142 protein-coding genes, 1 tRNA gene and 1 pseudogene (1 of these 144 cut by a window edge) are annotated in these 188078 nt (G+C 50.3%); 71 read left to right on the top strand and 73 right to left on the bottom strand.

Annotated elements, in window-relative coordinates; genetic code table 11:
• On the top strand, window positions 1-1414 hold the 3' portion of the coding sequence (locus ACQ4MZ_RS21455) for a SusD/RagB family nutrient-binding outer membrane lipoprotein (protein ID WP_430848316.1). Its footprint begins 113 nt before the window's first position; 1414 of the gene's 1527 nt are visible here — the last part of the coding sequence; the start codon falls outside the window, past its left edge; the stop codon is at window positions 1412-1414.
• Window positions 1415-1701: 287 nt separating this feature from the next.
• Here the strand turns inward: ACQ4MZ_RS21455 and polA are convergent, their stop codons facing one another.
• Window positions 1702-4608, bottom strand: coding sequence for a DNA polymerase I (polA, locus tag ACQ4MZ_RS21460; RefSeq protein WP_430848318.1), 2907 nt, complete (start codon window positions 4606-4608; stop codon window positions 1702-1704).
• 525 nt (window positions 4609-5133) lie between these two features.
• Between polA and ACQ4MZ_RS21465 the strand changes: the two genes are divergently transcribed.
• On the top strand, window positions 5134-7218 hold the full coding sequence (locus tag ACQ4MZ_RS21465) for a S9 family peptidase (protein WP_430848320.1): 2085 nt from the start codon (window positions 5134-5136) through the stop codon (window positions 7216-7218).
• A gap of 93 nt (window positions 7219-7311) precedes the next feature.
• Here the strand turns inward: ACQ4MZ_RS21465 and ACQ4MZ_RS21470 are convergent, their stop codons facing one another.
• From ACQ4MZ_RS21470 to ACQ4MZ_RS21495, 6 genes are all read right to left on the bottom strand, one after another.
• Window positions 7312-8598 (bottom strand): O-acetylhomoserine aminocarboxypropyltransferase/cysteine synthase family protein, encoded by a 1287-nt coding sequence (locus tag ACQ4MZ_RS21470; protein ID WP_430848322.1) that lies wholly within the window; start codon window positions 8596-8598, stop codon window positions 7312-7314.
• A 117-nt stretch (window positions 8599-8715) separates the two neighbouring features.
• Entirely contained in the window at window positions 8716-9246 is a 531-nt protein-coding gene (locus tag ACQ4MZ_RS21475) for an NADPH-dependent FMN reductase (RefSeq protein WP_430848324.1), read from the bottom strand.
• A gap of 48 nt (window positions 9247-9294) precedes the next feature.
• Window positions 9295-9819, bottom strand: a complete 525-nt coding sequence (locus ACQ4MZ_RS21480; RefSeq protein WP_430848326.1) for a DinB family protein — start codon at window positions 9817-9819, stop codon at window positions 9295-9297.
• 68 nt (window positions 9820-9887) lie between these two features.
• The gene (locus ACQ4MZ_RS21485; protein WP_430848328.1) at window positions 9888-10835 is read right to left on the bottom strand and encodes a helix-turn-helix transcriptional regulator; all 948 of its coding nucleotides are present in this window, start codon (window positions 10833-10835) and stop codon (window positions 9888-9890) included.
• 36 nt (window positions 10836-10871) lie between these two features.
• Entirely contained in the window at window positions 10872-11885 is a 1014-nt protein-coding gene (locus ACQ4MZ_RS21490; RefSeq protein ID WP_430848330.1) for an LLM class flavin-dependent oxidoreductase, read from the bottom strand.
• 114 nt (window positions 11886-11999) lie between these two features.
• The gene (locus ACQ4MZ_RS21495) at window positions 12000-12404 is read right to left on the bottom strand and encodes a DUF2147 domain-containing protein (protein WP_430848333.1); all 405 of its coding nucleotides are present in this window, start codon (window positions 12402-12404) and stop codon (window positions 12000-12002) included.
• Between the two features lie 547 nt (window positions 12405-12951).
• Between ACQ4MZ_RS21495 and ACQ4MZ_RS21500 the strand changes: the two genes are divergently transcribed.
• Complete coding sequence (locus ACQ4MZ_RS21500; protein ID WP_430848335.1) at window positions 12952-14181, top strand: GAF domain-containing sensor histidine kinase; 1230 nt, start codon at window positions 12952-12954, stop codon at window positions 14179-14181.
• 89 nt (window positions 14182-14270) lie between these two features.
• The gene (locus ACQ4MZ_RS21505; protein WP_430848337.1) at window positions 14271-15497 is read left to right on the top strand and encodes an RsmB/NOP family class I SAM-dependent RNA methyltransferase; all 1227 of its coding nucleotides are present in this window, start codon (window positions 14271-14273) and stop codon (window positions 15495-15497) included.
• Window positions 15498-15499: 2 nt separating this feature from the next.
• Here ACQ4MZ_RS21505 and ACQ4MZ_RS21510 read toward each other — a convergent pair whose 3' ends face one another.
• The gene (locus ACQ4MZ_RS21510) at window positions 15500-16018 is read right to left on the bottom strand and encodes a DoxX family protein (protein ID WP_430848339.1); all 519 of its coding nucleotides are present in this window, start codon (window positions 16016-16018) and stop codon (window positions 15500-15502) included.
• 48 nt (window positions 16019-16066) lie between these two features.
• Between ACQ4MZ_RS21510 and ACQ4MZ_RS21515 the strand changes: the two genes are divergently transcribed.
• Window positions 16067-16303: a hypothetical protein gene (locus tag ACQ4MZ_RS21515; RefSeq protein WP_430848341.1), complete on the top strand. Its 237-nt coding sequence runs from the start codon at window positions 16067-16069 to the stop codon at window positions 16301-16303.
• A 57-nt stretch (window positions 16304-16360) separates the two neighbouring features.
• Here the strand turns inward: ACQ4MZ_RS21515 and ACQ4MZ_RS21520 are convergent, their stop codons facing one another.
• The 3 genes from ACQ4MZ_RS21520 to ACQ4MZ_RS21530 form a co-directional block, all read right to left on the bottom strand.
• On the bottom strand, window positions 16361-16813 hold the full coding sequence (locus ACQ4MZ_RS21520; protein WP_430848343.1) for an SRPBCC family protein: 453 nt from the start codon (window positions 16811-16813) through the stop codon (window positions 16361-16363).
• A 324-nt stretch (window positions 16814-17137) separates the two neighbouring features.
• Window positions 17138-18043: a helix-turn-helix transcriptional regulator gene (locus ACQ4MZ_RS21525; RefSeq protein ID WP_430848345.1), complete on the bottom strand. Its 906-nt coding sequence runs from the start codon at window positions 18041-18043 to the stop codon at window positions 17138-17140.
• 5 nt (window positions 18044-18048) lie between these two features.
• A complete protein-coding gene (locus ACQ4MZ_RS21530) occupies window positions 18049-18936 on the bottom strand; it encodes a ThuA domain-containing protein (RefSeq protein WP_430848347.1) in 888 nt (295 codons plus the stop codon).
• Between the two features lie 137 nt (window positions 18937-19073).
• Here ACQ4MZ_RS21530 and ACQ4MZ_RS21535 point away from each other — a divergent pair, with 137 nt between their 5' ends.
• A complete protein-coding gene (locus ACQ4MZ_RS21535) occupies window positions 19074-21191 on the top strand; it encodes a Tex family protein (protein WP_430848349.1) in 2118 nt (705 codons plus the stop codon).
• A gap of 53 nt (window positions 21192-21244) precedes the next feature.
• Here ACQ4MZ_RS21535 and ACQ4MZ_RS21540 read toward each other — a convergent pair whose 3' ends face one another.
• Entirely contained in the window at window positions 21245-21691 is a 447-nt protein-coding gene (locus tag ACQ4MZ_RS21540; RefSeq protein WP_430848351.1) for an SRPBCC domain-containing protein, read from the bottom strand.
• 128 nt (window positions 21692-21819) lie between these two features.
• Here ACQ4MZ_RS21540 and ACQ4MZ_RS21545 point away from each other — a divergent pair, with 128 nt between their 5' ends.
• On the top strand, window positions 21820-22275 hold the full coding sequence (locus tag ACQ4MZ_RS21545; RefSeq protein WP_430848353.1) for an SRPBCC family protein: 456 nt from the start codon (window positions 21820-21822) through the stop codon (window positions 22273-22275).
• Here the strand turns inward: ACQ4MZ_RS21545 and ACQ4MZ_RS21550 are convergent.
• The 7 genes from ACQ4MZ_RS21550 to ACQ4MZ_RS21580 form a co-directional block, all read right to left on the bottom strand.
• Complete coding sequence (locus ACQ4MZ_RS21550) at window positions 22272-23594, bottom strand: porin (protein ID WP_430848355.1); 1323 nt, start codon at window positions 23592-23594, stop codon at window positions 22272-22274. The two genes, ACQ4MZ_RS21545 and ACQ4MZ_RS21550, sit on opposite strands and share 4 nt — an antisense overlap.
• 43 nt (window positions 23595-23637) lie before the next feature.
• The gene (locus ACQ4MZ_RS21555; protein WP_430848357.1) at window positions 23638-24282 is read right to left on the bottom strand and encodes a hypothetical protein; all 645 of its coding nucleotides are present in this window, start codon (window positions 24280-24282) and stop codon (window positions 23638-23640) included.
• 528 nt (window positions 24283-24810) lie between these two features.
• The gene (locus tag ACQ4MZ_RS21560) at window positions 24811-25464 is read right to left on the bottom strand and encodes an NAD(P)-dependent oxidoreductase (protein ID WP_430848359.1); all 654 of its coding nucleotides are present in this window, start codon (window positions 25462-25464) and stop codon (window positions 24811-24813) included.
• Between the two features lie 67 nt (window positions 25465-25531).
• On the bottom strand, window positions 25532-25942 hold the full coding sequence (locus ACQ4MZ_RS21565; RefSeq protein WP_430848362.1) for an Rrf2 family transcriptional regulator: 411 nt from the start codon (window positions 25940-25942) through the stop codon (window positions 25532-25534).
• Between the two features lie 380 nt (window positions 25943-26322).
• Window positions 26323-28008, bottom strand: coding sequence for a SusD/RagB family nutrient-binding outer membrane lipoprotein (locus ACQ4MZ_RS21570; protein ID WP_430848364.1), 1686 nt, complete (start codon window positions 28006-28008; stop codon window positions 26323-26325).
• 41 nt (window positions 28009-28049) lie between these two features.
• Entirely contained in the window at window positions 28050-31445 is a 3396-nt protein-coding gene (locus ACQ4MZ_RS21575) for a SusC/RagA family TonB-linked outer membrane protein (RefSeq protein ID WP_430848366.1), read from the bottom strand.
• 433 nt (window positions 31446-31878) lie between these two features.
• Window positions 31879-34086, bottom strand: a complete 2208-nt coding sequence (locus ACQ4MZ_RS21580; protein WP_430848368.1) for a gliding motility-associated C-terminal domain-containing protein — start codon at window positions 34084-34086, stop codon at window positions 31879-31881.
• Between the two features lie 65 nt (window positions 34087-34151).
• Here ACQ4MZ_RS21580 and rlmD point away from each other — a divergent pair, with 65 nt between their 5' ends.
• Complete coding sequence (rlmD, locus tag ACQ4MZ_RS21585) at window positions 34152-35552, top strand: 23S rRNA (uracil(1939)-C(5))-methyltransferase RlmD (protein WP_430848370.1); 1401 nt, start codon at window positions 34152-34154, stop codon at window positions 35550-35552.
• A 221-nt stretch (window positions 35553-35773) separates the two neighbouring features.
• Here the strand turns inward: rlmD and ACQ4MZ_RS21590 are convergent, their stop codons facing one another.
• From ACQ4MZ_RS21590 to dnaB, 3 genes are all read right to left on the bottom strand, one after another.
• Window positions 35774-36235: a hypothetical protein gene (locus tag ACQ4MZ_RS21590; protein ID WP_430848372.1), complete on the bottom strand. Its 462-nt coding sequence runs from the start codon at window positions 36233-36235 to the stop codon at window positions 35774-35776.
• The gene (locus ACQ4MZ_RS21595) at window positions 36232-37530 is read right to left on the bottom strand and encodes a C10 family peptidase (RefSeq protein WP_430848374.1); all 1299 of its coding nucleotides are present in this window, start codon (window positions 37528-37530) and stop codon (window positions 36232-36234) included. The genes ACQ4MZ_RS21590 and ACQ4MZ_RS21595 overlap by 4 nt, the downstream gene beginning before the upstream one ends.
• Window positions 37531-37650: 120 nt before the next feature.
• Window positions 37651-39270, bottom strand: coding sequence for a replicative DNA helicase (dnaB, locus tag ACQ4MZ_RS21600; protein WP_430848376.1), 1620 nt, complete (start codon window positions 39268-39270; stop codon window positions 37651-37653).
• 248 nt (window positions 39271-39518) lie between these two features.
• Here dnaB and ACQ4MZ_RS21605 point away from each other — a divergent pair, with 248 nt between their 5' ends.
• From ACQ4MZ_RS21605 to ACQ4MZ_RS21615, 3 genes are read left to right on the top strand one after another with little or no spacing between them, the layout of a single operon-like run.
• Window positions 39519-40466 (top strand): PhoH family protein, encoded by a 948-nt coding sequence (locus ACQ4MZ_RS21605; protein ID WP_223409580.1) that lies wholly within the window; start codon window positions 39519-39521, stop codon window positions 40464-40466.
• Entirely contained in the window at window positions 40447-41724 is a 1278-nt protein-coding gene (locus ACQ4MZ_RS21610; protein ID WP_430848378.1) for a T9SS type A sorting domain-containing protein, read from the top strand. Before ACQ4MZ_RS21605 ends, ACQ4MZ_RS21610 begins: the two co-directional genes overlap by 20 nt.
• Before the next feature lie 6 nt (window positions 41725-41730).
• Complete coding sequence (locus tag ACQ4MZ_RS21615) at window positions 41731-43512, top strand: ComEC/Rec2 family competence protein (RefSeq protein WP_430848380.1); 1782 nt, start codon at window positions 41731-41733, stop codon at window positions 43510-43512.
• A gap of 3 nt (window positions 43513-43515) precedes the next feature.
• On the opposite strand, the gene ACQ4MZ_RS21620 is transcribed toward ACQ4MZ_RS21615, so the two are convergent.
• On the bottom strand, window positions 43516-44601 hold the full coding sequence (locus ACQ4MZ_RS21620; protein ID WP_430848382.1) for a DUF922 domain-containing protein: 1086 nt from the start codon (window positions 44599-44601) through the stop codon (window positions 43516-43518).
• Window positions 44602-44673: 72 nt separating this feature from the next.
• Between ACQ4MZ_RS21620 and ACQ4MZ_RS21625 the strand changes: the two genes are divergently transcribed.
• A complete protein-coding gene (locus ACQ4MZ_RS21625) occupies window positions 44674-45156 on the top strand; it encodes a deoxycytidylate deaminase (RefSeq protein ID WP_430848596.1) in 483 nt (160 codons plus the stop codon).
• Between the two features lie 72 nt (window positions 45157-45228).
• On the opposite strand, the gene ACQ4MZ_RS21630 is transcribed toward ACQ4MZ_RS21625, so the two are convergent.
• Window positions 45229-45744 (bottom strand): FKBP-type peptidyl-prolyl cis-trans isomerase, encoded by a 516-nt coding sequence (locus tag ACQ4MZ_RS21630; RefSeq protein ID WP_430848384.1) that lies wholly within the window; start codon window positions 45742-45744, stop codon window positions 45229-45231.
• A gap of 97 nt (window positions 45745-45841) precedes the next feature.
• Between ACQ4MZ_RS21630 and ACQ4MZ_RS21635 the strand changes: the two genes are divergently transcribed.
• From ACQ4MZ_RS21635 to ACQ4MZ_RS21645, 3 genes are read left to right on the top strand one after another with little or no spacing between them, the layout of a single operon-like run.
• Window positions 45842-46444 carry an ACP phosphodiesterase gene (locus ACQ4MZ_RS21635; protein ID WP_430848386.1) on the top strand — a complete coding sequence of 201 codons (603 nt, stop codon included), beginning with the start codon at window positions 45842-45844 and terminating at the stop codon, window positions 46442-46444.
• A gap of 60 nt (window positions 46445-46504) precedes the next feature.
• Window positions 46505-47524, top strand: a complete 1020-nt coding sequence (holA, locus tag ACQ4MZ_RS21640) for a DNA polymerase III subunit delta (protein ID WP_430848388.1) — start codon at window positions 46505-46507, stop codon at window positions 47522-47524.
• 49 nt (window positions 47525-47573) lie between these two features.
• The gene (locus ACQ4MZ_RS21645) at window positions 47574-48485 is read left to right on the top strand and encodes a DNA-3-methyladenine glycosylase family protein (RefSeq protein ID WP_430848390.1); all 912 of its coding nucleotides are present in this window, start codon (window positions 47574-47576) and stop codon (window positions 48483-48485) included.
• Here the strand turns inward: ACQ4MZ_RS21645 and ACQ4MZ_RS21650 are convergent.
• The 4 genes from ACQ4MZ_RS21650 to ACQ4MZ_RS21665 form a co-directional block, all read right to left on the bottom strand.
• Window positions 48477-48734, bottom strand: a complete 258-nt coding sequence (locus ACQ4MZ_RS21650; RefSeq protein WP_430848392.1) for an Ada metal-binding domain-containing protein — start codon at window positions 48732-48734, stop codon at window positions 48477-48479. The two genes, ACQ4MZ_RS21645 and ACQ4MZ_RS21650, sit on opposite strands and share 9 nt — an antisense overlap.
• A 39-nt stretch (window positions 48735-48773) precedes the next feature.
• Window positions 48774-49475, bottom strand: a complete 702-nt coding sequence (locus tag ACQ4MZ_RS21655; RefSeq protein WP_430848394.1) for a 2OG-Fe(II) oxygenase — start codon at window positions 49473-49475, stop codon at window positions 48774-48776.
• Window positions 49476-49716: 241 nt separating this feature from the next.
• Complete coding sequence (locus ACQ4MZ_RS21660) at window positions 49717-51495, bottom strand: ABC transporter ATP-binding protein (RefSeq protein ID WP_430848396.1); 1779 nt, start codon at window positions 51493-51495, stop codon at window positions 49717-49719.
• A 128-nt stretch (window positions 51496-51623) separates the two neighbouring features.
• Window positions 51624-51697 (bottom strand) — tRNA-Met (locus tag ACQ4MZ_RS21665).
• A 199-nt stretch (window positions 51698-51896) separates the two neighbouring features.
• On the opposite strand from ACQ4MZ_RS21665, the gene ACQ4MZ_RS21670 reads away from it, so the two are divergent.
• The 6 genes from ACQ4MZ_RS21670 (at window position 51897) to menD (ending at window position 59128) form a co-directional block, all read left to right on the top strand.
• Window positions 51897-52289 (top strand): START-like domain-containing protein, encoded by a 393-nt coding sequence (locus tag ACQ4MZ_RS21670; protein WP_430848398.1) that lies wholly within the window; start codon window positions 51897-51899, stop codon window positions 52287-52289.
• Window positions 52289-53785 (top strand): LptF/LptG family permease, encoded by a 1497-nt coding sequence (locus tag ACQ4MZ_RS21675; RefSeq protein ID WP_430848400.1) that lies wholly within the window; start codon window positions 52289-52291, stop codon window positions 53783-53785. The genes ACQ4MZ_RS21670 and ACQ4MZ_RS21675 overlap by 1 nt, the downstream gene beginning before the upstream one ends.
• Window positions 53786-53888: 103 nt before the next feature.
• Window positions 53889-54164 carry a 30S ribosomal protein S15 gene (rpsO, locus tag ACQ4MZ_RS21680; protein WP_295928642.1) on the top strand — a complete coding sequence of 92 codons (276 nt, stop codon included), beginning with the start codon at window positions 53889-53891 and terminating at the stop codon, window positions 54162-54164.
• A 114-nt stretch (window positions 54165-54278) separates the two neighbouring features.
• A complete protein-coding gene (gene pnp, locus ACQ4MZ_RS21685; protein ID WP_430848403.1) occupies window positions 54279-56420 on the top strand; it encodes a polyribonucleotide nucleotidyltransferase in 2142 nt (713 codons plus the stop codon).
• A gap of 65 nt (window positions 56421-56485) precedes the next feature.
• Window positions 56486-57349, top strand: a complete 864-nt coding sequence (locus ACQ4MZ_RS21690) for a sigma-70 family RNA polymerase sigma factor (protein WP_015810559.1) — start codon at window positions 56486-56488, stop codon at window positions 57347-57349.
• Window positions 57350-57418: 69 nt separating this feature from the next.
• The gene (gene menD / locus ACQ4MZ_RS21695; RefSeq protein ID WP_430848405.1) at window positions 57419-59128 is read left to right on the top strand and encodes a 2-succinyl-5-enolpyruvyl-6-hydroxy-3-cyclohexene-1-carboxylic-acid synthase; all 1710 of its coding nucleotides are present in this window, start codon (window positions 57419-57421) and stop codon (window positions 59126-59128) included.
• Window positions 59129-59133: 5 nt separating this feature from the next.
• On the opposite strand, the gene ACQ4MZ_RS21700 is transcribed toward menD, so the two are convergent.
• Window positions 59134-60168, bottom strand: a complete 1035-nt coding sequence (locus ACQ4MZ_RS21700; protein WP_430848407.1) for a tetratricopeptide repeat protein — start codon at window positions 60166-60168, stop codon at window positions 59134-59136.
• Between the two features lie 28 nt (window positions 60169-60196).
• Here ACQ4MZ_RS21700 and ACQ4MZ_RS21705 point away from each other — a divergent pair, with 28 nt between their 5' ends.
• From ACQ4MZ_RS21705 to trmB, 7 genes are all read left to right on the top strand, one after another.
• Complete coding sequence (locus ACQ4MZ_RS21705; RefSeq protein WP_430848409.1) at window positions 60197-60448, top strand: hypothetical protein; 252 nt, start codon at window positions 60197-60199, stop codon at window positions 60446-60448.
• Window positions 60449-60608: 160 nt separating this feature from the next.
• Window positions 60609-63620 carry a tetratricopeptide repeat protein gene (locus ACQ4MZ_RS21710; protein WP_430848411.1) on the top strand — a complete coding sequence of 1004 codons (3012 nt, stop codon included), beginning with the start codon at window positions 60609-60611 and terminating at the stop codon, window positions 63618-63620.
• 40 nt (window positions 63621-63660) lie between these two features.
• Window positions 63661-65331, top strand: coding sequence for a TonB-dependent receptor (locus ACQ4MZ_RS21715; RefSeq protein ID WP_430848413.1), 1671 nt, complete (start codon window positions 63661-63663; stop codon window positions 65329-65331).
• A gap of 30 nt (window positions 65332-65361) precedes the next feature.
• On the top strand, window positions 65362-66420 hold the full coding sequence (locus ACQ4MZ_RS21720; protein ID WP_430848415.1) for an SPOR domain-containing protein: 1059 nt from the start codon (window positions 65362-65364) through the stop codon (window positions 66418-66420).
• A gap of 108 nt (window positions 66421-66528) precedes the next feature.
• Window positions 66529-67455 carry a hypothetical protein gene (locus tag ACQ4MZ_RS21725; RefSeq protein ID WP_430848417.1) on the top strand — a complete coding sequence of 309 codons (927 nt, stop codon included), beginning with the start codon at window positions 66529-66531 and terminating at the stop codon, window positions 67453-67455.
• 7 nt (window positions 67456-67462) lie between these two features.
• Window positions 67463-68764: a bifunctional folylpolyglutamate synthase/dihydrofolate synthase gene (locus ACQ4MZ_RS21730; protein WP_430848419.1), complete on the top strand. Its 1302-nt coding sequence runs from the start codon at window positions 67463-67465 to the stop codon at window positions 68762-68764.
• 14 nt (window positions 68765-68778) lie between these two features.
• Window positions 68779-69438 (top strand): tRNA (guanosine(46)-N7)-methyltransferase TrmB, encoded by a 660-nt coding sequence (gene trmB / locus ACQ4MZ_RS21735; protein WP_430848421.1) that lies wholly within the window; start codon window positions 68779-68781, stop codon window positions 69436-69438.
• A gap of 72 nt (window positions 69439-69510) precedes the next feature.
• Here the strand turns inward: trmB and gap are convergent, their stop codons facing one another.
• On the bottom strand, window positions 69511-70524 hold the full coding sequence (gap, locus tag ACQ4MZ_RS21740; RefSeq protein WP_430848423.1) for a type I glyceraldehyde-3-phosphate dehydrogenase: 1014 nt from the start codon (window positions 70522-70524) through the stop codon (window positions 69511-69513).
• A gap of 383 nt (window positions 70525-70907) precedes the next feature.
• Between gap and ACQ4MZ_RS21745 the strand changes: the two genes are divergently transcribed.
• The 6 genes from ACQ4MZ_RS21745 to ACQ4MZ_RS21770 all read left to right on the top strand — a co-directional run bounded on the left by ACQ4MZ_RS21745 (window position 70908) and on the right by ACQ4MZ_RS21770 (window position 81849).
• Window positions 70908-71723 carry a 2,3,4,5-tetrahydropyridine-2,6-dicarboxylate N-succinyltransferase gene (locus ACQ4MZ_RS21745; protein ID WP_223409647.1) on the top strand — a complete coding sequence of 272 codons (816 nt, stop codon included), beginning with the start codon at window positions 70908-70910 and terminating at the stop codon, window positions 71721-71723.
• A gap of 239 nt (window positions 71724-71962) precedes the next feature.
• The gene (locus tag ACQ4MZ_RS21750) at window positions 71963-72352 is read left to right on the top strand and encodes a helix-turn-helix transcriptional regulator (protein ID WP_430848425.1); all 390 of its coding nucleotides are present in this window, start codon (window positions 71963-71965) and stop codon (window positions 72350-72352) included.
• Between the two features lie 508 nt (window positions 72353-72860).
• A complete protein-coding gene (locus tag ACQ4MZ_RS21755; protein WP_430848427.1) occupies window positions 72861-76094 on the top strand; it encodes a SusC/RagA family TonB-linked outer membrane protein in 3234 nt (1077 codons plus the stop codon).
• A gap of 11 nt (window positions 76095-76105) precedes the next feature.
• On the top strand, window positions 76106-77605 hold the full coding sequence (locus tag ACQ4MZ_RS21760) for a RagB/SusD family nutrient uptake outer membrane protein (RefSeq protein ID WP_430848429.1): 1500 nt from the start codon (window positions 76106-76108) through the stop codon (window positions 77603-77605).
• 319 nt (window positions 77606-77924) lie between these two features.
• Window positions 77925-80234 carry a DUF1549 domain-containing protein gene (locus tag ACQ4MZ_RS21765; RefSeq protein WP_430848598.1) on the top strand — a complete coding sequence of 770 codons (2310 nt, stop codon included), beginning with the start codon at window positions 77925-77927 and terminating at the stop codon, window positions 80232-80234.
• 187 nt (window positions 80235-80421) lie between these two features.
• Complete coding sequence (locus ACQ4MZ_RS21770; RefSeq protein WP_430848431.1) at window positions 80422-81849, top strand: DUF1501 domain-containing protein; 1428 nt, start codon at window positions 80422-80424, stop codon at window positions 81847-81849.
• Here the strand turns inward: ACQ4MZ_RS21770 and ACQ4MZ_RS21775 are convergent.
• A complete protein-coding gene (locus ACQ4MZ_RS21775; RefSeq protein ID WP_430848433.1) occupies window positions 81838-81978 on the bottom strand; it encodes a hypothetical protein in 141 nt (46 codons plus the stop codon). The two genes, ACQ4MZ_RS21770 and ACQ4MZ_RS21775, sit on opposite strands and share 12 nt — an antisense overlap.
• 414 nt (window positions 81979-82392) lie before the next feature.
• Between ACQ4MZ_RS21775 and ACQ4MZ_RS21780 the strand changes: the two genes are divergently transcribed.
• The 6 genes from ACQ4MZ_RS21780 to ACQ4MZ_RS21805 all read left to right on the top strand — a co-directional run bounded on the left by ACQ4MZ_RS21780 (window position 82393) and on the right by ACQ4MZ_RS21805 (window position 93731).
• The gene (locus ACQ4MZ_RS21780; RefSeq protein ID WP_430848435.1) at window positions 82393-85638 is read left to right on the top strand and encodes a SusC/RagA family TonB-linked outer membrane protein; all 3246 of its coding nucleotides are present in this window, start codon (window positions 82393-82395) and stop codon (window positions 85636-85638) included.
• Between the two features lie 39 nt (window positions 85639-85677).
• On the top strand, window positions 85678-87189 hold the full coding sequence (locus ACQ4MZ_RS21785; protein ID WP_430848437.1) for a RagB/SusD family nutrient uptake outer membrane protein: 1512 nt from the start codon (window positions 85678-85680) through the stop codon (window positions 87187-87189).
• Window positions 87190-87465: 276 nt separating this feature from the next.
• The gene (locus ACQ4MZ_RS21790) at window positions 87466-90162 is read left to right on the top strand and encodes a c-type cytochrome (protein ID WP_430848439.1); all 2697 of its coding nucleotides are present in this window, start codon (window positions 87466-87468) and stop codon (window positions 90160-90162) included.
• 243 nt (window positions 90163-90405) lie between these two features.
• Entirely contained in the window at window positions 90406-91302 is an 897-nt protein-coding gene (locus ACQ4MZ_RS21795; RefSeq protein WP_430848441.1) for a hydroxypyruvate isomerase family protein, read from the top strand.
• A gap of 24 nt (window positions 91303-91326) precedes the next feature.
• Window positions 91327-92211: a hydroxypyruvate isomerase family protein gene (locus ACQ4MZ_RS21800; protein ID WP_430848443.1), complete on the top strand. Its 885-nt coding sequence runs from the start codon at window positions 91327-91329 to the stop codon at window positions 92209-92211.
• Between the two features lie 677 nt (window positions 92212-92888).
• On the top strand, window positions 92889-93731 hold the full coding sequence (locus ACQ4MZ_RS21805) for a hypothetical protein (RefSeq protein WP_430848445.1): 843 nt from the start codon (window positions 92889-92891) through the stop codon (window positions 93729-93731).
• A gap of 202 nt (window positions 93732-93933) precedes the next feature.
• Here ACQ4MZ_RS21805 and ACQ4MZ_RS21810 read toward each other — a convergent pair whose 3' ends face one another.
• Both ACQ4MZ_RS21810 and gyrA read right to left on the bottom strand, forming a co-directional pair.
• A complete protein-coding gene (locus ACQ4MZ_RS21810; protein ID WP_430848447.1) occupies window positions 93934-95391 on the bottom strand; it encodes a tetratricopeptide repeat protein in 1458 nt (485 codons plus the stop codon).
• A gap of 72 nt (window positions 95392-95463) precedes the next feature.
• Window positions 95464-98085: a DNA gyrase subunit A gene (gene gyrA, locus ACQ4MZ_RS21815; protein ID WP_430848449.1), complete on the bottom strand. Its 2622-nt coding sequence runs from the start codon at window positions 98083-98085 to the stop codon at window positions 95464-95466.
• Window positions 98086-98370: 285 nt separating this feature from the next.
• Here gyrA and ACQ4MZ_RS21820 point away from each other — a divergent pair, with 285 nt between their 5' ends.
• The 5 genes from ACQ4MZ_RS21820 (at window position 98371) to ACQ4MZ_RS21840 (ending at window position 103319) form a co-directional block, all read left to right on the top strand.
• The gene (locus ACQ4MZ_RS21820) at window positions 98371-99675 is read left to right on the top strand and encodes a gluconate:H+ symporter (protein ID WP_430848451.1); all 1305 of its coding nucleotides are present in this window, start codon (window positions 98371-98373) and stop codon (window positions 99673-99675) included.
• Between the two features lie 256 nt (window positions 99676-99931).
• A complete protein-coding gene (locus tag ACQ4MZ_RS21825) occupies window positions 99932-100408 on the top strand; it encodes a RidA family protein (protein ID WP_430848453.1) in 477 nt (158 codons plus the stop codon).
• 88 nt (window positions 100409-100496) lie between these two features.
• The gene (locus tag ACQ4MZ_RS21830; RefSeq protein ID WP_430848455.1) at window positions 100497-101609 is read left to right on the top strand and encodes a D-TA family PLP-dependent enzyme; all 1113 of its coding nucleotides are present in this window, start codon (window positions 100497-100499) and stop codon (window positions 101607-101609) included.
• Between the two features lie 133 nt (window positions 101610-101742).
• Entirely contained in the window at window positions 101743-102822 is a 1080-nt protein-coding gene (locus tag ACQ4MZ_RS21835; RefSeq protein WP_430848457.1) for a dipeptidase, read from the top strand.
• A 233-nt stretch (window positions 102823-103055) separates the two neighbouring features.
• Window positions 103056-103319 carry a hypothetical protein gene (locus ACQ4MZ_RS21840; protein WP_430848459.1) on the top strand — a complete coding sequence of 88 codons (264 nt, stop codon included), beginning with the start codon at window positions 103056-103058 and terminating at the stop codon, window positions 103317-103319.
• Window positions 103320-103439: 120 nt separating this feature from the next.
• Here the strand turns inward: ACQ4MZ_RS21840 and ACQ4MZ_RS21845 are convergent, their stop codons facing one another.
• The 5 genes from ACQ4MZ_RS21845 to ACQ4MZ_RS21865 form a co-directional block, all read right to left on the bottom strand.
• Window positions 103440-104003, bottom strand: a complete 564-nt coding sequence (locus ACQ4MZ_RS21845; protein WP_430848461.1) for a DinB family protein — start codon at window positions 104001-104003, stop codon at window positions 103440-103442.
• Window positions 104004-104074: 71 nt separating this feature from the next.
• Window positions 104075-104659, bottom strand: coding sequence for a Crp/Fnr family transcriptional regulator (locus ACQ4MZ_RS21850; RefSeq protein ID WP_430848463.1), 585 nt, complete (start codon window positions 104657-104659; stop codon window positions 104075-104077).
• A gap of 27 nt (window positions 104660-104686) precedes the next feature.
• A complete protein-coding gene (locus ACQ4MZ_RS21855; protein WP_430848465.1) occupies window positions 104687-106924 on the bottom strand; it encodes a bifunctional alpha,alpha-trehalose-phosphate synthase (UDP-forming)/trehalose-phosphatase in 2238 nt (745 codons plus the stop codon).
• 657 nt (window positions 106925-107581) lie between these two features.
• Window positions 107582-107809 (bottom strand): PLDc N-terminal domain-containing protein, encoded by a 228-nt coding sequence (locus ACQ4MZ_RS21860; RefSeq protein ID WP_430848467.1) that lies wholly within the window; start codon window positions 107807-107809, stop codon window positions 107582-107584.
• 175 nt (window positions 107810-107984) lie between these two features.
• The gene (locus tag ACQ4MZ_RS21865) at window positions 107985-108806 is read right to left on the bottom strand and encodes an SDR family oxidoreductase (RefSeq protein ID WP_430848469.1); all 822 of its coding nucleotides are present in this window, start codon (window positions 108804-108806) and stop codon (window positions 107985-107987) included.
• 89 nt (window positions 108807-108895) lie between these two features.
• Here ACQ4MZ_RS21865 and ACQ4MZ_RS21870 point away from each other — a divergent pair, with 89 nt between their 5' ends.
• On the top strand, window positions 108896-109246 hold the full coding sequence (locus ACQ4MZ_RS21870) for a winged helix-turn-helix transcriptional regulator (RefSeq protein WP_430848471.1): 351 nt from the start codon (window positions 108896-108898) through the stop codon (window positions 109244-109246).
• 47 nt (window positions 109247-109293) lie between these two features.
• Here the strand turns inward: ACQ4MZ_RS21870 and ACQ4MZ_RS21875 are convergent, their stop codons facing one another.
• On the bottom strand, window positions 109294-109749 hold the full coding sequence (locus tag ACQ4MZ_RS21875) for a hypothetical protein (protein ID WP_430848473.1): 456 nt from the start codon (window positions 109747-109749) through the stop codon (window positions 109294-109296).
• 102 nt (window positions 109750-109851) lie between these two features.
• Complete coding sequence (locus tag ACQ4MZ_RS21880; protein WP_430848475.1) at window positions 109852-110244, bottom strand: NUDIX hydrolase; 393 nt, start codon at window positions 110242-110244, stop codon at window positions 109852-109854.
• Window positions 110245-110515: 271 nt separating this feature from the next.
• Here ACQ4MZ_RS21880 and ACQ4MZ_RS21885 point away from each other — a divergent pair, with 271 nt between their 5' ends.
• The 3 genes and pseudogenes from ACQ4MZ_RS21885 to ACQ4MZ_RS21895 all read left to right on the top strand — a co-directional run bounded on the left by ACQ4MZ_RS21885 (window position 110516) and on the right by ACQ4MZ_RS21895 (window position 113798).
• Window positions 110516-112357: an LTA synthase family protein gene (locus ACQ4MZ_RS21885; protein WP_430848476.1), complete on the top strand. Its 1842-nt coding sequence runs from the start codon at window positions 110516-110518 to the stop codon at window positions 112355-112357.
• A gap of 343 nt (window positions 112358-112700) precedes the next feature.
• Window positions 112701-113384 (top strand): annotated as a pseudogene (locus tag ACQ4MZ_RS21890) (DUF4932 domain-containing protein); the annotation flags it as partial.
• A gap of 123 nt (window positions 113385-113507) precedes the next feature.
• On the top strand, window positions 113508-113798 hold the full coding sequence (locus ACQ4MZ_RS21895; protein ID WP_430848478.1) for a helix-turn-helix domain-containing protein: 291 nt from the start codon (window positions 113508-113510) through the stop codon (window positions 113796-113798).
• A 14-nt stretch (window positions 113799-113812) separates the two neighbouring features.
• Here ACQ4MZ_RS21895 and ACQ4MZ_RS21900 read toward each other — a convergent pair whose 3' ends face one another.
• The 13 genes from ACQ4MZ_RS21900 to ACQ4MZ_RS21960 form a co-directional block, all read right to left on the bottom strand.
• Entirely contained in the window at window positions 113813-114268 is a 456-nt protein-coding gene (locus tag ACQ4MZ_RS21900; RefSeq protein ID WP_430848480.1) for a GNAT family N-acetyltransferase, read from the bottom strand.
• Window positions 114265-115560 (bottom strand): MFS transporter, encoded by a 1296-nt coding sequence (locus tag ACQ4MZ_RS21905; protein ID WP_430848482.1) that lies wholly within the window; start codon window positions 115558-115560, stop codon window positions 114265-114267. The genes ACQ4MZ_RS21900 and ACQ4MZ_RS21905 overlap by 4 nt, the downstream gene beginning before the upstream one ends.
• A 3-nt stretch (window positions 115561-115563) precedes the next feature.
• Complete coding sequence (locus ACQ4MZ_RS21910; RefSeq protein ID WP_430848484.1) at window positions 115564-116199, bottom strand: bifunctional 4-hydroxy-2-oxoglutarate aldolase/2-dehydro-3-deoxy-phosphogluconate aldolase; 636 nt, start codon at window positions 116197-116199, stop codon at window positions 115564-115566.
• Window positions 116196-117203, bottom strand: a complete 1008-nt coding sequence (locus ACQ4MZ_RS21915) for a 2-dehydro-3-deoxygalactonokinase (protein WP_430848486.1) — start codon at window positions 117201-117203, stop codon at window positions 116196-116198. The genes ACQ4MZ_RS21910 and ACQ4MZ_RS21915 overlap by 4 nt, the downstream gene beginning before the upstream one ends.
• 134 nt (window positions 117204-117337) lie before the next feature.
• On the bottom strand, window positions 117338-119542 hold the full coding sequence (locus tag ACQ4MZ_RS21920; protein WP_430848488.1) for a PQQ-binding-like beta-propeller repeat protein: 2205 nt from the start codon (window positions 119540-119542) through the stop codon (window positions 117338-117340).
• 252 nt (window positions 119543-119794) lie between these two features.
• On the bottom strand, window positions 119795-121279 hold the full coding sequence (locus tag ACQ4MZ_RS21925) for a RagB/SusD family nutrient uptake outer membrane protein (RefSeq protein WP_430848490.1): 1485 nt from the start codon (window positions 121277-121279) through the stop codon (window positions 119795-119797).
• 182 nt (window positions 121280-121461) lie between these two features.
• Window positions 121462-124452 carry a SusC/RagA family TonB-linked outer membrane protein gene (locus ACQ4MZ_RS21930; protein ID WP_430848492.1) on the bottom strand — a complete coding sequence of 997 codons (2991 nt, stop codon included), beginning with the start codon at window positions 124450-124452 and terminating at the stop codon, window positions 121462-121464.
• A gap of 150 nt (window positions 124453-124602) precedes the next feature.
• Window positions 124603-125850, bottom strand: a complete 1248-nt coding sequence (gene dgoD / locus ACQ4MZ_RS21935) for a galactonate dehydratase (protein ID WP_430848494.1) — start codon at window positions 125848-125850, stop codon at window positions 124603-124605.
• Between the two features lie 4 nt (window positions 125851-125854).
• The gene (locus ACQ4MZ_RS21940; protein ID WP_430848496.1) at window positions 125855-127096 is read right to left on the bottom strand and encodes a mandelate racemase/muconate lactonizing enzyme family protein; all 1242 of its coding nucleotides are present in this window, start codon (window positions 127094-127096) and stop codon (window positions 125855-125857) included.
• 525 nt (window positions 127097-127621) lie between these two features.
• Window positions 127622-128656, bottom strand: coding sequence for a LacI family DNA-binding transcriptional regulator (locus ACQ4MZ_RS21945; RefSeq protein ID WP_430848498.1), 1035 nt, complete (start codon window positions 128654-128656; stop codon window positions 127622-127624).
• Window positions 128653-130047 carry an enolase C-terminal domain-like protein gene (locus ACQ4MZ_RS21950; RefSeq protein WP_430848500.1) on the bottom strand — a complete coding sequence of 465 codons (1395 nt, stop codon included), beginning with the start codon at window positions 130045-130047 and terminating at the stop codon, window positions 128653-128655. The genes ACQ4MZ_RS21945 and ACQ4MZ_RS21950 overlap by 4 nt, the downstream gene beginning before the upstream one ends.
• A 34-nt stretch (window positions 130048-130081) precedes the next feature.
• On the bottom strand, window positions 130082-131623 hold the full coding sequence (locus ACQ4MZ_RS21955; protein ID WP_430848502.1) for a SusD/RagB family nutrient-binding outer membrane lipoprotein: 1542 nt from the start codon (window positions 131621-131623) through the stop codon (window positions 130082-130084).
• Between the two features lie 11 nt (window positions 131624-131634).
• Entirely contained in the window at window positions 131635-134769 is a 3135-nt protein-coding gene (locus tag ACQ4MZ_RS21960) for a SusC/RagA family TonB-linked outer membrane protein (RefSeq protein ID WP_430848504.1), read from the bottom strand.
• 663 nt (window positions 134770-135432) lie between these two features.
• Here ACQ4MZ_RS21960 and ACQ4MZ_RS21965 point away from each other — a divergent pair.
• The 3 genes from ACQ4MZ_RS21965 to ACQ4MZ_RS21975 all read left to right on the top strand — a co-directional run bounded on the left by ACQ4MZ_RS21965 (window position 135433) and on the right by ACQ4MZ_RS21975 (window position 137971).
• The gene (locus ACQ4MZ_RS21965; protein ID WP_430848506.1) at window positions 135433-136632 is read left to right on the top strand and encodes a sensor histidine kinase; all 1200 of its coding nucleotides are present in this window, start codon (window positions 135433-135435) and stop codon (window positions 136630-136632) included.
• Window positions 136629-137402: a LytR/AlgR family response regulator transcription factor gene (locus tag ACQ4MZ_RS21970; protein ID WP_430848508.1), complete on the top strand. Its 774-nt coding sequence runs from the start codon at window positions 136629-136631 to the stop codon at window positions 137400-137402. Before ACQ4MZ_RS21965 ends, ACQ4MZ_RS21970 begins: the two co-directional genes overlap by 4 nt.
• A 188-nt stretch (window positions 137403-137590) precedes the next feature.
• Window positions 137591-137971 (top strand): hypothetical protein, encoded by a 381-nt coding sequence (locus tag ACQ4MZ_RS21975; RefSeq protein WP_430848510.1) that lies wholly within the window; start codon window positions 137591-137593, stop codon window positions 137969-137971.
• Here the strand turns inward: ACQ4MZ_RS21975 and ACQ4MZ_RS21980 are convergent.
• From ACQ4MZ_RS21980 to ACQ4MZ_RS22020, 9 genes are all read right to left on the bottom strand, one after another.
• Complete coding sequence (locus ACQ4MZ_RS21980) at window positions 137961-138953, bottom strand: quinone oxidoreductase family protein (RefSeq protein ID WP_430848512.1); 993 nt, start codon at window positions 138951-138953, stop codon at window positions 137961-137963. The genes ACQ4MZ_RS21975 and ACQ4MZ_RS21980 overlap by 11 nt on opposite strands.
• A gap of 65 nt (window positions 138954-139018) precedes the next feature.
• Window positions 139019-139909, bottom strand: a complete 891-nt coding sequence (locus ACQ4MZ_RS21985; protein ID WP_430848514.1) for a helix-turn-helix domain-containing protein — start codon at window positions 139907-139909, stop codon at window positions 139019-139021.
• Between the two features lie 64 nt (window positions 139910-139973).
• Entirely contained in the window at window positions 139974-143060 is a 3087-nt protein-coding gene (locus tag ACQ4MZ_RS21990) for an efflux RND transporter permease subunit (protein ID WP_430848516.1), read from the bottom strand.
• Window positions 143061-143081: 21 nt separating this feature from the next.
• On the bottom strand, window positions 143082-144125 hold the full coding sequence (locus ACQ4MZ_RS21995) for an efflux RND transporter periplasmic adaptor subunit (RefSeq protein WP_430848518.1): 1044 nt from the start codon (window positions 144123-144125) through the stop codon (window positions 143082-143084).
• Window positions 144126-144132: 7 nt separating this feature from the next.
• Complete coding sequence (locus tag ACQ4MZ_RS22000) at window positions 144133-145500, bottom strand: TolC family protein (RefSeq protein ID WP_430848520.1); 1368 nt, start codon at window positions 145498-145500, stop codon at window positions 144133-144135.
• A gap of 50 nt (window positions 145501-145550) precedes the next feature.
• Window positions 145551-146165: a TetR/AcrR family transcriptional regulator gene (locus ACQ4MZ_RS22005; protein WP_430848522.1), complete on the bottom strand. Its 615-nt coding sequence runs from the start codon at window positions 146163-146165 to the stop codon at window positions 145551-145553.
• Between the two features lie 120 nt (window positions 146166-146285).
• A complete protein-coding gene (locus tag ACQ4MZ_RS22010; protein WP_430848524.1) occupies window positions 146286-147239 on the bottom strand; it encodes a cytochrome-c peroxidase in 954 nt (317 codons plus the stop codon).
• 19 nt (window positions 147240-147258) lie between these two features.
• Entirely contained in the window at window positions 147259-147714 is a 456-nt protein-coding gene (locus ACQ4MZ_RS22015; RefSeq protein WP_430848526.1) for a protein-disulfide reductase DsbD domain-containing protein, read from the bottom strand.
• Between the two features lie 386 nt (window positions 147715-148100).
• On the bottom strand, window positions 148101-149414 hold the full coding sequence (locus ACQ4MZ_RS22020) for a peroxiredoxin family protein (RefSeq protein WP_430848528.1): 1314 nt from the start codon (window positions 149412-149414) through the stop codon (window positions 148101-148103).
• A 660-nt stretch (window positions 149415-150074) separates the two neighbouring features.
• On the opposite strand from ACQ4MZ_RS22020, the gene ACQ4MZ_RS22025 reads away from it, so the two are divergent.
• From ACQ4MZ_RS22025 to ACQ4MZ_RS22040, 4 genes are all read left to right on the top strand, one after another.
• On the top strand, window positions 150075-152822 hold the full coding sequence (locus tag ACQ4MZ_RS22025) for a TonB-dependent receptor (protein ID WP_430848530.1): 2748 nt from the start codon (window positions 150075-150077) through the stop codon (window positions 152820-152822).
• 4 nt (window positions 152823-152826) lie between these two features.
• On the top strand, window positions 152827-153627 hold the full coding sequence (locus ACQ4MZ_RS22030; protein ID WP_430848532.1) for a DUF4397 domain-containing protein: 801 nt from the start codon (window positions 152827-152829) through the stop codon (window positions 153625-153627).
• A gap of 156 nt (window positions 153628-153783) precedes the next feature.
• On the top strand, window positions 153784-154113 hold the full coding sequence (locus tag ACQ4MZ_RS22035) for a hypothetical protein (RefSeq protein WP_430848534.1): 330 nt from the start codon (window positions 153784-153786) through the stop codon (window positions 154111-154113).
• A 45-nt stretch (window positions 154114-154158) separates the two neighbouring features.
• Window positions 154159-154659, top strand: a complete 501-nt coding sequence (locus ACQ4MZ_RS22040) for a hypothetical protein (protein WP_430848536.1) — start codon at window positions 154159-154161, stop codon at window positions 154657-154659.
• Window positions 154660-154667: 8 nt separating this feature from the next.
• Here the strand turns inward: ACQ4MZ_RS22040 and ACQ4MZ_RS22045 are convergent, their stop codons facing one another.
• From ACQ4MZ_RS22045 to ACQ4MZ_RS22055, 3 genes are all read right to left on the bottom strand, one after another.
• On the bottom strand, window positions 154668-155075 hold the full coding sequence (locus ACQ4MZ_RS22045; protein WP_430848538.1) for a type II toxin-antitoxin system VapC family toxin: 408 nt from the start codon (window positions 155073-155075) through the stop codon (window positions 154668-154670).
• Window positions 155072-155251: a hypothetical protein gene (locus ACQ4MZ_RS22050; RefSeq protein ID WP_430848540.1), complete on the bottom strand. Its 180-nt coding sequence runs from the start codon at window positions 155249-155251 to the stop codon at window positions 155072-155074. The genes ACQ4MZ_RS22045 and ACQ4MZ_RS22050 overlap by 4 nt, the downstream gene beginning before the upstream one ends.
• Window positions 155252-155407: 156 nt before the next feature.
• Window positions 155408-155797, bottom strand: a complete 390-nt coding sequence (locus ACQ4MZ_RS22055) for a hypothetical protein (protein WP_430848542.1) — start codon at window positions 155795-155797, stop codon at window positions 155408-155410.
• Window positions 155798-156035: 238 nt separating this feature from the next.
• On the opposite strand from ACQ4MZ_RS22055, the gene ACQ4MZ_RS22060 reads away from it, so the two are divergent.
• Complete coding sequence (locus tag ACQ4MZ_RS22060; RefSeq protein WP_430848544.1) at window positions 156036-157598, top strand: sulfatase; 1563 nt, start codon at window positions 156036-156038, stop codon at window positions 157596-157598.
• A gap of 164 nt (window positions 157599-157762) precedes the next feature.
• Here ACQ4MZ_RS22060 and ACQ4MZ_RS22065 read toward each other — a convergent pair whose 3' ends face one another.
• The 4 genes from ACQ4MZ_RS22065 to ACQ4MZ_RS22080 all read right to left on the bottom strand — a co-directional run bounded on the left by ACQ4MZ_RS22065 (window position 157763) and on the right by ACQ4MZ_RS22080 (window position 164380).
• Window positions 157763-158926, bottom strand: coding sequence for an efflux RND transporter periplasmic adaptor subunit (locus ACQ4MZ_RS22065; RefSeq protein WP_430848546.1), 1164 nt, complete (start codon window positions 158924-158926; stop codon window positions 157763-157765).
• A gap of 4 nt (window positions 158927-158930) precedes the next feature.
• Window positions 158931-163289, bottom strand: a complete 4359-nt coding sequence (locus ACQ4MZ_RS22070) for a CusA/CzcA family heavy metal efflux RND transporter (RefSeq protein WP_430848548.1) — start codon at window positions 163287-163289, stop codon at window positions 158931-158933.
• Window positions 163290-163382: 93 nt separating this feature from the next.
• Window positions 163383-163727: a hypothetical protein gene (locus tag ACQ4MZ_RS22075; RefSeq protein ID WP_430848550.1), complete on the bottom strand. Its 345-nt coding sequence runs from the start codon at window positions 163725-163727 to the stop codon at window positions 163383-163385.
• A gap of 191 nt (window positions 163728-163918) precedes the next feature.
• Window positions 163919-164380: a hypothetical protein gene (locus ACQ4MZ_RS22080; protein ID WP_430848552.1), complete on the bottom strand. Its 462-nt coding sequence runs from the start codon at window positions 164378-164380 to the stop codon at window positions 163919-163921.
• 180 nt (window positions 164381-164560) lie between these two features.
• Here ACQ4MZ_RS22080 and ACQ4MZ_RS22085 point away from each other — a divergent pair, with 180 nt between their 5' ends.
• Together ACQ4MZ_RS22085 and ACQ4MZ_RS22090 are read left to right on the top strand one after the other, a co-directional pair.
• Window positions 164561-165370 carry a metallophosphoesterase family protein gene (locus tag ACQ4MZ_RS22085; protein ID WP_430848600.1) on the top strand — a complete coding sequence of 270 codons (810 nt, stop codon included), beginning with the start codon at window positions 164561-164563 and terminating at the stop codon, window positions 165368-165370.
• A gap of 3 nt (window positions 165371-165373) precedes the next feature.
• Window positions 165374-165970 carry a hypothetical protein gene (locus ACQ4MZ_RS22090; protein ID WP_430848554.1) on the top strand — a complete coding sequence of 199 codons (597 nt, stop codon included), beginning with the start codon at window positions 165374-165376 and terminating at the stop codon, window positions 165968-165970.
• Here the strand turns inward: ACQ4MZ_RS22090 and ACQ4MZ_RS22095 are convergent.
• On the bottom strand, window positions 165967-168627 hold the full coding sequence (locus tag ACQ4MZ_RS22095; protein ID WP_430848556.1) for a PAS domain-containing protein: 2661 nt from the start codon (window positions 168625-168627) through the stop codon (window positions 165967-165969). The two genes, ACQ4MZ_RS22090 and ACQ4MZ_RS22095, sit on opposite strands and share 4 nt — an antisense overlap.
• 172 nt (window positions 168628-168799) lie before the next feature.
• On the opposite strand from ACQ4MZ_RS22095, the gene ACQ4MZ_RS22100 reads away from it, so the two are divergent.
• Together ACQ4MZ_RS22100 and ACQ4MZ_RS22105 are read left to right on the top strand one after the other, a co-directional pair.
• Window positions 168800-170515: a hypothetical protein gene (locus ACQ4MZ_RS22100; RefSeq protein WP_430848558.1), complete on the top strand. Its 1716-nt coding sequence runs from the start codon at window positions 168800-168802 to the stop codon at window positions 170513-170515.
• A gap of 30 nt (window positions 170516-170545) precedes the next feature.
• Entirely contained in the window at window positions 170546-171019 is a 474-nt protein-coding gene (locus ACQ4MZ_RS22105) for a DUF1440 domain-containing protein (RefSeq protein ID WP_430848560.1), read from the top strand.
• A gap of 41 nt (window positions 171020-171060) precedes the next feature.
• Here the strand turns inward: ACQ4MZ_RS22105 and ACQ4MZ_RS22110 are convergent, their stop codons facing one another.
• The 3 genes from ACQ4MZ_RS22110 to ACQ4MZ_RS22120 form a co-directional block, all read right to left on the bottom strand.
• Window positions 171061-171354 (bottom strand): type II toxin-antitoxin system RelE/ParE family toxin, encoded by a 294-nt coding sequence (locus ACQ4MZ_RS22110; RefSeq protein WP_430848562.1) that lies wholly within the window; start codon window positions 171352-171354, stop codon window positions 171061-171063.
• On the bottom strand, window positions 171351-171596 hold the full coding sequence (locus tag ACQ4MZ_RS22115; protein ID WP_430848564.1) for a type II toxin-antitoxin system ParD family antitoxin: 246 nt from the start codon (window positions 171594-171596) through the stop codon (window positions 171351-171353). The genes ACQ4MZ_RS22110 and ACQ4MZ_RS22115 overlap by 4 nt, the downstream gene beginning before the upstream one ends.
• 264 nt (window positions 171597-171860) lie before the next feature.
• The gene (locus tag ACQ4MZ_RS22120) at window positions 171861-172733 is read right to left on the bottom strand and encodes an NmrA family NAD(P)-binding protein (RefSeq protein WP_430848566.1); all 873 of its coding nucleotides are present in this window, start codon (window positions 172731-172733) and stop codon (window positions 171861-171863) included.
• Window positions 172734-172945: 212 nt separating this feature from the next.
• On the opposite strand from ACQ4MZ_RS22120, the gene ACQ4MZ_RS22125 reads away from it, so the two are divergent.
• From ACQ4MZ_RS22125 to ACQ4MZ_RS22170, 10 genes are all read left to right on the top strand, one after another.
• On the top strand, window positions 172946-175075 hold the full coding sequence (locus tag ACQ4MZ_RS22125) for a molybdopterin cofactor-binding domain-containing protein (RefSeq protein ID WP_430848568.1): 2130 nt from the start codon (window positions 172946-172948) through the stop codon (window positions 175073-175075).
• An 11-nt stretch (window positions 175076-175086) separates the two neighbouring features.
• Window positions 175087-176184 carry a sensor histidine kinase gene (locus tag ACQ4MZ_RS22130; RefSeq protein ID WP_430848570.1) on the top strand — a complete coding sequence of 366 codons (1098 nt, stop codon included), beginning with the start codon at window positions 175087-175089 and terminating at the stop codon, window positions 176182-176184.
• Between the two features lie 200 nt (window positions 176185-176384).
• Window positions 176385-177179: a tryptophan-rich sensory protein gene (locus tag ACQ4MZ_RS22135; protein WP_430848572.1), complete on the top strand. Its 795-nt coding sequence runs from the start codon at window positions 176385-176387 to the stop codon at window positions 177177-177179.
• Window positions 177180-177641: 462 nt separating this feature from the next.
• Window positions 177642-178064 carry a hypothetical protein gene (locus ACQ4MZ_RS22140; RefSeq protein ID WP_430848574.1) on the top strand — a complete coding sequence of 141 codons (423 nt, stop codon included), beginning with the start codon at window positions 177642-177644 and terminating at the stop codon, window positions 178062-178064.
• A gap of 158 nt (window positions 178065-178222) precedes the next feature.
• Window positions 178223-179308: an efflux RND transporter periplasmic adaptor subunit gene (locus ACQ4MZ_RS22145; protein ID WP_430848576.1), complete on the top strand. Its 1086-nt coding sequence runs from the start codon at window positions 178223-178225 to the stop codon at window positions 179306-179308.
• 21 nt (window positions 179309-179329) lie between these two features.
• The gene (locus ACQ4MZ_RS22150) at window positions 179330-182536 is read left to right on the top strand and encodes an efflux RND transporter permease subunit (protein WP_430848578.1); all 3207 of its coding nucleotides are present in this window, start codon (window positions 179330-179332) and stop codon (window positions 182534-182536) included.
• The gene (locus ACQ4MZ_RS22155) at window positions 182526-183959 is read left to right on the top strand and encodes a TolC family protein (RefSeq protein ID WP_430848580.1); all 1434 of its coding nucleotides are present in this window, start codon (window positions 182526-182528) and stop codon (window positions 183957-183959) included. The genes ACQ4MZ_RS22150 and ACQ4MZ_RS22155 overlap by 11 nt, the downstream gene beginning before the upstream one ends.
• Window positions 183960-184107: 148 nt before the next feature.
• On the top strand, window positions 184108-185577 hold the full coding sequence (locus tag ACQ4MZ_RS22160) for a glycoside hydrolase family 28 protein (protein WP_430848582.1): 1470 nt from the start codon (window positions 184108-184110) through the stop codon (window positions 185575-185577).
• Window positions 185578-185618: 41 nt separating this feature from the next.
• On the top strand, window positions 185619-186416 hold the full coding sequence (locus ACQ4MZ_RS22165; protein ID WP_430848584.1) for a ThuA domain-containing protein: 798 nt from the start codon (window positions 185619-185621) through the stop codon (window positions 186414-186416).
• An 81-nt stretch (window positions 186417-186497) separates the two neighbouring features.
• Window positions 186498-187994 carry a choice-of-anchor I family protein gene (locus tag ACQ4MZ_RS22170; protein ID WP_430848586.1) on the top strand — a complete coding sequence of 499 codons (1497 nt, stop codon included), beginning with the start codon at window positions 186498-186500 and terminating at the stop codon, window positions 187992-187994.
• The last annotated feature ends 84 nt before the right edge of the window (window positions 187995-188078 follow it).

Below are 188078 nucleotides of genomic sequence, written 5' to 3' on the forward strand. Positions count from 1 at the left end.
GCCCGACCTGCTCCTGGCCGGTGTGATCCGGAACATGGTGAACAGCCAGGTGAACGACGCCTGGGGCATTGGGAACATCGTGGTGCAGCACCACGCCAAAATTCAGTTTGTGAACGAGGACCGCTACCTGTGGGGCCAGCAAAACAGCATTTGGGACAACGTGTACGGGAATATGCGCAATGTCAAAAACATCCTCGATCAGGTCGGTACGGACGATGCCAATGCTTACAAGGGCATCGCGCTGATCCTGAAATCATGGATGTTCGCGCTGGCAACCGATGCTTACGGTGATATTCCCTATACCGAAGCGACAAAAGGCAAAACCGACGGCGTTTATTTGCCCAAATACGACACGCAGGAGAGCGTTTACGCAGGCGTGCTGGCTGACCTTAAAGCCGCCAACGATATCCTTGCCAATAGCTCCACGGCGGTTTCAGGGGACATCCTTTTTGGAGGCGGTACGGGCTCGCTGATCAAATGGCGGAAACTTGCAAACTCGCTTCGCCTGCGTTACCTGATACGTATCTCGAAGCAGAAAGATGTGAAGGCTGACATGCAGGCGATCCTCGCTGATCCTGCTAAAAACCCGATTTTCGAGGGGATTCAGGACAATGCCGAATTGAAATACCTTGCAGCCGCGCCAAACCAATGGACATTGTACGGAGCGCGTGTGGGGTCGTTCGATGAGTTCCGCGTGAGCAAGACGCTCAGTGACCGCCTGACGGCTTTGAAAGACCCTCGCCTGATGGTTTTCGGTCGTCCGTCGCAGTCGTCGGTAGCAGCCGGGAAACCGGTAATTGAGGGTGTACCCAACGGATTGGGCGATGTGCCGGCATTGAACTATAATGGCGGTCCGCAAGGCGTTTCGCGCGTGGGTTACACGTTCGCGTGCCTCGTGTGCAACGATCCCGGACAAGCGCCGCCAGATCCCGCAGCACCGCGCGGAATCATTATGAACTACTCCGAGTTGCAATTCATTCTCGCGGAAGCCAGGGAAAAAGGCTGGATAACTACTGGCACTGCGGAAGGTTACTATACCAAAGGCATTCAGAGCAATTTCGATTACTGGAAAAGCGTGGTACCATCGTCGTACGGCATTAACGTGACGCCGGATCCATCCTATTTCACGCAACCCGCTGTGGCTTACACGGGTACGAGCGCGGAAAAACTGGGCAAAATAGCATTGCAAAAATGGATTGCCTATTATTTCAATGGCCTCGAAGCATGGTTCGACTGGCGGCGTACAGGCATGCCGGAGATCAAGCCCGGACCTGATAACCTGAATCAGAACCGTGTACCAGTGCGCTTCATTTACCCGTTATCGGAACAATCCCTGAACGGCGTCAACCGCGAAGAAGCGGTCAAACGACAAGGGACGGATGATTTGAATACGCGGACTTGGGTGGCGAAATAGGAAGAAGGGGAGGAAGGAGTAAGGCAAAAAGTGCGTATAGCGACGATAGGAGGCCCCTCTGGGGCCTTTTGTCGTTTGTTGATTGATGGGAGTTCTACAAACAGGAGATGCCTCGGGCATCTTGCGTCGAGCCTTATGAGCAGAGTCGATCAGTCGCGGCGCTGGCCGCGGAGCGGCCTCCTGTTTATAGCAAGCATATATCGAAAGGTTGCGCGACCCCATCGGGGTCTCCTGCTTGCGATATCAGTCCCCTTCCTCCACCTCCATTTCCTTCTTTCTCTCAAAAATCAATGCGCTTCCAGCCAGTTAGCACCGACACCGATCCCTGTCTCCATCCTCACCGCCATAGGGATCGCATTGCGCATCAACTCATCCACTTTTTCTTTCAGTAAATCGATTTCGCTGTAATGCGCATCGAAAACCAATTCGTCATGCACTTGCAGGATCATGCGCGATTTGAGCTTTTCGCTGGTCATCCAGTCGTGGATATTGATCATTGCAACTTTGATCATATCGGCGGCAGAGCCCTGGATCGGGGCGTTAATGGCGTTTCGTTCGGCGTAACCGCGGTTGGTCTGGTTGCGGGAATTGATATCCGGCAAATACCGGCGGCGGCCGAGAATGGTTTCTACGTACTCGCGTTCGCGGGCATCGTTCACGACTTTATCCATATAGCCCTTCACAGCCGGGAATTCTTCGAAGTAGGCGCGGATGATCTCGCTCGCTTCCCCGCGTGGAATGCCTAGGCGTTGCGCGAGACCGAATGCCGAAATGCCGTAAATGATACCGAAATTGACCATTTTGGATTTGCGGCGCATGTCCGGAGTCACTTCTTCCAAGGGCACCTGAAATACCTTGCTGGCGGTTGTCGCGTGAATATCCCGGCCCTGGTTGAAGGCCTCGGTCATACTCGCGTCGCCGCTGAATGCTGCCATAATGCGCAGCTCGATCTGCGAATAATCCGCCGACAGGATCTGGAAATCGTCGGAATCGGGCACGAATGCCTTGCGGATTTCACGCCCACGCGGCGTGCGGATCGGGATGTTTTGCAGGTTCGGGTTCGTCGAGCTCAGACGCCCGGTTGCTGCAACGGCCTGATTGTAAGAGGTATGGATACGGCCCGTGCGGCTGCTTACCATCGTAGGTAATGCATCCACATAAGTCGATTTAAGCTTCTGTAACTCTCGGTAATCCAGTATTTTACGGGCAATGAGGTGGTTCGCTTCAAGGTCCGAAAGAATCTCTTCACCTGTCGCGTACTGTCCGGTTTTAGTCTTTTTCGGCTTGTCGATCAGCTTCATTTTCTCGAAAAGGATCTCGCCAAGCTGCTTCGGAGAGCTGATATTGAACGATTGGCCGGCTGCCTCGTAAATCTCGGACTCGGTCTGGCGAAGGTCGGATTCCAGTACTGTCGACATCTCTTTCAATGCATTGATGTCCAGCCTCACACCGGTATTTTCCATGGAAGCCAGCACTTTCGTCAGAGGCATTTCGACCTCATAGAAGAGCTTCGCAGCATTTACTTTCGGCAGTTCGCGGCTAAAAATCGTGTTGAGCTGGAAAGTAATGTCGGCATCTTCACCGGCATACTGTGTGATTTCCGGTATCGCGACGTCGCGCATATTGCCTTGTTTTCCGCCTTTTTTACCAATAAGCTCTGTGATCGACACTGGTTCGTAATTCAGGTAGGAAGCGGCCAGGATGTCCATTCCGTGGCGCTTGTCCGGTTGCAGCAGGTAATGTGCAAGCATAGTGTCGCTCAGTTTGCCACGAACGTCGACACCATAGTTTTTCAGCACGAGCAGGTCGTATTTGATATTCTGGCCGATTTTTTCAATGTTTTCATTCTCGAAAACGCCGCGGAAATGCTCGACGATCTCCTGCGCTTTGGCCTGGTCGGCGGGGACAGGAATGTAAAACGCTTCCCCTGCGAGGTATGAGAACGACAGTCCTACCAGCTCGGCATCGGTGGTATCGAGCGACGTGGTTTCGGTGTCGAAGCAAAAAGCATCCTGCAAGCTCAGATAATGCGCAAGACTGGTCATCAGTTCAGGCGTATCCACGGTGTGGTAGCGGTGGAAAGTATTGGCGATGGTCCGCTTCGACGTCGGAATGCGGATTTCGTCGGTATCCTCGACCAGTTCGCCGTCGGCCAGGTCACCGCTGACGACCGCCGGCTGCTGCCCAATCTCTTCTGTTGGATTACCGAAGATGTCGAGCTGGCCTTTGGAAGCGGCTTTGCGGGCTTGTGGAGCGCCTGTGCGCCCTGCGGGAGCAGCAGTTCCAAGTATCCCGGTAGCAGCACCAGCCGTGCCCGCGCCGAGAACACGGGTTTTCAGGGTTTTGAATTCCAGTTCGTCGAACAATTCGGCAATGAGCTCTGCATTCGGCGCGCAGACGGTCAGGTCTTCGGCGTCGAATGGCACAGGCACTTTGCAATCGATCGTCGCAAGTTGCTTGCTTAGCACGGCCTTATCGAAGTTCTCCCGGATTTTTTCTCCGAGTTTTCCCTTAATTTCATCGGCGTTTGTAATCAGATTTTCGATCGTGTCGTATTCCTGGATGAGTTTTTGGGCCGTTTTTTCGCCCACGCCGGGAATGCCGGGGATATTGTCGACGGCGTCGCCCATCAGGCCGAGAATATCGATCACCTGGTCGATGCGCTGGATTTGCCAGCGATCGAGTATTTCTTGTACGCCCAGCACTTCGGCGCCTTTCCCGAGGAATGCGGGTTTGTAGATGTGTATGTATTGTTCGACCAGCTGCCCGTAATCCTTGTCGGGTGTCATCATAAAAACCTCGAAACCTTCGCGGGACGCCTCCTTCGCAATGGTGCCGATGATGTCGTCGGCCTCATAGCCGTCCAGTTCGAGAATCGGAATGCACATGCCTTTCAGCAGGCGCTTCACAAGGGGAATGGCCACGGTAATATCCTCCGGCTGTGCTTCGCGCTGGGCTTTGTAAGCCTCGAACTGCACATGACGGAAAGTAGGCGCAGCGGTGTCGAATGCAACGCCGATGTGGGTTGGTTTCTCTTTTTGCAGTACTTCGAGCAGTGTGTTGGTGAAGCCGAAAACGGCGCTGGTATTCAGTCCTTTTGAAGTGATGCGTGGCGCCTTGATGAATGCGAAATGCGCCCTGTAAATCAAGGCCATAGCGTCCAGAAGGAATAGCTTGTGAACGGGTTTTTCCATGAGGTAAGTTTATGATCGAAACTCAAATATAATGTAACTGCGGCGACAGACAGGGTTTGCCGGCGGTTTTTTGTGGAATTGCGGGAGAAGTATTGTAAGGATATTACAATTGGTAATAATTAAAAGTTTTATATGATTTAATAGAATGGTACTATTCAAATGGCTTATTAAAACAAATATGTACTTAAAGGTTAATATTGACGGTATTGATTTAAGATATAAAAAGTATTATAAGTAATATATTTTTAAAATGTTTTTTATGTATTATAAGTATAATTATTTTAATAATAATAAAAAAGAGTAAAATCTTTAAAAGTATTATACATCTGATATGACATATTTATAAAAAGAATTTAAAGGTATATACTTATTAAAACTATTATCATATTAAAAGTATAAAACTAATAGTAAGTATTAAATAATATAAATTGCTGATAATTAGCTATATAAAACTCGATCCGGCATATGAGAAATATTTTCTTACTTTTAGCTATTGTGATTTTTTCGTGTAACCAAAACAAACCCGTGAAACAAGCATATCAATGGCCGGATGCCACACCGCCGGTAGCAGAAAAGAAAGACCATGAAACCGGAATGCATGGTGACAAACGTAATGACGAGTACTACTGGATGGGCGACTTCTTCCGCGAGGGCCCCGACAGCGACAAAGTCGTAGAATACCTGAAAGCCGAGAACGCCTACACCGATACGATGATGGCGGGTACGGCGAAATTCCAGGAAGCATTGTTTTTAGAAATGAAGGGGCGGATCAAGGAGAAGGACGAGTCGGTGCCGGTGTTCAGCAATGGGTACTGGTATTACACCCGCAGCGAGGAAGGGGAACAGTATTTCAAATATTGCCGCAAGAAAGGCTCGCTCGAAGCGCCGGAAGAGATCCTGCTCGACGTCGATAAAATGGCAGAGGGACATCCGTATTATTCGGCGGTCGGTTTCAATGTAAGCCCGGACAACAAGCTGCTTGCCTATGGCGTCGACACCGTTTCGAGAAGGCAGTACACCCTCTACATTAAAAACCTCGAAACCGGCGAGCATTTTGCCGACAAGATTTATCCGGCAAGTGGTGGCTCTGAGTGGGGGAATGATAACAAAACGCTGTTTTATACAGCTACCAACCCGAAAACGCTCCTGAGCGAGAAGATCAAGCGCCACACGCTTGGAACGGATCCGAAGAAGGATGTGGTGGTTTACAATGAGAAGGACAAGAGCAATTATATCGGGGTAGGGAAGACGAAATCGGACAAATACATTGTGATCGCTTCTTCGGCCACGATGTCGTCGGAATACCTGATCCTCGATGCAGACAAGCCGGAAGGCAAGTTCGAGGTGTTTCAGCCACGGATGAAGGATGTTTTGTATGACGTTGATCATCAGGGAGATAAGTTCTTGATCGTAACCAACAAAGATGCGTTGAATTTCAGGCTGATGGAAACGCCCGTGAACGCAACCGGGGTCGAAAACTGGACGGAGGTAATTCCCAACCGTGCCGACGTGTTGCTGGAAGGGATTGACGTTTTTAAGAACCATCTGGTGATTACAGAGCGTAAAAATGGCCTCTTGCAACTCAGAATCCGCAATATCAATACGAATGCGGAGCATTACGTGGATTTCGGTGAGCCGGCCTACACCGCATATGCCGGCTCGAACCCCGAATACAACAGTTCGAACCTGCGTTACATCTACACTTCGCTCACAACGCCGAGCTCAGTGTACGACTACGACATGGAAACCCGCGATAAAGAGCTCAAAAAGCGCCAGGAAGTGGTAGGAGGGTACAATCCGGAGGAATATGTAACGGAACGTTTGTATGCGACCGTGCGCGACGGCGTGAAGGTGCCGATTTCAGTGGTATACAAAAAAGGTACGCCCAAGAGCGCTGGGACGCCGCTTCTGCTTTACGCATACGGTTCATACGGCAACAGTATGGACGCCGCGTTCAGCAGCACGCGCCTGAGCCTGCTCAACCGCGGGTTTATATACGCGCTCGCACACGTACGAGGCGGGCAGGAAATGGGCCGGCAATGGTACGAGGACGGTAAAATGTTCAAGAAAAAGAACACATTCAACGACTTCATCGACTGCGCGGAATACCTCATTAAGGAAAATTACACCTCCAAAGAGCATTTGTTCGCAGAAGGCGGCAGTGCGGGTGGTTTGCTCATGGGCGCGATCAGCAATATGCGTCCCGACCTATGGCGGGGCATCATTGCCGACGTGCCGTTCGTAGATGTAGTGACGACCATGCTCGACGAGAGCATTCCACTGACAACCAATGAGTTCGACGAATGGGGGAATCCTAAAAACAAGGATGCGTACGACTACATGAAGTCCTATTCTCCGTATGACAACGTGGAGAAAAAAGCATATCCCAATATGCTCATTACCACGGGTTTGCACGACAGCCAAGTGCAGTATTTCGAGCCTGCCAAATGGGTAGCCCGCCTGCGAACCCATAAAACCGACAACAATGTGTTGCTTTTAAAAACAAATATGGAAGCCGGCCACGGCGGCGCTTCGGGACGATTCGATTACTTAAAGGAGATCGCCTTGCAGTTTGCGTTTATGTTTGCGTTGGAAGGCATTAGCGAATAAAGTTTGAACGTCCGGCACTGAATTTTGAATGACTGAATGATTGAATGACCGAATAAGCCCTATTCAATCATTCAGTCATTCAAAATTCAATCATTATAGCGCACCAATCGCCTGCTCCACATCCGCGATGATATCGTCAATATGCTCGATACCTACGGAAATACGGAGCTGGGTCGGCAGGACACCTGCTGAAAGTTGTTCTTCGTCAGATAGTTGAGAGTGCGTGGTAGATGCGGGGTGGATGATCAGCGTTTTGGCATCGCCTACGTTGGCCAGGTTGCTGATCAGTTTCAGGTTATCTACAAAATGCTCCGCAGTCTTTCTGTCGCCTTTCAGTGAGAACGACAAAACCCCTCCGAAACCACGTGTAAGGTACTTTTTAGCCAGCTGGTGGTATTTGTTGCCTTCCAGACCGATATAGTTCACACTTTCCACTTTCGGATGTTTTTCAAGCCATTGTGCGAGTTTCAATGCGTTTTCCGCAATACGCTCCACTCTTAGCGACAGCGTTTCAAGCCCTTGCAGGAACAGGAACCCGTTAAATGGCGAGAGGGACGGGCCCCAGTCGCGCAGGCCTTCCACACGGGCGCGGATGATGAACTGGATGTTGCCGAATGGTCCGCCGATACCGAAAACATCGTTCAGAACAAGGCCGTGGTAGCTCGGCGAAGGCTCTGTAAACTGAGGGAACTTGCCGTTACCCCAGTTGTAGGTACCTGCATCGACGATCACCCCGCCAATGGAAGTTCCATGGCCACCGATCCATTTCGTGGCCGATTGCACGACTACGTGCGCGCCGTGCTTGATGGGCTGAAAAATGGCGCCTGCCGCACCGAACGTGTTGTCGACGATTAACGGGAGGTCATATTTCTTTGCAAGCGCAGAGAATGCGTCAAAATCGGGTACGGAATAGCTCGGGTTACCGATGGTTTCGAGGTAAATGAACTTGGTCCTGTCGTCGATCAGCTTTTCAAAACTGCTCACATCGTCGCCATCGGCGAAACGTGCTTCCACACCGATGTTTTTGAAGGAATTTTTGAATTGATTAAAAGAACCGCCGTAAAGGAACGAGGTGGTCACGAAGTTATCACCGACGGTCGTGATGTTGTTGATCGCCAGAAACTGTGCCGAATGCCCCGAAGCGGTGGCCAATGCAGCTACGCCGCCTTCCAATGCCGCCACGCGTTTTTCAAAAACGTCGTTGGTGGGGTTCATAATGCGGGAGTATATGTTGCCAAACTCTTTCAGAGCGAACAGGTTAGCGGCATGCTCGGCATTATTGAACACATAGGAAGTGGTTTGGTACAAAGGCACGGCCCGTGAATTGGTAACTGGGTCGGGCTGTTGTCCGGCATGAAGCTGCAAGGTTTCAAATTTCATTTGGTTAGAACGTTTAAGGTGGATAAAACCCAAATGTATCAAACTAAATGATATTACTCTACGAAATTTATAGTCTTTTGCTTGCCGGATAATAAATTGGATTTTGATAAGGGGATATCAGCCTCCGATCAGGCTGAGCAGATTGTTGCATTGTATTCGGAGCTGGTTGAGCGTATATGCGTCTGTGACACGGCCTTCCGTTATTTTGCTTTTGACATTCGGAATGGACAGTGCAGAGCCGTCATTCTTTTTGGTGCCCAATGCCGTTAGGGTAAGTAATAGCGACGCCAGTGCATTATTTCCGCCGGAGTTGAGCGGCGAGGCGCTGATCACCGATACCGGCTTATCATTCAGATCGCCGGTACCCACGGTCCAGTCGAGGGCGTTTTTAAGTGTACCGGGTACACCGAACGCGTATTCCGGTGTGCAGATCACCAGCGCGTCGGCTTGGGCAATGGCAGTTTTAAAGCGGATCACCTGCCCGGTATCGGAAAGGCCCGGAGCGAAATGAGCGATTTCGTCCAGGCCTTCGAAGATTTCAAAAGTGATGTCGGAAGGCAATAAGCTTCCCAAGGTTTTTAGGATGATGGTATTGGTGGAATCGGCGCGCAGACTGCCCGAAATGCCCAGGATGCGAATGTGTTTCATAAACAGCACTACAAAAACCGGCCGTTGCGGGTTTCCGGTGCTGCCAATTTATTTAGCCATGACATTGTAAAAGTTGTAATCGGTCATCGGGGCGTCGGTGAAGCCCAGGTTACGGCCCATTGTAATGACCTGTCCGCGGTGGTAAGTGGTATGGTTCACGACGTGCATGATGTATTCAAAGTTCGGGAAGTTGCATTGGAACCAGGGACTCTCCACGAGCGTCTCGCTCTGAATTTGCTGGATCGAGAGGCCTTCGATGTATTCCGCAAGCTCCTGAGATTGCGCTATAAGCGTATCAAATGTCGAGTCGATATCTCCATCGAAATCCTGGCCGCTATAATTGTGCTCCGGATTGAGGATCGAGTACCAGTAGCGCTGCGTTTCAAGGATATGGATGAGCGTCAGCCGGATGGTCGTAAAGCTCGATTTTAGCTCCGTTTCGAGGATTTCGGCCGGTTTTGTGCGTAACCAGTTTACCAAAGTGCAGTTGGCCCAGTGGTTGTAATCTGCGAAATTTTTCATCGCATAGGCCAAACTTTTTTCTGCGGTCGGAATTTCAATTGTGGCTGACATATCTCCTTTGTTTAAGTGCATTACAAAGAAAACAGAAGCTTATGACAGCCCTATGTCAGCAGCACTTATCAATGATTCAGATTTTCCAGAATTTTTTCGGAAAGCTGCCGTACGATCGTTTTGAGTGCTTCGGGCTCCATAATACACGCTTCGGGAGCGATCATCATATACCATCTGGCAAAGCCTTCGAGCGACGCGCTGAGGAACGTCATCTCGACATGATCGTCGCGCTCGATTTCGGAATTAAAGCCATAGTAGTTCCGCTGCTCGCGTATGTAACGCGCCGCGCGCTTATCCACGCGGATGCGCACGAGGCGCATATTGTCGTTCTCCCAACTGTCGTGCATAAAGTCTTTCAGCGGGGCGTGCTGATGAACGAAAGGTCGGTCCGTAATGTCGCATTGAAGGATACGGTCGGAGCGGAAATTGCGGTAGTCGTTGCGCAGGTGGCAAAATGCGATGGTATACCAGTAATTATTTTCGTGGTAAATGCCTACCGGTTCGATAATCCGCTCGCCTGGCTCGGCGGCACTCAACGCAACATACAGGATTTTAGCAATTTTTCGCTCGGAAATGCTCCGAAGCAGAACGTCAAGCGTGTTGCTGTTGGGCTGGTGAAATGCCCTCGGCCGGCTCCGTACTTCAATGTGGTTTTCGAGGTTCTCCACCATCGATTTTTCGGTACTTCGCAGCACGGCTTTGATCTTGTACATCGCCGCCTGGTAATGCGATTGAGTCGAGAAATCGGTAAACTTCTCCATCAGCTTTTCGGCCGTGATGAATGTACGCGCCTCTTCCTTGGTGAACATGACGGGAGGCAGGCGATAGCCATCCATGATGGAATAGCCGACGCCTGCCTCGCCTATGATGGGTACGCCCGCTTCTGCGAGCGAATTAATGTCACGGTACACCGTCCGCAGACTGATCTCGAAGCGTTCGGCCAGGTCCTGGGCTTTGACAATTTTGCGGGATTGAAGCTGGATCAGGATGGCGGTAATGCGGTCGAAACGGTTCATGAGTGTCGGTGAGGAAATGTCCGGCACAAATTAAGTTTAAAGAACCGGTTCTCTCAAATTAAATGCTTCCGAAATCAATTGAAAGGATTTGATACGGTTTTCAAACGTATCGGCCATGGTCGAAACCATGATCTCGTCCGCTTCGAAATCGGTAGCCAGCCTGGTCAGCTGCTCTTTCACCGATTCCGGCGTGCCCGAAACGATCCGGCCGCTGTTGTATTTGATCCGGTCGAGTTCGCCGAAATTGAATTGGTATTTGCGGACCGTTTCGGGGTCGGGGAACGGCCCGAATTTGCCCCGTTCGAATTCCACCAATACGTAGTCCATCATCTTGCGCATTAATGCCGCCTTTTCTTCGGTTTCGGCGCATAATGTGAATGCGGAAATGATCACTTTGGGTTTTTCGAGCTGATCAGACGGGCGGAAATTACGTTTGTATTCCTCCACTACATCGGGCTTCACAAAGCCATTAATGAACCTCGCAACCGCGAGGCCCATTCCGAAACGGGCGGCGATATTACTGCTGCCTCCGCTGGAACTGAGTATCCACTGCTCCGGAATCGTCGGGGACTGCGGCGTGGCGTAGATAAACCCGCGCTCGGTGCCGGCGGTATCCCTGAAAAAGTGCTGCAAATGTTCGAGCTGTCGCAAGTAGCTCGTTTCGCTGAAATCGTTGGATGGGTTCAGGAGGGAAGAGGTGATGCGGTCGGTGCCGGGCGCACGGCCCATACCGAGGTCAATGCGGCCCGGATAGAGCGTTTCGAGCATGCGGAAATTCTCCGCCACTTTCAATGCGCTGTGATTCGGCAGCATAATCCCGCCCGAGCCGACGCGGATACGGCTCGTTACATCCGCCAGTTTAACCATCAGGACTTCCGGGGCCGAGCCGGCAATAAAAGTGGAATTATGGTGCTCGGAAACCCAGAAACGGCTGTAACCAAGTTCTTCGGCCAGTTTAGCAGTGGCAATGGTTTCCTGTATGGCCTCGCTGACCGTAGACCCGTGTCTGACAACAGATTGGTCGAGAATGCCCAGTTTGAAATGCTTCATACAATAAATACTTGATTTGAAGCATAACACGGCATGGCCGGTTTGTATTCATTTTAGAGGCATTAAATATCCTTTCTGCGAGTATAGTAACGTTCGCCGGCGGAGTAGGGGAGGCTAGGGCACGCGGTCCCAGTAGGTGCTTCTTCCCAGCAGCGGTATGCCCACATAGCTCCTCACTTCGAGTTTTTCCTTACGCAATTTGATCAGACAGTTGTAGGTCTTACCGCTCCTCGGGTCGTACATTTTGCCGTTGTCCCAAAGGTCTTCGCTAAAGACGAAGTTATTTAGCAGGTTCACGTGGAGCAGGTTCCGGGTGCGAAGCTTCTCATTGGAATTCCGGACGTCTTTTCGGGACGTTTTTCCATCGGCTTCGAAGAGATCCTCCGACCACAGCAGGCGACCGAAATATTCCTCGCCGTTTTTATAAATCTCTATGCGGGTATCTTTTTCTTCGTTGATCCACTCGCCAACGATCTTATCTGCGACAATAATTTGCGATCCGGCAGGGTTGAAACTCACAAAAAAAAATATAGTAAAAAGTATTTTATACATTCTAATGGCGTCCGTCGGGTTGGTTGTTTGTGTTTGGGAGACCTTGAAAATATGCAAGTTTGAAATTTGTAAAATTTTACACTGTTAAATATTGCAAAAATCAAAATGGCCAAATTTGGCATTGAGGGTGTATTTTTATCAATGATCTTTTATTTAACATTGATAAATATCGAATTTAACACTGTTAATTATTTTGAACTTTCATTATATACGGGAATGAGTCCAATTATTTCCGATTGTTGGTGTGACAATATACGACAGTTCTTCAAATTAAGAAACAGAATTATTCCAAGATGCCGCTCAATCCTACTGCGGTGCGGTCGTACGCGAGTTAGTTCCTATGCGCCACCTCAGATTGGATACAGCAAAAGTTATTCCGCGCTGAAATTTGTATCCGATGGTGATTTTGCTCATCTCGTCTGATAGACATACGATGGCTACGGCATTGTTTTTTATAGAATTAGTTCTCTATTTATGTAAAAGTTGCAGAGTCTGATATAAACTGCGTTTGTCTATGAGTACTTCCCATGGCCCCGTGCCAGCCAATGAAATGGAACGTCTGCTGGCGCTCTCGGAGTTGGATATCGACTATTCGGACCATCAGATCACATTCCGGGACTTGGCCAAGTTGGCCGCAAAGGTTACCGGTACCAGAATCTCACTTGTTAACTTGCTTGATTCCCTTACGCAATGGACGATCTCTAACTACGGCTTCGATATCGAGCAAATGCTTCGGGAGGATTCAGTTTGCCAGTACACCATCATGGAGTCGGAGCATTTTGAAGTCGGTGATTTGAGCGCGGACGATCGCTTTAAGAACAAAATATATGTGACCGGCGAACCCAATGTAAAGTATTATTATGGTATACCGCTGAAAACGAGTGAAGGGCTGCCCATTGGCGCCTTGTGCGTGCTCGACCAGGAGCGCAAGACGCTCGAACCCGAGAAAATAGAGCTTCTGAAAATTATTGCCGACGAGATCGTAGCCCGCCTGAAAACGCATAAAGTGCTGGAAAACCTGAAAGCAAGGCTTTTGGAAGCAGGCCAGACGCAAAAAAAGGTGGCACATGACATACGGGGACCCTTGGGCGGGATCGTGGGGCTGGCGCAGATTATCCGCGACCAGGGCGAGCAGAACAGAATGGATGAAGTCCTCGAATTTATCAATCTGATTCACAAAAGCGGTAATTCCATCCTCGATCTGGCCGAGGAAATCCTCGACTCGCATCGGGAAAAGCCAACAGGTGAGAGCACGTCGCGGGCTTCGAATGGACAGGGCTTCACGCTGATGATTTTTAAGGACAAGCTCGAAAAGCTCTACGGACCACAGGGCAAGCATAAGAACATCCGTTTTCGGGTTCAAACAAGCCCGTTAACCGAGAATATCCACTTTTCGAAAAGTAAATTGCTTCAAATTACGGGTAACCTTATTTCTAATTCCATGAAATTCACGCCTCCCGGCGGCGAGGTGGCCGTGGACCTGCATCTGCTGATCGACCAGGCCAGACCCATATTGCAAATTTCAGTTCGCGACACCGGCGTGGGGATCAGCGAAGAGAATATCCAGGCGATTTTGTCCGGTAATGCGTCGTCCACCAATGGAACTGGCGGCGAGCAAGGCTTTGGATTTGGACTGGCGCTGGTGAAACATCTTGTTGACAGCCTGGGTGGGAATATCAATATTGCTTCGGAGCCGGGTATCGGGACCCATTTCGAGATCAACCTGCCTCAGAATATCTATTGATCTCGTTTGCAGCTCTGTGGGCCTGGTATTTGCATTCTAGCCGATCCCTCACCAATTTTGTCTTCTTGTTTTACCTGGAAATTGAAATTTTGAAACTCTATAAAGGACTTGTTGCCGCTACTGTTGAGGCTTTGCAGGATATTTTTGTCAAAAATCGCCAAGCCGACCGTGTCGTTGAGCAGTTGCTGAAATCCAACAAAAAATGGGGTGTCCGCGACCGCGCTTTTATTGCGGAAAACGTGTATGAGATCGTACGCTGGTGGCGGCTGGTGAAATACGTCGCCCAGGTGGACAAGGCCGCAGAAAATGAGGATTTCTGGCAGCTGGCAGGTGCATGGCAACTGATCAAACCTTTGCGGCTTGGTGGGCACGACGCAATGGAGAGCCTGCCCGAATGGCCCGAATTTGAGGGTTTAGATCCGCAGTCGGTTATAGAACGGTATCAGGAGGGGACGAAAATCCGCAAAATCGCACAATCGATACCTGACTGGATCGACCAGATCGGTGAGTCGGAAATCGGGGAGCAGTGGTCTGCTGAGCTGTCTGCGCTTAACAAAACCGCTCCGGTGGTTTTACGCATCAACTCGCTGAAAACAGATATTGCAACGGTGCGCGAGCAGCTGGGACTTGACATGACCGAACCTGTCGCTGGTGTCCCCGAGGCATTAGTACTTAAAAAGCGGATGAACGTATCCGGTTTGGATAGTTTTAAAAACGGCCTTTTTGAGGTGCAGGACGCCGGATCACAGCTTATCGCGCCCTACCTGGACGTACACCCCGGCATGTCCGTGATCGACGCCTGTGCAGGTGCGGGCGGGAAAAGCCTGCATGTGGCCGCATTGCTCGGCAATACGGGCTCGGTCCTTTCGATGGACATCGAGCACCATAAATTGCAGGAGCTGGAACGCAGGGCCGCACGAAATGGGGTTACCAACCTGACCACTATGCTCATTAGTTCCGAGAAAGTCATTGCTAACCTGTCGGGAACCGCGGATCGCCTGCTGCTTGATGTACCTTGCTCAGGACTAGGCGTTTTAAGACGCAATCCCGACAGCAAATGGAAACTAAAACCCGAATTTCTGGACAAGATTCGCAAAGTGCAGGCGGACATCCTTGAAAGCTATTCCAAAATGGTCAAGAAGGGCGGGAAAATGGTGTATGCGACATGCAGTATCCTGCCATCGGAGTCGGAGGAGCAGGTACGGGCATTCACCAGGCGCCACCAAGCCGATTGGCGGTTTGTTTCTGAACACCGCACCTCACCCGCGCGTGATGGTTTCGACGGCTTTTATATGGCGCTGCTCGAACGGAAATAGCCCTACACCGCCGGTTGAACGGCAAAATACCAGACCCATGTGATCAGGAAAACCTGCATCGGAATGCGGAACCATAAATACGCGGGGCCTTTTCCGTCGTAGGTGCCCTTCTGGTAGTCAAGGTGGCGGTTGGCTGCGTAAATGTTAGCCGGAAGCAACGCGATGAAAAAGAGGATCAGGAAGATACCTGCCGCATAACGTGTAGAGGGGAAGAGCAGTGCGATACCTGCTGCGATTTCAATCAGTCCGGTTATTAAAACCATTGCTTTTTTGAAGGGGACAAACGGCGGGACCATCTTGCTCATACCCTCGGGAAATTTAAAATGTCCTAATGCAGTGAATTGCAGCATTGCACACATGGCGATATTTCCGCTTAAAATGTAAGCCGGCTCGCCGAAATACGCCCAGGTAATGCCCAGGCTAGCCAAAAAACTGAGAATTAGAATAATCAATACCGACATAGTGGATGAAATGCTTTTCCCGTGAAAGCGCGAAATGATTGCAACTAGTTCCGCAAACATCGGAAGGCACGGTTTTTTCCTGATTTTAAGAAATCAACAAGCGAAACCATGAACTTCCAGAACCAATACTCGTTCGCATTTCCCTCCGCGGAAATGCCAGACGACCAGCCGCCTGCACCAAGTTATCCAGAAAGGCCGAGGGAAACAGGCCCGTTGAATCCCACGCCCGAAATACCGGGGACCGACGCGCCGGAAGTCAATACCGGTTCGAGGATCGATGAGGATCAGCCGGCTGAACCGACTGATGAAGACGAGGTAGGCGAAATCGAATCGCAAAATCCCTGAACCAAAAAGGGTTACCCCAATGCTGGTAACCCTTTTTGGTTAGACCTGGATGCAGTGCTACTGTGCCTCTACAAGCTTCTTGATCTCAACCAGGATCGGGGTCCAGCCTTCGCCGTTGTTGTACGAGTCCTGGTATCGCCGCTCGCCCTCCGCTACGGTGCTGTAATCGCCCTGCGTAACCTTTAAAAGTGTTTTTTCTCCCTGCGGAACAAGATCATAGGTGACTTGGAGGTAATTTTCGGAAATATCGTCGATGTTCGAATGCGGATCGATGGTGGTGTAGCGGAGAAATTTCCCCGGCTCGATTTCCAATACTTCCCCTTTAACCCAGATGATCTCTTTTCCTTCGTGCTCACCTTTCCAGAGCAGTTCGCTGCCGACGTTCCAGTCGGAAAGTGCCTCACAGCCAAACATATACTGCTTCGTCTGTTCAGGATTCACAAGCGCGTCCCATACACGGGAGGCTGGCGCATCGATCGTAATTTCGTTTTGGATGAATAATGGTTCCATTGATTGAATGACTTTTAATGTTAGGTGTTGCTGAGTGTTGTCAGGTATTGTCAGGTGTTGCTGAGTGTTGTCAGGTATTGTTAAGTGTGGTCAGGCATTGTTAAGTGTCGTTAGTGATGTCAGGTATTGCCAAGTTTTGCCGGGTATTGCTTTTGAAATAGCTAGTCTCCTTCATTCTAACGATGCCTGATCAGACTCTGCTGTTCTTGACTATAACTGACACCAATTGACAGCACCTGTCCACACCTGACTACAACTGACCACTGTCTGACCAGATTTAACGACGGCAATATTACGCCACTCCGTACCGTGCCGGATTGCGTTTTACGGATTATTTCTAACCGAAAAGGGAGTGATGCCGAATTTCTTTTTGAAGGCATTGTTGAAATGCTGGGGCGTCGCGTAGCCTAGCTGCGTCGATATTTCAGCCGCTGTTTGCTGCGTGTCCAACAGGTATTGTTTGGCGAGTTGCAGGCGCTGGTCGGTGAGATAGCCGAAAATAGTATTGTTGAATGTCTCTTTGAAGCCTTTTTTCAGTTTGTATTCGTTCAAACCCACATGCTGCGCGATTTCGGAAAGATTGGGCGGGCAATGTACCCGTTCGTTGATCAGGTCGCGAACGGCGATGATCTTCTCCTTGTCGGTTTTAGTTTTGATAAAGGGATCCGTTTTACGTTCCGAAGCCTCGCACGCGTCGGCGCATAGCACGAGCAGTTCGATGCTTTTGGAAAGCAGGAACAGCTTTTTGAGATTTTCGGAATACCTGCAGTGGATGATCTGCTGAATTACCTGCTGGATCGGTGAGTCGATCGTTCCCCATTTTTCAGTCAGAATAGCACTTTTCCCGAGCATGATCGCTTCTGAAAAGCGTTTCAGTGCATCGCTGGCATTTTGGGTGAACTGAATGAAGACCTCTTTGGGAAACTGAATACCGAAAGTCTCGATTTCAAGCGTTTTTGCCTGCACGGTCATTTCAAACTCCTTGGAATACATGATGTTATGATGCCCGCCTACGAGGTCGAATGTCTTTCCGAGCTGGTTGTAGGTGAACATATAATCCCCTTTCAGGCCGAAATGCATGCGCACGACCTCGGTATTGGTGCTTTTAGAGTGGAAACCCGACAATTCCGTAAACCGCGAAACCGCATGCCCGAGTAGGATGCCGTCACATTGCCACGTGGTGCCGGTCATTTGACCTTTGTCGAAACTACGGGTTTGCCTTTGTTCCATAGGTGTTACTTTTTGCGGTTGGCGAGCCAGAGGATCGAGTTCACGAGGAACTGATTCTGCGCGTCGTTATCAAAGGTAAATGATAATTCCTTGTTCGTTTTGTTCTCGTAGTCGATATCGTTATGGCCCATATTCATGTACAGCATTTTGTACTTTGTATTGGTCCACGCGACAGGATAATAGCCGCTATGCCAGATTTCATGCTGCTTCGGGCCGGTACCCAACGGGAAACTCGCCGGGTCGATCGACAGAAGGATTTGAATGTCAGGATTTTGGGTTAAATCTTTCTCCCATCGGTACCATTCGTTGGGAGAAGCCTTGAAAGTGCTGCCTAATCCCCTGGTTGCCGGGCTTTGGGGATTTTCTACTTTCAAAATGGCCGAAGTAGGGCGCCAGGTGTTGCTTTTGTATTGCCCCGAGCCGAGAAATTGATCATGGTACCAATCCCAGTTCTGCGGATAGGCCGACGGTGTCAATGCGAAGGCAGCGAAATGAAAGCCGATCCAGCCGCCGCCGTTTTCCATATACTTTTGAAATGCAGCCCGCTGCTCAGGCTTTTCGGGCCTGGTATCGAGGAAGAGAACGACCTGATATTTTGACAAAAACTCAGCATTAAGGTTGTCCCAGTTACTGGTAGAATCGTAGGTAAACTCGTTTTTCTCACCGAGTTCGGGTAAACGTTTGTGGGCTTCGCCTACAAAACTGACGTGTGCCCGGTCGTTTTTACCGGTAAAAAAGGCGACAACTCTGAATTTGGCTTTCTGCTGGGCGAATGCCGGTTGCGTAACGGATAGGATGCCCAGCATGGTAATGCCCAGCATGGTAATGCCCGGCATGGCAATGCCCAGCGTGGTAATCAGGACAGCCAGCGGCTTTCCGAATAGGTACTTCATTGGATAAGGGGCTAGGTATGGAGATTAAATTAAGCCAAATATAAACGGTAAAATGTCTGCGTGGGTTCGGCGCTAATTTTAGTTTTGAAAACCATGAATATCCGCTTTATTTGCCGTTTCCAATTTCATTAGTAATCATGAACTACACCCTTATTGCACAACAGGCGGGCGTCAGCGACAAGCAGGCGAGAAGTACTATCGCGTTATTCGAAGAAGGCGCCACGGTGCCGTTTATCGCGCGGTACCGCAAGGAAGCCACCGGCGGGCTGGATGAGGTCCAGATAGGCTCCGTCAAAGAGGCATGGCAGAAGCAGCAGGAAGTCGAAAAGCGTCGTGAAGCCATTTTGAAGAGCATTGAAGAACAAGGCAAACTCACACCCGATCTGAGAAAGAAGATCGAGGGCGTGTTCTCCATGACCGAACTCGAAGACCTTTATCTTCCCTATAAACAAAAGAGAAAAACCCGTGCGACGATTGCCATCGAGAAAGGCCTGGAACCACTTGCCAAACTCATTTTCGAGGGCAAGGAGCGCGATCCGGATGGCAAGGCAGCCAGCTTCCTGAACGACCAGGTTGCAAATGCGGGCGACGCATTGCAGGGGGCACGGGACATCATCGCCGAGTGGATCAACGAAAATCAGGAAGCACGGACGAAAATCAGGCACATATTCCAGCGCGGGGCTATTATAACTTCCAAAGTCAAAAAGAAGAAAGAGGAAGAAGGGGCCAAATACCGCGATTATTTCGAGTTTTCGGAGCCTTTGGCCAAAATACCCTCGCACAGATTACTCGCGCTGCGCAGGGGCGAGGAAGAAGGTATTCTGAGCGTCGATATTTCGCCCGATGAAGATACGGCGCTGGAAGCATTGGACAGGCTGTTCATGTTCGGTACGGAGGCCTGCAAGGACCAGCTCGAACTGGCGATTGGGGACAGCTATAAGCGACTATTGAAACCGTCGATCGAAACGGAATTTGCCAATATATCAAAGGAAAAGGCAGATGCGGCGGCAATACAGGTGTTCACCGAAAACCTCCGGCAACTCCTGCTGGCTTCGCCGTTGGGCCAGAAAACAGTATTGGCTATCGACCCTGGCTACCGCACGGGCTGTAAGGTCGTCGTACTCGACAATCAGGGTAATCTCATCGCCGACCATGTCATTTATCCGTTCGATAAACCTTCGGAGGCAGGCGCCAGGATCGGCGAGCTTATCCGAAAGTTCAAAGTCGAAGCGATTGCGGTTGGTAATGGTACGGCTGGACGAGAGACAGAGGACTTTGTAAAGAAGTTGCTGGAGGGTTCCGGGCAATCGGCGGACATCGGCCTGTTTATGGTGAGCGAGCAGGGAGCATCCATTTATTCCGCCTCGGAAGTTGCGCGCGAGGAGTTCCCGGACAAGGACGTCACGGTCCGTGGTTCGGTATCGATCGGCCGCCGGTTGATGGACCCGTTGGCCGAGCTGGTAAAAATTGATCCGAAGTCGATCGGCGTTGGCCAGTATCAGCACGATGTAGACCAAAATTCATTGCGAAATGCTTTGGACGTAGTCGTAGAAAGCTGCGTGAATTCCGTAGGCGTAAATCTCAACACGTCGAGCAAGCATTTGTTGCGCTATGTTTCGGGCCTTGGACCCGCTCTGGCGCAGAATATCGTGGATTTCCGGGCTAAAAACGGAAATTTCAAATCGAGGCAGCAATTATTGAAAGTTCCTCGCCTCGGCGCCAAAGCATTTGAGCAGGCGGCGGGCTTCCTGCGTATTGAGAATGGTGCTAATCCATTGGATAACAGTGCGGTACATCCTGAGCGTTACGAATTGGTAGAGCAAATGGCCAAAGACGCCGGCGCTACGGTGAAGGATTTAATGCAGAAGCCTGAGTTGCGGCGCCAGATTAAAATTGAAAAATATGTATCGGCGTCGGTGGGCTTGCCGACTTTGAAGGATATCCTCGCCGAACTTGAAAAGCCCTCGCGTGACCCGCGCGCCGAAATGAAGAAGTTTGAGTTTGACGCCTCGGTCAGGAAGCCCGAAGATCTGAAGGTCGGGATGGTCCTTCCCGGAATCGTGACCAACATCACCGCGTTCGGTGCGTTTGTCGATGTGGGCGTGAAGCAGGATGGGCTCGTCCACGTTTCACAAATGGCCGACAAATTTGTGAAGGACCCGAACGAAGTGGTGAAGTTACAGCAGCACGTCACCGTAAAAGTGACAGAGGTAGACCTCAGCAGAAAGCGGATAGCACTGTCGATGAAACTTTGAAAAATACAAAACCCGTTGGAGTCAGACACAACGGGTTTTGTAATTAAATACCTTTATAATACGTGCAGCCGTTCTTCCTCCACAACCTTTTTCAGATCGTGCAGCACGTTCAACCAGTTACCCTCCGCTTTCACGACGGCATCGTCGTCTTCCAGGTTGTCCTGTGTAACCACCAGCGTCGTGTTCTCGTGGTAGTCCGACAAGTGGAATGTAACGTGAGTATAATTATCCTCAAAATCCTCAGTGCCCGACAGCGGGCTCCAGAATGAGTAGCTTAGCTCACGTTCGGGCGTAATCCTCAGGATTTCGCCTTTGTCGACATAATGCTGGCCATTCCATTCGCCTTCGAAGGTGATAGGACTTCCGATTTCAAAATCCGAGCGCATTTCAGTGCCATGAAAATATTTTTTGACGAGTTCAGGTTCTACCAATGCCTTCCAAACCGCAGAAGGGCTTGCATGGATAGAGATGGTTGCGGTTGCGAGCTGTTTTCTGTTCATGTTTATTCGGAGTTAGTACTGTGATAAATGCTGAGAAAATTATGCCAACGAGGTCCGTGCCTGCGCGGCCCCGCCGGATTTTGATCGCTGGCTGTATATTTAACGTATATCAGGCGAAATGAGTTGACATGCGCGAGCTATATTTTAAACAATGGATGCCTATCAGTCTCGACGAGGCCTGGGCTTTTTTCTCGAACCCTTCCAATTTGAAGGAAATCACCCCTGCCCAAATGGGATTCGTCGTGACATCATCACATCACGGCGGAAAAATGTACGCGGGACAGATTATCCGTTACATTGTAAGACCGCTGTTCGGTATACCGCTGAAATGGTGTACCGAAATTACACATGTGGTTGATAGGCAGTATTTTGTAGATGAGCAACGCTTCGGGCCGTATGCATTCTGGCACCATCAGCACCGCTTTACCGAGCAAAACGGAGGGGTGCTGATGGAGGATATTTTGCATTACAAAGTGCCATTCGGCATTTTCGGGAGGTTGATAGACCGGATGATCGTGAACCGGGAAGTGAATACGATTTTTGCTTACCGAAGGAAAATTCTGTCCGAGCGTTTCGGGACCTAGAAGTTGTACTGTACGCGGGCAGTGAAAACATCGTCCGAAACGTCGCTTTCGTACCCCGGCAGCGCCGACTTTTCATTCCGTACGAATTCATAGTAGAATACGAATTTCAGCGATTCGTTTGCCATGTACACGTAACCCATCCCGAGGGTATTGTACCGGAGATCGGCCTTGCCGAATCCTTTATCGGCAGAGATTTGCTTGCCCGAGACCTTGGTATTGGGGTCGTACCAGTCGTATTTCATCACAAACTGGTGGTCCAGGCTGCCGAGATGTTGCAGAAAATAGAAATACGCGCCGTCGAAGCTGCGGGTGTAGAGAGGATCTTTAATGCCGTTGGTGACCGGGTAAGTTCCGGGCGTTTCACTTGTGCCGAAAGTCGCCGTTTGCCTGCCTTTAATGTACTCGGCCCGGAACTCGGTTTCGCCTTTCCGGTTCGGGAACGAAAGCTGGAAATCTGCTCCGGCGTAGTTACGTGGCCGGGTTTTGTGCAGGTTGGCGCTTGCCGAATCGCGAACTGCCTGATATTCGCCACCCTTGCGTTCCGTTTTATAAAGGATCTCGGATTGACTTACAATGCCGCCGGCGTAGCCTGATACCGCCGCCGACAGGGTTGCACCACCCAATGCACGGATCGTGGTCGGTTTGAGACTTAGCCTGCTGATGACGTCCTTATGACTGTCATAGTCCATCGGCCCCGACATACCCTGACCGTTGAAGACGCCGAGGTCGAATTTCAGTTTCTGATGCCATTCCTGTGTTTTACGGCTGGTAACGGTGAGCATTACACCGATGTCCCGCTCGGTTTTCATCAGGATCTGAGACATGCGTCCGCGCTCGGGCGACTCGCGGTTGGCCGACGAAAGGTTCACTTCGTGCCCGAACGGCCGCGCGAACATCCCCGTGGTTAATGCGAATATTTTGAATTTGTTTTCATAAAACCGGCCCCAGAAATCGCGGATGGCCACGCCGCGTTCGGTGCCGTCAAACTGGAATACGAAATATGAGGTTGGATCGTCATTCTTGTTGAGGTGCGCGTAGTCCACGCGCAGGCGCCCGCGACGGAGCATGAAACGGTTGTTCGACAGCGTGGAGAAGTTTCCGCCTGCAAACGTTTCCGCGCCTTCTTTGGAGATAACCTGAAACTGTGGCTGAATATATCCGCTGATTCTCACACGATTATAGCGCTCGTAAATAGAGAGCATACCTTTTCCCATCTGGTTTGTCGTATCCACAAGGTCCATAAGGAAGCGCTGGGCAAAAAGGTCTGAATGGCTTAAAAGTATAAAAAGTAATAATAGGCCGGCAACACGGAACTTCATTAGATTATATAATTGGTGGCTGGAAATCGGGGTACAAAGAACCTTATTTTCCCTTAATTATTTCAGCCAGATCGGATAGTTTTTCTTGCCAGTGCCTTTTCATCGCGTCACGGTCGGCAGCACGCGGCAGCTTTTCATGATGAAAGCTGATAACACTTTTGCCGGCGCTCTTGCTTTTGCTACCCACCACGCGTACCTGTAAAGTTGAATTATAGCGCCAGTATTCGGGCTTCCACGCCACCCTGAAATGCGAGCCCGGGGCGAGAACGGTGACGGTCCCGACAATACCATCCTGTGTTTTGAATGATTCGCCCATGCCCACGCGGCCATCGACGAGCGGGCCTAGCCAGGTTGATAGTCCTTGTTCCGAGGCGATGAGTTCCCAGGCCTTTTGAACCGGGAGCGGAAAGGTCCTCGAAACGCCCACTTCGTACCCGGACAAGAGCTCTCCTAATTGTCGCTGGCCGATTGCTTCGCGGTAGCCCAGAGCGATCTTCTGCCGGTACCAGGCATTTTCCACGTGATCTTCCAACAATGCAACAATATCCTGATGGGCCCGTCCGTCGGATTTGAGGTTATCGAGCCATTCAATCCATTCCGGCCAATTACGTCCGGTTTTCTCTTTTAAGGTGTGTGACGACAGCCTGGCAAGTTCGTCTGCCTCTGATAATGCCTCATTCATAGCCATGATTTTTACAGGTTTTAGGAATGCAAAATTAGTTAAAAATCAGTGCTAATGCGTACAGCGGTCGATCGTTGGCCGACGAGGCTGGAAAAATGAGTGACGGTAGACGAAGCGGATTTGACCGGTTGTTAGTGATTATTTTTCGGATTAAATACTTGTTAATCAATGTACTTTGTGCTGTATGCATATTGTACTCAAAATACTTTTAATATGTTCATTAATATAATTAGTATCAAAAGTAATAAAAGTGCTATACTTAAATATTACTAATAGTATAGTATGTATAATACTTTTAAAGATATAATATAAATTAAAAGTATTGCGCATAATTTCAATGATGGGCTGACTATAAAGTACAAAAAGTTCAATACTTTACATTCATTTGAAAAGTATCGAACTTTTTATACTTAACAGAATCTATCAAGTACTTAATGAATTATACTTTTAATACTTTAAGTATGGATAGATAGATATGTTAGTATGTTACTAACATTACATATTATATGACAACACCCTATTATAAGTACGCGCCTAATAGCCGGCTGTAAATCGCTTCCGGATGAAGTTTCCTTGCTCGATCTCATCGACGATGACGACAGCTGTATCGTCCACCGACAGCCTACTGTGATGGTGCTCATCGAACACCGGCGTGTCGAGTGCGGTGCGGTATTTACCTGTGCGCTCGCCAGGATGTGCGGGTGACATTTCAATGGCCGGGCTTAGAAAAGTCCAATCCAGTTCAGTTTCAGTTTTGAGGAAATTGAGGTAATCGCGGGCGGCTGTGGCGCCAGCTTTGTACGCTTCGGGGAAAGTAGGAGTGTCCACCAGCTGCAAGCCCGGTTTGATTTCCAGGCTTCCAGCGCCACCCACCGTAAGGAACCGTTTTACGCCCGCCTGCTTCACGCCCGCTTGAATGGCCTTGGCGCCGGCGATAAAGTCATGGTAAATGTTCGGGTTCGTCCAGCCTGCATTAAACGTGCTGATCACCGCGTCGTGGCCTTTTACGGCGGCGGCTACCTCGTCTGCATTTGCCACGTCAGCGGCTTTGGCGGTAACAAGCGCGTTGCTGACGTCGATTTTATCGGTATTGCGGGCAATAGCCGTAACCTGGTGGCCGCGCGAAACAAGTTCTCTCAAAACGTGGGTGCCTACAAATCCAGTGGCACCGATCAATGCAATTTTCATAAGTTGTTGTTTTTAAGATGGATATGTTAATCTGAAATAATAAATGTTACAGTTTTGTGTAAAAAAATTAATTGAACTTCTCGCAGAATTCTGCCAACGATACCTTTCCCAGGCTGGCAAGCAAGGTCTTTTCCGCGTCGTCATACAGGCTGTCGAGATGATCGTTGATCTTGCGTCCGACGGGGCAGGCCGGGTTAGGAGAGTTGATGCCTTTTCCCAGTAAATCCTTCTGTTTGACCGCTTGGTACACCTCCGACATGAAGATCTGACCGGCAGGTTTCGCCAGCTTGCTTCCGCCCGATTTTCCTTCTTTGCTTAACACCAGGCCGCGTTCGCGCAAATTGCTAAGCTCTTTCCGCACGAGTACCGGGTTGATGTTAATGCTTCCCGCCAAGTATTCAGACGACGTCCATTCGTCCTCCGAAAAGGTCAAAAGTGTCAAAATGTGCACGGAAATGGCGAAACGACCGCTGTTCATACTGTAACTTTTATTATTACAGTACAAAGGTGAACAACGTTTGGGAGAAATGCAAGCGGGAGGGGGATTTTTTGGGGAAGAGGAGGATGGGAGAATGGAGGAAAGGGAAGATGGAGGAAAAAATTGGCGTCGGATGCAGGAGACCCGACTGGGGTCACGTAGTGCGTTTTATGTATGCATGCTAGAAACAGCAAGCCGCTGCGCGGCCAATACTTAGCAATCGACGTTACTGTCAGAACGGCGCAAGATGCCGGAGGCATGTACTGTTTGTAGCAGCATGGGTCATAACACGACAAAAGGCCCCAGCGGGGCCTCCTGTTGCTATTACTCGCACTGTCACCATCCGCCATTCTCTCTTTCCTCCATCCTCCCTTCTCCCTCTAAATTCCCTGCCCGAAAGCCGGATTATTCTTGTCAAACCACAATCGCTGGCTATTCAGTGTGGTGGCGGTGCGGTCATTGGGCGTAAATCCCTGCTCTGTCTGCGCTTTGAGCCAGTTGACGTTGTTGGTGCCGAGCGGCGGCTCGTCGACCCAGTAGCGGCGCGGAATGACCTCGTTAAACGCGTCCCGCGGATAATAGGTGGAGCTGTTTTTGGGATAACCGGTCCTGCGCACGAACGTGAACGCTTCCGTGGGCAGGCGCATGAAGTTCAGGTATTCCTGAATGTAAATGCGTTCCAGGTTATTGATCCCGTTGAATTTTACCTGCGGCAGGGTAAGATAGGCGGCAATTTCGGCGTCCGCATTGGCTGATAAACCCGTAGTGGACAGTGCCGCTTGTGCAATGGAGTTCATTGTGCGCATCGACGATGCAATGCCTTTTTTATACCAGTCTTCGGCAGTACCCGTGATTTTCGAACCTGTTCCATAACCTTTTTGGATCAATTCAGCAATATAAAAGCAGCCTTCTGCACTCGTGATCATGTAATCCTGGAACGTCCCTTTTCCACCATTGCGGGTGGGGGCGAAGAATACCTTGTTGATTGTCGACATCACCACGTACTTATTGCTGCCTGCATTGAGCGGATTTTTGTAGTACTGCGCGACGGTCGGGTTGGTAGTCCAGTCGGACGGGCCACCCTGGAACCGGATCTGCGGATCGGCCGGATCGATGAATGCGGGTAATGCCTGATTATACTTTTTAAGCGTATCCAACGCATTTCTGGTCAGGTCATTAGGGCTGAAATAGATAGCCAGGCGTGGATCTTTGGTCTGTTTCAGAAATGTCATGATCGATTTCGTAGCGAAACGCGTGCTCCGATAATCCACATCGCCGCCGACAGGTCCCCAGTCCGGATCAAGATAGGCAAACTGGTCGGCATCTTCGACAATGGGACCGATGGGATTGTCGGCCACTTCCTTGTAAATCTGCTGTGTTTTGGCCTTATCCTGGCCCTCATAGCGCAATGCGATGCGCAATTTGAGGGTATTGGCGGCTTTCACCCACTTCACCCAGTCGCTGTGGTAGATAATGTCCGCATTACCGAAGCCTTCCTGGTCTTCCGAACTGGCGCTCAGAGCGGCAATCGCGTCGTTCAGTTCGGCCAGCCAGGTGTCATATAGCGTCTTTTGCGTATCGTATTCGGGCGTATAATTCTGTTCGTCACGGGCTTTAACGGCTTGGGTGTAAGGTATCGAGCCATTCATGTCCGTCACTCGTAGCCCGTGCAGGACGCCCACTACGTATGTGGCGGCGCGCATATTCCGGAAGCGCTCCTTATCCGATTTCATGTCGATTTGCTTGCGAATCTCCACCAGATTAGGCAGGATATTGGCGTAGTAAGCCGAATACCGGGAATTGATATTGGTCGAAAGCTCATAGGGATCGGTGGTAAGGTGTTGCGAAAAACGCAGGAGCTGTTCCAGGTTTTCCCAGACCCATTCGGTTCCCTGGTAAGATTCGAGGCTGTTGAGCGAGTGGGTGAAAAGGAACTTGGGATCGGGCGTGATGACAATGCTCGGATCGGTATTAATATCGCCGAAATCTTTCTCGCAGGAGGTTGCCCACAGCAGGCCGGTGGCGAGAACGGTACCGGCGGCGCATTTGATTAGTATATTTTTCATTTGGAATTTCTTTGAAAATGGCTGAACAAAAAACGGTTGCATCAGAATGCCGCACGGAGGGTAACGCTCAGGGCGCGGGTCATCGGCGGTATAAAACCGACTTCCTTCTGCACCGCCGTACTGTTCGAGAAGTTTGATGCAGGATTGAAGTTCAACGGCAATGTGTTGTAGAGGTAAAGCAAATCGCGTCCTACGAGGTTGACCGACAATGCATTGAGCTTGATTTTCTCGCAGAGCGATTGCGGAAACTGATAGCTGAGCGACACCTGACGCAGCGAAATCCATGAGTTTTCCGAAATCCAGTAATCGCCCACTGCCGTTGAGAAGGATCCGTAGCGGTAATTGTACTGCGGTAAATGCGTGGGTTCAACCAGCCCCTTTTCGTAAGCCTCCCTGAAAGTCATCCCGCCGACGTTCACGTTCGAGCCATCGGGTTGCGTGATGGTCTGTCCTGCCGCAAAAACGCCCTCGGGCAAAATACCGTCGTCATAGGTTTTACCATCAAACTTGCTTTGAAACACGATTCCGCCGTGATCCGCGTCGCGGCCTTGCAGCGAGTTTTTGAAAATACCAGTGTGCGTACCATAGCGGAGCGAGGTGATAATCATATCCCCGCCAATTTTGGCATCGAACAGCACATTCAGTGATAACCGTTTATAAGAGAATGTGTTATCCCATCCGCCGCGGAATTTGGCATTGATATCACCTACATCTTTCCATTCATTGCTGCGCGCGGGGAAAGCCGCACGCGCGTCGCCGCGCCAGGAGAGGATCGGCAGGCCGTTGCGCGGATCGTTCGCATCGGTACCCTGGAAACGTGCCGCGGCAATTTTGGTGCGGATCACACCGTAAGTACCGCCCACTTTGGCATAGGGGATCAGGTCGTTGCCGCCCCCTGATTCGTCGGCCAGGGCGTAGTACTCGCGGTTACCGTACAACTCGATGATTTTGTTTCGGTTACGGGAAAATGTTATCGTACTGTTCCAGGAAAAGGCACCGATTTTAACCGGTGTTGCATCAAGCGCGATCTCGATACCGGTGTTCTGGATATTTCCTGCGTTGATCAGAATACTGTTCACGCCGGTCTCTATGGCCGCAGAAATAGGGATCGGCTGGTTACGGGAATTATCGCGGTATACCGATAGATCGAGCCCGAGGCGGTTATTCAGTACTTTCACTTCCAAACCGATTTCTTTGGCGATTTTGCGCAACGGCTTGATATTGGTCTGCAAAGTCGATTGAGCGCTGAATGTGGACAGCGCCTGGTCGCCGAAGCCGCCTGCATTGGTGTAGCCCCCGAATTTGAAGCCGGGATTGAGCAGGAACGGCTCGATATCACCACCCAATGCGGCCAGGTTCCCTCTCAGCTTTCCATAGCTGAGCCAGTTGGGCAGCGAAGAATGGAATGACTGCGTAAAAATCCAGGACAAACTGGCGGAAGGATAATTGTAAAAGTTGTTTCCCGAACCATTGGAATAGGTAAGCGCCGATGACCAGTCGCCGCGCCAGGTAGTTTGCAGGAAAAGTTGCTCGCGCCACGCGAAGTCAGCGCTAGCATACAATGACTTATAAGAACGACGTGTTTTGATCCCGCCTTCCGACTTTTGCGATTGTACCGAGTTGGCGAGGAAGAAGTTGCCGGGATACGACAGCCCGCCTACCGTTTCGGCATTGTTGAACGACAGGCTGTACTGCTGCGATTCTCCACCGACGTAGCCATTGAAATCCAGGTCTTTGGTAATGGGTTTGTTAAAAATGGCGAGCCATTTCATGAAATTCGTTTGCTTGGTCGAGTGCCCGAGCGCGTAGCGGCCGCCTGTGAAGTTTACGCCCTGGCCGAGTTCCTTGATTTCGCTTTTGGTGTACAGGTTATTGAAATTACCTTCTATCTGCAATTTGAGCCAGTCGGTAACGGTAGCGGTCAGTGCTAGGCGCCCGCGTACCATTTGTTCCCGCTGGCTGTAATTGTTTTCGAAGATATTGAACCAGTAATCGGCGCCGGGCACTAAATTGGGCTCATTCACGTCGCTCACGTTCCGCAAACCTCCTTTGTAGCCGAGGTAATTCTGGCGTTGCATCCAGTATTTGGTATCGTAGTTGCGCGGGAAAATCCAGATGTAGTTGTTCAGACTGAGTGAAGGCGGGTTGGTGCCTTCGGTGGTGGTGTAGTCGGCAGTGACGTCGGCTACGAGGAATTTGTTCAGGTTTTGGGTTGCGCGCAGGTTGAATGCATTCTTGTCGAGGTTGTTTTTGAAATTGATCCCCCGGCTGTCGACGCGGTTATAGGAAAACCGGAACGTCGAGCGTTCATTGCCGCCGTCGATCGCCACGTTTGTCAGGCTACCTTTCCCGGTCTGGAATGCATCCAGGTAATTGTTGGGATAGGCCTGGTATGTGGTCATTTTACCGTCGTAATCAACCACTTGCTGGCCTGCGAATCGCGGGCCCCAGTTTTCGAGTTCGCGATTCATTTGCCGGTCGATGTATGGTTGGCCCTGGGCATTGGTAGGGAATACCTTGGTCGTCCAGCTTTCGTCCGGCTTGTAATTCGGGTCACGGGTATCGGTGAAAAATGCGCCTACCGTGCCGCCGCCGTACTCGTTCTGAAAATCGGGGCCGCGATAGGGCTTCTGCATATTGAACGTCTGCGAAACGCTCACGCCGATGCCTTTTCGCTGTGTGCCTTTTTTGGTCGTGATCAGAATCACCCCGTTGATCGCCCGTGTGCCGTACAATGCGGCCGCGGCGGAGCCTTTCAGCACCGAAACACTCTCGAAATCCTCCATATTGAGGTTTTTGAGGGAGTTACCGAAATCACGGGGGCCGCTGCTGCCGTCATATACATCGTTGTCGAGGATCACGCCATCAACGACGAAAATGGGCTGATTATTGACGCCGAGCGTAGAGTTACCACGGATCAGGATTTTGGTGTTACCCATAAGCCCGCCGGCGCCCTGGTCGATCTGCACGCCGGGGATACGTCCCTGCAATGCGCTGATGGGGCTCAGCTCGTTTGTGGCGGCCATTTTCGCACCGGCGATTTCCGAAACGGTGTATCCCAGCTGCTTTTTCTCACGCTTAACACCCAACGCAGTTACGACCACTTCATTCAGCTGCTGGTTATCCTCTTTCAGGACCACGTTGATCACGCTCTGGTTATTGACTTGTATTTCCTGTTTTTCAAAACCGACGAATGAGAAAACCAGCGTTCCGCCGGAGGGTGCATTGATCGCATATTCGCCCGTAGCGTTGGACGTAGTGCCATTGTTGGTGCCTTTTACGAGGATGGATATTCCCACGAGCGCCGAGTTGTCCGAAGCGGAAATGACGGTTCCGGTAACTCTCACATTTTGTGCATGGAGCGTGAAACAACTCCCAAGAATGAGGCACAGCAGGCGTAATAAATACGTGCTGTACAGAAGGTACATTTTCTTCATACAAAAGAGATTTTAGAGGTACGAGCAGTTATTGTCATTGCGTAGAATAGATTCCAGGCTAGTAGAAACTCTACGCAGTAACGAAGTTGATAAATTAATAAGATTTTTTATTAATCTATCTGTATTTATTTATCTTTTTAAAAGATGAAGACGGCGCGGGAACGTTGCATCGCGGCGGGAATACTTTAAAAGTAGGGAATGCCCGGTATGGACTGTCAACACAGAAAGTATCAAACATGTAAAATGAATGATACTGTATTTTATTATAAAATGTATTAAAAGTATAATGCTTTTAATATGAATAAATAGCATTAAAATTATGTTACTTTTAATACAAGTAATTTATATTCTAAGTATATATAGTATATAGCATGCTAAACAAATATCCCGTAACATTCATAAAAATGTTACGGGATATTTGTTTGATTAATAGTTATTTAAGGACTGTCAGCCCTCCTTTGTAAGAGCGTTTGGTATACTGTATGAAGAAGTAGTAGTAACCGCCGGAGATCTTGTCGGGGCACCAGTTATCGGGCCTTACCCTGGAATAATAGATTTGTTTGCCCCACCGGTTAAACACGCTAATGTCTTTGAAATAATCATCGCAATTGTCGGCCGGCAGTTCGTCAAACACAAGGCAGTCGTTTTTGCCGTCGCCATTAGGGGTGATCACATTCGGGAACTCGGGGAATGGGGTAGAGCCATTGTCCTTGATGGTGACCTTCACTGTGGTGGTGTCGGTGGCCGCAGCGCAGCTTTTATCCTGGGTAACGAAGTCGACGAGGAAGGTCTGTTCGGGCTGGCCGTTGAGCACGGCGCATTCAGGATTCCAGGCATAAGGAGAAGTGACCGATTTTACGCCTGTTTTAGCCTCGAAAATCATTCCGGCATCCTTCATATCAAATCCGCGCCCAGCGGCCGTAAGAACAATCATATTGGTGTCGGGGTCGCTTGCCAGTACATCGAAGTTAATACCGGATGAGCTGCCGATCTGGTAAGTGATTTCCTGGACGGGCAGGGAAGTTTTTACAGATGGCGCCCGGTTTGGCGATTCATCGACGATGAAATATACCGGCTTCGAAACGGGCATCGGATTGCCTTCGCAGCGCATATCTTCTACCTTGAAATCCACGGCCAGGGTGTCGCCTTTCTTAGCATTGCAAGGAGGGATCCAGGTGAACTTCTGCTGTACGGTGGCCTGGCCGCTGGCAGGCTTGAAATCCATTCCCATGTCGGCCATATTGAAATCCTGACCGCGACCCGAAAGAGCCAGGTTATCCTTGTCCGGGTCTTTTCCATACACATCGAACGTCACGGGTACACCCGCGGTCACATGTACGTAGTCGCTCGCGAGGGAGGTCGTCACGGTGGGTGCATTATTGCCGCTGCTCTCGCGGCGAATGTAGATATTCAACGTGTCGGTCAGCGGAAAGGGGCAACTACCGTCCTGCGCAATGAGCTGGATCTTGATCGGGCGGTTATCGTACGTGACGAAACAATCTTCGAGGCAAATCTGGAATTTGAGTGTGTCGTTCGGCACCTTGGTGGTGAATTGGGCAGGCAGCAGCGTAAAATAGTCTTTCGAATTGTTCACTGCATGGCCGTCGACGGCCACAACCTGGTTGACGGTCGGGTCTGTCACCATTACTTCAAAACACTCCGGGTCGCCTTTTTTGATCGTGATGATCTCGTTTTCAGTATAGTAGGTATTCTTCCCTTTGGGTTTAAACAGCAACTTAGGCGGGTCCATTTTGGGGCAGTCCACCACTTTAAGCTGGAAATCACGCGTGAGCATCCCGATTTTAACGCCGTTGCGGTATTCTTCTACCTGCACTGCAAACACATATAAGCCGACGGAACCGGCTGTCACAGACAGCATTCCTGTCGACTTGTTTACTTTCAATGGATCGGGACCCGGAATCATATTACTGACCGAAATGCCGTCGATCCACGTCAGTCGCGGATAGTTGGAAGAGCCCCGGGCAGGAGCACTTGGATTGGCCTTGTCGGCATAGCCCTGCATGGGTGTGATGAGCGAATACACCAGGCTGTCGCCATCGGAGTCGGTGCCCCCGAAATTGAACTGAAAAGGTGAGTTTACACAGGCATAGTCACCCTGAATTTCCGGAAAAACGGGGGAAGAGTTCTTGAAATTAGCATTATTCTTGAAGAGCGGCGGAAACTCGAGATAGAAGAGGCTTCCCGCGTCACCAGGTGCCTGAATGTTCGTAATCGTCCCGTTGCGGCAACACCGGTCCCACACCATGTAATAGCCTTGCGGATCGTCAAAGTCAGTGGGAATGATGCGTACGGCGGCGCTGTAAGTGATCTGCCAGGTTTGAAGTGTCGAGATTCCGCAGAGCGGGTTTGCGTAGTTGACCGATTTTCGTTCTATTTTTGGGGCTTCAAGAGAGCCCATGAGCACATTGTCGCGCTTTCTGAATACATAAATCGTGACGAACGGGTCCTCTGCGCCGGGATTACCATTGAGGGCATCGAAATACATCGTAAGGCCCATGTTGTAATTGTACCGGGGATCCTGGGTTTGCGTGATGAAGAGCTGCCCGCCGACGATGTGTGTAGCGCTGGCGTCGCAAATGGCAAACAGCATCAGAATAAATAAGATGAACCGTTTTTTCATGAGAATGATGCGGCAGTAAAATTGATCCGATAGGATGTTGGGATTAGTAATTAAAACAGGAAATAATGTCTAAGAGTAACAAGTACGAATACGTTGAAATTACCGATTTTGCGGCAGAAGGCAAATGTATATTTAAATCGGAAGACGGCGTAATCTTTGTGGAAGGTAATGTGGCTCCCGGTGACATCGTCGATCTTCAAGTCGTTCGCACCAAGAAAAAGTTGAAGGAAGCCATTGTTACGAAAATCCATTCACAATCGGCTTTACGTACAGAACCCTATTGCGAACATTTCGGAGTGTGCGGGGGCTGTAAGTGGCAGCATATCAGCTACGAACATCAGCTCAGGTTCAAAAGGCAGCAGGTAGTGGATCATTTTGAAAGGATCGGAAAGATCAGGAATGTTGAGATTAACGAGATTATCGCTGCCCCTAAGACCGAATACTATCGCAATAAGTTGGAATTTACTTTCTCGAATTGGCGCTGGCTGACGAAAGAGCAACTCGATTCGGGACAACCTTTTACCAAAACCGCTTTGGGGTTTCACGTGCCGAAGCGTTTTGATAAAATATTCACCGTAGATCATTGCCATCTCCAACCTGACCCGTCGAATGCGATCCGGAACTCGCTGCACCGATTTTCGGAGAAAAAAGGGTATCCTTATTACGACGTACGTTTTAATGTAGGCGTCATGCGTAACGTGATCATCCGTACAGCCAATTCTGGCGACGTGATGGTGATCGTGCAGTTCGGCGAGCAAAACGATGAAATTATCGCGGAAGTGATGGAATTTATGCATCAAAACCATCCGGAAATCACTTCACTGAACTATATCGTAAACCTGAAAGGGAATGACTCATACCAGGACCAGGAAGTGATCCATTACGCTGGTGAAAAGGTAATTCGCGAAACGATGGAGGACCTGACGTTCCTCGTAGGGCCGAAATCGTTCTACCAGACTAACTCGGAGCAGGCATACAAGCTGTTCAGCGTCGCGCGAGATTATGCGCAGCTTACGGGAAATGAATCGGTCTATGACCTTTATACCGGCACCGGTACCATCGCCAACTTCGTAGCCCGCAATGCGAAGAAAGTGGTAGGGGTGGAATACGTGGAAGCAGCCGTGCAGGACGCCCGCATTAACTCAGAGCTGAACGGCATTACGAACACTTCGTTCTTCGCGGGCGATATGCGTGCGATCATGAACGAGGGCTTCCTGCACACGCACGGGCGCCCTGACGTGATCATTACCGATCCGCCACGCGCGGGAATGGACGTGCCGGTGATTGAAACAATCCTGAAAGCCGCTCCTGAACGCGTCGTGTATGTGAGCTGCAACACGGCCACGCAGGCGCGCGATTTGGCATTAATGTCCGAGGACTACGAGGTGACGCGCGTACAGCCGGTAGACATGTTCCCGAATACACACCATGTCGAAAATGTGGCGTTGTTGGTAAGACGTAGCTAAGGGGAATGGTCAAGTGTAGTCAGGTGTTGTCATGAATAGTCAGGTGTAGTCGGGGATTGAGAGAAAACGTGTTGTCAGGCATAGTCAAGTATTGTCATGTACTGTTCCACTTGGTTCTTCTCCAACAATCTTGCTACACCTGACTACTCTTCACCACAGCTGACAATACATGACCACACTTGACCAGACTTGACCGCAAAATGACCCCACCTGACGATGCATTACTTATTCGGATCCCGGTATTTATAGTAAGTCCAAACCGAGTCGGCGGCAGGGTCGTAATCACCGTTCATCACTTCGCTGGTTACAAGGGCGAATTTCTCTTTTTCGAATTCGTTCAACGTGATTCTGATAGTCCTCCTCTTGAATGCGGAATCTACGCCGTCGTAAATGGCATTGGCGAGCTTCTGCTTGCCATACCAGTTGTAAAAGTCGAGTCTATATACGACTGACGTCACTTTCCCGTTATCCTCCACGATCAGCGTATCCCCGCTTTTGAAAGTCAATGTGCGGGTATGAATTTGGTCGTAATACACTGTCGTTTTGGATTTGGCGTGGTAAGTATGATCCGCTTCATATTGAGAATTGAAGGTCATGCCGGACACGATGGCGATTTCCCGGGGACTGCATGCTAATACGATGGCGAATATCAGCCCGACCAGTACGTTAATTTTTCTCATCATTTCCTCATTCCGTAGGTTACATTCAGTGCTGTGTCATAATTTTGTCCATTTCCTACGAAGTTTCCCAGGGCGTACCAGTTATCATCCGATCCTTTCCAGCCCCAGTTCAAGTAGTACAAATTGTATGTCCACGCCATACAGGTTGCCGCACCGTAGAGCTCTACGACGCCATGCAGAATGGTTTCCTGAATGCCTGCGATTACCCAGATGTGCCAGTTGTTAAAGCCAAGAAACTGATTTGTGCCATCCGTGATTACCGGACGGCCGCTCGTTAACTCTGTTCTGACGTCATTGTAAACATTACCGAATGCTGACCTTTTGCCAGCATTCGAATAGCCGGCTGCCTGAAATGCGCTTTTGATATTTTCGCGCCAGGTTACGGTGTTGCAGCCAAAGTTGCTATAGTCGGAGCCGGCATACATTCCAGCGACGCGGATCATATTGGCAATCTGTTGATCAGCCGTATTTGCGGACGTACAATTGGCTGTCGAAATTGAATTGTTTAAAGGAAAGTTGTAGTTGGTTACGGGCCCAGGCGCAATGGAGTAAGTCGCGGGTTTCTGATTACAGCTGGCATTCCAGACCTGAGCAATCGCGACCGCGCCACAACCGGCGTTTGCCGTTGGACAACCATCGCAATTCTTTGAGGGACAATACATACTGTATGCCTTTGATGACCCCCAATGCGAGTTAATCAATGTCCCGCTGCTGTAATAAGTATCCGGCGGGCAATTCGTCGGATCGATAGGGTCTTCGTTGTTCGCTCGGCTGCCTGTGAGTGAATTACCTTCTGCTAGCCTGCGCCACATCAGTTCAACCCCCTTTTCCGGCGTGGCAACGTCCTTTTTGCCAGCTGCTATTTCGGCTTTTGCGTGCTCGATCCAGATGCGTGGACCGGGATTTCCGCCGTCGGGGTTGAATGTGCCGCTGTCGCCTTTAGCGAGGATGGGGATTACCCGCTTGTCGCCTGCGATGATGACGAAACCGGCGTCGGGGCGGGCGTCTGATTCAAAATGCACGATGTGCATTAATGGGTTACCCTCGTCGTCGTTCAAGGTGCGGATGCTTTTGATGCGTTTCGTAGTCCCGGTAGCAGCGGCAGAGGTTCTGGAGGTGGCGTCTGACGGGGTTGATAGTCCTGCCAGCGCCAGTTTTTGCGCTTCTTTTGCCGTGATAACCAGTGAGTTCGAATGCGTGGGCACATCAGGCGAGGGAGAATTGATTTCCTGCCTGCATTGAATGAGGGCGCAGAGCGCCAGAACGGTAATGAGAAGTTTGCATGAAGTTTTTTCCATTTGGATAGTCTGTTTAGAATGATGACTATCCAAATGAATTAACTTAGTGAAGCGGTTACACAATCCTTTAACCAAGCGGTAACTGGAGAATGTGCAAACGGTAATTTTTTGCCGATTATCTTAAAACGGCGGCTCGCTATCGGGGCCTTTGTAATCGAAATTGCTCAGATCATTGGCCCGGCTGCGGAGTGTTCCGCCCATGGGAGGTGCGGTAGGTTTGGCCTGGCTTTCGAATGAGGATATCGGATTTGAGGTCTGGATCGGGCGGTCGATCGAGAATGGAGCAGGCGTAAAACCTGAATCGAGGTCGGCGAATTTGGTGTATTTACCAATAAAGCGAAGTTGGATCGTATCCAGCGAACCCGCACGGTTTTTAGCCAGAATTACCTCACCTACACCTGCTACCGAGTTACCTGCTTCATCTTCTGTAATGCCATAATATTCAGGACGATATAAAAATATTACCATGTCCGCATCCTGCTCAATCGAGCCGGATTCCCTCAAATCGGAGAGCTGCGGACGCTTTTCACCGCCCCGCGTTTCAACGGCCCGGCTCAGCTGTGACAGGGCAATTACCGGCACGTCGAGTTCTTTCGCCAGGTTTTTTAATGATCGCGAGATCATCGCGATTTCTTGTTCACGGTTACCCGGGCTTTTCCCGCCGGTATCGCCGGTCATCAGCTGCAAGTAGTCGATTACGATCATCTGAATGTCGTGCTGGGCTTTCAAACGGCGGCATTTGGCACGCAGTTCAAGTACCGAAAGGGCAGGGGTATCGTCAATATAAATGGGGGCATTGGTGAGCCGGTGAATGCGGTGGTGCAATTGCTCCCATTCGTGCGGTGCGAGGCTTCCTTTACGGATTTTTTCACTATCAATCTCAGCCTCAGCGGATATCAAACGATTGACAAGCTGTACCGACGACATCTCTAGAGAGAATATCGCCACCGGAATATTGAAATCCACCGCCGCATTCCGGAGGGAGGATACGACGAACGCGGTTTTACCCATACCGGGGCGAGCCGCGAGGATCATCAATTCCGTCTTCTGCCAGCCGGAAGTCAGCCTGTCGAGTGCACTGAAACCGGATGGTACCCCGGTGAGACCGTCCTTGTTATTCTTTTTCTGGTCGAGTTCGGCCAGTGCCTGGCGCATGAGCGCGCCCATGTCGGCGTAATTTTTCTTGATATTGGACTCTGAAATCGCGAAAAGCGATTGTTCCGTTTTGTCGAGCAACCGGAACACGTCGGTCGTATCTTCGTAGGCCTCGCGCTGAATCTCAGACGATACTTTGATGAGCTCCCGTTTGATATAAGCCTGTGAGATAATGCGGGCGTGGAATTCGATGTTGGCCGCGGAGTTGACCTTGCTCGTCAGCTCCATGATGTACGATGCCCCGCCGACCATTTCGAGTTCTCCGGTACTGCGCAATTTGGCCGTCACCGTCAGCATATCGATGGGTTCCGAGTCAGCGAAGAGCGTGACGATCGCGCTGTAAATACGCACATGCGACTCCTTATAAAAGCTATCCGGACGGAGGATATCCGCGACCGCCGTGAGGGCATCCTTTTCGATCATCAGCGCGCCCAGGACCGCCTCTTCCATATCGATGGCCTGTGGGGGTAATTTGCTGAAAATCTGATCGTTGGATGGCGTTCTCGGAGTGAAAGCCCGCTTCGTACCGTTGCCGGTTTTGGAGCCACTCCTGGGGTAGTTATTAGATGCCTTTTCGTTTTCCATATTAAGACAAAGTTAATCATTGGAGGCCTTCAACGAAAGCGGCGACGGGGAGTTTTGGCGCAATAATTTTTTTTCTGCCACACGACTTTTTTGTCCGTGTCTGATAATGAAAGACTTGGTCCGGAAACGCTGATTTTTTCGTCCGGGATTTGGGCGGTTAATTGTTTTTTCGACGATTATGTTTTACAAATGTTGGTTATTATTACTAAATTTTACAAACAATAGAGAAACATTAAACACTGATTCATTTGCTGGAAAAAATCATCACACTCGAAGACGTATCCATGGTCGATTTTCTGGGCATTCACAATTCGAATATCAAGGAAGTTGCCGCCGCTTTCCCCGAAAGTAAAATCATCTCACGCGGAAACGAGATCCGCATTCAGGGGACTGCCCCCGAAATTATCCGAATCACAGACGTAATCGACTCGCTTCTGGCACATTACCAGAAGTATGGAAAAATAACCAACGACAATGTCAAAGGCTACCTGAACGGCATCGCTAAAATGCCGGCAGCCACCGGCGAGGACGACGATGACGTAATCCTCTACGGCAACAAGGGGCTTGTCGTAAAAGCCAAAACACCCAATCAGAAGCTTCTTGTCGAACAGGCCGGCAAATATGACCTCGTGTTTGCGATTGGTCCGGCCGGTACCGGAAAAACCTACACTGCCGTGGCCATAGCCGTGAGGGCATTGAAAAACAAGGAAGTACGGAAAATTATCATTACACGCCCTGCTGTGGAAGCGGGCGAAAACCTGGGTTTTTTGCCGGGTGACCTGAAAGAGAAGATCGATCCGTACCTGCGCCCGATCTACGACGCGCTTGATGATATGATCGCGCCGGAAAAACTGAAATTGTACCTGGAAAGCCGGGTTATCGAAATCGCGCCGCTTGCCTACATGCGGGGGCGTACGCTGAACAATGCATTCATTCTGCTCGATGAGGCCCAGAATACCACCCCGATGCAAATGAAGATGTTCCTGACCCGGATGGGCCCGAGCTCCAAGGCGATCATTACCGGTGATAAGTCGCAGATCGACCTTCCGAAGAACCTTAAATCGGGTCTGATCGATTCTCTGACAGTTTTGAAGGGCATTAAAGGGATCAGTTTTGTAGAACTGGATGGTTCTGACGTGGTGCGGCACCGTTTGGTGAAGGACATTCTTGCTGCGTATGAAAAATCGGAGAAATAGCCTGTTGCTGGCCGGCCTCTTGCTGGTTTCTGTGCTCGGAAGAGCACAGGACTCACTCGTTACGCGCTGCGCCAGCACGGAACGCGACTCAGTACGGCTATTGAAAAACCCGGCCCTGAGGAACCTGCGGATCCGATCGGAGCAGGCGATCCAGGATTACGTACGCTCTGCTGCGGGTGCACGTACGAGCGCGAGCGAGGTGATCACGATTCCGGTGGTGGTGCATGTTGTTCATAACCGGGCCGATAATGTGATCGGTGGGGCGGGGAACGGGAACATCTCCGATGCTCAGATCCAGAGCCAGATCGACGTGCTGAACGAGGACTATGGTAATACATCCGGCTACAAAGGCTTTTATACCGATTCACTGGCTGTCGATACAGGCATTCGTTTCAGATTGGTGTCGGTGGTGCGTACTTATAACGCGACTTCACAGTTCAGCCCGATTACCGATGCGGATGACCTCGCAAATATCTCACCTGCCTGGTTTACAAACCGTTACCTTAATATTTGGGTCACCCGGCTGAATGACCGCTATTTGGGAACTTCCCAATTTCCCGTTGTAACGGAGCTTAACAATCGCACCGCAGGTCTCGCCACTTCCGAAAACACTGAAACCGATGCATTGACGGACGGAGTTATCATTGATTTCCGTTATTTCGGACGTAATTCCGACGCGATCACGAGCCGGATCTATAACCTCGGCCGGACCACCACGCACGAGGTGGGGCATTGGTTGGGCCTGATCCACATTTGGGGCGATAGCACCTGCGGCACCGATTACTGCGATGATACGCCAACGGCCAATACTAAAAACGAGACTACGGATGTCTCGTGCTCGCCGGTCTATTCGCAATGCAGTGGTACGGCCGTGACACGTAATATGATCGAAAATTACATGGATTACTCGCCCGATGTTTGCATGAGCATTTTTACGAATGACCAGAAGGAGCGGATGCATGCGGTGCTCGCGTTAAGCCCCAGGCGAGCGAAAATGGTAGAGTATTCGAAGATTTCGACGAATGAATTACTGGTTGAAATTTACCCTAATCCGGTCCGGGAAACTTTGACTACCAACATCTTTACACCGAATTTCGAAAATTACACGGTGTCCGTTTACAATCAAAAGGGCCAGAAAGTGACGGAGGATACCGTCAACCGTACTTATCTCAACGTTAAAAACTTTCCAAGCGGTTTGTACTATTACAAGGTAACGACTGCTAATAAGACTATCACGAAACGTTTTGTTGTACGATAAACATCCATGCTATCACGCGCTCCGTTTGTCAGCGTAGTAACATTCCTTGCAACCGGCATATTGGCGGGCGACGCATTGCGTACAACCGGCGGTGTGCCGGTTGTTTTTGTTTTAACGGCATTGGCCCTGGTGAGCCTCGGATGTATCTTATTGTACCGGTTTGGCCGTCAGACCGCCTTTGCTGTCGCGTTGGCGGTGTGGCTGTTTTTGCTCGGAGCCGGAGTCAAAATAAGGGTTGAAGCGGAAAAGGATGCTCAAATTGCTTCGCTTGATGTATTGGAATACACCACTTATACTGCCGAAGTATCGACTATACCCGAAAAACGCAGTAATTCCATTCGTTTTGAGGTTCGTACCAAACAATTCGGCTTGAAAAATCAATGGGTTAATTACCCTGTGAAAGCATTGATTTACCTGCCGGATAGCCTCTCTGACATTCCACAAGCCGGAGACCTGCTGCTGGTGAACGGGCGGTTGGAGCGTCCTGCTGCACCGGCAAATCCCGAACAGTTTGACTATGCGGGGTATTTGCGCAACAGGGGCATTCTCTTTACCGCATTTGTGAACGATCGTTCGTACAAACTGATTCCAGCGGGTTCCCGTACGGATCCTTCTTACTGGCCGGAAGCAATATCGGAATGGGCGGATGGTCAGTTTCGCACCTATGTGAGCGATTCCGCCGCGTATGGGCTTGTTAAGGCCATGTTGCTGGGCCGGCGCGACGACCTTGGAGCCGAGCAGGTGAGCGATTATGTGATCTCAGGTACCGTGCATATTCTTTCCGTTTCGGGAATGCACGTAGCGATTATTTTTCTGGCTATCAGCATGTCCTTCGGCTGGGTGAAGCGCTGGCGGTTCGGTAAATGGATTTATCTGATTTTGATGGCTTCATTGCTCAATTTTTATGCGTTAGTGACGGGTTTACCGCCCTCTGTGCAGCGCGCCGCGCTGATGTGCATGGTACTGGTTGTCGCGGAAGTCGCTGAACGAAAGCATAATCCCATGAATACGCTGGCATTTTCGGCTCTCATCATCCTGCTGTTGGACCCGTGCGCATTGTATGATGTCGGATTTCAACTGTCGTATCTGGCGATGGCGGGCATTTTTTTGTTTTACGAGCCTGTTTACGGCATTTTGAGACCTGGAAACCGCGTTTTTAAATTTATCTGGCAGGTTACGGCATTGGCATTCTCGGCACAGATCGCGACATTTCCGCTCGGTATTTTCTATTTTCATCAATTCCCGACCTATTTCTGGCTTGTCAACCCGCTCGTTGTCGCGTTTACGAATATCCTGCTGCCTGCGGCACTGGTAATGCTGCTGATCGGTCTTACGGGAATTTCGTGGCTGGGTTGGTTAACAGGACAATTAGTAACTTTCTCGGCGAAGCTAACCGATTGGTCGGCGTCGGTTCCGCGGATGCTGCCGGGGCATTTGCTGGAAAATTTGCATTTGAACAAATTGGAGGTCGCTTTGCTGTACTTGCTCTTTTTTGCGATCTGGTATGCCTGGTTTGCCCGTTCACTGAGCTGGTTAAAAGTATCGGTTGCAGGAGCGGTTCTTTTTGCAACTGTTTCAATAGCAGGAAGTTTGAGTGTATATTGGAATGCTGATCCGGTGATTTTCCAGGTTCCAAAACATCAGGTATTGAGCTTTAAAACAGGAAACAAGCTTTACCTTTTAAGCGATAAGTCGTTTACGGAGGATATCCGTGCATTTGATTTCAATGTAAAGAACTATGCGGTAAACCATGAAATTCAGCAAATCATCCGCATTACTGCACCGTAAACGCTACTGCACGGAATAGAGCGCTTCGATCTGCTGCGCGATTTTTTTATCCCACGCGGCTTGTGCGCCGGCATTCAGGCCGTGTCCTGTTTCCCCGTCGTATTGCTCCTGGTCCCGGTTCATTTCCCGGAATGCTTCCAAAAACTGGTATTGGATCTCGCTATCGTAGTCTGCAATGGTCAATTCGGCCTTTCTGAGGCGCTCTTTAAACTTCTCGACAACGAGCCTCGTGATATCGAAATGGATCTGTTCGTGACGCAATGTGCCCGCATTACGCGACTCCGGCCGGCCCCACGACATGCTTTTAACCATGAATATCTTCAAACCGATTTCAACTACCAGATCGTCGTCTTTCGGGTAGGAGCGCCCCTCGTAACCAAAACTGGTAAATACTGCCGCGGCATACCGGCTGCCGGGTTTTGCACTTTTGACCTTGAAATCGTCCCAGATCAGCGGGCGTTTTGGCGAATAGAAAACCGTGTCCTCGGAGGCTGTGTTGTTAATTTCCCTGAATGTCAGTATCAGATTGCGCACCAACGCCGGCGTTTTACCCGCATTGGAAACCATCCATTTCTGAAAATGGACTAATGCCTGGTCTACAAGTTGTTTGATCAATTTGTCGTGGGTGAACGCAGTCTCGGGCCTGGTATAATTAGCTGCCGTTTGATAACCGGTAAGCTCCACCGGTTGCATGTCGCGGTACCATCTAAACCGCACATTCAGACGGACTTCCCCCGTGACCCGGTTTGGTCCTACACGCTTTTCATTGACGGACAACTCCTTAATGGTAATGTAAAGCGGTAAATGCGATTGCTCCTTCTTCGGTGCCAGGTACGACCAGTAGGAGAATAGCTCATTTTCCGCTTTCCCGGCCAGAACCGCTGGAATTTCCTTGCCCAACGCGATCACTTTGCCCAACGCAGCCCCGGGTTGCGGGCGCTGGTCTTCGACGTTCTGAATGAAGAATTTATAGGATTTGAAAAGGCCTTCGGGATCTTTGGAAAGGGTAACAACCGACCTGTCCTGCTGCGCAAAAAGCGGGTTAACGAACATGGTCAGAACAAAAAGAAGGGCAATGCTTCGGGTCATACTTTTCAAACTGCGTTGAATCCAGCCGTCATTTCCCTAATTTTGTACCCTTAATTTTGGATGGAAAAGAGAATGACAATACCTACAACGAATTTGCGGCCGGAATTTGATGACATTTACATGGACCTGGCAAAAAATCTTGCCAAACGTTCACATTGCATAAAAGCGCAGGTCGGTGCGGTGCTAACGAAGGATACGCGGATTATTTCAATTGGCTACAATGGCCCCCCCGCGGGCACGCATAACTGCGATGAAGAATTTCCAGGGGTAGGATGCCCGCGCGATGCGAAAGGAAGCTGTTCCCTGGCCTTGCATGCCGAACAGAATGCCATTCTTTTTGCCGTGAAAAACGGTTCAAATATCGAAGGATCGACGCTTTTCGTCACGCTGGCGCCCTGCATTGCCTGCGCCCGGGTGATTTACACGATGAAGATTAAAAAAGTGATTTTTCTGCATTCCTATGCGGCCTATAAAGGTATTGCCGTCGAAGAAGGCGTGGAATTCCTGAGAAGGTTTGGCGTGGAAGTGGAGCAGTATAAGGGAATGACTGAATGACTGAATGATTGAGTGATTGAATGACCGAATAATGTCTATTCAATCATTCAATCATTCAGTCATTCAAAATTATTAATGGTGATGCACCCCGCCGACCCCGTGTACATGCCCATGGTCGAGCTCGTCACGTGTGGCCGCGCGTACGCTGAGGATTTTGCCTGCAAAATGCATTTCCTTGCCCGCGAGCGGGTGGTTGAAATTCATAATTACCACGTCGTCGTGGATCTCGACAATCTGGCCGTGAAGTCTTTCACCATCTTCATTCGTCATAGGGATAATGTTGCCCACTTGCAGCAACTCGTTTTCGTCTACCTCGCTGTTTTGGAAGACCGATTTAGGCAGGTCTACGACCGCTTCTTCATCATATTCGCCATAACCCTCCTCGGGAGCTACAGTAAATTCAAAAGCATCACCGGCCGACAGGCCTTCGATCTGATTTTCGAAACCTTCCGGCAAACCGCTGATACCGTGGATAAAATACATCGGGTCGTTTTCGGTGACCACTTCCACCACATCCGTTTCACCTTCCGAGTCCGGAATGCTGAGGCTATATGTGAGCGCTACAACGCTATTTTTTTCGACTTTCATTTGCTAGTTTGATTAAAATGATGGTTGTTGTAAAAGAATTGTTCCCCGGAAAAGTATGGGAACAAACGTACGGGAATTTTGTCAAAATGTCATTTAGATGAATTTTTTAGCGCATATTTTGCTATCAGGGGAGAATGAAGGAGTGATGATGGGCAATTATGTCGGGGATTTCATTAAAGGGCGTTTGAGCGATGAAAAAACCGCAACCTGGAACCCCGATTATGTGCTCGGGTTAAAACTGCACCGTTTTATCGATTCGTTTACGGATACACATCCCGAAGTCCTGGAAGCCAAAGATGTAGCGGCCGTTACCCAGGGGAAACTGGCAGGTATTGTGATGGATATTTACTTCGATTACTTCCTGGCCAAAAACTTCGAGCATTATCATAAGGAACCTCTTTTTATATACGCCCACCGGATGTATTCGGTTATTGAAAGGAACGAGCACCTGATCCCGGAAACGATGGTGCCTATGGTACGCTCGATGATCCGTCAGGACTGGCTGAATACGTATGCCACACTGGAAGGTATCGATACCACATTTCACAGGCTTTCACGCCGTGCTGCGTTTTTAGCGCCTATTTCCACGGCTGTGAGCGATTTGCGGGCGAATGAGGAGTTTTATTACACGAAATTCCTGTCTTTTTTTCCGGAACTGCGCCGGCAGGCTGGTCAATTTATCGCTGAAAACGCGGCATAAATCGGCGCGGATCGGTAAATTTGGTGTCCGGACTCCATTCAGGTCCCAATCTGCAAATCCATGGCACAAACACCCGATATTATCCTTAAAGAGCTCAGAAGCAAGAAGTTCCGTCCTCTGTATTTTCTGCATGGAGATGAACCTTACTACATTGATTTGATTGCAGAAGAACTTGAAAACAAGGTGGTTCCGGAATCTGAGCGGGGTTTTAACCAATTTGTACTTTACGGGAAAGATACCGATGTAGCCGGCGTGTTGAGCTATGCGCGCCGCTTTCCGTTCATGGCCGAGCGTCAGCTGGTGTTGGTGAAAGAAGCGCACCGCCTGAACGGAATCGAGCAAAAGGAACAGCAGCAGCGCCTCGAAGATTATGCACTAAATCCTGTTCCGAGCACGGTGCTGGTATTTTGTTACCACGCCAATGCCGACGAGCGGAAATCTTACTTGAAAGCCTGCAATGCCAATGGGGTGGTGGTGCAATCCAAAAAGATGTACGACAACAAGCTGCCCGACTGGGTGGGCGCATTCTGCCAGCAAGAGGGTGTAAAAATCAGTCCAAAGGCGGTTCAAATGCTCGTCGATAACATTGGTAACGACCTGAAACGGCTTTCAAACGAGATCCGGAAGATCATGGTGAACCTGCGGGTAGACGAAGGTATCGATGCCGCGGCGGTCGAGAAGTTTGTCGGGATCAGTAAGGAATACAATGTATTTGAATTTCAAAAGGCGTTAATGCATCGCGATGTGCTGAAAGCGAATCAGATAGCCGCTTTTTTTGCATCTAATTCGAAAGATAATCCGCTGGCTCCGGTGTTGATCATCCTGTTTGGGTTTTTCTCCAAACTGCTCCTCACGCATGCAGCGCGCGACAAATCGGAAAAGGGGCTGGCAGCCGAACTGGGTGTCAATCCGTATTTTGTTAAAGATTATCTGCTGGCCGCACGAAATTACCCGATGGGTAAGGTGGTCAATATTATCCATTACCTGCGCGAATGCGACGGGCGTTTGAAAGGCCTCGACGGCACCAGCGTTCCCGAAGGAGAGCTACTGCGGGAACTCGTTTTCAAGATCGTGCATTAATCCGCAAGATTCAGGTTTGAAGCGGGAGCCCCGCACGGTACTTTCATTTATGGATTCACAACAAACGATTCTCATTCCTGTCCCGCCGCTTTTCAGTTTCGAGGAATGCCTGTGGTTTCTCAACCGCAATTATGATGACTGTCTTCATTTAGTGACTGAGAATGCAGTTTTTAAAGCGATTGCGACGCCCTACGGCGATGTGCTTTTCCGGGTAAGCGAACAAGGTAATTTTGTAAAAATTGATGTGCTGAAAGGAGCTTCAAATTCGGAATGCCGTGATTTTGTTACAGCTTACGTCCGCGAATGGTTCGATATGGACCGCGATATCAACCCGTTTTACACGCATTTAAAGCAGGACAATCGTCTGGCCTATATGACGGAAGATTTCTCCGGCTTGCGGCTGATGGGGATTGTGGACATGTTTGAAGCACTTTGCTGGTCGATTATCGGTCAGCAGATTAACCTTACATTCGCGTACAAAATGAAACGGCGTTTGGTGGAGCGTTACGGTCGGCATATCGAATGGAACAATCAGGTTTTCCATATTTTTCCTGAACCGGAGGTGTTGGCAGATGCAGACGTGAGTGTACTGAGGGAAATGCAGTTTTCACAGAAAAAGGCAGAGTACGTGATCGGCGTAGCCCGTGCGTTTGTCGACGGCACACTAAGCCGTTCGCTAATTGATGCGTTGCCAGATTTCGAGTCGCGGCAGAAGGTTTTGGTGGCGCACAAGGGGATTGGAATCTGGACCGCCAACTATGTGCTCATGAAGTCGTTCCGAGCGCCGGAGGGCATCCCGCACGGTGATGTCGGTCTTTTGAATGCGTTGGCCGGGCACGGTATCATTGCCGAACGTAGTGAAAAGAACAAGATCGAAGCCTTTTTTCAAGACTATGCTGGCTGGAAAACCTACGTTACGTTCTATCTGTGGCGCAGCCTTGCTGTGAAGCCGCTAGCCTGATTTCCATTTCAAATAGGCCTCGCGCATGCAATGCCCGCATGGGCGGTACCCATGTGCGCGAGCGTCGTGCTCGTCCGCGAAGAATACCCGGTTGCTGCGCTTCATCCGCTTTCCCGAACCGCAAGATAATAATCCGTAGATTTTCAGATTGCGATTGCCGCCCATTGTGATTTCGCCCTTATCGATCATTCGCTTCAATTCGCGGCTGGTTGCGAAGCCCCCGGGGCCTATTTCGTTGTGGCTGATCATTGTTGATCTGTATTCATTATCATAGATATGTGCTGTATATCAGCTCAACGCATCATGAAAAATGATGCCCAACGTGTAACGTTGCCCGTTATGCACTTCACTCACACCATGCTTCATATTGACGCGGTAGTATCCCTTACTTCCTTTTACAGGCCTGAAATTCGTGGTAAAAAGCAACGCATCTCCCTTTCGGGGCTTCATAACGATGGCTTTTGATTGGGCACGGGGAATTTGCTCAGTCATGACAAATTCGCCGCCGGTATAGTCCAGGTCGGGTTCGTTGAGGAACAATACCATTTGAATCGGGAAAAATAGCTCGCCATAGAGGTCCTGGTGAAGGGTATTGTGGCCGCCTTGGCCGTATTTAAGGATCAATACCGTTGGTTTTGTCTGTTGCTGAGCCCGGCATAGTTCTTGAAAATCTTCAAAATCAGTAGGGTAGGGATGCCCTAGTTTCAATACTTCCATCCACTGGTTGGCGACGGGTACCAGTTTGGGAAATATGCTTTCACGAAGCCGCTGAATAATCGGTGGTAACGGGTAGGAGAAGTATTTGTATTCGCCCAGCCCGAAGCGGTATCGTTCCATGACGATCGTTTTGCGATAATGCGCCGGGTTATCGTATTGCGCAATCAGTTCGTCGCATTCGCGGGCATTGAGGACTTTGGTAAGTTGCGCATAGCCGCGCTGATGTAGGTTTTCGCGGATTGAAGGCCAGTCAAGGTTTTCGATGTTGATCATAACAAAGCGGTAATTTTTGAATTTATTAAACCAAAATTACCCTGCCAAAAAGCCTCTGGAAACCCGATTCTTGCGTAGTTAAAGCGAATGGCGCGAAGGTCTGCCTTCGTGACTAATTATTCGCAGGCCTTCGGCCGGTCGGAACCGCAAGGACGTCACCACGGTACTGACCGGCCGGAGGCCTGCGAATAGTGGGTTCAAATCAGGAGATTTGCACCAGCGAAGCGGGAACTTCGCACGATCATGCCGAAAGTACCGTCTCGTCCTTGCGTTCGCCGATTTGCTGGCGCCACATCGCGTAATAGAGGCCTTTTTCTTCCAGCAAGGCGTGGTGGCTGCCGGTTTCCACAATACGGCCTTTTTCCAGCACGTAAATGCGGTCGGCGTACATGATGGTTGAAAGGCGGTGCGCGATCATGACGGTGATATGCTGGCGCTGGTCGGTGATGTCGCGAATGGTATTCGATATTTCTTCTTCCGTAAGTGAGTCGAGCGCTGATGTGGCTTCGTCGAAAATGATCAGGTGCGGGTTACGCAGGAGCGCGCGGGCGATCGAGAGACGCTGGCGTTCGCCGCCTGACAATTTCAGACCACCTTCGCCGATCACCGTGTCGATGCCATTCTCCGCACGGGCGAGGAGGTTATAGCAAGCGGCTTTCATGAGTACATCGTTGATCATCTCGTCAGTCGCTTCGGGATTTACGAAAAGCAGGTTTTCTTTGATCGTTCCCGAGAAAAGCTGGGTATCCTGTGTCACAAAGCCTATTTTGTGCCTGATTTCGTCAAAATCAATTTCTTTTCCGTTCACACCATTATAAAGGACATGACCTTCAATGGGCTGATACAGGCCTACGAGCAGTTTGACCAAAGTAGTTTTGCCCGAACCGGAGGGCCCGACGAACGCGATGGTTTCTCCTCGTTTTACACCGAACGAAATATCTTCCAAAGCGGGGCGCTTGGCCGACTGGTGCTGGAACTTCACGTGATCGAACTGCAAGTCTTTAATATCGGTAATCGTCTCCGGGTTAGCGGGTTTGTGCTCAACCGGACGGGCCAGCAATGTCTGCAAATTGTTCAACGACGCCTCGGCTTCGCGGTAGGAGAGTATTACATTGCCCAATTCCTGTAAAGGACCGAAAATGAAGAAGGAGTAGAACTGCATCATCATCATCTGTCCCACGGTAATCTTATCCCGGAACACGAAAAACAGGAGCGCGAACATCACGCATTGTTGTAGAAAGTTGACGAACGTTCCCTGGATGAAACTTACCGAACGGATACTTTTAACCTTTTTCAGTTCCAGTTTCAGGATTTTATAAGTAGTTGTATTTAATCGTCCGATTTCCTGCTGGGTCAATCCGAGGCTTTTGACCAGTTCGATATTGCGAAGAGACTCGGTCGTGGAACCGGCCAATGCAGTCGTTTCTTTGACGATATTCTTCTGGATCGTTTTGATCTTCCGGCTTAATACGCTCGTAAGAAATGCGAGGATCACGGAGCCGATGAGGTAGATCAGCGGAAGCCAGGGGCTGAGCCTGAATGCGACGACCACTACGAAAACAATGCCTACCGACGTGAAAAAGAGTACATTAACGAAGTTTAGAATAAACTTCTCGCAGTCGGCGCGGACCTTCAAAAGCACCGAAAGCGTTTCGCCGGAGCGCTGGTCCTCAAAATCCTGAAAAGGGAGCCTCAATGCATGCCGGAGCCCGTCCGTATAGAGCGCAGCGCCAAATTTCTGGATGACGACATTTACCAGGTAATCCTGAAATGCCTTGGCAATGCGTGATACCATCGCTACGCCGATGATCATCAGCAAGCCCATCAGGACGCCTCTGAAGAACTCGTTATCAAGGCCTTTGTTACGGAACTCGACTGCTTTGTTGGCGTAAGGGTCGATCAGGAAGTTACCCAGGATGTAAGGGTTGAGCAGCGAGAATATCTGGTTGATGGCGGCCATGACGAGGGCCAGGAATATAAGGGCCTTGTACCTGCTCAGGTATTGGATCAATAATTTCATACAGTGCTGAGGTGATTCGGTGGTGTTACCAATTACTGTAAACCCAAACGCAGCGATTTTAATTCTCAGAGCATGCGCAAAATGTGCGGAAATAAAAAAGACATCCGAGAGGGATGTCTTTCACAATGTAGCGGGGAGCAGGATCGAACTGCCGACCTTAGGGTTATGAATCCTACGCTCTAACCATCTGAGCTACCCCGCCGTCGTAATTGTGGTGCAAAAGTATGTTAAAGAATATTACGATGCAACCCATTTGCCCATTTTTAACGTAAATTTCGCATATTTTTGAAGCAACAAATTTAAATTTGCACACTTTTATTGTCGATTTATGTTATATTACAACTTTTAAATCAGCACATAAGGCGATCGCTAACGAGGCGGCTCCTTTAATTTCAGCACATATGGAAAAATATAAATTTGTTACAGAATTTGAATTGCGCTCCTCCCCAAAAGTTCTCTTTCCATATATTTCCACGCCCTCGGGCCTCCAACAATGGTTTGCCGAGAAGGTTACTGTGCTGCCCGACCACCGTTTCGATTTTCAGTGGGACGGCGAAAGTCACGTCGCCAGGCAGACGGGGCTAAGGATTAATAAAGCAGTGCGTTTCGATTTTGAGGATACGAGTGAAGACAATCTGGACAACAACCATCTGGAACTAAAATTAGAAGTAAGCGAGTTAACCCAGACAACCTTTTTGCGGATCATCGACTACTCGTCGAACAAGGATAAAGACGAGTTGACTTCGTTGTGGGAGGGATTTATTGATAATTTAAGAGAAATAGTAGGTAGTTGATGAAAAAGCTGGACAAGCTTGTTTTAACGTCCTTTTGGGGACCTTTTGTAATTACAATGTCGGTCGTGGTGTTCGTCTTCCTGATGCGGATCATGATCTTTTATATAGATGACTTCGTGTCCAAGGACCTGAATGTCACGGACTATGCGCAGCTATTCTTCTTTTTCAGCCTTATTACAGTACCTACTGCATTGCCGTTGGCCATGCTGCTTTCCTCTCTGATGGCATTCGGGAACCTGGGTGAGTTTTTCGAGCTCACGGCCATCAAAAGTGCGGGTATCTCCGTTGTGCGGGCCATGTTGCCGATGTTTATCGTGGCCGTTGGTATCAGCATCTTCTCCTTCTTTTTCAACGACCGTGTTTCACCCTGGGCTAACCTGAAAGGGTACAGTCTGCTGTACGATATCAAGACAACCAAGGCCACATTAAAGATCAAAGAGGGGATTTTTTACAATGATTTGCCGGGTTATAGTATTAAGGTCGACGAAAAGCATGAAAACGGCAAGATGATCGGCATGGTGATTTACAAACACAATAGCCGGTCGTATGAACTGGGGAATACGGAGATTATCCTGGCCGATTCGGGAAGGATGTATGCCATTAATGAAAACCGTTACCTGGTGATTGAATTGTACAACGGTACACGGTATACCGACGAATACGGGTCCGGCAGTTCGAGGCCTGTGTATATTTCCACCCCTGCGGGAACGCAAACACCTTATTCCAATTTCAACCGCCAGTCGTTCCGGCATTACCGTCTTACGGAAAGCCTTGCGTCGTTTGGTATGAAGCGTACGGACGAGGGGCAGTTCAAGTACCATGAATTTATGAAGAATATCAGCGATCTGACAGCAACCGCGGATTCGCTGCGTACCTCTTACCAGGAGACCAAGAAGAACCTTGTTGCGGGCAGCCAGCAATACTATTCGTACAACTACCGGGAGGGTACCGATAAAACGATCAAGCCAGGTAAGTGGATCGACTCGCTGTTGGCGAAACCGGTTTCCGACAGTTTGAAGAAAGACATCCTGATGAATACCAAGACGGCATCGAACAGCATGCTGAGCTATATCAAGTCGCAGCAGGATTACCTGCAAGCGAAATTGAAGGATGCGAGCAAGTATGAGCTGGAAAGGCACCACAAATATACCCAGGCGCTTTCCTGCCTGATTATGTTCCTGATCGGTGCGCCGTTGGGGGCCATTATCAAAAAAGGCGGGTTCGGGGTGCCGGTACTGGTTTCGATCCTTTTCTTTATCCTATTATATGTACTTACGAATCAGGGCGATAAATGGGTGAAAGAGGGGCTGGTAGCCGTGCCGATCGGCGCGTGGATGGCGAATACCATCCTGTTTTTAACGGGTATTTACTTTATCGACCGAGCACGAAGCGACTCACGGCTATTCGATAAAGACGTTTATCAGATGTTCTTCAAAAGAATTAAGTCGAAATGGACAAGTAGATTTGGCAAAAGGGAGCTTATCACTGATATTTAATTTAAATTATTTTAAAAACCGGTTTAAAAGGTTTACTTTTGCAACCTTATTTGCGGCAAGGTGCCGTAATTACTACATATTACTTTAATCTGTTGTTACAATCATGTATTTAACCGCGGAAAAGAAGAGCGAGATCTTCGAATCGAAAGGTTTTAAAAAGGAGAGCGCCGACACGGGCTCTGCTGAATCACAAATTGCTTTATTTACGTACCGTATCAATTATCTGAACGAGCACCTCAAAACGCACAAGAAAGATAATGATACACGTCTGGGCCTCCTCAAAATGGTAGGAAAGCGCAGAAGATTGTTGGATTATCTTTACAAAAAAGACATCAATCGCTACCGTGCGATCATCGCCGAATTGAACATACGTAAGTAATTTTAAAATCAGGGAACTTGACATATGTGAAAGTTCCCTGATTTTTTGCGGAAAAAACAAGAACTTACCGGAACGTCAGGATGGCGTTTCACAGCTACAAAAATCAAATATTCTATGCTCTTTAATATAGTTACCAAGACTATAACCTTACCGGACGGCAGGGAAATCACAATTGAAACAGGAAAATTAGCGAAGCAAGCCGACGGATCGGTGGTGGTCAGAATGGGTAACACCATGTTGTTGGCTACGGTTGTTGCTAACAAGGATATTAAGGAAGGCCTCGACTTCCTGCCGTTGTCTGTTGACTATCAGGAGAAGTTCGCATCTGCGGGACGTATTCCGGGAAGTTTCCAGCGCCGCGAGGGCAAACTGTCCGATCACGAAGTATTGATCAGCCGCCTTGTGGACCGCGTTCTGCGCCCGCTTTTCCCTGAGGATTATCACGCGGAAGTACAGGTAAACATCCTTTTAATCTCTGCCGACGCAGAAGCAATGCCCGACGCATTGGCGGCATTGGCGGCATCCGCTGCATTGGCGGCATCGGATATTCCTTTCGGTGGGCCTGTTTCCGAAGTTCGCGTTGCGAAAATCAATGGAGAATATGTGATCAACCCGGGCAACACTGCATTGCAGGATGCAACCCTCGACCTGATGGTAGGCGCGACGTATAATGACATCGCGATGGTGGAAGGTGAAATGAGCGAAGTTTCCGAAGAGGAAGTGATCGAAGCACTGAAAGTCGCACACGCAGCCATTAAAGACCAGTGTGTTGCTTTGAAAGAATTCGAAGCGGCAGTTGGCAAAACTGAGAAAAGAGAATACGTGGGAGATCCTGCGGACGAGTTGCTCGAAGCACGCATTCGCGCATTCGCTTATCCCAAAATATATGCTGTTGCACAGCAGGGTTCTACCAATAAAACTGTTAGAAAAGAGGGTTTCAAAGCAGTTTGGGAAGAATTCAAAACCACTATCACCGAAGAAGAGGCTGCAGAATTCAACGAAGGCCTTGCGAAACGTTATTTCAATGACCTCGTTTGGGAAGCTTCGCGCCGCCTTGTACTGGACGAGAGAATCCGTCTCGATGGCCGTAAGCTTGATCAGGTAAGACCTATCGCCTCGGAAGTGGACTATTTGCCGAATGCGCACGGTTCTGCATTGTTCACACGTGGTGAGACACAATCTTTGACCACCGTGACGCTTGGTACCAAGCAGGACGAGCAGATTGTTGACACCCCATTGAAGTACGGTTACAGCAAATTCCTTTTGCATTACAACTTCCCGGGTTTCTCAACCGGCGAAGTGAAGCCTAACCGTGGTCCTGGCCGTCGTGAAGTTGGTCACGGGAACCTCGCGTTGCGTGCGTTGAAAAAAGTGCTTCCTCCTGAGGCTGACAACCCATATACTATCCGTATCGTTTCCGATATTCTCGAATCAAACGGTTCGTCTTCTATGGCGACAGTTTGTGCGGGATCACTTGCATTGATGGACTCAGGTCTGAAAATCAAAGCGCCGGTATCGGGTATCGCCATGGGCCTCATCTCCGACGAAGCGACCGGTAAATACGCGGTGCTTTCCGATATCCTCGGTGACGAAGATCACCTGGGCGATATGGACTTCAAAGTAACCGGAACCGCGGAAGGTATCACTGCCTGCCAAATGGACATGAAGGTAAATGGCCTTTCATTTGAAGTGTTGACAGAGGCGCTGATGCAAGCCAAAGCGGGCCGTCTGCACATCCTCGGTGAAATGAACAAAACCATCACCGAAAGCCGTCCTGACCTGAAACCTCACACACCGCGTGCGATCGTGATCAAAATTGATCGTGAGATGATCGGTGCGGTGATTGGACCAGGTGGAAAAGTGGTTCAGGACATTCAAAAAGAGTCCGGCGCAACGATCTCTATCGAAGAGAAGGATGGCGCAGGCTTTGTAAGTATATTCTCTGCCGATAAGTCTTCCATGGATAAGGCAGTTGCACGGGTTAAAGGCATCATTCTGGTCCCTGAAATCGGTGAAATCTATACCGGTAAAGTTAAGTCGATCATGCCTTTCGGAGCGTTCGTAGAATTCCTCCCTGGCAAAGACGGTTTGTTGCACATTTCCGAGATCAAGTGGGAGCGCCTCGAAAAAATGGACGGCGTTCTGGAAGTAGGAGAAGAGGTGCAGGTGAAGCTCGTCGAAATCGATAAGAAAACCGGCAAATACCGCCTTTCACGCAAAGTATTGTTACCAAAGCCTGAGAACAAAAAAGATTAATTGAGTGTTCTAACAGGTAGGAACGGTAAAAACGTCGTTATATAACATACTTAATAAAGACATAGATGAGACAGCTAAAGATCAGTAAGCAAATTACCAACCGTGAAAGTCAATCATTAGATAAATATTTGCAGGAGATCGGTAAGGTGGATTTGCTAACGCCGGATGAGGAGGTGACGTTAGCTCAGAAAATCAGGGACGGGGATCAGTTGGCTTTGGAACGTTTGACCAAAGCGAACCTTCGTTTCGTGGTGTCCGTTGCAAAGCAATATCAAAATCAAGGCTTATCGTTGGGTGACCTGATCAACGAGGGTAACCTCGGTCTGATCAAGGCAGCACAGCGTTTTGACGAAACAAGAGGTTTTAAATTCATTTCTTACGCGGTTTGGTGGATTCGTCAATCGATTCTGCAAGCGTTGGCGGAGCAATCACGTATCGTACGTTTACCCCTCAACCGTGTAGGGTCACTGAATAAAATTTCAAAAACCTTCTCTGAGCTGGAACAGCGTTTTGAACGCGAGCCGTCGCCTGAGGAGTTGGCGGAAGTACTGGAAATTTCTTCTTCCGAAGTAGTGGATACCATGAAGATCTCCGGTCGCCACGTGTCCATGGACGCACCATTCGTACAAGGCGAAGAAAACAGCCTTTTGGACGTTCTGGAGAACGACCTGGAAGACAAACCGGATTCTGGCCTTGTAAACGAATCGCTCCGCAAAGAGGTACAACGCGCATTATGCACGCTTACCCAACGTGAAGCGGACGTAATCGCCCTGTATTTCGGCCTGAATGGCGAGCACGCGATGACTTTGGAAGAGATCGGGGAGAAGTTCAACCTCACCCGTGAGCGCGTGCGTCAGATCAAGGAAAAAGCGATCCGCAGATTGCGCCACGTTTCCAGAAGCAAAGCTTTGAAAACCTATTTGGGTTAATGCATATTGAGATGCAAACCTTCTAATTACTTAAATAGCCTCTTTCGGGAGGCTATTTTCATTTGTGATATGGCTATTTTACAACCTTTGATCGACATGGCCGAGATCTGCTACCGGCAAGGTATCCGGCACGCCGTAATTTCTCCCGGCTCGCGTAGCGCCGCACTTACGCTCGCATTCGCCCGTCATGGGGGCTTCCAGGCGCACGTGTGTATAGACGAGCGCTCGGCGGGCTTCATCGCACTCGGAATGGCACAACAAATCGATGCTCCGGTGGTTTTAATATGTACCTCGGGCAGCGCGGCCTATAACTTTGCTCCGGCCGTTTCTGAGGCATTTTTTCAGCAAATTCCGTTGCTAATACTCACCGCCGACCGACCGAAAGAATGGCAGCATCAATACGACGGCCAGACGATCTATCAAACAGGCATTTTCGGCCAGCATGTGAAGCGCTCCTTCGAAGTTTCGCCCGATTACCAGCATTCCGACGTTCAATGGGCGATCAACCGCATTACCAACGAAGCCATTAATCTGGCTTCCGTTGCACCAAACGGCCCCGTGCATATTAATGTGCCAATCCGCGAGCCGTTTTATCCGTCTGAAGGTGAGGGTTTCAACGCTTCTCGTGAGATTAGGGTTATCAAAAGACAGAAGAATGACATTGTATGGCCTCAAACATTCTGGGAAGAACTGCTGGATGAATGGGAAAGTGCCCCCAAAATCCTGATTGCAGGCGGTCAGAACAAGCCGGATGCTGCATTAAATGCAGTACTGAACCGTATTGCCGAAGAATGGCAAATCCCTGTACTAGGCGACTGCATTGCTAACCTTTCAGGAAAGGAGATCATCCGTCACCATGATCTGTTTCTGGGTAAAAAGAATGCCGAAAACCTCCGACCCGATCTGCTGATCACGTTCGGAATGTCGTTCCTTTCGAAGGAGTTCAAGCAGTTTATCCGCAAAAACCCGCCGAAATATCACTGGAATATTAGTGAAGATGCTTTCCTGGCCGATCCGTTTCAGTCGGTAACCCGGGATATTTCGGGAAAAGCAGTTTCATTGCTTGGAAATCTGTTTGAAAAGCTTGATTATCAGTCTTTTGTTGAGAATTCTGACTTGGCTCATGATACCGCATTTCACGCCCTTTGGCTCGAAAACGAGCGAAATGCTTGTCAAAAGAAGCATGAGGTCCTGCGAAATTTATCAATGTTCAGTGACTTAACTTTGTTAGATTTAATATTTAAGTTTATAAAAAGCAATTTTCAGTTACATATTGCCAATAGCATGTCTGTGCGATACGCCAATGTATTGGCCACTGAAAATGGATGGTCGGGTGTGTTTGCGAACCGAGGAACGAGCGGAATCGATGGCTGCGTAAGCACGGCCATCGGAGCGGCAAGAGTGAATGGTCAGCCGACTTTACTGATCGTAGGTGACGTGGCTTTCCTCTACGACCGCAACGGTCTGCTGCTCGATAACCTTCCGAAGAACCTGAAAATCGTTGTACTGAACAATGCCGGTGGGAATATCTTCCGGATGATCGACGGCCCGGGAAGTTTGCCGGAGCTGGAAACTTTTTTTGAAACGAGACATTCATTTTCCGCGCAACGCACCTGCGAGGATTCGGGAATTGCATATTTCCGCGTTTCCGAAGCAGAAGGTGCGGAGAATGTCATTCAGGAATTTCTGAATTTCGACGGGATCGCACTCCTGGAAGGGTTTACCGATCCCGTCGAAAATACAAGGGCCTGGAAAGCGCTTAAACGCGCGGCACATTAAGCGGACTAGCGGCAGTATTTAGCTGCCTCGGCTGTGGCCAGGGAGTCTTTCAGCACGACTCCCTGCTTCCATATCCTGCAAGCCTCTGCGGTATTTTTTTGGGCGAAATAAGCCTGTCCGGCCAACCCGTAGAGCATTTCCACAGGTTCGGCAATTTCGATGGCCTTATTGAAGGCATTCAGCGCCTCAGCGGCATTTCCTTTCTGTTGATAATAAATCCCAAGGTTACGCAGCGCATAACCGTTTTTCGGCAGCTTTTCCAGCGATTTTTCGATGAGTCCCCGGGCTTCCTCCGGTTTGCCGGTTTGCAGCAAAGCATAGGCCTTATTGTTGAGTGAATAAGGCTCGGCAGGGTCTCGGCCCAGCACCTGATCGAAATAGCCGATCGCTTGGGGCCATTGTTTGTTTCTGGAGGCAATGAGCCCGAGGTTGTTCAACGCTTGTGGCTGCGCGGGGTCCAGGGCCACGGCAGTTTCGAAGTCCAGTCGGGCCTCGTGATAGGAACCCATCCGGTAATACACGGCGCCGCGGTTTACATATGCTTCTACGTTAGTCTTACTCAATTGCAGCGCCCGGTCGTACTCAGGGATGGCAAGCGATGAGCTGCCCTGTGCGTCGAGCAGGTTGCCCTTTATGAGATGGAAGCGGGTAGAGTCCCTGTATTCCTTTTCGATCTGTTCAAGATCGGCTTTGGCGTCGTTCAACCGGCCCAGATCGAGCGATGCTTCGGCCCGGACGAGATTTGCCTGTACCAATGAAGGATCGAGACGGATGGCTTCTGTCAAAACCTCATGCGCTTCATTCGTCCGCCCCAATTTCAATAAAGTTATCCCCTTGTTGAGATAGGCGTCTGAAAAATCTGCATTTTTGGCAATCGCTTCGTCGTATAGTCTCAGCGCTTCGGCATAGTTCTTTTGATTTAATGCCTGGTTGCCTTTCAGAAAGAAATCGGCAGCATCTTTTTTGCGCTGGCTTGTACAGTTAAATAGTATTAGTACTAAAAATAGTAGCTGAATTAAAGTATTGAATTTGAATAACATATAATTAGTAATAGTAAGAACACCAGTTATGAGGTACATCAAGGACATCCCTAACCCTCGCTTCAAAATCGGTCTTTACCAATGGAACAGCAAGTACATTATCAAAATTGAATCGGGAATGTACGAGCAAACTTACAAAATCGATGATTATGAAGTTGCGTCGACCGACGAGCTTGAGGCCTGTATGGACGAAGCGTTCACGCAGGCAATCGCCGACCGTTTCGATGCCATGCACGCCGATTTCAATGGTACGCTGATACGCCACAATGTGCTTTTTTAGGCCAGACAGCGTATTTCCGACGCGCGCACGTATACGGTTTTAAGACGCTTTTCGTTAGATAGCAAACTATTTTAAGCGGTAAGTGAGGACCAAAATATTCTTTTGTCAGGATATGGCAGACCACAACAACTTAATTCAAAACTCCACCAACTCAGTATCTATGGTTTTTAAACGCAGCGCCTCCACCATCGGCATGTTTGTATGTGTAGGCGCGTCTTCCGTAGTAGCCCAGAATACGCTTAGTATTACGGAGCCGGAAGCACACTTTCGCAACGGCCTCGAATATTACGCGAAGTCCAATTACGTGGCGGCAAGGCAGGAATTCGGCGAGTTCCTGAACTCGCAGGATAAGTTGCTCAGTACAAGCGATTACAATAAGGTTACGGCCGAGTATTATGTAGCCGTAACGGGCCTTTATCTGAACTATCCCGAGGCCGAAGTGCAGGTTGACAGGTTTGTCAAAAACCATGCAGAACACCCCAAAGCACAACTTATTTACAGCGATTTGGGTAAATATTACTACGAAGCCGGCAACTACGAAAAGGCTATTACGTACCTCGAAAAGGCCGTAGATCTGCCGGGGGCAGGAGCGGGGAGGCTGGAAAGCACCTATCGGCTGGCGATGTCGTACTATAACACCAAGCAGCCTGATCTGGCGCTTCCATTATTCAATCAGGTAAAAAATGAGATCGGTTTCGAGAATGCGGGAGACGCTTCTTTCTATGCCGGGGTAATCAATTATCAGAAGAACAACTTCGAGGAAGCTTACCAGGATTTCAAGCGGATCGAAGAGCATCCTTATTATAAGAACGAAGCCCCTAACTGGATCATTTCTTCACTCTACCAGCTTAAAAAGTTTGACGAGCTCCTCGCGTACGGCGAACGCGTCCTCGGCGCGCAGCGAGGTAATACCAAGCTGGACGATGTGGCATTGTATGTAGCTGAAGTCTATTACGAAAAAGGAGATTATGCTAATGCGGTGAAAGCTTACGAGCGCTACAAGCGCATGAGGCCCGGTGCGGTGCCGCCAACGGTTGCCCTGCATTATGGCCACGCACAGTTCCGCAGCAACAACTTCGAGGGTGCCATTGCCACCTTAAAGCCAGTTGGAAATGGCAAGGATTCTGTTTCGCAATACGCTTCTTATATATTGGGAATCAGCAATTTAAAGACGACTAATTTAAGTAACGCTTTAACATCATTCGGTAATGCAGCTTCTTTAGACTTCAACCAGGTGGTGAAGGAAGAGGCAACTTATAACCATGCCAAAGTGCAGCTAGAACTCGGCAATAACCAGGATGCGGTAAAAGAGCTGAATAACTACATGGCTAAATACCCGGAAAGCAAGCATACCGAGGAAGCGACCGAATTAGTGGCCGAAGGATATGCCAGCGCGAGCAACAGTTCGGCGGCTATAAAGTACATTGAGGGCCTGAAATCGCGTAATGCTAAAATTAATAGTACCTATCAGAGGCTTACTTACAACCAGGGCGTAACCGATTTCAATGCGCAGCGTTACGATCAGGCGATCGAGATGTTCGAGAAGTCGCTGAAATACCCGATCGATGTGGAGCTTTATAATTCGGCATCATTTTATAAAGCGGAATCAGTCTATGGTTTGAAGCGCGTAGATGAAGCTGCTGCGTTGTATAACCAGATCGCCAAGAACCCGAAAGCAGGCATTTATGCCAAGAAGAGCCTGTACGCTTTGGGATACATTTATTATAATCAGAAAAAGTACAGCCAGGCGTTGCCCTATTTCCGCGATTTCACGAATAACATCGAAGGAATGGAGGCGGATATGATCGAGGACGCGCATGCAAGGCTGGCTGACTGTTACCTCGCGGCTAAGAACTATAACGAAGCCATCCGCACTTATGAGCAGGTAGCAGCGAAAGGCAAAGTCGATAAGGATTACGCATTGTTCCAGAAGGCTCGCGCGTATGTGTACATGAACCGCGAGGCGGAAGCAAAACGTCAGTTCGAATTGCTGATCAGTCAGTACCCGCAGTCGAAGCACCTGGATAATGCCTATTTCCAGCTCGCCGATATCGATTTTCAGAACCAGAGCTACTCAGCGGCGGTCAAGGGCTTCACCCGGATGATCAATGAAAAGCCGAAAAGCACCCTGATCCCGGCTGCATTGCTGCGTCGCGCCCAGTCGTATTATAACTTGCAGGTATACGAACAAGCCATCGTGGATTTCCGCAAGATCCTGACAGAATATTCTGATTCACCGTCTGCCGAAAGCGCGTTGGAAGGTATCCAGGAAAGCTATTCGGCGGTAGGACGTCCGGAAGAGTTCAACCAGGTGCTGGGTGTAGTACGCAAGAACAACCCGGGCAACGAGAAACTGGAAGGCGTGGAGTTCGATAACGTGCGTAACCTGTATTATGCCGAGAAGTACGATAATGCGATTACCGCATTACAGGCTTTCCTGCAAAGTTATCCGGCCAGCAAGCACCAATATGATGCTACTTATTTCATCGCCTCATCCTACGACAAGACTAACCGCGTGAATGAAGCACTTCAATATTACAGTAAAGTAGTTCAACAAAACCGTTCGCAGTTCGTCGGCGCAGCGGCGCAGCGTTCGGCCGAGCTGGAAATCGGCCGTGGGAACTTTAATAATGCGGTAACCAACTTCCGTGTGCTTTCGCGCAATGCGGAAAACAAGAAGGACCAGGCTACCGCCTGGACGGGCCTGATGGATACTTATTTCACATTGAAAAGCTACGATTCGACGCTGTATTACGCGAAAGAGATCATCAACATGGGGAATGTCATTCCGGCCAGCCTTGGCAAGGCGCAGCTTTATCTCGGCAAAGTTCCGTACGAGAAAGGCGATTTGAAGAAAGCCGGTGAAGAGTTCAAGAAAATTTCGGCTTCCTCCAAGGATGAGTTCGGTGCGGAAGCAGCTTACTGGTCGGCCATGGTTCTTTATAAAGAGAAGAAATACAAGGAAGCGGAAACAGCCATTATCGAAATGGGGAAAAATTTCGAGGGATACGACTTCTGGCGCGCACGCTCGTTCATTCTGCTTGCGGATGTGTACGTGGGCATGAACGAGAAAGTTCAGGCGAAGGCGACGCTCAACTCCATTATCGAGAATTCCGATGATAAAGAGGCGGTTGAAATGGCCAAGGAGAAGTTGAACAAAATTGAAAAGTAACCCGTGAACACGGTTTCATTAAACAGAAAAACCCGTTACCATGACGCATTCCAAGATATTACGTTCCTCCCTGTTTTTGCTGGCGCTGGGTTTCTCTTCCCAGTTTGCCGTTGCGCAAAAAGGAGAGATTGAAAGCCAGACCTACGAAATTTTAAAGGATAAAAGCATAGAATTTGCCCCGGCTGACCGGGTTTTTGACAAGGTACAGCCTGTGAAGGGCGAAACCGGCAAAAAAAAGGTATCGTACCAGATTGTTGATCCGGAAATCAATATTGCTTCCCCGAAACTAACCCCGGCAGTAGCTGCGTCGTCGGACGAGCAGAGCCGCAAGGACGAGCCCGATGTGCTGAACAACTACGTGAAAGCGGGTGGCGGTAATTACGGTCGTTTCCTGGGCGAGTTATTTGTGGGGGGGAGGCCGAAGGAGGACCTCGCGTATACCGTACAGTTGAAGCATCTTTCGGCAGCCAACGGACCGGTAGACGGTAAAAACTCGGCTAGTGCAGCCACTGGTTTCAAAATTGGCGGGAAATATATCCGTGAGAAATATAAAGTCGATGCAGGCTTCAATTTCGACCGCAAAAACTATTACTTCTATGGCTACAAGCCCCAGCCCGATGGTGTGGTAGTGGACCGTGACACGATCCGGCAGACGCTCAACCAGTTCGGGTTCAATCTGGGCTTTGAAAACACCGACGCTTCCGTACTGGTAGATTACTCCGTGAAAACGAGCCTGAACAGCCTGAAAGACCGCTACAATGCATCGGAAATAGACTGGGGGACTAACCTGACAGCCTCTGTGCCTATTTCGGAAACGTTCTTTGCATTGTTGGAAGCCGATGCCTACGTGTCACAGCGTGTCGATTACTTCACTTATAACCGTAACCTGTTCCGTGTTAAACCCACGTTCAAGTATGTGAACGACATCTTCTCTGTTTCGGCAGGTATTAATGCTGTTAACGAGACCGATAGCCAGCTGGATATTAACCGGACGAAGGCGTTTCCGGCCGTGAATCTCGATGTAACCCCTATTTCAGGCGTGCACATTTTTGCGGGCTGGAATGGCGATATCGTACGGAATACCCTGAAGAGTATGCTGAGCGAAAACCAATGGCTTGGACCCAACGCACTTGTGATGAATACCGAAAAAACTTCGGATATCAGTGCAGGTGTTAAAGGCGAGACCGGTACGGGCATTAACTACGAGGGCAAAGTGGCCTACACTTCCTACCGGAATTTTTACTCTTATAACAACTCGCTCTCGGACACCTCTCGTTTCTCGGCGATTTTCGATCCGGGTAAGACCAAGGTGTTGACGATTTCCGCCCAGGCCGGTTATAATTTTAATGAGTTGTTCAAAACATCGTTAAAGGCCAATTTTTTCGACTACGCCGTGGATAAGGTGGAAGAACCGTGGCACCGCCCGGACCTTACTTTGAACTGGTTCAATGCCCTTACCATCAGCAAAAAGCTCTTTGTAACGGCAGATTTTTATATGCTGAGAGGCTTGAAAGCGAAAAATTTTCAGACCGGAGAAGTGACCAAACTACCGGTGATAGCGGATTTGAATCTTAAAATCGACTATCTGTTAACCAGGAACTTCTCTGCATTTGTGAACCTGAACAACGTGTTGGGCAAGAACTACCAGCGGTATCAGTACTACCCTCAGCAGGGCCTGAACTTTATTGCGGGATTGTCTTTTTCTTTTTAACTTCGCTCAGTTAACACCAAACTTTGCTTCATGATAGCAGTCGAAACAGTCATCCGGAAACTCATAGGAGAATACGAATTCGTGATCATTCCCGGCTTCGGTGCCTTGCTCTCGCATCAGGTACCGGCGGTTTATGATGGTAATTCGGGTATTTTCACGCCGCCTGTCAAAAGACTGGCGTTTAACGAGTATCTGAAACTGGATGATGGCTTGCTGGCGAATTATATCTCGCGTCACGAGAAAGTGACGCATGCGGATGCGGTGGAGTACATCAAAGGCTATACCGATCGGCTGAGATCCGGTCTCGATCTGAACGGGGAAGCGAGCATTGCAGGCATTGGCGAGTTCAGGCAGAATGTAGAAGGCAAGCTGGTATTCGAACCTAACACTGGTAAGTACTTTAAAGATGAGTGGTACGGCTTCGAGAAGATCAAGTCGGTTATGGCACAGGCTCGTCCGGTTGCTGCATTAAATTCAGCACAATATATCAATGACGACGTTGAAGTGGTTGAACTGGAAACCGAAGCGCGGCCGCGTCGCTGGACGGGCTGGGCTGCCGCAGCGGTTATCGCAGGCCTACTTTGCGGATTGAGCTATTTTCTGGTTAATACAGAGAACGAATATATCAAAAGCACGCTGAACCCATTCTCGGAGATGTTCAGCCATAAAGGCGCGGCTGAAACGACGGTAGTGAAGCATGAGGAAGCTGAGGCGCCGCAACCGGCGCCGGTAACGGAAGCAGTCGTCGCAAAAGTAGATTCGATGCCTGTTGATTCTGCTTCTGCAAAGGTTGAGCCAGTGGCTGCCGCACCGGCGCCTGCTGTTGCTGAAACAAAACCTGTGGAGATAACTTCGGCGAAGTTTTATGTGATAGCCGGGGCGTTCAAGGGCACAAAACAAGCAAATGTCTTGCTTGCTGAGCTAACAAAAAAGGGTTTTACAAAAGCATTAATCATTCCCGGCAATGAGCGGAGCAAAAAGGTAAAGGTTGCCATCGATGGCTTTGACAATGAAACCGATGCTTATCGTGCTTCGAACGAACTGAAAAAAGTGATTGGCGAAGCAGGTTGGGTTTACAAGCAAAAATAGGGTTCTTAACCTGGAAATACAGAAAGGAGGTCAGTTGGCCTCCTTTTTTTGTTGCATACGTTTTTTACTACTTTTACGTTTTCCGAAAGAAAACCCATTTTTTGATAAATGATCACATTACAGGCAGAAGACCGGCAACGAATCGCAATTTCATGGGCGTGGTCCTTTGGGATTACCGCGGCTATGCTGGGCATATTCTTTTTCATCCGTCTTAGCTCATCACTTCCGAAAGTCGAACCCATGGAATTGTTCGTTGAAGTGAACTATGGTACCAGCAAAGTCGGTAGAGGGGACGTGCAAACATACAATAAGCCCAACGACAGCAAGGTAAGAGAGAACATGAAAGCGGATGCGGAAGAAGTCAAAAAGGTGAAATCGGTAGCTACACCGAAGCCGACACCTCCTACACCGCCTAAAATAGAGTCGCCAAAGCCCACAAAAACCGTCGCTGAGAAGCCTGCGATCACTTCGAAGGTAGAGAGCCCGGTGGAGGCTCCGGAGAAGACTGACGTGAAAAAATCGACAGGCAGTGAAAATGCATCGGCACCTGTGTCAAAACCTGCTCCTGAAAAGGCCGTTAATAAAGACGCATTGTTCAGCAAATCGTCCGGCGCCAAATCGGGAAGCAATGGAACAAACGGCACGAAAACCGGCATCGGAGGCAACAACAATGGTGACGATGCGGAAGGTGTGGGCGATAAGGGATCCAAAACCGGTAGCCTTTTTGCCAAAACTTATAAAGGTGAAGGCGGCGGTGGCGGAACGAATGTGGGACTTAATCTGTCGGGCTGGAGCTGGTCCAGAAGGCCGGTCGTAGATGATAATTCGGATGCGACGGGCGATATTACTTTCAAAATTACGGTCGACAGAAATGGTCGCGTGAAGAGCGTAATTACCCAGGCAACAACTGTCACGGATTACGCGGTAGTCAACAAATATAAAAACGCCGTCAGAGACCTCACTTTCGTTCCGAAGTCGGCTAATGTACCGGACGAATCGATTGGTACCATCACTTTTAAAATACGTTCACGTTAATACTTAAATGACATACCAGGAAACGATCGGATATCTGTACGACAGATTACCGGTTTTTCAGAATATCGGGGCCCGTGCTTTCAAGCCGGGCCTTCATACTACCAAGGAACTGTGTAAAGCTCTGGGTGATCCGCAGGACAAATATCCCACCATACATGTCGCCGGCACGAACGGCAAGGGAAGCACATCGCATATGCTGGCGGCGATCCTGCAAGAATCGGGATACCGGGTGGGGCTGTATACTTCGCCTCATTTAAAGGACTTTCGTGAGCGCATACGGGTAAATGGCGTGTGTGTACCCGAGGAATTTATTATTGAATTTGTCGCCGGACAAAAATTTAACATTGATAGATTGTCTCCGTCGTTCTTTGAAGTGACTGTGGCGATGGCCTTTTCCTATTTTGAGAAGGCTCATGTGGATGTCGCGGTGATCGAGGTCGGTATGGGCGGCCGGCTGGATTCGACGAATGTGATCACGCCAGAACTGTCGGTTATTACCAATATTAGTTTCGATCATATGCAATTCCTGGGCGACACGTTGGGCAAAATTGCCGGCGAAAAAGCCGGGATTATCAAAAACAGGGTGCCGGTAGTAGTCAGTGAATACCAAAATGCAGAGATCGGTGATGTGATTACCGCAGCTGCCGAGGCGGCAAATGCGCCGTTGAGGTTTGCATCGAATGCATTTGAGGTGAAGGTTAACGACTTCTCAGAAGGTAAAATGCTTGTCGACGTGATAGAGAAGGCTTCTGGACGTACCGTTTCGAAAGGCCTGGCTACCGACCTGACCGGTTCGTACCAGTTGAATAACATCGCCGGGGTATGGGCTGCCAAAGATGTGCTCATTGCAAAAGGCTGGAAAATTACGGACGATGCCGTAAGAAGTGCGCTGCAATCCGTGAGGGCAATCACCGGGCTGAAAGGACGCTGGCAGCAGTTACGCCAAAATCCTGACGTTTATTGTGATACGGCGCACAATACGGCCGGCCTGACCATGACTTTGGCGCAATTTGAAACGGTTTGCAAGGGAAGGAAGCGGTTTGTGGTCGGTTTTGTCGGCGACAAGGACATTTCGACGATGTTGTCGCTTTTTCCAAAGGACGCGGATTATTACTTCTGCGCGCCTTCCAATATGCGGGCATTAAAGGCGGAAGAATTGCAGTCCACGGCGCTCGAACACGGTTTGATTGGGAAGACCTTCGGAAATGTGAACGAAGCGCTTGAAGAGGCTATCAAGGATTCCGCGCCGACAGATGCAATTTACGTTGGCGGTAGTACCTTTGTAGTCGCAGATATTGAAAGTTTATAGAGCATACAAGTATAATGGCAAGAAGAAAGTTACATCATTACAGGTTCAGTGAGCAGGCAGAGAATGTAGTTCAGGCGGGAAAACCACTTTACTCGGAAATAAAAGGAAATTGGAATAAACTGTATTTTAATAACGAAAGCCCGATTGTAGCGGAACTGGCGTGCGGTAAGGGAGAATACACGATCGGATTAGGCAAGAAATTCCCGGAAAAGAACTTTATCGGCGTCGATATCAAAGGCGACCGGATCGCTCGGGGCAGCGCATTGGCCACGGAACAGAACTTATCGAACGTCGCTTTCCTCCGGGCAGGCATTCAATATTCGGAAGAGTTTTTCGGGGAAGGTGAATTGAGCGAAATATGGCTCATTCATCCCGACCCGCAGGTGCGGGACCGCAACGAGAAGTATCGGCTCACCAATCCCAGTTTTCTGGCCAAATATGCGTCGTTTTTGAAAGAGGGAGGCATGTTCTTTCTCAAAACAGACAGTGATTTCTTGTACGAGTACACTCTTCATACACTCGCTGATGCGTCTAATTTCCGCATTATTGAACATACGTACGACTTGTATCAGTCGCATTTGCTGGACGAGCATCACGGCGTTCGCACGCATTATGAAGGTATTTTCACGGCGAAGGGATATACCATCAAATACATTAAAGCGGAGCTTGTCTAAAAGGATCTATAAAGAAAAACGGCCCGTTCCGACAAATGCTGGAACGGGCCGTTTTTGTATTAAAGTATGTTATTACTTCTGGATCAAGCCAGCGAAGTAGTAAACGGTTCTTACAAGCTGAGACACGTAAGACATTTCGTTGTCATACCATGAAACAGTTCTAACAAGCTGAACGTCACCTACTTTCTGAACGCGGGTCTGCGTTGCATCGAACAGTGAGCCGTAGTTGATACCGATGATATCGCTGCTGACGATTTCGTCTTCTGTATAGCCGTAGCTTTCGTTAGCGGCAGCTTTCATAGCAGCATTGATCTCTTCTACGGTAGTTTCGCGGCCTAGAACAACGGTCAATTCAGTCAATGAACCAGTTAATGTAGGAACGCGCTGAGCAGAGCCATCCAGCTTACCTTTCAATGAAGGCAATACGAGACCGATTGCTTTTGCAGCACCAGTGCTGTTAGGTACGATATTCTGAGCAGCAGCTCTCGCTCTTCTCAAATCACCTTTTGGGTGTGGAGCATCCTGCGTGTTCTGGTCGTTGGTATAAGCGTGGATGGTTGTCATCAAGCCGTTTACGATACCAAATTTCTCTTCCAGGACCTGCGCCATTGGAGCAAGACAGTTTGTAGTACAGGAAGCACCGCTGATAATCGTTTCAGAACCATCAAGGATGTTATGGTTAACGTTGAAAACGATTGTTTTGAGGTCGCCGGTAGCGGGAGCGGAGATAACCACTTTTTTAGCACCCGCTTTGATGTGTGCGCTCGCAGATTCTGCGCTGGTAAAGAAACCAGTACATTCAAGAACTACATCAACATCGTGCTGTGCCCAGGGAATTTGTGAAGGGTCACGTTGCGCATAGATCACGATGTTTTCGCCATTTACAACAACTGAGTTGTCAGTAGACTTAACGTCCGCGTCGAAACGTCCTTGTGCTGTATCGTATTTGAGAAGGTGTGCTAACACTTTTGGACTTGTCAAATCATTGATGGCTACGATGTCGATGCCCTCCATGTTATAGATTTGACGGTAAACAAGGCGACCGATGCGGCCAAATCCGTTGATTGCAACTTTTACTTTTGACATATCGAGGTAGATTGGTTATTTCAGCCGCAATATTAATAAAAATGTATGCGGATGAAAAGTATTGGACAGAAATATAAGAAACTAGGCAATTGAATGGTTGATTGATATTGAATTTAGCAAATTAGCGCGAAAATCCCCGTATTTTAGTAAAATACTTTGTCTCATTTACTAAAACAGATGGCAATTCGAGGTTACTCTACTTTTTACTTATCCCTTTGATCCTGCACTAATAACCTATTATATTGCATTGCGGTTCCGCCCAACTTAGCTATTTCTCTCGCGTTTAACTCTGGTAATTGAATGCAAATACTATTTACTGCTATATGATATAACTGTTTGATAACCAACGTATTAAATACTTTTTATTAACTCTATACTTTAACATGAATTTTACCGAACAAATTGAAAATTACTGGGCAAACCGGGAATTATTAAAAGAAGAATCAGCAAAGAATTTTATTCGCGATATTATTGAGGAGGTAGACAAAGGAAGATTGCGCGTGGCCGAACCGGATGCTAATGGGGGATGGATCGTTAATGAAGCGCTAAAAAAAGCGATTATTCTATACTTCCCAATTCAACAAATGCACGTTAGCGAAGTTGGCATTTTCGAATACCACGATAAAATGAAACTAAAATCGGGTTACGAGCAACTTGGCGTGAGGGTAGTGCCGCCGGCTGTGGCCAGATATGGTGCCTATATTTCAAAAGGGGTTGTACTAATGCCGTCGTATGTGAACATCGGTGCCTACATCGACGAAGGTACAATGGTCGACACCTGGGCGACTGTCGGGAGTTGCGCGCAGATCGGCAAGAATGTCCACCTCAGCGGCGGAGTAGGAATAGGAGGGGTGCTCGAACCGGTTCAAGCGGCTCCCGTTATCATCGAAGATGGCGCATTCATTGGCTCACGTTGTATCGTTGTAGAAGGTGCCCGCGTTGGAAAAAGAGCCGTTTTAGGCGCAGGAGTAACGATTACAGGAAGCTCTAAAATCATTGACGTGACCGGCAGCGAACCCGTAGAATATAAAGGATATGTACCAGAAGACTCCGTAGTGATCCCCGGAACACTACCCAAAGAGTTTGCCGCGGGGACCTATCATGTACCTTGTGCATTGATCATCGGTAAGCGTAAACCGAGCACAGACCTTAAAACTTCCCTCAACGACGCACTGCGTGACAATAGCGTAGCAGTGTAGTTCTCCGGAAGGAGATCCGAATATCGAAATCTGAGTGCGGCATGAACCATCGTGTCGCACTTATTTTTTTTCAATCTAACTATTTACAAGTATATACCCAACCTCATAACTTTCGATTTATATTTAGCAATTATGATAATTTAATTTATTAAACAATAATATTTTCATTAATTTACATAAATGCACTTGTTAGTTAGATTTTGTAGTTTATATTTGTAACATCAATTACAGGCTACGATATGGACCTCACTGAAAAGATTAAACAGATACTGATTGACAAAAATATCACCCCTTCGCTTTTTGCCGATGAGATAGGGATACAGCGATCCAGTATGTCGCATATACTTGCTGGTAGGAATAAGCCGAGTCTGGATATGGTGCAGAAAATTGTTAAGCGCTTTCCGGACCTGGGCATCAATTGGATCCTGGATGACGAACCACTGCCGGTAACGGCCCCCGCGGCGATTCACGAACCCGCCTTAGAATCGCGTAAAAAAACAGTCCCTGCTCCACAGCCCACACAGCCGAATGTCGTTAAGGAAAAGCCGGTTATTTTACCGGAGAAAAAGATCGAAAAAGTGCTTATTTTTTACTCTGATGGCACTTTTCAGGAATTTAAACAAGGATAGTAAAACGCGAATACAAATTTCAATAATCCGCAAGAGCAACTCTCCGCGCTCATTTCAGGCTCATGTTCGCTTTGGTGCCGGTCGACGGCATCGAAAATTCGGACGTATCACTATCACCGTCACTTCACTGCCAAAGGAAGCACCGACTCTACAACTGTGTCTCACCAGTTTAAGGTGCTGTTAATTTCCTACTGCCGGGTCAACGATAATTTAATTGTGTCCTGCTCACAATTTTGATAGCATACCGGACAGCACAGGATAGTATGGAATTCAAATACCGATACTATTGCGAAATGATATAATTCAAATCATTAATTGTACATATCAAACATAAAAATTGATATGTACTTCAAGGTCAAACATTCTGTCTCCCGGCAATATGTTTGAATTTTATTATTCCGTTCCGGCCACTCCGGCCAATATGTTCCACTTAAAGCGGCTGCCTATGGAAAGACCCAAAGTATAAACCCCATTTTACTTATTTAATTACTATTCCAATCCTGAACGTATGAATCAATCTCGACAATTAAGATTCAATACCAGGCTGCGTCCGCTGCGAAAGCTGATGCTGGGCCAGGTATTGTTCGGTGTTGCACTTGCTGGCGTCTACCACGCCCCGGCTGCGGCAGCCCTAACGAAGAACCCGGTTCTGGTGACCGTCGACCGGTCACTAGGTGGGAAAGTTACCGACGAAAATGGTGCCGGGCTCCCGGGGGTAAGCATCATTGTGAAAGGTTCCAGTACCGGGACCGTAACGGATACCGAAGGCCGTTACTCCATCAATGTACCCGAGACAGGCAGTCCTGTTTTAGTTTTCTCTTTTGTCGGGTACGTACCAAAAGAGATTACAGTGGGAAATCAGACGTCTTTGGACGTTCAATTAGCCGTGGACAACAAAGCTTTGGAAGAAGTAGTGGTGGTGGGTTATGGTACCCAACGCAAGCGCGACATTACTTCTGCCGTATCCAATATTAACATCGAAGACATCGGGGAAGTCCCCAAGTCCAACGTCACACGGATGATCCAGGGACAAGCGCCAGGGGTGATCATCAAACAGAAGAGCGGTACGCCGGGCCAGCAATTCGAGGTGAAGGTACGGGGCATCAGCTCCCTCGGGGCTGGCAGCGACCCGTTGTATGTCATCGACGGGTTCCCTGTGGGCATCTCGGTAGGCCAAAACCTGAATCCCAACGATATTGAAACTATTACCGTTTTGAAAGACGCTGCTTCAACCGCCATTTACGGCGCACGCGGTTCCAATGGCGTGGTACTGATTACGACGAAATCGGCCAAGGAAGGCAAAACAAATCTAAACGTTTCCATCGACTATGGCGTGCAGAATGTTCCGGATTCCAGAAAAACCAAAGTGCTGAACGGCAAGGACTTCGCACAGTTCAAGAAAGAGGTATTCATCGGCCGCTTCGTGCTGGATAAGAAAAGACAGCCCACCAATGAAGAAATACCGATCGACTTCCGCAATCCGGAGGACACCAAGTATTCAACCAACTGGTTTGACCTGATTTTGCACAACAATGCGCCTTATACGGACGTAAACGTGTCGCTATCGTCAGGAAAAGGACCGATCAAATCGATGGTTTCGATAGGCTATTATAAAGAGGACGGTGCGCTGAAATACACCGATTACGACCGTGCGTCAGTCCGCACCAACCTGGCCGGGGACATCAACAAATACATTTCAATGGGTGTCAACATCGCCGGAAGCTACTCGCGGTCAAGCCTCGCAGCGACGGATGGCCGCAGCGCATTGGTGGGCCTCACGCTCATCAGCGACCCGCGGTATCCTGCCTATGATCAGAAGGGCGAGCTGATCCCGTATTACAATGGGGTAGGTGATATTTTCGGCTTTCCGAATCCGTTATACTTGCTGAAAAACATCGACCGAGACCGGAACATCGCCGATGTGCTCGCAAACGGCTATATTGATTTCAACATTGCCAAGGGACTGAAATTCAGAACGTCCGTCAATGCAAAGATCAACTACAACAAATACAAGGAATACGTGCCCTCGACGATCGGCCTGGCAATCGCCACGGGGTCTAATGGTGCGCCTCCCCGTCTTGCCACTGAGCGCGACGACGCCGAAGAGCTCAAAAACTACACGGCTGATCAGCTGCTTACCTACAATGTTAATTTCGGGGAAAATCACCACCTGGATGCAATGCTGGGTTACACCGCGCAACAGGAGGTCGTAAAAGGACTGTATGGTTCGGGTAATACGTTCCCTGACGACCTTGCGCCGTTCCTGGGCAACGCCACCATCCGCTCTTCATTTTCCATGGAGCGCAAATGGACAATGCTGGCCTACCTGGCCCGCTTAAACTACTCGTTCAAAGATCGTTATCTATTCTCGGCATCATTCCGCAGGGAGGGCAGCTCACGGTTCAGTGAAGGGCACCAGTTCGGCAACTTCCCGGCGGTATCCGTAGGTTGGAGACTTTCAGAGGAATCATTTATTCCAAAAATGGCGTGGCTGACCGACCTGAAAGTACGTGGAAGCTGGGGAATGACGGGCAATAATACCTACCAGGTGAGCGCCAATAATAACTTCGGTACTGCACAGAACGCCGGTGACGACGGTAACTACGCCAGCCTCGCGTTCCTGACTTTGAACAATTATGTCTTCAACAACTCATTATCGATCGGCAAGACAGTAAACCGCTTCGCCAACCCGGAGCTGACCTGGGAAAAATCCAATCAGTTGAACATCGGGCTTGACCTGGCAACTTTTAACAACCGTCTCGTATTTACTGCCGAGTACTACAAAAAAATCACGGATGACATGCTGCTGGGTTACAATATTCCGGCAGTTTCAGGCTTCACTTCGACCCTGAAAAATCTCGGTAAAGTCCAGAACCAGGGGGTGGAACTTGCGGCAAGCTATCGGATGAAAATCGGTCAGGTTAATTTCAGGACCAATGCGAACATCACTTTCAACCGGAGTAAGATCCTCGCCATCCGCGGGCAAAATGACTTTATTCTGCAGGGAAGCCAGTATGGCGGGTATAACATTCAGCAGGTAGGCCGGCCCATCGGTATGATTTTCGGTTACAAAAAGTTGGGAATCTTCAACACGCAGGCGGAGATCGATGCTTCTCCATTGCAGGAAGGCGCCGTGCCGGGCGCGATGAAATTCGCTGATTTGCATGGTGCTCCCGACGGCGGCCCCGACGGCATCGTTTCCTACGATACCAAAGATATGACCGAGATCGGTAACCCTAACCCAAAATTCAACTGGGGATGGACTGTCGGGATTGACTACAAGCGCTTCGATGTGAATGTATTGCTGATGGGCGCCCATAAATTCGACATTTACCGGAATATCGAAGCTTCGACGATGAATATGGATGGTGTTTTCAACGTGCTGGAAAAAGCGAAAGACCGGTGGCGGTCACCCGAAAACCCGGGTTCGAATCCTAATGCCAAGAATTCGCAGGGAGGTACCGACTACTTCAAATGGTCACGCGAAAGCAGCGAGCGGTATGTGTATGACGGAAGCCACACTTGGATTAAAAACGTCACAATCGGCTACACGCTTCCCAAAGTGGATGGCATTCTGTCCGACGCACGTATCTTCATTAACGCGGCCAACCTGCTACTCATCACGAAGTATCCGGGCAACAACCCCGATGCAGGTGTTCGCGGTGGAACGGAGCTCAACAACGATGACGAGTCGTATCCGGTACCCAGAACGTTCTCGGCAGGTATTAAAGTTAACTTCTAATAATGACGAAGATGAAAAAAGCAACGATACTCGGAATCGCTCTGGCTATGTGCCTGTCGTCATGCAGCGAAGATTTCCTCAACCAGACCGACCCTACGAAGGTAGAAGTCGATTTGTTTTATAAAAATGAAGAGCAGGTAAAACAGGCCGTCAGCGGCGTTTACAGCCAGATTCAGGCATTGACTAACACCGCCTATTTATTTGGTGAATTTCAAACGGACAATACAACCATTGACCTGAACCCTTCCGATCGCGGCGGGGCGGGCGGCTGGGAAGCATTTGAATTTGCGACTGTAAACTCAGGCAACGGCGAAATCGCCAACTTATGGAACGGTTACTACGCAGCCATGTACAACTGTAACCTGACGCTCGAAAAAATGGTAAACGCCACGATGAGCGAAAATAGCCGTAAGGAGGCCGAAGGACAACTCAAATTCCTGCGTGCCTACATGTACTTCAACCTGGTCCAGTATTTCGGCGATGTTATCATCGTCACTTCCACGCTGGAAATTCCCGACCCCGCATTTGAACTTGTACGATCGCCTCAGGCCGACGTATGGGCGCAAATCGAGAAAGACCTGAAAGAAGCGGCCGCCGCTCTTCCTGCGAAATATGCTGCCGCGGGCGATCTGGGCCGTGCTACGAAAGGGGCTGCATTGAGTCTACTGGGCAAGTCCTACCTGACGCAGAAAAAGTACGCCGACGCGATCACGACGCTGAAAGAGGTAACGACGCTCGGATATGCGTTGAATGCGAACTATGCCGACAACTATAACATCTCGAAGAAAAACGGCATAGAATCGATCTTCGAAATCCAGTACCAGGGTGATAACGACCTCGGCGAGTGGAGCAATTTCGAATATGTCTTTGCACCAAGGGTTTCGAAAGGGGCGGTGACGGGCTTCGCGGCGGGATCAAACGGCGGCCGTAATATTCCCACCAACGACATTATGGCGGCTTATGAAAAAGGGGACTTGAGGAAAGATATCTCTCTGAGACCTAATTTCAAGCTGGATACAACCACCTATCAGGTGCCTTACATTGTCAAATACAACTACCCGCACACGATTGTAAACCGTACCAATTCCAATTGGCCGGTCATACGTTATGCCGATGTCCTGCTGATGCTGGCGGAATCGATCAACGAGCAATCCGGCCCGAATGCGGAAGCACTTGGCTACCTCAACCAGATCCGGAAACGCGCAGGCCTCGCGGATCTCGCGATCGCGGATAAAACGGCGTTTAGAACGGCTGTTTTGAAAGAACGCCGATTGGAGCTGGCATTCGAAAATCACCGCTGGTTTGATTTGAAAAGGACTAAAACACCTGCTGAATGGGCGGCCTTTATGAATGCACACGGTGCGCAGGAACGCGCGAAACCCACTGTGGCACGAGGAAACGTACCGTTTAACTCGACAGACTATGTCTACACCGAGAATGAGTACTTCCTGCCGCTACCGGCACCGCAAATTCTGATCAACCCGAAACTGACTCAGAATCCGGGCTATTGATCGATTGGAATGTTAACCTTGCACAGGAGGGACATTCAATATGTCTCTCCTGTTAAATTTTATAACTAATCCGTGAAACAGATCGTTATAACCTTAATAACCAATTTACTACATCAAATACATTTTATATAAACTTTTTCAGAAAATCATGAACATTTTTCACTTATAACAAGACAGCACAGGATACTATTCACCTCGCTGCATTTTAGTATTGTATGATTGCGGAATATCCCCGCTGGTGTTCCTGAACCACTAACCCCTTGAACTTGTGTTACTCCAAGCAACCGAAACTTTCTGGCTTTGGCAATTTTTAGGACGATTGCACCCTTTACTGGTCCATTTTCCCATTGGGCTTCTCTGCATTGCATTGCTTTTTGAACTCATCGACTGGAAGCACCGATCGACCGTCCTGCGCGACGGTACGCGCATTATCACGTGGGTGAGCGCAGGAAGCGCGGTGCTCGCCGTTGTATTTGGCCTGCTGCTCGCCAGCTCCGAAGATTCCAGCGGTACTAATCTCGAAATCCACCGCTGGGCCGGAATTGCCACAATGGTACTTTCCCTTGTTACGGCATTTACGCTACGTTCCGGCAACAGGAGCCTCTTCCGCGGACTGCTGCTGACTACGGTATTAGGTGTTTCATTTGCAGGGCATTACGGCGCCATGCTTACCCACGGCGAGGATTACCTCACGAGCGTATTGCCCGGCGCCGGTGACACCGTGGAGCCGGAGGGCGAGACCGAAGCTGATTTTGTACTGACCAACAATGGCGCATTAACCCCTGAACAAATACAAAACCTCAATGTGGAAGTCAGGACGATCCTGGCGCACAACTGTTACAGTTGCCACAGCGAGACCAAAATGAAAGGAGAGCTGCGGCTCGACAGTAAAGACGCCATTATGAAAGGCGGTGAGCACGGTGTGGTGGTAGTACCGAACCATCCCGGCAAAAGCGAACTAATCCGCCGGATTTCGCTGCCTAAAGGTCACAAGGAGGCTATGCCCACCAAAGGCAAGCGCTTGACCGAGAAGGAGGTAAAATTGCTTCAATTCTGGATCGAAAAAGGTGCTCCGTGGCCCGATGGCAAAGAGAAAAGCATTTATCGTGTGGCGGAACTAGCCCCGCGCACACCGCAGGTGCCTGCCGCCACCGCCGACCTCAATAAGCCTGTCGACCTGTTTGTAAATGCGTATTTTCAAAAGACCAAAGGAAGCTGGAAACCGGTCGTTGACGACCGCACCTATATTCGTCGTGTATACCTCGACATTATCGGGCTGTTGCCGCCTCCCGAAAAGGTGGATGCATTTATAGCGGATACCCACCCCGACAAGCGCGAGTTACTCGCCAAAGACCTTCTTTCCCAGAACGACGCGTACGCACAGCATTGGATGACATTCTGGAACGACGCGCTCCGGAACGATTACGACGGAACAGGCTACATTACCGGCGGGCGCTTTGGCATTTCCAAATGGCTTTACGCAAGCTTGGTGGATAATAAACCGTACAACTGGTTCGTGAAAGAATTGATCAGCCCTAACAAGGAATCCGAAGGTTTCATTAAAGGCATCAAATGGCGCGGGACCATCAATTCCAGCCAGCGCACCGAAATGCAGGCGGCCCAGAATGTGGCCCAGGTGTTTTTGGGTTTAAATCTTAAATGTGCTTCCTGTCACGACAGTTTTATCAGCGACTGGAAACTGGCCGACGCCTATGCATTTGCCAACATCTTCGCAGACACATTGCTTGAAATCAACCGCTGCGATAAACCTACCGGAAAAATAGCGGGGACCCGCATTCTGTACCCGGAGCTTGGCGAAATCGAAGTGAACGCAAGTACCGAGAAACGCCTCCGTCAGCTGGCCGACTTCCTCGTGCAGCCGAAAGATGGAAGATTGTACCGCACGCTCGTGAACCGTGTGTGGGCGCAGCTGATGGGTCGTGGCATTGTGGAGCCCGTGGATGCGATGGACAATTTACCTTGGAGCCAGGACCTCCTCGACTGGCTGGCATCCGACTTTGTGACCAATGGCTATGATATCAAAAAACTCATTTACACGATCGTGACTTCGAAGACTTACCAGCTGCCCTCTACGTCGGTGAAAGAAGCGGGCGATATTATGGCGAACGATTTCAAGTTTACCGGCATGGTGCGCAGAAGGCTTACCGCCGAGCAATTCGCCGACGCGATCAGCGCGAGCTTCACGCCGATGTACGCCGACACTGCGCTTGCATTGAAAAAGCTCCCGGAAGATATTCAGTCGCGGCTACCGTTCCCGCGTGCGGCGTTCGTGAAGAACGACCCTTTTCTTACCTCGCTGGGGCGCCCGAACCGCGAGACGGTGAGTACCGGCCGTACTTCCCAGGCGAACCTGCTCCAAGCACTGGAACTTACGAACGGTTCGAAATTCACCGAGACGCTCAAAGCGGGGTCCAAAGTTTGGAAGTCGCAATACCCAACATCCGACTCGCTTGTAACGGCACTTTACCGGAAGGCATTGGGCCGCTCGCCGGTGCCGAAAGAGCTCGCGGCCGCGAAGAAGATCCTCGGCCCGACACCAAGCGAAGAAGGCATTCAGGACCTCGTTTGGGCGATCGCACTGGTGCCTGAGTTTCAGTTGATATATTAAATGTAGGATACAGATAAAACATATTTAAAATATCAAATGAATAAAGCTTTAAATACAGACTTAACATTTATAATGTACATAAAGAATAAAATTTATAGTATTAATTGTAAATATTAAAAGTATTTAAAGCATAAAAAGTAGTTTTAGCTAAACTAATGAAATACAACCATTTAAAATATATTAAGAAATGAATATCCAATGGAATAGGAGGGAGTTTCTGCAACGCGCCAGCGCCGCTACGATGGCCGCTCTGGCGGCGGGAGCTCCTATATCAAACCTGCTCACCTCATGCCGAGGCAAGGCAGGAGCCAATTCTTCGGCGGACACAGTAATACTCTTATGGATGGCCGGTGGTATGGCGCATACCGAAACTTTCGACCCGAAGGCCTACACGCCATTCGAAAAAGATATGGAGGGCAACCGCGTTTTGAGCACATTCAAATCGTTCCCGACGAAGCTCGACGGCATCCATTTCTCGGACGGCTTGCAGTCCATAGGGCAGGTGATGGACAAAGGAACGCTCATCCGTTCGTACGTTGCAGCCGACATGGGACACATTCTGCATTCGCGCCACCAGTACCATTGGCACACTTGCTACGAGCCGCCACAAACCGTAGCAGCACCGCACATCGGCTCCTGGATCGCCAAAGAACTGGGCCCTAAAAATCCGGTGATCCCGGCATTCATTGATATTGGGCAGCGGTTCACAGTAGGAGAAGCCGAAGAGCTGAAAGCATTCCACACGGCTGGCTTCCTCGGCAATGAGTTCGGGCCGTTCTTCATTCCCGACCCAAGCCAGGGTCTTGAAAGCGTACGTCCGCCCGTGGGTATGGACGCGAAGCGATTTGAACGCCGGAATCAGTTGTACAATGAACTGATCAATAACAGTCCGGTAGGAGAGTTCGGTAGCGATTACCAGCGGGAGTCGTTGAAGCGCTCGATGGAACAGGCCTATGCTTTACTCAACTCGCCGGAATCGAAGGCGTTCGATTTAAGTACTGAACCCAAAAAGAGCTACGACATTTATAACACCGGCCGGTTCGGGCTCGGTTGCCTGCTTGCCCGCCGGCTCACGGAACAGGGCGCCCGCTTCATTAGCGTCACCACCGAGTACGAGCCATTCAAAGGTTGGGACACGCATGAAAACGGGCACACACGCTTGCAGGACATGAAGAAGCAAATCGACGGTCCGGTTGCTCAGCTTATCAAAGACCTCGATGAAAAAGGCCTCCTTGACCGTACGATGGTCGTGCTGGCGAGCGAATTCAGCCGTGATATGATGGTGGAAGGCCGCCCGGATGCCAAAGTAAAAGAGCAGGTAGCCCAGCCCGACATTCTTTCGGATCTTAAATTCTACGGCATGCATCGCCATTTCACCGACGGATGCTCGATGCTCATGTTTGGCGGCGGCATCAAAAAAGGTTTTGTCTACGGCAAAACCGCCGATGAGCGTCCTTGCAAGACCATTGAAAACCCCGTCAAGATTGATGGCATTCACCAGACGATCTATCATGCACTAGGTATTCCGCCGGATACCCAATACGAAATCGAGAGGCGGCCTTTCTATACAACTCCCGACGGAAAGGGCCTTGCGGTCAAAGAACTACTCGTCTAGATTTGCCCATTGGATCTGTCGGAAGGTGCTGATAACCAGCCTTCCGGCAGACCTTTTCCTTACTACCTCACCTGCCTCATATCCTATATTACGGACCGTCGCCTCGCTGTGGACGGATGGCTTCTTCATGCCAGATATAAGATATATCCAAAAAACTCATGTTAATTAAATATTAATCAAAACCAGACAGAGCAGGACAGTCAGTTCTTTCAATCATTCTACTATTGCATAAATGTTACTTTAAGCATGAACAATTGTCTTTTATGCGTCAGAAAGACATTTATTTCTTAGAGTATTCCAAAATCTTCATCAACGTTAAATCCGGCAGCTTTCAGGCCTGTTAATATGCTGGGAGGCTATCCGTTGTGACCTGACGACACCGTATTATTTACATACCTAAACGCTGCTTTTCCCAATCCCGACAATTATTCACTTAAACCGATGACTATGAGAATAAAAAGCTTAACCGATTAACCCCGTTACCCGGGCTGTTTAAACACTGCTCCGGGCCTCTGCTAATTACTAAATCTAAAAATGAAGCTTATGAATCAATTTCGACAATCCCCTTACTACGGCCGATTGAATTCGATCCTGAAACTGTCCGTAGGCCAGGCGCTGATCGGTGCGGCTTGCGGGCTCAGTGCAGTAGCCGGCAATAGTTTCCATCTTAATCCGCTGGTGGTAAGCACCAATATCAACGCCGACCGGACAATCAAGGGAAGAGTAACCGACGATACCGGCGAAAAACTGCCGGGTGTGAGCGTGGTACTTAAGGGCACCACCATTGGTACAGTATCCGACGCGGATGGAGTGTATTCCATCAATGTTCCCGACAGAGGTGGCGTACTCATATTCTCTTCCGTCGGCTTTCTCACCCAGGAAGTTCCTTTGGGAGCCGCCTCGACAATGGACATCAAACTCGCCACTGATGCCAAAGCACTTACCGAAGTAGTCGTAGTGGGTTACGGTAGCCAGTTGAAAAAAGAAATTACAGGAGCGGTACAAACCGTTAAAAGTGAAGAACTTAAAGATATTCCGGTGTCCCAGGTGACTCAAAAACTGCAAGGGCGCCTCGCCGGTGTGCAGATCAACCAGACAACCGGTAAGCCGGGGCAGGGGATGTCCGTTCGTATTCGCGGCCAGGTATCGGTTACAGCCGGTAGCGACCCGCTTTATGTCATTGACGGTTTCCCGATTACCGGTACCATCGGCCAGATGAACCCCGATGAAATCGAAGACATTACGATTCTGAAAGATGCCGCTTCGACCTCCCTTTACGGCTCGCGCGCGGCCAATGGCGTAGTGCTTATCACAACCAAACGGGGTACACCCGGCAAAATGGCCGTGAGCTTCAATGCCTACGCGGGTATTCAGAAAGTCCCAATGAGAGGCCGTGTGAAAATGCTGAACGCCGAAGAATTCGCGCAGTTCAAGAAGGAGATGTATGAAGATGAAAATAAACCAGTACCTGAAGAGTTTCAGGACCCATCCAAGTATCGCGGCAAAAACAACGACTGGTACGATGCATTGCTTCGTACTGCTCCCATCCAGAGCTACAATCTAACCGTCAGCTCCAACAAGGAAAATATGCGCACATCGCTCGTGGCGGGTATTTTCAACCAGAAAGGGGTGGTGCTGAACAACAACTACAAGCGGTATTCGCTCCGTATGAACACCGAGTACGATATTTCGAGTAAGGTGAAAATCGGTTTCAACGTAGCGCCGCAATTTGTATATGACAATACCCCAAGAACGGATGGTGACCGGGGAACCGGTGTGCTTTTCAATGCATTGCACACATGGCCTGTAATGCCCATCCGGGATGCGAACGGCGATCTTACCAAGTTCAATACCTTTCCGAGCAGCACGGGTAACATCTTCAACTATCCTAACTGGGTGCGTGCGGCGAATGAGCTAACGAACGAGACGAAGATTAACAAATTACTGGGCAACACTTACATCCAGTACAATCCGATCAAAGGTCTGACGCTGAAATCGACTTTGAACGTGGAGATGGAGAGCAACAAGTTCTTCTTCTTCAACCCGTCGACGGCTACGAGTGCGATTAACGTGCCAATCCCGACAACGGCCGTTTCGATCCGCCAGAACTATCAGAACTTCTCATGGCTGAACGAAAACTTGGCGACTTACAGCCATAGTTTCAACGAAAAACACAATTTCGAGTTGCTGGCTGGTTTTACACAACAACGTTTCCGCCAGGAGTTTGACCGTATCACGGCCAACACCTACACTGACGACCGCCTTCCGACAATCCAGGGCGCGATCAATATCGACCGCGGAGGGTCTTTCAACGTGAACGGTATCTCCGGATCGAACACTTTCAATGGTGCGAACGAATGGGCGCTGATGTCCTACATTTCACGTCTGACCTATAACTACAAAGGCAAATACCTCTTCACTGCAGCTGTCCGTGCCGATGGTTCTTCCCGTTTCGGTTCCGACAACCGCTGGGGTACTTTCCCGTCGGCGTCTGTGGGCTGGGTAATTTCGGATGAGAACTTCATGCAGTCGATCCCGAAAGTGTCGTTTGCCAAAGCACGCGCCAGCTACGGGGTGATCGGTAACAACAACATCGGTAACTACACTCAGTATGCATTGGTTAACAACACAACCAACGCGGTTTTCGGAAGCACGGTAGCTACCGGTGCCCAGGTGACTTCGCTTTCGAACAGCAACCTGGGCTGGGAAACAACCAAGCAATTTGACGCCGGTCTCGACGTGGGGCTCCTCAACGACCGCATTCAGCTGATCTACGATTTCTACACCAAGCGGACCACCAACTTGCTTTACGCGGTTCAGGTTCCTCAGGAATCGGGTTTTTCCAACTACAATGACAATATCGGTGAGATCAAATTCTGGGGACATGAAGTCTCCTTGACTACCCGTAACCTGGTGGGCAAATTGAAATGGACTACCAATGCCAACATCTCGATCAACCGCAACAAGGTGATGGAACTCGCACCGGGCATCGACCGCGTGTATGGTACTTTCCACATTACTCAGGTAGGCCGCCCATTCGGTCAGTTTTATGGTCTGGTAAAAGAAGGCTTCTATATGAGCAAAGAAGAACTGGCCAGCAGCGCTATCATTCCCGGCCGCTCGGCAATCGGTACGATCAAGTTCAAGGATGTGAACGGCGATGGCGTGATCACCAACGGTGGCGATGCCGACGACCGGACGGTCATCGGAAATCCATTCCCGAAATTCACTTACGGCCTGACCAATACATTGAGCTACGGCGGATGGGATCTGTCGATTACCGGATCCGGCTCGCAGGGTAACCAACTTTGGGTACGTCACCTTTACAGCACAGCCAACCTTGATGGTGTTTTCAACATGGTGGCAGGTGCTAAGGATCGTTTCCGTGTGAAAAACGGCGTGAACCCGGTAACCGGCGTTGTGGAAGCTCAGACGGTAATTACCCCGGGTAAAGGAATGTACGGTGCTACCAACAACGGTGGTAACTACACTGGTGTGGAACGCGACTGGAACAGCTCGCACTTCCTGGCGAATGCATCTTACTTTACACTCAAGAATATCACATTGGGCTACAATATGGGTGGTATCAACAAGTTTTTCAAATCGGCCCGTCTGTATGCAAGCGTTCAGCAGGTGTATGTTTTCACCAAATACTGGGGTGGACCTAACCCTGAAACCAGCGCTCAGGGCGACGGACAAGGAGATGGCGGTAACCTTAGCCAGGGTGTGGATCTTTCCAACTATCCGGTACCACGTACCTGGACACTCGGCTTGAACCTCAACTTCTAAGCCTGACTTGTAAAACATCTCATCTTAATTCCGATAGAAATGAAAACTAGATATATAGCAGCATGGTTTCTGGCAGTGGGGCTAACGAGCAGTTGCGGGGACAAATTCCTGACTGTTAACCCGGAAACCGCATTGAGTTCCAACAACTTCTTTACCTCTGAAAACGATTTCAAGCAGGCGGTAAACGCGGCTTACGAACCGTTCCGCCAAATGTTCAACGAGCGTGCCTGGATTTTGGAGGAAATGCATTCCGACAATACCTACTACGCCCGTAACAAACTGTACGGTGCAGTGGACCCTACGGAAAACGTTGCGGATTTCGCAATTCCGACGGCTAACGGCATCACTGCCAACGACAATGTACTGGTGCAGTACCGCCTGAACTACCGGATCATCGCCCGGGCAAACCAGATCATCGCATTGATTGACGGCGTGAATTTCGACGCGGCGTCCAAGGGTAACCTGAAAGGACAAGCGCTGTTCCTCCGTGCATTTGCATACTTCGACCTCGTGCGCCTGTTCGGTAAAGTACCCCTTCACCTGGTACCAGCAACAGGTCGTGACGATGCGCCTTTGCCATTGTCGACAACCGAAGAAATTTATGCACAGATCGAGAAGGACGCGAAAGAAGCGATCACCGGGCTTCTGGACAAATCCAAACAAGAGGCTGGACGTGTTACTTCAGGTACGGCTAGAATGTTGCTGGCGAACCTTTATATTACTCAGAAAAAATGGGCGCTGGCCGAGCCATTGCTGAAAGAAATCGTAGCTAGCGGTCACTATGCGTTGATGCCTGATTACAACGATGCATTCTCGACCACGACCGGCAACAAAAACAACAAGGAGTCGCTTTTCGAGATCCAGTACATGGAAGGATCGTCTGGCTACAACGGTAACCAGATTTACCGCTTTATTCCGTCACCGATCACTGCTGCCGAAATCGCGCCGATTACCGGCACTTCCAACCCGCAGCCGACCTCGCAGGAAAGTAACAACATTCCTACGCCGGACCTGATCGCGGCATACGAAACCGGTGACAAGAGAAAGGATATTTCGATCGGTTGGGTGACCCTGAGCACCTCGCTGGTAGACAATAAGCTTTATCCTTATATCAAAAAGTACGCTCGGCCACACTCGTTGCATAACAACACCGGGCAGAACTGGCCTGTGTACCGCTACTCGGAAGTGCTGCTGTTCCTGGCCGAATCGTTGAACGAGCAGGGCAAAACCGCCGACGCCGCTACTTACATCAACCAGGTTCGCACCCGCGCGGGACTTGCAGCGACCAAGGCGGCCTCGCAGGCAGATATGCGCGAAGCGATCTTCAAAGAGAGGAGGGTGGAGCTCGCATTCGAAAACAAGCGCTGGTTCGATCTTACGCGCACTGGCCGTGTGAAGGAAATCATCACTGCCTACGGCGCCAAGGTGAAGGCTAACCCGGCCGCATACTATTTCCCGGCGGGAGCTGTGCCACCGCCGAATGCATTCACCGTCCTGGACGACTACTACGGTCTTCCCGCCGTTGAAGCTGCATTGACGCCGCATTTCTGATGGATGCAAAAGGATAAAAAAGTGCAGCTAGCGCGAGCTCGCTGCACTTTTTTCATTATAAACATACTTATCCGCCTGATACCCCACAGAACAGGATAGTCCCGTGGATGTTTCAATCTAATATTGCAATACCAGATTATTTAAAGTTTTAGTTTGCTTTATTTAAGACAAAATAAATCCCGTCAAGCGGAGCGCCCGACCAGGGCACATATCAGGTTAGCCCCCATACTTCATCCTTGTTTATCAATCATATTTACTTAAACGCTGAGCTGTAAAATGTACACAAAAAAACAATGGTTAAAACTTCCGATGACGCTCGCGGTACTGCTCGCCGTGGGAGTCTTCTGTGGAGTGATGCTAAGTAACCGAACTGCCAAACACCGTCCTCCCGGCTCAAAGGTCGACAAATTGAAACTCCCGGAAGGCTTCAAGGCCGATCATTTATATAGTGTTTCGGAAGAAAAGAACGGATCATGGGTATCCATGACGTTCGACAACAAGGGAAGGATGATTACCTCCGATCAATACGGCGGATTGTACCGCCTGGTGCTGCCGGCTATCGGCTCCACCGACAAGCCTCAGGTTGAAGCATTGAAGATAGAAGGAGATACCGCGAAAGTGGCGATGGGTTATGCCCACGGTTTGCTCTACGCATTCAATAGCCTTTACGTGATGATCAACAACCGGTCGAACGCCCGCTTCCCGAAAGGCAGCGGTTTGTACCGTTTGCAGGATACAGACAACAATGATCAATACGACAAGATCACGCTCATCAAACCGCTGACCGGTGAAGGTGAGCACGGACCGCACAGCATAGTGATGGCGCCGGATCAGAAATCACTTTTTGTGGTGGCCGGGAACTTCACCGACCTGCCCAAAATGGATATCTACCGCTTGATGCCAAACTGGAAGAACGATAACCTTTTCCCGTTCATTAAAGACCCTCGCGGTCATGCGACCGACCGTCATGCGCCGGGCGGCTGGATTGCCCACACTGATCCAGAAGGCAAAAACTGGGAATTGTACACAGCCGGTTTCCGTAACCCCTACGACATCGCATTCAACGAAGCAGGCGATCTTTTCGCCTATGACTCGGATATGGAGTGGGATTTCGGAACACCATGGTATCGTCCTACGCGCGTTTGCCATGCGGTGAGTGGCGGTGAGTTCGGTTGGAGAACAGGTTCTGCCAACACGTCGCCCGCATTTGCCGATTTCCTTTCGCCCGTGATGAACATCGGACAGGGATCGCCTACCAACCTCATTTACTTGAAAGACGCCCGGTTCCCCGCAAAATACAAAAACACACTGCTCGCATTCGACTGGAGCTTTGGTATCGTTCACGGGCTGCATCTGAAACCCAGCGGTTCTACTTACACTGCTGAACACGAAGAATTTCTATCGGGAGCACCGCTTCCATTGACCGACGGTGCAATCGGCCCTGACGGTGCATTGTACTTCCTGACCGGTGGTCGTCGTCTTGAATCGGATCTTTATCGTGTATATTATAGCGATTATAAGAATATTGCACCAGGGTCGAATGCAGCGACGCCGGTGATTACTCCTGAGCACAAGCAGCGTACAGCGATCGAAGAATACCACGTTAAGAAAGATCCGAAAGCGATCGAGCAGGCATGGCCGTTGCTGAAAAGCCCGGACCGTTTCCTCCGCTACGCGGCCCGCCTGGCTATCGAACATCAGCCTGTTAGCCAATGGGAGAGCAAAGTTTATGCCGAAAAAGATCCTCAGTCGATTATTTATGCAGCCATTGCATTGGGCCGTCAGGGCGATTCGACAAAAGTAGGAGGGCCCCTTTTGAAAAAACTGACTACCATTGATTACGCGAAGCTCGATGACCTGAACAAGCAAGCGCTCTTGCGTGCGGTAGAAGTGATCCTGTACCGCACAGGTCAGCCCGACGCTGCTACGAAAGCTGCATTGATTGCTTATTTGAACCCCAAATATCCATCTGCTAACGCATTACAAAACAGATTCTTAGCCAAAATCCTGATAACCATCGAAGCACCGAAAGTGGTTGAGAAAACCCTTTCATTGATCGCGAAGAACGAGAAGTTCGATGACAAGGACAACGAAATGGTAACCGCTTCGGCCGACCTGATCCTGCGCAACCCGCAATATGGTCTCGACCTGGCTGGCTTGTTAGAAAAAATGCCGCCGCAACAGCAGACGTTCTACGCAATCATGTTGAGCAGTGCTAAAACCGGCTGGACACCCGCCTTGCGCGAAGAGTATTTCAAATGGTTCCACAAAGCATTCAGCTACCAGGGCGGGCGCAGCTACATCGGCTTTATTGACAAAGCTCGTCAGCTTGCATTGAAAAACGTACCAAGCGACAAAGTGGCCTATTACAACAAATTGTCTGGTTCTGAATTACTTACAGGAACCGGTAACGACCTGGCGAAGCTCTACACACCGAAAGGCCCGGGCCGCGGATGGAAAGTGGATCAGGCCGTTGAACTCGTAAAAGACAGCCTTAACAACCGTGATTTCGAACGCGGCAAGCAGATTTTCTCTGCCGTGCTTTGCAGCCGCTGCCACACAATCCAGGGCGAAGGTGCCGACGTTGGTCCTGACCTGACCCAACTGGGAACCCGTTTCTCTGTGAAGGATATGCTCGAAGCGATCATCGAACCGGACAAAGCGGTGTCTGACCAATACGCTTCGATCTCGTTTCAGATGAAAGACGGACAGTCGATTGTTGGCCGCGAAGTGAATCAGGATGCCAACTTCTATTATGTGTCGCAAAACCCGTTCGATCCGAAAACGATCCGGAAAGTGGCCAAGAAGGATGTCGTTTCCAGCAAAATATCACCCGTTTCCATCATGCTTCCGGGCCTGATCAACGGTTTGAACCCTAACGAATTGAGAGACCTCGTAGCCTACCTAATGGCTGGCGGTAACAAAAATAACCCGATCTACTCCGAATCCGGCGCGCCGAAAAGCGGAAAATAGATCAAACGATTTTTTGAGTAGATTATAATTAATTAGGCTTAAGATAGTGGTGCTGCGTGTTGATCCTGATGCTTCTAAAAGCAGAAATGGATCCGGTAGCATCACTACTTTTTTTGTGGATACAGCAAAAGAAAGTGAGGCTTAGAACAGGCGTATACGATAATACGTTCATAGGCAAAAAGGGTAGGGGCTTCCTGCCCTTATGACAATAAACTTACATTATTTCAGATAGTTAACTAATAAATGAAGTCACTTCCAAATCGAAGAAACGCGCTTAAAAACATGGTTGCCGCGGCAGGGCTGGGTACGTTTTCGAGCTCGCTTGCTCATGCGTTTGCTGCATCCGCAAATGCGCTTGGGCCACAACTGAACGGCAAGATCAATCACTCCGTTTGCAAATGGTGTTATAGTAAAATTCCACTGGATACCTTCGCGCAGGAATGTAAGAAGATTGGACTGACTTCCATCGAACTCCTTGGCCCGGAGGAATGGCCGGTGATCAAAAAATACGGTCTTACTTGTGCGTTACCCTGGGGCGAAGGACTTACGCGGAGCATTGACAAAGGTTTCAATGATCCTAAAAATCATGAGGAACTGATCAAGGGATTTGAAGACGTGATTCCCAAAGTACGCGCTGCGGGTTATGACAAGATTATCTGTTTCTCGGGCAACCGCCGCGGGATGTCGGATTACGACGGCATCCGGAACTGCGCCGAGGGCATCCGCAAACTGATCCCGACTTGCGAAAAGCATAATGTGACACTGGTAATGGAGCTGCTGAACAGCAAGGTCAACCATAAAGACTACATGTGCGACCGGACGGAATGGGGTGCGGCACTTTGTGAAGCGGTTGGTTCCGAGAAGTTTAAGCTGCTCTACGACATTTACCATATGCAAATCCAGGAAGGCGACGTAATCGCGACGATCAAAAAGTACCATAAGTATATTGCGCATTATCACACAGGCGGCGTACCGGGGCGTCACGAGATCGACGAAACGCAGGAGCTTTATTATCCGTCGATCATGAAAGCAATTGTAGAAACCGGTTACAAAGGATTCGTAGGGCAGGAGTTTGTCCCGAGCCGCGGCGACGATCTGGCTTCTTTGAAGCAGGGAGTCACTATTTGTGATATCGCTTAGTACTGATATTCCATATTTTAGATTATGTCAACCAGAAGAAACGCCTTAAAAAATATAGCCGCGGGAACCGCCGCAGGTGCCGCAGCCGGAGTGATGTCCATCTCGGAAGTTTTCGCCAAAACCGAATCCGTACTGGGTACTAAACTGAATGGTAAGATCAATCACTCGGTTTGCAAGTGGTGTTACGGAAAAATCCCGCTAGATACGTTCGCGCAGGAATGCAAGAAGATCGGTATCACTTCCATTGAACTCCTTGGACCGGAGGATTGGCCGACATTGAAAAAGTATGGACTCACGTGCGCGCTACCCAACGGCGCGGGCATGGGTATCGAAAAAGGTTTCAACGATCCGGCCCTGCATGACGAGCTTGTCAAAAGTTACGAGGACCTTTTTCCCAAACTGAAAGAAGCTGGTTATAAAACAGTTATCTGCTTTTCGGGCAACCGCCGCGGGATGTCCGACTATGACGGCATGCGCAACTGCGCCATAGGTTTGCGCCGCCTGATGCCATCCGCCGAAAAGTACGGCATAACCATGATCATGGAATTGCTCAACAGCAAGGTCAACCACCGCGACTACATGTGCGATCATACCGCCTGGGGTGCCGGACTTTGCGAGATGGTCGGTTCGGAAAACTTCAAGTTGCTTTACGACATTTATCATATGTCGATCATGGAAGGTGACGTGATCGCGACCATTAAGCAGTACCACAAATACATCGGCCATTATCATACCGGCGGAGTTCCGGGCCGCAACGAAATCGACGAAGGCCAGGAATTGTATTACCCGGCAATTATGAAAGCGATTGTCGAAACCGGGTACAAAGGATTTGTTGCGCAAGAATTCATCCCCAAGCGCGAGCCGTTAGCTTCTTTGGCCGAATGCGTGAAGATTTGCGATGTAGCCTGACGCCGAAGCAACACATTCTGCGTGTATTCGCTCGAAAATTGCCTGAAAAAGCTGTTAGAAACGCTGGAAAAGCACTTAAACTAGTATTTTCAGGCAATTTTGAATTTTATAGAACAATTTTTATTCACCAATAAAACCATCAAAATCAACTCAATTTCAAGGCATTAAAAGAAGAAAACCAGCAAACACACCGCCTGACATTTCAACAAAAATATCGGCCCGACAAAGAGGACGGGCTATCAAAACCTCGACACTATCAACGAACCGTATTCAACGACCTGATGCTTAAATTCTCCGCGAAAGTTTTTATAGCTTTCATTCCACTCTCCAACATTTACGCACAATCGAAATTTGAACCCGGGTACATAGTCACGTCGTCACAAGACACTATTCGTGGGACGATTGAGTATCATAACTGGTCGCAGAATCCGGAAACCATTCGTTTTCGGGATGAAAAGTTTCAGACGGAAAAGACATTAGGGCTACATGAATTGTCTGCATTTCAGGTTCATGGCGAAACTTATGAAAGGGCAGAGGTCCACCGAAAAATTCAAGGCGATAATAATGTTACAGAAAACGGCCTCCCGGAGCTTACCCGGGATACAGTATTTTTATTGAGACTAGTCGACGGTCCGAAAAGCCTACACTATTTACGGGATCGATCAGACAACGTTCAATTGTACATCGATCCTGAACACGAATTGCTGGTTTATCATAAGTACAAGATTATCAAGGAGAATCAAAATCGAATTGTTACCGTTGACCGTTACCGGCAACAGATCAAGGCGTATTTGGATTGCGAAAGTGTCGCGAACCGCGTTCCAAACCTGAGATATTCCAATAAAGAAATCTCGCGGCTCTTCGAGCTGTATTACGACAAGTGCTCCACAACGAAACCCAAAGTAATTACGAAACGTGAGGGTCTCGGTTTTGAATCAGGCGCATTAGCCGGAGTGACGCTTTCAAAATTGTCGTTCAAAGGTTATCATTTTGAATATCTTACCGAACGTCAGCATACTACGTCGGTACGTCCAACAGTTGGATTGTTCCTGAACATCGTCGTACCACGGACAGACAAAAATCTCATAGTGGCCAACGAACTGACGTATTCGTCTTACCAAATTTCAGATCGCTACCAGACCAATGTAAATCCTGAAAACTTCACCATTACCGATTTCACTTTCGGGCTAAGTCACCTCAGGCTGAACAACCTGATCCGTTACCGGATTACCCGTGGCAACGCATTCTTGTACGGAAACGTCGGAATTTCGAACGGCTTTGTGGTTTCTGAGAATAATCGATACGTAGCCACAACACATTTTTACACAGACGTCCATGTCGACGAAGACAAGGCGCTGGCAACGCGTAAGCACGACCAGGGTTTTCTTATTGGTATCGGCGCAGGAATTCGGAAGCTCGGGTTCGAAGCGAGGTTTGAGAACAGCAATGGAAATTCCGACTACTTCTCAGTTACCTCGAATGTAAAGCGAGTAGCATTGCATGTTTATTATAGATTCTAAGAAATCGCTGTGGATATAGTGGTCAGCGCATTACATACGATTCGTTGTATAATTTATATTATGTTAAATAGACATTCTTAAACGAAGAGAGCATCGATTACCCGATGCTCTCTTCTCTTTATTTAAGGCCTCTGGCCGATTTTACATATCCGTCGGCCAGAGGCCTTCGAATAATTGTCACGAAGCAAGAGCTTCGCGCTATTTACTCTTCGATACAAGCAACACCTTTCGCAGCGAATTGTTCGAGAACGCCGTTCAGGTTTGTCAGGTTATCCTTAGCCTCAGCTTCGTCCTTCGCCTGGATTGCTTTTTCGAAATATGGTTTCGCTTTTTTGAATTTACCACAAACACGGCCTTCAACTTCTTTACCACGCTGCTGATACTCAGTCATGTTCATGTTATCCACTTCGCCTTTCAGCTGTACCGCTTCGTTGAAATAGAAAACGCCCAGGTTGTAAAGTGCGTCGTAGTTTGTAGCATCGATTTCCAGAGCCTTCTTGTAGTTGGCTACCGCTTTTTCGCTCGCTTCTTTCTGCTTTGCTTTTGCGTCAGCAAGCTCTTTTTGCAATGCAGCTACATCCTGTCCTTTTGCAGCTTCCTGTGCAGCTTTCACTTCGCCTTCCAGTTTAGCGATCGCTTCGGTGCTTTCTTTTTTCTTGGCAGTTACGTCTGCGAGCTGACGTTTCAAGTCCGCATTCTTAGGCTGCTTCTTGATCAGCGCCCCGATACGTTTTACCTCTCCGTCATACACAGCGATCTTGTCTTTTTCCGAGGCAAGATTTTTCTCCGCTGTGCTTGCTGCATTGTTACCGGAACCTACTTTGGCGTTCAATTGCTTTACCTTATCGGTAGCTGTTCTGTACATGTTATCGTACAAAATAGCCAGGTTTACCACATTTTGAGTGTTTTTAGGATCAGCAGCGGCCAAGGCTTCTAGCTCCTGGATAGCCTGATCTTCTTTACCCGAAGCCAGCAAGATATTCACAACTTCCGCTTTCAGGTCTTTGTTACCAGGAGACTGCTTCAAGCCGTTGTTCAAAGTTTCGATAGCTTTATCGAAGTTGTTTTCTGAACGGTACAGCTGAGCCAGACCGTAGAAAACGCTGGGGTCTTTACCGCCGTTGGCAGCATATTTCTCGAAAGAGGATTTTGCAATGTCCTTTTTGTCAAGCTGTTGCGCAGCAATACCACCATAAAGGGACGCCAAAGTATCCTTTTTGTTGATCTCCTGAGCAGCCTGGAACATTTCCAGCGCACCGCTCAGATTTTTTGCCTGGTATTTCTCAGCACCCTGCTTTACGAACGCATTAAAAAGCTGGGTTCCTTCACCACCGTTGATCACGTTAGTGGCCTCCTTGGAGGATTTGCCCGGCTCCCCTTTCTTCGTAACATCCAGCTCAACAACCTTTTTGTAGGCTTCCAAAGCCGTTTTTGCTGCACTAGAATCTACTTCTGAACCTTGTAGGGCTATGTTTTCATAAAGTTTAGCGCGTTCGAGCCAGAATGAAGCTTTGGCACTTGCTTTCGGATCACTGGCATCTTTATCGCTTTTCTCTTTGTCCTTACGAAATCCATCTACCAAAGCCTTGTTCACAGCGTCCTGCGCCATCGCAGCACAGCCGAACAGGCTAAGTGCAGAAACAAAAAACAGTTTTTTCATAAATATTAACTTTGGTTGTGATTGATTGTTCGAGTTCTAAATATAAATCAATTAATATAATTTTTACAAAAATCATGCCTCTGGGTCGTCGGAAGGCTCTTCATCGTCCTCCTCCTCGTCATCAGCGACATCCTCGTCCAACTCATCATCCGTAACAATTATATCTTCTGCCGAAGCACCTTCCACTTGTGCTACCGGTTTAGGAACTACGTTGCCCTCTTCATCCAGCTCCTCTGCTTTTTCATCCGGATCTTTCAGAATGCGGGTTACCGAAGTAATTTCATCCGTGCTGCTGAGACGGATCAGTTTCACACCCTGTGTGTTACGTCCCGCCTGACGGATATCCTGCACACTCATGCGGATGGCGATACCGTTGCGCGTGATGATCATCAGATCGTCCTCTTCAGTTACCTCGCGGATCGCCACCAGCTTACCCACCTTGTCGGTTGCATTCATGGTCGAAACGCCCTTACCACCACGGTTCGTAACGCGGTAACTGTCAATCGCTGAGCGTTTTCCGTAACCGTGCTCGGAAACCACAAGAAGTTGCGCATCCTCGCGGCTGATACAAACCATTCCGATTACCTTGTTCTCAGGATCGTTCAGGTTGATACCCCGTACACCCGCAGCCGTACGTCCCATTGGACGAACACCTTTTTCGTTGAAGCGAACTGCCCTGCCGGCCGCCGACGCAATCACAATATCATTGTCGCCGTTGGTTAACGCCACATCCAGCAAGCGGTCGCCTTCGTTGATCGAAATCGCGATGATACCGTTGGTGCGCGGACGTGAATAGGCTTCGAGCAACGTCTTCTTAATAGTGCCCTGCTCGGTACACATAATGAGGTAATTATTGTTGATATAATCCTCATCCGACAATGTCTTCACATTGATTACCGAGCGAATCGAATCTCCGCTTTCGAGGCTGATCAGGTTCTGGATCGGGCGGCCTTTTGAAGTTTTGCTTCCTTCCGGCACCTCGTAAACCTTCATCCAGAACAGCTTACCGTATTCCGTGAATATCAGGAGGTAATTGAGCATTGTCGCGGAGAACAAGTGCTCGGTAAAATCGGTATCCTTGGTTTTCACACCGCGGGAACCAACCCCTCCCCTTGTCTGCGTACGGTATTCCGAGAGCGGTGTACGTTTGATGTAGCCTTCTTTGGAAATGGTAATAAGCATTTCCTCGTCGGCGATCATGTCTTCGTCGCTGAATTCTTCGGCCGAGAACTCGATTTGCGTTCTGCGCTCGTCACCGTAGCGTTCCTTAATGTCGGTCAGCTCGGTTTTAATGATTTCGTACTTGCGGTATTCGTTGGCCAGAATGTCCTTCAAGTCGGCGATCAGGAGCATGATCTCTTCATATTCCTTAACAATCTTCTCTCTTTCCAGACCGGTCAGACGTTGCAAGCGCATATCGAGGATCGCACGTGCCTGTATTTCCGACAAATTGAATTGCTCCATCAGTCCGGTCTTGGCTGTTTCCGGGTCGCGCGCTGCACGGATCAATGCAATCACCGCGTCAAGATTATCGAGTGCGATCAGCAAACCTTGCAAAATGTGCGCACGCTTTTCAGCTTCACGCAGCTCATACTCCGTCCGGCGGGTAATTACCACAATCCGGTGGTCTACGTAATGCTTAATCAGATCTTTCAAGTTCAGCAACACCGGGCGGCCTTTTACGAGCGCTACGTTGTTTACCCCGAAAGAGGTTTGCAACGGTGTGTATTTGAACAAGTGGTTCAATACAATATTAGGTATGGCATCCTTTTTCAGGTCGAAAACAATGCGCATACCTTCGCGGTCCGACTCATCGCGGATGTCGGAAATACCTTCGAGTTTCTTCTCATTGATCAGCGACGCGATTCGTTCGATCATCGCCGCCTTGTTGATCATATAAGGAATTTCGGTAACGATAATCTGTTCACGGCCGGTTTTAGACACCTCGAACTGTGCCTTCGAACGCATGATAATGCTTCCGCGACCCGTTTCGAATGCCGAGCGAACACCATTGTAACCGTAAATGATCCCTCCCGTCGGGAAGTCAGGAGCTTTTACGTGCTCCATCAGTTCGGGGATCGTAATGTCGTTGTTGTCGATGTAAGCGAGTACCCCGTCTACCACTTCGCCCAGGTTGTGCGGCGCCATGTTGGTGGCCATACCTACCGCGATACCGGAAGAACCGTTCACGAGCAGGTTCGGGAATTTAGCTGGAAGTACCGACGGCTCGCTCAGCGAGTCATCAAAGTTGGGCTGAAAGTCAACCGTGTCCTTGTTCAGGTCGGCCAGCAGCTCGTCAGCAATCCTTTTCAGCCTTGCCTCCGTATAGCGCATTGCCGCCGGGTTGTCACCGTCGACAGACCCGAAGTTACCCTGACCATCTACAAGCGGGTAGCGCAGCGACCATGGTTGGGCCATACGCACCATCGTGTTATAGACCGATGAGTCACCGTGCGGGTGGTATTTACCCAAAACCTCCCCAACAATACGAGCCGATTTTTTATGGGACCGGTTGTAACTTACGCCCAGATCGTCCATTCCATAAAGGACCCGTCTGTGAACGGGTTTCAGACCATCGCGAACGTCGGGCAAAGCGCGGGAAATGATAACGGACATCGAGTAGTCGATGTAGGCTCCACGCATTTCATCCTCGATATTAATCGGGATAATGTTTTCACCAGAAGATTCTGCCATAAATGATTAGAAAAGAATCAAAATTTTAAATTGGGCTAAACCGATAGATTCAATCGCCCAGCGGATTAATACAATCTTGTTGGTACTAAAAAGTCAAATTTCGCCATTTTTAAGCATTCTAACAAACTATCTTTTGTGCTATTTCGGCCCCTGGGGCGTATATGCGTGACTATCCGCGCATTACCATTCAGAAATATCCCAGGGAAAACTAAATTGACATCTATCATTAAAAATCCCGTTCTTCCTGCTTATTAGCAATAGCTTAATTTTCGACAATTTTCACCTATGCCTTTACTATTAACCTTTATCGCGATCCTCGCGCTCATCCTGCTCATCGCCTGGCTTAAAATCGATACATTCATTTCCTTTCTGCTGGTTTCCATCGCACTTGGACTTGCGAGTGGGCTGGACGTCGACACGGTTAGCAAGGCCATTCAAAAAGGCGTGGGAGGGACCCTGGGCGACCTGGTGCTCATTGTCGGGTTTGGGGCGATGCTAGGGAAAATGGTCGCCGACAGTGGCGCGGCCCAGCGTATTACCGATGCGCTGATCAGCCTTTTCGGTCAGAAATACATCCAGTGGGGTATGGCGCTTGCGGGATTTGTAATAGGTATTCCATTGTTCTATAATGCAGGGTTCGTGATTGTAATTCCACTAATTTTTATGATCAGTGCAACCGCCCGGCTACCATTATTATATATAGGTATTCCCATGTTATCGGCATTGTCGGTTGCGCACGGGTACCTCCCACCCCACCCTTCCCCGGCGGCGATCGCCAGCCAGCTGCATGCCGACCTGGGAAAGACCCTGTTCTACGGCATGATCGTTTCGCTACCCGCCATTGCCGTGGCCGGTCCTATTTTCGGAAAGACATTGAAACGCTTTCAACCCAAGCCTGACGCCGACCTGTTCGATGTAAAACCCCGCCCCGCTTCCGAACTTCCCGGGTTAGGGATCAGCGTTGTTACCGCATTACTGCCCGTCTTTCTGCTTACCACCATGTCGGGTGTCAAACGCGTTTATCCCGACAATAAGCTAATCGCACTGCTGGCCGAGCCGTATTTCGGAATGCTCGTTTCGGTGCTTTTTGCAGCGTATGCATTGGGTGTAAAACGCGGCATGAGCATGAAAAAGGTAGGTAAATCCATGGAGGAAGCTTTCAAAGGCGTTTCCTCCATTCTGCTGATCATCGCTGGTGCCGGTGTATTTAAAGAAATTATGACCGCCAGCGGGGTAAGTACCTTCATCGCTGAAAGCCTCAAAGGGCTGGACATCTCCCCGCTCCTGCTGAGTTGGGCCATTGCAGCGGTCATTCGTGTGTGCGTGGGCTCCGCTACCGTGGCAGGACTTACAACTGTGGGCATCCTCGCGCCACTGCTCGCGAACGCGGGCGTGCCCGCCGAGTTGCTCGTACTCGCCATCGGATCAGGCAGTTTGATGTTCTCACACCTCAACGACGGCGGTTTCTGGCTTTTCAAGGAGTACTTCAATCTGAGCATTAAAGACACGATCCTTACCTGGTCGGTGATGGAAACAATTGTGTCTATCATGGGTTTGCTGGGGGTTTTAGCGCTAAATTTGTTCGTGTAATTAATACCGCCCTTTGAAAGTTCTAGTCAATTCCGTCCGTTAAAACGGACGGTAATAGATACTAGAAGGTTCCCCTATCGCCCATTAAAACGAACCGAATTAAATCTTTTTCCCTCCATAAAGAGTATTCAAAACCCAGACAGCAATCTTTGCAATATCAACTTGCCGTTCGTTTCAACGAACGGTCCCAGATTAGTATTTCTAAAGTAAGAAAAAATTAGGAATAAGGATATTAAATTCAATCCACTTTACTATCATGGACAATACACCAGAATCAAACTTCGCAGCGCTCGGTCTCAACCTTCCTCCCGCCCCGAAACCGGTAGGCGTTTACAAACCCCTATTGATCGTCGATAAACGCTGGGTTTACGTTTCCGGCCACGGTACCGTGCAGGACGACGGTTCCCTGATCATCGGACGCATCGGAAAAGACCTCAATGCAGAGCAAGGCAAACTCGCTGCGCGTCAGGTTGGCCTGGCCATCTTGTCCACACTGAAAGCCAATCTCGGCAGCCTCAACCGCGTCAAAAGGGTGATCAAGGTCCTGGGTATGGTGAACTGCACCGATGATTTTGAAAAGCATCCATTTATCATCAACGGATGCAGCGAGCTTTTTGCAAAGGTTTGGGGTGAAGAAAACGGTATCGGCGTAAGAAGCGCCGTAGGAATTGGCACATTACCCGACAACATTCCGGTCGAGATCGAGGCGATGTTTGAATTGGAAGAAAAGTAATTTTGAATGATTGAATGACTGAATGACCGAATAATTCCTATTCAATCATTCAGTCATTCAATCATTCAGTCATTCAAAATTAGAACCGATGTCCTGGTACCAGCTCAACAATCCCGGAGAAGTCATATCTCCGTCGCTCCTATTCTATAAAGACCGCATTGAAAGCAACATCCGGAGTATGGTGAACATTGCCGGCTCCCCAGAGCGGCTCGTGCCGCATGTCAAAACCCACAAATGCCCGGAGGTTGTTGAAAAACAACTTTCTGCGGGCATTTCCAAATTCAAATGCGCCACCATTGCCGAAGCTGAAATGGTAGCTGGCACCGGCGCGCCGTGGGTGTTGATCGCCTACCAGCTCGTCGGCCCGAATATCGACCGGCTCTTCGCACTACGGGAGAAGTTCCCGCATACGACATTTGCGTCGCTCATAGACCACGAGCAAACTGCCTCAGTACTCAATGAAGCGTCCATTTCAAAGGAGCTTCGATCGACCGTGTTCCTGGACGTCAATAACGGCATGAATCGTACGGGCCATGCCACCGATGAAAGCCTTCTGTCACTTTATCGCTATGTGAGCAGCCTCGAAGGGCTCGCATTCGGCGGCGTGCACATTTACGACGGCCATATTCGTAACCCGGAGTTTTCAGAACGCAAAGCCGCGGCCGACAGCGATTACGAAAAAGTGCTTCCGCTGCTCGACCGCATTGAGACCGAATGCGGTTACGAACCAATGATCATCGTCGGCGGCTCGCCATCGTTCACGGTGCATACGCTGCGGCCGGATGTTTACCTGAGTCCCGGCACGAATGTGCTTTGGGACTGGGGATATGGCGACCGTTTCGACGGCCAGCCGTTCGAGCACGCTGCGCTTATCATCACCCGCGTGATTTCCAAACCGACAACAGGCACCATCACGATCGACCTTGGCCACAAGGCTATCGCTGCCGAAAATCCGATCGAAAACCGCCTGCGCCTGCTCAATCTGCCCGAATACTCGCTGCAAAGCCAGAGCGAGGAGCACGGTGTGATCCAGGTCAGCGCCGACGTCTGGGAAAGCATCCAAATCGGCGACGTATTCTACGCCCTGCCCTACCACATCTGCCCGACCGTTGCGCTGCACGACTTTGCTACGGTGATCGAAGATGGTAATGTGACCGCAGAATGGCGCATCACGGCGCGCAGCAGGCGGATTACAGTTTAATTTTGAATGATTGAATGATTGAATGGGTGAATGATTTTTGAAGCCATATTTAACTCTATGGATCATTCAGAAGCCTATAAAAAATATTCAGTCATTCAGTCATTCAATCATTCAATCATTCAATCATTAACATATGTTCCTCTTCGACGCACATCTCGACCTTTCCATGAACGCTGTGGAATGGAACCGGGACCTCACCCAGGATCTGTATTCAATCCGCGACCGCGAAAAGAACCTCACAGACAAGCCCGATCGCGGCAAAGGCGTGGTGAGTTTTCCGGAAATGCGCAAAGGCAATATCGGGCTTTGTGTGGCTACACAAATAGGCCGCTACATTAAACCCGACAGCAAAATACCTGGCTGGCATTCACAGGCGCAGGCTTGGGCGATCACCCAGGCGCAGGTGGCATGGTACAAGGCCATGGAAGAAGCCGGTGAAATGGTACAGATCACCGGATTGGCCGGCCTGCGCAGCCATCTGGAATTATGGCGGAATGCCGAATCGACGGAAGGCTTGCCTATTGGCTACATTCTGAGTCTGGAAGGTGCCGATTCATTCATTAGCCTCAAAAACCTCGAAACCGCCTACGGCTACGGCCTGCGCGCGATCGGGCCGGCGCACTATGGTCCGGGCGTGTACGCGTACGGGACAGACTCGGACGCCCCCCTGAGCGAAAAAGGTAAAGACCTGCTCCGCGAAATGGACCTACTCGACATGATCCTAGATGCGACCCATTTATGCGACACGGCATTCTGGGAAGCGATGGATTTGTACAAAGGCCCGGTTTGGGCGAGCCATAACCTTGTCCGCGCCATTACACCGCACAACCGGCAGTTTTCCGACGACATGATCAAGGTCCTGCTGGAACGCGGCGCGGTAATCGGCATGGCGTTCGATGCGTGGATGATGATCCCCGGCTGGATACGCGGCAAATCGACGCCGGAAAGTACCGGGCTGAAAATCGAGCATATCGTGCAGCATATCGACCATATTTGTCAGATTGCGGGCAATGCGTTGCACGTCGGCATTGGGTCCGATCTCGATGGCGCATATGGAAAAGAGCAATCGCCAGGCGACCTCGATTCCATCGCGGACCTGCAAACGATCCCAGGGCTATTAGCCGCACGGGGCTATTCCCAGGGCGATATCGAGCGCATTATGTGGCGCAACTGGGTCGACTTCCTCGAAAGGAACTGGGCCTCATGGCATTAGCCTACTATTGCCAGGATTTATAAAATCTAATAAATTCTTAATATAGCACTAAAAGGAGTTTTCAAAAAAGCTTCGCAACTTGGCATCACGGTTGCGGAGCTTTTTTGTTTTGCGTAAAATAAACGCCACTATCTATTTGGAATGATTTTAAATAAGTATTAGCTTTGATTCATTAAATCAACGATCTAAATCAGATCGGTAACATCCGATCTCTAAATTTCACGTAACGACCAATGGCCAATACATATAAAATTTTCTTCCGGACACATATCCAGGCGAGCAAATCGCTGCAAAAGTTGCACGACTGCCTGAAACAATTAAATGTAAAACACTGGGCTTACGATTTTCAGGATTTCCTTTTGACCCTGACATCCGAGCTACCTGATTTCACCCGTATCCAGCTTGCTCTGCGGTCGGCCGGTTACGTTTGCCACTTTATCAAGCTCGAAAACATGAATGAGGGCCGCCTGGATCCCAATGGTCTTACAATTGCATAACCTACTGACGTTTATCGGCTATCCACTCCCCTTTTCCAGACAGTCATCGGTTTCCGGTGGCTGTTTTTTAATAAAAAGGGCCGGCCTGGCACGCAGCCGACCGGCACCACCGGTAAATGGCTAATAAATGCTTTCGGGTACCAGGTTTCGTTTCGCCTGCTGTAAATGACGTTCGTTATGAGCGATGATGAACTGAAAAACATCGCCGATTTTCATTCGGATAAATGGCAGGATTGATATGGGAATGCGGATCGCATCAAGATCTTTGTCCACTCCGTCGCGCAAGAGGTACAGTAATTCCTCCTGCTGCCTGATAAACTCACTTACGACCTTGGCTGAATCCAGTTGCGACGGCGGGATATGCCCTTTGAAGGCTTTGTATTTACGCTTCCCGGTCTTAGGGTCCATCATTTTAGTGAAATAGGCACCTATCCAGGTGCTGGTAAAACCTTCCGCTTTTGCAGGCGGCGATGCCCGGAGCTTGTCGCGCGTGCGGGGCAAATAATAATGTCCGTAGCTGTTCAAATGGTCCAGGCATTGCGCGATGCTCCAACCGCCTGTTGCCGATGGCCTGTTCAGAAATTCGCTATCCCGGTTCTGAAACAAAGCGATGGCATCCGAAATGTGCTGCTCGACCACATCGTCAAGCCTTTGCAGTAAGTCCTTCTTATCAATGGTTTCCATGGGCGTTCGATACTTGATATGGCAAAGTTGCACATCCGTTTTTTTGAAATATTTGGTAAAAACCAACATTTTCAAATCCGGACCTTGTTCACAAGCTTGCTGAAATTGGTAGGATCGATACCCAGATAATTGGCGAGGTACTTATGGGGTACCAGTTGCAGGATATGCGGGCTGCGTCTGAGCAGATTTCGAAATTTATCCTCCGAAGAAAAGCATTGTACCTCCACCAGGCGTTCCAGAATGCCGGAAAGGGTCTGCGTCATGCCCGCGCGCAGCATCCGTTCAATAGCCGGACGTTCATACGCTACCTCCTTAAACTCGCTGTAAGGCGCCCGGATAAAGCTCGAAGGCGTCAGCGTTTCGTAGTAATACCGCGAGGATACCTCCATCATCGCTGAATCGATGATGCCACCGAATGACGGCCGGTAGGTGAATGCAATAGTTGCCTCGCGGCTTTGGTCGTCGAGATAATAAATGCGCTGAACACCATCCGTGACGAAGTATATGTAACGCTCGGTTTCACCTGCGGAAGTGATAATCTCTTTCCTCCGGGCGCTGAAAGGTCTCCAGATCTGTGAGAGTACTTCCCAATCGGTGTGATCGAGCGGATAAATGGCCTGAACGACCGAATGAAGCAATTTTAGCGGTTCCTCCATAGAACCGCTAAAATACAAAACCACCGCCTACTCGCCTACGGGCGAGACCATAAAATGCAGGAAATGGAAAACTTCGTCCTGGTTGCGGATATGGTTGCGCGCGGCCGAAAGGTCATCCCCGATTTTGATGGTAAACGAAGTATCCGGCAATGCCTCGAACATGTCTTCGTCGGTGGTATCGTCACCAATAGCCAGAATAAAGTCGAAACCGCCCCCCTCGACGAACGTACGCGTGGCAGTCCCTTTGTTGAATGCGGTTTTCTTGACTTCCACTACCTTGTTGCCATCAATCACCTGCAAATTCAATTCGGGCTGAATATAGTTTTTGAGTTGCCATAACAGCTCCTGCGCACGGCGGCTCGCATATTCCTTGTCATCGGCGGTGCGGTAATGCCACGCCAATGCGGTTTCCTTCTCTTCTATAAATGCGCCGGGGCAACGTTTGGCATAGATCTGCATCATCGGACGGATCCCATCCTTCCAATTCTCCTCGTAGCCTTCATTCAACTGCCATTCACCCGAATCTTTTGCTTTGATCAAGGCGCCGTGCTCTGCAATCATATGTACGGGCAGATCACTGAAAAGCTTGTCTAGAAAATAGCGGTCGCGGCCGCTGACAATCACTACTGTATCACGTTTGGCGATATCGGTCAGTAACTTTCGCATATCCTCGCCCATAATGGCCTTTGCCGGATCGGGAACGATCGGCGCGAGGGTGCCGTCGTAGTCGAAAAAGAGAATTCTGTTGTTAGATAACTGGTAAGCGTGCCGGATTGCGTCGATGCCCTTGTTGTTCAGGAAAACCTGGCGCAAGCGGTCGTGTTCTAATTCTAGCATTGTCATTTGGGTAAAAAAATCACTGGTCCAGGCGAATACATCATAGTCACGAATCCTTTCGCGCATGGCCTCCATTCGTTTCTTCTGCTCGTCTTCCGGCATTTCAAATGCTGTTTTAATCGCATCGGCAATGTCTTGACGATCGAGCGGGTTGATGATCAGGGCCTCGCCCAACTCGGCCGCGGCACCCGCCATCTCACTTAAAATCAATACACCCAGGCCATCCTGCCGGCTCGCTACATATTCCTTGCAAACGAGGTTCATGCCGTCGCGTACAGGCGTGATAAGCGCGACATCGCTCGCGGTGTACATGCCCACCATTTCGTGATACGGCATTGAGCGGTATTGGTATATGATCGGTTGCCAGGATATGGTCCCGAAATCGGCATTGATCTTTCCGACGGTCTGGTCTATATCGGATTTCATTTGCTGGTATTGCTCAATTGTGTCGCGCGACGGCACGACCACCATCACAAACGATACCTTCTCATGCCAATTCGGATTTTGTTCGAGAAAACGTTGGTAACCATGGAGTCGATGGATAATGCCTTTGGAATAATCAAGCCGGTCAACGGAGAAAATAATCTTCTCTTTCAGAGATTGCCGGGCGTCGGAGCGTGCGGCGGTTACATCCGGGTCATCGTAGGCGTCGTTAAACTTATCGAAATCAATGCTGATTGGAAATGAATCGACCTTTACAATGCGGTTGCCCAGGTTGATGTAATGCAATTTATTCCCCAATTCGGAGACAAGTCTCGCCGCTTTCAAGAAATATTCCACATAATCATTGGTATGGAACCCTACTACATCGGCTCCCAGAATACCATCTACGATCGCCTTTCTCCAGGCCACCGGCAGCATCCTGAATATCTCGAAAGAGGGAAAAGGAATATGAAAAAAGAAGCCGATTTTGTTCTCCGGAAATGCGTTGCGGATCATTTGCGGGAGGAGCATCAGCTGGTAGTCCTGGACCCACACCACATCGCCGGGGCGGATCACTTCTTTCACCTTTTCGAAGAACAATTCATGCGCCTCGCGGTAGGCATCGAAATATACATCGTGAAACCGGGCCAGCGAGGGAAAATAGTGGCAAAGCGGCCATATCAGGTTGTTACAGAAGCCTTCATAGTAATTTTCGTTGAGCTCCTCGGGAATGAAAACCGGGTGCGCCCGGAAGTTTTCATTCTCCATCGACTGGCCTTCCAGCTCCTCCGGTGTATTCTCCGAAAAACCGATCCACTGGATTTTCTGATGGGCGTCGAAAGCCTCGTTTTGCTGATCTTTCACCAGCGAAAGCACCGCTGAAACCAGGCCACCGGAGTTTTGAAATAGTCGGGAAACGTCGCCCTCGCGGACCACCTTAAACGGCAGCCGGTATGCGACTATGATGAGCCTTCCCGTGTTAACTGACTGAGATAAACTTTCCATAATATGCCCGAAAGCACTCAAAAGCCATGCCAAAATTGGCCCTGGGAGGCCAATTACCTCTGTGGACGCAACAGATGAAGCGTACATTGCCATTGGGCAGACTCGGCCTACTCTATCAAAAAATGAGTAGGCCTATCAATCCGACAAGGTTTTGCCGGAAGAAATGAATGTGTTATTTTCGCTGTCGCAACCTCTTTTATCACATTACAGGAACCGGATTTCTAGGCAACTTCATTTCCGGCGCCGGTCGGACCAACAAACGAACGGCAAGCAACCAGGTTGCTGTTTTCCATGAGTTAATGTGATAACTGACCACAAATACAGGCTTGTAAAAGCCCAAGATTAGTCAAGGACTACAATTATGTAATCGCAGATTAATACTGTGCCACTCTTTGTTGTGGGTTGCAGGCGGCCTGTAAATGGCCGCCATTTTTTTTGCCCTGCGCATTTTGCAAATCTCTTTGCCTTTCTCTTTGTGCAGCCCGCAGAATCGGAGGGACAGCCCTATAACATGGAGATTGATCCTACGGAAGCTTCTAATTTATTTAAAGACCGCCTGAAATTGTGAAGGAGCTCAAAGCGCTTTTATAAAGTGCAAAAAAGGCAGGATTATATTTGGCAATTGTAATAACCAGGATTATATCCATCTAACTTGTATTAGTACTTAACTTTCTGGCTACGTCCCAGGAAATAATAGAGTATACCTCCAAAAAAGGGAAAACAAATGATCACTATGATCCATACCAATTTGTTAATATCCTTTTCGAAATCACTCTTGACGGCATCTATCAATGCCCAGATCGTGACGGCAAGCGGGAGCAACACGAACAAAAACATAATTTCCATTCCTCCCAAACCCATGAATAACAGAATGGCTGATAGCATCGAACCTGTTTTTAAGTTTTATTCTTTCCAAAATAATATAACTTCGGTTACTAACAAATAACATTGGTACAAATGCCCGAAATGTTTGACAAACGGCTTTCAACTGTAACTTCCGTTGTCTAATCGTTAAAAAGGTGGTGAATTAACTTCGCCACCTTTTCGAAAACTTTGTAGTTTAAAAATAGCTCCGCATGACCTCGATATATTCTTCAATAGGCAGGGAATTACGCATTTGCATTAACTGGTTTCCCGTCGCCCCTATTACGTTCCTGAATTGGTTGGTTTTGCGAGTGGCGAGGCTATGAATTACGTTCACAATATCCATTGGATCGTCGAGCAGGCCCTCGTCGGCATTCTCCATAATGGATTGAAGTTTGTTCGTCAGTTCGTCGTACGCGGTAATTTCCGGATGGGTATTCCATACGATGCTTTCCTTAAAATGGTTCCCTTTCGACCCGCCTTGCTCGATGAGTCGCAGATCGATATTCAACGGCTTCAATTCGTAATACAACCCCTCGGTCAGTCCTTCCAGCGCGAATTTCGACATATTGTATAGTGAACCTAACGGTACGGCCGTGGTAATACCCATAAACGAGCTGATATTGATGAACATCCCGCCTCCGTTCTCCCTGAAATGCGGCAGGAATCCGCGGATCACATTGATCGGGCCACGTGTGTTGACCGCAAACTGCCAATCGATATCCTCCTCTCTCGCCAGTTCGAGTGCACCGTAAGTACCCATGCCTGCATTGTTGACTACGACGTCGATCTTTCCAAATACTTCGATCGCCTGTTCAGTAGCTGCTTTTACCTGCGCCGGATCTGTCACATCCAGTTTGAAGATCCGGATATTCTCGTATTCCGTCAGTTCCCTTTCCTTTTCCGGCGTGCGCATGGTCGCGGCAACGTTCCAACCGTTTTCAGCGAAATATTTAGCGGTCAATTTACCCAGCCCGCTGCTGGTGCCTGTTATGAAAATGGTCTTTTGCTCGTTCATTTTAGATAAAATTTGATTTGAATGGGGCAAAATTACCGCATATTGGTATAACTTTGTAATCAGTATCACATAGTATACCAACTACGGTTATGGCAAAAGCAGCATTAGTCAGAAATCAGGCGGAAGAAGTGAAAGCCCTTCAAGACACGATCTACGTCATCGGCGGCAAATGGAAGTTGCCCATTATCAATTCGATATGCAACGGCAACAAGCGTTTCCGGGAAATAGAGAGGAGCATTCCCGGCATTACCACGCGAATGCTCTCCAGGGAGCTGAAAGAAATGGAAATGAACAAGCTGATCAAGCGCACCGTTTACCCCGACTCCCCCGTGCTCGTGGAATACGAATCGACACCCTACTGTAAAACCTTCGAAAACATCATTCTTGCGATGATCGAATGGGGCAAGGAACATAAAAAGTATATTCAGGAAGAGGCCTGAAACCCGGCAAAAGTAAAGCCCACCGTTTTGCGGCGGGCCAGGTAATATCAGGCAATGCTGCGTATCCAGGCTTCCGCTTTTTCGGGATCCGTGAAAAAACGTTCGTTCGGACTACTGTAAAGCGATTCGTATTTCTCGATTTTCGTCGCATCCTGGTGGCAGTGCGCCGCAGCTACGCACCGTATGTTACGCTTGCTGGAAAGCACGAGCTTGTCGGCTTCTTCTTCGAACATCGCCACATAACCTACTTTCCAACCGTAATCCGCCAGGGTCAGCGGCACAATGGTGCGGAAGTGCTTGTGCGCTTCCAGGTTCACGGCCGTGAAGCCATGCAGGTTCACAAATATCCTGAACGTGCCCCCTTCTTCGATCCGGTCGAGCACTTCGTGAAGCGATTGCTCCCAGCGTATGACATCCTCCTTCTCCAAATCACCGCTGATATGCGTGATAATAAGCCTACTAGCTGGCTCCCAGTCGGTCTTTGTTATTTTAAAATCTGACATTTGAAATGGGACTAACGAATACTAACTGACGGCATAATCCGCAAGCCTTCGCATTCGTTCCACACGTCGACCAACAGCATTCTTTAATCGACAAAGCGTAATTCAGGCCAGCAATCCTTTTGCATGCAGGTCGTCAAAAAGCAGTTGCGCAGCCAGCGACACGCTGGAACGATCGGCATAGCCCAGCCAGGAAGCTTCATCGATTTCCGCGGCGGCTTTCACCTCTCCCCTCTCGCTGGTGGTATAGCACCTGAGCCTCACCAAAACACCCTCGGGCTGCCCGTGCGCCTGTGCGTGAAACTCCCCGTAAAAACTCAATAACGAAGGGTCCAACGACATGCTGATCTCCTCATAGATCTCCCGTACCAATGCCTCTTCGTCCGATTCCCCCGGCTCCCGCTTACCGCCTGGAATGTAATAGGTATCCCGTCCGCGGCTTCTGGCGGCCAGTATCTTTTTATCCTCCATATAAATAAGGGCCAGTTTATCGATCATAGTGCTATTGCTTAAAATGTAGGTTTGGTAACTCGCTGAGTCCAAAACTACAAAATACCTCAGCCGTCCACTCAGAAATTCAAAAAGAATTCAGAATTCGGTGGTACGTTGGGCGCCTGACACGGTACATAAGCCCAACTGACACTACCTAACAAAACCTAACTAAATGGATACTGCCACTCAGGGAGTTGGAACACCGAGCATACTACGCTCAAAATCAGATTTTTTATCACGCCCTCTCATTATTGCAATCCTGTTGATCAGCATCTCGATGCTGACGCGGATCACACTCATGCTGAAAGCCGGCAGCGGCGTCGATTACAGCATTACCAACGTACTCGGCATTTTCGGCATTGGACTGTTTTATGATATTCTCAATTCCCTGTATTTCCTTATTCCGGTCATGCTGCTCGGCTGGATAACTCCTGCCCAATATGCGGGCAAAATCGGGTTCAGAATAGCGGCCGGTATTTTGCTGTTTATCCTGGTTTTCCTGCTTTTGCTGAATGCGGTCTCAGAGTGGGTATTCTGGGATGAATTCGGTTCCCGGTTCAATTTTATCGCAGTTGATTACCTGGTTTACACGCAGGAAGTGGTGGGCAATATCCGCCAGTCATACCCGGTAGAGACCATCATAGGCGTATTGCTCATACTCGCGGTTTTACTCACTGTACTGGTGTCGCGGCTATCCCGCCGGTTTACTTTTGCACAAATGCGTTTTGGAAAGCGGTCGTTGGTGATGGGCGTATACATTGTTATCGTCACTACGGTTTTCCTGACGGTCGATAATAAAGTCCGGCAGTTTAGCCGCAATGTCTTCGTCAACGAGCTGGCCGGGAACGGCATGTACGAGCTCTTCGCTGCCTACCTCAACAATGAGCTGGATTACAACCAGTTTTATATCAAACTCGATGAGCAGCAGGCATCGTCGACCATACGATCGCTGGTGAAAACACCGGAAAGCCGGTTTACCGATCATAAACAGTTTTCCATTGAAAGGGATATTGTCAATACCGGCACAGAGCTGCACAAAAACATCATCCTGATCAGCGTCGAAAGCCTCAGCGCCGACTTCCTCGGAAGTTTTGGAAATACGCAGGGCATCACGCCCGCGCTCGATTCCCTGGCCCGCCAAAGCCTGTTATTCACCAACCTTTACGCAACCGGCACGCGCACGGTCCGCGGTCTGGAAGCGCTGTCGATATGCACACCGCCTACTCCCGGCCAGTCCATCGTACGCCGGCCGCACAACGAAGGCCTGTTCTCCATGGGCAGCGTACTCCAAAATAAAGGTTACCAGACCCGCTTCATTTACGGCGGTTACGGCTATTTCGATAACATGGGCTACTTCTTCGGCCATAACAGCTACGGAGTCGTCGACCGGACCGCGCTTTCCAAAAAAGAGATCGACTATGAAAACATCTGGGGTGTTGCCGACGAAAACCTTTTTGAGCTGGCCACCCGCGAAATTGGCTCCGCGTCGAAGACCGGCAAACCCGTTTTCGCCCACATCATGACCACGTCCAATCACCGTCCCTACACCTATCCCGAAGGTCGAATCGATATCCCCTCGCACACCAGCCGCGAAGGCGCCGTGAAATATACCGATTTCGCGATAGGCCAGTTCATCCGCAATGCGCGAAACCAGCCGTGGTTCAAAAACACGCTGTTCATCATCGTGGCCGACCATTGCGCGTCCAGCGCCGGCAAAACCGACCTGCCGGTTAACAAATACAAAATCCCGTTGATGATGTACGCTCCGGGATTTATCGAACCGGGCGTGATGCCGAGGCTTATGAGCCAGATCGATATCGGGCCGACCGTACTGGGCCTGCTCAATTTCTCCTATCGCAGCAAATTTTTCGGATATGATATTTTCAAACTCGAACCCGGCCGCGAGCGGGCATTTGTGAGCACCTACCAAAGCCTCGGATACATCAAGCACGACTCGCTGATCGTGCTGAAACCGCAACGAATTGCCGCTACCTTCACGCCAAACTTTACAGATGGCTCTGCCACGCCGGCCTCTCAAAACGCGCATTTACTCGACGAAGCCATTGCTTGGTACCAGAGTGCTAGTTTTCAGTTCAGGAATGGCCTGATGAAAAAATAGTTTGGTATATTAAAAGTATTTCAAGGTTACATAGGCGTTTATATTGATATTTTCATCAACATAAATGCCTTGCTTTGAAAACCTCTGCCCATCTCGTTGCGAAATGCTCCTTATCGACACTCCTATGTCTATACGCGCACACCAATGCGCAGGCTCAGCACGTGCCTGTTGTACACACGGGCAGTACCAGCATGGACGTACGCGACGGTACCGGGTTTCGAAAAGGCGGCTGGGGTATTGACCCCTCGGTCCGGCCGGACGTGTACGAAACATACATTGAAGGCGAAAGTAAAAAAGTCAGCTTTATCACCGACCGCGATTCCATTACTAGTTCGCCAAGTCGAGCCGGTTTCAGGAATTTTACAAGGCCCATCAACCATTCTACAATCAGCTTATCACGGCTTACCGCGATTCAATCGGAGTGCCTGAAATGCAGCGCTGGCTTGGCAGAAACTTCCCTTCGACCCGTTATGATGCCTTCAAAATCATCCTGTCGCCACTGGTAGGCAATAACCAATCTGCAAGTTTCTTTGAATTCAATGGCTTCCGTGAGGCACAGGCTCACGTGAATTTTCCATTCCATACGCCGGAAAATACTGCCGGATGGTCGCCCGAGGCGATATATGTGAAGGACGGCAACATCGTTTTCACCGAACTGAACCACGCCTTCATCGGCCCCGAAGGCGAAAAACCGGCCTATCGGGCACGCATTCAAAAAGCATTCTCCGATCTCGCCATCTGGAACGACCCATCCAAACCGGCCCGAAGCTACAACACCCCACAAGCCTCTTTTGATGAACACATGAACTGGGCGCTCGTAAACCTCCGTTACGTGGACTACGCCCCTCCGGCCGAGCAAGACAAACTCATTGCAGGCATTGAGGATATGATGGTAAATAACCGCGGCTTCCGACGCTTCAAAGAATTCGATCAGTTTTTGATCAAAACCTACAAAGCGCGGAAAAAGGGGCAAACGGTTGCGGATTTGTATCCGGTGATTATTGGCTTTTTGGGACAAAACAGATAAATCGCACACCCTGGTCATTGCAACGCATGGCTTTCTAAAAAAGCAAAGTAAAGTACCCGATACTGAAATAATGAGGGCTCAGAACCTTAGAAATAGCTACTTTAAAGATAAAAATTCAAATTCATGAAGACGTATTCCCTTGATGAACTGGAAGACGAGATCATCGGTAAAATTGGCACTCCGGACCGTGACCGTTATGAATACGATCTGCAAACGGAGTTAGTAGGGGCGGCCATAAAGCAGGCACGCAAAAAAAGAAGAATCACCCAAGAAGCATTGGGTGAGTTAATAGGTGTTCAAAAATCTCAGATTTCGAGGCTTGAAAATAACGCTGGAAACGTTACCCTAGACACCTTGCTTCGTGTATTTGGTGCTTTGCAGGCAAATGTCAAACTACAAATTGAGTTAGCTTGATTGCGTACTCAAAACTACTCGCCCAAAACCTTCGCGAAACAAACACTATTCTCCACTCCCACATACTGCCCGTAATTCTCCGTACGCTGGTAGCCGTTCTTCTCATAAAGCGCAATGGCTTCGGGTTGGCGTTTGCCCGTTTCGAGGACGCATCGGGCATAACCTAGCTCATTCGCCCAGGTTTCCAGTTCGGTGAGGACGCGCGTGGCAATGCCTTTTTTGCGGCCATCGGGTGAAACGTACATGCGTTTCACTTCCATCGCCTCGTCGCTGAATGCCTTCATGGCGCCACATCCAATAGGCTGGCTGTTTTCGTAGCAAACCACAGCATGACGGATCTTATCAATTTTATTGAACTGGGCGTAAAAACCATGGTCAGCGCCGTCCCGTTCAGCGAGTTCGGCGTCGAGGAGTCTTACTAATGCCTTGAAATCCGGGTCGTCGGAATCGGTTCTTCTTAAAATGATCATTGCAATTCTTCGAGTTCTACTACTTTGGGCGTTTTGGTCAGCCAATGGATAATCAGCCACGCCACAAGATAGGTAAATCCGCAGATTGTGAAAATGATGTTGTAACCCGCCTGTATGTTGCCCGCCGCTTTATAGCTATCAAGCAGACTGCCGATCAGGATCGGAAAAAGGATCCCTCCCACAGCTCCGGCCATACCACCAATGCCTACGACCGAGCTAACAGCTTGTTTTGGAAAAAGATCGGACGGTAGCGTGAAAACATTCGTCGCCCAGGCCTGGTGTAATGCCACTGCCAAACTAATGAGTCCGACGGCCATCCAGACGCCGCTGGAAAACTGAATCACTATCACCGACAATTCGCAAAATGCCAGCCCCAGCAAAACCGTCTTGCGCGCTTTGAGCGTCGGCCAGCCCCGCTTGATGAGCCAGGACGACAAATAACCTCCGCCAATGCTCCCGACGGTCGTTGCGGTGTAGATCAGCATGAGTTCGAAACTCGGTTTTTTGAGATCCAGGTTAAATGTGGAAGCAAAATAGGAAGGCAGCCAGAACAGGAAAAACCAGTAAATCGGGTCGATGAGCCCTTTTCCGGTAATGTAGGCCCAGGTTTGCGGGAAGGTGAATAGTTTAATCCATTTAACAGGCTGCTTCTCGGCTTCGTTTTCGTCCTGCTCCTGTCCGCTCAGGATGTAATGCAGTTCATCGGCACTTAATCGCTTCTGTTTGACGGGTATATCATAAAAAATCAGCCAGAATACCAGCCATACAAAGCCCAGCGCGCCCGTGATCCAGAACACCTCCTGCCAGCCATAATGGCTCAGGATCCACGGAACAAGTATCAAAGCCACCACGACGCCGACGCTGGTACCGGCATTGAAAAGGCCGGTTGCCAAAGCCCGTTCCTTTTTCGGGAACCATTCGGCCACTGTCTTGACTGCCGCAGGATAATTACCAGCCTCTCCTAACCCCAGTCCCACACGCGCTACCCCGAACCCGAACGCGCTGCGCGCGACCGCATGGAGCATCCCCGCGACACTCCAGAAAATGATGGTAAACGAATACCCCGCTTTGGTGCCGATTCTGTCGATCAGCCAGCCGAAAACGAGCAGACCGACCGCGTAGGCGGCAGTGAAGGCCATCACAATACGCGCGAAATCGGTTTCCGTCCAAACGAACTCCTTTTCCAGAATGGGTTTCAGCAAACCGATGATCTGCCTGTCGAGGTAATTGATGGTCGTGGCGAGAAAGAGCAGGACCACGATGATCCAGCGGTAATTCCTGATTTTACCCATTTGTTAAGCGAGTTTTTGTACGAATTGAAAGAAATGTGCTTTCAGTCCGTCCCAGTTTTTGTCCTGGATCAATTTTTTATCAAAGAGCTGTCCGCCAATGCCCAGCCCGTTGGCACCTGCTTTCAGGAAGGCTTCCATGTTTTCAAGGCTCACGCCGCCGGTAGGCAGGAGTTTCAGCTGGTTCATGGGAGCTTTGACGTCCTTAATGTAGCCGGGGCCCAATGCCGTAGCGGGATAGATTTTCACCATCGACGCACCCCACGACGACGCCTGGAAGATTTCAGTGGGTGTGTAAGCTCCCGGAAACACCGGAACGCCTTTTTTGACACAGGATTTAATCACCTTTTTACTCAGAACCGGCGTCACGATAAATTGCGCACCGGCATCCAGCGCCGCGTCCAGGTCATCTTTGGTACACACCGTTCCAGCGCCGATGTTCAGGCCGTAATGCTCGTTTTCCAGCGCATAGCGGATCATATCCGTCGCCCCGGGCGTGTTCATCGTGATTTCGACGGTGGTAAGGCCCGCTTCCCGGTAAATGGGCAAGATACGCTTGACGTCCTCCGGCGACACGTTACGGATAATACCGACCAGCGGTGCTTTGTTGAACAACTCCCACGAAAATGTACGCTCACTCATAAATTTGTTTTATTCAATGTTAAATGTTGGTTCTCAAAAATCCGGATATGTCCGGTGGTAGCGGCACGGTCTACGATCTCCGACGGGATGACGGTCGCCCTGCCGGCCAGCCCCAATGTTTCAATGGCAGCCTTGTACAACTGGTACAGGTTGTTTCCACCGCAAAGCACCAGGTGCGCACTTGTCTCCTTCGTCAGGTCGCGGATTTCATAGCCGATCAACAGCCCGCTTAGAAACATGCCGTTTTCCCGCTTATTTAATAAATAAAAAAGTTGGTTGGTTCTTACTGTAAATAATGCATTTAAAATATTTCCCGATCCCGATTCGCGTATGCCAGACCGGAATGCAGCAGCGGCTCCTTCGTTGAAATCGGATTGGAAGTATTGATCGATGGAGTCTTTCAGAATGCTTTGATTGGCCATCAGATTGAACACTTCACCGGTCATAAAAGTCTTGAAATCAATTAACCGGCCATCTCGCACGAACATATGCTTAGAATGCGTGCCGGGGAAAATGAATATCGCATCCCGGCCGGAAAGATCCATCGCCGCCCCCAGGCCTATCAGCTGCGTTTCTTCGCCGCGCATTACGTCGTGATCGCTGCGCACGCCTGAGATCAATGTGACTTCGTGCGGAAAACCCGCATAACCTTCGTAGTGCCTCATTCCCAAATGAGCCCCATCCAATGCAAACGGCAGCCGCGCATACGGCAATTCCTCCATCCCGATCGACGACGAGGCCATGCCCGACACCACGATCGGCACTCCCGCCAGGTCTATACCCGTCTGCTTGTGCAATGCGGTGATCTGCGTTGCGATGATCGAAAGGTAATAGTCTGCGCGCGCAACCGAGCCATCCGCATTTGCTTCCTGCCAGGCATTGTAAACCGCACCAATCCCATTCGCGGACGTCACCTCGCCTACCACATCGTGATCCGTCACATTGACCAGCCTCAACCGAAACGAGGACGTTCCCCAGTCACAACTTAGCAGGTGTTTACTCATGGTTTCTTTGTTAGGTACCGGGATTGAAACCCCGGGTTATGAAATGTACGTGCCTCCGGCACTTGGCCGTCGACTTCTTTGGTCCTCGACTTCTCTGGCCGTCGACTTCAGTCGACGGAACAAGGAAAAGATTATTAGGGCAATGCAAATGCGATGTAATTCCCTCCGGGTTTCAGACCGTATCTGGTGCCTCCCGCTGCGATTGCAATATATTGCTTTCCATCCACCATATAGGTAACGGGCGTGGCAAAACCGCCTGCCGGGAGCTGATATTCCCAGACAACCTTGCCCGTTTTGGTATCGAATGCCCTTAGTTTCTCGTCGTAGGTGGCTGCTATGAAGAGCAGGCCTCCGGCGGTCACCAGCGGGCCACCGTGGTTTTCGGTGCCGGTTGGCGGGATGCCCTGTTTCGTCAGCTCAGGGTATTCGCCGAGCGTCACTTTCCAAAGGTATTCGCCGGTGTTCATATTAATGGCGTTCAGCGTGCCCCAGGGCGGCTTAATGGCCGGGAAGTTTTCCTGATCCCGGAACTGGACGTTGCCATTGTTGACATAAGGCGGCTGGTACGGGAAATGGGCATTGCTTTTCGGCCCGGCGGTCGCTATTTGGGCATGAATGTCGTTCGTAGAGGGTTTGGATTCTGTTTTTAAAAGGAAATCCAAAATCGATGCACGGTCTTCCTTCGAAATATGCTGGAAAGACGGCATTCTCCCGCGCCCGGTTTCGAGCAACGTAGCAATCTGCTCGCGGTTCATGCGTTGGCTAATGTCCTTTAAAACAGGGTAAGCCTGGGTAGTTGCGGAAGCTGTCGCTGTTTGGGAATCAGTAGCATGGCAAACCGCACAATTTGTATTGAACAATACCTGACCTCTTGACCATCCCTGACTTTTCTGACCGCTCTGCGCATCGCGCGCATCCCGCATTTTGAGCCACCAAAGCATATTATTCCCATTAACATACATGACCCCTTCCGGATCAGCCGCCGTACCACCCCACTCCGCGCCACCCCCGATGCCGTACAGCAGCCCGCCTGACAGATCGGGAGGCTGGTTTTTGGGGCCTCTGTTGCTGGTGCGGAAGCGGTCGAGCACATACGCATGCGCCTCGGGCGTGCGTGTGGTGATGTCGGCTTCGGTCAATGTCTGGTTGGCAAATGGTGCTGGTTTGACCGGCACTGGCTGCGTCGGCCAGGGCTCCTCGCCCGGCAGCGGCTTCGCGTTCGGTACTGCCACCTCCTTCACGGGGAAAAGCGGCTTACCCGTATCGCGATCGAACAGGAAAACGTAACCATCCTTGGTCGCCTGCGCCACAGCATCGACCATTTTACCATTCCTTCTGACCCTGATCAGATTGGGCGGGCACGGAATATCCCTGTCCCAAAGGTCATGATGAACGGTTTGGAAATGCCACACGCGCTTGCCGGTGGCTGCATTGAGGGCAATCACGCAGTTGGCAAAAAGATTGCTGCCCTTCCTGCCCCCCCCGTAAAAGTCCACCGACGGTGAGCCCGTTCCGAGAAATACCATTCCCCGCTTGTCATCGATCACCATGCCTGCCCAGCAATTGGCGCCGCCCAGTTTCTTGTACGAGCCTTCAGACCAGGTTTCGTAGCCATATTCTCCCGGCAGCGGAATTGTGCGGAATACCCACGCCACTTTACCCGTCCGGACATCGAATGCGCGGATATGCCCCGGTAATGCGTCGCCACCTTCCGAAACCGACGAACCCGTAATGAGCAGATTCTTAAAGATCACCCCGGGAGTAGTGTTCCGGATATTGAACTGATAGGGATCGTACCCATAAGTAGCGGCATCGCCCAGCCCGTCATGAAAATCTACCTCGCCGTTTTTGCCAAAGCTCTCAACCAGTTTCCCCGTTTCGGCATTCAAGGCAAACAATGAGGCCCCTGCAGTGAATAAAATGCGTTTATCGCTTCCCTCAGACCAATAAACCACGCCGCGCATCGGATGGAACCGCGGCCGCTTTCCTTCAAAAGGATCGAACTTCCAAAGCTCCTTCCCCGTGGCCGCGTCGACGGCAAATATTTTCAACCGCGGCGTGGTACCATACATTACGCCATCGATCACGATAGGCTGGCATTGGATATCCATACCCCGCTCACCGGGCTTGTTTTCTCCGGTGTCGTATGTCCAGGCCGGTTTTAGGTTCTTTACATTATCCTTGTTGATCTGGGTCAATGCAGAATAACGGTTACCGGCATTATTGCCGCCATACACCGGCCAGTCGGCGTTTCTGGGATCGTCAGGGATGGCTGGTGCCAATGCGCAGAATGTTGCTGCAAGAAGTATTGAACATGTGATCGGAAAGCGGATCGTCATAGGGTTTATTTAGGAATTTGTATTTTAAAAACGGCCCGGATGTTATGGTTGCGCTCTGACTATTGTCGTTGCATGCCTACGAGATTGTCTGGTTGATCGAAATCGCGTTTTATGCTACCCACATTACGTCGCTAACGCGACTTGGAATTTTACCGAACAGTGCCGCCAGGCACGTAATATGGGTCGCAAAACCGATCAACATCACCTCAAAATCCCGTAGGGATGCAACAACGATAACAGCACTTTACCCGCCTACTGATTCAAATTCGGATTAATGGACGTGTCGGTATAAGGTAACGGGAACCAATAATTCGCCTTCACAATCGGTTTAATAGGCTGCAAATCGTCGGCGCTTTTCCTGGCGTTGGCTTCCTCCACCTTTTCGAGGCGCACGAGATCAAACCAGCGCGTGCGCTCGCATGCGAACTCCCACGCGCGTTCCTGCACGACCTCGTCGGCGAACTGTGCTGCCGTCAGGCCATCACCGGGCGACAATGGTTTGGTTCCAGCTGCACGTCCGCGCAAACGTACCTTGTTCAATGCGTCGTAGGCCGCCTGGTCAGGGCCGCCGGTTCCGCGCGCCTTGGCTTCGGCGTAAATCGTCAGCACGTGGGGATAACGCATCATCACCGAAGGCAGCGATATGCTCGACGTGACGATATTGCCTTTGATATACCATTTCTGGTAATAGGGGTGTTTGGTCAAACTATTCTGCCAGGGGATTTTCGTAGCACCGAGCCCAAATTCCGTGCGGAAAGTAGCATCCTTACGCGGCCCCGCCGGAAAATCACGGAAGAAATTCAGCTCTGCAAACATATCGTCCCAGCCGCCTTCCTCACCAGGCATGGTCGTATTACCATAGGTGGCATTCGCCGTGCCGCTTCCGCCAAGGTAGCCGCTGATCTGGAATACGGCCTCCTTCGTTCCGGACGACGCAGGATCATTCTCAAAAACCGCCGCGAAAGTCGGCAGCAACTCGAAGCCGTAGGTGGCCGCATTATCGATCACCTCTTTGGCCTTGGCTGCTGCCAGGTCATATTTATCAGTTTGTTTCAAAGGCCAGCCTGCCATGGTCAGGTATACGTCTGCGAGGAACGCTTTGGCTGAGCCCTTGTTGGGCCGCCCCGGATCGCGTTTCGCATTCGGCAAATTGGTTTCCGCCACTTTCAAGTCTGCTACGATCAGGTCATAGACTTCCTGCGGCGTCGATTTTTTAACAGTCAGCAAATCATCGGAATACTCACCAGCCATGATCAACGGAATATTACCCCAGAAGCGGGTCAGCCAGTAATACGAAAACGCGCGGATAAAATGCGCCTCTCCTACGATAATATCAATCGTCGCCTTGGTACCCACTGTTTTCTGATAGTTGTTAATCACATTGTTCGCTCCCTGAATGGCCTTGTAACAGCCATTATAAACGGCATTCGAGCGCTGATTGGTAGTCGAGACATTGAACTGGTCGAACTCCCGCCAGTCGGCCTTGTTACTGGCCGGGTGCGTCGTAACATCATCCGCCCCGAGCACGGCTGCATTAGCCGACGGGTGTAAAAAGCCGTAAGTCCACTGGTTGGCAAGGCCCTTGTACGCTCCGGTCAATGCAGATTCGAGACCATCCTGCGTCGAAAGCACATTAGGTCCGTACAACAGTCCGGTCGTATCTTCATCCAGATAATCGCTGCAACCGGCTCCCGTCAGAAGCAGGCCGCTTAAAAGAAGTATGGTTAGTTTTTTCATTGGTGAAAATTTTATGCTTTAAGCTATATGCTTTAAGCTGTAAGCTGTGCGTTTCGCGACAGCAGGTGTTTGAATTTCTATTTAAACCACATGCAGAGAATCAGAGCTTGTTGCCTAAGGCTTATAGCTTATAGCTTGCTTACAGCATATAGCTTACTGCCTACTGCCTAAGGCCTAAAGCCCTAAAACCCGAGCGTCAACCCAACCGTATACACCTTGGCATTCGGATACGAACCGCGGTCGATGCCGATGGCGGTGTCGGTACTGGATCCCACGTTGCTGGTTTCGGGATCGGGGCCGGTATATTTGGTGATCGAAAACAGGTTGGTAGCGCTCGCGAAAATGCGGATGTTGGCCTTGTCCCTGAAAACCGACGACGGCACATTGTAAGCCAGGCTCACGTTTTTCAACCTTACGAAACTTCCATTTTCTACAAACCGGCTTGATTGTGTAAATGGCTGATAAGTTTTGGTAAATGCCGGAATATCCGAATCCGTATTGCCTTCGCGATAGTAGTCGCGGATTTCCGTGAGCAGGAATTGGCGCGCTTCACCAGAACCCGACATCGCTCCCGCGCGGGTATAATTCAGCTTGTCCACCCCGAACGCGCCCTGGAAGAATACATTCAGCGTAAGCCCGCCATAGGTAAAGGTGTTATTCCAACCGCCGGTCAGTTTCGGGAACGCATGCCCGACTATCTGAAAATCATCGGTAGTGATTGCATTATCGCCGTTCACGTCCTCATAATGAGGGTCTCCTGGTACGCGGCCTTGCTTGGCAGCGATATCGGCTTCATTGGGTTTGAAAGTACCAAGGTATCTGAGGCCCCAGTAAGAGCCCAGCGGTTGGCCCGGCATGAGCATAAACTCGTTGGTAATCGACATCCCGCCGCCCGCACCGGTTCCCGTTCCAAGCCGCGGCAACCCGCCGAGGCTTACCACTTCGTTTTTCAAGGTTGAGAAATTCAGGTTCGTTTCCCAGCTGAATTTCCCTTTTTCGATAGGTGTGCCGCCAATCGCAAACTCGAACCCACGGTTTCTGATCTCGCCCACGTTGCGCGGCTGTGTTCCACCGCCAGCATAGTTGGGTAGCTGCACGTTCAGCAGCAAATCGGTCGTGCTCTTGTTAAAATAATCCGCCTCGAAATGTAGCCGCCCATTCAGGATCTCCATTTCAATACCGACGTCGGTCTGCGTGGTTGTCTCCCATTTCAAATTCCTGTTGCCCTGGTTCCCCTGGATCACCCCGGCCGTCACGCCGGTATTGTTGAAACCGACCTGCGTAGAGTTGTAGGGTGACAATGTCGCGTACGGGTTAATAGCCTGGCTGCCGGTTTTACCCCAGCTTCCACGGAGTTTCAGGTTGGTAAATACATTCAGATTTTTGATAAACTCTTCTTCCGAAAGCCGCCAGCCTAATGCTACCGACGGGAAAACAGAGTTCCGGTTATCTTTGCTGAATTTCGAGGAACCATCACGACGGATAGCAGCGGTTACGAGGTATTTGTCTTTGAATGCATAATTCACGCGCCCGAGCAACGAAAGCAGCGTCCATTTCGAGAAACCCGAGCTAACGGTAGCAGCCGAGTTGCCGCCGATGTTATCATAGCCCAATTGCGGGAAACGCAGGCCGTTGGCCGTTGCCGTAAAGTTCTTGTCGGTAAACTGTTGCGTCTCCAATACCGCCACGGCATTAATCGAGTGATTTCCGAATGTACGGGTGTAATTCAATGCATTGGTATTCTGCAAAGTAACCTGGTCTGACGAGTAGCGGGTTGCATTCGGGTTATTGTTCGAAAGGCGCTTGCCGTTGAAGTTCTTGTTCTGCGCATCGAGGTAGTTGATCGCATATTGCAGATCCAGCGAAAGGCCATTAATCGGCAGTTGGTAAGTCAGTCCGCCGATAGCGTTGATATTCATACGCTCCGTGTCGATGGATTTGTCGTACAAATGATCCAGCGGGCTTCTGGAAACGGAACCGGTAGGGTCCGCAAAGGTCGGTTGACCGTCGGAGCCATAAGCCGGCGTGGTAGGCGCCCATTGCAATGCTTCTATCAGCGCACCGCCGCCGTCGGTGTTGTGGTTGGCGGTTTTAGCACCCGACAAATTAAGCCGCAATGCGAGGTTTTTATTGATTTGAGTACTGAGATTGGTCCGTAAAACATACCGTTTGAAACCGCTGTTGTTCACGATCCCTTTCTGGTTCACATAGTTGCCAGAGATCAGGAAAGAAGTCTTCTCACTCCCTCCCGAAACCGTCACCTGGTGCTGCTGGCCGCTTCCCCTGCGGTAGACGAGATCCTGCCAGTCAGTACCGCCGTTCTTCTTGAAGCCATCGATCTGCTCTTGTGTAAATGGCGCATTGGAGCCTGTGGCAGCCGCACGTGCATTCACGATCTCGGCAAACTCGCCCGCAGGCAGAATATCGAACTTCTTGATCACATTCGACACGCTCCCCTGACCTTCATAGCTCACTTTGATGCCCTTACTGCCCTTTTTGGTCGTGATAATAATTACCCCGTTGGCACCCCGGCTTCCGTAAATGGACGTTGAAGCCGCGTCTTTCAGCACCTGCAACGATTCGATATCATTGGGATTCAACAAATTATAATTAGCCCCTACAAAACCATCGATCACGTAAAGCGGGTCATTATTACCAAGTACGGAGTTGGCGCCCCGAACGCGGACTTTCGAATCACCGCCGGGCGCGCCGTTGGACTGTGTCACCTGCACGCCGGCTGCGCGCCCTTGCAATACCTGGTCGAGGCGGGTAATGGGTTGCTGCGAATATTCCCGCGTCGATACCACCGAAAGCGCGCCGGTAACATCGGTTTTCTTCTGGGTACCGTAGCCCACCACCACCAGTTCGTCCAGACTGCGGGAGCCCTGTACGAGTTTAATGTCGATTACCGAACGGTTACCGATCTCCACCGTCTGACTTTCGTAGCCGATAAACGAAAACACCAGCGTGCCGTTCCCAGGCGCCTGGATCACGTAATTCCCCTCTCCGTCGGTCACGGTACCTTGCGAGGTACCACTGATCAGGATGCTCACGCCGGGCAGCGCTGCATTGTCCTGGTCCGTCACTTTTCCGGTCACTCTGGCATTCTGGGCAAGCAAACCTCCGCCGCCCAGGCCCAGGAGAACCAAGCATAAACTCAGTAGTTTTTTCATGGATTTTAGGTAAATATATTTATATATAAAAGTTAAATAATACTATTTTAATAAACATTTGAACGAGTAACTCTGCGCTTACCGATTTTCAATCGGAAGCGGGTAGCTTTCAGAATGTCAAATGTCAGTCAGGCAATTGTTACGGCTATATTACCAATCCACCACCGAACCATCCAGCGCATTATAGCTTTCCGGGTTCTTCCAATCGTGGCCGATTTTGTCTTTCAAAGCGTCTTCGTCGAGCTCTACCCCCAGACCGGGCTTGGTAGGCACCATCACGGTTCCGTCCTTTTGTAATTTAAAAGGTTCTTTGAGGTAGCCTTCGCCGAGCGTGACCTGCTCCTGCACGAGGAAATTGGGAACGCTGGCTGCAAGTTGGAGGCCGGTAGCGAGCGAAATCGGGCCCATCGGATTATGCGGGGCAATGGGAATGTAATAGGCCTCGGCCATTCCGGCGATGAGCCTGCCTTCGGTAATACCGCCTGCGTGGCATAAATCAGGCTGGATAATGCTGGCTGCACCTTTTTCGAGGATTTCGCGGAAACCCCATTTGGTAAAAATCCGCTCGCCCGTCGCGATGGGAATATGCGTGCCTCTTGCAATGTCTACAAGTGTGTCCACATTCTGTGCCTGGCAGGGCTCTTCAACGAAAAACGGCTGATATTGCTCCAATTCTTTAATTAGAACCTTGGAAGTCTGCTGCGGAACCGAACCGTGAAAATCGATCGCGATATCCATTTCTGGCCCGCCGGCCTCGCGCAATGAGGCAAAATTGTCCGAAGCATATTTGATGAATGCCGGATTCTCGACGATGTTCGCCGGGTTCTTCTTGGCGACGCCGGTTTTAATAATTGTGTACCCTTCTGCTTTCCGCTTCTTCATGTCCTCCGCGTTGGATGCGCGTCCATATATGCGTACACGGTCGCGGGTGGGCCCGCCCAGGAGCTCATGCACGGGTACGCCCAGGAGCTTGCCTTTGATATCCCACAATGCCTGGTCGATGCCGCTCAATGCACTCGTCAGAATCGGCCCGCCCCGATAGAATGCATGGCGGTAAATAGCCTGCCAGTGGTGCACCACCGCACGCGGGTCTTTGCCGACGAGGTATGGTTCCACTTCCTTGATCGCAGTTTGGATCGTCAGTGCGCGGCCTTCCAGCAATGGCTCACCGAGTCCTACAACACCGGCATCGGTGTGGATTTTAAGGAAAATCCAGCGCGGCTTTACCAAAAATGTTTCCAGCTTGGTGATCTTAACTTTGCCATACGCCTGAAAAGGCGCCGGTCTGGCTGCATACGAAGTTTTGGGCAGCAGCATTGTACCCGTCGCGGCAACGCCCAGCACGGATTGTATAGCCGCCCGGCGCGATAAAGTGGTAGATTTTGGGTTGGATTTCATAGGATTACCAGTTATGGATAGACCCGTCCGGACTTTTCAGGATCGGGTGCGGGAATTTGGTTTTCTCTTTGACCTCCATGATGAAAGTCGCCTTTTTCGGATCAAATTTTACTCCCAGTCCGGGCGCGTCATTAAGATACAGCTTACCATTTTTGAAATTGATAAAATCTTCATTGAAATAAGGCGGCCGCTCCGGTTCGCCTCCGCCCAACTCCATCAGCGCGCGCGCCGGGCTGCTAGATCCGAGCACATGCACCAGCGTAGCCGTCGCCAATGGGCCTGTGAAATGCGGTATCATACCCACATAATGCGTTTCGCACATCGAGGCCAGTTTTTTGAATTCACTGATACCGCCCGTGTTCGGCAATGTAAACCGGGTATAATCGATCCAGCGGTTTTCGATAAACTCATTGCAATCCCAGCGGTCGCCGAACTGCTCCCCCACGGCAATAGGCACCTTGGTCATGGACCGCACGGTTTTGTATACTGATGGATTCTCCGATCGAATAATGTCCTCTACGAAATAGGGTTCGAGCGATTCAAGCGCCGTGCAGATCTTCAAGCCGTCGGTCATATCGAAGCGGGTATGCAGGTCGATAGCCCATTTCCCCCCGCCGCCCACAGCTTCGTCGATCCTTTTACAGAAATCGATCGTCTTTTTCACATTTTCATAAAAATCGAAAGGCTGGTCGCCATTACCGCCCGTCGGGCCGATGCGATAGGCCCGCAAGCCTGCCTCGATGCAGTCCCTGGCCCGTTCCTCTTCGGTTTTGGCCTTTGACGCACGGAAACCGGTGGCATAGCACTCCACATAATCCCGTGTGGCTCCGCCGAGCAATTCGTACACAGGTACATTCAGCGCCTTGCCTTTAATGTCCCAAAGCGCCATTTCCAATGCCCCCAATGCGTGCAGCTTCTCGCGCCCCGGCGGATAGAACATCCCCCGGTACACGTTCTGCCAGATGTGCTCGATGCGGAACGGGTCCTCCCCAATCATCATCTGCGCGCATTGTTCGATCATATCCTTCGAGCCGCCCTCACCGATGCCGATAATCCCGCCGTCGGTTTCGATTTCGACAATACCCCTGGCCTGGTTGAAAAGCGGCTTGTTGTATCCCGGCGCTGCGTAATAGCGGATTTTGGTAATCTTCATTTTGGACGCCGCTTCGGCCTTCACCAAAGGAAAGCCGGTGGCGACGGCCGCGGTGCCGAGGAAGGCTGTTTTTATGAAATTTCGTCTTCTCATTAGTATTTCGTTTGGTCAGGAATTGTCAGATGTGGTCAAGTGTGGTCAGGAAATAGTCAGGAATTGTTATTTGTGGTCAGGAATAGTCAGGTATGTCATTTGTAGTCAGGAGTTGTATGTTGATTGAATTCGTTGTTTTCATGTTTTTCCATTCCGCTGCAATGAACCGGGGTTAGAAGAGCCGTGGTATTCGATGTTCTTATCTTTGCCAGAAAAGAGGAGGCTCCGTCGGAGCCGCGTTGTTCGATATTCATTGCCATAGTCCGCCGGAGCAGCTACCGCGTCGGACTATGGTTACCACCTTGCCCCGGGAGGGGCTCCCTGTTTATAGCAAATCAAGCAAGGTCCACATTTCCACGACTCCGAAGGAGTCTCCTGCGCCCATCGTCCAAACATCCGGTCAAGTCACCGATTTTCGATACCCTCTCTGCAAGCCCCAAAAACCCCAACTTCCCCAACACACATTACTACTATCCATGACCATTCTTGACCAAACCTGACTACACACGACCAAACCTGACTCCCCTATCCAACCGCCGCCGTTTTAGCTTTCGACGACTCCCGGGCGATCAGTTTGGCTTCCATCAATATCTGCTTCACATCCTCCTCCGGGTTTTTCAGTTTCATCAACAAATACTCGACGGCTGTTTTGCCGAGCAATTCCAAAGGCTGCTGCACGTAGGTGATCGGGCAATAGTACAGGTCGAAAACTTCCGCCTGTCCGAAGCTGACGATCGCCAGGTCGGATGGCACTTTGAGACGCAATTCATTAATGTATTTCAATGCATTGATAGCCAAACCATAAGTCGCAAAAATCATCGCATCCACCCGGTGCCCGGAGGCCAGGATTTCATCGATGGCGGTGCGCACTTCGCTGTCCATGGATTCGAAATGCACTTCTTTCAGCCACGAATCGTGGAATTCGATATGGTTATCGCGCAATGCATGCTTGTAGCCGCGGACACGCTCCTCCATATGGTACATATTCGATTTGTAGGCCATGATGCCGATCTTCGAATAGCCGCTTTGAATGAGGTGAACGCCGGCGTCGTAGGAGGCCTTATAGTTGTTAGTCGCCACGAAATCGGTCTGTATTTCAGGAAAATGGCGATCGAGTAGCACGAATGGAATATTCCGCTCTTTGAGATAATGCACCTGGCTTTCGGAGCCTTCACACGACACGATGATGAAGCCGTCGACCTGTCGGTTGATCAACACATTGAGCAAATCCCATGATTTCTCGGCGTGCTCGTCGCAGCTACCGATGATGACAGTGTAGCCGTTCTTTTTAGCTTCATCCTCCACCACACGCGCAATGTTGGCAAAGAAAGGGTTGGAAATGTCGGCGATGATAAGCCCGATGGTGTACGTCTTGCCACTCCGGAGGCTTTTGGCCAGGTGGTTGGGCTGATAGTTCAACTCCTTGGCTATCTGCCTGATTTTCTGCGCAATAACCTCTCCTACCCGAGTCTCTTTCTCCTTACCATTGAGGACATAGGAAACCAGGGCTGTGGAGACGCCCGCTTGCTGTGCAATATCTTTGAGCGATGCTTTTTTCATGGACGTATAAGCGTACCGTCGAATTTTCTTACTTGCCAGTTCGATTTTGTGCTGATTGGAAATTTGGCTGCGGCCTTTTCGTCGATGTCTACGCCGATGCCCGGTACTTCGTTCACCGACATATAGCCGTTTTTCATCGTCGGGCAACCGGAGAATACTTCCAGCGTCTTGTCATTGAACTGCACCGCCTCCTGAATACCGAAGTTCCAGACAGCCAGGTCGATATGCGCATGGGCCGAGTGCCCCACCGGTGACACATCGCCTGGGCCATGCCAGGCTGTCTTGACATTAAACCATTCTCCGAGCCGCGCCACTTTCATGGCCGGCGTTACCCCGCCGATCTGCGACACGTGAATGCGGATATAGTCAAACCATTGGTTAGCCATGGGTTCCAGGAATTCATTGATATTATTAAAAAGCTCGCCCATTGCCAGCGGCACCGTGGTACTCTGGCGCAGCAGCTTGAACCATTTCATGTTTTCGGGAGAAAACGGGTCCTCGATGAAGAATGGCCGGAACTCTTCGAGCTTTTTAATCATATTGATCGCATTCATTGGCTGCACACGCTCATGGATGTCGTGCAACAATTCGACCTCTTCGCCGCATTGCTTGCGCACAGTTTCGAAGAGAACGGGGATGGCTTTCAGGTAGGCATTTTCGTCCATATAGTTGTCCGCAGCCCCGCCGAAGCCCGCTTCTTTGAAATCCGGCTTCCTGGTACTGCTGCCCACTGCGCCATACCCGCCCTGCTGAATGCGGATATAGCGATAGCCCTGCTCCTGGATCTTCTTCACGCTCTCCACTGTTTCCTCGGGTGTACGCCCGTTCGCATGCGTGTAGCACGGCACGGCGAAACGGACTTTTCCACCCAGCAACTGGTACAACGGCATTCCGGCGCGCTTGCCTTTGATATCCCAAAGTGCCTGGTCCAGGCCGCTCAATGCATTGTTCAGCACCGGCCCATTCCGCCAGTAGGAGCTCACATATGCGGCGTGCCACATGTCTTCGATATTGTCCACGTCCCTTCCGACGCAAAACTCATTGAGATAAGTATTGATCGCCACCAGCACTACCTCAGCGCGCTGCGTAAAGGTGGCGCAACCGAGCCCATACAATCCTGGCTCGGAGGTTTCGACTTTTACCACAATGAGGTTGGAGCCCTGCGGTGCCGTGGCAATGGCGCGAACGCTTTTGATCGTGAGCGGTTTCATTCCCTTGGCATACTGTGGTGTTTCGGCTTCGACGGTGCGATGGTCGGCGGTCCGACGCTCGGCGATCCGACGGTCGGCTCGGGCGTTAGAAATGTTTCCAAACAGCCCCAGTATCCCCGCAGATCCGCTCAGTCCCAATGCTTTCATCGTGTCCCGACGACTCATTCCGTGCTCTTTCATCTATTTCAGGTTAAAGGTTTAAGAATTGCTGCTACTACTTTTTATCCCACCATACCCTGGTATTCAAATCATTAGGTCCCTGGCGTGCGTTGGCATCGTTCACGTTCTGTAAGTTCACGACGATCTCGCTATCGGGGTACGGCATACGGCGGATGAAATCTTCTTTGATCTCCGAACCCGGATAAGGGTTCTTTTTCAACGCCGGGAAACCGCTTCTGCGGAAATTGGCCCACGATTCGTTGCCATCGAGAAATGTCGCCACCCAGTATTGCGTGTTGATCTGCTCCAAAGCCCTGGCTTCATCGAGCGGGTGCGCTTTCAGGTAGGTCAAAATTGCGTCCTCCTTAATCGCCGCCTTGGAGTCATATAGGGCCATTTGTTCGAGGTTGGCGCGTATACCTTTGGCATAATAATCCGCGGCCTTGCCCGTCACCCACCCGCGCACGGCCGCCTCCGCGAGCAGGAGCTGCACCTGCGCGTAGGTAATGTGAAATTCCGGCGCGTCGAGCTTCAAAACGGTCGTGAGGTTAATCTGCGTAAAATCCCATAAACTTACCACGCCATTTTCGGCCAATACGCTGTTGATCGTCACATCGTTATAACCCATCGGCATTCCGATCTGCACTTTCGGATCGGATGAGGCACGATCGGACGACTGTTCCGGTCCACCCTTCGCGCCCACATACCGGACCGCGAACACAGGCAAGCGGGGGTCGTTGTTTTCTTTGAGGTAATTCACAAATGGCGCAGCGAGATAGAAGTTGGTCTTTTCGCGTGCCGCCAGGTGATTGGCTATGAAATTATTGTAAAGCGAAGTGTGCCGGATCACCGAATTATCCGCATTGCTTTCAAAAACACCGCCGGCTACGGCTTTTGTCACGTAAGATTTGGCGGTAGACGGATCCACTTTCGTCAGCCGCATTCCAGCACGCAGCATGAGCGAATAGCCCAGCTTTTTCCAGCGCGCGATATCGCCGCCATAAAGAATATCGGTCGTAACGGGGTCTTTCGACGCACCGAGTGCGCCCGACGCTTCTTCGAGCTCTTTCAGAATGTCTTTGTAAATGGCTTCCTGCGGATCATATTTCGGGCGGATTTCTTCGCTGATATAGCCTTTTCCTGCGCCGAAATAAGGAATATCGCCGTAGGTATCGGTCAGGATCATGAATGCGTAGGCTTTCCAGATCCGTGCGGCGTTGTAGACATCGGCGCTCAACGGATCATCCTTGGTTTCCTCGGTAACCGCTACGAGCTGTTTGATCACATTCCGGTAAAAATTAACCCAAACCAGCGGCGAGTTGGAGTTGTTCTGCTGGTTGTAATTTCCTCCGGAAAGCGAGCTTCCATAGGGTGTAATTACCTGCTGCACAATGCCAAAATTGTAACAGAGCATACCCAGCGTCGACACGCCGTCGAGGTAAGTCGTGGCGATGATCGCCTTGTTCAGGATCAGGGAAGGCGCCAGGGATGTCGGGTCGACCTTGTTGGTGTTGATCTCGTCAAATCCTTGGTCACAACCGGTTATGAACGTCAGCGACAAGGCGAGCGCTAGCATATATTTGAATGTAGCTTTCATAGGTTCGGCGATTAGAATTTTACATTGAGATTGAAACCAATGCTGCGCGTGGGCGGCAAACCGGGCCAGAAATCGAGGCCGGTTGCATTATCCGACGAGTTCAGCACTTCCTCAGGGTCCATGTTCTCCGTCCATTTCTTGATCACGAGCACGTTGTTCGCAACAGCACTCAGGCGCAGGCCCTTCACAAATGCTTTTTCAGGCAGTAGTTTGCCCAGGTCATATCCCAATGTCAGCTGGCGCAATTTCCAGAAACCTGCATTCTGAACAAAGTCCTCGTTGATCCCCAGTGGGTTAATAGACTCGTAGAACGGCTGCACGGCTGCTTTCGTTTGGTTCACTTCGCCGTCCGGGTTCACCCCGTTCCCGATCACATAGCCTTCGGCTCGACCTGGTAATGTGCGTTTCGACAGCCCGTGACGCATGTAATTGATGTTCCGGCCCGCTATCATTTTATGGCCCAGTTTAAAGTCAACAAGCGCCGAAAGCATAATACCCTTGTAATTAAATGTATTGGTAATACCACCAAAATACCTGGGCAATGCATTTCCGACATTCATCAATGTATTGTTTCTCAAAGGCATACCGCTGTTCTTGTCGAAGACCTGCCTGCCTTGCGCATCGCGCAGGTATGTGAATGTGTAGAGCTGGCCGAGCGGCTTGCCCACCACCATATTGAGGGTCCGGCCACCTCCACCGCCGACGGTAATCACGGTGTCTTTCTCAGCCAGGCCCAGTTTCAGTACTTTGGAAGTATTGTAGGACACATTGAAGCTCATGTCCCAGGTAAAGTCCCTGGTTTTCACCGGTGAGCCTGTCAGCAACAGCTCGATACCCTTGTTCATGCTCCGGCCGACATTGATCAGCTGCGCGGTGTAGGAAGAAGCGTCTGAAATCTGAGCCGCAAGAATCTGATCGTCCGTGGTTTTATGGTAGTACGTTAAATCAAACCCGAGCAGGTTGTTGAACAACTTCATTTCCAGACCCACCTCGGCTTCCTTAATGCGGAGCGGGCGCAGGTTTTTATTCGGAACGACAGACGCGTTGACACCGCCCACCGGCACGGCCTGGCCCGACGGATTCGGGAAAGAGTTGTTATCTACTGCATAATACAATGCATTGGAATACGGGTTCACATTGTCGGAACCCACCTGCGCGTAAGCCGCACGCAGCTTGCCGAACGAAATCCAGGCCGGCAGGTTCGGGAAGGCCTGCGAGAAGATGAAGCTACCCGTTACCGACGGATAAAGGATACTCCGATTCTGGGGCGCGAGCGTTGAAAACCAGTCGTTTCGGGCCGTTACATTCAAGTAGATGAATTCCTTCCATGAAATGGTGGCAGCGCCGTACAGCGAGTTGATTTTCTTCTCCGAAAGCTGGTAAAGCGGGTTTTTAACCCGCCCATTCATGACCGTGTACAAGCCGGGCTGAACAAAATCCTGCACCGTAACGCTGTTGTAATCCATCCGGGCGTAGCGCTGGTTACCGCCCAATGTCACATCCAGGCCAATGTTGCCGAAGTTATGATTGCCACCGAGAATAAAGTCGAAGTTGCGCTCGGTATTGCGGCGCACATCCTGTGTAAATGAGCCATTTACATAACCCACCGGCGCTTTGGCGATCGGTGCATAGCCGTTGGGAATGTTGTAGTCCTGGTTGCGAACGTAAAAGTCCTGAGCGCCGCGGAGTTGCAGGTAAAGCCAGTCGGTAAACTGGTATTTCAAAGCCACATTACCAAACAGTCGGTCGCGGGCAATGTTCTCGAAATGGTGGCTGAGCGAATAATAGGGATTATTACGCACCAGGAAACGTGAAAACACAAATTCATCGCCGTTCGGTTTGGTCTGATTTTGCTTCAATGCTTCGAAAGGCATGGAATTAGCCAACGTGAAAATGACCGTCGATGTCGCGAAATCCTGAGTGTCGATCTGCGGCGGGTTCGTGTTCTTCTCTTTGGAATAATTGATATTCCCGAAAGCGGTAAGGCGTTTGGAAATGTTCTGTGTAAAACCCAGGTTTACCACCTTCCGGTTGAACTTGTTATTCTCCACAATGCCCCGGTTATCGCTGTTGGCCAGCGACAAACTGAAACCGCCGTTGGGGCCGTTGTTCGAAACAGTTATCGTGTTGGTCATGTTCGTCCCCGTGCGGTAAAACTTCTTCACACGCCCCCGTACGGGCTCGTAGGGCCAGGTTTCGTTGTCGAACAAGATTTGGGTCATGCCTGGCTGGAACTTCTCGCCGAAGCTCCACACGCCTGAGGTCGGATCGGCGGTCGTAGGACGTTTGCCGCCTTCTCCCTGACCGTATTCGTATTGAAAATCAGTAAAATCCAGCGGCGTATCGGTTGTAAAATTGATATTATAATCGAGGCCAATGCCTTTTCCCGTGCCCCGGTTTTTAGTCGTGATCATCACCACGCCGTCCTTCGCCCGCGAGCCGTACAGCGCCGCGGCGGTAGCACCTTTCAGCACGGTCATCGACTCGATGTCGTCCGGATTGATGCTGGAAAGACCGTCACCTCCATCGGAACTGTTCGCCGCACGCGGCCCGTAATCCCCTCCGCCGGCGAAGTTGGAGTTATCGATCGGCACGCCGTTCACGACAATGAGCGGGTTATTCTGCCCGCTGAACGACGATTGCCCGCGGATACGGATCTTGGCCGTTCCTCCGGGGCCAGTCGATAACGATGTAATATTCACACCCGCCATTTTGCCCTGTAACGAGCTCATGACGTTAGGCGTACGATTAGTAGAAATCTGGTCCGCATTCACCGTAGCGGTGGCATAACCGAGCGTTTTGGCCTCACGTTTAATACCAAGTGCCGTTACTACCACCTCCGTCAGATTCTTCGATTCCTGCATTAGCTGCACATCAATCGCCGACCGCGCGCCTACCGCAATCGTTTGGCTTACATAACCTATAAAGGAAAAGACGAGTGTCGCATTAGCTGGGGCATCCAGGGCATATTTTCCGTCGGCATCGGTCACGGTGCCCTGCGACGTGCCGCCGATCAGGATATTCACACCGGGCAAGGGTTCCTTATTCTCGCCGGTTACGGTGCCGGTTACCCGGCCTGCCTGGGCAAAAACCGGGCCGCTGTACAGTGTCACAAGCAGCACGATCATCGTAAAACATTTCTTCATCACATCTAATTGGGTCAAAATTCAGGGTGAATAGGAATTATGCAAAACGTACGCGAAAACCGTAATTGCTTACGGACACAAGGGTCAGGAATAGATTAGGCAAAAAAATAACGGGTACGGCCGTCATGGCCGAACGATAATATATATACGTAATCAAAAAAGAGTCCGCGCCGCCGTCGATGGGATATCATCGACGGAACCTATGCCTACATGGCAGTGAATACAAGCTATGTTTGAACTATATCTTTATGTTTAAACGATTAAGCAATTTATTAAACAAATGTCGAGTGATACTTGTCTTAGTCAGGTTGTTCTGTGATGGTATCGGGTACTTAAATAGCTTACCGGAACTGTGTCCGGTCGCAGGAGGAAATATTAAGCACCTATGTCTTTAATATCTGATACTTTAATCGGCGATAAGGGAACAGTGTATTCAAATGTAGATTTAATCGATTAAACAACAAAATTTCAAAGCAAAAATTTTAACATTTTTTCTAAAAATAAGCACATAGCCTTTTCCTTTGCCGCTAACGCATTGAATGGCCACAATGTAGTTTAGATAATGAATAGCCCGCTTTGCGTAAATACGGGCCACTTAACGGTAGTGAAACGTTAGATTCACCCTGAAATCCTCCTTATGGCTTTCCGATCATCCATCCTGTCATGACCTTTTTAAAACGTATGTTGGAACAATCCAGGCTCCCGCTGTCTGTCGGGCAGTTCTGGTGGTATTCCTTCTGTTATTGGGGCATTTTCGCGGTGATAACGTTCGGTCAGCTTATGATGCTGTGGCTTTTGAAGGAAGGGGTGGTAATGCAGCCTCACGAAATGTTTATATGGCTGCTCGACGGTCTTTTCTGGTGGTCCACGAGCCCGTTGGTGCTGTATGCAGCCATCAAAGTCCCGATCGCATTCAAGGTTCGCGAAAGTTCTTCTATTTTGAGACCTATCCTTGTGCATCTGGCGATCGTTACTTTTCTCAATCTCTTCATCAACATCCTGCATTATTACATTACCAACCCGCTCATGTACCGTGCGGTGGGTAAATCGGTGCCGTTGGAAAACTACCTGTTTTCATTTTTTATCGGCTATACCGCGAGTTTCGGTCAATACCTGCTGCTGGTAGTAGGGTTCAACAAGGTATCCTACATTTACCGCTACCAGGAACTGAAACAGCAGAATTTCGAAACCGAGCTGCATAACGAGCAGCTGCGCGGGCAACTGGCGAACGCGCAACTGCAATCGCTCAAGATGCAGCTTAACCCCCATTTCCTTTTCAATACGTTGCATAGCGTGGTAAGTCTGATGGTCAAAAACGACATCCGCAAAGCGACGCTCATGATCACCACACTGAGCGACCTCCTGCGCGCGGTGCTCGTGAACCAGTCGGCCGATTTCATTCCCTTGCAGAAGGAACTGCAACTCACCCGGCAATACCTCGATATCCAACAAATCCGTTTTCAGGACCGCCTGAAAGTCGAATACCACATCGACCCGGCGTCGGAACTTTACCCGGTGCCGCAACTCATCCTGCAACCGATCGTAGAAAATTCCATTACTCACGGTATTTCCGACATCACAACCAACGCGCTGATACGCATTACCAGTGCTGTGAGTGCCTCGGGCATGCAGGTTACGGTTTACGACAACGGCATTGGCGCTGCGTCACGGAAGTCGTCGAAAGGAATGGGACTTGGTTTACAAAACACACGACTAAGGCTTCAGCAAGCCTACGGCGCAAATGCCCGACTGGAATTTGACCAGCCGGTAGGTCGAGGTACATCGGTAACGCTCTTCTTTGAGCGCCGGCAACCGACCGCGGACGGCTGTGAAACAAATAACAATAACCCCGAAAAACTATGAAATACCGCTGCCTGATCATTGACGACGAAGTGCTGGCCAGGGACGTAATCAGGACATTTGTACAGCACGACCACTCCATTGAAATCACCGACGAAGCCGCTAATGGCCCGGAAGCGGTGGTGAAAATACTCCAACACCGCCCCGACGTCATTTTCCTGGATATTCAAATGCCCGAGCTCGACGGATTCGAGGTGCTGCGCGAGGTCTGGCCGCACCACCAGCCGTTCGTCGTGTTCACCACCGCATTCGACCAATATGCGCTGCGTGCATTCGAGGTGAATGCGATTGACTATTTGCTGAAACCTTTCGACGAGATCCGCTTCCACCAGTCGCTCGGGCGGTTGAAAGAGCGGCTTAGTCAAAAGTCGCAGCCGCGGATCGAGGAACTGGTAAATAGCCTCCTGCGCGACCAGAAAGAAAAGGAGGAGAACTATTTGCAGCGGTTGCTGGTGAAAGAAGCCGGCAAAATGTATCTGGTCAAAACGGACGATATCACGCATTTCTCGGCCGACGGTAATTACATATCCGTATACACGGCCCAAAAGAAAGTTTACACCGTTTATGAAAGCCTCGGCAGTCTCGAAAACCGTCTCGATCCGTCGGTCATGATCCGCGTGGGACGGTCGAACATCGTCAACATGAACTTCATTTCTGAGCTCGAAACGTACTTCAACGGCGAGTACATCATCCATTTGTCCACCGGTGAAAAAGTGAAATGGACTCGTGGTTACCGCGATAATATCAAGGCCTTTATCACCAAAATGGGTTAAGCAGGCAATACGGTTCACGATTTGAAATGCACGCTTTAAATAATAAAAAGTCCAGATCAGACATTTTTCGTACCCATTTCAACGATTTCGAGTACAAATTTGTCGGACAAGATAGCTTCCGGCCTTTGGGGGGTAGCTCCGGGCGGGTAGCCATCCCCGACACTCAATTGCAATTAAATCCGTTAGCCATGCTCTTCAAATCTACTACCAACTTGACCTCAGCGGTATCAGCCGCGCTCCACAACAGTAAGGGGCAACGCCAGGCCATCTTCATCGTTGCTTTTGCAGCTGCAATCATACTCTGGAAATGGTACGCGGGCCTCGCCCCTGCCAACCACGCGAATGCATGCAGCTCCATCTCGGAAACCGCCACCAGCGACCAGAAAATGGCCGGTATGAAATGGAGCTACGACGAACTGGCCCACAAACTGATCATTGAAAACACAGATCTCGCCTATGCCGAAATCGGCGAAGGTTTCACGAAAGGAATTGGCCGGGCCCTCAACAAGGTTACCCGACAAGGCATTGCCCGGCAAAATTCCGGCAAGCGGGTGTTGGTTAATTTGTGACCTGCACCACGAGCTTGCCTGTTGCATGCCCTCGCTCCATTTCTTCATGCGCCTGAGCGAGGTCGTGCCAATCGTAAATTTTTGAAACGTGCGGCCGTAGCTGGCCGGCTTCCACCATTTCTACCAGCTTTTGCAATACTTGTCCCTGGTGGTTATCCTGCTCAGGGGCATTATGGCGCCGGCGGCCGCCCATAAACTGATAGCTTAGCGTGATGTTCTTCAACAATAGCTGATAACCTTGCTGCTCGCCCACGGCAACCGGTAATATCGTGCAAATGTGGCCGTTATGCGAAACGTAGCTAAGGCTATGGGAGAAGCAATCCGCTCCGACGTTGTCCATGATCAAACCAGCTCCCTGGCCTCCGGTAATGTCCATAACAGCATCGGTGATATTCGTTTTGTAATTCAGCACATGGTCTGCTCCCAGCTCATCGGCACAAAAAGCGAGGGATTCGGGGCGGCTTGCGGTGGTGATTATCCTGCACCCGGCATTTCTGGCGAGTTGAATGGCCAGGTGCCCTACGCCACCGGCACCGGCATGAATGACGACCCATTCGCCTGGCCGAACCCGCAGCCGATCGAACAATGCCTCATAAGCGGTGATCCCTACCAAAGGTATGGCTGCGGCCGTTGCATCCGCGAGTGTGCCTGCCAGTGCGCATGAGCGATGATCGATGGCCAAGTATTCCGCATTGGCACCGTTGCGAAAGGGCGTCGGTGAACCGATTACCCGATCCCCGATTTCGAAGCCCGTCACATCCGGGCCCATTTCGACCACGGTGCCGCAAACATCGAAACCCAACGTAAGCGGGAAATGCCTGGTAACAGAAGCCTTGTTACGAATCCGGCAATCGAGCGGGTTAACGCTGGTTGTCAATACTTTTAAAATGAGGTCATTCGCGGTTGGAACCGGATCCGCCACCTGTTGCATCGCGAACACTTCGCGCGCCGGCCCGTGGGCGGTAATTACATTTGCTTTCATAGTTTTTTGATTTTTTAGCAAATGTCGGGGCATCGACCGCGGGGGTACTTGCGCGTCAGGGAGCGCTATTTGTGCAAACGGGAGTTTTTGAATACCACAGGCCGAACCTTGTATTTTCTTACAAAAGCATTTGAAAAAGCGGCAGCGCTTTCATATCCGCATTGGAAAGCAACGGCCGAAATATCCAAATTCGTCTCCGACAGCAATTTCGCGGCGCGTTCGAGGCGGAGGTCGCATTGATATTGGAAAACAGAGGTGCGTAATTGTTCGCGAAAAAGCTGTTTCAGGCGAAAGCTGTTGGTACCCGTCAGCCGGGAAAGCTCGGCGATCGTAAGAAAGCGCTCGGCGCGGTGAATATGCCAGACGGCCTCCTCTAAAATGGCTTGCCCACGGGAGCGCGGGGTACGCGGGAGCGCAAGTGACGCGAGATTAAAAAGTTGTTCGGTGACCAATTTCTCCTGATACAGGTTTAGCAGGCCCGGACTTTCCCGCGATAGGTTTTTGAGCTGTAAAAATGACTGGGAGCAATCCTCAGACAGGGTTATTACCTGTAATTCTTTCTCGAAAACAGCAGGCGCATCGCGTTGCAGCATCGCCACGTGCGTGTCCGAAAGGTGCAGGTGAATCACTTTAAAACCCGTGTTACCTGGTAACGTAGCCTGGTAGGGCTCCTCTTCCGTCCGGTAAAACAGCGCCTGCCCGGTCCGGAAACCGTATTCCCGCGAATGCCTCGGCACCGACCTCGATTCGCCGGCAATGCATAGTACCATTTTGTAAAAACTAGCCGTGTAGTTCACATTTAACGTATGGCCCACATTTGTCTGAAAATCAAACCAATGTACACCTTGTGTTAAAGTAGCTTCCGACTGCTCATAATGGCTGTAAAGCGGTCGATCCGCGAAAACTGGAGCGGGTTTCCCGGGAAAAAGCGGTTCATTCTGATAGGAAATCCTCATGATAGCTCACATTTCGATTCCTGCAAAATAAAAAACGCTCCCGAAAAACCCGCCCGGCGAGTTATTAATAGGCTGCTTCCAACTCGGTTTCTTCTACAACGGCCTTTTGTTCAACCTTCGGCGGTAGCAGTTTGTACATTACCGGCGTCACCAGACGTGACAGCAGCGTAGAGCTGATCAACCCGCCGATCAGTACCAATGCCAGCGGTGAATACAAAGCGCTGTACTCGATCACAAGCGGCAGCAATCCGCCGATCGCGGTCATAGAAGTGAGCAATATCGGTACGAAACGGATTTCGCCGGCTTCGATAATGGCTTCTTCAATGCTCTTGCCCTGCTCGCGGAGCTGGTTGGTGAAATCGACTACCAGCAGCGAGTTCTTCACTTCAATACCCACCAATGCAATGAAGCCGATCGTGGCTGTGAATGAGAGCGTCTCGCCTGTCAGGAAGAGCATCGCCAGACCACCCACGATTCCCAGCGGGATTACCGACAGTACTATGAGAATGCTTTTGAAGGTTTTGAATTCCAGTATCAACACCCCCAGGAAACCGAAAACGGTAATGAGTATGATCAATCCCAATCCGCCGAAACTTTCTTCCTGGCTCTCTTTCTCGCCGGCCACTTTGAAATGCTGGCCTTTTTCAAATTTAAATTGGTTGAGCTTCGCCGTAATGTCGTCGTTCATTTTCTGCACATTATAGCCAGGCTTCACGAATGCCGAAACGGTCACGTAGCGGTCTTTGTCGTAATGCCGGATCTGGTTCGGCGAGCTCTCCATTTCAATGGTCGCGATGTTTTTCAACGGAATGCTTGCGCCTGATGCCGAGGTAACATACAGCTTATCAAAAACACTATAATCCTGAATGGCTGCGTTACGCGGCACCGACACGTTGATATTGTAGCTATCCGCCTTACCCACATCTTCGCGGAAAGTGGCCACGTTCAGCCCGGCAGCTCCCAGCCGCACCGTACGATCGATGTCGGCCGAGGAAATGCCCAGCGTTCCGGCTTTCTGTTTATTGATGTTGATGCGTAAGTCGGTCGGTTGTACCAGCAACGGATTGTTGACGTAAATGGTACCTTCGGTTTTGGTTAGCAAGTCGGCGACGCGGAAGGCGGTTTTGCGCAAGTCTTCCAGGTTTTCACCATAGATACGATAGGCCAGCGGCGCTTCGATCAGCGGGCCCTGTTCAAAGTCTTTCACTTTGATCTCGGCACCGGGATAGCGTTCCAGCTTTTTGCGCAGCTTTTCGATTACCTCCACTTTTTCTTCAGTTTCAAGTCCCTCTACCTGCACAAAAATCTCGGCAAAGTTTTCGCTCTCATTCCGCTGCACTACATTATAATATACCCGTGGATTCCCCTTGCCGACGTTTGTAGCAAAGGAGGTAATGAGCGGTTCCTGTTTGAGAACGCCTTCCACATAGCGCGCGATCTCGTTCGTCTTTTTGAGGTTGGTACCCTGCGGCGTTTCAATGTCAATCAAAAACATCGGCTTCTCCGACTTCGGAAAAAGGCTGTTGCCAATGAGCGGCACCAATGCCAGTGAACCGGCGAATATCAAACCGGCAATCGCCAATGTCGTTTTAGGCCAATGCAGTGCACGGTCGAGCACGCTCCCGTAGGTCTTGTGAATGCCTTTTTTCATGCCGCGCAACAGCCAGTTACCCTCTTCCGAAGCGTGCGGTTTCAATATTACGCTTGACAGGAACGGTACCACGGTCAGCGACACAAGCATTGAAGCGAATACCGTGGTGATCACCGACATCGGTAAACTGCGGATAAAGTCGCCCGCGCCCTCGGGCAGGAACACGAGCGGGAGGAATGCGAAGATCAGCAAGATCGTACAACCCACCACCGCAAGGCCGATTTGTGACGACGCCTGAATGGCCGCCTGCACCTTGCCGTAACCCATCCGCAAATACCGCTCGATATTTTCCACAACCACAATGCTGTCGTCCACCAGGATACCCAAGGCCACAATCATCCCGACAATGCTGAGCTGGTTGATATTGTACCCGAGCAGGTTCATCATCGTGAGACCGATCGCGAGCGAAAGCGGGATCGAGATCATCACCACCAGCGACGCCCGCGTGCCGAGCGGCAGCAATGTGAGCAATACAAGTAAGATGGCTATCCCAAAATCCCGTGCGAAATGCGACAACCGGGTATCCACACTGCTGGCCTGATCGAACACCTTGATCATTTCTATATTCGGAGGCAATGTCTTTTGAAATTCCGCTACTACCGGCTCCACCTGATCACGCACTGAAATGATGTTCTCGCCTTCCTTCTGGCTCACATTCACAAAGCTGCACCGGAAGCCGTTCAAACGGGTAATGTGCGTTTCGTCTTCGTAGCCCATTTTCACATCAGCTACGTCTTTGAGATACACGATCTTTCCATCCGAACGCGACACCACGGTATTGGCCACCTCGTCGAGCGTGCGGTAACTGCCGCTCGTTTTGATATTGAGCTTTTTGGTAGCCATGCTGATGCTCCCGCCGGGAATGTTCACGCCCTCGCTCTGCAATGCGCCCACGATCTGGTCCTGGGTCAGCCGCTGTTGCGCGATCTTCTGCAAGTTCAGGCTCACTTTCACCTGTGGTTCGGGAATGCCCGAGTATTCTACCTTTTTAAGTGTTTTGATCTTTTCGAGGCGCTCTTTGAAATCCTTCGAATACTTCTTCAACTGCGTGTAAGTTGCGTTCTCGCTGATGAGTGCATATTGATAAATGCTTACATCGGACGGGATCTGTTTGTTGATGCGGATATCGGCAATGTCGGCCGGAAGTTGCGAGCGGAGTGCATTGATCTCCCTAACCACTTCCTGGTATTTATCGTCCGGATCGGAACTGTATTTGTATATCACCTGCATCACCGCAAGGCCGTCGCGGATATCGGTGATGATATGCTTCATATCATCGAGTTCGTTGATCTTCTTTTCCATCGGGTCCACCACCAGTTGCTCCATATCTTTCGGGTTAGCACCGGGGTATACTACCACCACTGTAAATTGCGGCGGGTGAATGTCGGGGTCCTCGCTTCGGGGCATGGTGAAGAGCGAGTAAAGCCCCAGCGCCAGCACCCCCAGGAATATCACCAGGGTAAACTGGTAATTTTTGACAGCAAATTCAGGTAATTTCATGGTCTTTGTGGTTGAAACAGGTTACTGAACTACTTTAATCGCCGATCCTTCGGCCAGATAAGCCGATCCTTCGCGGATCACCCGCGCACCTGCATCTATACCCGCGAGGATAAATGCCTTGTCTCCATCCAGGAATGCGATCTTCACGCGCTTCTTCTGCGCCCTGTTGCCTTCGGCCACGAACACGAATGCGCTGTCGTTTTCCCCTTCGATCAATGCGTCGACGGGAACGGAAACCATACTGGTCTTTTCTTTCGGGTAAATATGTACCTTGGCAAAAAGGCCGCTGGCGAGCTTGGCAGCAGGTTTATCAAGTGTGATTTCTGCCTGGTAAAGCCCCGAGACCGGGTCGCTCACCTGCGCGAGGGTTTTTATATGGCCCGTAAATGTCTGGGAGTATGCATCGAAATTAATCTCCGCTTTCTCGCCGCCTTTCAGCCTGGCCCAATCTTTATCCGTAAGGCCGCATTTCACGACCCAGTCGCTGCTGCTGGTGCTGCTGATATGCAGAATGGGCGTGCCACCTTGCACCTGTTCGCCGGCATTCTGCAATTTCTGCATCACTACGCCGTCGGCAGTGGAGAAGATTCTGGTTTGAGACAAATTGAATTTGACAATATCGAGCTGCTTTTCCGCGAGTACCAATGCCGTTTGGGTATTTTCCAGCTGTTCTTTTGTCGCCACGCTGTCGCGGTACAGGTTCTGCACACGGCGGGCATCGCGTTGCGCTTTCAGGAAGTTTTCTTCGGCCTGGCCCATTTGCGCGGCTATTTCAGTGGTGTTAAGCGTTGCCAAAAGCTGCCCTTTGCGTACCTTATCGCCTTCTTTTACCAGAATATCCTTGATAATACCGCCGATCTTGAACGATAAACGCGCTTCATTTTCAGAGCCCAGTAATCCGGATGTTTCTACGGCCTGCGCCTGGGTCAATGCGGCTGAACTAATGACTTTTACCGGAATCGTGTCGTCGGTCTGCTCCGGTTTCTTTTCCTCCTTGCATGCGGCGGTCAGTAGCGCCGTTGCGAGCACGTAGGCGTATATGATGGGATGTGTTGTAGCTTTCATGTCAAATTCAGTTTGAGAATAAGTAGCTCGCCCGGGCCCGTTCCAGCTCTGCCGCACGGGTTTGGACATTCAAATAGGAAATACTTTGTTGAAGCTGGTCGTTGATCAGCCGGTTCTGGGCATCGAGCAATTCAATATACAGCAACTGACCTTCCCGGTAGAGTTTCTGCTGATCCTGGTAATATTGTTGTGATAATGCGGTCTGACTTTTGGCAGCCCGGTAAGTAAGCACTGCCGACTGAAAAGTATTGGCTGCTGTTTTGTTTTGAAGTTGAAGTTGTTGCTCTACCTGGCTGATCTGCTCACCGGTAGCTTTTTGTTCCAATTCAGCCTGTTTCACTTTGTATTGCGTGCGGTTGTTGGCAAAAACCCGCCAGTCGAGCGTCACGCCAAAGAGGTAATAGCGGGTATCCCGGTTGAAATTCACAAAGTCACCCTGCGAACCAAGGTCTATGAACGTAGAGAGCTTCGGCAATGCCCCCGCGCGCGCCAGCTGGCCGGATAATGCGTTGATTTTCGAAAGCGATTCCAACTTCGCTAGTTCCTCTCTCCTACCCGCCACGGCCGTATCCGCGAGAACCTCCGATTCGCTCGGCCTACCTATTTCCAGGCTGGTTTCCAACGGATTATTCAGCAGAAAATTGAAATAAGCTTTCGCATTAATGGATTGATTCCGCGCGTCCACCAGCCTTGCTTCCAGGCCTACCACTTCATTTTCCGAGCGGGTTACGACCGTGCGGATTGCCTTATCGTTTTTAACCAATGCCTGATTGAACCGCAAATTCTCTTTTGCCAGCGAAACCGCACTTTCCAGGATGCGCACAGCCTCATCGGCCTGCTGGCAAGCATAGTAGGCCAACTTGATCTCCTTCACCAACTCTCTCCTGTAAACGTCGACCTCCGCCTGCTGCAAATGAATCTGCTCCTTGCGGATCTTCGTATTGTAGGTAATCTCCGCATTGTAAAGCGGAAGAGAGGTGCGGAATTTGGCGTCGTAATAATTCCGCGGATTGAACGTCTGGCTCACGTTTTCCACTTTGGGAAATGCCGACGAGTTGGTGAGTTCATTGAGTGAATTATATACCGGGTTCAGCAAATCACCGATGGGAATGCTGATCTTCCTTCCTCCGCGTGAATCGAGGTAAGAAGTACTGAAATTGACCTCGGGGTAAAAAAACGTCCTTGCTTCTTTCAGCGCGAACAGGTTCCGTTCGAGAATAAAGCTCTGCTGTTTGAGCCCCTGATTATTGCGCAGGCCGTGATCTATATACCCTTGCAAATGCGCGTCCTGCCCTCGAACGGGTGCGAAAAGGCTCAGCAAAGGCACAAGAAGGTACTGCCAATGCCGCGGCATGGGTTTCAATAATCGCATCATTTTAAGTAATGTTTAGTTTATAAACAGTGTTTAGTGAATGGCAAAATTTTTTACTTTTTCAGATTGGCTAAAAATAAATCGAATGAGTTATACAGTATTTCCCGTGTAGCGTCGTCCGGCATCATCAGGATGCACATGCGTTCCCTGACGTAGAGTGAAACCAATCCATGCACAAACGACCAAACCTGGACCGCCGTCACGTACAAATCGCCTTGCCTGATCTTATTTTCTTCCAGACAAGCCGAAAGCGTCGTCAACAAATAACCGAACGCACATTCACCAGATTTCCACTTTTCCTCATTCTTGATCTGCTCCATCGGCGCGCGCATGATGAACATCAGATCATAGTAATCAGGGTTCTCCAAACCGAATTCAATGTACGTTTTGCCCAAAGCGGCCAGTCTTTCGAATGGGTCGGCAATCACATCGTTCTGGCGCAGGTGCTTTTCTAGAATCTCAAACGCGTTTTCATGAATCACAAAGAAAATTTCGTCTTTATCCTTGAAATACAGATAGATAGTAGCGGGACTATATTCAATATCATCGGCAATGCTGCGAATCGACGTCTTATCGTAGCCTTGCTTCAAAAACAACTGAGTCGCCGACTCAATGATCAGGTTCCTCATTTCCTGCTTTTCCCGCTCTTTTCTTTCCTTAATCGCCATGCTTTTGTAATTACAATGTGAATATAATAAACACTGTTTAGTAAATGCAAGTTGTTTATCAAAATAAGGGAGGAATGGCGGAATTCTACCCATGAGCGGGAGAAGAATATGCGGGCAAAGTTATTTACGCTTGAAACGGTCGTCGGTAAGGGCTTCGAGAAAGGCTACGATGTCGTCGACCTCGTTATCGGAAAGATTCAGCGAGCTGCCGAGCGAGAGGTCGCGATTAATGGGACTGCGTACAAATTTGTCGGGTGTATTGTAGTACTGTACTACCTCCCGCAAAGTTTTAAACATGGCATTGTGCATGTACGGCGCTGTAACGGCCACGTTCCGCAGGCCGGGCACTTTAAAAAGGCCGATATGCGAGCTGTCTCCGGTCACTTTAAAACGGCCGGAATCATTCAGTTCCTTGCCATTAAACAGGCCTATGCTTTTAAACCGGTCTGCGGTGAAATCCTCGCCCGAATGACAGGTAGCGCAGTTGGCTTTACCTATAAACAGCATCCTGCCCCGAACGGCAGCCGCCGACATCGCATTGACATCCCCGTCCAGGTAGCGATCATAAGGCGTATCGGTGGTTTCCAGCGTTCGTTCAAATGCCGCAATGGCGCTGAGCAGGTTTTTAGCATTAACCTCGGTTTTGAATATCTTTTGAAATGCGGCACTGTAAAAATCATCCTTTTTCAGGCGTTCCACAGCTTGGTCCACCGGCAAGTCCATTTCATCGCGCGTTACGAGCGGCCCGAGTGCCTGCTCTTCGAGCGAACCGGCACGGCCATCCCAAAAGAAATCGGTCCGGCCCGAAAGGTTCGTTAACGCCGGACTGTTGCGCGTCAGTCGCGTACCTTTATCGCCAATGCTGAAAGCCGCGGTATCCGCGAACGCAAACTGTGGGATATGGCACGAAGCACAGCTGATCGCCCGCCCTCGCGAGAGGATCGGGTCGGAAAACAGCTTTTCCCCCAGTTCCTCCTTTGTTTTCAACTCCACTGATGCCTCGTTGGTTTGCAACGACACGAATGCCAGCGAGCCGCCGCAAAGCACGGCTGCCAGCCATTTTGTAATACCCATTTGAAAACTTGGATTTAAATCAATGTACTTCAAAAGACTCCTTGAAAGGCACGCAGAGGCCGTCTTCGTTGGAACACAAAAGTCCTTTGATCGTCCCTGAAACTTTGCCGCCTGCGCTGGTCACCCTGATCGTCTGCCGGAACTCAGCTTTGTCAGTGAAGTAGGTATAAGCCTTGTCCCAGGTCGGGTTCACGGCTTTGAGTGGCTTCACTGCCTGTATCTCGCCTACGAGCTGGTAGGCGTTGCTGGCGTTGAACGCAAATTCCGTAGGGAGCGGGCCGACATCACCCTTGAAATCGGACGAGTAGAGCTTCCAGTTTTTGTCAATATCCGCCGAAAATACCACTTCTACCTGCTCACCGGGTTTGGCCCCTGTTTTCGAGAGGCTCACTTTCCATCGGGAAATGTCTTTCAGATCCTGGCTAAAAACGCTGCTTGCTGAGCACAGCATCAGTATTAAAATTCTGTAAATCATAGGAATATCATTTTGAAAAAGCAATATCAAACAACTGCAAAGCACACGACACCTTGCCGGGCCGGCCTTGCAGTTGTCTCAAATCACCACGTACCTAGTTTGTTGAACTCACGATTTAGTCCAAGTATTTTCGTGTTGTATAGGAGTACGATCGTTGCGCCATCATGTGACGATGCGCAAGTCCGTAGCATTGTTGTTACATACCTGACGGCATTTCATCAAACGGTCGATATTCGATTTGCTGCCAATATTACATCGCTAACGCGATCCGACGTCTTACAGACCAGCGCCGTCAGGCACGTAACATGGGTAGAAAATGGTGGTCCAATCCGTTTCTGCAATCCCGTAGGGGTGTAACAACAACGACTGTCACAATACCGAAAATCCTATTTCGAGCTTTTGGTCGTACCAACCTCCGCAGAACTAACACCCGAAGGCACCGGCTCAGAGATGAGCTCATTCAAATCCTTATTCCATTTCGCCACGTAATCCTCAAAGTATTTGCCAGTAATCTCGCCGGTATAGCCGGTGTGGATCTGGCGCACTTCGCCTTTACGGTCGATCAGGATCGTAGTCGGGAAAGCCATCATACGGTTGAGCGCAGGCAGCTTGTCGGAAGCTACTTTCTTATCCGCGATACCGCCGAAAAGAATATCATATTCAATGCCATATTTCTTTTTCAGTGTGCCAAGCGTGTATTTGGCATATTCGAGATCGTCCTTCTGCTCGAAACCAATGGCAATCGCTTCTACCCCACGATCCTTGTTGGCACGGTACCACGGCGCGAGGAACGACGTTTGGTCGGTACAGTTAGGGCACCAGGTGCCGATGATCTCCACGATCACCACCTTGCCTTTATACTTGTCATCGCTGAGGGAAACCTGCTTGCCGTCCAGGTCAGGCAATGTAAAATCGAGCTTTTTGTAGCCCTCTTTCAAATAAGTCAGTTTATAAGGATCCGGAAGCTCGGCCTTATCGTTCTTGCTGCCTTCGAATTTGGTATTGTCATAAATCCCCGAGCTGATCACACCGGTAATACTGCCGTCCTCGTTGATTTTGCCCTTGTACACGCGCGGGTTTGGGCCCGAGAAGTGCGAGAGCACAAATTCGTCGCCTTGTACCACGCCTTCCAGCTCCCGGCTATCCCCTACCGTGGACATTACCACACCGGTCAGTTTGTTGCCTTCCTGTTTCAGGAGCGCCACATTATCAGGCATTTTGGCTTTACTGAAAACCTGTAAATCCCATTTGCCCGAAAGGTTATGCTTCGTAGGCCGCTCTTTGCCTTGTTCTACAAAGCGGTAGTTTTTGCCGTATTCGGCCGAGAATGGCAGCGCATTGCCGCGGAAGCCCGGCACCAGGCTGCGGTACTCGCCGGTGATCTTGCCGTCGGTTTCCACCTTCGCCACAAGCGCGGCGTCGTAGGTATTCATTTTCACAAAAATTGAGTCGGCACCGAGTCTGGTGACTTTGAAATCGTCGCGGCGGGTGCCGTTCAGGAGTGTCAGGATCGGGTGGTCTTTGTCTTTGGCATTGTATTCAAAATTAAACGGAATGTGTGTCTCGCTGATCACAAACTCGCCGCGCCATATGCCTTGCTTGGGCGCTTTGGCATCGGGACCATCGCCTGCAAATGCTGCACTGCCGAACAATGTGGCTCCTGCCAATGCCACGGCTTTCATCTGGTTGTTGATTTTCATACAACTGGAAATTTTTAGGTTTTTGTAAAAGAAAAAGCTGGTAATCGTCCTCCGCCACGGGCGTTCCGGTATGAAGGACTCATTTTCGATCCAGGGCATTTTGCAGGATTGGCCCGGATCTTCGGCAGGTCGGTGGTGGTTTGTGACCGGCCGTTGAATCATGCAGCAAATATAAAACAGCGATCTCTAACTATCTATAAATTTCATAGACTAAGTAGAATAAACTCGTTTTTCGTACCACCAAATTCGTGCACGCATACATATAATGCGAGGTCAGCATCTGGTGGCAACGTGCCCGATTTGTGCTTTTACAGTTTTGATAAACCGGGATGTGTGCCATTACCTTTGTGGCATCTCATCATTACAATCTGCCCGCCGCCACCTTCTTCGGAAACTGTAAATTTATAAACCATGTCAAAGTCATTTCATTCAAAACATAATGTGTTGAAAAGCACCTGTACACCCCGTCGTTGTTGTCCGGCAGATGTCTGGCGGAGCTAAATGTTCTTTTTTTAAAATTGTTTTAGTCTATAAAATCTATATATTAAATGTAATATATCCCGATCCGACGGTGTGCAGGATGGCGACCGACGGGACTGCAGGCTCTCCGACGGAAAGCCATTGCTGCCATCGCCGGATCGGCGATCACATATAATACTTATGAAACATTTATTACTTTTTATATTTTTAATATCTACTCCCCTGCTGGCCCAGCAACGCACGCTCACGGGTCAGGTGAGAGCAGAAGACGGCGCCCCGCTCCCTGGCGTAAACGTGGCCGTTAAAAACACCCGCCAGGGGGCTATTACCGATACCGACGGTCGTTTTACGTTATCGCTGGTAAAAGGTGAAACACTAATTTTCTCCTTCATCGGCTTTACGGCCAGGGAATTGCCCATCACCAATTCCAACGAGTATAATGTGACACTCATCGCGAGCGCCCACACCCTCGGCGAGGTGCAGGTGGTAGGCTCACGAAATGCCAACCGCACGAAGATCGATTCGCCGGTGCCGGTGGATATTATAGACTTGAAACCTTTGCAGGAATCGGCTCCGCAGGTAAGTATAACGCAGCTTTTACAATATGTTTCTCCCTCTTTCCACTCGGTGAACGGTACCAACGCGGGCGATGCAGGCTCTGCACTGAATCTGTCCCAGTTGCGCGGCCTGGGCGTGGATCAGTTGCTGGTGCTCGTCAACGGGAAACGGCGGCATAAGAGCTCCAATATCAACTGGGGAGGGCTGGGTAACGGGGCTACGGGTTACGACCTGAATGCCATCCCGACCGCAGCCATTGAGCGCGTCGAAATCCTGCGTGACGGCGCGGCGGCACAGTACGGCTCCGATGCCATCGCAGGCGTGATCAATATCGTGCTCAACAAGAGCGTCGACCAGCTTACTTTGAGCTCCACTGCCAGTTCGCGCCGCCGTGGCGATGGCGTAACCACCCGTACCAATGCCAACTACGGCTTCGCATTGGGCAAAAGCGGCGGTTACCTCAATACTACCGCCGAGTTTGCCACACAAGCGATTTCCATCCTGCCCGGCAAGGACGATGCCGGCCTTTACCTCGGTCCGATTTACGGCGGCGGCGCCAACACCCGCAATTACGATGCGATCTATACGAAGGAGATCGACGAGGCCATTCTGGCATCGCGCGGCATAGATCGTCATCATTTCGACCGTCGCGGGGGCGGCTCCAACAGGGCCAAGGACGCGTTGCTTTTCTTCAACGCTGCCGTTCCGATCCGCCCGAATGCGGAACTTTACGCATTCGGGGGAATCAGCCACCGCAATTCGCAGTTTACCGCCGTATACCGGCTACCTGGCTGGACCGAACGCAACAACTCGTTCCTCTATCCCGACGGCTTCCTGCCGGCGATGGAGAACATCATTACCGACAAGTCATTCGCGGTGGGCATTAAAGGCAAGGTCCGCGACTGGGACGTCGATATTTCCAATGTATATGGCAAAAACGACTTCGGGAATGTGATTACCAACTCGCTCAATGCGAGTCTGGGCCTGAAAACGCCGACTACTTTCGATGCGGGCAGCTACAATGCGAGCCAGAATACCGGCAGCATCGACATCAGCCGCTATTTTCCTAAGGCACTGAAAGGTATTAATCTCGCATTCGGGGCGCAGTATCGCGTGGAAACTTACCAGATTATCGCGGGCGAGGAAGCCTCCTATTCCAAAGCCGACCTACGGACGGTTTACGGCCTCGATACGACGGCAACGGGTATTGTTTATCAAACCAAAGAAGGCAGCATCGGCCTGAACGGATTGTCGCCCGGTTCCCAGATCCACGCAGGATTCCGCCCTGAAAACGAGGTAAATGTGAACCGTTCTGTACTCGCAGGTTATGCCGATATCGAGGCTAACATCACCAGCAAGTGGCTCCTCTCCGGCGCCGTACGGCTCGAAAGTTTTTCCCGGCTACAAAATGTAACGACTTATAAAGTCGCAACCCGTTACAGCATTACCGACTGGCTGGGCATCCGCGCGTCACACAACACCGGCTTCCGCGCCCCCGACCTGGCCCAGTATTACTACACCGAAACGTCCACCAGTTTCCAGCAGGGCCGTGCCATCGACCAGGTAACCGCCTCCAACCAGAGCGCCGCAACCCGCGCCCTGGGCATCCCAACGCTCACACCCGAAAAATCGAAAGGCTATACCGTCGGTTTCACCTCCCAGCCATTCCGCAACTTCGAGCTCACGGCCGACGCCTATCTCGTGGATGTGAACAACCGCGTGGGTAATACCGGCAATTTCTCGGCCACAGATGTCAACCTGCCGAGCGAAGTACGTACTTTGTTTGTGCAGACAGGCACTACCCAGGCCAAGTTCTTTTACAACTCCTTCAGTACCCGCACGAAGGGGCTCGAAGTCACCGGAAGCTACCGCACGCCTTTCCGCAGCGGTACCTTAAGCCTGCTTTTGGGGGCCAATTTTGTCAAAAATGAAGTAACCAAGGTGAATACGCCGAAAGGACTGGAAGCGTATCGTTACATCATCTTCAACGACGGGGAAAAGGCACGCGTCACCTCGCAGATTCCCGGCCAGAAGATCACGTTACAAGGTATTTTCAAGAAAAACCGCCTGACTTACCTTGCACGCGCCGTCTATTTCGGCCCGGTGACCAACGCCTCTGCATTGAATGCGACTTTCCCTAAACCCGATTATTTCTATCAAAAACTGAAACCGATCTGGGTCGCGGACGTGTCGGTATCCTACGCCCTTTCCACGTCCATTCAGGCCACATTGGGGATCAACAACCTCTTCAACGAACTGGGCGACTATTCCGACCCGAAATTGAGCGCATTGAACAATCCATCGGTGATCGGCATTCAGAACGGCAGTGCCGGTATCCAACCCTTCATCCGTATTACCGCAAAACTTTAATACTATGAAAACACTCCAGCGACTGGCCCGCCCGGCTTTTCAGTTCCTCGGCATTATGCCGGCCATATTCCTCATCTCGGGTTGCAAAGATACCAGCTATCTCGACATCGACGCTGCCGACCGCCCGCCGCTCAGCGCTTATATCAGTTTCGTAAACGCACGCCCGATCGATACCGGCTTGTATTTCTGGACTTTCACCGACAAAGTAACGCCCACGCCCGTAGCCATTAACAAAGCCTCGGAGTACTTGCCCACCGTGTTCGGCAATGTGCAGATCAACTTCACAGAAGGCACCAATACCAGCTACAAAGCATCTTACCAGTTCGGCAACTCGGCGACATTCACAGCAACCGGCCGCCCCAACGGGCCTATCGCGACTTTCTACCACACGGTAATAGCCACCCGGACCGCCAACAACAAAGCCGATTCGCTGATTCTCTTTTACGACGATCTCAAAGCGCCGGCCTCCGGCAAGGCCAAGCTGAGGTTCATCAATCTTTCACCTGGTGCCGGCACCTTGAATGTAGTGCAAAACGGAAAAACGCTCTTCAACCAGGTCGCCTACGGTCGCGCCGCCAACTCTGCATTATCAGGAGAAGCATTAAGCGCCTGGTCGCTCGGCCCTTTTGAAACCGTCGACGCCGGTACGCTTAACGTCGATTACCTCGATGCTGCCACCGCCGCAAAAGTAGGAACCGGCAGCCTGCAACTGGAAGCAGGAAAAATATATACGGTCTTCACCCAAGGCCTCCCCAACGCCAAGCCATCCTTCGGCACCAGCGTTATCGAACATCCTGTAAAGTAAATGGTGATTGGACAAGGTAAAAGCCGCACTGCCGATGGCGGTGCGGCTTTTTGTGTTGATTACAAAAACTAATCAAATGTTTGCTATTTACAAACATTTGATTAGTTTTAATACAGATTTAGAAAGTCAGCCAGACGATAATCGGCACACACTATAATGGAAGCCCTCATTCGGAGAATCAAAGAAATCGCCGCTGAAAATGAACTAGGATTTACAATTAGGCTCCCTAATTGTGAGTTTGTTACGTCAGGTTATGTCGTCGCCATGCTGGACACACAAAACTCTTTTGGGGACGAGGGATTAAGGAGGGTGATTGAAATGGCATCGGATACTACCGGAATTATGGGAGGCTGGAACGACGACGGGCTGTTTTACTGGGATGCTGTCTACATTATTCATAATCGCGAACGGGCGATTGAATTAGGCAAAGCCAATGAGCAGATTGCGATATATCACATTGAAAATGACGACGTGATACTCATTTAATCTATTTAAGCTGTTCACTCGTATTATACTATTAGAACTTCGATTATGGAAACTATTATTAAAAACATACATCTAATCAAGGATCTGACTACCGCCGAAAATATCAGGAAGCTTGAAATAGGCGCTTTGCAACACCGAAAGTTCGCCAGAATTACTTTTAAAGTATTGTCCGTTCGTGAAGGGACGCTTGAAATACAGACCATTCAAACCAAATCCCCCCATGAGAACCATGCCAGCGAGGAAAGGTTGATTCTTCGTACGAAGGAGCTGTTTTTGCACTTCTTTCCGGATTATGAAATTGTGGTAACCGCGATTCCATATCAGGGGAACCCGACCGAAAAAGTCACGCCGGAGTATATTCGCGAAGCAATGAACAGCTACGACATCAAGGTAAAGGACATTGTGGACGAAACCGGTATCGATAAAAGCAACGTAAGCGCCTGGGTAAATGGCACGCGCACGATGTCGCAGCCTGTCAGGGCGATGTTCTATTACTACATTTGGCAGAAGGCGGCGGTAGTTACAGGTAATGCGAAAAGCGCGTAGAAATTGTATTATTCCAAAACCACCACCTTCAATTTCGAAAGTCGCGCAATCTTCTTGAATTCGGATTTATTAAAAGTATACAATTCATCACAATGCCGTTCGGCGATGGCGGTGTGGAGGCAGTCGTTGATATGCTGAAAGCCTAGTTGCTTTCCCAATGCTATAGCCCTTTGCATTTCGGCCATATCGTAACCTACCGGCTGGTATTCCAGAAATTTGGATATTGCCTTTTCTATTTTCTGCGTTGGCTGCCCCAGTCGATACAGCACAAAGATGGCCTCCTGCAACACGAGAAACGATACCAATATCTTCTTGGCATCGAAAGCGCAATCGAATACACTTCTGGCAAGTTTATGCTTTACAATGTCTTGCGGGATGAGTAGATGAATCAACACATCGGTGTCGAAGTATGTCATAGATTCACCTCATTTGCAATATCCGAAATATTGATATTGGGATCGATTTTCGCGTCTTTGAAAAGGTCAATTAACTCCAATGTTGATTGGTACAATTCAGCTCTGGAAACATCCGAAACCTGGATATCTTCCACCACAATCCTGATTTCTTTATCTCCAAAAAGTTTTTTGATCATGTGGAGAAACCCTAGTGTCAAATTTGTAGTTTTTAAGTGAAAAGTGTGTTGCATAGTTTTCTGAAATTGCTTTTCTCAAAAATAACAATTCCATAAAGCCCGTACAACCCCAAACGGGCTCGTTGTCCGTTTGATAACTGAGAAATGATCAGAAGGCTACGCCACAGAAAGCATCCTGCGGCTCAATGCGCTTACACGTATCCCTTTCAGATATTTGGTGCGCTCTTCAATTTCATTTTGATAGCGGAAAGTGTAGCCCGGGCCTACTGCGCGTTTGAACTCGCGGGTGACCTCCCGGATCTGCTTGCGGGAGATGCCGCTGTACTCGAGTTGAAGCAGTTGAGAACGCTCCGGAGTGGACTTCTTGAGTTTCCAGTATTGGGGATGATTCGGCCCGATCGGCTCGCGAAAGTCCGTGTCGTGTTTCTCCCGGATGAGAAATTCGTAATCGATAACAATTTCGTTGCGATTACGCGCTACCTGCCCTTTCACAATGATCTTGGCCTCCCGGCCCACGCTCAGATGAAATGTCTTTTCTAATATCATGATGGTTTCCAGTTAAATAGAAGTTGACGTCTTTCGCCTCCAAAATTCCATTCCAGTAACAGGTCTGCGACATAAGTATTTAGTCTACTTATTTTATAGACAAAGTAAGGTTAAAGTTACGACTCTTCAAAGTGCGGACGGTAAAAATTCATTCCTGACATTAAACAATTGGTTTTGTACATCAAATTTCCCGATCTTCCCGCATTCTTAATTTCCTTACCCCGATCCCTTTAATCCAATGAAACCCCGTTTTGCCACGTGGCAGTACTGTGTGATCGCACTGGCCGCGCTTCTCCTGAACTTCCCCACCCTGGGGCAATCTCCATCTAAAAACAAGCCTAATATCATCGTTTTCCTTGTCGACGACATGGGCTGGCAGGACACCTCAGTGCCGTTCTGGAACAAACCCACCGACTTCAACCGCCGCTACCACACGCCCAACATGGAAAGGCTCGCACGCGAAGGCATGAAGTTCACGAACGCCTACGCAATGCCTGTGTGTACGCCTACACGTGTGAGCCTAATCACCGGTGTGAATGCGGCGCATTCCCGTGTGACGCACTGGACCTCGCCCGACAAGAACAAGAATACCGACTACGCCGACGCAGTACTTCATGCTGTCGATTGGAACATCAATGGTTTCAGCCCGGTTGCCGGCGTCGAACACACCTTTCACGCCACCGCATTGCCCGAAGTATTACGCCGCAATGGCTATTACACGGTTCACAGCGGCAAGGCGCATTTTGGTTCCGAGGGAACGCCCGGCGCCGATCCGCTCAACGCAGGATTTGATATCAATATCGCTGGAAGTTCGATCGGGCATCCTGCGAGCTATTCGGGCCGGGCTAATTACGACAGCCCCGCCAATGGAAAACCCAACCGCAATGCAGTGCCCGGTTTGGAATCCTACCATGGCACGGACACCTTCCTGAGCGACGCGATTACTATCGAAGCCCTCAGGGCGATCGAAAAGCCGGTAACCGACCGGAAGCCCTTCTTCCTCTACCTCGCCCATTACGCGGTACACGTGCCGCTTACCGCCGATCCGCGTTTTCTGGACAAATACCTCCAGGCGGGCCTGGACAGCACCGAAGCCAAATACGCAGCGTTGATCGAAGGTATGGACAAGAGCCTCGGCGATGTGCTCCATTACCTGGACGAAAAGAAGATCTCGGACAATACGGTGGTGCTTTTTATGTCCGACAACGGCGGCCTGAGCACTACACCGGCACGCGGTGGAAAAGCCTGGATGCACAATTTGCCTTTGAAAGCAGGTAAAGGATCTGTTTATGAAGGTGGTATCCGCGAGCCGATGCTCGTGAAGTGGCCGGGAGTTGTCAAAGCAGGTGCGGTGGCCGAGCAGTATGTGATCGTGGAGGATTTCTATCCCACCATCCTCGATATCGCGGGCATCAGCAATGCTAAAACCGTACAAAAAATCGACGGAAAGACATTTTTGCCGATCCTGAAAAACCCTGCATTCAAGGACGAGAAGCGAGGGCTCGTATGGCACCATCCCAATCGCTGGATCGCTGCGGAAGGCCCTAATATCCACTATGCCAGTGCATTCAGACAGGGCGACTGGAAGCTGATCTATAATTACCGGCAGGCAAAACTGGAACTTTACAACCTGCGCAATGATATCGGCGAAGAGCACGATCTGGCTGCCTCCAATCCGTCGAAAGTGAAAGAGCTGGCTACGCTCCTTACCCGACAGCTCAAAGCCTGGAATGCGCAATGGCCTACTTTCAAAACGACGGGCAAGCCAGTCCCTTTTCCCGACGAAGTAGTGCTTCAATAATAGAAATGGTAACAAAAACAAAACACCTCCCAGGAAGCCCCGGGAGGTGTTTTCGCTTTACTCAACGTGTACAAATGACTGTACGTCAGACTGTACATCAAATGAACATGAAAATATAGTGCCTGTGCCCGCTAATGCCATATAAAATCTGAGCAATCGGTCGGTTATCCTTCACCATCGGTATTTTTCATCTTCATCAGCAGTGAATAGGCATTGCGGATCACCACTTTCGACCCGGCATCTATTCCCGCCCCGTTGATTTGCTGAAACCCGTCCCTGACCGTCCCAGGCTCGATTTCGACCATTTCGAAATTACCCGACCCGCGTTCGATGAATACGAACGATTTGTTCTCCCAACGAACCACCGCATCTTCCGGGACCGTCAATGCTTTCTTGCGCTCCACCGATACCTCGCCATTCATGAACATCCCCGGCACGAGCGACGCGCTATACTGGTCGAAATGGCAATGCACTTCTGCCATTCTGTCATCAGTCAGGCTTTTCCCAATCAGGATAATTTCTGCGGTAAATTTCTTCGCAGGGTCGGTATTGGCGTAAGCGGTAACTTGCTGACCTACCGAAAGCGCATTCAAATCTTTCTCAAACACACTCAGTGCCAGATGAATATCCTTCGGATCAACGAGCTCGAAAAGCATATCGGTAGGCGCAGTGTATTTGCCCACATTCACATTCACCTTTGAAACAAATCCATTGATCGGCGAGAGAATGGGGACGGTTTTGGAAATATTATCCGGGTTCAGCTTTTGGGGTGCTATCCCGATCACCTCCAGTTTCCTGGCCAGCGCATTCATCAGGATTCGTTCGGTTTCCATTTCCGCCTTAGCCTGCTGGAAAACTTTATCGCTGGCTGCCTTGCTTTGATTCAGGTCTTTTTGCCGCGCATATTCGTTTTCGGCTAGCTCGAATCTGGCGCGTGCCGTGAGGTAATCCTGCTGGAGCTGGATAAACTGCATATCCTCCAATTCTGCGAGTACCTGCCCCTTCCTGACCCGCATTCCGGGGAGCATTTTGGTGGATTTTAGGTAGCCCCCCAGGGGAAAGCTCAGGCTGATGGTACTCTGTGGCGGCACATCGATCTTGCCTTGCAATGTCAGCTTTTCGGATATGTTTTTCAACACCGGGTTGCCCACTTCAATCCCCACATTGCGAATTTGCTGAGCGTCGAATGAGACCAGCCGCACAACCGGTTCTTCCCCCGCCGCTGCTACGGAATCCGCTGCCGGCGCGTCGGCCGGTTGCTGTTCTCCCATAGGACTGCAAGAAAGACTGACCCAAAACACGGCCGATATTAAAATGTAAGTTTTCATGATCTTATTGATTATTCAAATGGAGTAACTGGATCATCGCCTCATTATAGCTGCCCAGCGCATTCACATATTCGCTTTTGATAGCAATGGACTGCCCTGCGAGGATCACCCATTGCAGGTAGTCGATTTCCCCGGCTACAAACTGGCGGTCGGCGACGGTAATGATCGTTTCGGCATTGGGCAGGCCTTGCTGCTCGTAATAACGAAGGTTTTCGGCAAACTTCCGGACTTGCTCCTGCGCATTGCGCCATTCGGAGCGTAACCGGTGAGCTGTGAGCTCGGCGTCGTTTTGTGCGCGCATCCACTCGATGCGGGCGGCCGCGATCTGCGCGGCATGCGCTTTGAAAAAGATAGGGATATTCACTCCCAGGCCGTAGTAACCAAAGCGGTCCTTTCCCGTCAGGTTCACTTCCTGGCCGTTGAGCAGCTGCGTTCCGCGAAGGCTCTGGTTGTTGTAAGCGGCCGAAAATTCAGGAAGCATTCTGGATTTCTCGGTCCGGTAACGAAAGTACGCCGACTGTGTAAGCTGCCTGCCGATCTCGATTTGCGGCAAATCCTGCACCGCCCCGATGCCGGGCATATTCAACGCGGTAATGCGGGGAGAGGTCCATTGCGGCGTATGTGCCACAGAGTCCTGTAACCAGAAATTGAACCGTTCGAGCACCATACTGAGATCGTTCCGCACGAGATTGAGCTGGTTGGCGATCTGCTGTTTCTGGGCGCTGGCTGCTGTTTTTTCAAGAACGTTTGAAGCGCCACGTTCAAACCGGAGATTGGATTTGTTTTCAAAACCAGTGAAAATGCTATCGGCATAGAGCAGCAGTTTTTCGCGCTCTTTCAATACCGCGTATTCATAAAATACCTGTCGCACGCCCGTCCGAACTTCCTGCTCGCTGAGTCTCGTCCTGGCTTGTGCCGCGAGGTAATCCGCCTGGCGGGCCTTACGCTGGTTGTTGTACACCGAAGGGAACGCGATCGTCTGGCTAATGCCGATGCGCATATCGTTATTCGGGCTGTTGAATCTGCCGTAATCGGCGCTAATACCCGTTTTGGCGATATCAAACGCACTACCTCGCAATTTATCCGCGGCTTGTTCGCCCAACCGGCTTCCCTTGATATTCCGGTTGTGCGCCAATGCTTTTTGCACTGCATCATCCAGGCCCACGGGGCTGTTTTGAGCTTGCGCAATATTCGTAAATACCAGTAATAGCCCCATCACAGCGGCGGCACTGCGTGGCTTCATCTCCGGTTTGTTTTTTGAATTAAACAATAAATACAAAGCGGGCAAGACAAACAACGTAAGCAACGTTGCCGTCACCAATCCGCCGATAACCACCGTCGCCAGCGGACGCTGCACTTCGGCACCGGCCCCATTGCTGACCGCCATTGGCAGGAAACCGAGCGATGCCACGGCTGCCGTCATCAGCACCGGGCGTAACCGGTTACGCGTGCCGGTCATGACCAGCTCCCAGGCATCGATAATGTGGCCTTCCTTTTTGATCCGGTTGAATTCCGAAACCAAAACGATTCCGTTCAGCACCGCTACCCCAAACAAGGCGATGAAGCCCACACCCGCCGAGATGCTGAAAGGCATACCACGCATAGCCAGCGCGAACACCCCGCCGATGGCCGATAGCGGAATGGCCGTGTAAATGAGCGCGCCGTCCTTCACCGACGAGAATGTGAAATACAGCATCATGAAAATCAGCAAAAGTGCCACAGGTACCGCAACTCCCAGCCGGGCCTTGGCCTGTTGCAGGTTTTCGAATGCGCCGCCATAGGTGACGGAATAGCCGCTCTCGAACTTGATCTTCTCCTCGACCTTTTGCTGCAACTCCTCGACAATCGACTGCACGTCACGCCCCCGCACATTAAATCCGACAATGATCCGCCGGCGCGTGTCTTCCCGCTGGATCTGGTTCGGGCCCTCGATTTCACGCACTACTGCCACCTGACTGAGTGGTATTTGCAAACCACCGGGCGTCGATACAAGCAGATCTTGCACATCGGCAATGCTTTTACGACCTTCCGCGCCCACGCGCACCACGAGGTCGAACCGCTTTTCACCTTCGTAGATCTGCCCGGCTGCGGCACCCGCGAATGCCGCATTAATGGTTTTGTTGAGGTCGTCGATATTCAAACCATATTTGGCGATCTCCGCGCGATTGAAATCGATCACGATCTGCGGCATACCCGTTACTTCCTCCACGTACCAGTCGGCAGTGCCCTCCACGCGCCGCGCGATCTGGCCCAGCTGCTCGGCATAGGCCGCGAGCTTGTTAAGATCTTCCCCAAATATTTTGCAAACCACATCCTGCTTCGCGCCGGTCATAAGCTCGTTGAAGCGCATTTGTACGGGATATTGAAAACCGGTTGTTACACCCGGAACGACTTCCTGCGCCGTAGCAGCCATTTTGGTGGCCAGGTCCGGGAAAGTTCTCGCATTGGTCCATTCCGATTTATCTTTTAAAACAATGATCATATCCCCGCCTTCGATCGGCATCGGGTCGGTGGGAATTTCGGCGCTGCCGATACGCGATACCACTTTAATCACTTCCGGATAGTCCTTTTTCAACCGGTCGGAAATGCGGTTGATCGCGTCAATGGTGGTGCTGAGGTTAGTCCCCACCAAGAGGCGCGTCTCAGTAGCAAAATCTCCCTCTTCCAGCTGCGGGATAAATTCTCCTCCCATCTGGCTGAAAACCAGCACCGCACCGCCGAAGAGCACGAACGCCCCCGCCACCATCGCGCGCTTGTAGCGCAGTGCACGCGCGAGTACCCGCCCATACGCGCGCTCGATCTTGTCCATGACGCGGTCGGACCAGTTGGGCGTATGACTGATTTTCTTGCTGATCAGCAGCGAGCTGATCATAGGTACATAGGTAAGCGACAATATGAACGCACCCAGTATCGCGAATGCGACCGTCTGCGCCATGGGCTTGAACATCTTGCCTTCAATGCCCGACAGTGAAAGAATCGGTAAATACACAATGAGAATGATGATCTGGCCAAACACCGCCGCATTCATCATCCGGCTGGCCGAGCCCGACACTTCGTCGTTCATCCGCCGCTGGTTAAGGCTGCCTATTCCCGCGTATTTAGGGGAAGTATGTAGATGATGCAGGATTGCCTCGACGATGATTACCGCGCCATCGACTATCAACCCGAAATCCAGTGCACCGAGGCTCATCAGGTTCCCGCTCACCCCGAACAGGTTCATCATGGCCACCGCAAAGAGCATCGACAGCGGGATTACCGACGCCACGATAAAACCGGCCCTCAGATTTCCCAAAAACAACACGAGTACAATTACCACGATCACCGCCCCTTCGAGGAGGTTATGCTCTACGGTGCCAATGGCATTGTTCACCATTTTGGTGCGGTCAAGAAAAGGCTCAATTTCGAGGCCTTCCGGCAAAGTCTTGCTGATCTCCGCAATCCGCGCCTTCACATTCCCGATCACTTCCGAAGAGTTGCCGCCTTTGAGCATCATCACGATACCTCCGGCCACTTCTCCATAACCAGCCATCGTGAGCGCGCCATAGCGTATCGCGGGCGCGAACCGCACCTGCGCCACGTGGCTCACGAGCACGGGCACGCCGGCGCGGTTAGCCACCACAATGTGGTTAATATCCTCGATCGATCCGGCCAGCCCTAGGCTGCGGATGTAAAGCACGGTTGGTCCCTTTTCAATGTAAGCACCGCCGGTGTTCTGGTTGTTGCGGCTAAGCGCCGTGAGGACGTCGGTAATGGTAAGTCCCATCGCTTTCAGCTCCGACGGGTCGACGGCCACTTCATATTGTTTCAGCTCACCGCCAAATGTGGAAACATCCGCGACGCCGGGTGTACCGAGCAATTGCCGGCGGATGAGCCAGTCCTGTGTGGTACGCAGGTCGGCCAGCGAGTATTTCTTTTCATAACCCTTTTTAGGTTTGACAACGTATTGATAAATCTCTCCAAGCCCGGTCGTAACGGGCGCCAGCCCGGGCTTACCGGCAGTTTCGGGCATATCCACCTGCGAAAGGCGCTCGGTAACCTGCTGACGCGCCCAGTAAATGTCGGATTCGTCATCAAAAACGATGGTAACGAGTGAAAGGCCGAAGCGCGACATGCTTCTGCTTTCTTTAAGGCCGGGAATGTTGGCCGTGGCCTGTTCGATCGGGAAGGTAATGAGCCGCTCGACGTCTTCGGTACCGAGCGACGGAGCGGTGGTGATAATCTGCACCTGGTTATTGGTGATGTCGGGAACGGCATCAATGGGCAACCGGGTCAATTCATAGATACCGTAGGCAACCCACAGCAGCATGAATATCCCGATCACCAGCTTGTTCTCCACGGAGAACCGGATGATTCTGTTCAGCATATTAGTCGGAAAATAAATACACGTATGCGCGCATCGCTACCTGAGCAGCATGCACGGACATGACAGGGCGCTGTCGCCCCGGATCTGGTGTATTTATACCCGCGGAGGACGGAAGAGCGAGCCGAGGACGGTGCTGTAATGGATTTGCGGCACAGCAGGGCCATATTCGGCTTTGACAGGCAGGTAAACCCTCTTGAATGTGAAAACGGGATGATTCGGAACAAAGATGAAGTTGGACGTGTGCGCTTCTACCTTTTTGAATGGCAATTGCATATCCTTGTCGTCATCGTTGTCGTTCAGGTCGTGTCCCAGGTAATGCATGGAGAGGAAATCAGCAAAAGTGATTTCCTGGTTGAGCGACTGGTGCTCTGCGAAATGTTTGAGAAGCAAAGGAATTTTGTACACCTGACAGAACGAAGTCGTGTCCAGGATAACCATAAATAAAATGATATTTCGCAATAGCCTTCTCACCGCGGTAAAAGTAACTCACGGGATCGTTAAAGTCAACCGCTGACCATTTTAAATGGCATTCACGATTCCCAAACCATCATAAAAACAACGTGCCGACCACCGGCCGGCACGCATTGCAACTGAAAAGTACAAATTTCTTCAAAATGGGTCACATTTAATCAGCGGCCGCCGCCGCCCGATCCTTGCAGAGAGGCCAGTTTGGCTTCATCGTCGGCTATTTTCTTTTTTAACGATTCGATGTTCTTGTTCAGCTTTTCAAGGTTCTGGACTGCCCTACGTGCACGTTTGGCGTCGCGGCTGGCCGAACCCGCACTTTTGCTCGCACGCCGCGCATCTTTCTTATCCTGCGGGTTATTGCCCAGCTTCTCGGCCGCTATTTTGTTTTCTTCCGCAGATTTGCGGGCTTTCTCAGCGGTAGTCGCTACATCTTCGGTTTTCTGAGCGACCTGATTTTCCAGTTTGGCCAGTTCAAGCTTTCGATCGTTCAGCCTTTTGCTGACTTCGAGTACTTGCTTCTGGTCTTTCAGCATGTTGATAGAGTCTTTGGACACCACCTGGGCCGATACTGACAATGTGATCAGCAAGAGTCCCAATACTCCTACTATGTCCCTGATTTTCATAATGGTTTTTAATTTAAATAAATGATAGGAACCTATCCCACGCAAAAATTGTGCCTGGGCGCGTGGCTAAATATAATGCTCTGACAGGAATCAAACAATGATTTTCGGGGTTTATGGATACGTTCCCACAGGTTGGGGATCACTCTTATTATTCATCAAATCATCAACAAATTGAAAAATGTGCTACGCTGGCCCATTGTGGGCCTCAGTCTTGGATTAGCTTTCCTGGTCAGTTCCTGTGACGACCTTTTTCAGTACAATCCCAACGAGGAAACGCTGCTTGACCGGGACAGGGACCTTACTGCTAAGAACATTGCAAAAATCAGCCAGCTTCCCGTTTCCGATACCACGCGGTTTATTCTGATGGGTGACAGCCAACGATGGTACGACGAATGTGAAGATTTTGTCCAAAGCGCCAACCGCCAAAAGAACATCTCTTTCGTGCTGCATGCGGGCGACATCTCCGATTTTGGCCTTACCCAGGAATTCAAATGGGTGAACGAGATCATGACCCGCCTCAAATATCCCTATGTGACGGTGATCGGTAACCATGATATTGTCGCCAACGGCTCGGCCACCTACCGCAAAATGTTTGGTCCGCTCAACTATTCCTTCGGTTTCGGGCGCGACAGGTTCATTTTCGTCAATACCAACTCCCGCGAATATGCGTTCGATGGCTCTGTGCCCGATATAGCCTGGCTGAAAGCGCAGCTCGCCGACAACCCCGCGCACCAGAACACGATTGTAGTTGGACACGTCCCGCCATTCGACGCCGATTTTGACAAAAACCTTGAAAAGCCCTACACTGAGGCCCTCGCGAACGATCCGACCGTTAAATTCACCCTTTACGGCCATCAGCACAGGTTTTATGAAGGCCAGTTTTACGACGACGGCGTGAATTACCACCTCACTACCTCCATGGGTGCACGTGGTTACATGATCGTCTCGACCTGGGAAGGCGGTTACAGTGTTGAACGGGTCAATTTCTAAGCCATGAAAAAGTATTTGCTATCACTGCTCCTGTTACTCAGCATCCGCGGCAATGCGCAGGAAGTCGGCCTCAGGCCGCGCCGCGCCTGGTACCTGCCCGACCATCTGAAGTTGCAGTTCGCCGGAAATATCGGGTTCCTTTCCGGCGGCCCCGGTTATGTTTCACGGAACAGAACACTCGAAACCGACCTGCTTTTAGGTTTTTTACCACAGAAATATGGTGGCGACGCGCTGGTAACGACCACACTCAAAACAACTTATTCGCCCTGGCGGATCGGGCTGCGCGACAGTTATTATATCAGGCCGTTTTCGATCGGGACTTACCTGAGTTATACTTTCGGGCCGCAGTTTGACACCAAGTGGCCTTCCTATTATCCTTCGGGCTATTACTGGTGGGCCACCGCTATCCGGCCCGGTGCCTACATCGGCGGAAAGGTCGGGCGAAACGTGGTGCTGAACAACCGGCAGCGGTCTTTCGAGCTATATTACGAACTTGGCACCTATGATCTGCTCATTATCAGTTACGTACAAAACAAAAGCTTCCTGAAACTCCACGACATTGTGAGCCTTTCGCTGGGCGTAAAATTCGGCTTTGATTAAATGCGTTCGGTTTTCGAAGAGATATCACGGATAATTTCATCAAGAGAGTATGCCGAAGTCAAAACGTGATCCAGCAGCTCGTTCTTCTCGGTGTCGGAGTGCTGGTAGTTACGGATCAGGTCTATCAGGCCCATCAGCCTCGCAAGCGGCGCGCGTATCACGTGCGACTGCATCCAGGCGATCTCCTGTAATTTGTGGTTGCGTTCTTCTATTTCGCCGATATAGCGCAGGCGGTCGGTCACATCGTGGCCGATCGCAATCCAGTGTGTATGCACGCCGCGCGCATCCGCGACAGGCAGTAGCGACAAGTTAATGAAAAACTCCTCGTGATCGCTTACGTAGCGCAAAGTGGCGCCTTTGAGCGCTTCCATGCTGTAAATGGCGTCTTGCAGCCTGTCGAAATCATTCCGGGCCGGACTGAAACCTTTCAGCAATGCCGGGCTCTTACCCACGATTTGCTCCGGCGAATAGCCCGTAATGCGCGTAAATGCGGCATTGACATACAGCACTTTGAGACCCGAAATATCACGTGGATCGGATTCTGCAATAAGCACCGCGTCGTTGGTATTGGTAATCACCGATACCAGCAGCCGCAGTTCCTGCTCTTCCTGGCGGGCTTTGGTCACGTCCCGCAGCACGCCGATCATGCGGGTGGCGTTTCCCAGCCCGTCGCGCCGAATGTAACCGATCTCCTCCACATAAGCATATTGACCGTCGGCCTTCATGAAGCGGTAGTCGATAATCCATTTATTCTGCTCCGGGTCAGCCAACTGTTTTTCCAGGCTTGCCAAAACCTGCTCCCGATCGGACGCATGCACCCGCTCGGCCCACCGTGCCAAAGTGTAATGCGATTTTTCCGGCTTGTAGCCGAAAAGCCTGTAAAAGCCATCGCCCCATTCGATATGATCGCGTGCGAGGTCCCAATCGTAAATGGCATCGTTGGTAGCCATATTCACATATTCGTGCCGCTCGTTCACGTCCTGCACGAGCTCAAAGTTCTGCCGGTTCTCGAAAATCACTTTCAGTATCGATGCGACACGCTCGATGACTTTCAGCTCATCTTCACCGGGCACGGAAATTCGGTCGTAATAGATGGCAAAGGTCGCCACTACTTCATCCCCGACGATAACAGGGTGAGACCAGCAGGCACGCAGGTTATGAGGCAACGCAAGGTCCCGGTACGTGTCCCACCGTGGATCGGTAACGATATCGCTGACGATCACTTGCTGTTTCAGAAAAGCCGCCGTGCCGCACGAACCCGCATTCCGTCCTATTGCCCTGCCGTTTATCGCTTCCACATAATCGGGCGGCAGCGAAGGCGCTGCCAATGTGTGCAGCTTCCCGTTTTTAACGGCCAGCAAAGAACATTTCGAATATGGAAACATCGCTTCCACACCTTGTACATATTTGTCCAGCACACTTTCCAGCGGTGTGCCTTTTACCGAATTCATTTCCAGCACGATCTTTTCGAGGCGTTCGAGGTTTTCGAGTCGCTTGGCCTCGGTAATGTCGACCATTAATCCCCTCAATGCAACAGCTCTCCCGCCTTCCAGGATTACCGAAACCACATCCTTGATCCATACCAGGCTGCCATCAGCTTTCACCATACGGTAATCGAAGGTGTGGTTGCGCAGCTGTTGTGTTTCGCGATGGCAATAGCGGACAGCCTGCTCACGATCCTCCGGATGAATGTGGTTTTGCCAGAAAAATGGGTCCGCAAGCCATTCCTCGGGGGAATATCCCAGAATATGCCGGACCTGGTCACTGATAAAACTAAATTCGAAACTATCTGCATCGGCCTCCCACACAATGCCATCGACCGTCTGCACGAGCGACTCGAACTGCCGATGTGACTGCACGAGCTCCTGCTCCACTTTCTTGCGTTCGTCGATGTCGTGAATAACCCCGTAAATCCGGGTACAAACCCCTTCCACAATTTCGGACTTGCCCGTCACCCGGACCCATTTTTCGATACCGGTGCCGGTCACAATAACCAGTTCAAGATCCAGGACCTTGCCGGTTGCAATGGTCTCCTGTACGGCTTGCATAAATGCGTCGCGATGCTCGCCGGAACGGTAAAATTCCATTGCAGTTTGAAAGTCGGGGTGGTAATCGGCCGGTACTTCGTGAATTTCCTTCACCACATCCGACCAGTTGATGACCTCGTTGATGAGATCCGCCTCCCAGCTGCCTATGCGGGCAATGCGGAGTGTTTCGTTTAAAAATTTCTCGGAAGTAAAAGGGCTGTGCGTCTGCCGGATCATGGTTGCTTCCGTCACGTCCATCACCGTACGAAGAATACACACGATTTCATTGGCGTCGTTCCTGACCGGCGTATTGGTGGCCAGCAGGTATTTAACGTCTTGATGTCCCTGGTTGTCCGGCGGCAGAATGTACTTCGTAGTAGGCGACTGATTGGGTAATCCGTCTGCTACCAGCTTTTCAAGCAGATTGTTCCAGGGCGGGACACGGTTGTAGGGATTATTGGGAAATGCCTCATAAAAACCCTTACCAACCAGTTCGTTGCGACCTTTGCGCACCATTTCCAGGTATGCATCGTTCACGTCGGTGATGGTAAATCGGGGTGCATCCGGAAGCACCACCATGCTTGGTGCCGGCAGAAATTTGAATACCTGACTCAGATAATGGTCGATCATATCGTTTGTCGGCCCCGAAAGACCTGATGCACAGTTTCCCTAACGATAGCAGATAAACGTTACTTGCATTGCCACCGGGCCAAATAGCCTATTGTTCGTACAATTTAAAGATATTTTCGGCGAAAAGAGGTAATATAATCGCTATATTGGGATTGAAGCCTTAAATATGTTTATGAAAACGATTTTACCTCTCGCCGCCTTGTCGTTGTTGACGGGCATTGTCACTGTCGAACGGCGATCGCCCCAAAAGGCGCTATCGCCGGATGTCTCCGGTGAAATTGCAGTGTGCGGCCCCTCTTACCAGAACCTTCCGGCGCCCATGCTCAACGGAAAGTATGTAGTGGCGCTACCGGGTTGGGGCGATTTTTCCTACAAGGTATCGACCAGTTCCGACAGCTCCCAGTTCTATTTCGATCAGGGGCTGAATATGTATTATGGTTATCATTTCAAGGAAGCCGTAGCATCGTTCCGGGAAGCCGGCCGCATCGACTCCACCAATGCCATGGCGTTCTGGGGGCAGGCGCTGGCGATGGGCCCTTACTATAATGCAGCACACCTGTATACCAAACCGGCCGAAGTCGCAGAGGCGCTCGCCACAATGAACAGCCTGACCGCCCACGCCACCGAAAAGGAGAAGCTGCTGATCGACGCCATGAATGCCCGGTATTCCGACGATCCCTCCGACGCCAAACGGGCCGAACTGAACCAGGCCTATTCCGATAAGCTCAAAAAACTGGTAGTCGATTTTCCCGACGAAAATGAATTCAAACTACTTTATATCGACTCCCAGATGCTGATGCACGCGTGGGATTTCTGGAAAAAGGACGGCACTGCCAAACCCTGGACGCCGGAGTTGGTCGCTCTGTGTGAAAAGGCCCTGAAAGTTAATCCGAAGCATCCGGCTGCCCTACATTACCACATTCACCTTACGGAAGCCTCCAAACATCCCGAAGTGGCCCTCGCGAGCGCGGAGGCATTGCGTGACCTGCTCCCCGGCGTAGCGCACATGGTGCATATGGCCAGCCACGAATATGAGCGCAACGGCCTCTTTACCGAAGGCGTGGAAGTGAACAACCTCGCCGACGACGCCCTGCAGAACTATGATATGCTGGCTAAAAACCTTTCGCTCGCCAAGCATTCCCCGCATTACTTCGCCGTGCAGACTTATTGTGCCCTCAGTGCCGGCATGTACAGCGACGCCATGCGTTATGCGCAGCGCTGCCGGCGGAGCGTTGCACCAAAACCCGAAACGACTTACGATCAATACTTGTACATGCTGCCTGTCATGACGCAGGTACGGATGGGCAAATGGGAGCAGATCCTCTCCGATTCGGTGACGCCCGACCCGAAATGGACCTACGCTAGTCTGCTGTCCGACTTTGCCAAAGGCATTGCATTTGCCAATACAGGCCGTCCCGATTCGGCAGCTGCCCGGTTAGCTTCATTGAAACTCAAAATTCAGGACCCGGTTCTCACCAAACGAAGAATCCCATTCAACTCGCCGGTGGAGATAGCCGCCATTGCTGAAAAAATACTGGAAGGGGTAACCGCCATGTCACGGGGCCAGCGCACAAAAGGCATCGCTGCTTTGGAAGAAGCCGTCAAGCTGGAAGACCAACTCATTTACACCGAACCAAAGGACTGGCCAATTCCGTCCCGCCAGTTCCTGGGTGCTTATTTGCTGAAATCGGGTAAACCGGCGCTGGCCGAAAAGATCTACCGCGACGATCTGGTTTTCAACCCATCCAACGGCTGGTCGCTGGTAGGCCTGTCACAAAGCCTGAAAGCACAGCGCAAGACCAGCCAACTGGCAGGCGTCAAGGCAAAATATGAACGTGCATTCTCCAAAGCCGAGCAGATTCCGTCGGGTTCGGTCTTTATCAGGTAACTTACTTTTCTACCTCATCCTGGTTTGTATATGAGTGTGTTCAAAGTCGGCCGGCCGGGCCGAAATACGGTCTTATCCGCCACTTTGGTTGCCGGTACGCTCGACATCCTTGCGGCATTTCTGGTGTATGCAATCATATTGGAGAAAACCAGTCCGGCACGCATACTCATGTCCATCGCCAGCGGGATTTTCGGTAAGGCCGCCTATTCGGGCGGCACCCCGATGATCATTACCGGCCTGCTGCTGCATTTCCTGATCGCCTTTATTTTTTCAGTCTTTTACTACCTCATTTATCCCGGCTTATCTTTCCTGCGTCGCCGTAAGCTCATCAGCGGTATCCTCTATGGCATATTCATCTGGCTGGTGATGAACCTCGGCGTATTGCAGATTGTATTCGAAGGCATGCCCCTACCCGACCCGGGTACCGCATTGCTCGGCATAGCGATCCTGATCGTCGCCGTGGGTATCCCGATTGCGTACATTGTACCGGCCTCGAGACGGTGATTAATTCCATGAAAGAAATATAAAATGAATGCTGAAACGTGTTAAAGTATATTTTCTATGTCCATGCTGACATGAAGTACACGGACAATTTCAACAACCTTGTCTGGGGCAATTTTGTAAAATACGTAGTGCCTGGCATGTAGGACTTTACTATGGCCACGTCGGATATGATCGACGGATTTACCTTTTATGCGCTTGTCGGCAATCCCTTCAAAACAGGAAAACAGACCGCTTACATATTTTTCGGCCTGTTCTAATGACCATTCCTGAACAGTGTAATCATAAATATCTTCGAGATCATACCTGGCAAGCCTCGTAATACGATATTCTGTCATGCCGTATACTTCTGTCTCATACGGGCCATAAACTGTTCAGGATCAAAGCTTTCATCTATGCCACTTTCTTCACCCTCAATAAGGGCTTTACGTAAGGCCATTAGCTTTTCTTCCTCCTGCTCGAGCAAGCGTAACCCGGCACGTACAACCTCGCTTGTCGATGCATACCGTCCGGCATCAATTTGATTTTGAATAAAGGCATCAAAATGTTCCCCGATTGTAATGGATGTGTTTTTTGCCATCTGAGTTAGTAGTTATTTATCAAAAATACCAAATATTGGTACTTCTGTCAAGAGAATTATAAATCGCAGTCAAAATCGGGCCTTTACCGACCATGCTCGCGGCACATCCGGGGCATTTCAGCACATATCGGCTAGTGACTAGAAGGCCAGATTTCATTCGACTACCGGCTCACGCCTGGCATTTGCACCGATTTCAATGCGAGCGAGTTGATGAAGCGCAGCGGGATACGGATATCGTCCGATATCGGTTCGGTCTGAAAACCATCAGGCTTTTTTCACCGCTTTTTCCAGATATGCTTCCAATGTGGTGTCCCCGTGCGCGCGGACCGTTCCTTTACCGTCGGGCCTCGACTTGCCGCTGATGACGGCCTCCGTCATCTCGACGAAGTTGCGCACGCCATCTGGCGAAAAACCGATCGAATCCAATGTTTTCTCCCAATCCTTCCGCGGTATTTGCTCCGCCTTTACTTCCTTGCCCAAGACTTCGCTGAATGCTTTCGCCACATCGGCAGAGCTGTACATCCCCGGCCCGTAAAGCTCGTAAATGGTCCCATCCCTGTCCCCGTCCGCCAGTACTTCCGCAGCGAAATGACCCACGTCCGAAGGGCATATCATGGGGATTTTGAGATCGACCGGAAAAAAAGTAGGCAGTACACCGTTTTTTTCCGCCGGTTCGAGATAGTTAAGCCAATTACTGAAATAGTACGCCGGCCGGATGAATACCCGCGAAACGCCGATGTCGTCGAATGCGTGTTCGAGCATGTAGGACATGATCAGGTTACCAGTTCCTTCGCGATGTTGCGCACCCATCGACGACAGCCCCACGACTTTTTTAATACCATCTGCAACCAATGCCGCGCGGTAGTTGGTCAGAATATCGTTGGTATCACCGAGGACATTCTTTTCCCGGCCCGTTTCAGGAGTTAAGGTAAAAAGCGTCTCGCCGCCGCGCAGGGCTGCTTTCAATGCCGGCAGGTTATGCGCGTCCGCTATCGCGGTGTCCGCCCCGCGCAATTTCAGGGCCTTGGCCTTCTCTTCATTTCTTACGACTCCCTTCACAGGTGCTCCCAGTTCGAGAAGGCGGTCTACAACCGCCGAACCTACCCGGCCCGACGCGCCCAAAATGATGTGTGCCATGATTTAAGGGTTTGTGATGAATAAAAACTCCCGTTTACATCAAAAATCAAACCAGCAGCCGTTGCGGCGACAGTTGCTCATAGACTTCATCCGTAAACTGCATTTGATCCCTTCCCGTCAACGTCTTGTCAAAACAATTTTCCTGCCAAAATTTTGCTTCATTCTTTTGCAGCAGAACTTTTGTGGCATGCTGTATGGACCGTCGTGATTTTATGCAAAAAGCCGCGCTGGCAACCGGCGGCCTCTTACTATCCTTTTCCGTGCCTTCGGGAGCTGCTTCGGCTGCATTGTCCGCAACCGGCTTTTCGCCCAATGCGCTGCTCCGGATCGACACCGACGATACGATACGCATTATTCTCAATAAAGTGGAAATGGGCCAGGGCATCTGGACGACCCTCGCCATGCTCATCGCCGAGGAGCTCGATTGCGACTGGACCCGCATCCGCGTGGAGCACCGGGTGATCGAAGGCCCTCACCTGGACGAAAGCATGTGGGTACTCTCCACCGGCGGCTCGGATACCGTCAAATCCGAGTTCGACCGCTATCGCACCACAGGTGCCATCGCGCGCACCATGCTCGTGCAGGCGGCCGCACAGCGCCTGGGCATTGCGCCGGAACAATGCACCACTGCCGAAGGCTACGTGCAAGCTGGAACGACGCGGTTCAGTTACGGTTCTCTCGCCACCGATGCCGCCCGGCTACCCATTCCCGAAGTAAAACTCCGCAACCGCAACGAATGGAAGCTGATCGGGCATCCACGGGGTAAACCTCCACAGAAGCTGGATGTGCCGGACAAAGTGAGTGGGAAAGCCCTTTATGGCATTGACATTCAATTCCCCGGACTACTGACCACCTTGCTCGAACGCTGCCCGGTGTTTGGCGGAAAGGTCCGATACTACGATGGGTCGGAGGCAATGCGCATTCCGGGCGTGCGGAAAGTGGTGCAGGTACCGGAGGGCGTCGCGGTGGTGGCCGACCACTCCTGGGCAGCCATGCAAGGGCGAAAAGCGCTGCATATTGAGTGGGATACCCAAGGCAATGGTAATCCCGATACCGAGCAGCTGTTCGCACAATACCGTGAGACAGCTGACCAATCGGGCAGGATAGCACAAGCTAAAGGCGATATTGCAAGCGCGTGGCAGCGAGCTCAGGCGGTTTACGAGCAGGAGTTTTGTTTTCCATTCCTGGCCCATTCGCCTATGGAACCCCTCAATTGCACGGTAAAACTGTCGGCCGATAAATGTGAGATATGGACGGCTACCCAATCAAACGCGTTGCACCGACAGGAAGTAGCCCGGTTTCTGGGATTCAGGGACGAGCATGTAACGCTCTACACGCCAGCCATGGGCGGTAGTTTCGGGCGGCGCGGCTCGTTCGGGAACGACTGGGTGATGGAGGCCGTGCACATTGCCCAGGCAAGCGGCGAGACTGTCAAGCTGATCTGGACAAGGGAGGACGATATCCGCGGTGGCTATTACCGGCCCCTGTATTTGCATAAGGTCAAAGTGGGCATGGATGCAGCCGGAATGCCAGTGGCCTGGAAGCACGATGTGGTCGGGCAGTCGCTCTTTGTAAATACGGTCCTTGAAAAAGATATTGCGCCCAACGGGCTCGATTACAGCACGATCGACGGTGTGATCGGCTCGCCCTACATCGTAGGTTGTCAGGACCACGCTATCGCGCTGCATACGACTGCCAACAATGTTCCCGTACTGGCCTGGCGCTCGGTCGGTAATACACATACGGCGTTCGTGATGGAAACGGTGATCGACGAGCTGGCTTTCCAGACAGGCATGGATGCGGTTGAATACCGCAAAAAGCTGCTGGCCAACCATCCAAGACATCTCGCCGCATTAACCACCGCTGCCGAAAAAGCGGGTTGGGTTCATGCTTCGCCCAACGGACTTCCGACTGGACATTTCCGCGGCGTAGCAGTTCACGAAGCCATGGGCAGCGTGGTGGCCCAGATTGTAGAGATATCATACTCCAACCAGAACCTGAAAGTCCATCGTGTGGTGTGCGCGATCGCGTGCGGGCTGGCCGTAAACCCGGACGGCGTGAAAGCGCAGATGGAAGGCGGCATTATCTACGGGCTCACGGCGGCATTGTTTGGCGAAATATCGATTGAATACGGTGCTATCCGCCAAAGCAATTTCGACGATTACCGCATCCTGCGAATGGATGAAGCCCCGGTCATAGAAGTGCATATCGTCGAAGACGACGGCAAAATGGGCGGCGCGGGCGAGCCCGGCGTGGCGCCCATTGCACCGGCACTGGCGAACGCATTCTTCGCAGCCACGGGCAAGCGCGTCAGGAAATTGCCTTTACTTTCCAATATTTGATAAATTAGGGTATGCGAAAGGCCATTTCCAAACTTTACCACATTCCCTTCTGGTTCGCCTATCACTATTTATGGTGGGTGGTCGCGATGGGCAACCCATGGAAGGCTGCGCACAGCATTCTCTTTTCGCCTTATGCGGTCAAGTTTGCGTTTTATGTGGTGCTGCAAGCGGTGGCCGTGTATTTCAATTTATATTACCTCATTCCCGAATACCTTGAAAAAGGGCGGCTCAAATCCTACATCGGTTACCTGGGCATCACCCTGTTGGCTACTGCACTGGCAATTGTTTCGGGCTATTATGTGAGCGCCTGGCTCGCACATCAATCGGTGGAAACACTCTTCGGACGGGGCGCCAATTGCTTCTTCTATTTCTTCGGCGAGGCAATGCCCTCCACCTTGGCGAGTACCACGCTGGCGATGAGCATTAAACTCACCAAAAACTGGATCCGTACCGAGCAGCGGCAACAGCTGCTGGAAAAGGAGAAACTTCAAACCGAATTGCAATTTTTGAAATACCAGTTCAACCCGCATTTCCTGTTCAACAGCATCAATTCAATTTTTTTCCTCATTCATAAAAACCCCGACGCCGCGTCCTCGTCGCTGGCGAAATTCTCGGAATTGCTGCGGCACCACTTATATGAATGCAACGACGAACTCGTACCGCTCGACAGGGAAATAGCTTACCTCCATAACTTCATCGCGCTTGAAAAACTACGCCAGAACGCCGGTGTGACTGTCATCACCGAAATTCCGGACGAACTTCCTCCCGGCGCAAGCATTGCCCCGTTCATTTTAATGACTTTTGTTGAAAATGCTTTCAAACATGTCTCAAAAGAGAACGATCAGAATAACCGGATCGAAATCCGCCTGCAACTGGAAACAACCATGCTTGAATTTGAGATTTCCAACAGTTCCTCTCCCCTGCCGACAAGGCAGGCCGTGCATTATGGCGGTATAGGGCTCAAAAATGTACAGCGCCGCCTCGACCTGATGTACCCGGGCCGTCACGACCTTGCTATCCGGCATCATGACAGCCTATTTCAAGTAAACCTGCGCATAGAACTGACTGCACCACATGCGTTGATAGCCGCTCAGCTCTCATTTCAATAGTCTATATTCTTACTGATCACCGGTCATGCTCACCCAAGAATGGCATTTAGGTTTGTAAGTATAGATAAGAATCCTTCGGAAAGGGCGGGGTCCTTTTTGCTTGCAAAAGGTATAATTTTTGAAGTATAGCAGAGGCGCGAAGGAAGACCTTCGCACCTCTGCGTCAATTCGCCATTAGATCAACAGAACCAGCAAAGACTATGAAAAGAACGTTGCAAGCAGCCAATATTATCGCGTTGATCGCCACTGTGGTGATCAACTACCTCTCCAATACCGGTATCTTCAACAACAGCACGATGGCCAGCGTCTCGGCCCGGTACCAGAACTTCTTCACACCATCCGGCTACGCATTCTCCATTTGGGGCGTGATTTACTTGTTGCTGGCCGCATTTGTCGTGTACCAGGCACGCGGCATTTCCGGCAGGCGCGAAACGCCGGTAGTGGTTGAGCAGATTGGCTGGCTTTTTGTGATTTCCTGTATTGCCAACTCGGCCTGGGTACTGGCCTGGCTTTACGATTTCACCGGCCTCTCCGTACTCATCATGACCGCGTTGCTGATTTCGCTATGGCTGATCATCCTCCGCACACGCATGGAAATGGATGTTATACCTATTAAGAAAATTGTGCTGACCTGGTGGCCCTTCGCCATTTACCTCGGGTGGATATCGGTAGCGCTCATTGCCAATGCAGCGGCCTACTTTACCAAAATCGGCTGGAATGGCTTTGGCCTGTCACCCATAACGTGGACCGTGATCATGATCTGCATCGCGGGTATCGTATACCTGGGCCTCACATGGGTACGGAACCTGCGCGAATCGGCGATGGTCGGCGTGTGGGCGTTGATAGCCGTTGCGGTAGCCAACCGGGGCTCCACTCCGGCGGTCGTCAATGCAGCGCTCATTGTTTCAACGATTATACTGATCAGCAGCGGAATCCACGCCTACCGCAATCGCGGGAAGCACTTTTTGGAAGAAGCGGAAACGTCGCAGAGATAACCCCTGGCGTGAAGCTGTTGCTTCGCGCCTACTATGTGCAGGCCTCCGGCCGGTCTTATTCGAAATCCCGTTTCGCAATATTGACCGGCCGGAGGCCTGCGAATAAGGTGTGCAAAGCCGGAGCTTTGCACAAGCTCCTCCATTGTAACCAATAATATAATAATTAAAAGAATAATTTATCCAAAACATTCCCGCTACCTCGCCGCAGAATCACATGCAATAGCCATTCGACGATTTTAATCCCTTTTTAACCTCCTTTTAACATAGAGTTAAGGATGAAGTGCGGTTTTTGTATGCGTATAAGAGGCACACACCTACGAAAAGAACAATTTAGAAACCCTGCGCCATACAAACAGCGCCCAAACGCATGCTCATTTTCAAATACTTAAAATAAAGATACCCGTTAAGGCCGCTCCCTTGCGGCTTCAAATTATACAAAAGACTCAATAGCGACCCGTTAAGATGATCAAAGAATTGCTGAAATATCTCCTGCCCCTGTGCATTCTCCTGGTGGACGGGTATAGCAATATGTATGCGGGTTCGCAGGAACATCAGCCTTGCCTCTCTCCCATTCAGATTCTCGGCCAATCGGAACACCCGAATTTTGTACAGGTTTTCGACGATAACGACCCCGCTTTCCGCCTCCCGGACAACGCCAGAAAGTTCGCAGAGTTTGTGCGGACCATTTCCGAAGAAAAAGAAGAGGATTCCAGCGAATCGTTCTCCCTTAAAAAAGCACCACGCGCCAGCGGCATTCTTGCAGCCGCATTTGCTTCGCGCCCGCTTTTTCCCTTTTACAGCATCGCCACGGCCCGGCCTATACAACGGCTTGGCTCGTTTTATTCCTCTCGCAGATATCTGAGGCTTCGCGTCCTCAGGATTTGATCCCGCTCAACAGCAGGTTATCTATGGCCTGCCGATCCGGTCGTCGTGGCGCCCATCTCCCCCCGGTAGCTCACGGCTGCTTAACATTGTGCCCTCAGGCACGCCCATACGAACAGTAACTATCAAAAATTCAAAATTAGCTAACTCCAAAAATCATCATGAAAAGAATTCTCATGCTCGTGAGCTTGGGTGCATTGTTGTATCAGACAGGCTGTACATCCAAACACGAAGAAGAAAAAGAAGAAGCGGTTAACTACTTAGTCACAAGCCCCTTACAAAAAGACACCACCATCACAAAAGAGTACGTGAGCCAGATCCGGGCGATCAGCCATATCGAGCTGCGGGCATTGGAGAGAGGTTACTTGCAGAAAATATACGTGGATGAAGGTCAGATGGTGAAAAAAGGCCAGCTGATGTTCCAGATCATGCCGATGGTGTATCAGGCTGAACAGCAAAAAGCACAAGCCGAAGCAAACTTCGCAGAGATCGAATACAAAAACACCAAAGCATTGGCCGACAGCAATGTCGTTTCTAAAAACGAGCTCGCGCTGGCCAAAGCGAAACTGGACAAAGCCAAAGCGGAACTGGGCCTTGCGTCGACACACCTCGGATTTACCGAGATCCGCGCGCCGTTCAATGGTATCATGGACCACTTCCAGGTGCGGCTGGGAAGCCTCGTGGACGAGGGTGACCTGCTTACCACCCTCTCCGACAACAGCGAAATGTGGGTTTACTTCAACGTACCGGAAGCCGAATACCTCGATTACAAATCGGGAGAAGACAGCGGTAACCTCCTGAAAGTAAAGCTCAAAATGGCTAACGAAAAGATTTTCGACCATACCGGAGCTGTAAAGACCATCGAGGCCGATTTTAACAACGAAACGGGTAACATCGCATTCCGGGCTACGTTCCCGAACCCCAAAGGTTTGCTTCGCCATGGCGAAACAGGTAATGTGCTGATCAGCGTACCGCTGAAAAACGCCCTGCTGATCCCGCAAAAAGCCACTTTCGAGGTGTTGGACAAGAAATACTGCTATGTGATCGACAAAGATGGCAAAGTCCAGTCGCGTGAGATCACGATCGCAGCCGAGCTGCCTCACATTTTCGCAGTTTCGCATGGTCTTCAAAAGGACGACAAAATATTGCTGGAAGGCTTGCGTCAGGTACGCGAAAACCAAAAGATCAGCTACAAATTCCAGAAGCCCGATTCGGTTATCAATCACCTAAGCCTGTACGCGGAATAGTCCGCTCCAAAAGCAAAAGATATGTTTAATCAATTCATACGACGACCTGTATTCGCGATTGTGATATCGGTCATGATAGTCTTTATCGGTATACTGGCTATCAAAAAACTGCCTATTTCGCAGTTTCCGGACATTGCTCCTACCACTGTTAACATCTTTATCGCCTACCCCGGATCGAGTGCCGATGTATTGGTGAAATCCACGCTTATTACACTTGAACAGGCGATTAACGGTGTTCAGGACATGCGCTACATTGCCACCGATGCCACCAGTGCCGGTGAAGCGACGCTGAGGATCATCTTCGAGCCCGGTACCGACCCGAACGACGCCGTTATCCGGGTAAAAACCAGGGTTGACCAGGTAATGCCCCTCCTTCCTGAACTCGTTCAGCGCGAAGGGGTAATTATCACGCCCATTCAGCCGAGTATGTTGATGTACGTCAACTTGTACTCGAAGTCCAAAACCATTGACGAAAAATTCCTCTTCAACTACGCTACCGTGAAAATGATCCCCGAAATCCAGCGGACCAAAGGGGTAGCGCGGGCGCAGATCCTCGGTAGCCGCCGTTACGCGATGCGCGTATGGCTTAACCCCGACCGCATGCGTGCGTACAACATTTCGGTGGAAGAAGTCATGAAATCGCTGGCCGAACAGAGTATCATCGGTCGTCCGGGACGTATCGGACAAAGCTCGGGGATAGCCGCGCAGTCTTTGGAATACGTATTGACCTACAAAGGTCGGTACAGTGAGCCGAAAGAATACGAGGACATTATTATCCGCGCCAACAAGGAAGGTGAAAGCATCCATTTGAAGGACATTGCCAAAGTGGAACTGGGAAGTGAGTTCTTCGATATTTACTCGAACCTGGACGGCAGGCCGTCGGCAGCGATCGTTTTGCGCCAGAACTATGGCAGTAACGCGAGCGATGTAATCGAAGAGGTAAAGAAAAAGCTCGATGTGATGAAAGAGTCCTTCCCTCCCGGCATCGACTATAAAATCAGCTATGACGTTTCGCAATTCCTCGATGCGTCTATCGAGCAGGTAATCGACACCCTGCGCGATGCGTTTATCCTCGTGGCATTGGTAGTGTTCCTCTTCCTGGGCGACTGGCGTTCGACCCTCATCCCGATCCTCGCGGTGCCGGTATCATTGGTCGGGGCATTCTTCGTGATACAGGGCTTCGGGCTATCCATTAACCTGATCACCCTCTTTGCATTGGTACTTGCGATCGGTATTGTCGTCGATGACGCGATTGTCGTCGTCGAGGCGGTCCATGCCAAGTTCGAGGAGGAGCCGGGCATATCGCCCTACAATGCCGTCAAAAAGGTACTTTCCGAGATCAGCGGCGCGATTATCGCGATCACGGCGGTGATGGTGTCGGTATTCGTTCCGATCTCTTTCATGTCGGGTCCTGTGGGTACATTCTACCGCCAGTTCTCTATTACCATGGCCAGCTCCATCGTCATCTCGGCATTGATCGCCTTGACGCTTACACCGGTACTCTGTGCAATGCTTTTGAAGAGCCACCACGGCCATCCGAGAAAGAAATCCATTATGGACAAAGGGATCGACGCTTTCAACCGTGGTTTCGAAAAATTGACCGGCCGCTACGTGGCATTGCTGAACAGGATCGTTGCCCGCCGTCTGGTGACATTCCTCGTCCTGGGCCTGTTCTGTTTCGGTATCTACTGGGCCAACTCGATCGTTCCCGCAGGTTTTATCCCTAACGAAGACCAGAGTACCATTTACGCGATCATCCAGACGCCTCCGGGATCTACCCTGGAAAAAACGAATGAGGTATCGCGTCGTCTGCAAAAAATTTGCGAGGAAGTGGAAGGTATCGAATCGGTATCGTCGCTGGCAGGTTACGAAATCATGACCGAGGGCCGCGGTTCCAATGCGGGTACATGTTTGATCAACCTTAAACCATGGCACGAGCGCAAGCAGAATGTAAAGGAGATCATGGAAGAGCTCGAACATGTTTCCAAAGGCCTCGGTGCGACTGTCGAATTCTTTGAACCACCGGCCATCCCGGGTTTCGGTACATCAGGCGGCTTCTCGATGCGCCTTTTGGATAAAAACACGGATACCGATTACCAGGAGTTTGACAAGATCAACAAACAATTCCTGGACGATCTCGGCAAGCGCAAAGAGCTGACCGGTTTGTTTACCTTCTTCGCGGCTAACTATCCGCAGTACGAACTGGAAATCGACAACAAGCTGGCCATGCAGAAAGGCGTATCGATCGGAAAAGCGATGGATAACCTCAACATCATGATCGGTAGTACTTACGAACAGGGTTTCATTAAATTCAACCAGTTCTTTAAAGTGTATGTGCAATCCGATCCGCAATTCAGAAGGCTTCCTTCCGATCTTTTGAAACTGTTTGTGAAAAACGAAGCGGGCGAAATGGTGCCTTACTCTTCGTTTATGAAGCTGAAAAAAGGCCAGGGGCCTAACGAGATCACCCGTTTCAACCTCTATAACTCGGCGGCGATCCAGGGGCTTCCTGCGAAAGGTTACACCACGGCGGAAGCCATCGCGGCGATCCGTGAAGTGGCTGCCAAAACGCTTCCGAAAGGTTACGATATCGCATTCGAAGGTCTTTCCTACGACGAATCGATCCGCGGCAACGAATCAGTGGTGGTATTCGCGATCGTATTGGCATTCGTATACCTGGTACTCGCGGCTCAGTACGAAAGCTTCATCATTCCGCTCGCGGTGGTATTGTCGCTGCCGGTCGGGGTGTTCGGATCTTTCCTCATGCTGAAACTGATGGGCCTCGAAAACAACATCTATGCGCAGATCGGTTTGATCATGCTTGTGGGTCTGTTAGGTAAGAACGCCGTGTTGATCGTGGAATTCGCCGTGCAAAAGCGCGCCGAAGGGGCCACGATCCTGGCCGCGGCGATCGAAGGAGCGAGAGTGCGTTTCCGTCCGATCCTGATGACGTCGTTCGCATTCGTGGCCGGTCTGATCCCGTTGATCATGGCTACCGGCGCCGGTGCGATCGGTAACCGTACCATCGGCTCCTCCGCAATGGGTGGTATGTTGTTCGGTACGGTCTTCGGAGTTATCATCATCCCGGGCTTGTATTACATATTCGCCAAACTGGCTGATGGCAGAAAACTGATCCGCGACGAAGAAGACAGCTCACTGTCCGAAGGATTCGTTCACGCCATTGACGCTTTCCCAACATCAGAAGATAAAGACGAACATGCGAAATAAGAGAATATTGAATTGGGCCGGCATCGCATTCATCGGGCTGTCCTACCAGGCCTGTAACATCCCGACACTGCCCCAGAAAACGGAAAACCGGTCGGTACCTGTGAGCTTCAACGGCTCACAGGATTCCACCAACACCGGTAAGGTGAGCTGGAAAACGTTTTTCACAGATCCCAACCTGAATGCGCTGATCGACACGGCATTCAAGAATAACCAGGAACTGAACATTACTTTGCAGGAAATCGCGATCTCGCAAAACGAGATCCAGGCCCGGAAAGGGGAATACCTGCCATTCGTAGGCCTGCGCGGCGGCGCCGGTGTGGAGAAAGCGGCGCGCTACACCAACATCGGTGCCAGCGAAGCTACCACCGACATCAAACCAGGCAAAGAAACGCCGGATCCGCTTCCTGATGTAAACATTCAGGCAGTGGCACGCTGGGAAGTCGATATCTGGCACAAGCTGCGCAATGCGAAAAAAGCAGCGGCAACTCGGTACCTGTCGTCGATCGAAGGCAAGAACTTCATGATGACCAACCTGGCGGCCGAAATCGCAAACTCCTATTACGAGCTGCTCGCACTGGACACGCAGCTGGCTATCATCCGCCAGAACATCGACATCCAGAACAATGCGTTGAAGATCGTGCGCATGGAGAAGGAAGCAACCCGTGTAACCGAGCTGGCCGTGCGCCGATTCGAAGCGCAGGTGCTCAAAACGCAAAACCTGCAATACGGTATCCAGCAGCAGATCGTCGAAACCGAAAACCGGATCAACTTCCTCGTCGGACGTTATCCGCAGCCGGTACAACGCAGCAGCCAGGGCTTCGAAAACCTCGTTCCAAATGTGGTACAATCGGGTATCCCTTCGCAGCTGCTTTCGAACCGTCCGGATATTAAGCAAGCTGAGCTTGACCTTGCAGCGGCAAAAATTGATGTAACTGTGGCGAGGGCCAACTTCTATCCTTCACTGGGATTGTCGGCCAGCCTTGGTTTCCAGGCATTCAGCCCGATTTACCTCGCCCGCGTACCCGAGTCGATCATGGGCTCGCTGATCGGCGACCTGGCTGGCCCGGTGATCAACCGCTATGCGATCCGCGCGGGTTATGCCAATGCGAATGCGCGACAGATCCAGGCCATTTACAACTATGAGCGTACCGTTTTGAATGCGTACATCGAAGTGGTGAACCAGCTTTCGAATATCAACAACCTGGAAAAGAGCTACGACCTGAAAACGAAAGAAGTGGAAGCATTGAACCAGTCGACTACTATTTCGAACCGGTTGTTCGCTTCGGCCCGTGCGGATTATATGGAAGTATTGCTCACCCAGCGCGACGCACTGGAATCGAAATTTGAACTGATCGAAACCAAAATGAAGCAGATGAATGCCATGGTGAATATCTACCGGGCACTCGGAGGCGGCTGGAATTGATAGATTAACTTAGGATGTGGTTTTGTATAAAGATTCTCCCGGCTTTCGGGGGAATCTTTATTTTTTTACAGGTAATTCCACCACAAAATCAGCTTATTACGGGGATTTGAGTGAAGTAACCGCCTGTACCTACCTAATCCTTTTTTCTATGAGCCTGAAAAATTTCCTGATTTTTGCCCTGCTGGCCACCACCTGCTTGCAGCTGCGGGCGAAAGACTACCGCACCTCGCTTTTCGGCATCCATTCCGACGGCATTACCCTCAATACCCGGTCCATTCAATACGCCATTGATTTCATTTCCCAGAACGGCGGCGGACGACTGGTATTCAATGTAGGCCGCTACCTTACCGGTTCCATTCATCTGAAATCCAACGTCACGCTGCACCTCGAAGAAGGCGCCGTGCTCCTCGGCTCGCTGAACCCCTGGGATTATGATAAAAAAGTGTGGACGGCCATCGTGTTCGCCCACGACCAGCAGAATATCGGCATCACCGGACAGGGCGTGATCGACGGCCGCGGCCGCTACATTGCCCGGAATATTGTGGACATGATTCACAAGGGTTTGATCAAAGACCTCTTCCGCCAGGACCGCCCGGAAGCCGAGACCCGCCCCGTGCTCGCCTACATCCGCAACTGCGAGAATGTGAATATAAAAGGCGTAACAATGCAGAACTCGTCGAGTTGGGTGCAGATTTACGACCAATGCAAAAACGTAGCCATCGACAGCATTACCGTCGACAGCAAGGCCTACTGGAACAACGACGGCATCGATATCGTCGATTGCGACGGCGTAACCATTACCAATTCTTTCATTGATTCGGACGACGATGGCATTTGCCTCAAATCGCACGACGCTTCCAAAGTCTGTAAAAATGTATTGGTCAGAAATTGCACCATTCGTTCGAGCGCGAATGGCATCAAGTTCGGTACTGCGTCGTATGGCGGGTTCAGTAATTTTAAAATTTACAATGTCAAAATCTTTGACACCTACCGCTCGGCCGTCACGCTGCAAGCCGTGGACGGTGGTTTTGTAGAGAATGTAATTGTAGACAGTTTAAAAGCCTACAATACCGGCAATGCGATCTTTTTAAGGATTGGAGAAAGGATGAAAGGGAGGAAGGGAAGGATGGAAAATGTAAGTATTTCCAACATGTACGTGGAAGTGCCAGCTACCAAACCGGATGCGGGTTATGAATATGAAGGACCGATCGAAGATATGCCGCGTAACATTTCGCCTTCGGGGATTGTAGGGATGCCAGATGCGCTCATTACCAATGTGACTTTGAAAAATATCGAGATCAGAATGCCAGGAGGCGGTAACCCAATGTTTGCAAAAGTAGGCCTCGACGAGCTGGATAAGGTCCCCGAGAAGCCTACATTCTATCCCGAGTTCTCGATGTTCGACGAGCTTCCTGCGTGGGGGCTGTACATGCGCCACGCGAAGGATGTCAAGATCAGCAACCTCACACTATCCTGCGAAAAGAAAGACTACCGAACCGCTATCGTCACCGACGATGTACACGGCGCGACATTCGAAGGCATTAAAGTGACCACACCGGGTGTCAGCAAAAATCATATTCACACCTATAAATCGACAGGGATTGTCACTAAAAAATGAGGCTTGTTTCAAAGGATATGGTGTTAAAAACATTATCCGCCATGGTGATCCTCTTAGCGGGTGCAGCAGGCTATGCGATGCACACAATGCGCTGGCTACCCTGGCAGAAACCAGTGTTCGAAACCGCTATTCCGGCAAACTGTGCAGCCACTACCGGCAAAGCCATACTGATTTTTTCCAAAACAAACGGCTACCGGCACGCGTCCATCGAAGCGGGTGTAAAGGCTATTAAAGAAGCAGGTCAAAAGCGGGGTTGGGAGGTAGTAGCGACGGAAAATGGAGCCTTTTTTAACGAAATATGCCTTAAATCCTACCGCGCCGTCGTGTTCCTCTCTCCCACCGGCGATTTTCTTACCGAGGGGCAGGAACGCGCATTTGAACAATACATCGAAAACGGCGGCGGGTACGCAGGTATCCATGCTGCCGCCGACTGCGAATACGATTGGAACTGGTACGGAACGATGCTCGGTACACGTTTCAGGAACCACACATTTTTGCCCTATCCAATTCCAAAGGCTGAAATCGTCACCGAACCCGGCTCACATCCCGCCATCGACGGCCTTCCTGCACGTTGGTCGAAGAAGGATGAATGGTACAACTTCCACGGAAGCATCCGCGGGAAAGCTGGTTTTCAGGTGCTGTTAACCGTGGATAACAGCACCTATCCCGCTTTATGGCCCAAACCCATGCGTGGGGATCATCCCATTGCCTGGTCGCGGCCGATCGGCAGAGGCAGAGTGTTTTACACAGCCATCGGGCACAACGCGTCCACATACGACGATCCCACGGCGATGAAACACATCATGGGTGGGATCGCCTGGGCCGCTGGGCTGTATTAACATTCTGTTAAGTCTCTTCAAGCGACTCCCCGGCGTTTTGCCCCGTGCGTATTTTCGTTTTGAAACTACTCACAAATCAAAATGCAAAAGAAACCTTTACTAGCGCTGCTGATTGCGGCGGCTCTCATGAATGGTTGTACCGACCATGCCCCTCAGAACCCGGTACAAGAAGATCCTTCGGCTTTCAAGGAAGTAGCAGGTGTGGACCTGGGTAATGTGGCGGCGGCTGAGATTTCGGCCTATGACCCGGCTACCCAAAGACTTTTTACGGTTAACAACGAAAAGGCGGCCATCGTGGATGTCCTCGACCTTTCGGCATTTCCGGCGATTGCCAAACTGCAACCAATCGACGTCTCGGCGTTGGGCGGCGTGGCGAACAGCGTCGCCATCTCGAACGGAAAACTGGCGATTGCCCTCGAAGCGACGAACAAGCAAGCAAACGGCAGCGTGGTTGTGCTCAATACCAGTACATTGCAAACGATTAAACAAATCACCGTCGGCGCATTGCCTGACATGGTGACGTTCAGCCCGGACGGCCGCTTTATCGTAACCGCTAACGAAGGCGAGCCCAATGCCGATTACAGTGTCGATCCCGAAGGCTCGGTTTCTATTATTGATATTTCAAACGGTTACAGCGTCAAGACCCTCACTTTTGAAGGATTTGAGAACGATTACAGCGCATTGGCGGCAAAAGGTTTCCGCAAGTTCGGGCCTAAGGCTACGCTCGCCCAGGATATCGAACCCGAATACGTAGCCATTTCCGACAACTCCCAAAAGGCATTCGTGACCTTGCAGGAAAACAATGGCGTGGCCGAAATCGACCTGATCAGCGGCAAAATCCTGGCTCTGCACGCGCTGGGTACCAAGGATATCAGCTACATTCTCAACGCACTCGACCCAAGCGACAACGACCAGAAAGTGGAGCTGAGAAACTGGCCGATCAAATCATTCTACCTGCCCGACGCGATCTCCTATTTCACCGTGAACGGCACCCCTTATGTGATCACAGCCGACGAAGGCGACGCCCGCGAGTACAGCACGTTTGATGAGCAAAAACGCATTAGCTCGCTCAAACTGAACCCTGTATACTTCCCGAATGCCGACGAACTGAAAAAGGTATCAAACCTCGGCCGCCTGCGCGTGACCAGCACACGGGGCGACTTTGAAAACGACGGTACTTACGAGGAGCTTTACAGCTTCGGCGGGCGCGGTTTCAGTATTTTCCACGCGGCGGACATGAAGCGCGTGTACGAATCGGGCAACTCGCTCGAACAGGAGGTCATCAAAGCCGGCATTTACGACGATACCCGCTCTGACGACAAAGGCGTAGAACCCGAAGGGGTTACCGTAGGATGGATGAACGGCAAGCCGATGGCATTCATCGCCATGGAGCGCGTGGATGCCATAGGCGTTTACGACCTGAGCAACCCGGGCGCGCCGCAATTCCTGCAAATCATCAAAACAGGCGATGCGCCGGAAGGAGTGCTGTTCATTCCTTCGGACAAAAGCCCGAACGGGAAAAGCCTGCTCGTAACAAGTAATGAGGAAGATGGTACGGTGAAGTTTTTCCAGCCGTAATAATTGTCACGCTGATTTCTATGATAAAACCAAGTGATCTTGATAGGTTGCTTGGTTTTTTATTAGGGCAAAGATGGTGTGCAC

Source organism: Dyadobacter sp. BHUBP1 (genome assembly GCF_050587785.1).
In the GTDB taxonomy this organism is placed as follows: Bacteria; Bacteroidota; Bacteroidia; order Cytophagales; family Spirosomataceae; genus Dyadobacter.

Bases quoted from the DNA above. Each gene is read 5' to 3' on its own strand.
- menD (WP_430848405.1), top strand. From the start codon at position 57,419: ATGGCTATTTTACAACCTTTGATCGACATGGCCGAGATCTGCTACCGG.
- ACQ4MZ_RS21570 (WP_430848364.1), bottom strand. From the start codon at position 28,008: ATGAAAAATATACTAATCAAATGCGCCGCCGGTACCGTTCTCGCCACC.
- ACQ4MZ_RS22125 (WP_430848568.1), top strand. From the start codon at position 172,946: ATGCAAAAAGCCGCGCTGGCAACCGGCGGCCTCTTACTATCCTTTTCC.
- ACQ4MZ_RS22160 (WP_430848582.1), top strand. From the start codon at position 184,108: ATGAGCCTGAAAAATTTCCTGATTTTTGCCCTGCTGGCCACCACCTGC.
- ACQ4MZ_RS21655 (WP_430848394.1), bottom strand. From the start codon at position 49,475: ATGATCAACATCGAAAACCTTGACTGGCCTTCAATCCGCGAAAACCTA.
- gyrA (WP_430848449.1), bottom strand. From the start codon at position 98,085: ATGGCAGAATCTTCTGGTGAAAACATTATCCCGATTAATATCGAGGAT.
- ACQ4MZ_RS21875 (WP_430848473.1), bottom strand. From the start codon at position 109,749: ATGTCAGATTTTAAAATAACAAAGACCGACTGGGAGCCAGCTAGTAGG.
- ACQ4MZ_RS21855 (WP_430848465.1), bottom strand. From the start codon at position 106,924: ATGGAAAGTTTATCTCAGTCAGTTAACACGGGAAGGCTCATCATAGTC.
- ACQ4MZ_RS21920 (WP_430848488.1), bottom strand. From the start codon at position 119,542: ATGACGATCCGCTTTCCGATCACATGTTCAATACTTCTTGCAGCAACA.
- ACQ4MZ_RS21825 (WP_430848453.1), top strand. From the start codon at position 99,932: ATGGACAATACACCAGAATCAAACTTCGCAGCGCTCGGTCTCAACCTT.
- ACQ4MZ_RS21845 (WP_430848461.1), bottom strand. From the start codon at position 104,003: ATGGAAACCATTGATAAGAAGGACTTACTGCAAAGGCTTGACGATGTG.
- ACQ4MZ_RS21860 (WP_430848467.1), bottom strand. From the start codon at position 107,809: ATGCTATCAGCCATTCTGTTATTCATGGGTTTGGGAGGAATGGAAATT.
- polA (WP_430848318.1), bottom strand. From the start codon at position 4,608: ATGGAAAAACCCGTTCACAAGCTATTCCTTCTGGACGCTATGGCCTTG.
- ACQ4MZ_RS21850 (WP_430848463.1), bottom strand. From the start codon at position 104,659: ATGGAGGAACCGCTAAAATTGCTTCATTCGGTCGTTCAGGCCATTTAT.
- ACQ4MZ_RS21670 (WP_430848398.1), top strand. From the start codon at position 51,897: ATGGAAAAATATAAATTTGTTACAGAATTTGAATTGCGCTCCTCCCCA.
- ACQ4MZ_RS21895 (WP_430848478.1), top strand. From the start codon at position 113,508: ATGAAGACGTATTCCCTTGATGAACTGGAAGACGAGATCATCGGTAAA.
- rpsO (WP_295928642.1), top strand. From the start codon at position 53,889: ATGTATTTAACCGCGGAAAAGAAGAGCGAGATCTTCGAATCGAAAGGT.
- ACQ4MZ_RS21645 (WP_430848390.1), top strand. From the start codon at position 47,574: ATGGATTCACAACAAACGATTCTCATTCCTGTCCCGCCGCTTTTCAGT.
- ACQ4MZ_RS21560 (WP_430848359.1), bottom strand. From the start codon at position 25,464: ATGAAAATTGCATTGATCGGTGCCACTGGATTTGTAGGCACCCACGTT.
- ACQ4MZ_RS21690 (WP_015810559.1), top strand. From the start codon at position 56,486: ATGAGACAGCTAAAGATCAGTAAGCAAATTACCAACCGTGAAAGTCAA.
- ACQ4MZ_RS21580 (WP_430848368.1), bottom strand. From the start codon at position 34,086: ATGAAAAAACGGTTCATCTTATTTATTCTGATGCTGTTTGCCATTTGC.
- ACQ4MZ_RS21770 (WP_430848431.1), top strand. From the start codon at position 80,422: ATGAATATCCAATGGAATAGGAGGGAGTTTCTGCAACGCGCCAGCGCC.
- ACQ4MZ_RS21530 (WP_430848347.1), bottom strand. From the start codon at position 18,936: ATGAAGTACCTATTCGGAAAGCCGCTGGCTGTCCTGATTACCACGCTG.
- rlmD (WP_430848370.1), top strand. From the start codon at position 34,152: ATGTCTAAGAGTAACAAGTACGAATACGTTGAAATTACCGATTTTGCG.
- ACQ4MZ_RS22025 (WP_430848530.1), top strand. From the start codon at position 150,075: ATGAAACATTTATTACTTTTTATATTTTTAATATCTACTCCCCTGCTG.
- ACQ4MZ_RS22090 (WP_430848554.1), top strand. From the start codon at position 165,374: ATGAAAAAGTATTTGCTATCACTGCTCCTGTTACTCAGCATCCGCGGC.
- ACQ4MZ_RS22010 (WP_430848524.1), bottom strand. From the start codon at position 147,239: ATGGGTATTACAAAATGGCTGGCAGCCGTGCTTTGCGGCGGCTCGCTG.
- ACQ4MZ_RS21720 (WP_430848415.1), top strand. From the start codon at position 65,362: ATGATAGCAGTCGAAACAGTCATCCGGAAACTCATAGGAGAATACGAA.
- ACQ4MZ_RS21960 (WP_430848504.1), bottom strand. From the start codon at position 134,769: ATGAAGAAATGTTTTACGATGATCGTGCTGCTTGTGACACTGTACAGC.
- ACQ4MZ_RS22095 (WP_430848556.1), bottom strand. From the start codon at position 168,627: ATGATCGACCATTATCTGAGTCAGGTATTCAAATTTCTGCCGGCACCA.
- ACQ4MZ_RS21520 (WP_430848343.1), bottom strand. From the start codon at position 16,813: ATGGAACCATTATTCATCCAAAACGAAATTACGATCGATGCGCCAGCC.
- ACQ4MZ_RS21650 (WP_430848392.1), bottom strand. From the start codon at position 48,734: ATGATCAGCCACAACGAAATAGGCCCCGGGGGCTTCGCAACCAGCCGC.
- ACQ4MZ_RS21830 (WP_430848455.1), top strand. From the start codon at position 100,497: ATGTCCTGGTACCAGCTCAACAATCCCGGAGAAGTCATATCTCCGTCG.
- ACQ4MZ_RS21905 (WP_430848482.1), bottom strand. From the start codon at position 115,560: ATGGGTAAAATCAGGAATTACCGCTGGATCATCGTGGTCCTGCTCTTT.
- ACQ4MZ_RS21835 (WP_430848457.1), top strand. From the start codon at position 101,743: ATGTTCCTCTTCGACGCACATCTCGACCTTTCCATGAACGCTGTGGAA.
- ACQ4MZ_RS21955 (WP_430848502.1), bottom strand. From the start codon at position 131,623: ATGAAAGCTACATTCAAATATATGCTAGCGCTCGCCTTGTCGCTGACG.
- ACQ4MZ_RS21550 (WP_430848355.1), bottom strand. From the start codon at position 23,594: ATGAAGTTCCGTGTTGCCGGCCTATTATTACTTTTTATACTTTTAAGC.
- ACQ4MZ_RS21910 (WP_430848484.1), bottom strand. From the start codon at position 116,199: ATGAGTGAGCGTACATTTTCGTGGGAGTTGTTCAACAAAGCACCGCTG.
- ACQ4MZ_RS21745 (WP_223409647.1), top strand. From the start codon at position 70,908: ATGAATTTTACCGAACAAATTGAAAATTACTGGGCAAACCGGGAATTA.
- ACQ4MZ_RS21595 (WP_430848374.1), bottom strand. From the start codon at position 37,530: ATGGAAAAAACTTCATGCAAACTTCTCATTACCGTTCTGGCGCTCTGC.
- ACQ4MZ_RS21820 (WP_430848451.1), top strand. From the start codon at position 98,371: ATGCCTTTACTATTAACCTTTATCGCGATCCTCGCGCTCATCCTGCTC.
- ACQ4MZ_RS21795 (WP_430848441.1), top strand. From the start codon at position 90,406: ATGAAGTCACTTCCAAATCGAAGAAACGCGCTTAAAAACATGGTTGCC.
- ACQ4MZ_RS21660 (WP_430848396.1), bottom strand. From the start codon at position 51,495: ATGAAATTATTGATCCAATACCTGAGCAGGTACAAGGCCCTTATATTC.
- ACQ4MZ_RS21620 (WP_430848382.1), bottom strand. From the start codon at position 44,601: ATGACCCGAAGCATTGCCCTTCTTTTTGTTCTGACCATGTTCGTTAAC.
- ACQ4MZ_RS21485 (WP_430848328.1), bottom strand. From the start codon at position 10,835: ATGAACCGTTTCGACCGCATTACCGCCATCCTGATCCAGCTTCAATCC.
- ACQ4MZ_RS22155 (WP_430848580.1), top strand. From the start codon at position 182,526: ATGCGAAATAAGAGAATATTGAATTGGGCCGGCATCGCATTCATCGGG.
- ACQ4MZ_RS21730 (WP_430848419.1), top strand. From the start codon at position 67,463: ATGACATACCAGGAAACGATCGGATATCTGTACGACAGATTACCGGTT.
- ACQ4MZ_RS21715 (WP_430848413.1), top strand. From the start codon at position 63,661: ATGACGCATTCCAAGATATTACGTTCCTCCCTGTTTTTGCTGGCGCTG.
- ACQ4MZ_RS21925 (WP_430848490.1), bottom strand. From the start codon at position 121,279: ATGAAAAAACTAACCATACTTCTTTTAAGCGGCCTGCTTCTGACGGGA.
- trmB (WP_430848421.1), top strand. From the start codon at position 68,779: ATGGCAAGAAGAAAGTTACATCATTACAGGTTCAGTGAGCAGGCAGAG.
- ACQ4MZ_RS21785 (WP_430848437.1), top strand. From the start codon at position 85,678: ATGAAAACTAGATATATAGCAGCATGGTTTCTGGCAGTGGGGCTAACG.
- ACQ4MZ_RS22005 (WP_430848522.1), bottom strand. From the start codon at position 146,165: ATGGCGATTAAGGAAAGAAAAGAGCGGGAAAAGCAGGAAATGAGGAAC.
- ACQ4MZ_RS21930 (WP_430848492.1), bottom strand. From the start codon at position 124,452: ATGAAAAAACTACTGAGTTTATGCTTGGTTCTCCTGGGCCTGGGCGGC.
- dgoD (WP_430848494.1), bottom strand. From the start codon at position 125,850: ATGAAATCCAACCCAAAATCTACCACTTTATCGCGCCGGGCGGCTATA.
- holA (WP_430848388.1), top strand. From the start codon at position 46,505: ATGGCACAAACACCCGATATTATCCTTAAAGAGCTCAGAAGCAAGAAG.
- ACQ4MZ_RS22040 (WP_430848536.1), top strand. From the start codon at position 154,159: ATGGAAACTATTATTAAAAACATACATCTAATCAAGGATCTGACTACC.
- ACQ4MZ_RS21980 (WP_430848512.1), bottom strand. From the start codon at position 138,953: ATGAAAGCAAATGTAATTACCGCCCACGGGCCGGCGCGCGAAGTGTTC.
- ACQ4MZ_RS22020 (WP_430848528.1), bottom strand. From the start codon at position 149,414: ATGAAAATCAACAACCAGATGAAAGCCGTGGCATTGGCAGGAGCCACA.
- ACQ4MZ_RS21870 (WP_430848471.1), top strand. From the start codon at position 108,896: ATGGCAAAAGCAGCATTAGTCAGAAATCAGGCGGAAGAAGTGAAAGCC.
- ACQ4MZ_RS21840 (WP_430848459.1), top strand. From the start codon at position 103,056: ATGGCCAATACATATAAAATTTTCTTCCGGACACATATCCAGGCGAGC.
- ACQ4MZ_RS22150 (WP_430848578.1), top strand. From the start codon at position 179,330: ATGTTTAATCAATTCATACGACGACCTGTATTCGCGATTGTGATATCG.
- ACQ4MZ_RS21565 (WP_430848362.1), bottom strand. From the start codon at position 25,942: ATGAACAGCGGTCGTTTCGCCATTTCCGTGCACATTTTGACACTTTTG.
- ACQ4MZ_RS21705 (WP_430848409.1), top strand. From the start codon at position 60,197: ATGAGGTACATCAAGGACATCCCTAACCCTCGCTTCAAAATCGGTCTT.
- ACQ4MZ_RS22035 (WP_430848534.1), top strand. From the start codon at position 153,784: ATGGAAGCCCTCATTCGGAGAATCAAAGAAATCGCCGCTGAAAATGAA.
- ACQ4MZ_RS22080 (WP_430848552.1), bottom strand. From the start codon at position 164,380: ATGAAAATCAGGGACATAGTAGGAGTATTGGGACTCTTGCTGATCACA.
- ACQ4MZ_RS22050 (WP_430848540.1), bottom strand. From the start codon at position 155,251: ATGATCAAAAAACTTTTTGGAGATAAAGAAATCAGGATTGTGGTGGAA.
- ACQ4MZ_RS21480 (WP_430848326.1), bottom strand. From the start codon at position 9,819: ATGTCAGCCACAATTGAAATTCCGACCGCAGAAAAAAGTTTGGCCTAT.
- ACQ4MZ_RS21615 (WP_430848380.1), top strand. From the start codon at position 41,731: ATGCTATCACGCGCTCCGTTTGTCAGCGTAGTAACATTCCTTGCAACC.
- ACQ4MZ_RS22110 (WP_430848562.1), bottom strand. From the start codon at position 171,354: ATGACAGAATATCGTATTACGAGGCTTGCCAGGTATGATCTCGAAGAT.
- ACQ4MZ_RS22140 (WP_430848574.1), top strand. From the start codon at position 177,642: ATGATCAAAGAATTGCTGAAATATCTCCTGCCCCTGTGCATTCTCCTG.
- ACQ4MZ_RS22045 (WP_430848538.1), bottom strand. From the start codon at position 155,075: ATGACATACTTCGACACCGATGTGTTGATTCATCTACTCATCCCGCAA.
- ACQ4MZ_RS21940 (WP_430848496.1), bottom strand. From the start codon at position 127,096: ATGAGAAGACGAAATTTCATAAAAACAGCCTTCCTCGGCACCGCGGCC.
- ACQ4MZ_RS22130 (WP_430848570.1), top strand. From the start codon at position 175,087: ATGCGAAAGGCCATTTCCAAACTTTACCACATTCCCTTCTGGTTCGCC.
- ACQ4MZ_RS22100 (WP_430848558.1), top strand. From the start codon at position 168,800: ATGAAAACGATTTTACCTCTCGCCGCCTTGTCGTTGTTGACGGGCATT.
- ACQ4MZ_RS21995 (WP_430848518.1), bottom strand. From the start codon at position 144,125: ATGAAAGCTACAACACATCCCATCATATACGCCTACGTGCTCGCAACG.
- ACQ4MZ_RS21490 (WP_430848330.1), bottom strand. From the start codon at position 11,885: ATGAAGCATTTCAAACTGGGCATTCTCGACCAATCTGTTGTCAGACAC.
- pnp (WP_430848403.1), top strand. From the start codon at position 54,279: ATGCTCTTTAATATAGTTACCAAGACTATAACCTTACCGGACGGCAGG.
- ACQ4MZ_RS22065 (WP_430848546.1), bottom strand. From the start codon at position 158,926: ATGAAAACTTACATTTTAATATCGGCCGTGTTTTGGGTCAGTCTTTCT.
- ACQ4MZ_RS22105 (WP_430848560.1), top strand. From the start codon at position 170,546: ATGAGTGTGTTCAAAGTCGGCCGGCCGGGCCGAAATACGGTCTTATCC.
- ACQ4MZ_RS22000 (WP_430848520.1), bottom strand. From the start codon at position 145,500: ATGATGCGATTATTGAAACCCATGCCGCGGCATTGGCAGTACCTTCTT.
- ACQ4MZ_RS22015 (WP_430848526.1), bottom strand. From the start codon at position 147,714: ATGATTTACAGAATTTTAATACTGATGCTGTGCTCAGCAAGCAGCGTT.
- ACQ4MZ_RS21800 (WP_430848443.1), top strand. From the start codon at position 91,327: ATGTCAACCAGAAGAAACGCCTTAAAAAATATAGCCGCGGGAACCGCC.
- ACQ4MZ_RS21675 (WP_430848400.1), top strand. From the start codon at position 52,289: ATGAAAAAGCTGGACAAGCTTGTTTTAACGTCCTTTTGGGGACCTTTT.
- ACQ4MZ_RS21780 (WP_430848435.1), top strand. From the start codon at position 82,393: ATGAATCAATTTCGACAATCCCCTTACTACGGCCGATTGAATTCGATC.
- ACQ4MZ_RS21630 (WP_430848384.1), bottom strand. From the start codon at position 45,744: ATGAAAGTCGAAAAAAATAGCGTTGTAGCGCTCACATATAGCCTCAGC.
- ACQ4MZ_RS21880 (WP_430848475.1), bottom strand. From the start codon at position 110,244: ATGATCGATAAACTGGCCCTTATTTATATGGAGGATAAAAAGATACTG.
- ACQ4MZ_RS22075 (WP_430848550.1), bottom strand. From the start codon at position 163,727: ATGGTTATCCTGGACACGACTTCGTTCTGTCAGGTGTACAAAATTCCT.
- ACQ4MZ_RS21950 (WP_430848500.1), bottom strand. From the start codon at position 130,047: ATGAAAGAGCACGGAATGAGTCGTCGGGACACGATGAAAGCATTGGGA.
- ACQ4MZ_RS22070 (WP_430848548.1), bottom strand. From the start codon at position 163,289: ATGCTGAACAGAATCATCCGGTTCTCCGTGGAGAACAAGCTGGTGATC.
- dnaB (WP_430848376.1), bottom strand. From the start codon at position 39,270: ATGGAAAACGAAAAGGCATCTAATAACTACCCCAGGAGTGGCTCCAAA.
- ACQ4MZ_RS21775 (WP_430848433.1), bottom strand. From the start codon at position 81,978: ATGAAGAAGCCATCCGTCCACAGCGAGGCGACGGTCCGTAATATAGGA.
- ACQ4MZ_RS21475 (WP_430848324.1), bottom strand. From the start codon at position 9,246: ATGAAACACATTCGCATCCTGGGCATTTCGGGCAGTCTGCGCGCCGAT.
- ACQ4MZ_RS21915 (WP_430848486.1), bottom strand. From the start codon at position 117,203: ATGAGTAAACACCTGCTAAGTTGTGACTGGGGAACGTCCTCGTTTCGG.
- ACQ4MZ_RS22115 (WP_430848564.1), bottom strand. From the start codon at position 171,596: ATGGCAAAAAACACATCCATTACAATCGGGGAACATTTTGATGCCTTT.
- ACQ4MZ_RS21555 (WP_430848357.1), bottom strand. From the start codon at position 24,282: ATGGCTATGAATGAGGCATTATCAGAGGCAGACGAACTTGCCAGGCTG.
- ACQ4MZ_RS21635 (WP_430848386.1), top strand. From the start codon at position 45,842: ATGAATTTTTTAGCGCATATTTTGCTATCAGGGGAGAATGAAGGAGTG.
- ACQ4MZ_RS21510 (WP_430848339.1), bottom strand. From the start codon at position 16,018: ATGTTTGCGGAACTAGTTGCAATCATTTCGCGCTTTCACGGGAAAAGC.
- ACQ4MZ_RS21725 (WP_430848417.1), top strand. From the start codon at position 66,529: ATGATCACATTACAGGCAGAAGACCGGCAACGAATCGCAATTTCATGG.
- ACQ4MZ_RS21625 (WP_430848596.1), top strand. From the start codon at position 44,674: ATGACAATACCTACAACGAATTTGCGGCCGGAATTTGATGACATTTAC.
- ACQ4MZ_RS21470 (WP_430848322.1), bottom strand. From the start codon at position 8,598: ATGAAATTTGAAACCTTGCAGCTTCATGCCGGACAACAGCCCGACCCA.
- ACQ4MZ_RS21865 (WP_430848469.1), bottom strand. From the start codon at position 108,806: ATGAACGAGCAAAAGACCATTTTCATAACAGGCACCAGCAGCGGGCTG.
- ACQ4MZ_RS21700 (WP_430848407.1), bottom strand. From the start codon at position 60,168: ATGTTATTCAAATTCAATACTTTAATTCAGCTACTATTTTTAGTACTA.
- ACQ4MZ_RS21515 (WP_430848341.1), top strand. From the start codon at position 16,067: ATGAACTTCCAGAACCAATACTCGTTCGCATTTCCCTCCGCGGAAATG.
- ACQ4MZ_RS21500 (WP_430848335.1), top strand. From the start codon at position 12,952: ATGAGTACTTCCCATGGCCCCGTGCCAGCCAATGAAATGGAACGTCTG.
- ACQ4MZ_RS22060 (WP_430848544.1), top strand. From the start codon at position 156,036: ATGAAACCCCGTTTTGCCACGTGGCAGTACTGTGTGATCGCACTGGCC.
- ACQ4MZ_RS21985 (WP_430848514.1), bottom strand. From the start codon at position 139,909: ATGAGGATTTCCTATCAGAATGAACCGCTTTTTCCCGGGAAACCCGCT.
- ACQ4MZ_RS21575 (WP_430848366.1), bottom strand. From the start codon at position 31,445: ATGAAGAAAATGTACCTTCTGTACAGCACGTATTTATTACGCCTGCTG.
- ACQ4MZ_RS22030 (WP_430848532.1), top strand. From the start codon at position 152,827: ATGAAAACACTCCAGCGACTGGCCCGCCCGGCTTTTCAGTTCCTCGGC.
- ACQ4MZ_RS21760 (WP_430848429.1), top strand. From the start codon at position 76,106: ATGAAAAAAGCAACGATACTCGGAATCGCTCTGGCTATGTGCCTGTCG.
- ACQ4MZ_RS21945 (WP_430848498.1), bottom strand. From the start codon at position 128,656: ATGAAAAAAGCATCGCTCAAAGATATTGCACAGCAAGCGGGCGTCTCC.
- ACQ4MZ_RS21535 (WP_430848349.1), top strand. From the start codon at position 19,074: ATGAACTACACCCTTATTGCACAACAGGCGGGCGTCAGCGACAAGCAG.
- ACQ4MZ_RS21975 (WP_430848510.1), top strand. From the start codon at position 137,591: ATGCTCTTCAAATCTACTACCAACTTGACCTCAGCGGTATCAGCCGCG.
- ACQ4MZ_RS22120 (WP_430848566.1), bottom strand. From the start codon at position 172,733: ATGGCACACATCATTTTGGGCGCGTCGGGCCGGGTAGGTTCGGCGGTT.
- ACQ4MZ_RS21540 (WP_430848351.1), bottom strand. From the start codon at position 21,691: ATGAACAGAAAACAGCTCGCAACCGCAACCATCTCTATCCATGCAAGC.
- ACQ4MZ_RS21965 (WP_430848506.1), top strand. From the start codon at position 135,433: ATGACCTTTTTAAAACGTATGTTGGAACAATCCAGGCTCCCGCTGTCT.
- ACQ4MZ_RS21610 (WP_430848378.1), top strand. From the start codon at position 40,447: ATGAAAAATCGGAGAAATAGCCTGTTGCTGGCCGGCCTCTTGCTGGTT.
- ACQ4MZ_RS21900 (WP_430848480.1), bottom strand. From the start codon at position 114,268: ATGATCATTTTAAGAAGAACCGATTCCGACGACCCGGATTTCAAGGCA.
- gap (WP_430848423.1), bottom strand. From the start codon at position 70,524: ATGTCAAAAGTAAAAGTTGCAATCAACGGATTTGGCCGCATCGGTCGC.
- ACQ4MZ_RS21790 (WP_430848439.1), top strand. From the start codon at position 87,466: ATGTACACAAAAAAACAATGGTTAAAACTTCCGATGACGCTCGCGGTA.
- ACQ4MZ_RS21990 (WP_430848516.1), bottom strand. From the start codon at position 143,060: ATGAAATTACCTGAATTTGCTGTCAAAAATTACCAGTTTACCCTGGTG.
- ACQ4MZ_RS21885 (WP_430848476.1), top strand. From the start codon at position 110,516: ATGCTGACGCGGATCACACTCATGCTGAAAGCCGGCAGCGGCGTCGAT.
- ACQ4MZ_RS21970 (WP_430848508.1), top strand. From the start codon at position 136,629: ATGAAATACCGCTGCCTGATCATTGACGACGAAGTGCTGGCCAGGGAC.
- ACQ4MZ_RS21755 (WP_430848427.1), top strand. From the start codon at position 72,861: ATGAATCAATCTCGACAATTAAGATTCAATACCAGGCTGCGTCCGCTG.
- ACQ4MZ_RS21810 (WP_430848447.1), bottom strand. From the start codon at position 95,391: ATGAAAAAACTGTTTTTTGTTTCTGCACTTAGCCTGTTCGGCTGTGCT.
- ACQ4MZ_RS22135 (WP_430848572.1), top strand. From the start codon at position 176,385: ATGAAAAGAACGTTGCAAGCAGCCAATATTATCGCGTTGATCGCCACT.
- ACQ4MZ_RS21590 (WP_430848372.1), bottom strand. From the start codon at position 36,235: ATGATGAGAAAAATTAACGTACTGGTCGGGCTGATATTCGCCATCGTA.
- ACQ4MZ_RS22055 (WP_430848542.1), bottom strand. From the start codon at position 155,797: ATGATATTAGAAAAGACATTTCATCTGAGCGTGGGCCGGGAGGCCAAG.
- ACQ4MZ_RS21750 (WP_430848425.1), top strand. From the start codon at position 71,963: ATGGACCTCACTGAAAAGATTAAACAGATACTGATTGACAAAAATATC.
- ACQ4MZ_RS22165 (WP_430848584.1), top strand. From the start codon at position 185,619: ATGGTGATCCTCTTAGCGGGTGCAGCAGGCTATGCGATGCACACAATG.
- ACQ4MZ_RS21545 (WP_430848353.1), top strand. From the start codon at position 21,820: ATGCGCGAGCTATATTTTAAACAATGGATGCCTATCAGTCTCGACGAG.
- ACQ4MZ_RS21710 (WP_430848411.1), top strand. From the start codon at position 60,609: ATGGTTTTTAAACGCAGCGCCTCCACCATCGGCATGTTTGTATGTGTA.
- ACQ4MZ_RS22170 (WP_430848586.1), top strand. From the start codon at position 186,498: ATGCAAAAGAAACCTTTACTAGCGCTGCTGATTGCGGCGGCTCTCATG.
- ACQ4MZ_RS22145 (WP_430848576.1), top strand. From the start codon at position 178,223: ATGAAAAGAATTCTCATGCTCGTGAGCTTGGGTGCATTGTTGTATCAG.
- ACQ4MZ_RS21525 (WP_430848345.1), bottom strand. From the start codon at position 18,043: ATGGAACAAAGGCAAACCCGTAGTTTCGACAAAGGTCAAATGACCGGC.